Annotated in this window: 198 protein-coding genes, 1 pseudogene and 1 riboswitch (2 of these 200 running past the window's edge); of the genes and pseudogenes, 68 read left to right on the top strand and 131 right to left on the bottom strand. The window is 71.7% G+C overall.

The window, feature by feature from the left end; translation table 11 throughout:
• Window positions 1-1104 carry the 5' portion of a ribosomal protection-like ABC-F family protein gene (gene abc-f, locus ABT340_RS21080; RefSeq protein ID WP_352012483.1) on the bottom strand. It extends 540 nt beyond the left edge of the window, so the window shows 1104 of its 1644 coding nt (coding positions 1-1104); its start codon is at window positions 1102-1104; its stop codon lies beyond the left edge, outside the window.
• Between the two features lie 362 nt (window positions 1105-1466).
• Between abc-f and ABT340_RS21085 the strand changes: the two genes are divergently transcribed.
• On the top strand, window positions 1467-3425 hold the full coding sequence (locus tag ABT340_RS21085) for a GTP-binding protein (protein WP_352012484.1): 1959 nt from the start codon (window positions 1467-1469) through the stop codon (window positions 3423-3425).
• A gap of 11 nt (window positions 3426-3436) precedes the next feature.
• On the opposite strand, the gene ABT340_RS21090 is transcribed toward ABT340_RS21085, so the two are convergent.
• The gene (locus ABT340_RS21090; protein WP_352012485.1) at window positions 3437-4654 is read right to left on the bottom strand and encodes an MFS transporter; all 1218 of its coding nucleotides are present in this window, start codon (window positions 4652-4654) and stop codon (window positions 3437-3439) included.
• 65 nt (window positions 4655-4719) lie between these two features.
• Here ABT340_RS21090 and ABT340_RS21095 point away from each other — a divergent pair, with 65 nt between their 5' ends.
• Window positions 4720-5109 (top strand): MerR family transcriptional regulator, encoded by a 390-nt coding sequence (locus tag ABT340_RS21095; RefSeq protein WP_352012486.1) that lies wholly within the window; start codon window positions 4720-4722, stop codon window positions 5107-5109.
• 19 nt (window positions 5110-5128) lie between these two features.
• On the opposite strand, the gene ABT340_RS21100 is transcribed toward ABT340_RS21095, so the two are convergent.
• Window positions 5129-5812 (bottom strand): MerR family transcriptional regulator, encoded by a 684-nt coding sequence (locus tag ABT340_RS21100; RefSeq protein ID WP_352012487.1) that lies wholly within the window; start codon window positions 5810-5812, stop codon window positions 5129-5131.
• Between the two features lie 90 nt (window positions 5813-5902).
• Here ABT340_RS21100 and ABT340_RS21105 point away from each other — a divergent pair, with 90 nt between their 5' ends.
• Window positions 5903-7078 carry an erythromycin esterase family protein gene (locus tag ABT340_RS21105; RefSeq protein WP_352012488.1) on the top strand — a complete coding sequence of 392 codons (1176 nt, stop codon included), beginning with the start codon at window positions 5903-5905 and terminating at the stop codon, window positions 7076-7078.
• Between the two features lie 12 nt (window positions 7079-7090).
• On the opposite strand, the gene ABT340_RS21110 is transcribed toward ABT340_RS21105, so the two are convergent.
• The 3 genes from ABT340_RS21110 to ABT340_RS21120 all read right to left on the bottom strand — a co-directional run bounded on the left by ABT340_RS21110 (window position 7091) and on the right by ABT340_RS21120 (window position 9885).
• Window positions 7091-7852, bottom strand: a complete 762-nt coding sequence (locus tag ABT340_RS21110) for an SRPBCC family protein (RefSeq protein WP_352012489.1) — start codon at window positions 7850-7852, stop codon at window positions 7091-7093.
• Window positions 7852-8466, bottom strand: a complete 615-nt coding sequence (locus tag ABT340_RS21115; protein WP_352012490.1) for an ArsR/SmtB family transcription factor — start codon at window positions 8464-8466, stop codon at window positions 7852-7854. Before ABT340_RS21115 ends, ABT340_RS21110 begins: the two co-directional genes overlap by 1 nt.
• A 63-nt stretch (window positions 8467-8529) precedes the next feature.
• Window positions 8530-9885 carry a serine hydrolase domain-containing protein gene (locus ABT340_RS21120; RefSeq protein ID WP_352012491.1) on the bottom strand — a complete coding sequence of 452 codons (1356 nt, stop codon included), beginning with the start codon at window positions 9883-9885 and terminating at the stop codon, window positions 8530-8532.
• 255 nt (window positions 9886-10140) lie between these two features.
• Here ABT340_RS21120 and ABT340_RS21125 point away from each other — a divergent pair, with 255 nt between their 5' ends.
• From ABT340_RS21125 to ABT340_RS21145, 5 genes are all read left to right on the top strand, one after another.
• Entirely contained in the window at window positions 10141-11085 is a 945-nt protein-coding gene (locus ABT340_RS21125; RefSeq protein ID WP_352012492.1) for a DUF5996 family protein, read from the top strand.
• The gene (locus ABT340_RS21130; protein WP_352012493.1) at window positions 11082-11792 is read left to right on the top strand and encodes a hypothetical protein; all 711 of its coding nucleotides are present in this window, start codon (window positions 11082-11084) and stop codon (window positions 11790-11792) included. The genes ABT340_RS21125 and ABT340_RS21130 overlap by 4 nt, the downstream gene beginning before the upstream one ends.
• Window positions 11793-11871: 79 nt before the next feature.
• Window positions 11872-14091, top strand: coding sequence for an SF1B family DNA helicase RecD2 (gene recD2 / locus ABT340_RS21135; protein ID WP_352012494.1), 2220 nt, complete (start codon window positions 11872-11874; stop codon window positions 14089-14091).
• 154 nt (window positions 14092-14245) lie between these two features.
• Complete coding sequence (locus ABT340_RS21140) at window positions 14246-15223, top strand: alpha/beta hydrolase (protein ID WP_352012495.1); 978 nt, start codon at window positions 14246-14248, stop codon at window positions 15221-15223.
• A gap of 195 nt (window positions 15224-15418) precedes the next feature.
• Window positions 15419-16609, top strand: a complete 1191-nt coding sequence (locus ABT340_RS21145; protein ID WP_352012708.1) for a L,D-transpeptidase — start codon at window positions 15419-15421, stop codon at window positions 16607-16609.
• 45 nt (window positions 16610-16654) lie between these two features.
• Here the strand turns inward: ABT340_RS21145 and ABT340_RS21150 are convergent, their stop codons facing one another.
• Entirely contained in the window at window positions 16655-17638 is a 984-nt protein-coding gene (locus ABT340_RS21150; RefSeq protein WP_352012496.1) for a radical SAM protein, read from the bottom strand.
• 117 nt (window positions 17639-17755) lie between these two features.
• Between ABT340_RS21150 and ABT340_RS21155 the strand changes: the two genes are divergently transcribed.
• Both ABT340_RS21155 and ABT340_RS21160 read left to right on the top strand, forming a co-directional pair.
• A complete protein-coding gene (locus tag ABT340_RS21155; RefSeq protein WP_352012497.1) occupies window positions 17756-18082 on the top strand; it encodes a DMT family transporter in 327 nt (108 codons plus the stop codon).
• A gap of 31 nt (window positions 18083-18113) precedes the next feature.
• Window positions 18114-18431 carry a DUF952 domain-containing protein gene (locus ABT340_RS21160; protein ID WP_352012498.1) on the top strand — a complete coding sequence of 106 codons (318 nt, stop codon included), beginning with the start codon at window positions 18114-18116 and terminating at the stop codon, window positions 18429-18431.
• A 21-nt stretch (window positions 18432-18452) separates the two neighbouring features.
• Here the strand turns inward: ABT340_RS21160 and ABT340_RS21165 are convergent, their stop codons facing one another.
• The 3 genes from ABT340_RS21165 to ABT340_RS21175 are packed head-to-tail and all read right to left on the bottom strand — an operon-like array spanning window position 18453 to window position 20944.
• Complete coding sequence (locus ABT340_RS21165; protein WP_352012499.1) at window positions 18453-19256, bottom strand: ABC transporter permease; 804 nt, start codon at window positions 19254-19256, stop codon at window positions 18453-18455.
• Window positions 19257-19263: 7 nt separating this feature from the next.
• Window positions 19264-20007: an ABC transporter permease gene (locus ABT340_RS21170; protein ID WP_352012500.1), complete on the bottom strand. Its 744-nt coding sequence runs from the start codon at window positions 20005-20007 to the stop codon at window positions 19264-19266.
• Between the two features lie 16 nt (window positions 20008-20023).
• Window positions 20024-20944 (bottom strand): ABC transporter ATP-binding protein, encoded by a 921-nt coding sequence (locus tag ABT340_RS21175; protein ID WP_352012501.1) that lies wholly within the window; start codon window positions 20942-20944, stop codon window positions 20024-20026.
• A gap of 231 nt (window positions 20945-21175) precedes the next feature.
• On the opposite strand from ABT340_RS21175, the gene ABT340_RS21180 reads away from it, so the two are divergent.
• Window positions 21176-21436, top strand: a complete 261-nt coding sequence (locus ABT340_RS21180) for a hypothetical protein (protein ID WP_352012502.1) — start codon at window positions 21176-21178, stop codon at window positions 21434-21436.
• Here ABT340_RS21180 and ABT340_RS21185 read toward each other — a convergent pair.
• Together ABT340_RS21185 and ABT340_RS21190 are read right to left on the bottom strand one after the other, a co-directional pair.
• A complete protein-coding gene (locus tag ABT340_RS21185) occupies window positions 21404-22414 on the bottom strand; it encodes a tyrosine-type recombinase/integrase (RefSeq protein WP_352012709.1) in 1011 nt (336 codons plus the stop codon). The two genes, ABT340_RS21180 and ABT340_RS21185, sit on opposite strands and share 33 nt — an antisense overlap.
• An 11-nt stretch (window positions 22415-22425) precedes the next feature.
• A complete protein-coding gene (locus ABT340_RS21190; RefSeq protein WP_352012503.1) occupies window positions 22426-23346 on the bottom strand; it encodes an alpha/beta fold hydrolase in 921 nt (306 codons plus the stop codon).
• Window positions 23347-23428: 82 nt separating this feature from the next.
• Between ABT340_RS21190 and ABT340_RS21195 the strand changes: the two genes are divergently transcribed.
• From ABT340_RS21195 to ABT340_RS21205, 3 genes are all read left to right on the top strand, one after another.
• Window positions 23429-24076, top strand: coding sequence for a TetR/AcrR family transcriptional regulator (locus ABT340_RS21195; protein WP_352012504.1), 648 nt, complete (start codon window positions 23429-23431; stop codon window positions 24074-24076).
• 1143 nt (window positions 24077-25219) lie between these two features.
• Entirely contained in the window at window positions 25220-25687 is a 468-nt protein-coding gene (locus ABT340_RS21200; protein ID WP_352012505.1) for a hypothetical protein, read from the top strand.
• Between the two features lie 263 nt (window positions 25688-25950).
• Entirely contained in the window at window positions 25951-26952 is a 1002-nt protein-coding gene (locus ABT340_RS21205) for a tyrosine-type recombinase/integrase (protein ID WP_352012506.1), read from the top strand.
• Here the strand turns inward: ABT340_RS21205 and ABT340_RS21210 are convergent.
• Complete coding sequence (locus ABT340_RS21210) at window positions 26949-27203, bottom strand: helix-turn-helix domain-containing protein (protein ID WP_352012507.1); 255 nt, start codon at window positions 27201-27203, stop codon at window positions 26949-26951. The genes ABT340_RS21205 and ABT340_RS21210 overlap by 4 nt on opposite strands.
• A 62-nt stretch (window positions 27204-27265) precedes the next feature.
• Between ABT340_RS21210 and map the strand changes: the two genes are divergently transcribed.
• On the top strand, window positions 27266-28033 hold the full coding sequence (gene map, locus ABT340_RS21215; RefSeq protein WP_352012508.1) for a type I methionyl aminopeptidase: 768 nt from the start codon (window positions 27266-27268) through the stop codon (window positions 28031-28033).
• Here map and ABT340_RS21220 read toward each other — a convergent pair.
• The gene (locus tag ABT340_RS21220; protein WP_352012509.1) at window positions 28020-28847 is read right to left on the bottom strand and encodes a MerR family transcriptional regulator; all 828 of its coding nucleotides are present in this window, start codon (window positions 28845-28847) and stop codon (window positions 28020-28022) included. The two genes, map and ABT340_RS21220, sit on opposite strands and share 14 nt — an antisense overlap.
• 132 nt (window positions 28848-28979) lie before the next feature.
• Here ABT340_RS21220 and ABT340_RS21225 point away from each other — a divergent pair, with 132 nt between their 5' ends.
• Window positions 28980-29279, top strand: a complete 300-nt coding sequence (locus ABT340_RS21225; protein ID WP_352012510.1) for a DUF3817 domain-containing protein — start codon at window positions 28980-28982, stop codon at window positions 29277-29279.
• 6 nt (window positions 29280-29285) lie between these two features.
• On the opposite strand, the gene ABT340_RS21230 is transcribed toward ABT340_RS21225, so the two are convergent.
• Window positions 29286-30890, bottom strand: a complete 1605-nt coding sequence (locus ABT340_RS21230) for an ABC-F family ATP-binding cassette domain-containing protein (protein ID WP_352012511.1) — start codon at window positions 30888-30890, stop codon at window positions 29286-29288.
• Between the two features lie 110 nt (window positions 30891-31000).
• A complete protein-coding gene (locus ABT340_RS21235; RefSeq protein ID WP_352012512.1) occupies window positions 31001-31978 on the bottom strand; it encodes a DUF4037 domain-containing protein in 978 nt (325 codons plus the stop codon).
• Between the two features lie 164 nt (window positions 31979-32142).
• Here ABT340_RS21235 and ABT340_RS21240 point away from each other — a divergent pair, with 164 nt between their 5' ends.
• Window positions 32143-33117: a tyrosine-type recombinase/integrase gene (locus ABT340_RS21240; RefSeq protein ID WP_352012513.1), complete on the top strand. Its 975-nt coding sequence runs from the start codon at window positions 32143-32145 to the stop codon at window positions 33115-33117.
• Between the two features lie 30 nt (window positions 33118-33147).
• Here ABT340_RS21240 and ABT340_RS21245 read toward each other — a convergent pair whose 3' ends face one another.
• Genes ABT340_RS21245 through ABT340_RS21255 form a run of 3 tightly spaced genes read right to left on the bottom strand, consistent with a single transcriptional unit; the run spans window position 33148 to window position 35350 of the window.
• Complete coding sequence (locus tag ABT340_RS21245; protein ID WP_352012514.1) at window positions 33148-34110, bottom strand: ABC transporter permease; 963 nt, start codon at window positions 34108-34110, stop codon at window positions 33148-33150.
• Window positions 34107-34952 (bottom strand): ABC transporter ATP-binding protein, encoded by an 846-nt coding sequence (locus ABT340_RS21250; protein WP_352012515.1) that lies wholly within the window; start codon window positions 34950-34952, stop codon window positions 34107-34109. The genes ABT340_RS21245 and ABT340_RS21250 overlap by 4 nt, the downstream gene beginning before the upstream one ends.
• Complete coding sequence (locus tag ABT340_RS21255) at window positions 34949-35350, bottom strand: GntR family transcriptional regulator (protein ID WP_352012516.1); 402 nt, start codon at window positions 35348-35350, stop codon at window positions 34949-34951. Before ABT340_RS21255 ends, ABT340_RS21250 begins: the two co-directional genes overlap by 4 nt.
• 462 nt (window positions 35351-35812) lie before the next feature.
• Here ABT340_RS21255 and ABT340_RS21260 point away from each other — a divergent pair, with 462 nt between their 5' ends.
• Together ABT340_RS21260 and ABT340_RS21265 are read left to right on the top strand one after the other, a co-directional pair.
• On the top strand, window positions 35813-36463 hold the full coding sequence (locus ABT340_RS21260; protein WP_352012517.1) for a lysophospholipid acyltransferase family protein: 651 nt from the start codon (window positions 35813-35815) through the stop codon (window positions 36461-36463).
• Window positions 36464-36538: 75 nt separating this feature from the next.
• Window positions 36539-38167, top strand: coding sequence for a penicillin-binding transpeptidase domain-containing protein (locus tag ABT340_RS21265; protein WP_352012518.1), 1629 nt, complete (start codon window positions 36539-36541; stop codon window positions 38165-38167).
• Window positions 38168-38201: 34 nt separating this feature from the next.
• Here the strand turns inward: ABT340_RS21265 and ABT340_RS21270 are convergent, their stop codons facing one another.
• Window positions 38202-38492 (bottom strand): DUF3040 domain-containing protein, encoded by a 291-nt coding sequence (locus ABT340_RS21270; protein ID WP_352012519.1) that lies wholly within the window; start codon window positions 38490-38492, stop codon window positions 38202-38204.
• 386 nt (window positions 38493-38878) lie between these two features.
• On the opposite strand from ABT340_RS21270, the gene ABT340_RS21275 reads away from it, so the two are divergent.
• Genes ABT340_RS21275 through ABT340_RS21290 form a run of 4 tightly spaced genes read left to right on the top strand, consistent with a single transcriptional unit; the run spans window position 38879 to window position 42265 of the window.
• Window positions 38879-39058: a ribbon-helix-helix domain-containing protein gene (locus ABT340_RS21275; protein ID WP_352012520.1), complete on the top strand. Its 180-nt coding sequence runs from the start codon at window positions 38879-38881 to the stop codon at window positions 39056-39058.
• Window positions 39059-39060: 2 nt separating this feature from the next.
• Window positions 39061-39405 carry a VOC family protein gene (locus tag ABT340_RS21280; RefSeq protein WP_352012521.1) on the top strand — a complete coding sequence of 115 codons (345 nt, stop codon included), beginning with the start codon at window positions 39061-39063 and terminating at the stop codon, window positions 39403-39405.
• A gap of 17 nt (window positions 39406-39422) precedes the next feature.
• A complete protein-coding gene (locus ABT340_RS21285) occupies window positions 39423-41027 on the top strand; it encodes a DHA2 family efflux MFS transporter permease subunit (RefSeq protein ID WP_352012522.1) in 1605 nt (534 codons plus the stop codon).
• A 29-nt stretch (window positions 41028-41056) separates the two neighbouring features.
• Window positions 41057-42265 carry an MFS transporter gene (locus tag ABT340_RS21290; protein ID WP_352012523.1) on the top strand — a complete coding sequence of 403 codons (1209 nt, stop codon included), beginning with the start codon at window positions 41057-41059 and terminating at the stop codon, window positions 42263-42265.
• 106 nt (window positions 42266-42371) lie between these two features.
• Here the strand turns inward: ABT340_RS21290 and ABT340_RS21295 are convergent, their stop codons facing one another.
• Window positions 42372-43259 (bottom strand): SGNH/GDSL hydrolase family protein, encoded by an 888-nt coding sequence (locus ABT340_RS21295; RefSeq protein WP_352012524.1) that lies wholly within the window; start codon window positions 43257-43259, stop codon window positions 42372-42374.
• Between the two features lie 167 nt (window positions 43260-43426).
• Here ABT340_RS21295 and ABT340_RS21300 point away from each other — a divergent pair, with 167 nt between their 5' ends.
• Window positions 43427-44656, top strand: coding sequence for an isochorismate synthase (locus ABT340_RS21300; protein ID WP_352012525.1), 1230 nt, complete (start codon window positions 43427-43429; stop codon window positions 44654-44656).
• Between the two features lie 15 nt (window positions 44657-44671).
• Here ABT340_RS21300 and ABT340_RS21305 read toward each other — a convergent pair whose 3' ends face one another.
• On the bottom strand, window positions 44672-45298 hold the full coding sequence (locus tag ABT340_RS21305; RefSeq protein WP_352012526.1) for a YigZ family protein: 627 nt from the start codon (window positions 45296-45298) through the stop codon (window positions 44672-44674).
• Between the two features lie 418 nt (window positions 45299-45716).
• Between ABT340_RS21305 and ABT340_RS21310 the strand changes: the two genes are divergently transcribed.
• A complete protein-coding gene (locus ABT340_RS21310; protein WP_352012527.1) occupies window positions 45717-47405 on the top strand; it encodes a penicillin-binding transpeptidase domain-containing protein in 1689 nt (562 codons plus the stop codon).
• Between the two features lie 56 nt (window positions 47406-47461).
• Window positions 47462-49423 carry a DUF6596 domain-containing protein gene (locus tag ABT340_RS21315; RefSeq protein ID WP_352012528.1) on the top strand — a complete coding sequence of 654 codons (1962 nt, stop codon included), beginning with the start codon at window positions 47462-47464 and terminating at the stop codon, window positions 49421-49423.
• An 11-nt stretch (window positions 49424-49434) separates the two neighbouring features.
• Here ABT340_RS21315 and ABT340_RS21320 read toward each other — a convergent pair whose 3' ends face one another.
• From ABT340_RS21320 to ABT340_RS21330, 3 genes are all read right to left on the bottom strand, one after another.
• On the bottom strand, window positions 49435-49803 hold the full coding sequence (locus tag ABT340_RS21320; protein WP_352012529.1) for a DUF4440 domain-containing protein: 369 nt from the start codon (window positions 49801-49803) through the stop codon (window positions 49435-49437).
• Between the two features lie 48 nt (window positions 49804-49851).
• Window positions 49852-50304 carry a MarR family winged helix-turn-helix transcriptional regulator gene (locus ABT340_RS21325; RefSeq protein WP_352012530.1) on the bottom strand — a complete coding sequence of 151 codons (453 nt, stop codon included), beginning with the start codon at window positions 50302-50304 and terminating at the stop codon, window positions 49852-49854.
• Between the two features lie 62 nt (window positions 50305-50366).
• The gene (locus ABT340_RS21330) at window positions 50367-51050 is read right to left on the bottom strand and encodes a response regulator (RefSeq protein ID WP_352012531.1); all 684 of its coding nucleotides are present in this window, start codon (window positions 51048-51050) and stop codon (window positions 50367-50369) included.
• 108 nt (window positions 51051-51158) lie between these two features.
• Here ABT340_RS21330 and ABT340_RS21335 point away from each other — a divergent pair, with 108 nt between their 5' ends.
• The gene (locus tag ABT340_RS21335; RefSeq protein WP_352012532.1) at window positions 51159-52145 is read left to right on the top strand and encodes a sulfotransferase family protein; all 987 of its coding nucleotides are present in this window, start codon (window positions 51159-51161) and stop codon (window positions 52143-52145) included.
• Between the two features lie 37 nt (window positions 52146-52182).
• On the opposite strand, the gene ABT340_RS21340 is transcribed toward ABT340_RS21335, so the two are convergent.
• Together ABT340_RS21340 and ABT340_RS21345 are read right to left on the bottom strand one after the other, a co-directional pair.
• Complete coding sequence (locus ABT340_RS21340) at window positions 52183-53076, bottom strand: glycoside hydrolase family protein (protein ID WP_352012533.1); 894 nt, start codon at window positions 53074-53076, stop codon at window positions 52183-52185.
• Between the two features lie 108 nt (window positions 53077-53184).
• The gene (locus ABT340_RS21345) at window positions 53185-54507 is read right to left on the bottom strand and encodes a lanthionine synthetase LanC family protein (protein ID WP_352012534.1); all 1323 of its coding nucleotides are present in this window, start codon (window positions 54505-54507) and stop codon (window positions 53185-53187) included.
• Between the two features lie 281 nt (window positions 54508-54788).
• Here ABT340_RS21345 and ABT340_RS21350 point away from each other — a divergent pair, with 281 nt between their 5' ends.
• Window positions 54789-57044 carry a helix-turn-helix transcriptional regulator gene (locus ABT340_RS21350; RefSeq protein WP_352012535.1) on the top strand — a complete coding sequence of 752 codons (2256 nt, stop codon included), beginning with the start codon at window positions 54789-54791 and terminating at the stop codon, window positions 57042-57044.
• A 281-nt stretch (window positions 57045-57325) separates the two neighbouring features.
• On the opposite strand, the gene clpB is transcribed toward ABT340_RS21350, so the two are convergent.
• The 9 genes from clpB to menB all read right to left on the bottom strand — a co-directional run bounded on the left by clpB (window position 57326) and on the right by menB (window position 67693).
• Complete coding sequence (clpB, locus tag ABT340_RS21355; protein ID WP_352012536.1) at window positions 57326-59959, bottom strand: ATP-dependent chaperone ClpB; 2634 nt, start codon at window positions 59957-59959, stop codon at window positions 57326-57328.
• On the bottom strand, window positions 59941-60261 hold the full coding sequence (locus tag ABT340_RS21360; RefSeq protein ID WP_352012537.1) for a chaperone modulator CbpM: 321 nt from the start codon (window positions 60259-60261) through the stop codon (window positions 59941-59943). Before ABT340_RS21360 ends, clpB begins: the two co-directional genes overlap by 19 nt.
• The gene (locus ABT340_RS21365) at window positions 60261-61211 is read right to left on the bottom strand and encodes a DnaJ C-terminal domain-containing protein (protein WP_352012538.1); all 951 of its coding nucleotides are present in this window, start codon (window positions 61209-61211) and stop codon (window positions 60261-60263) included. The genes ABT340_RS21360 and ABT340_RS21365 overlap by 1 nt, the downstream gene beginning before the upstream one ends.
• A complete protein-coding gene (locus tag ABT340_RS21370; RefSeq protein WP_352012539.1) occupies window positions 61211-61714 on the bottom strand; it encodes a nucleotide exchange factor GrpE in 504 nt (167 codons plus the stop codon). Before ABT340_RS21370 ends, ABT340_RS21365 begins: the two co-directional genes overlap by 1 nt.
• Complete coding sequence (dnaK, locus tag ABT340_RS21375) at window positions 61707-63596, bottom strand: molecular chaperone DnaK (RefSeq protein WP_352012540.1); 1890 nt, start codon at window positions 63594-63596, stop codon at window positions 61707-61709. The genes ABT340_RS21370 and dnaK overlap by 8 nt, the downstream gene beginning before the upstream one ends.
• A gap of 118 nt (window positions 63597-63714) precedes the next feature.
• Entirely contained in the window at window positions 63715-64185 is a 471-nt protein-coding gene (locus tag ABT340_RS21380; protein ID WP_352012541.1) for a YflT domain-containing protein, read from the bottom strand.
• A gap of 84 nt (window positions 64186-64269) precedes the next feature.
• A complete protein-coding gene (locus ABT340_RS21385; RefSeq protein ID WP_352012542.1) occupies window positions 64270-64950 on the bottom strand; it encodes a DedA family protein in 681 nt (226 codons plus the stop codon).
• A gap of 85 nt (window positions 64951-65035) precedes the next feature.
• Window positions 65036-66691: a 2-succinyl-5-enolpyruvyl-6-hydroxy-3-cyclohexene-1-carboxylic-acid synthase gene (gene menD, locus ABT340_RS21390; protein ID WP_352012543.1), complete on the bottom strand. Its 1656-nt coding sequence runs from the start codon at window positions 66689-66691 to the stop codon at window positions 65036-65038.
• 156 nt (window positions 66692-66847) lie between these two features.
• Window positions 66848-67693 (bottom strand): 1,4-dihydroxy-2-naphthoyl-CoA synthase, encoded by an 846-nt coding sequence (menB, locus tag ABT340_RS21395; protein ID WP_352012710.1) that lies wholly within the window; start codon window positions 67691-67693, stop codon window positions 66848-66850.
• Window positions 67694-67827: 134 nt separating this feature from the next.
• Here menB and ABT340_RS21400 point away from each other — a divergent pair, with 134 nt between their 5' ends.
• The 3 genes from ABT340_RS21400 (at window position 67828) to ABT340_RS21410 (ending at window position 70976) form a co-directional block, all read left to right on the top strand.
• A complete protein-coding gene (locus ABT340_RS21400) occupies window positions 67828-69003 on the top strand; it encodes an AMP-binding protein (RefSeq protein WP_502992520.1) in 1176 nt (391 codons plus the stop codon).
• Window positions 69004-69051: 48 nt separating this feature from the next.
• Window positions 69052-69453 (top strand): hypothetical protein, encoded by a 402-nt coding sequence (locus tag ABT340_RS21405; protein ID WP_352012544.1) that lies wholly within the window; start codon window positions 69052-69054, stop codon window positions 69451-69453.
• Between the two features lie 185 nt (window positions 69454-69638).
• Window positions 69639-70976, top strand: coding sequence for an RNA polymerase sigma factor (locus ABT340_RS21410; protein WP_352012545.1), 1338 nt, complete (start codon window positions 69639-69641; stop codon window positions 70974-70976).
• A gap of 61 nt (window positions 70977-71037) precedes the next feature.
• Here the strand turns inward: ABT340_RS21410 and ABT340_RS21415 are convergent, their stop codons facing one another.
• The 3 genes from ABT340_RS21415 to ABT340_RS21425 all read right to left on the bottom strand — a co-directional run bounded on the left by ABT340_RS21415 (window position 71038) and on the right by ABT340_RS21425 (window position 72663).
• On the bottom strand, window positions 71038-71355 hold the full coding sequence (locus tag ABT340_RS21415) for a DMT family transporter (protein WP_352012546.1): 318 nt from the start codon (window positions 71353-71355) through the stop codon (window positions 71038-71040).
• Window positions 71352-71996 carry an FMN-dependent NADH-azoreductase gene (locus ABT340_RS21420; protein WP_352012547.1) on the bottom strand — a complete coding sequence of 215 codons (645 nt, stop codon included), beginning with the start codon at window positions 71994-71996 and terminating at the stop codon, window positions 71352-71354. The genes ABT340_RS21415 and ABT340_RS21420 overlap by 4 nt, the downstream gene beginning before the upstream one ends.
• Window positions 71997-72282: 286 nt before the next feature.
• Window positions 72283-72663, bottom strand: a complete 381-nt coding sequence (locus tag ABT340_RS21425) for a hypothetical protein (RefSeq protein WP_352012548.1) — start codon at window positions 72661-72663, stop codon at window positions 72283-72285.
• A 181-nt stretch (window positions 72664-72844) separates the two neighbouring features.
• Here ABT340_RS21425 and ABT340_RS21430 point away from each other — a divergent pair, with 181 nt between their 5' ends.
• Both ABT340_RS21430 and ABT340_RS21435 read left to right on the top strand, forming a co-directional pair.
• Window positions 72845-73450, top strand: coding sequence for a TetR/AcrR family transcriptional regulator C-terminal domain-containing protein (locus ABT340_RS21430; RefSeq protein ID WP_352012549.1), 606 nt, complete (start codon window positions 72845-72847; stop codon window positions 73448-73450).
• A 357-nt stretch (window positions 73451-73807) separates the two neighbouring features.
• Window positions 73808-73999 (top strand): DUF5999 family protein, encoded by a 192-nt coding sequence (locus ABT340_RS21435; protein ID WP_352012550.1) that lies wholly within the window; start codon window positions 73808-73810, stop codon window positions 73997-73999.
• A gap of 12 nt (window positions 74000-74011) precedes the next feature.
• On the opposite strand, the gene ABT340_RS21440 is transcribed toward ABT340_RS21435, so the two are convergent.
• Window positions 74012-74617 carry an alpha/beta hydrolase family protein gene (locus tag ABT340_RS21440; protein WP_352012551.1) on the bottom strand — a complete coding sequence of 202 codons (606 nt, stop codon included), beginning with the start codon at window positions 74615-74617 and terminating at the stop codon, window positions 74012-74014.
• Window positions 74618-74699: 82 nt separating this feature from the next.
• On the opposite strand from ABT340_RS21440, the gene ABT340_RS21445 reads away from it, so the two are divergent.
• On the top strand, window positions 74700-75080 hold the full coding sequence (locus ABT340_RS21445; RefSeq protein ID WP_352012552.1) for a hypothetical protein: 381 nt from the start codon (window positions 74700-74702) through the stop codon (window positions 75078-75080).
• A 17-nt stretch (window positions 75081-75097) separates the two neighbouring features.
• Here ABT340_RS21445 and ABT340_RS21450 read toward each other — a convergent pair whose 3' ends face one another.
• The 10 genes from ABT340_RS21450 to ABT340_RS21495 form a co-directional block, all read right to left on the bottom strand.
• The gene (locus tag ABT340_RS21450) at window positions 75098-75880 is read right to left on the bottom strand and encodes a YfgM family protein (protein WP_352012553.1); all 783 of its coding nucleotides are present in this window, start codon (window positions 75878-75880) and stop codon (window positions 75098-75100) included.
• Between the two features lie 81 nt (window positions 75881-75961).
• Window positions 75962-78817 (bottom strand): aminomethyl-transferring glycine dehydrogenase, encoded by a 2856-nt coding sequence (gcvP, locus tag ABT340_RS21455; RefSeq protein WP_352012554.1) that lies wholly within the window; start codon window positions 78815-78817, stop codon window positions 75962-75964.
• Between the two features lie 159 nt (window positions 78818-78976).
• Window positions 78977-79068, bottom strand: a riboswitch (glycine riboswitch).
• Window positions 79069-79082: 14 nt separating this feature from the next.
• Window positions 79083-79703 carry a MerR family transcriptional regulator gene (locus tag ABT340_RS21460; RefSeq protein ID WP_184713883.1) on the bottom strand — a complete coding sequence of 207 codons (621 nt, stop codon included), beginning with the start codon at window positions 79701-79703 and terminating at the stop codon, window positions 79083-79085.
• Between the two features lie 144 nt (window positions 79704-79847).
• A complete protein-coding gene (locus tag ABT340_RS21465; protein ID WP_184713884.1) occupies window positions 79848-80318 on the bottom strand; it encodes a bifunctional nuclease family protein in 471 nt (156 codons plus the stop codon).
• A 79-nt stretch (window positions 80319-80397) separates the two neighbouring features.
• Entirely contained in the window at window positions 80398-81048 is a 651-nt protein-coding gene (ftsR, locus tag ABT340_RS21470; RefSeq protein WP_352012555.1) for a transcriptional regulator FtsR, read from the bottom strand.
• Between the two features lie 26 nt (window positions 81049-81074).
• Complete coding sequence (locus ABT340_RS21475; RefSeq protein ID WP_352012556.1) at window positions 81075-81587, bottom strand: double zinc ribbon and FHA domain-containing protein; 513 nt, start codon at window positions 81585-81587, stop codon at window positions 81075-81077.
• A gap of 246 nt (window positions 81588-81833) precedes the next feature.
• Entirely contained in the window at window positions 81834-84335 is a 2502-nt protein-coding gene (locus tag ABT340_RS21480; RefSeq protein ID WP_352012557.1) for a sugar phosphate nucleotidyltransferase, read from the bottom strand.
• A 3-nt stretch (window positions 84336-84338) separates the two neighbouring features.
• Window positions 84339-84893: a cardiolipin synthase ClsA gene (gene clsA, locus ABT340_RS21485; protein WP_352012558.1), complete on the bottom strand. Its 555-nt coding sequence runs from the start codon at window positions 84891-84893 to the stop codon at window positions 84339-84341.
• Window positions 84894-85155: 262 nt separating this feature from the next.
• Window positions 85156-85590 carry a DoxX family protein gene (locus ABT340_RS21490; protein ID WP_352012559.1) on the bottom strand — a complete coding sequence of 145 codons (435 nt, stop codon included), beginning with the start codon at window positions 85588-85590 and terminating at the stop codon, window positions 85156-85158.
• Window positions 85591-85981: 391 nt separating this feature from the next.
• On the bottom strand, window positions 85982-86401 hold the full coding sequence (locus tag ABT340_RS21495) for a hypothetical protein (RefSeq protein WP_352012560.1): 420 nt from the start codon (window positions 86399-86401) through the stop codon (window positions 85982-85984).
• Between the two features lie 261 nt (window positions 86402-86662).
• Between ABT340_RS21495 and ABT340_RS21500 the strand changes: the two genes are divergently transcribed.
• Window positions 86663-87280: a class I SAM-dependent methyltransferase gene (locus tag ABT340_RS21500; RefSeq protein ID WP_352012561.1), complete on the top strand. Its 618-nt coding sequence runs from the start codon at window positions 86663-86665 to the stop codon at window positions 87278-87280.
• Between the two features lie 15 nt (window positions 87281-87295).
• On the opposite strand, the gene ABT340_RS21505 is transcribed toward ABT340_RS21500, so the two are convergent.
• The gene (locus tag ABT340_RS21505; RefSeq protein WP_352012562.1) at window positions 87296-87982 is read right to left on the bottom strand and encodes a gamma-glutamyl-gamma-aminobutyrate hydrolase family protein; all 687 of its coding nucleotides are present in this window, start codon (window positions 87980-87982) and stop codon (window positions 87296-87298) included.
• A 490-nt stretch (window positions 87983-88472) separates the two neighbouring features.
• On the opposite strand from ABT340_RS21505, the gene ABT340_RS21510 reads away from it, so the two are divergent.
• The 7 genes from ABT340_RS21510 to ABT340_RS21540 all read left to right on the top strand — a co-directional run bounded on the left by ABT340_RS21510 (window position 88473) and on the right by ABT340_RS21540 (window position 97366).
• Window positions 88473-89594 carry a globin domain-containing protein gene (locus ABT340_RS21510; RefSeq protein ID WP_352012563.1) on the top strand — a complete coding sequence of 374 codons (1122 nt, stop codon included), beginning with the start codon at window positions 88473-88475 and terminating at the stop codon, window positions 89592-89594.
• Window positions 89595-89661: 67 nt separating this feature from the next.
• Entirely contained in the window at window positions 89662-89979 is a 318-nt protein-coding gene (locus ABT340_RS21515) for a ubiquitin family protein (protein ID WP_352012564.1), read from the top strand.
• Window positions 89980-90296: 317 nt separating this feature from the next.
• Entirely contained in the window at window positions 90297-91313 is a 1017-nt protein-coding gene (locus ABT340_RS21520; RefSeq protein ID WP_352012565.1) for an alpha/beta fold hydrolase, read from the top strand.
• Between the two features lie 122 nt (window positions 91314-91435).
• Window positions 91436-94285, top strand: coding sequence for an AfsR/SARP family transcriptional regulator (locus ABT340_RS21525; RefSeq protein ID WP_352012566.1), 2850 nt, complete (start codon window positions 91436-91438; stop codon window positions 94283-94285).
• A 270-nt stretch (window positions 94286-94555) separates the two neighbouring features.
• Complete coding sequence (locus tag ABT340_RS21530; protein ID WP_352012567.1) at window positions 94556-94921, top strand: DUF488 domain-containing protein; 366 nt, start codon at window positions 94556-94558, stop codon at window positions 94919-94921.
• A gap of 131 nt (window positions 94922-95052) precedes the next feature.
• Window positions 95053-96483: a choice-of-anchor A family protein gene (locus ABT340_RS21535; RefSeq protein ID WP_352012568.1), complete on the top strand. Its 1431-nt coding sequence runs from the start codon at window positions 95053-95055 to the stop codon at window positions 96481-96483.
• 139 nt (window positions 96484-96622) lie between these two features.
• The gene (locus ABT340_RS21540; protein WP_352012569.1) at window positions 96623-97366 is read left to right on the top strand and encodes a L,D-transpeptidase family protein; all 744 of its coding nucleotides are present in this window, start codon (window positions 96623-96625) and stop codon (window positions 97364-97366) included.
• Here ABT340_RS21540 and ABT340_RS21545 read toward each other — a convergent pair.
• Window positions 97344-99620 (bottom strand): FdhF/YdeP family oxidoreductase, encoded by a 2277-nt coding sequence (locus tag ABT340_RS21545; protein ID WP_352012570.1) that lies wholly within the window; start codon window positions 99618-99620, stop codon window positions 97344-97346. The two genes, ABT340_RS21540 and ABT340_RS21545, sit on opposite strands and share 23 nt — an antisense overlap.
• A 255-nt stretch (window positions 99621-99875) precedes the next feature.
• Between ABT340_RS21545 and ABT340_RS21550 the strand changes: the two genes are divergently transcribed.
• Both ABT340_RS21550 and ABT340_RS21555 read left to right on the top strand, forming a co-directional pair.
• Window positions 99876-101186 carry a M16 family metallopeptidase gene (locus tag ABT340_RS21550; RefSeq protein WP_352012571.1) on the top strand — a complete coding sequence of 437 codons (1311 nt, stop codon included), beginning with the start codon at window positions 99876-99878 and terminating at the stop codon, window positions 101184-101186.
• Entirely contained in the window at window positions 101183-102505 is a 1323-nt protein-coding gene (locus ABT340_RS21555) for a M16 family metallopeptidase (protein ID WP_352012572.1), read from the top strand. The genes ABT340_RS21550 and ABT340_RS21555 overlap by 4 nt, the downstream gene beginning before the upstream one ends.
• A gap of 54 nt (window positions 102506-102559) precedes the next feature.
• Here the strand turns inward: ABT340_RS21555 and ABT340_RS21560 are convergent, their stop codons facing one another.
• From ABT340_RS21560 to ABT340_RS21590, 7 genes are all read right to left on the bottom strand, one after another.
• Window positions 102560-103840 (bottom strand): MFS transporter, encoded by a 1281-nt coding sequence (locus ABT340_RS21560; protein WP_352012573.1) that lies wholly within the window; start codon window positions 103838-103840, stop codon window positions 102560-102562.
• Between the two features lie 48 nt (window positions 103841-103888).
• Window positions 103889-104494, bottom strand: coding sequence for an energy-coupling factor transporter transmembrane component T family protein (locus ABT340_RS21565; protein ID WP_352012574.1), 606 nt, complete (start codon window positions 104492-104494; stop codon window positions 103889-103891).
• Window positions 104491-105165 (bottom strand): energy-coupling factor ABC transporter ATP-binding protein, encoded by a 675-nt coding sequence (locus tag ABT340_RS21570; protein ID WP_352012575.1) that lies wholly within the window; start codon window positions 105163-105165, stop codon window positions 104491-104493. The genes ABT340_RS21565 and ABT340_RS21570 overlap by 4 nt, the downstream gene beginning before the upstream one ends.
• Window positions 105166-106320: a thiolase family protein gene (locus ABT340_RS21575; protein ID WP_352012576.1), complete on the bottom strand. Its 1155-nt coding sequence runs from the start codon at window positions 106318-106320 to the stop codon at window positions 105166-105168.
• A gap of 1 nt (window position 106321) precedes the next feature.
• A complete protein-coding gene (locus ABT340_RS21580; RefSeq protein ID WP_352012577.1) occupies window positions 106322-107710 on the bottom strand; it encodes a class I adenylate-forming enzyme family protein in 1389 nt (462 codons plus the stop codon).
• Between the two features lie 7 nt (window positions 107711-107717).
• Window positions 107718-108356, bottom strand: coding sequence for a biotin transporter BioY (locus ABT340_RS21585; protein ID WP_352012578.1), 639 nt, complete (start codon window positions 108354-108356; stop codon window positions 107718-107720).
• A gap of 192 nt (window positions 108357-108548) precedes the next feature.
• Window positions 108549-109091 (bottom strand): TetR/AcrR family transcriptional regulator, encoded by a 543-nt coding sequence (locus ABT340_RS21590; protein WP_352012579.1) that lies wholly within the window; start codon window positions 109089-109091, stop codon window positions 108549-108551.
• Between the two features lie 112 nt (window positions 109092-109203).
• On the opposite strand from ABT340_RS21590, the gene ABT340_RS21595 reads away from it, so the two are divergent.
• Window positions 109204-110445: an FAD-dependent monooxygenase gene (locus ABT340_RS21595; RefSeq protein ID WP_352012580.1), complete on the top strand. Its 1242-nt coding sequence runs from the start codon at window positions 109204-109206 to the stop codon at window positions 110443-110445.
• A 147-nt stretch (window positions 110446-110592) separates the two neighbouring features.
• Here the strand turns inward: ABT340_RS21595 and ABT340_RS21600 are convergent, their stop codons facing one another.
• From ABT340_RS21600 to ABT340_RS21620, 5 genes are all read right to left on the bottom strand, one after another.
• Window positions 110593-111174 (bottom strand): TIGR03086 family metal-binding protein, encoded by a 582-nt coding sequence (locus ABT340_RS21600; protein WP_352012581.1) that lies wholly within the window; start codon window positions 111172-111174, stop codon window positions 110593-110595.
• A gap of 193 nt (window positions 111175-111367) precedes the next feature.
• On the bottom strand, window positions 111368-112552 hold the full coding sequence (locus ABT340_RS21605) for an ATP-binding protein (RefSeq protein WP_352012582.1): 1185 nt from the start codon (window positions 112550-112552) through the stop codon (window positions 111368-111370).
• Window positions 112553-112555: 3 nt separating this feature from the next.
• Window positions 112556-113218, bottom strand: a complete 663-nt coding sequence (gene cseB, locus ABT340_RS21610; RefSeq protein ID WP_352012583.1) for a two-component system response regulator CseB — start codon at window positions 113216-113218, stop codon at window positions 112556-112558.
• A 3-nt stretch (window positions 113219-113221) separates the two neighbouring features.
• Complete coding sequence (locus ABT340_RS21615) at window positions 113222-113674, bottom strand: hypothetical protein (protein ID WP_352012584.1); 453 nt, start codon at window positions 113672-113674, stop codon at window positions 113222-113224.
• 62 nt (window positions 113675-113736) lie between these two features.
• Window positions 113737-114231, bottom strand: a complete 495-nt coding sequence (locus ABT340_RS21620) for a hypothetical protein (RefSeq protein ID WP_352012585.1) — start codon at window positions 114229-114231, stop codon at window positions 113737-113739.
• A 320-nt stretch (window positions 114232-114551) separates the two neighbouring features.
• Here ABT340_RS21620 and ABT340_RS21625 point away from each other — a divergent pair, with 320 nt between their 5' ends.
• Window positions 114552-115124: a shikimate kinase gene (locus ABT340_RS21625; RefSeq protein ID WP_352012586.1), complete on the top strand. Its 573-nt coding sequence runs from the start codon at window positions 114552-114554 to the stop codon at window positions 115122-115124.
• Here the strand turns inward: ABT340_RS21625 and ABT340_RS21630 are convergent.
• Both ABT340_RS21630 and ABT340_RS21635 read right to left on the bottom strand, forming a co-directional pair.
• The gene (locus ABT340_RS21630; protein WP_352012587.1) at window positions 115094-115312 is read right to left on the bottom strand and encodes a hypothetical protein; all 219 of its coding nucleotides are present in this window, start codon (window positions 115310-115312) and stop codon (window positions 115094-115096) included. The genes ABT340_RS21625 and ABT340_RS21630 overlap by 31 nt on opposite strands.
• On the bottom strand, window positions 115309-115839 hold the full coding sequence (locus ABT340_RS21635; RefSeq protein WP_352012588.1) for a carboxymuconolactone decarboxylase family protein: 531 nt from the start codon (window positions 115837-115839) through the stop codon (window positions 115309-115311). Before ABT340_RS21635 ends, ABT340_RS21630 begins: the two co-directional genes overlap by 4 nt.
• Before the next feature lie 91 nt (window positions 115840-115930).
• Between ABT340_RS21635 and ABT340_RS21640 the strand changes: the two genes are divergently transcribed.
• The gene (locus ABT340_RS21640; protein WP_352012589.1) at window positions 115931-116494 is read left to right on the top strand and encodes a TetR/AcrR family transcriptional regulator; all 564 of its coding nucleotides are present in this window, start codon (window positions 115931-115933) and stop codon (window positions 116492-116494) included.
• A 2-nt stretch (window positions 116495-116496) separates the two neighbouring features.
• On the opposite strand, the gene ABT340_RS21645 is transcribed toward ABT340_RS21640, so the two are convergent.
• The 4 genes from ABT340_RS21645 to ABT340_RS21660 all read right to left on the bottom strand — a co-directional run bounded on the left by ABT340_RS21645 (window position 116497) and on the right by ABT340_RS21660 (window position 130157).
• Window positions 116497-118248 carry a phytoene desaturase family protein gene (locus tag ABT340_RS21645; protein WP_352012590.1) on the bottom strand — a complete coding sequence of 584 codons (1752 nt, stop codon included), beginning with the start codon at window positions 118246-118248 and terminating at the stop codon, window positions 116497-116499.
• A gap of 9 nt (window positions 118249-118257) precedes the next feature.
• Window positions 118258-119925, bottom strand: a complete 1668-nt coding sequence (locus ABT340_RS21650) for a phytoene desaturase family protein (RefSeq protein ID WP_352012591.1) — start codon at window positions 119923-119925, stop codon at window positions 118258-118260.
• Entirely contained in the window at window positions 119915-129259 is a 9345-nt protein-coding gene (locus ABT340_RS21655; protein ID WP_352012592.1) for a non-ribosomal peptide synthetase/type I polyketide synthase, read from the bottom strand. Before ABT340_RS21655 ends, ABT340_RS21650 begins: the two co-directional genes overlap by 11 nt.
• Before the next feature lie 91 nt (window positions 129260-129350).
• Window positions 129351-130157 (bottom strand): sterol desaturase family protein, encoded by an 807-nt coding sequence (locus tag ABT340_RS21660; RefSeq protein ID WP_352012593.1) that lies wholly within the window; start codon window positions 130155-130157, stop codon window positions 129351-129353.
• An 894-nt stretch (window positions 130158-131051) separates the two neighbouring features.
• On the opposite strand from ABT340_RS21660, the gene ABT340_RS21665 reads away from it, so the two are divergent.
• The 3 genes from ABT340_RS21665 to ABT340_RS21675 are packed head-to-tail and all read left to right on the top strand — an operon-like array spanning window position 131052 to window position 134499.
• Window positions 131052-131894 carry a carotenoid biosynthesis protein gene (locus tag ABT340_RS21665; protein ID WP_352012594.1) on the top strand — a complete coding sequence of 281 codons (843 nt, stop codon included), beginning with the start codon at window positions 131052-131054 and terminating at the stop codon, window positions 131892-131894.
• Complete coding sequence (locus ABT340_RS21670) at window positions 131882-133345, top strand: phytoene desaturase family protein (RefSeq protein ID WP_352012595.1); 1464 nt, start codon at window positions 131882-131884, stop codon at window positions 133343-133345. Before ABT340_RS21665 ends, ABT340_RS21670 begins: the two co-directional genes overlap by 13 nt.
• Before the next feature lie 8 nt (window positions 133346-133353).
• A complete protein-coding gene (locus tag ABT340_RS21675; protein ID WP_352012596.1) occupies window positions 133354-134499 on the top strand; it encodes a glycosyltransferase family 2 protein in 1146 nt (381 codons plus the stop codon).
• Here ABT340_RS21675 and ABT340_RS21680 read toward each other — a convergent pair.
• Window positions 134432-135058: a glycerol-3-phosphate acyltransferase gene (locus tag ABT340_RS21680; RefSeq protein WP_352012597.1), complete on the bottom strand. Its 627-nt coding sequence runs from the start codon at window positions 135056-135058 to the stop codon at window positions 134432-134434. The genes ABT340_RS21675 and ABT340_RS21680 overlap by 68 nt on opposite strands.
• 49 nt (window positions 135059-135107) lie before the next feature.
• Between ABT340_RS21680 and ABT340_RS21685 the strand changes: the two genes are divergently transcribed.
• Window positions 135108-135749 carry a spheroidene monooxygenase gene (locus tag ABT340_RS21685; RefSeq protein ID WP_352012598.1) on the top strand — a complete coding sequence of 214 codons (642 nt, stop codon included), beginning with the start codon at window positions 135108-135110 and terminating at the stop codon, window positions 135747-135749.
• A gap of 14 nt (window positions 135750-135763) precedes the next feature.
• Here ABT340_RS21685 and plsX read toward each other — a convergent pair whose 3' ends face one another.
• The 9 genes from plsX to ABT340_RS21730 all read right to left on the bottom strand — a co-directional run bounded on the left by plsX (window position 135764) and on the right by ABT340_RS21730 (window position 143207).
• A complete protein-coding gene (gene plsX / locus ABT340_RS21690) occupies window positions 135764-136732 on the bottom strand; it encodes a phosphate acyltransferase PlsX (RefSeq protein ID WP_352012599.1) in 969 nt (322 codons plus the stop codon).
• Window positions 136725-137660 carry a phytoene/squalene synthase family protein gene (locus ABT340_RS21695; protein WP_352012600.1) on the bottom strand — a complete coding sequence of 312 codons (936 nt, stop codon included), beginning with the start codon at window positions 137658-137660 and terminating at the stop codon, window positions 136725-136727. Before ABT340_RS21695 ends, plsX begins: the two co-directional genes overlap by 8 nt.
• Window positions 137657-139117, bottom strand: a complete 1461-nt coding sequence (locus tag ABT340_RS21700) for a phytoene desaturase family protein (protein ID WP_352012601.1) — start codon at window positions 139115-139117, stop codon at window positions 137657-137659. Before ABT340_RS21700 ends, ABT340_RS21695 begins: the two co-directional genes overlap by 4 nt.
• Entirely contained in the window at window positions 139114-140163 is a 1050-nt protein-coding gene (locus tag ABT340_RS21705; RefSeq protein ID WP_352012602.1) for a polyprenyl synthetase family protein, read from the bottom strand. Before ABT340_RS21705 ends, ABT340_RS21700 begins: the two co-directional genes overlap by 4 nt.
• Before the next feature lie 191 nt (window positions 140164-140354).
• A complete protein-coding gene (locus ABT340_RS21710) occupies window positions 140355-140732 on the bottom strand; it encodes a hydrogenase maturation nickel metallochaperone HypA/HybF (RefSeq protein ID WP_352012603.1) in 378 nt (125 codons plus the stop codon).
• Between the two features lie 60 nt (window positions 140733-140792).
• Entirely contained in the window at window positions 140793-140966 is a 174-nt protein-coding gene (locus ABT340_RS21715; protein WP_352012604.1) for a hypothetical protein, read from the bottom strand.
• Window positions 140963-141784, bottom strand: a complete 822-nt coding sequence (locus tag ABT340_RS21720) for a hypothetical protein (RefSeq protein ID WP_352012605.1) — start codon at window positions 141782-141784, stop codon at window positions 140963-140965. Before ABT340_RS21720 ends, ABT340_RS21715 begins: the two co-directional genes overlap by 4 nt.
• 104 nt (window positions 141785-141888) lie before the next feature.
• Window positions 141889-142593: a D-sedoheptulose-7-phosphate isomerase gene (locus ABT340_RS21725; RefSeq protein WP_352012606.1), complete on the bottom strand. Its 705-nt coding sequence runs from the start codon at window positions 142591-142593 to the stop codon at window positions 141889-141891.
• Window positions 142590-143207 carry a D-sedoheptulose-7-phosphate isomerase gene (locus ABT340_RS21730; protein ID WP_352012607.1) on the bottom strand — a complete coding sequence of 206 codons (618 nt, stop codon included), beginning with the start codon at window positions 143205-143207 and terminating at the stop codon, window positions 142590-142592. Before ABT340_RS21730 ends, ABT340_RS21725 begins: the two co-directional genes overlap by 4 nt.
• 180 nt (window positions 143208-143387) lie before the next feature.
• Here ABT340_RS21730 and ABT340_RS21735 point away from each other — a divergent pair, with 180 nt between their 5' ends.
• From ABT340_RS21735 to ABT340_RS21745, 3 genes are all read left to right on the top strand, one after another.
• The gene (locus ABT340_RS21735) at window positions 143388-143774 is read left to right on the top strand and encodes a hypothetical protein (RefSeq protein ID WP_352012608.1); all 387 of its coding nucleotides are present in this window, start codon (window positions 143388-143390) and stop codon (window positions 143772-143774) included.
• Window positions 143775-143974: 200 nt separating this feature from the next.
• Window positions 143975-144814 carry a metallophosphoesterase family protein gene (locus ABT340_RS21740; protein WP_352012609.1) on the top strand — a complete coding sequence of 280 codons (840 nt, stop codon included), beginning with the start codon at window positions 143975-143977 and terminating at the stop codon, window positions 144812-144814.
• Complete coding sequence (locus tag ABT340_RS21745; RefSeq protein WP_352012610.1) at window positions 144811-145455, top strand: 4'-phosphopantetheinyl transferase family protein; 645 nt, start codon at window positions 144811-144813, stop codon at window positions 145453-145455. Before ABT340_RS21740 ends, ABT340_RS21745 begins: the two co-directional genes overlap by 4 nt.
• 69 nt (window positions 145456-145524) lie before the next feature.
• Here the strand turns inward: ABT340_RS21745 and ABT340_RS21750 are convergent, their stop codons facing one another.
• The 9 genes from ABT340_RS21750 to ABT340_RS21790 form a co-directional block, all read right to left on the bottom strand.
• On the bottom strand, window positions 145525-146193 hold the full coding sequence (locus ABT340_RS21750) for a response regulator (protein WP_352012611.1): 669 nt from the start codon (window positions 146191-146193) through the stop codon (window positions 145525-145527).
• Window positions 146190-148730, bottom strand: a complete 2541-nt coding sequence (locus ABT340_RS21755; RefSeq protein ID WP_352012612.1) for a DUF4118 domain-containing protein — start codon at window positions 148728-148730, stop codon at window positions 146190-146192. The genes ABT340_RS21750 and ABT340_RS21755 overlap by 4 nt, the downstream gene beginning before the upstream one ends.
• 33 nt (window positions 148731-148763) lie before the next feature.
• Window positions 148764-149612, bottom strand: a complete 849-nt coding sequence (locus ABT340_RS21760) for a potassium-transporting ATPase subunit C (RefSeq protein WP_352012613.1) — start codon at window positions 149610-149612, stop codon at window positions 148764-148766.
• Window positions 149613-151766 (bottom strand): potassium-transporting ATPase subunit KdpB, encoded by a 2154-nt coding sequence (kdpB, locus tag ABT340_RS21765; RefSeq protein WP_352012614.1) that lies wholly within the window; start codon window positions 151764-151766, stop codon window positions 149613-149615.
• A gap of 2 nt (window positions 151767-151768) precedes the next feature.
• A complete protein-coding gene (kdpA, locus tag ABT340_RS21770; protein ID WP_352012615.1) occupies window positions 151769-153430 on the bottom strand; it encodes a potassium-transporting ATPase subunit KdpA in 1662 nt (553 codons plus the stop codon).
• Entirely contained in the window at window positions 153430-153519 is a 90-nt protein-coding gene (locus tag ABT340_RS21775) for a K(+)-transporting ATPase subunit F (protein ID WP_352012616.1), read from the bottom strand. Before ABT340_RS21775 ends, kdpA begins: the two co-directional genes overlap by 1 nt.
• A 213-nt stretch (window positions 153520-153732) precedes the next feature.
• Window positions 153733-154443: a response regulator transcription factor gene (locus tag ABT340_RS21780; protein WP_352012617.1), complete on the bottom strand. Its 711-nt coding sequence runs from the start codon at window positions 154441-154443 to the stop codon at window positions 153733-153735.
• Complete coding sequence (locus tag ABT340_RS21785) at window positions 154440-155552, bottom strand: sensor histidine kinase (RefSeq protein ID WP_352012618.1); 1113 nt, start codon at window positions 155550-155552, stop codon at window positions 154440-154442. The genes ABT340_RS21780 and ABT340_RS21785 overlap by 4 nt, the downstream gene beginning before the upstream one ends.
• 10 nt (window positions 155553-155562) lie before the next feature.
• The gene (locus tag ABT340_RS21790) at window positions 155563-156069 is read right to left on the bottom strand and encodes a hypothetical protein (protein ID WP_352012619.1); all 507 of its coding nucleotides are present in this window, start codon (window positions 156067-156069) and stop codon (window positions 155563-155565) included.
• Between the two features lie 308 nt (window positions 156070-156377).
• On the opposite strand from ABT340_RS21790, the gene ABT340_RS21795 reads away from it, so the two are divergent.
• Both ABT340_RS21795 and ABT340_RS21800 read left to right on the top strand, forming a co-directional pair.
• Window positions 156378-158198 (top strand): ABC transporter ATP-binding protein, encoded by a 1821-nt coding sequence (locus ABT340_RS21795; RefSeq protein WP_352012620.1) that lies wholly within the window; start codon window positions 156378-156380, stop codon window positions 158196-158198.
• Window positions 158195-160078 carry an ABC transporter ATP-binding protein gene (locus tag ABT340_RS21800; RefSeq protein ID WP_352012621.1) on the top strand — a complete coding sequence of 628 codons (1884 nt, stop codon included), beginning with the start codon at window positions 158195-158197 and terminating at the stop codon, window positions 160076-160078. Before ABT340_RS21795 ends, ABT340_RS21800 begins: the two co-directional genes overlap by 4 nt.
• Window positions 160079-160158: 80 nt before the next feature.
• Here ABT340_RS21800 and ABT340_RS21805 read toward each other — a convergent pair whose 3' ends face one another.
• The 3 genes from ABT340_RS21805 to ABT340_RS21815 form a co-directional block, all read right to left on the bottom strand.
• Window positions 160159-163632, bottom strand: coding sequence for a M28 family peptidase (locus ABT340_RS21805; protein WP_352012622.1), 3474 nt, complete (start codon window positions 163630-163632; stop codon window positions 160159-160161).
• A 710-nt stretch (window positions 163633-164342) separates the two neighbouring features.
• Window positions 164343-164690, bottom strand: a complete 348-nt coding sequence (locus ABT340_RS21810) for a hypothetical protein (protein WP_352012623.1) — start codon at window positions 164688-164690, stop codon at window positions 164343-164345.
• 244 nt (window positions 164691-164934) lie between these two features.
• The gene (locus ABT340_RS21815) at window positions 164935-165897 is read right to left on the bottom strand and encodes a LysR family transcriptional regulator (RefSeq protein ID WP_352012624.1); all 963 of its coding nucleotides are present in this window, start codon (window positions 165895-165897) and stop codon (window positions 164935-164937) included.
• Between the two features lie 451 nt (window positions 165898-166348).
• Here ABT340_RS21815 and ABT340_RS21820 point away from each other — a divergent pair, with 451 nt between their 5' ends.
• Together ABT340_RS21820 and ABT340_RS21825 are read left to right on the top strand one after the other, a co-directional pair.
• Entirely contained in the window at window positions 166349-167008 is a 660-nt protein-coding gene (locus ABT340_RS21820) for a restriction endonuclease (protein ID WP_352012625.1), read from the top strand.
• A 176-nt stretch (window positions 167009-167184) separates the two neighbouring features.
• Entirely contained in the window at window positions 167185-167811 is a 627-nt protein-coding gene (locus ABT340_RS21825) for a response regulator transcription factor (RefSeq protein WP_352012626.1), read from the top strand.
• A 321-nt stretch (window positions 167812-168132) separates the two neighbouring features.
• On the opposite strand, the gene ABT340_RS21830 is transcribed toward ABT340_RS21825, so the two are convergent.
• Window positions 168133-169479 carry a sensor histidine kinase gene (locus tag ABT340_RS21830; RefSeq protein WP_352012627.1) on the bottom strand — a complete coding sequence of 449 codons (1347 nt, stop codon included), beginning with the start codon at window positions 169477-169479 and terminating at the stop codon, window positions 168133-168135.
• A gap of 207 nt (window positions 169480-169686) precedes the next feature.
• Window positions 169687-171246, bottom strand: a complete 1560-nt coding sequence (locus ABT340_RS21835; RefSeq protein ID WP_352012628.1) for a 4-hydroxyphenylacetate 3-hydroxylase family protein — start codon at window positions 171244-171246, stop codon at window positions 169687-169689.
• 592 nt (window positions 171247-171838) lie between these two features.
• On the opposite strand from ABT340_RS21835, the gene ABT340_RS21840 reads away from it, so the two are divergent.
• A complete protein-coding gene (locus ABT340_RS21840; protein ID WP_352012629.1) occupies window positions 171839-172249 on the top strand; it encodes an SgcJ/EcaC family oxidoreductase in 411 nt (136 codons plus the stop codon).
• Between the two features lie 60 nt (window positions 172250-172309).
• On the opposite strand, the gene ABT340_RS21845 is transcribed toward ABT340_RS21840, so the two are convergent.
• The 6 genes from ABT340_RS21845 to ABT340_RS21870 form a co-directional block, all read right to left on the bottom strand.
• Window positions 172310-173563 carry a dihydrolipoamide acetyltransferase family protein gene (locus tag ABT340_RS21845; protein ID WP_502992521.1) on the bottom strand — a complete coding sequence of 418 codons (1254 nt, stop codon included), beginning with the start codon at window positions 173561-173563 and terminating at the stop codon, window positions 172310-172312.
• A 2-nt stretch (window positions 173564-173565) separates the two neighbouring features.
• A complete protein-coding gene (locus ABT340_RS21850) occupies window positions 173566-174543 on the bottom strand; it encodes an alpha-ketoacid dehydrogenase subunit beta (RefSeq protein WP_352012631.1) in 978 nt (325 codons plus the stop codon).
• Between the two features lie 27 nt (window positions 174544-174570).
• Window positions 174571-175716, bottom strand: a complete 1146-nt coding sequence (gene pdhA, locus ABT340_RS21855) for a pyruvate dehydrogenase (acetyl-transferring) E1 component subunit alpha (protein ID WP_502992522.1) — start codon at window positions 175714-175716, stop codon at window positions 174571-174573.
• Window positions 175717-175869: 153 nt separating this feature from the next.
• A complete protein-coding gene (locus ABT340_RS21860) occupies window positions 175870-176085 on the bottom strand; it encodes an MbtH family protein (protein WP_352012632.1) in 216 nt (71 codons plus the stop codon).
• A gap of 60 nt (window positions 176086-176145) precedes the next feature.
• The gene (locus ABT340_RS21865; RefSeq protein ID WP_352012633.1) at window positions 176146-177900 is read right to left on the bottom strand and encodes an amino acid adenylation domain-containing protein; all 1755 of its coding nucleotides are present in this window, start codon (window positions 177898-177900) and stop codon (window positions 176146-176148) included.
• Window positions 177901-178168: 268 nt separating this feature from the next.
• Entirely contained in the window at window positions 178169-179320 is a 1152-nt protein-coding gene (locus ABT340_RS21870) for a carotenoid oxygenase family protein (protein WP_352012634.1), read from the bottom strand.
• Window positions 179321-179404: 84 nt separating this feature from the next.
• Between ABT340_RS21870 and ABT340_RS21875 the strand changes: the two genes are divergently transcribed.
• The gene (locus ABT340_RS21875) at window positions 179405-180100 is read left to right on the top strand and encodes a TetR/AcrR family transcriptional regulator (protein ID WP_352012635.1); all 696 of its coding nucleotides are present in this window, start codon (window positions 179405-179407) and stop codon (window positions 180098-180100) included.
• 33 nt (window positions 180101-180133) lie between these two features.
• Here ABT340_RS21875 and ABT340_RS21880 read toward each other — a convergent pair whose 3' ends face one another.
• Window positions 180134-181675, bottom strand: coding sequence for an acyl-CoA carboxylase subunit beta (locus ABT340_RS21880; RefSeq protein WP_352012713.1), 1542 nt, complete (start codon window positions 181673-181675; stop codon window positions 180134-180136).
• A 101-nt stretch (window positions 181676-181776) separates the two neighbouring features.
• The gene (locus ABT340_RS21885; RefSeq protein WP_352012636.1) at window positions 181777-182886 is read right to left on the bottom strand and encodes an NAD-dependent epimerase/dehydratase family protein; all 1110 of its coding nucleotides are present in this window, start codon (window positions 182884-182886) and stop codon (window positions 181777-181779) included.
• A 254-nt stretch (window positions 182887-183140) separates the two neighbouring features.
• Between ABT340_RS21885 and ABT340_RS21890 the strand changes: the two genes are divergently transcribed.
• Window positions 183141-183662: a hypothetical protein gene (locus tag ABT340_RS21890; protein WP_352012637.1), complete on the top strand. Its 522-nt coding sequence runs from the start codon at window positions 183141-183143 to the stop codon at window positions 183660-183662.
• Window positions 183663-183756: 94 nt separating this feature from the next.
• On the opposite strand, the gene ABT340_RS21895 is transcribed toward ABT340_RS21890, so the two are convergent.
• From ABT340_RS21895 to ABT340_RS21905, 3 genes are read right to left on the bottom strand one after another with little or no spacing between them, the layout of a single operon-like run.
• Window positions 183757-184806 (bottom strand): carboxymuconolactone decarboxylase family protein, encoded by a 1050-nt coding sequence (locus ABT340_RS21895; protein WP_352012638.1) that lies wholly within the window; start codon window positions 184804-184806, stop codon window positions 183757-183759.
• A 54-nt stretch (window positions 184807-184860) separates the two neighbouring features.
• Window positions 184861-186516 carry an FAD-dependent oxidoreductase gene (locus tag ABT340_RS21900; protein WP_352012639.1) on the bottom strand — a complete coding sequence of 552 codons (1656 nt, stop codon included), beginning with the start codon at window positions 186514-186516 and terminating at the stop codon, window positions 184861-184863.
• Window positions 186513-187082: a DUF5987 family protein gene (locus ABT340_RS21905; RefSeq protein ID WP_352012640.1), complete on the bottom strand. Its 570-nt coding sequence runs from the start codon at window positions 187080-187082 to the stop codon at window positions 186513-186515. The genes ABT340_RS21900 and ABT340_RS21905 overlap by 4 nt, the downstream gene beginning before the upstream one ends.
• 550 nt (window positions 187083-187632) lie before the next feature.
• Between ABT340_RS21905 and ABT340_RS21910 the strand changes: the two genes are divergently transcribed.
• Window positions 187633-188379: a helix-turn-helix domain-containing protein gene (locus ABT340_RS21910; protein ID WP_352012641.1), complete on the top strand. Its 747-nt coding sequence runs from the start codon at window positions 187633-187635 to the stop codon at window positions 188377-188379.
• Window positions 188380-188467: 88 nt separating this feature from the next.
• Here ABT340_RS21910 and ABT340_RS21915 read toward each other — a convergent pair whose 3' ends face one another.
• The 10 genes from ABT340_RS21915 to ABT340_RS21960 all read right to left on the bottom strand — a co-directional run bounded on the left by ABT340_RS21915 (window position 188468) and on the right by ABT340_RS21960 (window position 206851).
• Window positions 188468-189874, bottom strand: a complete 1407-nt coding sequence (locus ABT340_RS21915; RefSeq protein WP_352012642.1) for a cytochrome P450 — start codon at window positions 189872-189874, stop codon at window positions 188468-188470.
• Window positions 189871-190449, bottom strand: coding sequence for a flavin reductase family protein (locus ABT340_RS21920; protein ID WP_352012643.1), 579 nt, complete (start codon window positions 190447-190449; stop codon window positions 189871-189873). Before ABT340_RS21920 ends, ABT340_RS21915 begins: the two co-directional genes overlap by 4 nt.
• A 24-nt stretch (window positions 190450-190473) precedes the next feature.
• Complete coding sequence (locus tag ABT340_RS21925; protein ID WP_352012644.1) at window positions 190474-190911, bottom strand: acyl-CoA thioesterase; 438 nt, start codon at window positions 190909-190911, stop codon at window positions 190474-190476.
• A complete protein-coding gene (locus tag ABT340_RS21930) occupies window positions 190911-196751 on the bottom strand; it encodes a type I polyketide synthase (RefSeq protein ID WP_352012645.1) in 5841 nt (1946 codons plus the stop codon). The genes ABT340_RS21925 and ABT340_RS21930 overlap by 1 nt, the downstream gene beginning before the upstream one ends.
• Window positions 196748-197731 (bottom strand): enediyne biosynthesis protein, encoded by a 984-nt coding sequence (locus tag ABT340_RS21935; protein ID WP_352012646.1) that lies wholly within the window; start codon window positions 197729-197731, stop codon window positions 196748-196750. The genes ABT340_RS21930 and ABT340_RS21935 overlap by 4 nt, the downstream gene beginning before the upstream one ends.
• Window positions 197728-199695 (bottom strand): CRTAC1 family protein, encoded by a 1968-nt coding sequence (locus tag ABT340_RS21940; RefSeq protein WP_352012647.1) that lies wholly within the window; start codon window positions 199693-199695, stop codon window positions 197728-197730. Before ABT340_RS21940 ends, ABT340_RS21935 begins: the two co-directional genes overlap by 4 nt.
• A 3-nt stretch (window positions 199696-199698) precedes the next feature.
• Window positions 199699-200721 carry a DUF1702 family protein gene (locus ABT340_RS21945; protein ID WP_352012648.1) on the bottom strand — a complete coding sequence of 341 codons (1023 nt, stop codon included), beginning with the start codon at window positions 200719-200721 and terminating at the stop codon, window positions 199699-199701.
• A gap of 178 nt (window positions 200722-200899) precedes the next feature.
• A complete protein-coding gene (locus ABT340_RS21950; RefSeq protein ID WP_352012649.1) occupies window positions 200900-201880 on the bottom strand; it encodes a DUF1702 family protein in 981 nt (326 codons plus the stop codon).
• 187 nt (window positions 201881-202067) lie between these two features.
• Window positions 202068-202865: a TIGR03084 family metal-binding protein gene (locus tag ABT340_RS21955; protein ID WP_352012650.1), complete on the bottom strand. Its 798-nt coding sequence runs from the start codon at window positions 202863-202865 to the stop codon at window positions 202068-202070.
• Window positions 202866-203014: 149 nt separating this feature from the next.
• The gene (locus ABT340_RS21960) at window positions 203015-206851 is read right to left on the bottom strand and encodes an nSTAND1 domain-containing NTPase (protein ID WP_352012651.1); all 3837 of its coding nucleotides are present in this window, start codon (window positions 206849-206851) and stop codon (window positions 203015-203017) included.
• A 595-nt stretch (window positions 206852-207446) separates the two neighbouring features.
• On the opposite strand from ABT340_RS21960, the pseudogene ABT340_RS21965 reads away from it, so the two are divergent.
• Window positions 207447-208427, top strand: a pseudogene (locus tag ABT340_RS21965) (RNA polymerase sigma factor); the annotation flags it as partial.
• A gap of 12 nt (window positions 208428-208439) precedes the next feature.
• On the opposite strand, the gene ABT340_RS21970 reads toward ABT340_RS21965, so the two are convergent.
• From ABT340_RS21970 to ABT340_RS22005, 8 genes are all read right to left on the bottom strand, one after another.
• Window positions 208440-209678 carry a cytochrome P450 gene (locus ABT340_RS21970; protein WP_352012652.1) on the bottom strand — a complete coding sequence of 413 codons (1239 nt, stop codon included), beginning with the start codon at window positions 209676-209678 and terminating at the stop codon, window positions 208440-208442.
• An 81-nt stretch (window positions 209679-209759) separates the two neighbouring features.
• Window positions 209760-211154 (bottom strand): NAD(P)/FAD-dependent oxidoreductase, encoded by a 1395-nt coding sequence (locus ABT340_RS21975; protein WP_352012653.1) that lies wholly within the window; start codon window positions 211152-211154, stop codon window positions 209760-209762.
• The gene (locus ABT340_RS21980; RefSeq protein WP_352012654.1) at window positions 211144-211374 is read right to left on the bottom strand and encodes a ferredoxin; all 231 of its coding nucleotides are present in this window, start codon (window positions 211372-211374) and stop codon (window positions 211144-211146) included. The genes ABT340_RS21975 and ABT340_RS21980 overlap by 11 nt, the downstream gene beginning before the upstream one ends.
• 166 nt (window positions 211375-211540) lie before the next feature.
• Window positions 211541-212662 (bottom strand): serine hydrolase domain-containing protein, encoded by a 1122-nt coding sequence (locus tag ABT340_RS21985; protein WP_352012655.1) that lies wholly within the window; start codon window positions 212660-212662, stop codon window positions 211541-211543.
• On the bottom strand, window positions 212662-214050 hold the full coding sequence (locus tag ABT340_RS21990; RefSeq protein WP_352012656.1) for an amino acid permease: 1389 nt from the start codon (window positions 214048-214050) through the stop codon (window positions 212662-212664). The genes ABT340_RS21985 and ABT340_RS21990 overlap by 1 nt, the downstream gene beginning before the upstream one ends.
• Window positions 214051-214351: 301 nt before the next feature.
• Entirely contained in the window at window positions 214352-215257 is a 906-nt protein-coding gene (locus ABT340_RS21995; protein WP_352012657.1) for an enoyl-CoA hydratase/isomerase family protein, read from the bottom strand.
• Window positions 215254-216768: an AMP-binding protein gene (locus ABT340_RS22000; RefSeq protein WP_352012658.1), complete on the bottom strand. Its 1515-nt coding sequence runs from the start codon at window positions 216766-216768 to the stop codon at window positions 215254-215256. The genes ABT340_RS21995 and ABT340_RS22000 overlap by 4 nt, the downstream gene beginning before the upstream one ends.
• Window positions 216765-217424 (bottom strand): TetR/AcrR family transcriptional regulator, encoded by a 660-nt coding sequence (locus tag ABT340_RS22005; RefSeq protein ID WP_352012659.1) that lies wholly within the window; start codon window positions 217422-217424, stop codon window positions 216765-216767. The genes ABT340_RS22000 and ABT340_RS22005 overlap by 4 nt, the downstream gene beginning before the upstream one ends.
• A gap of 88 nt (window positions 217425-217512) precedes the next feature.
• Here ABT340_RS22005 and ABT340_RS22010 point away from each other — a divergent pair, with 88 nt between their 5' ends.
• A complete protein-coding gene (locus tag ABT340_RS22010; RefSeq protein ID WP_449343612.1) occupies window positions 217513-217746 on the top strand; it encodes a response regulator transcription factor in 234 nt (77 codons plus the stop codon).
• A gap of 55 nt (window positions 217747-217801) precedes the next feature.
• Here ABT340_RS22010 and ABT340_RS22015 read toward each other — a convergent pair whose 3' ends face one another.
• Window positions 217802-218407 carry a DUF4142 domain-containing protein gene (locus tag ABT340_RS22015; protein WP_352012660.1) on the bottom strand — a complete coding sequence of 202 codons (606 nt, stop codon included), beginning with the start codon at window positions 218405-218407 and terminating at the stop codon, window positions 217802-217804.
• Window positions 218408-218960: 553 nt separating this feature from the next.
• Between ABT340_RS22015 and ABT340_RS22020 the strand changes: the two genes are divergently transcribed.
• The 3 genes from ABT340_RS22020 (at window position 218961) to ABT340_RS22030 (ending at window position 221873) form a co-directional block, all read left to right on the top strand.
• Window positions 218961-219809, top strand: coding sequence for a protein phosphatase 2C domain-containing protein (locus ABT340_RS22020; protein ID WP_352012661.1), 849 nt, complete (start codon window positions 218961-218963; stop codon window positions 219807-219809).
• Between the two features lie 105 nt (window positions 219810-219914).
• Window positions 219915-220976, top strand: coding sequence for an LLM class flavin-dependent oxidoreductase (locus ABT340_RS22025; protein WP_352012662.1), 1062 nt, complete (start codon window positions 219915-219917; stop codon window positions 220974-220976).
• Window positions 220977-221027: 51 nt separating this feature from the next.
• Window positions 221028-221873: an MBL fold metallo-hydrolase gene (locus tag ABT340_RS22030; protein ID WP_352012663.1), complete on the top strand. Its 846-nt coding sequence runs from the start codon at window positions 221028-221030 to the stop codon at window positions 221871-221873.
• Here the strand turns inward: ABT340_RS22030 and ABT340_RS22035 are convergent.
• A complete protein-coding gene (locus ABT340_RS22035) occupies window positions 221807-222214 on the bottom strand; it encodes a hypothetical protein (protein WP_352012664.1) in 408 nt (135 codons plus the stop codon). The two genes, ABT340_RS22030 and ABT340_RS22035, sit on opposite strands and share 67 nt — an antisense overlap.
• Before the next feature lie 197 nt (window positions 222215-222411).
• Here ABT340_RS22035 and ABT340_RS22040 point away from each other — a divergent pair, with 197 nt between their 5' ends.
• Window positions 222412-223842 (top strand): amino acid permease, encoded by a 1431-nt coding sequence (locus tag ABT340_RS22040; RefSeq protein WP_352012665.1) that lies wholly within the window; start codon window positions 222412-222414, stop codon window positions 223840-223842.
• Between the two features lie 5 nt (window positions 223843-223847).
• Here the strand turns inward: ABT340_RS22040 and ABT340_RS22045 are convergent, their stop codons facing one another.
• The 6 genes from ABT340_RS22045 to ABT340_RS22070 all read right to left on the bottom strand — a co-directional run.
• On the bottom strand, window positions 223848-225692 hold the full coding sequence (locus ABT340_RS22045) for an FUSC family protein (RefSeq protein WP_352012666.1): 1845 nt from the start codon (window positions 225690-225692) through the stop codon (window positions 223848-223850).
• A 59-nt stretch (window positions 225693-225751) separates the two neighbouring features.
• On the bottom strand, window positions 225752-227854 hold the full coding sequence (locus ABT340_RS22050) for a xanthine dehydrogenase family protein molybdopterin-binding subunit (protein ID WP_352012667.1): 2103 nt from the start codon (window positions 227852-227854) through the stop codon (window positions 225752-225754).
• Window positions 227851-228837: an FAD binding domain-containing protein gene (locus ABT340_RS22055; RefSeq protein ID WP_352012668.1), complete on the bottom strand. Its 987-nt coding sequence runs from the start codon at window positions 228835-228837 to the stop codon at window positions 227851-227853. Before ABT340_RS22055 ends, ABT340_RS22050 begins: the two co-directional genes overlap by 4 nt.
• Complete coding sequence (locus tag ABT340_RS22060; protein WP_352012714.1) at window positions 228834-229343, bottom strand: (2Fe-2S)-binding protein; 510 nt, start codon at window positions 229341-229343, stop codon at window positions 228834-228836. The genes ABT340_RS22055 and ABT340_RS22060 overlap by 4 nt, the downstream gene beginning before the upstream one ends.
• A 120-nt stretch (window positions 229344-229463) precedes the next feature.
• Window positions 229464-230597 carry a bifunctional 3-oxoadipate enol-lactonase/4-carboxymuconolactone decarboxylase PcaDC gene (gene pcaDC / locus ABT340_RS22065; RefSeq protein WP_352012669.1) on the bottom strand — a complete coding sequence of 378 codons (1134 nt, stop codon included), beginning with the start codon at window positions 230595-230597 and terminating at the stop codon, window positions 229464-229466.
• On the bottom strand, window positions 230594-230686 hold the 3' portion of the coding sequence (locus tag ABT340_RS22070) for a lyase family protein (protein ID WP_352012670.1). It continues 1230 nt past the right edge of the window; 93 of the gene's 1323 nt are visible here — the last part of the coding sequence; its start codon lies off the right edge, out of view; the stop codon is at window positions 230594-230596. Before ABT340_RS22070 ends, pcaDC begins: the two co-directional genes overlap by 4 nt.

Consider the following 230686-nt stretch of genomic DNA (forward strand, 5'->3'; position numbering starts at 1 on the left):
CCCGACCCGCACGCCGTCGAGCTCGGCGAGGGGGCCCTGCGCCGGGCCGCCGTCCACCGTCGGCGGCGCCGTCGTGAAACGAAGCGGTGCCGGCGGCCTGGCCACCGGGTCGCGCCGCAGCCGGTCCAGGCGCTCCCGCACCGAGCGCACCTGCCCGCCGAGCTTCGCCTCGCTGGAGCGGCGGTACTTGCCGAAGCCCTGCTTCGGGTCGCGGCCGGTGACGGCCAGCCTCCTGCCCGCGGCCCTGAGCAGTTCCTCCGCGCGGGCCACCTCCTGCGCCCAGTCGGTGTACCGCTGCTGCGCGCCACGCCGGGCGGCGGCCTTCGCGGCGCGGTAGCCGGCCCAGCCGTCGCCGTAGCGGTGCACGGTGCGCTCGTCCCGGTCGACCTCAAGGATCGTGGTGGCGATGCGCTCCAGGAAGCCACGGTCGTGGGTGACCGCGACGACGGTGCCGCGGTGGGCGCGCAGGTGCTCCTCCAGCCAGTGCACGGCCGCCGCGTCGAGGTGGTTCGTCGGTTCGTCCAGGAGCAGCAGTTCGGGGGCGGCGGCCAGGACGCAGGCGAGCGCGAGCCGGGACCGTTCGCCGCCGGACAGCGAGCCGAGCGGGCGCAGCCGGGTGATCCGGGCGAGGCCGAGCCCGTGCATCGCGGCGTCCACCCGGGCGTCCGCCGCGTATCCGCCGCGTCGCTCGTACGCGACGAGCAGCTCGCCGTACGCGGCGAGTTCCTCCTCCGAGGCGCCGGCGAGCGACTCCTCCGCGGCGCGGAGCCTTCGCTCCATGTCGCGCAGTTCGGCCAGGGCGAGGTCGACGGCGTCCTGCACGGTGCGGGCCGCGTCGAGGCCGAGGGTCTGGGCGAGGTGTCCGACGCCTCCGGGGAAGGCGACGGTGACCTGCCCGGCGTCCGGCGGCTCCGCCGCGGCGAGCAGCCGCAGCAGGGTGGACTTGCCGGAGCCGTTCTCACCGACGACGGCGGCCTTCTCACCCGGCCGGACGGTGAAGGAGACCTGGTCGAGGACGGTCCGGGTGCCGTAGCACTTGGTGACGTTCCTGACGGACAGCTGCGCCACGGCAGCGGGCAGGACGGTATGGGCGCGGTCGCGCATATGACTTTCCCTGATCGTACGAAGGGTCCACGGGCGGCAGAGACGGCGGCGTCGGCCGTGCCCGGACTCAGACGAAGAAGAGGAAAGCCATGTCCTCACCATAACAAGGCGAATCACCTCGCCTCAATTCATATGTGCCGTGACGTGCTCCGCGCCCGGCCGGTGACGCGCGCCAGAGCCCCTGCCCGCCGCGGACGCACGGCACCGGTCTGCTGGAGGCCGGAAATCCGGTTGCGCGTCCCGGACGCCCGGGTGGCATCATGAGGCGGTCCGGCACACCGATCGGGGAGAAGCAATGCGGCGAGTCTTCGGAACATCTCAGCCCCTTTTCCGGACGAGAGTTTTCGAGGACTTCTCCCAGCATGCCCACCGTGAACATCGGTCTTCTCGCCCATGTGGACGCCGGTAAGACCAGCCTGACCGAACGTCTCCTCTTCGACACCGGGGCCATCGGGCGCCTGGGCAGCGTCGATGAGGGAAGCACCCAGACCGACAGCGGCGACATCGAACGCAGCCGAGGCATCACCATCCGTTCCGCGGTCGCCCCCTTCCGGGTCGGCGACCTGCAGGTCAACCTGATCGACACGCCGGGACACGCGGACTTCGTCGCCGAGGTCGAGCGCGCGCTCGGCGTGCTCGACGGCGCGGTGCTGCTGCTGTCGGCCGTCGAGGGGGTGCAGGCGCACACCCGGGTCCTGATGCGCGTCCTGCGCGGGCTGAAGCTGCCCACCCTGATCTTCGTCAACAAGGTCGACCGCCCCGGCGCCCGCCCGCAGGAGCTGCTCGAGCGGATGCGCCGCACGCTGTGGCCGTACCTGCTGCCCATGGCGTCGGTCGAGGGCGCCGGTACGGCGGGTGTGCGGGTGAGGCCTGCGCCGCCGCACGACGCGCGGGCGGCGGAGATCCTCGCCGAGCACGACGAGGAACTGCTCGAAGACCTCGTCGCGGGCCGCACCCCCGGGGCGGCGCGGCTTGAGGCGGCGGTGGCCCGGCAGAGCGCGGCGTCCGTGCTGTACCCGGTGTTCTTCGGGTCGGCGCTGGGCGGCCAGGGCGTCGGCGGCCTCGTCGAGGGAATCCGCCGCTACCTGCCGGTGCCGCCCCCGGCGGGCGGCCAGGCGCGGGGGACGGTCTTCGCGATCGAGCCGGGGCCCTGCGGGGAGCGGGTCGCCTACCTGCGGCTGCGCTCGGGCGAGCTGCGCGTCCGCGAGCGCGTCACCTACCGGCGCCGCGAGCCGGGCGGCGGTACGGCCGAGCGCACCGAGCAGATCACCGCCCTGCGGGTCGTCGCGCCCGGCGCGGCCTCCTCCGGCGGCGACCCGGCCAGGGCGGGCGACATCGCCAGGGTGCGCGGACTGTCGGGGGTCCGTGTCGGCGACCTGATCGGCCCGCTGCCGCCCGGCTCCGCCGACGCCTGCTTCCCGCCGCCGAGCCTGGAGACGCTCGTACGGCCGCCGCGACGGAACCAGGCGGCCCGGCTGCGCGCCGCGCTGGTGCGCCTGGCGGATGAGGACCCGCTGATCCAGGCGCGCCTCACACCGGACGGGGCGACCTCGCTGCTGCTGTACGGGGAGGTGCAGAAGGAGGTCATCGCGGCCAGGCTGGAGCGCGAGTTCGGGGCCGGGGCCGTCTTCGAGCCCTCGACGCCGGTGTACACCGAGCGGCCCGCGGGGACCGGGGCGCTCTTGGAGGAGATGAACCACCGGCGCGGGGTGCCCGACTTCTGGGCGACGGTCGGGCTGCGGGTCGAGCCGGGCGCGCCGGGCTCCGGGGTGAGGTTCCGGCGCGAGGTCGAGCTGGGCGCGCTTCCGGCCGCCTTCGACCGGGCGATCGAGGAGAGCGTGCACGAGACCCTGGGGCAGGGCCTGTACGGCTGGCCGGTCACCGACTGCGCCGTCACGCTGACCCACAGCGGCTTCGGCGGGCCGGTCAGCACGGCGGCCGACTTCCGCGGCCTGACCCCGCTGGTCCTCATGGGCGCGCTGCGCCTGGCCGGGACCCGGGTCTACGAGCCGTGTCACTCCTTCGAGCTGGAGATCCCCGCCGAGGCGCTCGGCCCGGTCACCGCCCGGCTGGCCGCGCTGGGGGCGCGGCTGCACGGGTCGGCGGCCCGGGAGGCGGCCTGGTCGGTGGAGGGGGAGATCCCGGCCGGGGCCGTCCACGTGTTCCAGCGTGAACTGCCCGGGCTCTCGCACGGTGAGGGGGTGTGGTGGTCGGCCCCCGGCGGGGACCGGCCGGTGAGCGGGCGCCCGCCCGCGCGTCCGCGCGCCGGCGGCGACCCGCTCGACCGGGAGGCCTATCTGCGTCATCTGGCGGGCAGGTGAGCCGGGCGCCCTCAGCGGGGGGCGCCTCGCCTCGCGGCGGGGAAGCCGCCGGTGCGGGCGCCGATCACGACGGCCAGCACCGGGACCAGCAGGGCCAGGACGCTCCACGGGAAGGAGCCGGGGCCCAGCAGTCCGAGCAGGACCGCCCCGGCGACCCCGCCCGCCGCCATGGCCGCGTTCCACAGGGTGACGAGCATGGCCTGCGCGGTGTCGGCCGCCTGGCCCGCCGCCACGGCCACGGCGGTCTGCAGCAGAGTCGGGGCGCCGCCGAAGCCGAGCCCCCACAGCGTCACCGCCGGGTAGACCAGCGCGGGATCGGCGCCCCGCACGGCCAGGACGGCCGCCGCCACGGAGAACAGGACGCTGGCCGCGACGATGAGGAGCCGTGGCCTGCGGTCGATGTGGGCGCCGACGATCCAGATGCTCACCATGGAGGCGGCGCCGAAGACCAGCAGCACGAGGTCGACGGAGCCGCCCATGCCGGACCGCCGCAGGAAGGTGGCGATGTAGGTGTAGAGGATGGTGTGGGCCAGCACCATGACCAGCGTCACGAACAGGATCGGCACCACGCCGGCGATCCTGAGGGTCGGCAGGATCGGGTGCCGGTCCCGGTGCCGCCGTCCCGGCCGGTCGGGGACCGCCACGGCGATCCACGCCAGCAGGACGGCGGCGATCACGGTGATCGCGGAGAAGGCGGCCCGCCAGCCGAGGAAGCCGCCCAGGAAGGTTCCCGCGGGCACGCCCAGGGACAGGGCGAGCGGGATGCCGGTCATGACGACCGCGATGGCCTTGCCCCGCAGGTGGGCGGGTGCGAGGTGGCCGGCGTAGCCCGCCAGCAGCGCCCACACCAGGCCCGCGGCCACTCCGGCGACGAACCGGCCCGCCAGGCTCAGCGCGAAGTACGGCGAGGCGGCGGTGACCGTGTTGGCGACGGCGAAGCCCGCGACCCCGGTCAGCAGCAGGCGTTTGCGCCGCCATCCGGCCGTGGCCGCGGTGAGGGGGATCGCCGCGACCGCCGTACCGATCGCGTAGATCGTCACCGCCTGTCCCATCGCGGACTCGCCGACCCCGAGGTCGGCGCCCATCGCGGGCAGCACACCCGCGGGCAGGGCCTCGGTCAGGACGGTGACGAAGGCGGCCGTGGCCAACGCGGCCAGAGCGGGCAGGGGTAGTCTCTGATCGCCGGCTCCCGCGACGGGCCCGGCTGATCGTGTGGTGTGGTTTCGCACGTTGCGTATGTTCAAACCATCACATTGATGTGAAGGTCAACGTAACAGGGTGTGAGGTAGGGCACATGCGGATCGGAGAGCTGGCCGAGCGTACCGGCACGCCCCGCAGGCTGCTGCGTTACTACGAGGAGCAGGGGCTGATCCTGCCCGAGCGCTGCGCCAACGGCTACCGCGCCTACGACGAGCGCCTGGTGGACCGGGTCATGCAGATCAGGGGCCTGCTGGACGCAGGGCTGCCGACCCGGATCATCAAGCAGATCCTGCCCTGCCTGGACAGGCCCAGGATCATCCACTTCTCCGACGCGACCCCGGAGATGATCGCCACACTGGAGCACGAGCGCGACCGGATGACCGAGCGCATCCAGTCCCTGACCCGTAACCGGGACGCCATCGCCGACTACCTCGACACGGTGCGCCTCACCCAGGACGACCCGGGCGTCGCCACGCGGAGCTGAACCGGGGCGCGAAGACGCCTCAGAGTTCGAGGTCGCGGAGGTAGGCGTCCAGGGCCGCGGCGCCCGCGAGCATGGCGCGGCCCCGGGCCGCCAACCGCGCCCGCCACTCACCCAGGGCCGACTCCAGCGGGACGACACCCCCGGCGGCACGGACCTGGGCGATCAGCGGGGCGATCCGCTCCAGCGGGTAGCCGCCCCTCCTGAGCTGGTGGGCCAGCCGCACATCCCGCACCTCGGCCGCGCCGTACACCCGGTACCCCGTCTTCGGGTCGCGGCGCGGCCGCACCAGCCCGGCCTTCTCCCACTTGCGCAGCGTGGCCGGGCGCACGCCGAGCCTGCCGGCCAGAGGACCGATGAAGACGTCGCCGCGCTCCTGCGGCACGGGCACCAGGTCACCGAGCGCGACCTCGACCGCCTGGAGGGTGCGGCGGTCCTCAAGCGACTGGGCGTGACTGTCGTCGAGCAGCCGCAACGCCTCCTCGAGCGCGCCCCGGTTGACCGCCCGCATCACCGACGTCGCCGTCCGGTGGCCGTGCCCGGGCACCAGGGCCAGGAAGGCACGCAGCGCCCGCGCGTGCAACGGCGTGTAGACGCGGTAGCCGTGAACGGTGCGCCCGGCGGCCGGCAGCACCCCGTCCTGCTCGTAGTTCCTGACCGCCTGGGCGGACAGGCCGTGCTCACGCGCCAGGTCGACCGGCCTCATGAACGCACCACCGTTTGAAGGTCCACCAAGACGGACACTGGATTTTCCGCGGAAAGTTTACACCGGATGTTCAACGATACCGTTGAGGGAATGGACATCAAGGAAACCGCCTGGCCGCTCGACGGCGCGGGCGTGTCGGCCCTGCTGCGCTCGCTTCCCGCCCGCCCCCTGCTGCTCGGCCTGGGCGAGGCCAGGCATCTGGTGGAGGACCTGGGCAGCGCACGCAACGAGATCTTCCGGCACCTGGCCGAGCACGAGGGCTACCGCTGCTTCGCCATCGAGAGCGACTGCCTCATGGGCCTGCTGGTCGACGACTACGTCACGAGGGGAGAGGGCACCCTCGACGACGTCATGCGGCGCGGCTTCAGCCACGGCTTCGGCGCCCTGGAGGCCAACCGCGAACTCGTGCGCTGGATGCGCTCCCACAACGACAAGCACGACGACAAGCTTCGCTTCTTCGGCTTCGACGGCCCCCTGGAGTACTGGGCGGCGAGCCCGCGCCAGGCGCTCACCGCCCTGTACGACCTGCTGGAGGACCCGCCTGCCCGTACGGTCGTGACCCGCCAGACCCTTGAGGAACTGCTGGGCCCGGACGAGCGGTGGTCCGACGAGGCCACGGCCACGGACCCCTCCCGGTCGATCGGCCGCTCCGCCGAGGCCCTGCGGCTGCGCGTGATCGCCGACGACCTGGTGGCGCTGCTGGAGACGCAGGTCCCGCGGCTGAACCCCCGCGACAGGTGGCGGGCGGAGCTGTACGGGCGCACCGCCGTCGGCCTGCTGCGCTACCACCACGGGATGGCCGAGGACTCCCCGCACCGCTGGGGCCGCCTGTCGGCGCTGCGGGACGCGATGATGGCCGCCAACCTGAGCGCCGTCGCCGAACACGGCCCGGCCCTGGTCTACGCCAGCAACCTCCACCTGCAGCGCGGCGAAAGCCTGATGCCGTTCGGCGAGCGGACGCTGCGGTGGTGGGGCGCGGGGGCCATCACCGCGGCGCGCCTGGGCGACCGGTACGCCTTCCTGGCCTCGGCCTTCGGCACGGTCGGCGACGACGTCCCGCCCCCGGACACCGTCGAGGGCGCCCTGTCCGCGCTGCCGTGGGAACGCTGCCTCCTGGACGCCCGCCGCCTGGCCGAAACCGTCACCGCCGCCGGCTCCGGGCCGCGCCGTTCCCGCGACTTCGCCTACTTCCCGCTCGACCCGGCCCGCCTCGGCGGAATCGACGGCGTCGTCTTCCTCAGGCGGGTCACCCCCACTCCCTTCTGACCCTCCCGCGCCTCAGGATGCCGGAAACAGCCGCTCCAGCCAGGCCTGCCAGGCCCGCCCCAGCTCCTGCTCACCTGCGCCGCCGGAGTAGACGTGGTGGGCCAGGAACACCGCGTCGCCCCTGCGTTCCCCCGAGTGGAGGAACCGGTACAGCGCGTCGCCGGTGCGCACCCCCAGGCAGGAGAACGGGTCGGCGTAGTCGAGCACGCCCTCGATCGGCGCGAGCCCCTCGGGGGCGACGCTCACCGGCTCACCCACGGCGGCCGTCGCGGGCAGCCCGAGCGCTCCGGTCAGGGCGGCCCACGCCCGCTCGGGACCCGCGGCCCCCACCTTGAGCGCCGAGACCGGTGTGCCTCTGAGGCCGGGAAAGTGCCTCAGGTAGGCGGCCAGGGTGTGCAGGTACATGTCCCAGCCGGACTGCATGGCCTCGTACTCGCTCTCCCAGTCGCCCTCCAGGAAGCCCTCGTGCACCAGCCTGAGCACGGTGGAGCCCCTGTCGCGGCCCTCGACGAGCCACTCGAACGCCATGAACGTCCCGTCCTCGCCCCGGCCGGTGCGGTAGGCGAACCGGCCGGGCGGCTCCCAGGAGGTGATGGTCGCCTCCTCGACGGCGCCGCCGACGGTCAGCCGCGTCGAACCGCCCTGCCGGGGTTCGATCCGGCTGCGCCCCATGAACCAGGAGTCGACCCCGGGCCCGGTGGCGATGGCCTGCCAGACCTCCTCGGGGTCGGCCGCCAGCTCGACCTGCCTGCGCACCTCGAACTCGTGGCCCATCACGGCTCCTTACGGCCCGGCGCCCCCGGGGCCCGGGAGTCGGGACTGGGGTGGACGGCGACGATGAGCCGGTGCTCACGCCCGCCGGGGGCGTCCTCGTCGTGGTACTTGCCGACGAGGGCGCCGACGGCGGCGGCGAGCTCCTCGGCGAAGGCGGCGCGCTGGGCCGCCGAGGCGAAACGGACGTGGCCGTCGATGGTCAGGGTCGCCAGCCGTTTACGGGCCTGGGCCGCGCCGCCGATGAGCTCGCCGACCTCACGGACCAGCCGGGCGGCGACCGCCAGCAGCCAGCGGGCCGACAACGCGTCGGGGGAGCGGTCCGGGTCGGGCTGCACCGCGGCCAGCGCCAGCGGGGAGATGACGTAGGAGGCCGCCGTCGCCCGCATCACCCGCTCGGTCATGTTGCCCTTGCGGCGCTCCTCGACCAGCTCGATCAGCCCGTGCCGCTCCAGGGCCCGCAGGTGGTAGTTGACCTTCTGCCGGGGCAGGCCCAGCCGGGCGGCCAGCATCGTGGCCGAGGCCGGCTGCGACAACTCCGCCAGCAACCGCCCCCGCACCGGGTCAAGGGACGCCTCGGCCGCCGCCGGGTCCTCGATCACCGCCACTTCCAGCATGCCCCAACCCTCTCACCGACAATATTTGCCGTCAAAGCGCCGGCGGCCGTACGGCGGGGCCCGTCAGCCCCGCCAGCCTCCCTCGTCGACCCCGCCGGGCACCTCGGCCGCCGGGTCGTAGGGGGTGCGGGTGAACACGAAGGTGTTGAGGTCGAGGTGGCTGACCGACCCGTCGGCGCCGCGCACCACGCTGAGCCGCTCCCCGGCGTAGTAGCCGTCCAGGCCGAGCCAGGTCCCGTCGTCCTGGGCGACGAAGCGCGAGGCCCGCCCCGCGGCGCCGATCGGGGCCAGCGACAGGCCCCGATCGGGCAGCAGCCGCAGCGCGTAGGCGCTCGGCCCCCAGTACCACGGCCCGGTCAGCTCCAGCAGGCCCGCCTCGGCCGCCGAGGGCCGCCACTCGGCGGGCATGCGCGGCTCGTGCTCGTCCAGGACGGCCATCATCTCGCCCAGGAACGTACGGCTCATCCCCGAGGTGGAGTTGGTCAGGAACAGCACCCCGGTGCGGTCGCCCGGGTCGGCCCACACGGTGGCCAGGAAGCCCGGCATGGAGCCGGTGTGCCCGGCCAGGCGCCGCCCGCCCGCGCGGGCCAGCTGCAGGCCCAGCCCGAACCCGCCGGTCCAGGCGTCGCCGTCGTCGACGGTCGCGGGCTCGCGCATCTCGGCGACCGTCGCCGGGTCCAGCACACCGCCGGTGTCCCCGGCGACGAACGCCGCCCACCGGGCCAGGTCGGCGGCGGTGGACCAGAACTGCCCCGCCGGGGCCATGGCGAGCGCGTCGTGCTCGGGCTCGGGCAGCAGGACGTCGGCCCACGGGTGGACGGCGTAGCCGTGGGCGTGCGGGGCGCTCGGCCGGGTGGTGGTGCGGTCCATGCCCAGCGGCTGCAGCACCTCCGCGCGCACGGCCCGCGCCCAGTCCGTCCCGCGCTGCCTGGCGACGAGCTCGCCCAGCAGGGCGAAACCGAGGTTGGAGTAGTGGAAACGGCGGCCGGGCCGGTGGCGGGAGGTCTGCGGGCCGAGACGGGCGATGAGCTCCTCGACCGGCACGCCCGGGGTGCGCTCCCACCACTGCCCCGGCGGCTCGGCGGTCAGCCCGCCGGTGTGCGAGAGCAGCTGCGCGACGGTCACCTCCCCGACGGGCGTGCCCGGCACGTGCTTGCCGATCGGGTCGAGCAGGTCGACGCGGCCCTCGTCGCGCAGCCGCATGACCACGACGGCCACCATGCTCTTGGTGATCGAGCCGATCCGGTACTGGGTGTCGCGGGAGGGGGCCTCCTCGCCCACCAGGCCGCGCGAGCCGAACCAGGCCAGGCTCCCGTCGCGCACCACGGCCGCCGCCAGGGACGGCAGCCGCGACTCGGCCTGCTCGACCGCGACCCTGCGCAGCAGCGCCCGAGCCGTACTCTCCAGAAGCGGCGACATCAGACTGATACCTCCCCGACACGACGTGTGTGCTCAGGCTAGTGCCCGGGAGCCCCGGCGGCACCCGCGAGAACGAGCCCGCGGCGCTCGTCCGGGGCCGCCCGTGGGCCGTCCCCCGGATCATCCGCCGGCCGCCGCGGTGCGGCCGGGGACCCCTCCCCACCCTATGATCACTATAAGTCATGATATGACTACTTTTAGTGTGATGGCTGAGAGGGATGCGGGACCGGCTGGCCCCGCGCCGAGGGGGCAGCGATGGACACGACCGAGTGGTTTCCCGCCATGCCACTGCAGGAGTGGGAGAGCACCAAGGAGACCCTGCACCGGTTCACCCAGATCGTCGGCAAGGTACGGCTCGCCGAGAGCACCCGCCACAACCACTGGTGGAACGTGCCCTTCCACCTGACCGGGCGGGGCATCACCACCCGCCCCTCCGGAGGGTTCGGCGGCGCTCCGGTCTTCACGATCGACTTCGACTTCGTCGCCCACACCCTGGCCGTCAACCGCCTGGACGGACGCGGCGTGACGTTCAGCCTCGTCGGCCACTCGGTCGCCTCCTTCTACCGGACCCTGTTCGAGGTGCTGGAGGGCCTGGGCGTCACCACCCGCATCGAGGCCGAACCGTTCGGCCTCACCGACGCCACCCCCTTCGCCCAGGACGCCAAGCACGCCGACTACGACCCGGCGCTGGTCAACCGCTACTGGCGCGTCCTGACCCAGGTCGGCCTGGTGCTGGACCGCTTCGCGGCGGGCTTCTGCGGCAAGGTCAGCCCGGTCCACCACTTCTGGCACACCTTCGACATCGCCGTGACCCGCTTCTCCGGCCGCCCGGCGGGCCCCCAGCCCCAGGCCGACCCCGTCACCCGGGAGGCCTACTCCCGCGAGGTGATCAGCAGCGGCTTCTGGTTCGGCGACGAGGCGATGCCCTGGCCCGCCTTCTACTCCTACACCGCCCCCGAACCCGAGGGCCTGGCCGGGGAACCGCTGCGGCCCGAGCAGGCGGCCTGGCTGCCGCAGCGGGGCAGCCACCTGGCGGTGCTGCGCTACGACGACGCGCGCGCCCACGACGACCCGGTGGCCACCGTGCTCGACTTCCTCGACAGCGCCTACCAGGCGGGCGCCCGCCGCGCCGGCTGGAACGGGGCGCTGCTCATCAGCCCGCCCGGCGTCACCGACGCCCTCCTGGAGGAGGAGCCGTGACCCGGCCGTCCGTCCGGGTGGCCCTCTGGGCCTCCGCCGGGGCCGTGGCCTGCGGCGCGCTCGCCGCGACCCCGGCACCCCCCACCACCCCGGCCACGGCGACACCCACGGTGACGCCCACGGCGACATCCACGACGGCGCGGCCCGCCGTACCGCCCGGCACCGCGCCGCAGGGCTTCACACGCATCGGCGGCCCCGCCAACGGGCTCACCGTCGCCGTCCCGCAGGACTGGGTCGCCCTCGACCTGTCCAGGGACGACCTCGACAAGAGCCTCACCTCCATCGGCCTGTCCGGCGAGGCCCTGGAACAGGCCAGGCGAAGCCTGCGCCCGCTGGTGGCCAACAAGGCGGTCTGGGCCTCCGACCGCACCTCCGCCGCGACCTCCCCCAACCGCTTCGCCACCAACCTCAACGCCTTCTGCCAGGAGAGCCCGGACGTGCCCGCCGACCAGATCGTCGCCGACGTCAAACGGCAACTGGGCCAACTCGGCGCCACGATCTCCCAGGCGGGCGAGGTCCCGATCGACGACGGCACCGCCGTGCGGGTGGTCTACCGGCTGCCCTCCCGCGGCATCGACATCAGAGGCACCCAGTACTACACCCGCTCCTCCTCCTCGGGCAGGACCTGCATCCTGACCCTCAGCACCGACAAGGACGGCCTGCAACCCCTGTTCGACCGGATCGGCAGGACCCTCACCCCCCGGTGAGGCACCACCCGGAACCGAAATTGCCGATCAACCGCGTTCACTCCTACGCTGGGGGCGACATTCGGCAGGGAGGTCACCGGTGGCACGCGAGGACGGTTCCGCACCCCCCGGCACCAGCATCTCCGGAGTCCTCGAACGGATCACCTACGCCAACGAGGAGACCGGCTACACCATCGCCAGGGTCGCCACCGAACGGTCGGGAAACGACCTGCTGACCGTCGTCGGGCCGCTGCTGGGCGCCCAGCCGGGGGAGTCGCTGCGCCTGACCGGCCGCTGGAGCACCCACCCCCGCTACGGCAGGCAGTTCGAGGTGTGGTCCTACGCCACCGTGCTGCCCGCCACCGTGCAGGGCATCCAGCGCTACCTGGGCTCCGGCCTGATCAAGGGCATCGGGCCGAAGATGGCCGAGCGGATCGTCGCCCACTTCGGGACCGACACCCTCGACATCATCGAGACCGTCCCCGAACGACTGGTCGAGGTCCCCGGCCTCGGCCCCAAACGAACCAAGATGATCGCCGCCGCCTGGGAGGAACAGAAGATCATCAAAGAGGTGATGATCTTCCTGCAGGGCGTCGGGGTGACCACCTCCATCGCCGTGCGGATCTTCAAGCAGTACGGCGAGGCCTCCATCACCGTCGTCAGGAGCCAGCCGTACCGGCTGGCCGACGACGTGTGGGGGATCGGCTTCAAGACCGCCGACACCATCGCCCAGGCCGTCGGCATCCCGCACGACAGCCCCGAACGCGTCAAGGCCGGGCTGCGCTACACCCTGTCCCAGGCCGCCGACGACGGCCACTGCTACCTGCCCGCCCCCAACCTCGTCGCCGACGCCGTCAAGATCCTCCAGGTCCCCGCGGAGCTGACCGTCCAGTGCCTGGAGGAGCTCGTCGCCGAGGAGGGCGTGGTCCGCGAGGAGATCCCGGCCGGTGACACCGTCGTCCCCGCCGTCTACCTCGTCCCCTTCCACCGCGCCGAACTGTCCCTGGCCGGCGCGCTGCGCGCCCTGCTGAACTCCGGCCACGACCGGCTGGAGGCCTTCAAGACCGTCGAGTGGGACACCGCCCTGACCTGGCTGCGCAAACAGACCGGCGCCGACCTGGCCGAAGAGCAGGCCCAGGCCGTACGGCTGGCGCTGAGCGAGAAGGTCGCGGTGCTGACCGGCGGCCCCGGCTGCGGCAAGAGCTTCACCGTCCGCTCCATCGTCACCCTGGCCCGCGCCAAGAAGGCCAAGGTCATCCTGGCCGCCCCCACCGGCAGGGCCGCCAAACGCCTGTCGGAGCTGACCGGCCACGAGGCGACCACCGTGCACCGGCTGCTGCAGCTGCGCCCCGGCGGCGAGGCCACCTTCGACCGCGACAACCCCCTGGACGCCGACCTCGTCGTGGTCGACGAGTCCTCCATGCTGGACCTGCTGCTGGCCAACAAACTGGTCAAGGCCGTCGCCCCCGGCACCCACCTGCTGTTCGTCGGCGACGTCGACCAGCTTCCCTCCGTCGGCGCCGGCGAGGTCCTGCGCGACCTGCTGGCCGCCCAGGAGCAGATCCCCCGCGTACGGCTGACGCACATCTTCCGCCAGGCCCAGGAGTCGGGCGTGGTCACCAACGCCCACCGCGTCAACACCGGCCTGCCCCCGGCCCTGGAGGGCATGAAGGACTTCTTCCTGTTCCCCTGCGAGGAACCCGAGGAGATCGCGGCGCTGACGGTCGACGTGGTGGCCAGCCGCATCCCCCGCAGATTCGGCCTCAACCCGCGCCGCGACGTGCAGGTCCTGGCGCCGATGCACCGGGGCGCCGCCGGGGCGGGCAACCTCAACACCGTGCTGCAGGAGGCCCTGACCCCCTCCAGGGAGGGCATGCCGGAACGCCGCTACGGCGGGCGCGTCTTCCGGGTCGGCGACAAGGTCACCCAGCTGCGCAACAACTACGACAAGGGCGCCGCCGGGGTGTTCAACGGCACCGTCGGCACCGTGGTCGACATCAGGCCCGACGACCACAAGCTGACCGTGCTGACCGACGAGGAGGAGAACGTCGAGTACGCCTTCGACGAACTCGACGAACTCGCCCACGCCTACGCGGTCTCCATCCACCGCTCCCAGGGCAGCGAATACCCCGCGGTGGTCATCCCGCTGGCCACCAGCGCCTGGATGATGCTGCAGCGCAACCTGCTCTACACCGCGATCACCCGCGCCAAGAGACTCGTCGTCATCGTCGGCTCCCGCCGCGCCCTGGCCCAAGCGGTGCGCACCCGCGGCGCCGGGCGCCGCCACACCAGCCTCACCCACCGCCTGCGCTCACCCTGACCCCGGGCGGCCCTCCCGCGGGGCCCGGCGGGCGGTGACTTGGACGTCACGCATCCGTTCATGCGCGTGCGTGTCCAAGTCACCCCCCGCGCCCGGCCCGGCCGCGCCGGCGCCGGGCATCATGGGGCCGACCCGATCTGAGGAGAGCCCCCTGATGCCCTACGGATTCGACCCCGAGCTCGCTCCGTTCACCGCCGACCTGCTGCCCGAGCACGACCTTCGTGACACGGTGACCTCCCGGCAGGTCCTCAAGGAGTTCTTCAGCTCGATGCCCGGCGGCTTCCCCGACACCGTGACGGTCGAGGACCGCCACATCCCCGGCCCCGGCGGGCCGGTACGGGTGCGCCTGTACGCCCCGCGCGAGCGCTCGGCCGAACCGGCCCCGGCGATGGTCTTCATCCACGGCGGCGGCTTCATCGTGGGCCAGATCGAGATGGGCGACGCGCTGCTGGCCTCCCTGGCCGAGACCATGGGCGTGGTGTCGGTCTCCGTCGACTACCGCCTCGCCCCGCAGGACCCCTACCCCGCCGGCGTCGAGGACTGCTACGCCGCGCTGGTGTGGACCGCGCAGAACGCCGCGGAACTCGGCGTCGACCCGGCGCGGATCGCCGTGGGCGGGGAGAGCGCGGGCGGCGGCCTGTCGGCCGCGGTCGCGCTGCTGGCCAGGGACCGCGGCGGCCCCGCGCTGTGCCTGCAGTACCTCGGCATCCCCGAACTCGACGACCGCCTGGACACCCCCTCCATGCGCGCCTTCGTCGACACCCCCGGCTGGAGCCGCGACAAGGCCGAGATCAGCTGGGACTACTACCTCGGCCAGGCCCACCGGCCCGGCGGCGACGACGTCCCGATCTACGCCGCCCCGGCCAGGGCCGAGGACCTGTCGGGGCTTCCCCCGGCGTACGTGGTGGTGTGCGAGTTCGACCCGCTGCGCGACGAGGGCCTAGCCTACGCCGCCAGACTCGTGCAGGCCGGGGTCCCGGTCGGCCTGCACATGTACCCGGGGACCTTCCACGGCTGCTCCTGGGTCCCCGACGCCCAGGTCTCCCGCCGGATGCAGGACGACCTGATGTACGCCCTGCGCCGCGCCTTCCACCCGGTCAAGGCCCCCGCCGCGCCCGGAACGGCGCTGTGAGCCTTCTCACGAACATCCGGTGAACACCGTGCCTCACCCGCCCGGGTGAGGCACGAACCGGCCGGAACGGCCGCCCCCGTCACCGAAAGTAACCTAAATGTGATTCAACTCTCACGAACCGTGCATAGTGCTCCAGCGTCACCTATTAGAGTTTTTAGACGCACTTTGCGGTTGGGGGAGAGAGCTGTGCTGAACATGGAACGCCGTGACCTGAGGAAACCGCTGGCCGCACTGGGCCTGGCCGCCGCCCTGCTGGCCACCTCCTGCTCCGGCGGCACCCCGGCGGCACCCGGCGCCGCAGGCACCCCCGGCGGCGAGACGGCCACCCCCACACCCGCCGCCCCCACCATCAGGATCAGCCCCGCCCAGGGCGGCGCCGCCGTACGGCCCGACCGCAAGGTCGTCGTCACCGCCGACGGCGGTGCCCTGGAGGAGGTCACCGTGCAAAGCGGCAGCCACAAACTCGAAGGCGACTTCGACGCCCAGCGCACCAAGTGGACCTCCACCGTGCCCATGGAACCCTCCAGCACCTACGACGTCTCCGTCCGCACCGTGGACGGCACCACCGCCACCAGCACCTTCACCACACTCAAACCGAAGGTGGAACTGGCCGTCGCCGACGTCACCCCGGCCATCAAGGGCGAGAAGGTCGGCGTGGGGGCGCCGATCATCGTCACCTTCAACCAGCAGGTCGCCAACAAGGCCGCCGTGGAGAAGGCCCTGGAGGTCAAGGCGGAGAAACCCGTCCCCGGCGCCTGGCGGTGGATCAACGACACCACCGTGATCTACCGCACCGCCAAGTACTGGCCCGCCCACCAGAAGGTCACCTTCACCGCCCGCATCAAGGGCGTCCGCGGCGGCAAGGACATGTACGGCGTCAAGAACCTCACCAAGGTCATCCGCATCGGCGCCGCCCAGATCTCCGTCGTCGACACCCGCAAGCACAAGATGATCGTCAGACGCGACGGCAAGGTCGTGCAGACCATGCTGATCAGCGCGGGCAAGGGCGACACCCGCGAGTACACCACCACCAGCGGCGTCCACCTCACCATGGGCAAGGCCAACCCCGAACGGATGATCTCCCCGGGCCGCAAGAAGGGCGACCCCGGCTACTACGACCTGATGATCAACCACGCGGTGCGCTTCTCCAACAGCGGCGAATACGTCCACGCCCTCAACAACGTCTGGGCCCAGGGCCGCCAGAACGTCAGCCACGGCTGCGTCAACGCCCGCCCCGACCAGGCCAAATGGTTCTACGACCAGGTCCAGCGCGGCGACGTGATCACCATCACCGGCACCACCCGGCAACTGGAGTGGAACAACGGCTGGGGCTTTTGGCAGATGCCGTTCAAGGAGTGGCGCAAGGGCAGCGCCCTCAAGGCCTGACCACCCGCCCCTCCGGCGAGGCCGCGCCGCCACGGCGCGGCCACCTCACAACAGGCTGATCTGCGTCGGCGCCGGAAGCGCCAGCGGCAACGGCTGCTCCGGCCGCGTCGGGCTCAGACCGTAACGGGCGGCCACCTGCAGCACCTGCCCCACCACCGCCCGCACGTACACCGGATCGGCCTCCGCCCCCGCGGCGTACAACTCCCCGTACCGGGCCACCAGCCCCGGATGATGCTCACCCACCCACGCCATGTACCACTCCCGCGCCCCCGGCGGCAGCCGCAGCACCCGCGGCGTCAGGCTGACCGCCCCCGCCGCCGCCACCCGCCGCACCGTCGCGGAGATCTGGTCGGGGGAGTCGGTCAGCAACGGCAGGATCGGCGCCATCTCCACCCCGCTGGGCACCCCCCGCCCGTTCAGCTCCTCCACCAGCTCCAGCCGCCGCTGCGCGTCCGGCACCCCCGGCTCCACCCCACGCCGCACCCGGTCGTCGACGAACGCGATCGAGACCACCACCCCCGCCCCCGGCGCCCCCGCCAGCAGATCGGCGTCCCGCAGGATCAGCGTCCCCTTGGTGTGCACCGTGAACGGCGCCCCCGCCTCACGCAACGCCGCCACCACCCCCGGCATCAGCCGGTAGACCTCCTCGACCCCCTGATAACAGTCACCCGCCATCCCCACGGCGACATGCTCACCGTCCCACCGGGAGACCAGCTCCGCACGCAACCGCCGCACGATGTTGGTGCGCACCACGATCCGCGAGTCGAACCCGGCACCGCCGTCCAGCCCGAGCCGGCGATGACCGTGCCGCGCCGAACAGTAACGGCACCCCCCGGCACACCCCTGATAGGGACTCACCGTCCACCCCTGCCCCGTCCGCTCAAGCGCCGTACGGGCCTGCACCTCGTAACAGGTCACCGCGCCGTGCACCCGGGTCACCGCCGAACGCGCGATCCGCGGCCCACCCCTGGCGGGCTCGGGCAACAGGGCGGGAGCCTCCCAACGCATGCCGCTCAGTGGAACACGCATTCGACACCCCTCGCAAGTGAAACCGCCGCACCGGGTTTCCGGCCCCCAACCCCGCCAGAAATGGTACGGTCATGCCGGTTTCGGAGGGGATGTAAGCAGAATTCGGGAGAGTGACCCATGGCGTGGCTGCTCCTGGCGGGAGCCATCATCGCCGAGATCACGGCGACCACCGCCCTGAAGTTCAGCGACGGCTTCACCCACAAAGGATGGGCACTGCTCGTCGTCGCCGGATACGCCACCGCGTTCGCCCTGCTCGGCCAGGCCCTCAAACGCCAGCTGGAGATCGGCACCGCCTACGCCGTCTGGTCCGGCGCCGGCACCGCCGCCATCGCCGTCATCGGCATGCTCTTCCTCGGCGAAAGCCTCACCCTCGTCAAAGCCGGCGGCATCGCCCTCATCATCGGGGGAGTGGTCCTGATCAACCTCGCCGGCAGCGCCCCCTGACGACCCGCCCCCTCAAGGAAAGGCCCGCCCCATGACCATCCTGCACCTGGCCCTGGCCGCCGACTGGGACGCCGCCCAGCCCCAGGGGGAGTACCGCGTCTCCACCCTGGGCCGCACCCTCGAACAGGAGGGCTTCATCCACGCCTGCTGCGACCGCACCCAGCTCGACGGCGTCGCCGGCCGCTTCTACCGCGACGTCACCCAGCCCCTGCTCGTCCTGACCATCGACCCGGCCGGCCTCGACGTCCGCCTGGAGACCCCCGCAGGCTCAGCCGAGACCTTCCCCCACATCTACGGCCCGCTGCCCCTCACCGCCGTCGTCTCCGCCACCCCCTACACCCCCGCCTGACCACCCCCGATCACACCCCGGTCACCGGCACAGCACCCGCTCCAGCCGCCGCGCCGCCACCCACAACCCCACCGCCGCCATCACCAGCAGATACGCCGCGTGCCCCGCCAGCCCCCAGCCGGGCAACCCCGCCGCCAGCCCCCGCACCAACTCCACCGCGTGGAACAACGGCGCCGCCTCGACCACCGCCCGCAACACCGGGGGATAGTCCCCGACCGGTGAGAACGTCCCGGAGAACAGGAACAACGCGAACTGGCCCGTACTCACCAGATCGAAGTCCTGCCAGCCCCGCATCACCGTGCTGACGGCCATCCCCACCGCACCGAACGCCAGCCCCACCAGCAACGCCGCCGGAAAGGCCGCCAGCGCCCACCCGGCCCGCGTCAGCCCCATCGCCGTCATCACCACCAGGAACGCCCCCGTGTAGAGCGCACTGCGCGCCAGCGCCCACGCCAGCTCACCCAGCGCCACCTCCAACGGCCGCACCGGCGTCGCCAGAATCGCCTCGAACGTCTTGGCGTACCTCATCTTGAAGAAGAAGTTGAACGTCGTCTCCGACAACGCCCCCGACATCGCCGAGACCGCCAGCATCGCCGGCGCCACGAACACCGCGTAACCCACCGTCCGCCCGTCGCCCAGCCGCAGCTCACCGACCAGCGCCCCGACCCCCACACCGATCGACAGCAGATACAGCACCGGTTCGAAGAACCCCGAGGCCAGCACCAGCCAATACGCCGGACCCGACCGCAGCGCCCCCACGTTGCGCCCGGCCACCGCCCCCACCCGCGCCGGAGAGACCCGCACGGCCAGCACCGCAGAAACCATGACCGCCTCAGTCCCTCAACCGTCTGGCGAACGCCCGGACCGCCCACACCGCACCCGCACCCGCGAACACCAGCAGAACCCCCACATGCCACCCCACCGGCCACGGCGGAGCCGCCCCCAGCGTCGCCGCCCTGCACAACTCCACCCCGTGCCACAACGGCGACGCGTACGCCAGCGGACGCACCACCGGCGGCAACTGCTCCACCGGGAAGAACACCCCGCCGAACAACGCCGAAGGAATCATCACGAACCTGAACAACAACGCGAAATAACTGTCGTGATCGATGCTCGCCGAGAACCCCGTCACCGGCGCCGCCACCGCCACCGCCAGCAACGCCGCCACCGCCGGCGTCACCACCACCCACGGCGAACGCAACGCCCCGAACACCCCGGCCACCACCAGGAACACCACGACCGCGCTCTCCACCCGCAACACCACATACAGCAGGCCACCCGCCACCATGTCCCGCACCCCGACCGGAGTGGCCCGCATCGCGTGAAATCCCCGCACCCACTTGAAGTCACCCAGCACCGGGTACGTCGAATCACCCACCGCCATCTGGAACGCCGTCGAAGCCATCACCCCCGGCGCGATCCACGCCAGATACCCCACCCCGCCGACCTCACCCACATACCGGCCGACCCCCACCCCGAAACTCACCAGGAACAGCACCGGCACCACGAACGACGACAACACCGACGCCCGCCACACCCTCCGGTACAGGCACAGATGCCGCTCAAACACCGCCACCGCCGGACGAACCACCTCAATCCACCAACGTCCGGCCCGTCAACTGCAGAAACACATCCTCAAGCGAAGAACGCCGTACCAGCACACTCGACGGCACCAACCCCCGCCGCCGCACCTCCGCCACCGCCGCGTCCCCATCACCCGTGTACAGCAACACCCGATCCGGCAACGGATCCACCCGCCCGATCCCCGCGAGCCCACCCGCCACATCCACCCCCTCGGGAAAACGCAACTCCACCACCTCCGGCGCGCAGTACGTCCCGATCAGCGAACGCGGCGACCCCTCCGCGACGATCCGCCCCCCGTCCATCACCACCAGCCGATCACACAACTGCTCGGCCTCATCCATGTAATGCGTCGTCAGCACCAGCGTCGTACCCCGCTGCCTCAACCGGAACAACCGCTCCCACAACAGATGCCGCGCCTGCGGATCAAGCCCCGTCGTCGGCTCGTCCAGCAACACCAGATCAGGATCGTTCACCATCGCCCGCGCGATCGTCAGCCGCCGCTTCATCCCCCCCGACAACGGCTCGACCCTGCTGGAGGCCCGATCCCGCAACCGCACGAAATCCAGCAACTCCTCGGCCCGCTCCCGCGCCCTCGCCCGCGACATCCCGAAATACCGCGCGTACGTCGTCAGGTTCTCCCGCACACTCAGATCCGGATCAAGATTGTCCAGCTGCGGGCACACCCCCAGCCGCCCCCTGATCCGCGCCCCGTCCCGCACCGGATCCATCCCCAGAATCCGCAACTCACCCGCCGACGGCATCGACACACAGCCGATCATCCGCATCGTCGAGGACTTACCCGCCCCGTTCGGCCCCAGGAACCCGAACGCCTCACCCGGCTCCACCTCCAGATCGATCCCGTCGACCGCGACGAAGTCACCGAACCGTTTGACAAGCCCGCGCGCGCGGATCAGAGGCTCTGCAGACACGCCCGGAACGTAACAGAGACCGGCGACACTTCCGCAACCCACCAACCGGGTACGGCACCGCGGCACACGACACCGGGGGAGACCCGCCCCGGCCCCACCGGCGGCCCCGCACCGCGGCAGGGCTCCGCCGGGACGGGCACGAACACAGAACACCCCGCCCGGACGGCATACGAGACGACACACCGGGTACGGCCTTCACCACCCGGCCCCCACACCCGCAAGGATCACCCCATGGTCAACACGGCCGCCGTCATCCTCCTCGCGGCCCTCGCCGCCCTGGTGATCATCGGCCTCATCGCGCTCGCCGTACGACTCACCCAGCGCCCCCGCAACACCCTCATCGGCGGCGGACTCGGCCCCGCCCTCATCGAACAGGTCCTGCACCTCAAAGCCACCGGCCAGTTCGACCAGGCCGTCATCCTCGTCCGGGGAGAAACCGGCCTCAGCCACCGCGCCGCCTCACGCCTCGTCAGGAAGATCCACGCCCCCTGACGACCCCGCCAACCGGCCGATCACCCCATAAGCCGGATTCACCCCCGCCGCCCGGCGCACCTCACGCGCCGTCGAAGCCACATACGCCTGACCCGTCACGATCGACGAATGCCCCAGCAACTCCATCAGCTCATGCGCCGAGGCCCCCCGCTCCGCCAGCCGCGTCGCGAACTCATGCCGCAACGCGTGCACCAACGTCCCCCGCTGCACCCGATCGTGCACCCCCGCGTACCGATAACACTGCCGCACCAAATACTGCAGGCCACCCCGCCGCAACGGCTCATTACGTGTGTCCACCAGAAACACCGCCGAAGGCGGCAACCCCCCGAGCCCGAACCGCTCCAACCGGCTGCGCACATACCGATCGGCCAGCACCTCGACCGGCTCCTCGATCGGCAGCGACCGCGTCCTGCCGCCCTTGCCCACCACCTGAACCCGCCGCTCACCCGAAGGACCGCCGAACGACCCCATCGTCAGCCCCAGCAACTCCGCCGACCGCATCCCCGTGACCAGCGCCAGCGCCAGCACCACCAGATCACGCTCCACCCACGGATCACGCGCCTTACGCGCCCCCGCCGCCACCCGCTCAAGCAACGTCACCGACGCCGACCCGTCACCCAGCAACGGCTTGGGCGCCTTCGCCGGCTGCTTCGGCCGCGGCACCGCCGCCATCGGATTACCCTCCAGCACCCCCTCCGCCACGCAGAACGTCAGAAACCGGTTCCACGCACTCCACGCCCGGTTCACACTGGCCGCAGAACGCGACCCGGCGAAATCAGCGAACGCCCCCCTGACCAGCCGTGCCGTCAACACCTCCACCCGCAGATCCTCAACCGGAACCTCCGCACGCCGCGCCACCAGCTCCGCCACGATCCGCAGATCACTGTCGTAACCGGCGACCGTACTGGGGGAGAGCTTCTTGGCCCGCAACGACAGCAGGAACTCCCCGGCGACCTCCCGCAGACCACAACCGTCCATCACACAGGCGATTATGCATCCGGCCCGGGGGAGCGGCCCTCACCACCGCGACACCGATCCGCGAACGCCACAAGACGATCGTTGACCAGCTCCGGCGCCTCGAGCGCGACCGCGTGCCCCACACCCGGCACCACCTCCGCGTGCACCACCGGAAGCAACCGCCGCGCCCGCTCGACGACCTCGGCCGGACGCACCAGACTGCTGCGCCCCCCGACGATCAACTGCACCGGCACCGCCACCCGCGCCAGCTCCTCGTCACCGAACCGCCGCGCCGGGCTGCGATCCGGCCGAAACCCCCGCGCCCCGGCCACGACCGGCGCCATGATCTCCGGCCGCCCCACCAGCGCCCACTCCGCCACCACCCGGTACAGCGCCCGCCGCCACGACGGGGGAGCGGCCATCGCCAACAACGTCACCAGCAACGTCACCATGAACCGAAGCGGCACCCGCGCGAGCCCACCCGGATCGAGCAACGTCACCGACGCCAGCCGCCGGGCCCCGTACACGGCCTGGTTCAGCGCCAGCCAGCCACCGTAGGACAACCCCACCAGATGCACCCGCTCCAGCCCCAGCCCGGCCAGAACCTCCTCAAGCCAGGCCGCCGAGTCCCCGGACCCCGTCACCACCCGCCGCTGCACACCACCCCCCGGATCGTCGATCGTCTCCACCGCGTACACCGGACGGTGACACCCCACCCCGGCGGCCTGCAGATACCACATGGAGGCGTTCGCACCGTGCCCGTGCAACAACACCACCGGCTCCCCGTCCCGCGGCCCGCACCGGTAGACCCGCGTCGTCCCGAAGGAGGTCTCCACGTCGAACACCTCGTGCGGCGGCCACAACCCCATCGCCACCTCGTACGCGGCCCGGAACCTCCGCTCGGCCCGCCCATCACGAAACCGCCCGATCCCGGCACGGGTCCCACCGTCCACACGCCCTCCCGGCAAAATTGATACACACGTATACGGTACGGTTGTATCAACATTGTGAGGCCACGTCCACCAGGAAGCACCCGTGAACCGGACCGACAACCGCGAAACCCGCCGCCACGACATCACCGAAGCCGTCCTGCGCGTCATGACCCGATCAGGACTGCACGCCGTCACCATGCGCGCCGTCGCCGCGGAGGCCGGCGTCTCCCTCCGCCTGGTCCAGCACTACTTCGAGACCAAACAACACCTCATGCACACCACCCTGAACCGGCTCACCGAAGAGATGACCCAACGCCTGCGCACCCGCCTCACCGGCGCCCACCGGCCACGCGACGTCATGGAGGCCGTCCTCGCCGAAGCCGTCCCCACCGACGAACGCAGCCGCGCCTTCCACCTGGCCTACACCTCCTACGCCGTCCTGGCCGTCACCGACGAGACACTCGCCGCGCACCCCTTCCTGAACGCACCCGACGCCATGGAGACCTTCGTCACCCGCCAGCTGACCCAGGCCCGCGACGACGGAGACCTCGCACCCGGCCTCGACCCGCGCACCGAGGCCGTCACCCTGCTGGCGACCGCCGCCGGACTGGGCGTCGCCGTCCTCGCCGGGCAACGCACCCCGCAGGAGGCCACCGCGATCCTGCACAGCGGGCTCGCCCGCCTGTTCCCGAACCCCGCGAGCCCCGGAGAACAGGGAGAGGCCACGGCGGAGGAGGGCGGTCACAAGTGATGCATAAGTAAAATTATGCATCAAAACCGTCGGAAAGCCCTGGAGAGCCCGCGGTGACGCCCACACGGCGAACGCCGGCACGGGAGTTCCGTACGGCGAACACACCCGCACCGGAACACGGCGAACACACCGCGACGGCCGGGCACCGGGTAACGCGCACCGGCCGTTAAATCGATCATGAAAAACGGGGAAACGGAGCTCCCGGCACGCCCGCGGCCTCCAGGCGCGGCGAGGTTCCGGCGAGCGGCCGAACGCGGACGCCGGAGGCCCGGCAGGCCCGGACGGTCCTGGCCGGCGGCGGGACGCCGAACCTGGGCGCGCGGCTCCGGCGTCCCCTGGCTCCACCGCCTCACCCGCTTTGTCCGGAAAAATCGTGATACCAAACAGAATTGGGTTTCTGTTTGGTATAAGAAATCCCGGCCCAGGACGGGAGCACCGCCCCCACGGCCCCGGCGTCCCGCTCCCCACACAGACGACACGGAACGACGCGGGTCCGGCGCTCCCCCGCAGGGACCCTGCCCGGCGGGTCCGCCGGAACCGCGACCGGCCTCCCCCGCCGGGCCGCCGGGCCCGGGGCGAGGACGCGACGGACGGCCCATCCGGGACCGGTGACGGCGCGGTGGAGCCGGTCCCCGGTCGAGGTGGTGGCGAACGGGAGGCCGTCCCGTGCCGTGGGCGGGCGGGACGGGTCCGGTTCGCGCTCGGTTGTGGTGAAGGGGGGTGTGTCCTTTCGAAAGGTCCGCTGACGCGTCCGCCGTTGGTGTGGAATTCGTTGATGACGCGTTGGTCGAAGGGCGTGGAGTTTTTTTGTGGTTTTGTGTGTGGAGGGCGGGTGGTGTTTTCGTTCCTGTCGGGGAAAGGTTTGAGGAGTTTGTCGGCTGCCGGGTTTTTCGGCGGTCTGCGCCGGTTTTGCGGGGTGGGTCTCCGGGGGCCGGGGGTCGCCGCCCGGCGGGTCGTCTTACTCAGGTGCGGCTCGTGGCCGGTCCGGCGGGGCAGGGCCGGATCCTGGTGGTTTTCGTCCTGGAGGGTTTTTCCTGAAATGTTGTCCGGCGGCTGGGTTTTGCCCTCTTGGTTGCGGTGGGCTCCTGGAATTGTCGGTGCCGGGTTCTACGATGAGCCGACTCTCAGGAAGGGTGTTCGCCGATGCTTGACTCGCTGATTGTGCCGTTGCTGGTGACCACGGATTTGCCGCCGGACGCTGATCTGGCGGAGTTCGGGCGGCTGCTCGCCGACGCGGTGCGGGAGCCGGGCCGGGGTGCGGTGTCGTATGCGGGTTTTCTGCACGGCGCGGTGTTCTGGCTTGATCCGCCGAGGGTGTCGGCGGAGCGTGAGGCCGGGGCTGGGCCGGTGGCCGAGGAGTTGCGGTTCGCGGCGTTGCTGGGTCATCTGTCGGTGAGCGGCGGGTGCGGGCGGGTCAAGGACGTGGTGGCCGACGTGGGCAGGGCGGTGACGGAGGCGGTCACGGCTCGTTACGGTGATCTGGGGAGTCCTCCGGCGGTGATGGCGATCCGGGCTGAGGATGTGCGGGAGCGCACTCCCCCGTCGGCGGTCGCGGTCAGTACGGCCGGTGCGGTTGCCGGGTTGGTCGCGGCTGCCCGCCCTTACATGTGACTTGTCCGCCCGTGGGCGGGTGTGATCGTCTACGTTGGGCGGGTGGGCGTGGCCGGCGGTTCGCTGCGCGTCGTCGGCTGGTTTCCCCCTCTCCCCCGTGTGGGTGTGGGGTGCCCGCGGTGGTGTCCGGTGGCGGTCTGTGTGCCAGGCGGGGTGGTCTGGGGCGGGTACGGCCGGGCTGATCGTCGAGGAAGGGTGTCCGGGGAGTCATGCGGCCAGCGGGTCTGAATCGCCTCACGGTGCGGGAGTCGGCCGATCGGTATGTGGAGTTGGTGCGGGCCAAGACGTTGACGGGGGCGTTGTCTCCGGCGACGGCGGAGGTTTACGCGCGTGATGTGGCGACGTTCGTGGGGTTGGCGGGTGAGGAGACGGTTCTCGATGATCTGACCGGTGAGGACGTCGATGCGGTTCTGCTGGCGTTCGCGCGTAAGCCCGATGGGCGGCGGGCCGATCCCGGTCAGGGGGGCGGGGTGCAGTCGGCTTCGTCGCAGGCGAGGTTTCGGCGGTCGGTTTCCGCGTTGTTCAAGCACGCGTCGCTGGCGGGGTGGGTGCAGGTCAATCCGATGGCGTTGGTGACGGTTTCGGCCAAGGAGCGTGGCGGGTTGCGGCCGCAGCGGCGGGCGTTGACGCGGGAGCAGGCTCAGGGGTTGGTCGGGGCGGCGCGGGAGTTGGGTGACGGGCCGGTTGAGGAGGCGGGGCGGGCGCGGCGGCGTGATCAGCGGACGGAGTTGCGGGATGCGTTGATCGTGTTGTTGCTGTCGACGATGGGGCCGCGGGTTTCGGAGTTGGTGCGGGCGGATGTGGAGGATTTCTACACCAACGACGGGGTGCGTTACTGGCGGATCTTCGGTAAGGGCGGTAAGACGCGTGATGTGCCGTTGCCGGGTGATGTGGCGCGGGTGCTTGAGGCGTATCTGTCGTGGCGGGGTGAGGTTCTGCGGGGGGTGCAGGACAAGGCGTTGCTGTTGTCGTGGCGGGGCAGGCGGCTGGCGCGGGGGGATGTTCAGGCGGTGATCGACCGGGTGCAGCGGCGGGTTGATCCGGATCGGCGGCGTTCGGTGACGCCGCATGGGTTGCGGCATACGACGGCGACGCATCTGCTGGCCGAGGCGGTGGACATGGACGCGGTGCGGCGGGTGCTGGGGCACGGTGATCTGGCGACGCTGGGGCGTTACCGGGATGAGTTGCCGGGTGAGCTGGAGGTGGCGATGCGGGCTCATCCGTTGTTGCGGGAGCGGGGTGTTTCGGGCGGGGGCGGGGTTTAGGCGGCGCGTTCGGCGGTGCAGACCTCGGCGAGGACGTCCATGGAGATGTTCAGGGTCTGGGCGAGGGCGGCGATGGTGAAGAAGGCGGGGGTGGGGACTCTGCCGGTTTCGATCTTGCGGAGGGTCTCCGCGGACAGTCCGGCGGCGGCGGCGACCTCCGTCATGCTGCGGGTGCCGCGGGCCTGGCGTAGCAGGGCGCCCAGGCGGTGGCCGCGTTCGTGGTCGAGTTCGGTCAGTGGGGGTCGCACCATGTGCGGAAGCTTAGCAAACGTGATAACAATACCGGTATAAGTATTGGACCGGAAGGTGACACGTGGTCGAGATCAAAACAACGGCAGAACTGGAAGCCATGCGCGAGGCCGGACGCGTCGTCGCCAACGCACTACAGGCGGCACGCGACCAGGCAACCCCCGGCACCACCCTCCTCGAACTCAACGAAACCGCCGCCACCGTCATCTCGGCGGCCGGCGCCAAACCCGCCTTCCTCCACTACAAACCCCACTTCGCCCCCACCCCCTTCCCCGCCGTCATCTGCACCTCCGTCAACGACGTCCTCGTCCACGGCATCCCCGACCACTACCGGCTACGCCCCGGCGACCTGCTCAGCATCGACTGCGGCGCCTACCTCGACGGCTGGGCCGCCGACGCCGCGATCAGCCTCACCGTCGGCCCAGCCGACCCCCAGGACCTGAAACTCATCAACGACGCCGAAACCGCCCTCGCCAACGCCATCACCACCTGCACACCCGGCAGCCGACTGGGCGACATCGGCCACGCCGTCGCCACCGTCGGCCGCCACGCCGGATACGGCATCCCCACCGACTTCGGAGGCCACGGCATCGGCCGCGCCATGCACGAAGACCCACACGTCGCCAACCACGGCCGCCCAGGCCGCGGAATGACCCTCCGCCCCGGCCTCGTCCTCGCCATCGAACCCATGTTCATGGCCGGAGGCCACGACACCTACCTCACCGCCCCCGACGGCTGGGCCCTGACCAGCGTCGACGGCAGCCAAGCCGTCCACGTCGAACACACCGTCGCCATCACCGACGACGGCCCCCGCATCCTCACCCTGCCGTGAGACCCTCCGAAAGACCCTGCTCCCCCAACCTGACCATCACCCGGGTACGCAACCGATCCGGCGAAGTCCGCGCCGGATCCGACAGATAAACCTCCCGAATCGGCCCATCCGGCGTATGACCCCGCTCAGCACACCACGCCAACACAGCATGCGCGGTCAAATCAATCTGGTCATACGGCCCCACATGCACCGCCCCCGCGAACACCCCACCCGGCAGAATGTACGGCCGCGTCCCCCGCGGAGCAGGCCCCCCGAACTCCGCCGCGACCACCACCGGAATCGGCTCCCCCATCTCCACCGGAAACAAACCCGTCAACCGCAACCCCTCCTCCAACCCGCCCTCCCGGACAGCACGCACCAACGACGCCACACACGCCCCCGTCGCCCGAGCGATGTCCTGCGGCGAAACCGCCTCATCACGCACCAACACCACCTGACGGGGCCCCTGCCGCTCCACCGTCACCTCAACCGGCGGCACCCCCGACACCAACAACCGCTCCAACGTCGCCAACGTACGGCTCCGCCGCGCCAGCTCCGCCTCCAACTCATCACGCACCCGCCCCAGCACCTCAGCCACCGCCACCCCCGACAACACCTCACCGACAGCGCTCAACGGCACATCCAACGACCGCAGCAACCCGATCGACAACGCCTGCCTGGCCTGCGCCACCCGGTAATACCGGTAACCACTGTCAGGATCGATCCACGCCGGAACCAGCAACCCCAAATCCGCGTAATGCCGCAACTGCTTCACACTCAACCGGCACAACCTCGCGAACTGCCCGATCGGCAGCAGCCCATCATCCACATCCACCCCTCCAGCATGCCGCCCCCACCAGCCCGAAGACACCGCCGACAACCCGGAAACAGGACCGCCACCCACCACCCCTAAGGTGAGGACCAACCCACCCCCCGTTCCCGGTCCCCAAGGGAGAGGTCCCCCACCGTGCCCACCACGCTCCGCCTGTTCCGATACGTCGCCATCGCCGAAGCGTGCTCATGGGCCGGACTCCTCATCGGGATGTACTTCAAATACATCGCCGCCACCGGCGACCTCGGCGTCAGAGTGTTCGGCCCCATCCACGGCGCACTGTTCGTCCTCTACGTCGCCGGAGTCATCGCCGCCGCCCGCACCGCCCGCTGGAGCATCCCCACCACGGCACTCGGCCTGGCCTGCGCCATCCCCCCCTTCACCTCCCTGTGGTTCGAACGACGCATGCTCACCCGCCACACCGCCACCGTGTGACCCCCCTCACGACAAAGCGACCAACCCCCGATACTCCTCACCCCACAGATCCTCATCCGCCTCCGGCAACAACAGGACACGATCCGGCCGCAACGCCTCCACGGCCCCCTCATCATGGGTGACCATCACGATCGCCCCCGGATAGGAACCCACCGCCGCCAGCACCTCACCCCGCGACGCCGGATCGAGATTGTTCGTCGGCTCATCCAGCAACAACACATTCGCCCCCGAGTGAACCAACCCCGCCAACACCAGACGCGTCCGCTCCCCACCCGACAACACCCCGGCCGGCTTGTCGACATCGTCCCCCCGGAACAGAAAAGCCCCCAACACCCCCCGCACCTCACCATCCGTCAGATGCGGCGCCACCTCCACCAGGTTCTGCCGCACCGTACGATCCCCCCGGACGGTGTCGTGCTCCTGCGCGAAATACCCCAGCCGCAACCCCTGCCCCCGCACCACCCGGCCACCATCCGGCTCCTCCCGGCCCGCCAGCACACGCAACAACGTCGTCTTGCCCGCACCGTTGAGACCCAGCACCACCACCCGGGCACCCCGATCCACCGCCAGATCAACCCCGTCCAGCACCCGGCGGCCGCCATAGGACTTCGACAGGCCCACCGCACCCAACGGCACCCGCCCACACGGCTCAGGCTCCGGCAGCCGAATCCTCGCCACCTTCTCCGCACGCCGCACCGGCTCAAGACCGGCCAGCATCCGATCCGCCCGCCGCGCCATACTCCTGGCCACCACCGAAGTCGCCGAACGCGCCTTCATCCGATCCGCCTGCGCGTGCAACGACGCCGCCTTACGCTCAGCGTTCACCCTCTCCCGCACCCGCCGCCGCTCATCGGCCTCACGCTGCGCCAGATACGCCGCCCACCCCGTGTTGTGCACATCGACCGCACCCCGCACGGCGTCCACATGGAAGACCCGGTTGACCACCCCGGCCAGCAACGCCGTGTCATGACTGATCACCAACAGCCCACCCCGATACCCCAGCAGGAAAGACCGCAGCCACGCCAGCGCGTCGACATCCAGATGGTTCGTCGGCTCATCCAGCAACAACGTGCCCCCGCCGTACCCCGCGAACAGAATCCGCGCCAGCTCGACCCGGCGCCGCTGCCCACCCGACAACGCCCCCAACGGCTCCGCCAACACCCGCTCAGGCAACCCCAGACCGGCCGCCACCCGAGCCGCCTCCGCCTCCGCCGCATACCCGCCGCCCGCCTGGAACTCCGCCTCCGCCCGCGCGTAACGAGCCATCGCCCGCTCCAACGCGGGCCCCTCCGCCCCGGCCATCGCCCCCTCAGCCGCCCGGAGACGACGCGAAACCGCATCCAGGCCACGAGCCGACAGAATCCGATCGGTGACCGAGACCGACTGATCAGCGGCCCGCGAGTCCTGCGCGAGGAACCCCACCGGCCCCCTACGGGTGACCGTCCCCCCAGCCGGCTCCGACAGACCCGCCAGAACCGACAACAACGTCGTCTTGCCCGCACCGTTACGGCCCACCAGGCCCACCCGATCACCGGGAGACACCGAGAAGGAGACATCGGACAGCAACAGACGCGCGCCGGCCCGCACACCGACACCACAGACAGTAATCACGAAAAAACGCTCCGGATAGCGAAAAGGACACACTCCTGACGTGGAAGCGAGTCCTCAGCTAAGAAATCCGGGCGAACATCCCCCCACCATAGCCGCCACCCCCCACCCCCTCACAACCCCAATACGGCCCCCACCGCCGCCCGGCACCGCACCGGATCCTCAAGCAACTCCGCACACCCACCCAGCTGATCCACCGACCCCGTCAACGGAAACCCCCTGACCACCGGATCGACCACCCCACCGGCCAACGCCTCAGCCACCCCCCACGCGCCACCACCCCGCACCGCCGCCCCCAACCCCAGCCGCCCGTGCAACACCGACACCCGCTCGACCGCCTCCCCCAAACACCGCTCACGAACCCGCCAATCCCCCGCCCCCACCGCCGCCGACAACACCTCACCCAGCTCCGCCGTACCGGAAAGCCGCGCGAACGCACCCCCAACCCACTTCGCATACGGCGGATACCGGCGCCGCACCAGCAACACCAGCCGCATCAACTCCCCCACCAGCGACGCCGTGAACACCGCCGACCCCAGATCGTCGCCCGTCTCCCCGCACCTCCGGGGAAAGGACTCCAACCGCGCCACCCGCCGCCACTGACACGCCAGCACGTAACGCTCCAGATCAGCCGGATACCAGCGCAACACCGAACGAACCCGCTCCAGAACCCCCAGACCATCGTGGAAAACCTCACCACCGGTGACCTCCGCCAACCGCTGCCAGGGAACCGACAACCAATCCAGCACCCCGGCCCCGGCCAGCGGATCGAACCCCAGCCTGCCCGGCAACCACACCGAGGGCTCCACCACCCGGACCCCGCCCTCCCCCACCACGACCGGATAACCACCGAACACCCGGGGCAACGCCTCGGCCAGCGACGCGGTGACCTCACCCACCGACCCCTCGGGAACGAACACCACCACCCGCGGCCCCCAGCCACGGGCGGCCGAACGCTCGGTGTCGAACGCCAGCACCTCCGAGCCCGGCCCGATCAACGCCGCGCTGTGCGCGACGCCGGCGATGACGGGCCGTACCTCCTGCGTGTAGAAGTCACGTGAAAACTGCAGACCAGGGACAAAACTGGACATCACTCCATTCACTCTGCCTGCCGGAACCGCCTGGCGCACCGGGTTTTCTCCCCTCCGGAGGAGGCCTCTCCTTCCTCGATGAGGGGTTTTTGTGGTGTGTGAGGAAGGGCATCCAACCCGGTTGCTTTACAATGTAGATTTTCAGGGTTCGATAAGGTCGCCGGGTGAGCGTGCCCGTGCTGCCCGAGCCCTCCGGGCCCGTCGTCGAACCCGCCCGTGATCCCTACCGGGTGTACCTCGACTCCCTGACCAGCTCCGAGTCCCGCCGCGCCATGCGCGGCTGCCTGGACCGCCTGGCCGGTCTCGTCTCCGGCGGGCAGGCCGCCAGCGGTGAGGGCCAGCCCTGGCATCTGCTGCGTTACGAGCACACCGTGCGCCTGCGCACCCTGATGACCGAACGCGGCTGGTCGGCCGCCTATGTCAACAAACACCTCGTCGCGCTGCGCAGGGTGCTGCGCGAGGCGTGGCGCCTGGGCCAGATGACCGCCGAGGAGTACCAGCGCGCCGCCGACCTGCCCACCGTCGAACACACCCGTCTTCCCGCGGGCAGGCACGTTCCGCCCGAGGTCGTCGGCGCCGCCCTGGCCGCCTGCGACGACGACCCCTCCCCCGCCGGGACACGCGACGCCGCCCTGCTCGCCGTGCTGTACTCCACCGGCTGCAGGCGCGCCGAGATCGCCGCGATGGCCCTGGACGACTACGACCCCGGGGCCCGTTCCCTGCGGGTGCGCGGCAAGCGCGACAAGGAACGGCTGGTCTACCTGACGTCCGAGGCCGTCGGCAGGCTGGAGCGGTGGCTGGCCGTACGGGGGCGTCCCGCCGGGGCGCTGTTCTGCCCCATCGGCCGGTACGGCTCGCTCAGGACCACCGGGGCCGGGCCCGCCCCCATGACGGGGCAGGCGGTCGCCGACATCCTGGCCAGACGGCTGGCTCAGGCCGGGACCTCCGCCCGCACCCCGCACGACTTCCGGCGCACCTTCATCGGGGAGCTGCTCGACGCGGGCGTCGACCTGGCCACCGCCCAGGCCCTCGTGGGTCACTCCTCCCCCGCCACCACGGCCCGCTACGACCGGCGCCCCGAACGGCGCCGCCGTGAGGCGGTCGACAGGATCACCCTTCCCCCCGCCAGACCGCTGTGACCCGCAGGCGCCGGCCCGCCGGCCGGGCCGTCAGCCGGGCCTGCGCAGCGTGCGGCGTACGGCCAGCCCGGCGAGAGCCGCCGACGCGAGCGTCAGGATGCCCGCCTCGGTCCACTGGAAGCGCCAGAACCTGGACGGCGGGTGGTAGTACACCGCGTGCCGGTACCCCTTGCCGAACAGGCACGCCTCCCACGCTCTGGCGTTCCTGTCGCTCCGTCCCATGTCCGCCCGGTGCGGGCAGCCGCCGACCGACGGCTCGGTGACCTCCCTGCCCGACGGCTCCACCCAGGCGGCGCCCACCAGCCGGGCGTCCGGGTCGGCGAGCAGCACGTCGCCGGACAGCTCGGCGCGCACAGGTTCGGCGTAGTGGTCGCTCAGCTGGAACAGCGTGAACATCGTCACCGTCACCCCCGCCACGACCAGCGCCATCGCGGGCAGCGTCCGCCGGAACAGGGCGCCGGCCGCGACGCCGAGCATGAACGCGTACAGCCACCACACCCCGGGCTGGACCCCGACCATGTTGAACACGCCGATGTTGCCGAAGGTGGAGTCGGCCCCCTTCCTGAACACCGGCCGCCACAGGCTCACCATGAGCGACAGCAGCAGCCCCCCGGCCGTGACCGTCGCGCCCAGGACCGACAGCTTGACCAGCAGCCACCGCCGTACGGACACCGACTGGGTCCAGGCCAGCCGGTGGGTGCCGCGCTCGTACTCGCGGCCGAGCAGCGGCGCGCCCCAGAACGCCCCGATCAGTGCGGGGGCCACCAGCGGCATCCATCCGAAGATCGTGTAGACCGCGCCGTAGCGCCGCCCGAGCGCCACCTCCAGCTCTCCGCACGCCACGTCGGGCCCCGGGCAGCCCGGCGGGGCGTGCTCGGCCACGTACCGGCCCGCCTCGACGGCCGAACCCAGCAGCAGGAGCCCCAGCAGGGCCAGGAAGCCCGCCGTCACGAGGATCTGCGCCCGGTGCTGGCGCCAGGTCACCCAGATCACGCGTCCACCCCCGCCGGTCGCGGCAGGGCCGCCGACTCGGGGCTGCGCAGGTAGCCCATGACGAGTTCCTCCAGCCCGGGGTGTCGTGCCCGCCAGCGCGGGTCGGGCGGGCACGGTCCCCTGACCAGCATGCCGGTCTGCCTGCCGGTACGGCTCTCGCTCACCACCCGTACCCCCGCCGCCGTGGCCTCCCGCGGCCCGGTGAGCACGAGGTGCTCCCGGAGCAGTTCCTCGATGTCACCGCTGACCTGCAGCCGTCCCCCGTTCAGCACGATCAGCCAGTCGCACGTCTCCTCCAGGTCGGAGACGACGTGCGAGGACAGCAGCACGGTCAGCTCCCGATCGGCCACTTCCGCCATGATCGAACGCATCACGTCGTGACGGGCCAGCGGGTCGAGGTTGGCCAGCGGTTCGTCCAGGATGAGCAGGTCCGGCCGGCCGGCCAGGGCCATCGTGACCGCCACCTGCGCCCGCTGCCCGCCCGACAGCCCGCTCACCTTCCGTTCCAGCGGTATGCCCAGCCCGGCGAGCCGGTCGACGGCGGAGGCCTGGTCCCAGCGGGCGTTCGTCCGGCGGCCGAAGGTGAGCATGTCGGCGACGCTGAAGCCGTCGTACAGCGGTTTGTCCTGCGCCACGAACGCGGCCGTACCGGCCACGCGGACGCCCCCCGACCTGGGCCGCAGCAGCCCGACGGCCGCGTGCATGAGTGTGGTCTTGCCCGCCCCGTTGGGTCCGACGAGCGCCGCCACCCGGCCTGCGGGCAACGACAGCGAGCAGTCGCGTAACGCCCATGTACGGCGATAGCGAACACCCAGCCCGGTCGCCTCCAGGACGGGCCTCATGCCACGCCCTCCTTCGCGGCGTCGGTCAGGACCACGGCGAACAGCGCCCGGAGATCCTCCTGGTCGAGTCCCGCCGCGCGGGCCTCGGACACCCACGCCTCCAGGGCGCGCCGCAGCCGTGTGTGCTCGGCGAGCGTCGCGCCCGCGACACCCTGCCGGACGAACGTCCCCATCCCCGGCCGCCCCTCGACCAGGCCCTCGCGCTCCAGCTCCCGGTAGGCCTTGAGCACGGTGTTGGGATTGATGGCCAGGCTCTCGACCACCTCGCGGGCGGTCGGCAACTGGTCCCCGGGACGGAGCACGCCGAGCCGGAGCGCCTGTTTCACCTGGTGAACGAGCTGCAGGTACGTGGCGACGCCCGAGCCCCTGTCCAGGACGAACTCGATCAACGAAAACACCCTTTCACTATTCGATTAGTGAAAGGGTGTTGGAGCCGGTCGTCCGCTGTCAACCCGGCCCCGCGTGCGCGCTCCGTGCAGGGCCCCGCGCACGGGCCCGCGCCGCATCGGAGCTGACACACCGGGCCCGTTACGGAATAACCACCGCCCGGCGTCCGTTAGAGTGATCGTGCCGATGTGGTTTGTGTCCCCCGGGCCGCAAATTACCGCCTTCACGGAATACCGTTCGGCTGGAGCCGTGTTGTGCCTCTCGCCGAGGAGGCGACCGCCACATCGGCTCAAACGTTGCGCCCCGTGGGAGTCCGCTCCCACGGGGCGTTCGTTTTGCGGTTTCCTCTCGTGGGAGGCCTCCGGCTTTGGAGGGAGGCTACAAACATGAAGACGCCGCCTGTTCGGGTGCACACACCAGCGGGACGCCGGGACACCGCCTAGTGTGGTGATCCCATCTGATGAGGAGAGCCCGTGCTCTATCGCCTGACCAAGATCGTCAGCGCTCCTTTCCTGCACCTGATGTGGCCGACCACGGTCACCGGGGCCGAACACGTGCCGGACACGGGACCGGCGATTCTGGCCTCCAACCACCTGTCCGTGGTGGACTCCACCTTCCTGCCGCTGGTACTGCCCCGCCAGGTGCGTTTCGTCGCCAAGGCCGAGTACTTCACCGGCAACCCCGTCACCGCCGCCTGGATGCGGGCCACCGGGCAGCTCCCCATCGACCGGCAGAGCCCGACCGCCGCGCAGGACATGCTGGACGCCGCCGCCAAGGTGCTCAAGGACGGCGAGCTCTTCGGCATCTACCCCGAGGGCACCCGTTCCCCCGACGGCCGTCTCTACCGCGGCAAGATCGGAGTCGCCTGGCTCGCCCTGGCCACCGGCGCCCCGGTCATCCCGGTGGCGATGAAGGGCACGGACAAGGTCCTGCCGATCGGCACCGGCGTGCCCAGGTTCGGCAGGGTCGGCATCCGGATCGGAGCCCCCCTGACCTTCACCGGTTCGCACACCGACGCCCGTGACCGCCGCCGGGTGACCGATGAGATCATGGACGCGATCCACGTGCTGTCCGGCCAGGAGCGCGCCCCGGGATACGCCCCCAGCCGCAGTAAGGACAATTGACTATTTGTCGTCACAATTCGGGGCGTTCACGCTAGGCTGCGACCTTCGGGCACGGACAACTGGGGGGGTAGCCAAGTGCCGAAGGGCAGGACGATCGCGATCACGTCGGCAGCCGTCGTACTCACCGCGGGGGCGGCGGGTGCCGGGGCCTGGTGGTTCCTGCATACCAGAGGCACCCCCCAGGAGACCGCTCAGCGATTCGTGACCGCCTGGCAGACGGGCGACCTCGCCGCCATGCGCGCCGAGACGGGCACCCCCGCCCCGGCGCTCGCCAAGACCTATGAGGACATGCGCAGGAACCTCGCGGTCGAGTCGGTCTCCATCCGCCTCGGCTCCGTCCGCGAGACCGGCGACGGCACCGGGGAGGCCGCCTACACCGCGACCCTGCGCCTGCGCGACATCGGCCAGTGGGACTACACCGGCACCCTCCCCCTGGCGGTCGTCGACCGCAACTGGCGGGTCAAGTGGTCCCCCGCCGCCTTCCACCCCCGCCTGGCCGACGGCTCCGCCTTCGCCCTGAAGACCAAGTGGCCGCAGCGCGCCCAGATCACCGCCGCGGGCGGCGAACGCATCGACACCGGCGACGCCGGCGGCTCGGTCCAGCAACTCGTCGGCTACCTCGACAAGGCGACCGACAAGGACGTCAAAACCCTCGGCGCGCCGTACAAGGCGGGCGACCCGATCGGCAGGGGCGGGCTGCAGCAGACCTTCCAGCGGAGCCTGGCGGGCGCCCCCGCCACCGAGATCCAGATCGTCGGACCCGGCAAGACCGCCAAGACCCTCGACACGATCGAGGGACACGACGGCCAGGAGGTGAAGACCAGCCTCGACCTGCGGGTCCAGCGCGCCGCGGCCGACGCCGTACGCGACCTCAAGCAGACCGCGTCACTGGTGGCGGTCAAACCCTCCTCCGGCGAGATCCTCGCCGTGGTCAACAACCAGGGCGGCTTCAACCGCGCCCTCGACGGCAACTACCCGCCCGGCTCCACCTTCAAGGCCGTCACCGCCGTCGGACTGCTCGCCTCGGGAATGACCCCCGGCGAGGACGTCACCTGCCCCAAGGACGTCACCGTCGGCGGCCTGCCCATCCGCAACTCCCACCACGCGGGCTACGGGGCGGTCACCCTTTCCGACGCCTTCGCCTACTCCTGCAACACCACCTTCGCCCCCCTCACCAAGGAACGGCTCGGCGCCGACAAACTGCTGCGGGCCGCGGAGCTGTTCGGCTTCAACAAACCGCTCACCATCGGCGTCCCCGCGACCAAGGGAAGCTTCCCCAGGGCGCAGAGCGACGCCGAACTCGCCGCCGAGTCCTTCGGCCAGGGCCGCATCACCGCCAGCCCCCTGGTGATGGCCTCCGCCGCTGCGGCCCTGGCCGACGGCACCTGGCGGCCGCCCACCCTGGTCCCCGCGCTCAAGCAGAAGGCCGAACCCCGGGAACTGCCCTCCGGAGTCCTGCAGGACATGCACAAGATGATGTCCGCGGTCGTCACCAAGGGAACGGCCAAGGACGCCGGCCTGCCCGCGGGCACCCGCGGCAAGACCGGAACCGCCGAGTACGGCCCGCAGGACGACCTCAAGACCCACGCCTGGTTCATGGGCTTCCGCGGCGACCTGGCCTTCGCGGTGATCGTCGAGGAGGGCACCGGAGGCGGAGCGGTCGCGGCCCCGGTGGCGGCGGCCTTCCTGCGCGCGCTGGGCTGAGGCTCCCCACTCCCCGCCCGAGCCCGCCGGGTCCTCAGAGAGGGAGCGCCGCCGCGGCCTCGTGACGCAACACCAGGACGAGCAGCATGGCGATCAGGATCGCGATCAGCATCCAGCTGACCACGATGACGACCGTCGTCCCGCGCGGACCCCTGGCCGGGCCGCCCTCCCCGCCCTCCCCGCGCACACGGCGCCTGCGGCGGCCCTCCTGACGCTGGACACGCTCGTTGAACGACTCCAGCCGAGCTGCCAAGCGTGGGTCCTCGTCGGTGAGGTGACGCTCGATCTGCAGCAGCATTCGCTCCTCGTCTTGCGACCAGGCCATGCCGTACCTCCCCGGGACGCAAGGCGTGTGCCGGTTTCCTGCCCAATCATGAAGATCGTTATCCATTTACATGGCGGCGATTTACCGCTTCTTTCCGCCCCCGCCACCTGTGTTCCCCGCGGCCTGCGACGTGGGCGAACGCTCTCCCGCAGCGGTCCTTTCCGTGACCCGGCGGCCGCCTTCCGCCAGCCCCGGCAAACCACCGGGCGGAGCCGACGACCGCACGGACGTATGACGCTCCTGTTTTCCGTGAACAGATCCTCGCGGCCCGCCTCACCACCGCGATCACGACCGGCGCACCGGCCACAACCCCGCGTCACCCGCGCGCGGCGGGGTCACGGAAACGACCGTGCGATCTAGCTTGCTAGGATGCTAGCATCGGCGTCATGGGTGACGCGGAAGTCAAGCAGTTCAACGTGTACCTCCCGACAGGGCTGATCAGACAGGTTAAGCACCACGCGATCGAGCAGGGCATGTCCCTGTCCGCGCTGGTCGCCGACGCCCTGCGCGCCTACCTCGACGACACCCCCGGGCAACAACGGCAATCACCACACAAGGAGTCATGACAATGACGACCCAAGGACTCGAGGCGGTGTTCCTGGAGACCCACAACTGGGGAAGAACCGCGAGGTTCCTCCAGGCACTGGGTTTCGAACTGGAGATCTCCACCGGCGACGGCTCCGGCGTCTTCCGCAACGGCGAAGGCCCCTATCTCGTCACCGTCGAAATCCCCGAGAACCGCGAACCCCGAGTACAGCTCGCCCTGAAGGTGGCCGACGAGGACCTCTTCCACACCGACCCGGCCGTCGAAGTGGTCACCCCGTTCGAGGACACCCACTACGGGACCCGGGAGATGACCGTCCGCGACCCCGACGGGCGGCTGTGGAGCCTGCAGGCCCCCGCCAAGAGCTGACAGCCCAGGAGCCACGGATGAGCAGATGGCGCGGCGACCCATGGGCGGTACTGCTGACCCTCAGCCTCGGATTCTTCATGACGCTGCTGGACATCACCGTCGTCAACGTCGCCATCCCCAGCATGATCGGCGAACTGCACGCGTCACTCGACGAGATGCTGTGGGTGATCAACGTCTACGTCCTCGTCCTCGCCGCACTGCTGATCACCTCCGGGCGCCTGGGCGACGTGCGCGGGCCACGCACCATGTTCGTCGCAGGCGTCGCACTGTTCACCGTGGCGTCCGTACTCTGCGGACTCGCCCAGGACCCGGCCCAGCTCATCACCGCCCGCGCCGTACAGGGGCTGGGCGCCGCGGCGCTGGTGCCGCAGACGATGACCATCATCATCGGCACGTTCCCGGCCGAGCGCCGCGGCGCGGCACTCGGCGTCTGGGGCGCGGTCGCTGGCGTGGCCACCATCGCAGGCCCCACCCTCGGCGGACTCCTCGTCAGCACGACCGACTGGCGCTGGATCTTCTTCGTGAACGTCCCGATCGGCGCCGTCGTCCTCGCGATGGCCCTCACCCTCGTTCCCGACACCCGGCACGGCTCCCACCGCAGACTGGACATGCCGGGCGTCACACTCGCCACGGCCACACTGTTCTGCCTGACCTTCGCCCTCACCGAAGGCGAACGATACGACTGGGGCACCGCAATCCAGGCGTTGCTGGGCGGCGCCGCGCTGTCACTGGCGGCGTTCCTGATCCACCAGCGCAGCCGGCAGGGCGACGAACCACTGCTGCCCTTCGCGCTCTTCCGCGACCGCGGCTACGCCGTCATGAGCTTCGTGTCCGCGACCGTCCAGGTCGGCATGATCGGCCTGTTCCTGCCGGTGATGATCTACCTGCAGTCGGTGCTGCACCTCAGCGCCTTCACGGCCGGCCTGGTGATGGCGCCGGCGATGATGGTATCGGCACTCCTGTCACCGCTCGCCGGCCGGATGTCGGACCGGATCGGCGGCACATACATCCTGATGGGCGGCCTGACCCTGTTCGCGGCCGGCCTGACCTGGCTCGCCTGGGTCACCGACGTCGGCCGTACGGGATGGGAGTTCCAACCCGCCCTGATCATGACCGGGGCCGGCATCGGCTGCGTGTTCGGCCCGATGGTCACGGTCGCCCTGCGCAACGTGGAACCCGGACTGGCCGGAGCCGCCTCCGGGGTGCTGAACACCATCCGGCAGATCGGCACGATCTGCGGCAGCGCCGCGGTCGGCGCCGTACTGCAGAACCGCCTCGCCGCCTCACTCCACACCGAGGCCGCCAAACAGGCCGCCGACCTTCCCGCCGGCATCCGCGACCGGTTCCTGACCGGCTTCGACAACGCCGCAGAAAGCGGCCTGGAAGCCGGCGCCGCACTGAGGCCACCCCCGGGAACACCGGCGGACCTCGCCGAACACATTCACCGGACGGCGGAGTCGGTGTTCGAGCACGGATTCGTCCACGCGATGCGGCCGACCCTGGCACTGCCCATCGCCGTGATCACACTCGGCGCCCTCTCCTGCGTCCTGATGCGACGCCGCCGCCCAACCGGCCACCGGCCCGGTGTCCCCGAAACCACCGGCGGCCAGACGGCCAACTGAAGCCGATCGCCACGACATAATGCGGCAGAGTGACTTCCCCCCAGACAAGCCTCAGAGGCCACGCCGACTTCCAACGGCTCTGGACGGGCCTGGCCATCAGCCAACTCGGATCGGCCGTCGGCATGGTGGCACTGCCCGTCGTCGCCGTAACCGTCGTCGAAGCCTCGACCTTCCAGGTCGCGCTGCTGTCGGCACTGACCGCGATCACCACCGCACTGCTGGCGTTTCCCCTCGGCGACCACGTCGAGTTCAGGCACAAACGCCCAGTGATGATCACAGCCGACGTCATCAGATTCGCCTGCCTGGCGAGTGTCCCGATCGCGGCGGTCACGGGCCTTCTCACCTTCGTGCAACTGGGCGTGATCGCCGTGATCAACGCCGCGTGCCAGATCGCGTTCACCGCCGCCGCCCAGGCCCACCTCAAAGCGCTGGTCTCGGCACAACAGCTGATCGAGGCCAACAGCCGCCTTGAGTCGACACGCTGGCTCGGCGTCTCGGCCGGCCCCTCGCTGGGCGGCGCCCTCATCGGCTTCCTCACCGCGGCCGGCTCCCTGGCCGTCGACGCCCTGTCCTTCCTGGTCAGCGCGGCAGCGATCAAGACCCTGCGCGCCCCGGAGCCGGCCCCGCCCACGCGCGACGAACGCTCGTCACGACGCGCGGAACTGTTCGCCGGATGGCGCTTCGCCTGGGGACACCCGACGCTCCGGCCGATCCTGATCAGCTGGGTGACCTTCGCCGGCGCCAGCTCGATGGCGGCCTCGGTGAGCGCCGTGTTCTACCTGCGCGACCTGCGCTTCGACGCCTGGCAGTACGGACTGCTGATGGGAGTGCCGTCACTGGGCGGGTTCCTCGGCGCCAGACTCGCCCCGAAACTCGTGACCCGGCTGGGAGCCGTACGCGCCCTGTGGTGGACCGGCATGCTGCGCGGCCCCTGGTATCTCCTCATCCCGGCGGCGCTCCCCGGCACACCCGGACTGCTGATGTGCGGCTTCGGGTTCGGCATGGTCCTGCTGTTCGCCGGTACCGCGAACTCCACCATGGCCGGATACCGGCAGGCGCAGACCCCTGACCACCTGATGGCCCGCGTGGCCACCCTGTGGTCGTTCGCCACGACGGTCACCCAGCCCCTGTTCATCCTCCTCGGCGGCCTCACGGCGACCTGGACCGGCACCCGCACATCACTCTTCGTCGCCGCGGGCGTGATGTGCGCGTCCGCCGTACTGCTGCCTCGCAGATGAGGCCCCGGCAGGCCCTTCACGTCCTCGCTGAGGGGGTTGGCCTCGCCTCTGTTCGTGATTTTCCCCTGCCAGGCGCCTTTACAATGTAGATTTTTCCTTCGTCCGATCAAGGCTGAAGCTCCGGCCGCTCGAACCAGTCACGGACCACCGGGTAGGTCCGCTGCGCGATCAGCCGCTGCCCCGCCGCGTTCGGGTGGAAGAAGTCCCACCTGCTGACCTGGTCCAGGGTGAACGGGCAGTCGAACAGGGCGTTGCCGTCGAACCTGCAGGCCGGGCCGTACGCCGCGCAGACCCTGGCCAGGGCGGCGTTGTAGGCGGCCACCCGGGCACGCACCCGGTCACGGCGGGCCCGGTCGGCCGGGGCGTCGGAGGACGCCTTGGCCAGCATCGTGGGACAGATCCTGCCGACCGCCCAGAAACCACGCGCCACCAGGTTGTCCCTGCCGACCCGCCACAACCGCTTCAGATCGGGCACACTCGCCAGGAACACCCTGCCGCCGGGCCTGGACCGCTTGAAAGCGGCCAGCGCCCCGGCCACCCGCCGCTCGTAGACGGAGACCGGGGTCATCAGCCGCTCCTGCTCGGCGCAGGCGTCCTGCGCGCCGACCAGCACCGTCACATAGTCGGCCCGCCGCGCGACCGCCTGGCCGACCTGGGCGGCCAGGCCCGCGCTGGTCGTTCCCGGCACGGCGAGGTTCACCTCGCTCCCGAGCGCGGGCCCCGCGTTCAGGTCGAGCAGGCGCATGTAGTGACTCTGGACACCCACGTCGTCGCCGGTCGACCAGGACCGGGAACGGCAGGAGACGTACCAGCCGCAGGCGTTGAAGCCCGCACTGATCGAGTCACCGAGCGCCGCGATCACCGCGGGACGCCACGGCCCCCGCGCGTCAGGGGCCGAAGACGAGACCGCGGGTGAGGCCTCAGCCGGGCAGGCGGCCCACGGGGCCGTGAACGCCGCCGCCGCCGTGAGCACCATCACAGTCCTGCCGGGCATGACACCTCCGCCTGAGAGATCACCAGTGCTTCGGATGTATCACCGCAGGACACCGGGCCGCCCGCCGCCGACCGGCCGCTTTCGGATTTCTTGACGGAGCACGGCGCCCCGGCCGGGCGAGGGACCGGGCTCCGGACGCGGCCGGAGCGCGGAATAGAGTGTTCCGGGTGAGTGTCGCGCTCGGACTGACCCGCCCCCTCGTGGTGAGAACCACCCCCGTCGACGACCCCGTCGATCTGCTCTCCCGGCTCCCCGAGGCCGCGCCGTACGCCTGGATCAGGCGCGGCGAAGGCCTGGTCGCCTGGGGAGAGGCCGCGAGGGCCGAGATTCCCCCCGGTCCCGGACGGTTCGGCTGGGCCCGCGACTGGCTGGCGGCGACCCTCGGCGAGGCCCATGTGGACGACGGCGTCGGCGTCCCCGGCTCGGGACCGGTCGCCTTCGGCTCCTTCACCTTCGACGAGGACTCCCCCGGCTCCGTCCTCGTCGTCCCCAGGATCGTCCTGGCCCGCCGTGCGGGCCGCGCCTGGCTGACCACCGTCGGCGGGCAACCGCTCGACCTGGTCACGGCACCGCGCGACCCCGGCAGGATCCGCTACGGCGACGGCAGCCTGACCGCCCCCGAGTGGGAGCACGCCGTGGCCAGGGCCGTGGCGCGGATCAGGTCCGGCCGTCTGGAGAAAGCCGTGCTCGCCCGCGACCTGACCGCCGTCGCGGAACGGGCGATCGACGTGCGCGTGCTGCTGGCCCGCCTGACCGGCCGCTACCCGGACTGCTACGCCTTCTCCTGCGACGGGCTGGTCGGCGCGACCCCCGAACTGCTGGTCAGGCGCACCGGCGAGACCGTCGAGTCACTGGTGCTCGCGGGCACGACCCCGCGGGGTGCCGACGAGACCGACGACAGACGGCGCGGCGCCGCGCTGCGCGCCTCGGGCAAGGACCGTCACGAGCACGCCTGCGCCGTCGACTCCGTCCGGGCCGCCTTGGCCCCGCTCTGCTCGGAGCTGAACGTGCCCGCCGAACCCGAACTGCTGGTGCTGCCGAACGTCCAGCATCTGGCGAGCCCGGTGACCGGCCGCCTTTCGGCGGGCGCCTCGGTGCTGGACGTGGTCGCCGCCATGCATCCGACGGCCGCCGTCGGCGGCACGCCGACACGCACGGCCCTGGAGGTCATCCGCGAGCTTGAGGGCATGGACCGGGGCGGTTACGCGGGCCCGGTCGGCTGGATCGACGCCCGGGGCGACGGAGAGTGGGGCATCGCGCTGCGGTGCGCGCGCGTCGACGGCTCCCGCGCCCGCCTGTTCGCCGGCTGCGGCATCATGGGCGACTCCGTCCCGGCCGCCGAACTGGCCGAGGCCCAGGCCAAGTTCCGGGTGATGCAGTACGCCCTGGAGGGCTGACCACCCGGGCCGGGGTCAGGCCCGCAGGTGGATCGCCTCACCCCGCTCGACCTCGGCGCCGCCCGAGGTCAGGGTGGCGACCCAGTCGGGGAAGGCCGCCAGGTCGCGCTCGCGCACCGCGACCTGGAAGGAGACCTCCGCGCCGTAACCGACCTGCCTGACCTCGTACGGCGAGGCGCGCAGGTCGTTCTCCAGGCGCCCGGCGCGGACGTGGTCGACGGTCACCGTCATCACCCTCGCCGGGACCATCTCGGCCAGCGGCGCCAGGTCCAGGGTCTTGCCGACCGCGGAGCCGTACGCCCTGACCAGGCCGCCCGCCCCCAGTTTCACCCCGCCGAAGTAACGGGTGACCACCGCGACCACGTCGCCCATCCCCCTGCGCAGCAGCGTCTCCAGCATCGGGGTGCCCGCGGTGCCGCCGGGCTCGCCGTCGTCGTCGGCCCTGCGGGCGCCCAGCTCTCCCCCGACCGCGTAGGCCGAGCAGTTGTGGGTCGCGTCGGCGTACAGCCCCTTACGGGCCGCGACGAAGGCGCGCGCCTCCTCCTCCGAGCGGACGGGGGCCAGAGCGCAGATGAACCGTGACCGCTTGATCTCGATCTCGTGCTCGGTGACGCCCTCCGGGGTCAGGTACGGCTGGGCCATTCCTCCAGGCTACTCGCCTTTACAAAGTAGATTCACGGCGCCCCGGGCTTGACCGGCTCGCTACGGGCCCGACGGCCGGCTCGAAGCCCGAGAGCGTGCCGGCCCCGGCACGGACGGTCGCACCACCCGGGCCCGGTGCGGGAGCCCCGCTTGTCGGGTTCCCGATTTTCGCGCGTCTTTCCGCGAACCGGGAAAACCCATCTCTTACTAGCAGATGTCTGAATTTCTGGAGAAAGCTTGATGTAAGGGAATTCGGTCGCATATCCCATCTGTTTCATCCACGGCGATATTCAGCACGTCCCAGGATTATGGATTTCACACTATATGGTGCACAATCAGGGACGCGCAGCCGTACGGACGATGGACGAGACCGTTTCCGGACGTTCGCGTGCCCCCGTCGAGACCTCCGGAGGAGGACATGCGCGGCCGGTTGGTTCTCGCCCTGATCGCCCTGGCGCTCGCGATCGCCGGGTTCGGCGTGTACGGGGCTTTGATCGTCACGGACGGCGGTTCCACCTCGCCCACGCCGACTCCGAGGGCCGCCGGAACCTTCGTCTTCGAGCCGGCCGAGACCCCCGCGCCCGAAACGTCGCCCCCGGTGTCCCCCGCTCCGTCGTCGCCTCCGCCCGTCGCGCCCCCTGCCGCCGTCCAGGCCACCACCCAGGCCACCGTTCAGGCCACTGTTCAGGCCACTGTTCAGGCAGGGGATCCGCAGGAGGTCGCGGTGAGGTACCTCGCCGCCTGGCAGGCCGGGGACCTGGCCGCGATGGCCGGCCTCGTCTCGGCTCCCCCCGCCGACTTCGCCGAACGGCACCGCCGCTTCGACGCCGAACTGCGGATCACCGCGCCGCCGTCCCTGACCCCGCAGACACCGCGGCGGCGCAGCGCGCTCGAAGCCGAGGTGCCCTTCCAGGGGGTACGGCAGATCACCGGCCTCGGGCCGTGGCCGTTCTCCTCCGTGCTGCACCTGGTACGGCACGCCGGCCAGTGGCGCGTCCGCTGGACCCCGCAGACGATGCACCCCTCGCTCGGCGAGGGAAGGAGCCTGCGGCTCACCGAGACCAAGGTCAGGCGACCGGCCACGCTCACCCGCGAGGGCCTGCCGTTCCCCTCCGGCAGCAGGGCGGGTGACTACTTCACCGGGCTGGAGGGCACCACGACCGAGCTGAAGCTGCGGGAGCTCCCCTCGGGACGGGTCCTGCTGGCCTCCCCTTCCAAAGGGGGTGAGGCCGCCCGCACCACGATCTCCCAGGACGTGCAGAGCGCCGCGGCCCACGCCCTGGACGGCCTGCAGGCGCCCGCCGCCCTCGTGGCGATCGACCTGCGCACCCGCCAGGTGCGGGCGGTGGCCGACACCCTGGGCGGCAAGGGCGCCTTCAACGGCCTCTACCCGCCCGGCTCGACGTTCAAGGTGGTGACCGCCGCCGCGCTGCTGCGCACCGGGCTGACCTCCCGGTCCCCGGTCCCCTGCCCCGCCGCCTACACCATCCCCAACGCCAGGCGCTTCACGAACGCCGAACCGGCCGACCGCGGCGTCCTCCCCCTCACCACGGCCTTCGCGCTGTCCTGCAACACCACCTTCGTCCAGCAGTCCTACGAACGGCTGCGGGACGGCGGCCTGCGGGCCGAGGCCGCCGACCGGTTCGGCTTCAGGGAGAAGCCCGGCCTCAGCTCCTGCCGGATCAGGCCGCACACCGACCTGAACGAGCTCGGCTCCGACGCCATCGGGCAGAACTCGGTGCAGGCCAGCCCGCTGTGCATGGCCGAGGTCGCCGCGGCCGCCGCGACCGGCGTGTGGAAACCGGCGGTCATGACCGAACGACCCCCGGCCGACTCACCGCCCGAGGTGCCGATCGGAGACGAGGTGGCCGCGCAACTGCGGGACATGATGGGCGCCGTCGTCACCCAGGGCACCGCCGCGGCGGCGGGCCTGCCCCCCGGCACCGCGGGCAAGACCGGCACCGCCGAGGTCGCCGGAGGCCACTCCCACGCCTGGTTCATCGGCTACCGCGGCTCCCTGGCCTTCGCGGCCTTCGTCCAGAACGGCGGCAGCGGCGGAGCGACGGCCGCCCCGGTCGCGGCCCGCTTCCTGAACGCCCTGCGGTAGCCCTCCAGCGCTTCGCCGGTTTGCGAGCCGAGGTGACGGATGCTGTCATCGATGCCGTGACGGACGTCCATCGCACGGTCGGCGCGGTCTGGAAACTCGAATCGGCGAAGATCGTCGCCGGTCTCACCAGGCTGGTGCACGACGTCGGCCTGGCCGAGGAACTGGCCCAGGACGCGCTCGTCTCCGCGCTCGAACAGTGGCCGGACTCCGGTGTCCCCGACAACCCGGGCGCCTGGCTGACGGCCGTCGCCAAACGCCGGGCCGTCGACCACATCCGGCGCGCGCGGCGCCTCGAACTCGGTGACGAACGCCTCACCCGGGAGGCGGACCAGCCGCCGGACCCCGAGCGGGACCCCGGACAGGACGACGTGCTGCGGCTGATGTTCGTCTCCTGCCACCCGATCCTGGCGACCGAGGCGCGGGTGGCGCTGACCCTGCGGCTCGTCGGCGGCCTGACGACCGCGGAGATCGCCCGGGCCTTCCTGACCGACGAGCGGTCGATCGCCCGCCGTGTCGCCGAGGCCAAAGGTGTCCTCGCCGAGGCGCGGGTGCCGTTCGAGCTGCCGCGGGGCCCCGAGCTGGCCGGGCGGCTGGCCTCGGTGCTGGAGGTCATCTACCTGATCTTCAACGAGGGATACTCGGCGACCTCGGGGGACGACCTGACGCGTCCCGCGCTCTGCCTTGAGGCGCTGCGCCTGGGCAGGCTGCTGGCCGGGCTGGCGCCGTACGAGGCGGAGGTGCACGGGCTGGTCGCGCTGATGGAGATCCAGGCCTCCCGCGAGGCGGCGCGTACCGGTCCCTCCGGTGAGCCCGTCCAGCTGCACGAGCAGAACCGGGGGCGCTGGGACCGGTTGCTCATCCACCGTGGCTTCGCCGCGATGCTACGGGCCAGGCAGGCGGGCGGCACGCCGGGGCCGTACGTGCTGCAGGCCGCGATCGCCGTGTGCCACGCGCAGGCGGCGAGCGCCGAGGAGACCGACTGGGCGCGGATCGCGAGCCTGTACGAGGCACTGGCCCTGCTGCTGCCCACCCCGGTCGTGCGGCTCAACCAGGCCGTGGCGGTGGGGATGGCCCACGGCCCGCAGGCCGGGCTCGACCTGGTCGAGTCGCTCACCGGGGATCCCGCGCTGCGCGACTACCACCTCCTGCCCGGGGTGAGGGGCGATCTGCTGGCCAGGCTGGAACGGTACGAGGAGGCGCGGCTGGAGTTCGAGCGGGCCGCCCTTCTCACCGGCAACGCCGCCGAACGGGACTTCCTGCTCCGCCGGGCGGAGGGGTTCGCGCTCCCCCACGTGGCCGGGCCCACGCTCGGCCAGGCCGTACGGGGCTTCCTGGCGCGTGAGGACCTGGACGCGGGAACCTCGCGCTCCTACGGGCAGACACTGCGGCGGCTGTGCCTGGCCCTGGGCGAGCGCGCCCCGCTCACCTCGATGACTCCGGAACACGTGGCGCGGGTGTTCGAGACGGCCTGGGGCGGTTCCGCCGCCAGGACGTGGAACCGGCACCGCTCCGCCGTCCGCTCCTTCTGCGCCTGGGCCTCGCTGGAGGACCTGTCCGCCCGCCTCGACCGGCGCGCCGAGACCGGCCCGCCCGCCGAGATGATCGACCCGGCGCTGCTGGCGGCGCTCTGGGAGCGCGACGACCTGCCCGTGCGGGAGCTGGCCCTGTGGCGGCTGCTGCACGAGTCGGCCGCCGGAGTGCGGGCCGTGCTGTCGCTGAACGTCGAGGACCTGGACCTGGAGGATCGCCGGGCGCTCTCGGGCGGCGTCTGGATCGGCTGGCGCTCGGGGACGGCTCGGCTGCTGCCCCGCCTGGTGGCCGGCCGGGCCCGCGGCCCGCTGTTCCTCGCCGACCGCAGACCCGGGCCGTCCCGGCGGCCCGTCCCGGCGGATCTGTGCCCGGAGACGGGGCGCGGGCGGCTTTCCTACGAACGGGCCGAGTATCTCTTCAAGCGGGCGACCCGGTCACTCGACCCCTCGGGCGAGGGCTACACGCTGCGCCGGCTCAGGCCCCGGTGACCTGGGCGGAGTCAGAGCGTGTTCTCGTGCAGGTGCACGATGCGCCACTCGTCTCCGGAGCGCCGCAGCACGGCGGTGGTCCGCACGATCTCCGGGGCCCCCTGAGCGAAGTCCACGCGCAGCAGGTATCTGGCCAGCGCCGTGTCGCCCCACACGTCGACGACCTCGTCGTGGGCCCGTAGTCCCGTCTCGGCGGGACCGTCCTGCGGGCGGGCGTCACGGACCTTGTCCAGTTGCTCCCTGCTGGTGATCAGCACCTGCTCCGCCGAGTCCCAGATGGTCGCCTCGGGATGCAGCAGCCGGTCGATCCCCGGCCGGTCACCGCGCAGGTAGGCCTCGTACATCGCGGTGATGACCGCCCAGACGGCCTCGTGTGCCACTGCTTCCCCTCTTTCGTTGCACAGGCCTTGGCCCTTTACAAAGTAGATTCACTGACTGGCCGTGGCCGGGCCGCCGAGGTTGCCGAGCATCCGCTGCAGCAGCGCCAGCAGTTGCTCGACCTCATCGTCGGAGAAGCCCTCCAGGAGCCTGTGGGCGATGTGCCGGAAGACCGGCATCAGGCGGGGAACCAGCTCCCGCCCCTCCCCGGTGAGCTCGATGACGACGGACCTGCGGTCGCCCAGACGGGGGCTCCGCAGGATGAGGCCCTTGGCCTCCAGACGGTCGAGCAGCCTGGTCATGCCCGCGGTGTCGGTGCCGAGCTGCGCGGCGAGCTGGTTCGGGCTGCTCTCGTGCCGCGCGGCGTGCAGCAGGACGGCGGCCTGCTGGGTGGTGACGTCGAAGGGCGTCAGCTGGGCCTCGGTCGCCGCGCGCAGATCACGGCCGACCTGGCTGACCAGGGAGCCCCCGCCGAGCACGAGCCGCATGTGCCGGGGTTCCATGCGGTCATGCTAGCCGCCCGGCCGTTTCACCGTCATGACGGCCGGGCGTACGGCGGCGCCTCTCACTCCCGGTCGTCGAGCAGTCCCGCGTCGTGCACGAGCAACGCGATCTGGACCCGGTTGTTGAGGCCGAGCTTGGCCAGGACGCCGGAGACGTGGGTCTTGACCGTGGGGACGCTGAGGTGCAGCAGCGCCCCGATCTCGGCGTTCGACCTGCCTCCGGCGAGGGCGAGGGCGACCTCGCGCTCGCGGTCGTTCAGCGCCGCGAGGCGTTCCAGGGCTCGGGCGCGGTGCCGGTCGCGGCCGGTGTCGGCGACCCGGGCGATGAGGCGCCTGGTCACCGCCGGGGACAGTACGGGCAGGCCCCTGGCCACCTGACGCACCGCGGCCACGATCTCCTCCGGCGGGGTGTCCTTCAGCAGGAAGCCCGCGGCTCCGGCACGCAGCGCGCGCAGCACGTGCTCGTCGGCGTCGAAGGTGGTCAGGACGACGACCTCGGGCGCTCCCGCCCTGGCCCGCAGGGCCTCGGTCGCGCTCAGGCCGTCCATGACGGGCATCCGGATGTCCATCAGGACGACGTCGGGGGCGTGCCGGGAGACCAGAGGCAGCACCTCGGCGCCGTCACCGGCCTCGGCGACCACCCGGATGTCGGGGGCGCCGCGCAGCATCATCGACAGGCCCGCGCGCACCAGCGGGTCGTCGTCGGCGATGAGCACGCCGACCGTCCAGGGCTGCGAGGCGGTCATGGCGGTCAGGCTAGCCAACCGGGCCTCCCCCGGGCCACCCGGGCGCTTGTCTTCGCCCCAGGAAGAGCTATATTTGCGATAAAATAAGTAGGAATTAGGGGTAATACGATGCCGCTGCCAGACTTCCTCACGATCGGCGCCCCCAAGTCCGGGACGACGGCCCTGCACGCCGCGCTGTCCCGTCATCCCGGGCTCTTCCTGTCCCCCGTGAAGGAACCGAAGTTCTTCCTCAGCGACGGCCCGCCGCCCACCAGGGGCGGGCCGGGCGACGCCCAGACCTACCGTGAGCACCTCTGGCGGCGTGAGGACTACGAGGCACTGTTCGCGCGGGCGCCGGCCGGGGTGCCCAGAGGGGAGTCGACCCCGTTCTACCTCTACGACCGGGCCGCCCAGCGGCGCATCAGGAAGACCATCCCCGGCGTCCGGCTGATCGCGGCGCTGCGCGACCCGGTCGAGCGGGCACACTCCAACTGGACGCACCTGTGGTCGGCCGGGCTTGAGCCGGTCGGCGACGTGGTCGAGGCCTGCGCCGAGGAGGAGCACAGGATCGCGGCGGGCTGGGCGCCGTTCTGGCACTATCTCGCGCTCGGCCGGTACGGCGAGCAGCTCGAGCACCTGTTCACGCTGTTCCCCCGCGAGCAGGTGCTGATCTTCCGGTACCGGGACCTGGTCGACAGGCCCGTCGCCACCCTCGACCGGATCTGCCGTTTCCTGGGGGCCGAACCCGGGCTGATCACCGAGGTGCCCAGGGAGAACGTGACCGCCCACCCCGAGCCGACCCGCACCCACCGGGCGCTGTCGAGGGTGCTCCGCACCGGGGCCGCGGTCGGCCGATTCCTGCCGCCCCGGATCAGCGGCGCCCTCACCGACCCCCTCGAACGGCGCCTGCAGCAGCGCGCCCGCGCCCGGCGTCCGCTGACCTGGGAGCAGCGCGAGCAGCTGATCGGCCACTTCGCCGAGGACGTGGCGCTGCTGCAGCGGGTGACCGGGGAGGACTTCAGCGACTGGCTGCTGCCCCGGGAGCGTTCCGGCGGCCTGGTCGGCACCCGTCCCGACGGTCAGCGCCAGGCCAGGAACGGGCGCCCGCAGGTGTGAGCGCCGGGTTCCCGGGAGAGCCCCGGGAACCCGGCGCTCAGCGCAGTTCGGTGCGCAGTTCGTGGGCACCGTCCGCACGGGTGTACTCGTAGTAGAGCCGCCGCCCGCCGTCCGGCAGGTCCACGACGTTCACATAGCGCAGGCCGCCGCCGGCGTGCGGGGAGAATGCGGCCGGGCCGGTCCCCCGGGGGGTCAGCTCCGCCGGGTCGGTGCCGGTCGCCACCCCCGTGCGCTCCTCGTAGTTCTCCAGTGCCGAGGACCGGCCGTCGTACAGGGCCACGACCTGTTCGCCCACGAAGCGGACGGCCGAGATCCGGGCTCCGCGGGCGTCCCACATCCCCGGCCTTCCGCTGAGCGCCGTGCCCTGCCAGGTCCACTCGATCCCGTCCGCGCTGGTCGCGTAGTCGCTCACCATGCGGTCGGCCTCGTCGGGGTCGGCCAGGGGGTGGCAGGAGGCCCACAGGTGCCACAGGCCGCCGCGCCGTACGATGACGGGGTCCTTGACGCCGGTCTTGGGGTCGCCGGGCAGCACGACCTGGCGCACCGCGGGGTCGAACCCGGCGGGGTCGTCCGCTTCGAGCACCTCGACCCGCCAGTGCTTGGTGCCGTGGGTGGCGCAGCTGAGGTAGAGCCGCCAGCGGCCCTGCGGGGTGCGCACCAGTGTGGGGCGCTCCAGCGACTCGGTGTCCATCTCCTGCTGGGTGACCGTGACCAGGGTCTCGAAACGTTCGCCGTCGCGGGACCTGGCGACGACGACCGCGTAACCGCGTCCCTCGCCGACCGGTCTGCGCAACCGGTAGGCCAGATAGATCAGCCCGTCGGCCGCGACCGCGCTGGGCGCGCCCGCCCAGTGGCCCGGTGCCGCCCGTGGTGGTTCGACGGCCACGGCGGAGCGGGCGGGGTCGGGCAGGAGATCGTCGAATGTCAGCACGTCATCGACGCTAGGCAGGGCTTCGGCAGCGCTCACGGGGAATCACCAATCATGGTCACGAGTTTTGGCCGTCCCTTGACGGCCACGAGGCACAGGTCGGTGAGACGGTCAGGGCCTGCGGAGCGTCGCCGCCGGGAACGGGATGGCGGGGAAGGGATTGTCCGGCGGCAGCAGGAGCCTGCGCGCCTCCTCGGGACGCGCGGTCGCGTCCAGGTGGAGCAGCGCCGCCCCGATCCCCGCCGCCCCGACCATGTAGCCGGTGTCCGCGGTGACCTCCCAGGGGCGTAACCTGCGGTAGGCCTGGTACCAGCGCGATCCGCGCTCGTCGTGCCCGGCGGCCCTGCCGATGAGGTTGTCGCCGAGCTCGCAGGCGAACTCCAGGTGGGCGGGGCGGCCCGTCGCCGCCCAGAGGCCGACGAACAGCTCGACCAGGCCCGCGGTGCCGCAGCACTGGCAGGCCACGTTCCAGTAGCCCTCGGTCTGGCGGCCGGGCACGCCGCTGCGGACGATGCCTCTGGCCAGCCGCTCGACCCAGTCGAGGTCTCCGGCGTCGCCCGCGACCCGGTACAGCTCGTAGAACATCCGCGCCACGCCCGCCGAACCCGAACAGAAGCCGAGATAGTGCAGGTCGCGGCCCTGCGGGATGTGGTGCGGGACCAGAGCGCACCGCTCGCTCACGGCGCTCACCGCGCGGACGAAGTCGGCCCCCCTGCGCGCCGCGCCGAGGAAGCGGGTCTGCCCGGTCAGGCCGTAGAGGCGGGCCAGCAGGAAGGCGGTGCCCGCGGTGCCGGACAGGAAGCCGGGCGTGACGGCGTCCAGCGGCAGGTCGCCGCACGCGCCGTGACCGAAGCGATGGCCGGGTACGGCGAGCTCGGCGATGCGGGTGCCCGCCTCGACGGCGACCTCCTGGTAGGCGGGGACGCCCAGGATGCCGGAGGCGTGCAGCAGGGCCAGGATGACGCCGCCGTCGCCACGCTGGGCCGGGTCGCCCGTCCAGCCGAGGCCCCCGTCGATCGAGCGGGCGCTGCGCACGACGTGGTCGGCGACCGCGACCGCCTCGGCCTCGAAGGCCTCCTCCCCGACGGCCCATCCCGCCTCCGCCAGGGTGAACATCACCCCCGCCAGGCCGTGGTGCAGGGACAGGTCGGCCTGTTCGCGCCAGGTGGCCGCGAGGTAGCGGGCTCCGGCCCTGGCGTCGTCGAGGTAGCTCTCGTCGCCGGTCGCCGCGGCCAGTTCGAGGAAGAACAGGACGATGCCCGCCGCGCCCGAGTAGAGCGAGAGCGGATGGCCGGTCAGGGCGGCCTTGCCCCGTGGGTCGGGGTTGGCCTTCCAGTGCCGTCCCCGCTCGTCGTCGACCGCCGCGGAGCGGATCCATCTCGCGGCCTCGGTCGCCGCGCGCAAGGGGCTCTCTGTCCCAGGTTCCGGGCTCATGGCGGCTCCTTCGTGCGGGGGACCACCAGTTTACCCCCTTTTCCTACAGGATCAATAGGTAATACTGGAACATGCGAGGTGGATGACGTTTACCCGGGTCTCGAAGGCAGGCTACTACGCGCCTTCACGCACCGGAGGCGATATGCGGTAACCGGGCGATCACACCCGTCCACTCCCAACCCTGAACCTCTCTTGACGAGCCGTTTCGCCACCCAAGGGCATGATGGAAGTGGACATCGGGGAGAAAATCGCCTATATGATCTCGGATCTCGGACAGGACGATGCGCGGCCGGGCCCCTGAGTGGGCGACGGTCCTGCGGCTGCTGGAGACCGCGGGAGCCCCGGGCAACGTGATCCTCGTCGAAGGCGAACCGGGAACGGGCAAGAGCCTCCTGCTCGCCGAGGCGTGCGCCGCCGCCCCCGGCACGGGGGCGGCCGTCGTCTCAGGAAGAGCCGACATGCTCGGCAGGCTGACCCCACTGGGGCCGCTGCTGTCCGCCCTCGACGAGTCCCCCTCCGCCGCCGCCGTCACCAGGAACGCCGTGCCCGACGCGCCGAGCCTGCTGATGTGGCTGGCCGATCAGGTGCGCGACGCGCTCGAACGGCGCGCGAAGCGGGGACCGCTGCTGGTGACCCTCGACGACCTGCACTGGGCCGACCCCGCCACACTCATGGCACTGCGCGCGCTGCCCGCCCAGCTGACCGGCCTCCCCCTGGCCTGGCTGCTGGCCCGCCGCCCCGTGGAGGGCACCGACGACGCCCGCCTGTTCGGCCTGCTGCGGCGCGAGGGGGCCGCGACGGTCACACTGCGCCCCCTGTGCGGGCAGGCGGTGGCCCAGGTGGCCGCCGACACGCTCGGGGCGCCACCGGACGAGGAACTGACGGCCCTGGCCGCGCAGGCGGGGGGAAACCCGTTCCTGCTCGTCGAACTGCTCACCGGGCTGCGCGAGGAGAACGCGGTCAAGGTCGAGGACGGCCTCGCCAGGCTGACCGGCCCCACGCTGCCCCGCCGCGTGCACACCGCGGTACGGCGGCGCCTTGAGGAGGTCAGCACCAGGACCAGGCACCTGCTTGAGGCGGCGGCCGTACTCGGCCGGTCCTTCTCCCCCGCCTACGCCGCCGAGATGCTCGGCGAGACCCCCGCCGCCCTGTTGCCCGCCCTTGAGGAGGCTTTGGCCGCGGGCGTGCTGGACGCCACCCCCGAGGAACTGACCTTCCGGCACGAACTGCTGTGGCGCTCGGTCGTCGAGACGGTCCCCGCCCCCGTACGGCGGGCGCTGCACGGCCAGATCGAACGGGCCGTACCGGTCGCCGGGCGGCACCGGGTGAACGGCGGCGCCAACACCGAGACGCTGATGCTGCCCGCCCTGCTGGCCTGGGACGAGGGCAGGCTCTCCCACGGCCTGGACCTGGCCCGCGAGGCCGTGGAGCGGCCGGGCGCCGGGCACCACCCCGGGCCCAGGGCCGTACTGGCCACGATGCTCATCGACCTGTGGCTGCTCGATGAGGCCGAGGCCGTCACGGCCGACGCGGAGACGCAGGCGGCCCGCCACCCCGAGTGGGCCGTGGAGATCCCGCTGCTGCGCGCCCGCCTCGACCTGGCCGCCGGGCGGTTCGGCAGCGCGATCGCGCGGGCGGAGACCGGCCTGACCGCCGCCGAGGCCCTGCGCGTGCCGTCCCTGACCTCCTCCGCCCTGTCCGTGCTCGGCACCGCGTCACTGCGGGCGGGAGACCTGCCCAGGGCGATCAGATGCCTGGAGAGCGAACTGGCGCGGGGAGCACGGGACGCGCCGCCGTACACACGGCTGCGCTCGGAACTGGCGGCGGGCCGCATCAGCGAGGCCCTGGACGGGGCCGCGGGCGGGATGAGCTCCCTCGGCCGGGTCTACGACGCGCTGCCCCGGCACACCGGGGCGCTGACCAGCGAACCGGCCGCCGCCGCCTGGCTGGTGCGGGTGGCCATGGCCGTCGACGACACACGCAGGGCCGACGCCGTGGTCGGCGCCGCCGAGGACATCGCCCGCCGCAACCCCGGCCTGCCCAACCCCGCGATCTCCGCGGTCCACGCCCGGGGCCTGCGCGAACGCGACCGGCAGGCGCTCGGCCGCGCCGTGGACGGGCACACCGACCCGTGGGCCCGCGCCTCGGCCGCCGAGGACCTCGGGGTACTGCTCGGCTCCGACGGCGGCTGCCGCGACCTGGCGGTACGGGCCCTGGACGACGCGCTGTCCCGCTACGACGAGGTGGGGGCGCTGCGCGACGCGGCCCGGGTTCGCGGCAGGCTGCGCGCCCTCGGGGAACGCCGCCGCCACTGGGTCACCACCGACCACCCCGTCTCCGGCTGGGACAGCCTGACCGGCACCGAACTGGCTGTCTGCGGCCTCGTCGCCGAGGGGCTGACCAACCGCCAGGCCGCCGAGCAGATGTTCATCAGCGAGCACACCGTCGCCTTCCACCTGCGTCAGATCTTCCGCAAACTGGACATCCACTCGCGGGTCGAGCTGACCAGGCTCACCCTTGGCCGGGGCGGTCCCTAGGTTGTGTCTGGCTGTGTCTCCTTGCTCCGCCTGGCGGCGTCGCGGGCTTGGGCGCCCCGAGTCGGCACTTTCCCTCGTCACTGTGTCTCCTTGCTCCGCCTGGCGGCGTCGCGGGGCTTGGGCGCCTCCGAGTCGGTGCTTTCCCTCGTCACTCCGTCGCTGCGCTCCTGCGTTCCTCAGTCCAAGCACCGACGGCGCCCAAGCCGGAAACCCCCTCGCGCACGGCGCCGGTAGGGTCTCCGGCCAAAAGCCTTCTCCACCGGCGGGTCAGCCGGTGAGCTTCAGGCCACCTTGGCCGTCTCGGTCTCCTGGGCGACGGTGACCACGAGCTCCCCCCCGGCCATGCCGACCCGGATCACCGCGCCCTCGTGCGCGTCGCCGAGCAGCAGGGCGCGCCCGATGCGGGTCTCGACCTCCTTGGCGATGAAGCGCCTCAGCGGGCGGGCGCCGTACACGGGGTCGTAGCCCCGTTCGGCGATGTGTCTGGTGGCGTCCTCGGAGACCTCCAGCAGGATGCCCCGCTCGCCGAGCCGCGCGCGCAGGTCGCCGAACATCAGGCCCACGATGCGCTCGATCTCCTCCTCGGTGAGCGGCTTGAAGATCACGATGTCGTCGACGCGGTTGAGGAACTCGGGGCGGAAGTGCGAACGCAGGTCCGCCATCACCAGCTCCTGGGCGTCCTGTTTGATCTCCCCGCTTGAGGTGACGCCCTCAAGCAGGTAGACCGAGCCGATGTTGGAGGTCATGATCAGCACCGTGTTGCGGAAGTCGACGGTCCTGCCCTGCGCGTCGGTGAGCCGCCCGTCGTCGAGGACCTGCAGCAGCGTGTTGAACACGTCGGGGTGCGCCTTCTCGATCTCGTCGAAGAGCACCACCGAGTACGGCTTGCGCCGTACGGCCTCGGTGAGCTGGCCGCCCTCCTCGTAGCCCACGTAACCGGGCGGGGCGCCGACGAGGCGGCTGACGGTGTGCCGCTCCTGGTACTCGCTCATGTCGATGCGGATCATGTTGTCCTCGGTGTCGAACAACGCCGCGGCCAGCGCCTTGGCCAGCTCGGTCTTGCCCACCCCGGTCGGTCCGAGGAAGATGAACGACCCGATCGGGCGGCGCGGGTCCTTGATCCCCGAGCGGGCCCTGATGATGGCGTCGGAGACCGTCTGCACGGCCTCGTCCTGGCCGATCACCCGCTCGTGCAGGACCTCGTCCAGGTGCAGGAGCTTCTCGCGCTCGCCCTCCTGCAGGCGGCTCACCGGGATGCCCGTCCACCTGGAGACGATCAGTGCGATCTCCTCCTCGGTGACCACCTCGCGCAGCAGCCTGGCGACCCCCTGCTTGCTGCGCAGGCGTTCCTCCTCGGCCTTCAGCCGCCGTTCCAGCTCGGGCAGTCTGCCGTGCCGCAGCTCGGCGGCACGGTTGAGGTCGTAGTCACGCTCGGCCCGCTCCGCCTCGGCGCGCACGTTCTCCAGTTCCTCGCGCAACCCCTGGACGCCGCGCAGCGCGTGCCGTTCGGCCTCCCACTGGGCGCGCATGGCGTCGGCCTCCGCGCGCAGGTCGGACAACTCCCTGCGCAGCTCGTCGAGGCGGGCCAGGCTCTGCTGGTCCTCCTCCTTGCCCAGCGCGGCCTCCTCGATCTCCAGGCGCATCACCCTGCGGGTGAGCTCGTCGAGCTCGGCGGGCATCGAGTCGATCTCGGTCCTGAGCATCGCGCAGGCCTCGTCGACCAGGTCGATGGCCTTGTCCGGCAGGAAGCGGTCGGAGATGTAGCGGTGGCTCAGCACCACGGCGGCCACCAGGGCGGCGTCCTGGATCGTCACCCCGTGGAAGACCTCCAGCCGTTCGCGCAGGCCACGCAGGATCGAGACGGCGTCCTCGACGGAGGGCTCGTCGACCGTGACGGGCTGGAAGCGGCGTTCCAGGGCGGCGTCCTTCTCGATGTGCTTGCGGTACTCCTCAAGCGTCGTCGCGCCGATCATGTGCAGCTCGCCGCGGGCCAGCATGGGCTTGAGCATGTTGCCCGCGTCCATGGCGCCCTCGGCCGCGCCCGCCCCGACGACCGTGTGCAGTTCGTCGACGAACAGCAGGATGCGGCCCTCCGCGGCCACCACCTCGGTGAGCACGGCCTTGAGCCGTTCCTCGAACTCCCCCCGGTACTTCGCCCCGGCGACCAGGGATCCCATGTCGAGGCTGAAGACCACCTTGTCCCGCAGGCCCTCGGGCACGTCGCCGTTGCTGATCCGCTGGGCGAGTCCCTCGACGATGGCGGTCTTGCCGACTCCGGGGTCGCCGACCAGCACCGGGTTGTTCTTGCTCTTGCGGGACAGGATCTGGATGACGCGGCGGATCTCGGCGTCGCGCCCGATGACCGGGTCGAGCCTGCCCGCGGCGGCGTCGGCCACCAGGTCCCGCCCGTACTTGGTCAGCGCCTCGTAGGCGACCTCGGGCATCGCCGAGGTGACGCGCTGGTTTCCGCGGATGGCGGTGAGCGCCTGCAGGAAGGAGTCCCTGGTCAGCCCCTGCTGGCGCAGCAGCCGACCGGCGGGCGTCGTCTCGCCCTCCTCGATCAGGGAGACGAGCAGATGCTCGACGGAGACGTACTCGTCCTTGAGCCGGTCGGCCTCCCGCTTGGCCGTCTCCAGCAGCCGGGAAAGGCGCTGGGTCACCCGGACCTGACCGGGTTCGACGCCCGGCCCGCTGACCCTCGGCATCCGGTTCAGCGCCGCCTCCAGGTCGGCGCCGAGCCGGTCGGTGTCGACGGAGGCGTTCAGGAGCAGCCGTGGGATCAGCCCGTCCGGCTGGTCGAGCAGCGCCTGCAGCAGGTGCTCGCCGTCGACGTCGGTGTGCCCGTGGCGCAGGGCCTTGGTCTGCGCGTCGTGCAGCGCCTCCTGCGACTTCTGCGTCAGCTGGTTGACGTCCACTTCGGTCCTCCCGGGGTGCGGGAGCGCCCACGCGCGGCGCTCTCCAGCTCGGCGATGCGGTCCAGAAGGTCGACCACCAGGCCGAGGGCCGCGTAGTTGAGGGCGAACCCGGCGCGCAGCCGCTGGACCCTGGCCATGGCCGGCAGCTGGGAGAGCGGGAACCACAGCTCTCCCGCCGCGTCCCGCTGCGCGTCGAGCACGCCGAGGACGACCAGGCGGCGCACCAGGTCGGGGTGCGTGCCGGTCAGGCGGGCGAACGACTCGATGTCCAGGCGCCGCGGCCTGGTCAGGGCGTAGGGCATCACCGCCTCCTCGGGTCGAACTCCGACACCGCCGCGAGCTGCTCGAACAGCTGCCTCTCCTCGTCGGTCGGCCGTGGCGGCACCATGATCTGTATCTCGGCGAACAGGTCGCCGGGGCCTTCCCTCGGACTGGGCATGCCCCGGCCGCGCAGCCGTAGCCGCCGCCCGCTCGACGTGCCCGGCGGCACCTTGACCTTGGTCTCGCCGCCCGGTGTCTCGACGGCGACGGCCGCGCCGAGCGCCCCCTCCCAGGGCGTGATCGGGAGCCGGATGTGGATGTCGCGGCCCTCGACCCGGTAACGGGGATGCGGCGCGATCCTGACGATCAGGTAGAGGTCTCCGGGGGGTGCCCCGTCACCGCCCCTGCCGCCCTGGCCCGCCAGGCGGATCCGCCGGCCGTCGGTCACCCCTGCGGGGATGCGGACCTCGATCCTGCGGCCCCCGACGGTGAGGGACTTACGGCCGCCCCGGTAGGCGTCCTCGACGCTCAGCTCCAGCTCGGCCTCCTGGTCGGCGCCGGGGATGGGCCCCCATCCGGGGCCCGCCCTGCCCGCGCCGCCCGCCCTGCCGGAGAAGAGTCCCTCCAGCAGGTCGTCGATGTCGACGCCCTCCCCGAAGCCGGAGGGGCCCTGACCGGGCCAGCCGCTCCCCCGGCCGCCCCGCCCTGCCCCCGCGCGTCCCGCCCCGGCACGGGCCCAGGTCTCGGGGTCCACGTCCTCGGGGACCTGGCGGAAGTCGGGGCCGAACGCGTCGTAGCGGCGGCGGGTCTTGGGATCGGACAGGACGCTGTAGGCCTCGGAGATGTCCTTGAAGCGGTCCTCGGCCTCGGGGTCCTTGTTGACGTCGGGGTGGTTGGCCCGCGCAAGTTTGCGGTAGGCGCGCTGGATGTCCTCCTGGCTCGCGTTGCGCTGCAGGCCGAGGATCTCGTAGAAGTCCCGGGCTGCCGGCATCATTCCGCCTTGGAGACGACGACCGTCGCGGGCCGCAGTTGCCGTTCACCGTCCCCGTAGGCGGGCTGCACCACGTGCAGGACGGTCCCGTCCGGTGTGCCCTCCTGGCTGAGCACGCCGACCGCCTCGTGCCTGGCGGGGTCGAACCTCGCGCCGGTGTCGTCGCGGCGCGGGAAGCCCAGGCGGGCCAGCACGTCGAGAGCCTGCTCGTGGATGGCCCGCAGCCCCTCGGCGACGGAGGAGGGGTCGTTTCCGGCGTGTTCGAGGGCGCGCTCCAGGTTGTCCAGCACCGGAAGCCATTCGGCCGCCGCCCTGGCCCTTTCCTCCTCCCGCACCCGAGACGCGTCACGGCTGACCCGTTTGCGCAGGTTGTCGAGGTCGGCCAGGGCTCGCCGCCACCGGTCCTGGAGCTCGGCCACCTCGTCCTGAAGCTCGGTGACGCGCTCCTGGAGGCCGTCGGGTTCCTGCCTCACGGCCTCGTCGTCGCGGGGTTCCTCACTCATCGGTCGTGAACTCCGCGTCGATGACGTCGTCGTCCCTGCCGCCGCCCTGAGCCCCCTGCGGGCCCTGGCCGCTCTGGCCGCCGGAGGCCGAGACCGTGCCCAGGCCCTGGTAGACCTGTTGCAGCTCGCCGGTCAGCGAGCGCAGCCGGTCGATCGGTGTCTCCTGCTGCCTGACCGTCTCCCTGGCGTCGGAGACGAGCATCTCGGCCCGAGCCTTCTCATGGACCGGCACGGCCTCCCCCAGCTCGGAAAGCCGCCGCTCCACCTGGTAGGCGACACTGTCGAGCTCGTTGCGCGCGTCCACGACCTGCCGCAGCCGCAGGTCCTCCTCCCGGTGCCGTTCGGCGTCGGCGACCATCCGCTCGACCTCGCCCGTGTCGAGGGTCGAGCTCTCACTGATGGTGATGCGCTGCTCGGCGCCGGTGTCCTTGTCCTTGGCCGAGACGTTCAGGATCCCGTTGGCGTCGACGTCGAAGGTGACCTCGACCTGGGGAACACCGCGCGGCGCGGGCCTGATGTTCTCCAGCCTGAAGCGGCCGAGCACCCGGTTGTCCCCGGCGCGTTCGCGCTCGCCCTGCAGCACCACGACGTCCACCGCGTTCTGGTTGTCCTCGGCGGTGCTGAACACCTCGGAACGGCGGGCGGGGATCGTCGTGTTGCGGTCGATGACCTTCGTCATGATGCCGCCGAGGGTCTCGATGCCGAGCGAGAGGGGCGTCACGTCCAGCAGGACGACGTCCTTCAGCTCGCCCTTGATGACGGCCGCCTGCACCGCCGCGCCGAGCGCGACGACCTCGTCGGGGTTGACCGTCATGTTCGGTTCCTTGCCCCCGGTCATCCTGCGCACCAGGGCCTGTACGGCGGGCATCCTGGTCGATCCGCCGACCAGGATCACCTCGTCGATGTCCCCGGTGCTCAGCCGCGCGTCGGCCATGGCCTGCTCGACCGGCCCCTTGCAGCGTTCCAGCAGGTCGGAGGTGATGTCCTCGAACGTCGCCCGGCGCAGCGTGGTGTTCAGGTGCTTGGGGCCCGAGGCGTCGGCCGTGATGAAGGGCAGGTTGATCTGCGTCTGGGAGACCGAGGACAGCTCGACCTTCGCCTTCTCCGCCGCCTCGAAGAGCCGTTGCAGAGCCTGGGGGTCGGCGCGCAGGTCGACGCCGGTGTCCCGCTGGAACTCGTCGGCGAGGTAGTCGACGATGCGCCGGTCGAAGTCGTCACCGCCGAGGTGGGTGTCGCCCGCGGTCGAACGTACCTCGACGACGCCGTCCCCGATGGTCAGGATGCTGACGTCGAACGTTCCGCCGCCCAGGTCGAAGACGAGCACCGTCTCGTTCTCCTTTCGGTCGAGCCCGTAGGCCAGGGCCGCGGCGGTCGGCTCGTTGACGATCCTCAGCACCTCAAGACCGGCGATCTTCCCCGCGTCCTTGGTGGCCTGGCGCTGGGAGTCGTTGAAGTAGGCGGGCACGGTGATGACCGCCTCGGTGACCTTCTCCCCGAGGAACTTGGAGGCGTCGTCGACGAGTTTGCGCAGGATCAGGGCGGAGATCTCCTCCGGGGCGTACATCTTGCCGCGCACGTCGAAACGGACCGCGTCGTCCGGCCCCGGCACCACGTCGAACGACACGGCGTGCATCTCGGTGGTGACCTCGTCGTAGCGGCGGCCGATGAAACGCTTGGCCGAGTAGATCGTCCCCTTCGGGTTGAGGATCGCCTGCCGACGGGCCAGCTGCCCGACCAGGCGTTCGCCGTCCTCGGTGAAGGCGACGACCGACGGGGTCGTCCGCGACCCCTCGGCGTTGGCGATCACCGTGGGCTTGTCGCCCTCCATCGTGGCGATCACCGAGTTGGTCGTCCCCAGGTCGATCCCGACTGCCTTAGCCATGCTGGTCTCCTTCTGGGCCTCCCGCGACGGCCGTACGGCGCGCGGGGCCGCGTCCTCGGATCCGACGGGCGGGCCCCTGAGGCGCGACCCGGTGTGAACCCCGCGGGCGGTCGCCGCCCTAGGTGTGCTGGGGTATGCCGGTCTCTAGCAGCCTGCGGGCCTCGGCGGCCTGGGGCGTCGTCACCCGCAGCTCGTAGCGGTTGGCGACGATGGCGCTCGACGAGAGGAAGTCCCTCCTGCCGCCGGTGAAGGCGTGGGCGATGAGCCCGAAGATGGCTCCGGCGACCACACCCCAGATCACGCTCCACAGGACCAGGATCCAGGGGAACCTGCCGGGGGTGAAGATCGCGAAGAACAGGCCGATCAGCAGTCCGATCCAGGCACCGGTCGCCGCCCCCATCCCCGCGGCGCGCAGGTAGGTCAGCCGCCCGAGCACCTTCTCGACCATCCGCAGGTCCATCCCGACGATCATCGCGTGCTGGACGGGAAAACGCTGGTCCGACAGGTAGTCGACGGCCCGCTGGGCCTCCTCGTAACGGCCGTAGGTGGCTACCGGTTCATAGCCGGTCAAGGTCTGATCGGATAGCATGCCGCCTCCCCTCCACGGTGAGTCCGTACCGACTCAGCGTGACCGGCCCGCGGCCCGGCGCACATCCCCAGGTCTGGTAGCAGATCAGCCCGCGCCGACCGGACTGCCCGCCTGTCCGGCCTCCGGGTCCCCCTCGGCCACCCCGGGCTCCCCGGACGTCTCGGCCACCGCCCGCGCGGCCCTGCGCTTGACGAACAGCGTGGTCGCGACGCCGAACAGCAACGCGACGACCAGCGCGACCCAGGAGAAGCCCCGCAGCCACCGCTCGGCGGCCATGCCCAGGTAGTAGATCACCGCGGTGGTCCCGCCCGCCCAGACGATCCCGCCGAGCACGTTGGCGACCAGGAACCTCCAGTACGGCATGCGCAGCGCCCCGGCCAGCGGCCCCGCCAGGATGCGCAGCAGCGCGACGAACCTGCCGAGGAAGACCGTCCACATGCCGTAGCGGTGGAAGTAGCGTTCGGCCCTGCCGATGTGCTCCGGCCCGAAGTGCTTGGGGAACCTGCGTCCGAGCCGGTCGAACATCGGCTTGCCGCCCCTGCGCCCGACGGCGTAGCCGATCGAGTCGCCGACGATCGCGCCGACGCCGGCGCAGGCGCCGACCCACAGCGGGTCGACCACGCCCTTGGCCGCCAGCAGCGCGGAGCTGACCAGGACGATCTCGCCGGGCAGCGGGATGCCCAGGCTCTCGATCCCGATCACCAGACCGACCAGGACGTAGATCCACACCGCGGGAATCGCCTGGAGCAACTCGTCGACATGCATGCCCGTCACCTTATTGCGTCGTCTCCCCGATCTCATCCGGCCTCGCCCGGCCGCACCCGGCCTCACAGGGGCCGGTGTCAGGCCCTCACAGGACGCCGTGGATCGCGGTGTGGGCCGCCTCGCGCAGCGCGGCGTGCAGCACCGCGTTCGGCTCCCGGTCCGTGTGGACCTCGACGATGCGCACCCCCTCCCCGCGCAACGCCTTGGGCAGCTGTTCCGCCTCCCCGACGAAGGTGTACGGCGTGCCGGTCGCCGCCGCGACGTGGGACAGGTCCACTCCGTGCGAGGTGCCGAAGACCCGTTCGAAGGGGTCGCGCAGCGCGGCCTGGGGCAGCAGCGAGAAGATCCCGCCCCCGTCGTTGTTCACCACGACCAGGCACAGGTCGGGGCGGGGCTCGCGGGGGCCGAGGATCAGCCCGTTCTGGTCGTGCAGGAACGTCAGGTCGCCCATCAGCGCGTAGGAGGGGCCGTTGTGCGCCAGCGCCGCGCCCATCGCGGAGGACACCACGCCGTCGATCCCCGCCGCGCCCCGGTTGGACAGGATCCGCAGCCCCCTCCTCGGGCGCATCGCCTGGTCGAGGTCACGGATCGGCATGGACGAGCCGGAGAACAGCAGCGCCCCGTTGGGCAGCTGCTCGGCCAGGTCCCTGGCCAGGCGCGGCTCGCTGAGCCCGCCCGCGTCGAGCACCTCGTCGATCGCCGCCCTGGCCGCCGTGTCCGCGCGCCGCCACGAGCGCAGCCAGTCGTCGTCCCCGGCCGCGACCGGGATCTCGACCGCCTGCGCCACCTGGGTCGCGGAACGGGTCGGGTCGGGCCAGCGGGACAGGTCGGGGGCGACGACGATGTGCTCCTCGGCGTGCCTGAGCCAGTTCAGCAGCGGCCTGGACAGGCCGGGACGGCCCAGGGTGACCACCACGTCCGGACGGTGCCGGTCGGCGAACTCGGGGGTGCCGAGCAGGAAGTGGTAGGTCGAGACCGCGTGGTCGCCGTAGCGGGCGCCGCCGTTCGGCTCCGACAGGACCGGCCATCCGGCCATGCCGGCCGCCGCCACGTATCTGCGCATGTTGGCGGCGCCGTCCCCGACGACGAGCACGCCCCTTCGGGTCGGCGGCAGGTGCAGCGCGGCCGCGGGAGGCGCGACCCTGGCGCGGACCCACGGCCCGTTGGCGTCGCCCTCGAGGGACTCGCTCCAGGAGACGTCGCCGTCCGGGACGAGCGGCTCACGGAAGGCGAGGTTGAGGTGGACCGGGCCGGGGTCGGCCGGGCCGAGTGAACGCTGGTAGGCGCGGCAGGCCAGGGAACGCCAGTAGGCGACCTGCCCAGGCCGGTCCTCGGGCACGCCGACCTCGCTGAACCAGCGGACCGCGGTGCCGTACATCTTGATCTGGTCGATGGTCTGGCTGGCGCCGGTGTCGCGCAGCTCGGGCGGCCGGTCGGCGGTGAGCAGCAGCAGCGGCACCCCCGACTCGTGCGCCTCGACGACCGCGGGGTGGAAGTTCGCCGCGGCGGTGCCCGAGGTGCACATCAGCGCGACCGGCCGGCCGCCGCGCTTGGCCAGTCCGAGGGCGAGGAAGGCCGCCGAGCGCTCGTCGATGCGCACGTGCAGCCGTACGCGGCTGTCGGCGTGCGCGGCGAGTGCGAGCGGAGCCGAGCGTGAGCCCGGCGCGAGCACCACCTCGGTGAGACCGCAGCGTACGAGTTCGTCGACCAGCACGGTCGCGAGCGCGGTGGCGGGATTCACCGCACTGCCTCCTCTGGTCGTCGTCGTGCTGAGAGAAGCCGTGTCCGAAAGGACGGACACGACGGCTGACGGCGGACCGGCGCCGTCCTCACCGCGCCGGGGCGGCGCACTGCGGGGACGGGCCGGTTTCGCCTCATCGCTGGAATCGCCTGCGGCTCACGGCCTGCGCGGGAACTTGCCGAAGTCGGGGGTGCGCTTCTCCTTGAAGGCGTCGCGGCCCTCCTGCGCCTCCTCGCTCATGTAGAAGAGCAGGGTGGCGTCGCCGGCGAACTGCTGCATGCCCGCCGCGCCGTCGGTGACCGCGTTCAGCGCGCCCTTGAGCATGCGCAGGGCCAGCGGGGACTTCTCCAGCATCTCCCTGGCCCAGGCGACCGTCTCCTCCTCCAGGCGCTCCAGCGGGACGACCGTGTTGACCAGGCCCCAGCCGAGGGCGGTCTCGGCGTCGTACTGACGGCACAGGTACCAGATCTCACGGGCCCGCTTCAGGCCGACGGTCTCGGCGAGCAGCCAGGACCCGTAGCCGCCGTCGAAGGAGCCGACCTTGGGCCCGGTCTGGCCGAAGACCGCGTTGTCCGCGGCGATGGACAGGTCGCAGCAGACGTGCAGCACGTGACCGCCGCCGATCGCGTAGCCGGCGATCATCGCGATGACCGGCTTGGGGCAGCGGCGGATCTGCACCTGCAGGTCCAGCACGTTCAGCCTGCCCACGTGCGGGGTCGACTTGTCGACGTAGCCGTCGTCACCGCGGATCTTCTGGTCGCCGCCCGAGCAGAAGGCCCGGTCGCCCGCGCCGGTGAGAATGATCACACCGATCTCCGAGTCCTCCTGGGCGACGTTGAAGGCGTCCCTGAGCTCGAAGAGCGTCGTCGGGCGGAAGGCGTTGTGCCGCTCCGGCCGGTTGATCGTGATCTTCGCGATGCCCTCGGCGGTCTCGTAGACGATGTCCTCGTAGTCCCCGGAGCGCCTCCAGTCGGCGGCGCGCACCTGGACGCTCTCCGGCATGGGCCTGGCCTCGCCCTTCGCCCGCCCGTCCGTGCCCGGCACCGCCTGCTCCGTGCTCACGATGACTGCGTCCCTTCCGCCTCGCCGGGACCCGCCCGGCTGCCGTCCGTTTTCCCGGCACTAACCTTACGACTGTGACGAACGGTCCTGTGCACGCGGAGTCGTCCTGCGGGTGGCGGGAGCTGCACGCGCTCGTGCTGCCGCCGGGACCGGAGCTGTTCAGGGCGGTCGGCGCCGCGCTCGACGGCGGCCCCGCGGTGCTTCCCCTGTCTCCCGCCCTGCCCGCCTCCGCGCTGCGGGCCACGCTCGACGCCCTGCGCCCCACCCATGTCAACGGTGTACGGCGCGAGCACGGTGTGGGGGTGCCCGGCGAGGTGGCCGTCGTCATCGCCACCAGCGGCACGACCGGGGCGCCGAAGGGGGTCCAGCTGTCGGCCGCGGCCCTGCGCGCCTCCGCCTCGGCCTCGCTGCGCCGTCTGGGCGCCCGGCCCGGCGAGCGCTGGCTCTGCTGCCTGCCCCCCTCCCACGTCTCGGGGCTTCAGGTCCTGGTCAGGTCACTGGTCGGCGGGACGGAACCGATCGTGCACGAGGGCTTCTCCCCCGAGGCGGTGCTCTCCAGCGGCGCCCGGCACGTCTCGCTGGTTCCGACGCAACTGCGTCGGCTGCTGGACGCCGACCTGTCGGTGTTCGACACGATCCTGCTGGGGGGCGCGGCGCCGCCGCCGGGGCTGGTCGAGGAGGCCAGGGCCGCGGGCGCGCGGGTGGTGCTCAGCTATGGGATGAGCGAGACCTGTGGCGGGTGCGTCTACGACGGCGCCCCCCTTTACAATGTAGATCTCAAGATTGGCGACGACGGGCGGATTCGCGTCGCGGGCCCGGTGCTGTTCTCCGGCTACCGGCTGCGGCCCGAGCTGACCGCCTCGGCCCTCGACGGCGACTGGTTCGTCACCTCCGACCTCGGCGTCATGGACGGCGGGGGCCTGCGCGTGCTCGGCCGCTGCGACGACGTCATCAACACCGGCGGCGAGAAGGTCGTCGCCGCCGTGGCCGCCGCCGCCGTGGCCGAGCACCCCGCGATCGCCGACGCCGTCGTGGTCGGCCGCCCCGATCCGGAGTGGGGCGAGCGCGTCGTGGCCGTCGTCGTCTCCCCCGACCCGCCGTCGCTGGCCGAGCTGCGGGCCTTCGTCAAGGAACGGCTCCCCGCCTGCGCGGCCCCCGCCGAGCTGGTCGTGATGTCCGAAATACCACTTCTGCCCAATGGCAAGCCGAATCTCGCCGCCCTCCGTTATGGTCGTGATCGGGAACCGTGAGGAGACCCGGCACGTCAAACAGACAGCCGCGACAGAAGGGACGACCCCATGCATATCACCCGCAAGGCGTTGGTCTCCGCTGGAGTCGTCGGCGTGATCCTCGTGGGCGGCGTCTCCGTGACGGCCGCCGCCTCCGCCGGCCGGGTGGAGAAGATCTGGAGGGTCGTGGAGTCCGGCTCCGGGCCCGCGGTGTCACCGGCGACGCGGCAGACGGCGCAGCCGCAGGCCGACGACGACGCATCGCGCTCCGAGCCGACGTCCGCACCCTCCTCCGCGCCCACGTCGGCGCCCGACGACGGGTCCGTGGTCTCCAGGGACGTCAACCCCGACCCGGGGTCGGTCACGACCTACTGGACCGAGCAGCGCCTGCAGGAGGCGAGCCCCTTCCCCATGCCCGAGGCCGACGACCCGGCGGGGCCCTCCGGAAGCCGGGTGGAGGGGATCGAATAGCCCCTGACCACGGCTGATGACGGAACGGACCGCCTCGGGACGATCCGCCCATCTTATTTTCCCCGTCAAGTCGGGAACATAAAGTTCTTGACTGGGGTTATTGGTACTGGTGCGCTGAGCGGCCCGCAGGCCGCCCCACCCGACAATCTGTAAGCAGACGACTCCGTGATGGAGGAGGTGTCCTCATGCCCCAAACCGCCGTGGCGACCTCATCGGAGGCCCCGACGCCCCTTGAGAAGCTCCTTGACCGAGGGCGAGTCCAGGGTCACCTTTCGCTCGCGGAGCTGCGCCACGCCTTCGCGGAGTCCGGGACCAGCCCCACGGAGGGCCGCTCGATCCTGCGGGAGCTCACCGAGGCCGGCGTCATCCTGGCCGCCGAGGACGAGCCCGCGCTCAGCGGCGCGTCCAAGAAGACCGCCGGGCGCCGGACCACCCGCAAGGCGAAGGCCGCGCCCGCCAAGGCCACCACCAGGGCCGCCAGGACCACCGCCAAGAAGGCCGAGACCGCCGGGGCCCCCGCCGAGGCCGAGCCGGAGATCGGCGAGGAGGAGTGGGCCCCCGAGGAGGCCGAGCTCGAGGCCGAGCAGACCATGGACCTGGACGACCAGTCCTCGGTCATGGGCGACTCGGTGCACACCTACCTCAAGTCGATCGGCAGGCGCACCCTGCTCACCGCCGCCCAGGAGGTCGAGCTGGCCAAGCGGATCGAGGCGGGGCTGTACGCCGAGTCCAAGCTTGAGGCCGAGCCCGGCCTGCCCGCCGCCATGCGCGACGACCTCGAATGGATCGCCGAGGACGGCCGCCGCGCCAAGGACCACATGCTTGAGGCCAACCTCCGCCTGGTCGTCTCGGTCGCCAAGAAGTACACCGACCGTGGCATGGCGTTGCTCGACGTGGTCCAGGAGGGCAATCTGGGCCTGATCCGCGCAGTCGAGAAGTTCGACTACACCAAGGGCTACAAGTTCTCCACCTACGCCATGTGGTGGATCCGCCAGGCCATCCAGCGTGGGTTCGCCGACTCCGCGCGCACCATCCGCCTTCCCGTGCACGTGCTGGAGATGCTCTCCAAGCTGTCGCGCGTCGAGCGTGACATGCACCAGCGTCTCGGCCGTGAGCCCACCCCGGAGGAACTGGCGGTCGAGCTGGACAAGACCCCCGACCAGATCGAGGAACTGCTGCGCACCAGCCGCCAGCCGATCAGCCTCAACGCGACCATCGGCGACGACGGCGAGACCACCATCGGCGACCTCATCGAGGACGTCGACTCGCCCGAGGCGTCCGAGGTGGTCGACCGTCAGCTGCTGGGTGAGCAGCTGCGCGGCGTGCTGGGCAACCTCTCCCCCAGGGAGGCCAAGATCATGGCTCTGCGCTTCGGCCTCGTCGACGGCAAGCCTCACACCCTCGACGAGATCGGCAAGCACCTGGGCCTGACGCGCGAGCGCATCCGCCAGCTGGAGAAGGAGTCGCTGTCGAAGCTGCGCCACCCGAGCAACACCCGCCCGCTGCTCGACTGGGCCAGCTAGACCCGCTCGTGAGGGGCGTCGTGGACCACCGGTCCGCGACGCCCCTCACGCGTGCCCGGGGTCAGGCGAGCGCCCTGGCCAGCACGACCCCGCCGACGATCAACGCCAGGGCCGCGACGCGCCCCGCCCCGACGGGATCGCCGTGCAGCACGATCCCCAGGGTGATCGCGCCGACGGCGCCGATACCCGTGAAGACGGCGTAGGCGGTGCCGACGGGGAGTCCCTGCTGCATGGCCTTCGACAGCAGCCACACCGCCAGCGCCCCCAGCGCGAAACAGACCAGCGTGGGCAGCGGCCGGGTGAACCCCTCGGTCGGCTTGATGCTCTGCGACCAGGCGATCTCCACCAGCCCGGCCGCCATGAGCAGCAGCCAGCTCATCGGACGGCCAGCTTCCCGGCCAGCTCCCGCGCGGCGGCGTAGGACCCCTCGTGCACGGCCCGCCGGTCGGCGAGGGCCGGGTCCACCAGGGAGTTGACCAGTTCGGCGTGGACGAACGTGACGTCCTCGACGGCGAAGTGCCCGAGGAAGAAGTCACGCAGATAGCGTTCCTCGTGGTCGAAGGGCTCCCTGGGGGTGCCGGGGCCGTAGGCGCCGCCCCGCGCGCCCGCGACGACGAACGTCCGGCCGGTGAGCTTCATCTTGGGGAAGGTCACCTGGTCGATCCAGGCCTTCAGCGCCGAGGGGATGGAGAAGTTGTACATCGGCGTGCCGATCAGCACGACGTCCGCGGCCACCAGCTCGTCGAGCAGCGGTTCGACCACCGCCCAGGCCTCGGCCTGTTCCGGGGTGCTCACCACCTCGTGGTAGCGGCCGATGTCGGTGATCTGACCGGCCAGGACACGGTCGCACAGCTCCGTCCAGGCCTGCCCGATGTGCGGGACGGGGTCGGCGGCCAGATCCCGGTAGGTGTATCCGCCCTCCGGGTTGGCCGCGCGCCACGCAGCGGCGTAGATCCCCGACAGGGTGCGGGAGAAGGACGCACGGCGGGCGCTGGCGTCCAGATGCAGCAGGCGGCTCACGGCTCTCCGATCCTCGATGCCAAAGCGGACGTTGTGTCCGCTTAATCACCATAGCGACAAGCGGACACGATGTCCATTTGATCCGGGCCCAGTCGGCCTGAGGGCGGCGCCCGTCATCGCACGCGGCGACGGGCACGGCGCGGCGAGAGGGGTGCCTCGGAGGCGACGCCGGGAGCGACCACCGGCCGCCCGGGCACGTCGAGGCATCCGGGCACGAGAAAGGCGGCCCCGGTATCCCGGAGCCGCCTGGTGTGCGAACGACCCGGCAGGCCGTTCACACGAGGAGTCAGCGGACGACGGTGGTCACCGGCCGCGGGACGCGGGCGATGCCGGTCAGCCGGTTCTCCTCGCGCAGGGTGCGCAGCCGGTTGACCTCGGCGGTCCATTCCGCACCCTTGGGGGTCGCCCTGCCCTTGCGGCGGCGGATCCTGTCGTCGTAGGCCTTGGGCCCGAAGGTCGCCCGCTGGCCCGCCTCGGCCGCGCGCAGCGCCTCGGTCAGCGCCGCGTCGAAGACCAGCCCGGCGGCCCTGAGCTCCTCCGGGGACGCCCCGGCCGCCTGCACCCGGCGCAGTTCGGCCTCGGCCGTGCGCGCCCTCTCAAGGAACTCGGGGAAGCTCTTCCCGACCTCCTGGTCGGCGTGGTGACGGACCTCCGCCTCCCGGCTCACGCCCGGTCGGAAAAACGCCATCGTCTGCCCTCTCTCGCCCGTCGCCGGGAACCTCCCGGCGGATCACGGCTGTAGCCTACGCCGTCGGCCCCCGGACCACCCACTCAGGGACCGGCCCACCCCGGACGGCACGGCGCGGCGCCCTTTACACAGTAAGGTCACCGATGGCAGGATGCGGCCCATGCCCGCCAAACGACCACCCGTCCCGCTCTCCAGGGAACGCATCATCGAGGCCGCCCTGCACATCGCCGACAGCCAGGGGCTCCGGCGGCTGACGATGCGGCGCCTGGGCGACGCGCTCCAGGTCGAGGCCATGGCCATCTACCACCATCTGCCGCGCGGCAAGGACGCCCTCATGGACGCCCTGGCCGAGCACGTCACGGCCGTCCACGCCGAGCCTGCGAGCACCTGGCAGGACAGCGCGAGGGCGTGGTGCAGGGCGAGCAGGGACGCGCTCAGGGAGCATCCCGGGGTGCTGGCGCTGGCGCTGACCAAGCCCCCGAAGGGCCGCGCGGCGATCGCCCTCATGGAGCAGACCGAGCAGCTCGCCGACGCCGGGCTGCCCGACGCGGCGCAGGCGGTACGGACGCTGCGGGCCTACGTCTTCGGCGCGGTCGCGGTCGAGGTACAGCGCTCCGGATGGGCCGACTCCCCGGCGGACGGCGCCGAACCGTGGCGTCCCCCGTCGGCCGGCGGAGGCTCCGCGGCGGCCGACACCGACTTCGAGCACGGGCTGAACGCCCTGCTGGCGGGACTCAACGGAAAGCGAACGGAGACTGAACGGTAAAGAAACGCGAGGCCGATCCTTTTTTACCTGCCAGATGGCGCGTTTCGCTTGGCCAGATGTCCGCTATGAGGCATCCTGTGCTATAGGTCACACCTCCGGAAGAGCCCTGAAGGACCACTCTCCAGAGTTCGCAAACAGTCCTAACGGGCTATGTCCCGGGGCGAGATCCAGATCGCACACTTGAGTTTGACCAACGTGCGGACCTCACCCCGTTCGAGGCACGCACGACCCACATGTCCACACCAGATGCTCGTCACCCGTCACGCGATGGGAACGGATTCCCATCGGGGACACGGTGTCCACCCGCTGTCCGATGTCGATCCAGCGAGCCGACGATAGAGATCCGGAGGCACGCCGATGTGCCCGCACCAGCCGTCCTGTCCGCCCGCCGAGGCGCTGGACCGCGAAGCCGCCCGTACGATGGTCGCCCACCCCGAGCAGGGCTGGAGCCTGCTCTGCAACGGTGTGGTGCTGTTCGACGACACCGGTGAGATCCTGCCCGACGGCGGGGTCATCGAGCCGCACCGGCCCCTGGCCGGCGTCGCCTGATCGCCTGACCGATCACTCCGCGGCGGCGCGCATCCTCGCGCCGAGCCAGTGCGCGACCACCTCGCCCACCCTGCCGGGATGCCTTTTGAGATCGTGCCCCTCACCGGGCAGCACCACCAGGCGCGAGGTGTCCGCCGCCTCGGGGACCCCAAACGGGTCACGGTCACCGCTGACCGCCAGCACGTCGACCCCCGCCGCGCGCAGTTCCTGCGCGCGCGACCTCTCCGGCTTACCGGGAGGATGCAGGGGGAAGGCCAGCGCGACCACCGCCGTCGCCCCCGCCTGCGAGGCCGTACGGCAGGCGACCCTGGCCCCGTTGCTCCGCCCGCCCTGCACCAGCGGCAGACCGGGCCGGAGCCCGCGAAGCCCGGCGACCAGTTCCAGCCAGGCCTCGTCCTGCCTGGCCGCCGATCCGGGAGCCCTGGCCCCTCGCATCCTGAACGGCTGGAGCACCCGGGCGACCACTCCGCCGATCGGCGTCACCGCGTCCCGTACGGCCAGCAGGTCGGGTGCGTCCACTCCCCCGGCCGAGCCGTGGGTGAGCACCAGCAGGAAACGTGGATCGGCCACCTCGTCGATCTCGGCCACGGCCGGGCCGTGAACGGTGCCGATCTCCACGGACGAGGCAGTACTCCGGATGGACACCGATCTAGTCCTAACGGCTGATGTCCGGGCCTGCGGCAGGGCGGACAATCTCAGGGTGCAGGATCATCACGATATCCGACAGGACGTACGGGCGACCATCGGGGCCCGCCGTGACCTCGGCCCCGAGTACGAGGCCGCGCTCGTCGAGTCCTTCGTCGAACGCCTCGACTCGACGATCGCCGCCAGGGTGCGGGCGGAGCTGCAGGCCACGGGTTATCACCCCCAGCAGCATTATCCGCACCCCCAGGGTCCTCCCCCCGCGCCGCGGCGCAAGGGGAACGGCACCGTCCCGATCGCGCTCGGCTCGCTGGGGCTGGCCATCCCGCTGACCGCCGTCGCCGCCGAGGGCGGGACCGTGGGGATCCTGGTCGCCTGGGGCGGCATCGTGGTGATCAACATCGCCCACGCCCTCGGCGGGCTGCGCCACCGCGACTGAAGAGCGGGGCCGGAGACTCAGGCGTCCCGGTTGCGTCGCAGCCTGACCTCCTCGGCCAGTTCCTCGTCCGCGCTGTCCAGGCCGTAACGCCACACCCGCTCGGCGTCCTCGTCACGCCCTCTGAGCGGCAGCGTACGGGCCAGCAGCTCGATGGCCAGCGCCCCGGTCTCGGTGTCGCCGCCCTCCTCCACCGCCCCGGTGAGCTCGGCGCAGGCCAGTTCGAGATGGGCGATGCCGAGCAGCACCCGCAGCCTCGCCGTCTCCACGACGTCCGGCACGGACAGCGCCTCGACGAGCACTCCCGCCGCCTCGGCCGCCTCCCCCTCCTCAAGGAGGATCTCGGCCAGCCGCTGGGCGGCGAGGGAGGAGATCTCCGGCTCTCCGGTCGCCAGCGCGGCCCTCAGGGCCTCCTCCGCCTCCACGGGGCCCACGGCGAGCCTGGCCAGGCCCATGTGCGCCAGCGGAGCGCAGGCGGCGTTCCCGGTGCCCAGCGCGGCCTGCCAGGCCGCCCGCGCCTGGTCGGGCAGGTCGTCGCGCTCGAAGCTCCTGGCGAGCAGGCAGGCGGCCTGCCCGGCGAACTCGGGATGGCCGGTGGCCAGCGCGGCACGGGCCGCCGCCCTGGCGTCGGCCGCGTCCCCCCGCTCCTCGAGCACCACCGCCAGCCCGACCGCCGCCTGCGCGCGGTCGGGCCCCTCGGGGTCCGCGGCCAGCTCCGCGAGAATCACCGCGGCGCCGTCCAGGTCACCGTCCTCGGCCAGCTGCCGCGCGGTCTCCAGCGGTCGGGTGTCCACCTCTGGCATGCAGGGTCCCTCCGGGTAAGGAATCGCCCCGGGCCCGGTGGCCCGGAGCCCTGTCCACGAGGTGGATCTTAACGGTGCGAATCAGTCCTCGTAGGCCTCAAGCGGAGGGCAGGCGCACACCAGATTGCGGTCGCCGTACGCCTGGTCGATCCGGCGGACCGGCGACCAGTACTTGGCCTCGCGCACCGACGGCAGCGGGTAGGCCGCCTCGGCCCGCGAGTAGGCGTGCTCCCAGTCGTCGGCCAGCAGGCAGGCGGCCGTGTGCGGGGCGTTGCGCAGCGGGTTGTCGGTCTTGTCGTAGGCGCCGGAGGCGACCTTCTCGATCTCCCCCCTGATCGCGATCATCGCCTCGCAGAACCGGTCGAGCTCGGCCAGGTCCTCGCTCTCGGTCGGCTCGATCATCAGCGTACCGGCCACCGGGAAGGACATGGTGGGAGCGTGGAAGCCGTAGTCGACCAGGCGCTTGGCCACGTCGTCCACGGTCACACCGGTCTCCTTGGTGATCTGGCGCAGGTCCACGATGCACTCGTGGGCGACCAGGCCGCCCCGGCCGGTGTAGAGGACGGGGTAGTACGGGGCGAGCCTGCGGGCCAGGTAGTTGGCCGACAGGATGGCCTGCTCGGTGGCCGCCTTGAGCCCGTCTGCGCCCATCATCCTGACGTAGGCCCAGGAGATGGGCAGGATGCCCGCCGAACCGTACGGCGCGGCGGAGACGGGACCGACCGGCGAGTCGTCGCGCAGCGGGTGACCGGGCAGGTAGCCGGCGAGGTGGGCGCGGACCGCGACGGGGCCGACGCCGGGGCCGCCGCCGCCGTGCGGGATGCAGAAGGTCTTGTGCAGGTTCAGGTGGGAGACGTCCGCCCCGAACTCGCCCGGCTTGGCCAGGCCGACCAGGGCGTTGAGGTTGGCGCCGTCGACGTAGACCTGGCCGCCCGCCTCGTGCACCCGCTCGCAGATCTGGGTGATGGTCTCCTCGTAGACGCCGTGCGTCGAGGGGTAGGTCACCATGATCGCGGCGAGCCGGTCGCGGTGCTTGCCGAGCTTGGCGTCGAGGTCGGCGAGGTCCACGTTGCCGTTGTCGTCGCAGGCGACCACGACGACCCGCATACCGGCCATGACCGCGCTGGCGGCGTTGGTGCCGTGCGCGGAGGAGGGGATCAGGCAGACGTCGCGATGGGCCTCGCCGCGGGCGTGGTGGTAGGCGCGGATCGCCAGCAGCCCGGCGAACTCACCCTGGGAGCCCGCGTTCGGCTGGATGGAGACCGCGTCGTAGCCGGTGACCTCGGCCAGCCAGCCCTCAAGCTCCCGCACCAGCTCCGTGTAGCCCTCGGCCTGCTCCGCGGGGGCGTAGGGGTGCAGCCCGGCGAACTCGGGCCAGGTGATCGGCTCCATCTCGGTGGTCGCGTTGAGCTTCATGGTGCACGAGCCGAGGGGGATCATCGACCGGTCGAGCGCGACGTCCTTGTCCTGGAGCCTGCGCAGGTAGCGCAGCATGGCCGTCTCCGACCTGTGGCTGTGGAAGACCGGGTGGGTCAGGTAGTCGCCGGTGCGCGCCAGCCCCTCGGGCAGCGCGTCGTGCGCCGCGGCGTCCAGGTCGGTCAGTACGGCGCCGCTGACCTCGAAGGCGGCCAGGACCTGCTCCAGGTGGAGCTGCTCGGTCCGCTCGTCGCAGGTGACACCGACGTGGTCGGCGTCGACCAGGCGCAGGTTGACGCCGTTGTCGCGGGCCGCGGCCACGATCCGGGCGGCGCGGCCGGGCACCCGGGCGAGCACGGTGTCGAAGAAGGCGTCGTGGACGACCTCGACGCCTCCGTGGCGCAGGCCCGCGGCCAGCACGACGGCGTGCCGGTGGACGCGCCTGGCGATCCTGCGAAGGCCCTCGGGGCCGTGGTAGACGGCGTACATGCCCGCGATGACCGCGAGCAGCACCTGCGCGGTGCAGATGTTGCTGGTCGCCTTCTCCCTGCGGATGTGCTGCTCACGGGTCTGCAGCGCCAGGCGGTAGGCGGGGCGGCCGTCGGCGGCCTGGGAGACGCCGACCAGGCGGCCGGGCATCTGCCGCTGCAGGCCGTCGCGGACGGCCATGTAGGCGGCGTGCGGGCCGCCGAAGCCCAGCGGGACGCCGAAGCGCTGCGAGGAGCCGATCGCGATGTCGGCGCCGAGCTCGCCGGGGGCGGCCAGCAGGGTCAGGGCCAGCAGGTCGGCGGCGGCCACCACCTGGGCGCCGCGCGCGTGGGCGGCCTCGGCGACGGCGCGGAAGTCCCTGATCTCGCCGTCGGCCCCGGGGTACTGCACGAGCACGCCGAAACAGTCGGGAAGGGCCTCGGTGAAGTCGCTCTCGACCAGCTCGATGCCGAGCGGCTCGGCCCTGGTGCGCAGCACGGCCTTGGTCTGCGGCAGCGAGCCGGCGTCGACGACGAACACGTTCGAGGAGCCGCGCACCGCCCTGCGGGCCAGCGTCATCGCCTCGGCGGCGGCGGTGGCCTCGTCCAGCAGGGAGGCGCCCGCCACGTCGAGACCGGTCAGGTCGGAGACGACCGTCTGGAAGTTGAGCAGGGCCTCAAGGCGCCCCTGGGAGATCTCGGGCTGGTAGGGCGTGTAGGCGGTGTACCAGCCGGGGTTCTCCAGGAGGTTGCGGCGGATGACCGCCGGGGTGATCGTGTCGTGGTAGCCCAGGCCGATCATCGAGGTGAGCACGGTGTTACGCCCGGCGAGGGCGCGCAGCTCGGCGATGGCCTCCGTCTCGCTCGCGGCGGGCGGGAGGTTGAGCCTGTCCTTCGCCCTGATGGCCTCGGGGACGGCCACCGCGACCAGGTCGGCGGTCGAGGCGAATCCGACCGCCTCGAGCATGCGGGTCTGGTCGGCGTCCGCGGGCCCGATGTGACGGGTGGCGAACGGCGGGGGGGTCAGCTCGCTGAGCGGTGACAGGTCGGTCATGGGAAGCCTCCCGAGACGTTGGAGACCGGCGCTGGGCGCGGGCGTATGCCGGATCTCCCCCTCTGTCATCGCGACCTGAGAGTTTCACCTTCCGGTGCGTGGAAGGCTTTCCCCGTCGGTGAGACGCGCCTGGCGGGCGTGCCTGCTTTCCAGAGTCGCCTCGCCCACGCGGTACCGGGTGCCTGAGAGATTCCGGGGAGGTTGCTCCTTCGGCGCCCCGATCATGCCGGGGTCTCTCCCGCGCAGAGTCAGCAGCGAGACAACCTTACCCGGTGCGGCGAGCCCGGCGACGACGGGCCAGCTCATCCGCGTGGTGATCGCCTAAAGGGCTCTGGCCGGACTCCGCGCGCTCTCCGGGCAGGTCGGCCAGGGAGCCCTCCACCTCCTGCCAGACGCGGCCGAGGGCTATGCCGAAGACACCCTGCCCTCCCTGGAGCAGGTCGATGACCTCGTCGGGTGAGGTGCACTCGTACACGCTCACCCCGTCGCTCATGAGGGTGATCTGGGCCAGGTCGTTGACGCCGCGGTCGCGCAGGTGCTGGACGGCGATGCGGATCTGCTGGAGGGACACACCCGTGTCGAGCAGCCGTTTGACGACCTTGAGCACCAGGATGTCGCGGAAGCCGTACAGGCGCTGGGAACCCGAACCGTGAGCGGCCCTGACCGTGGGCTCGACCAGACCGGTGCGCGCCCAGTAGTCCAGCTGCCGATAGGTGATGTCGGCCGCGGCACAGGCGGTGGGACCGCGGTATCCGATGTCGGCGGGCAGTTTCACCGGCTGCCCGTCGAACAGCAGGCCCTCTTCGCCCGCACGCTGACGTGCCTCCCCGCGCCGTTCCGGGTCATCCTGGTCGGCGTTTCTACCCTCGCCGCTGCTGACCGCCACGCGGACCTCCGGCTTTCTCTCATCCCGCGGCCTGATCTGGGGGTTTGCGCACAGCCGCGGGTTTCACTTGCACCGTAGGACTGGGGCCAAGATCAGTCAACGACCCTCCCCGGCGCGTCGTGAAGCGTAAATGCACCGAAATACCTACCCCGCGCGACCGAAGTCCTCGGGCGTGATCGTGTCAAGGAACTCCCTGAACTTCTCCACCTCGTCCTCCTGGTCGTCGGGAATGATCACCCCCGCCTCCCTGACGATGTCCTCACTGGCGAAGATACGGGCTCCCGTACGCAACGCCAGGGCTATGGAGTCCGAAGGACGGGCGCTCACCTCGACCCCGTTGGAGAACACGAGATCGGCGAAGAAGATCCCATCACGGAGTGCGACGATGTTCACGGTGCTCAGCCGGACGCCGAGCGCGTCGAGCACGTCGCGGAAGAGGTCATGGGTGAGTGGCCGGGGTGGCGGCTCTTCGGCCTGGGCCATCGCGATCGCCGTCGCCTCGGTCATGCCGATCCAGATCGGCAGGTACCGCTCCCCATGTGCCTCCTTCAGCAGGACAATAGGCTGGTTTGAGGGCATCTCAACCCGAACGCCCACGACCTCCATCTGCAACACGGGCTGCTCCGTCTTCGCTGGATTATGACCGGTTTGTTCAACGTAACACTCGTGAGGGGACGAGTGCCTGGTCAGGTTCTCACCGGCCCAAGCCCCCACGCACGGCGGAACGCAGGAGCGAGGCGTGCAATTCCAGCAGAAGACCAGAAATCTCCTTGGCGGTCTCGTCGGCCCGGTCGATGGCCCCCGGGCCTCGGCGGCGAAGCAACGGCGCGATGGCCTGTTCGACGAGGGTGGCCTCCCGCTCGGCCGCGGCCTTGACGACCCGCAGGTGGCGTGCCCTGAGCCCGAAGGCGGCCAGTGCCCCCACGCTGCGGGCCACGGCCAGCGCCTCGGCGTCGTAGTGGCGGGCGACCGCGGCGAGCAGGCCGAAGTCCTCAAGCTCGGTGAGGGTCTCCTCGTCGAGCTCGGCGGCGGCGAGCAGTTCCTTGCGGGTGAGACGAACCTCCGGCGGCGCCTCGCCGGGAAGGGCCCGCGGAGGGGTGACCGGCCGGTCCTCGCGGTCCGCGGCCTCGAGCCGGTCCTTGATCACACGCAGCGGCAGGTAACGGTCGCGCTGCTCGCCGAGGATGTAACGCAGCCGCTCGACGTCGGCGTAACTGAACTTCCGGTAGCCGGAGGGACTGCGCTCCGGCTCGATCAACCCCTCGCCCTCCAGGAAACGGATCTTGGAGATGCTGACGTCGGGGAACTCGCCCTGCAACAGGGCGAGCACCTCCCCGATGCTCATGTGCGAACGAGCCGCCTGGGAGCTCATCATCCTCCAGCGGCGCCACGGGTGAGGAAGACCAGGCGGAACTTGCCGATCTGCACCTCGTCGCCGCCGTAGAGCGGGACCTCCTCGATCCGCTCGCGGTTGACGTAGGTGCCGTTGAGGCTGCCGACGTCACGGACGGTGAACACCCCTCCGCCGCGCCGGTAGAACTCGACGTGACGCCGCGAGACGGTGATGTCGTCCAGGAAGATGTCACTCTCGGGGTGACGGCCGACCGTGGTCAGGTCGCTGTCCAGCAGGAAGCGGCTGCCCGCGTTGGGACCACGCATGGCGACGAGCAGCGCGGCGCCCGGAGGCAGTTGCTCGACGGCCTGCCGCTCGGCGAGAAGCGTCTCTCCCGTCTCCGCCTCGTAGGCCTCGATCCCGGACAGGGAGATCGTCGACGTACTGTCCCCCGGGGAGTCGAACCTGGTCAGCGGCGACCCGCATCGTGAACAGAAACGGGCGTCCTCAGGGTTGGCATGACCGCACTGCGTGCAGTAGACGCTCGGCATCGATCGGCTCGGCCTCCTACCGCGAGGACGCGGCAACGGTTCTCGGTACGCGCGCCTCGCTTCATCGCTTCTCAAGTATTTGCTCAGACTGCGAATGCCGCAACATACACCGAATAGCGAGAAAGATCAAGTCCGACGCTCGAGGACGGGTTCGGTCGAGGACAAAGTTACCGCCGGGCGGCGCCCCGGTCCATGCCGCCGCGCTGGGTTTTCGCGCTCTCCGGACCGGGGATCCCAGGGGAGGCCTCAGGTCGCCGCCGCCCCCTCCACGACCCTGGCCCAGTGCTCGATCAGGCTCTGCGCCGAGTCGACGTCCCCCGCCTCCGCCCACAGGTGGGTCACCGCCTCGGCCGGGTCCGGCAGCACCAGCGCCCAGCTGCCGTCCTGCGCCACGACGCGCACCCCGTCGGTCGTGTCTATCCGGTACAGCTCGGCGGCCTCGATGACCGAGCGCATCACCACGCCCTTGGCGGCCCACGGCGTGGGGACCGTACGGCGCAGCAACCGGGCCTGCGGGATCCTGGCGTCGATCTGGCTGAGCGAAAGGCGGGTCCTGGCGACCAGGCCGAGCAGCCGCAGGAACACCGCCAGGCCGTCGACCGTCGGGCCGAACTCGGGTACCACGAAGCCGCCCCGCCCGTCCGCGGCGAAGACCATGCCCTCCGCCCTGGCCGCGGTGGTCAGCGCGTCCAGCGCGGTCGAGGTCCACTCGACCTGCACGCCGTGGAAGCGGCAGACCTGCTCGGCCACCCGGGTCGTGGTGACCGGCAGGGCCACCCTGCCGCCACGCCGCTCTGCGGCGACCAGGTCGAGTACGACCAGCAGGGCGCGCTCCTCGCTGATCAGCTGGCCCGTCTCGTCGACGAGCGCGATCCGCTCCCCCACCGGGTCGAAGCGCACGCCGAAGGCCGCCCTGGCCGAGCCGACCAGCTCGGACAGGCGTTGCAGGGCCCGGCGGCGCTCGGCGAGGGTCTCGGTCGGCGAGGCGTCGTCCAGGCGGTTGTTGACGGTGAGCACCTCGACGCCGACCCTGCCCAGGAGGCTGGGCAGCACCAGTGAGGACGTGCCGCCCGCGCAGTCGACGACGACCTTCAGGTCGGCGTCGCGCACCCCGGTGACGTCCACGCAGCGCAGCAGCTCGTAGGTGTAGTCCTCGATCGCCCTGGCCGGGAAGCTCAGCTCGGCGATCTCCCCGGGGAAGGCTCGGCGGAACTCCTGGCGGGAGAAGACCCGCTCCAGTTTGCGCTGGGCGCCCTGGGAGAGGTCGGCGCCGTGCTCGTCCATGAAGACGATGTCCACGCTCTGCGGGTCGCCCGGGGTGGTGCGCAACGCGATCCCGCCGACCGCGTTCTCCCTGGCGGTGTGGAAGCGCGAGACGGGCAGCGGGGCCGCCTCCAGGTCGAGCACGTTGATCGCGCTGGCGGTCAGCGCGCTGATCACGGCCCGCTTCAGCGCCCTGGCCGCCCGGGAGGAGTCCCGGGAGGTGATGACCGAGGCGCCCTTCCTCAGCGTGGTCGCGTAGGCGCTGGCGAGCCGTACGCACAGTTCGGGGGTGATCTCCACGTTGACCAGGCCGGAGACGCCGCGCGGGCCGAACAGGCTGCGCTGGCCCCTGGGCTCCCAGATGACGCTGGTGTTGACGACCGCCCCGGCCTCCACGGTCTTGAAGGGGTAGACCTTGACGCCCGAGGAGACGTACGCCTCGGCCTCGATGATGCACTCGTCGCCGACGACGGCGCCCTCCTCGATCCTGACCCCGGTCATCAGGTCGGTGTTCTTGCCGACGACACAGCCGCGCAGGTGGGCGCTCGGGCCGACGTAGACGTTGTCGTGGACGACGGCGCGGTGCAGGAAGGCGCCCTCCCTGACCACCACGTTGCTGCCGAGCACGGTGAACTCGCGCAGTTCGGCCCCCGCCTCGACCTTGGCGTAGTCGCCGACGTACAGGGGACCCTTGAGCACGGCGTCGGCGTCGACCGAGGCCCCCTCGGCCACCCAGACGCCCGGGGAGACCTCGAAGGCGTCGATGTCCACCCTCACCCGCCCGGAGAGCACGTCCGCCTGTGCCCTGAGGTAGCTCTCGTGCGTGCCGACGTCCTCCCAGTAACCGTCGGCGACGTAGCCGTACAGCGGGGCGCCGCGCGCCAGCAGACGGGGGAAGACGTCGGCGGACCAGTCGACGACCCCGCCCGCGGCGATCTCGTCGAGGACCTCGGGCTCCATCACGTAGACGCCGGTGTTGACGGTGTCGGAGAAGACCTGGCCCCAGGTCGGCTTCTCCAGGAAGCGCTCGACCCTGCCCCGGTCGTCGACGATGACGATGCCGAACTCCAGGGGGTTGGGGACGCGTTTGAGCCCGATCGTCACCAACGCGCCGTTCTCCCGGTGGAAGCGGATCATGTCGGTGAGGTCCATGTCGGTCAGCGCGTCGCCGGAGATGACCAGGAAGGGCTCGTCCCTGAGCTTGTCCGCGGCGTTCTTGACGCTGCCCGCCGTGCCGAGAGGGGTGTCCTCGGTGGCGTAGTACAGGCTCATGCCGAGCTCGTCGCCGTCACCGAAGTAGTTGCGGACCAGCGCCGCCAGGAACTGCACGGTCACCACGGTCTCGGTGAACCCGTGCCGCCTCAGCAGGCGCAGCACGTGTTCCATGATCGGCCGGTTGATCACGGGTAGCAGTGGCTTGGGCTGGTTGGCGGTCATCGGCCGCAGCCGAGTCCCCTCCCCGCCCGCCATCACGACGGCCTTCACACATCACCTCTTAATGCGTCCGGCTCCGCGTATGAGCTGACGCACCTGTACCCAGTAGAGCGCCCCGGACCACCAGTACAGTCCGGTGCCCCAGATCGCGAGCGACCAGCCGACGATGCGGGCGGGCCCGGCGTACCAGGCGTCGTGGTGGGCGAGGAAGAGCAGGGGGAAGGCGTAGAGCAGGTTGGCCGTCGCGGCCTTGCCGAGGAAGTGCACGGGCAGCGCGGGGCCGTACCCCAGGCGGCGCAGGATGGGCGGGATGCCCAGCAGCATGACGTCGCGCAGCGGGATCGCCAGGGCCAGCCACCAGGGGATGATCTCGCGCATGGCCAGGCCGAAGAGGGTGGCCAGGATGTAGAGGCGGTCGGCCAGCGGGTCGAGGAGGCGGCCGAGCCTGCTGGTCTGGTTCCACGCGCGGGCGATCTTGCCGTCGAGCCAGTCGGACAGGCCGGCCAGCATCAGCAGCGCCACGGCCCAGCTGTCGGCCTTCGGCCCGAGGACCAGCCACAGGAAGACCGGGACTCCGACAAGCCGGGCCAGGCTCAGCGCGTTGGGCACCGTCAAAATGCGGTCTTCGGCACCCGATGCTTCCGGATTCACCCGAATGTCTCCCTCCCCGTACCTGAAGCCGACCCTACTGCGTTCGCCGCGGCATCCCGCAGGTGACGGGCACCACAGGTCTCTTCACAGCTTCGGCAGGAACCCTGTGAAGGTTCTTCGAGGTCGTGGGGGGAGTGTGCCGCGGGCGCGGGCCGGGCGTGTCGCCCGTCCCGCACCCGGGGAGGATGCGGCGGACCCGGTCACGGTCCGCCGCAACGGCTCAGTTCGCGGCTCCCACGGCGACCGGGGAGCGGTCACGCCGCCACAGCCTGTCCAGGGCCAGCGCCCCGCCGCCGCTGAACCCGATCGCCAGGCAGATGGCGAACAGGACCAGGACGTACTCGAACCCACCCTGCTGCGAGAAGAAGCCCTTGCCCGCGTGGACGAAGACGTAGGCGCCGACCATGTTGAGGGCGAGGATGACGCCCGCGACAGGCAGGGCGGCGCCGAGGATGAAGGCGAGGCCGCAGAGGACCTCGCTGCCCGCCACGGCCGGGGCCGCCACGGCGGCGAGGGGGATGCCGAGGTGGGTGAACCCGGCCGTGACCTCGTCGATCCCGCTGCTGAGGAGCTTCTGAAGGCCGTGCGCGATGAACACGATGCCGATGACGACCCGGGCGAGCAAAAGGGTGTAAGGCCCGATTCTCTCCAGCATGACTTTTCTCCTGTTGCGATGTAGTTCACTGATGAACCGGCACCCACAGGTCGACGTTTGGTTGAACGTTGAACTATTTGGGCATGGTACGGCGCTGCACAAACGCCAAAAATGGGGCCGGAACTGTGCTTTCACAGCACGAGCACTTCGATCGTCACCGAACGGGCGACAAGGACGGCGGGTGACGGACCCGGCCACGGATGTTCCTTGACCCACATAACATCCAACTATTCGCAACTGTCGTTGTCAACGACCTTCGTCTCCGGGCGGCCCTGGCGGCACGGCGAAGGCCCGGGACGCACGAGACGGATCCGTCTCGTGCGTCCCGGGCCTTCCGAGGTTCCGGGGGTCGGGCGAGGCGCGCGGGCCGGGAGACCGCCCGCGCCGCGCCTCAGCGGCCGCGGACCGCGGCGCGGGGCGACCAGACCCAGACGAGCAGGGCCACGGTCAGCCCGAACAGGGTGAGCCCGCTGGGCACGTGTGTGCCGAGCAGGTTCCAGGTGAAGTGCTGCCCCATGCCGATCAGGAGCAGGCCCGCGCTGGCCGCCGCGGGCCATCCCGCGCCTCGGCCCGGCCGCCAGAACAGCACGGCCGCGACGGTCTGCAGCAGTGCGATCAGGTGCACCACCATCCCGACCATGACGTGGGTCTCGGCCAGATCGGCTCCGCCCTGTACGGCCTGGCCCGCGAAGGAGGCCGCGACGATCAGACCGACGGCCTGCGCGGTCACCAGAACGCGCAGGCCGTACAGCAGGCCCGCGGAGACGGAGCGCTCCGGTGCCGCGAGCGGCCGGGTGATGCCCTCCTGCATGAGATGTGTCCTTCCTGCAATGACTGTTCAGGGACACATCGTGGCCGCGCGGATCCGCCGGGTCGTCAGCCTCCAGGGGTACCCGCCGATCCGCCGCGTGGCGGATTCGCCGTGCTCCGGGGACGGCGCCGGGACGGAACCCGTTCACGGCGCCCGCGCCTCTCCTCCTGAGGTAGGTCGGCCCTCTCCTCCTCATGGCGGAAGGAAAATCAATCGGATTACGGGGCCATTCCGCCCGCTTCAGCCTCTACCCTTCACAGCATGACCAAAGACACCACGCTCTTTCTGGGGCAGTGGCTACGCTCCCCGGGAACCGTTGGGGCGGTGGCGCCGAGCTCACGGCGGCTGGCCGAGACGGTGACCACCCCGGTCCCCCAGCGGGGCGATCCCGTGATCGTCGAGCTGGGCCCGGGGACGGGGGCGTTCACCGCGGAGATCCAGCGGCGGCTGAACGGCAGGGGGCACCACCTGGCCGTGGAGATCAATCCCGCGCTGGCCTCGTTCCTGTCGGAGCGGCACCCGAAGGTGGACGTGGTGGTCGGCGACGCGGCGCGGCTGCCCGAGATGCTGCGTGAGCGCGGTCTTGAGAAGGCCGACGCCGTCATCAGCGGCCTGCCCTGGGCGGCCTTCTCCGCCGACACCCAGACGCGCCTGCTGGACGCCGTCGTGGCCACCATGAGCCCGCACACGGCCTTCACGACCTTCGCCTACAGCTTCGCCAAGCGCATGCGGCCCGCGCAGCGCTTCCGGCGCCGTCTGCACGAGACCTTCGAGGAGGTCGTCGTCGGCAGGACCGTCTGGGGCAACCTTCCCCCCGCCTTCGTCTACCACGTGCGCAGGCCCCGGACCCTCGACACCGCAGGCGCCTGCGACCTGTGACACCTCGGGGGCACCTCAGCGCGCCGCCTGGACCAGCGCCTCGAACAGCCGGTTGTCGCCGGCGCGCTCCGGATGCCACTGGACGCCGACGCAGAAGGGGTGCCCCTGAAGCTCGACCCCCTCGACGATCTGGTCGTCGGCCCACGCGACGGCGAGCAGCCCCTCGCCCAGCCTCTTGACGGCCTGGTGGTGCGGCGCGGTCACCTCCGCGTGGTCGCCGACCGCCTTGCCCAGGCCGCTTGAGACGCTGATCTGGATCAGGTGCTCCCGGCCCGCGGCGGAGTGACGGTCGTGACCGACCTCGTCGGAGAGCCACGGGATCAGCGAGCCGCCCTGGGCGACGTTGAGGACGTGCATGCCCCTGGCCACGGCCAGCAACGGCAGACCCTCCCGTACGGCGGCGCGGGCGAGAGCGAGCTCGAACCGGTCACGGTGGGGCTGGGGCGCGCCCGCGCGGCCCTCGGGGGACGCGCCGTACAGGGAGGGGTCGAGCGCGCCACCGCCCGCGAGGACCAGCCCGGACAGACGCCGCACGTGGTCGCCGGCCGCGGCCGGGTTCGTCGGCGGGACCAGTACGGCGATCCCGCCCGCCTTCTCGATCGCGCGCACGTAGGAGGGGGGTGACAGGACGGCCTCGCGGACCCAGTCGCCCCAGCGGGCGGCCTCAAGGTAAGCGGTGACACCGATCAGGGGTCGGGGCATGTGGAACTCCAAGGGGGCCATGCGACGGCGGCGTCCCCGTTCCGGGCGGCACCCGTCCCGTCTTCAGCAACTTCCCTATCATGGCGCACCCTATTTCGGTTATGTCACGCTTTTGAAGGTCTCAGTGTCGTCTCACCGCGCCGTCGCCACGCAGGGACGGGACGGGCCGCACCAGGCGACACGGCAAACACCCACACAAGGGATAAATAACAAAGTTCGGATAAATACGATTTGTGACCACCCAGGTCACTCCTATAGCACGATCGCCAAAAATAGTCTCGCAATTACAGATAGTTTGAATTCCCGCCATATTGCTGAGAACACGTTGTGAGCCTCACATGGTGATGGAAGACTCAAATGCGAGCGCTCTGGTGCGCCGGGGCCGCAGGACGCTCATCACCCGGATTCGTCAGGAGGTAGGTCTGCGTGATCGGACATTCGATCCGGTCAATTAGGGTGGGTTCCGTCCATGTCCTTGAATCCGCGTCTCGTGAAGGAAAGCTTCGCCGTCATCGAACCCGTCGCGGACAAGGCCGCCGCGTATTTCTACGGCCGTCTGTTCGCGGAGAACCCGCACATGCGGGCCATGTTCCCCCCGGCGATGGACACCCAGCGCGACCGCCTGTTCGGCGCGCTGACCAGGATCGTGTGGAGCCTCGACAGCCTCGACGGCCTGTCGTCGTTCCTCGGCGAGCTCGGCCGGGGCCACCGCAGGTACGGCGTGCTCCCCGAGCACTACACCACGCTCGGCAACGCCCTGCTGGCCACGGTGCGACGCTTCGCCGCCGAGGTGTGGAGCCCCGAGATGGAGGCCGCGTGGCTGGCCGCCTACACCGCCGCCGCCGACATCATGATCACCTCCGCCGAGGAGGACGCCCGGACCTCGCCCGCCTGGTGGACCGCCGAGGTGATCGGTCATGAACTGCGCGCCCCGGACATCGCGGTGATAACCCTGCGGCCCGGCGAGCCGCTGCCGTACCTGCCGGGCCAGCACGTCGACGTGCAGACCGCGCGCTGGCCGCGGGTGTGGCGCCCGTTCTCCATCGCCAACGCGCCCAGGCGGGACAACACCGTCCGCCTGCACGTCAGGGCCGTCCCCGGCGGCTGGGTCTCCTCCGCCCTTGTCGGGCACACCCGGATCGGGGACACGGTGACGCTCGGCGCGCCGGGCGGCACGATGACGCCGCCCGAGCGCGGACGTGACATCCTGTGCGTCGCCGGGGGCACCGGCCTGGCCCCGCTGAAGGCCATCGTGGAACACGTGATCACCTCGGACGCCACCCCGCCCCGCGTCCGCCTGCTGTACGGCGCCCGCACCTCGCGCGAGCTCTACGACCTGCCCGACCTGATGAGGATGCGCTCACGCGTGCCCAGGCTCGAAGTGGTGCCCGTGGTCTCCGACGAGCCCCGCTACGGCGGTGAACGGGGGCGGCTGCCCGAGGTCGTCGACCGCCTGCGGCCGTGGGCCGGGCACGAGGTCTACGTCTGCGGACCCGACGACATGGTCGAGGAGACGATCCTCAGGCTCCAGCGCGGTGGGGTCCCGCCCGCGGACATCCACCGGGACCGTCCCCAGGAGGGACGGCGCCGGGGCGCCCACTGCCATACCTGACCGGCTGAGCGCGGGACGCGGCGTCCCGCGCCGTGACAGCATGAGGCCGCATCGGAAAGGAAGAACGTTGACCAGGTCCGCCACACTCGTCACCTTCGTGTTCCCCTCAGCCCTGGGGCGCTGGGCGGGCGACATGGTCGAGCTTCGCGTCTTCGCGGTCGCCGACCGCGACGGCGGCCGCCCCACCCTGGGGGCCGCCCTCGACACGCTCTGCCGTGCCCATCCGTCGCTTGAGCGCAGGCTCCGCGACGACCACGGGCGGATGCGCCGTCACATCAGCGTGTTCGTCTGCGGCGAGAACGCCAGGGGGCTCGGCGGGCTCGCCTGCGCCCTCCCTCCGGCCGCCGAGGTCCACCTGCTCCCCGTCCTGTCCCGGGTGGGCTGAGCGCGCCCTTCCCCACGCGGGGTCAGCCCGCTCCGAGGGCCCGCGCGATGCCCGCGGTGTCCTGATACTCCCGCCAGAGCGCCACCCGGCCGTCGCGCGCCCCGAGAACCCCCACGAAGGGAAGACTCGCGCGGCGCCCGGTACGGGTGGCGACCCCGGTGGTCTCGGACCGCGCCGCGGGCTTGTGGCGCGGGGACGGGTACGGCGGGAGGAAAGGGCAGGTCAGATCCCTGCCTACCTCCTGATTGTCCGAAGTGTCCCGGTTACCATGAGGGGGTTGGGACGGCCGGGACCGGTGGTCGGCGAGGGAGGCCACGATGGACTACGACGTGTTCGAGCTCGGGGACGTGCGGCTGCAGAACGGCGCGACGCTACCCGGCGCGAAGCTCGCCTACAAGACCTACGGCGAGCTCGACGCCGACAAGGGCAACGCGATCGTCTACCCCACGTGGTACTCGGGCCAGCACTACGACAACGAGTGGCTGATCGGCGAGGGCATGGCCCTGGACCCGTCGAGATACTTCATCATCATCCCGAACATGTTCGGCAACGGCCTGTCGTCGTCGCCGAGCAACACCCCGCCGCCGCACGACAGGGCGCGCTTCCCCGACGTGACGATGTACGACAACGTCGAGGCGCAGTACCGCCTGGTCACCGAGGTGTTCGGCGTCGAGCGTCTCGCGCTGGTCACCGGCTGGTCGATGGGAGCGGGCCAGACCTACCAGTGGGCGGTCAGCCATCCCGAGATGGTGCGGCGCATCCTGCCCTTCTGCGGCTCGGCCAGGACCAGCCTGCACAACATCGTCTTCCTTGAGGGGGTCAAGGCCGCGCTCACCGCCGACTCCGCCTGGAAGCACGGCTGGTACACCGAGGAGCCCTGGACCGGTCTGCGGGCGCTGGCGCGGGTCTACGCGGGCTGGGGCTTCTCCCAGCAGTTCTACCGGGAGAGGACCTACGAGCGGGACCCGTTCGACTACGGCTCGCTTGAGGACTTCCTCGTCGGCTTCTGGGAGGGGCTGTTCGTCAAACGCGACGCGAACAACCTGCTCACGATGCTGTGGACCTGGCAGAACGCCGACATCGGCAAGACCCCCGGGGCCGGCGGCACCGAGCAGGCGCTGTCCTCGATCAGGATGCCCGCGATCATCATGCCCGGCCGGCAGGACCTCTACTTCCCGCCGGAGGACAACGAGTGGGAGGTCTCCCACATGCCCTCGGCCGAACTGCGGGTGATCCCGGGGTCGTGGGGGCACTTCGCGGGTGGCGGCCTCAACCCGGTGGACACCGCCTTCATCGACGACGCGCTCAAGGAACTGCTCGCCCGGGACGCCTGAGCCGCCCGCCTCCGCCGTACGAGGAGGCATGTGGGGCCGAGCGGCGGTAGCGTGTGGCGCGCCGCCTCCGCCGTCCCAGGACCGGACGGCGGGCTCGTCGGTTCCGCGTCACAGGTGATGGTGTGAGATTTCGTGTACTCGGCCCGCTGACCGTAATCTCCCAGGGCCGGGAGGTGCCGGTCGGCGGCAACAAGCTGCGTGTCGTGCTGGCCGGTCTGCTGCTGCGCCCCGGTGAGACCGTCCCGGTCTCCCGGCTTGTCTCCTGGCTGTGGGAGGAGGAGACGGACGACCCCGCCAGGGCCAGGGCGACCGTGCACAGCTACGTCAACCGGCTGCGGCGGCAACTGGAACCCGGTGAGGTCATCCGCACCCTTCCCGACGGTTACCGGGCCGAGGTCGACGCCGGGTCGCTGGACCTGCTGCGGCTGCGCTCCCTGGCGGAGAGCGGGCGGCGGTCCGCCGCCGCGGGCGACCTGGCCGCGGCCTCGCGGGCGTTGTCCGAGGCGGCGGGGCTGTGGCGGGGCCCGGCGCTGTCCAACGTGGACTCGGCCGTGCTCCACGACCAGGAGGTCGGGCCGCTCACCGAGGAGTGGCTGCGCCTGCAGGAGGAACGCCTGGAGATCGGGCTGCGCACCGGCGGGCACGCCGAGCTGGTCACCCCGCTGCGCGAGCTGACCCGTGCCCACCCGCTGCGGGAGCCGTTCTGGGAGCTGCTGATGCTCGCGCTGCACCGCTGCGGGCGTCACGCGGAGGCGATCCAGGCCTACCACTCACTGCGTGAGCTGCTGGCCGAGGAGCTCGGTGTCGATCCCGCCCCCTCGCTGCGCGCCGCCTACCAGGCGATCCTGGCCGGTGAGTCGCCCGGCCGGTCTCCGCGGGCACCCGCAGCCGCGCCGCGTGAGGAGGCTCCCGTTCCCGTCCCCCGGCAGCTGCGGCCCGACACGCCGGGTTTCGCCGGCCGCAGGACCGAGCTGGCCGCGCTCGACCTGCTGCTCGGGAAGGACGTTCCCACGACGGGGCCGAGAATCGTCTCCCTCCAGGGGACCGCGGGGTCCGGCAAGACGGCGCTGGCCGTCCACTGGGCGCACCGGATCTCCGACCGTTTCCCCGACGGGCAGCTCTACCTCGACCTGCACGGTTACGGACCCGAACCGCCCGTCGACCCTGCCAAGGCCCTGGAGACGCTGCTCCGGGCCCTCGGCACCCCGGCGGGCCGGATTCCCGCCGGTCTCGACGAGCGCTCCGCCCTGTTCAGGACGCTGCTGAGCGGCAGGCGGACGCTCCTGATGCTCGACAACGCGGGCAGCAGCGAGCAGGTCCGCCCGCTGATCCCCGGTTCCGGCGGGGTGGTCGTCGTCACCAGCCGCAACCAGCTGCGCGGCCTCGTCGTCGAGTACGGCGCGCGGCGCGTCGTACTCGACCAGATGTCCGAGCGGGAGGCGACGGAACTGCTGGCCGGGGTCCTCGGCCGGGACCGGGTCGCCGCCGCGCCGGAGGCGGTCGCGGAGGCCGTCGAACGGTGCGCCCGTCTCCCGCTGGCGCTGCGCATCTTCGCCGAGCGCGCGGCGCGTTTCCCCGCCGTGCCGCTCGGCAGGCTCGTCGCCGACCTGCGGGACGAGGCGACCCGGCTGTCGGCGCTCGACGCCGGGGACGGCGGGCACACCGACCTGCGCACGGTCTTCTCGTGGACCTACGGCGCCCTTGAGGAGGACGCGGCACGGCTGTTCCGGCTCCTCGGCCTGCACCCCGGACCCGAGGTGAGCGCCGGGGCCGCGGCCGCGCTGATGGGCGCGGGCCTCGCGGAGGTCACCCCGCTGCTCGACCGGCTCACCGCCGACCATCTGCTCAGGTCCCGTTTCCCCGGCCGGTACGACTTCCACGACCTGCTGCGCGACTACGCCGCCGAACGGGCCGGGGAGGGAGAGGACCGGCGGGAGCGGGAGGCCGCGCTCGGCCGGGTGCTCGACTGGTACCTGCACGCGGCCCGCGCCGCCGCCGAACACCTGCCGCCGGCCGTGTGGGACTCGGGACACGGGCCGGTTCCGCCCGGGCTCAGCCTGCCGAGCTTCGGCGGTCCCGAGGAGGCGGTCGACTGGTACGAGGAGGAACTGCCCAACCTGATGGCCGCCGCCCGGCGCGCGGCGTCGCTCGACCGGCACGAGGCCGCCTGGCGGATTCCCCGGCTGCTGGCCTCCTTCCTCGACCTGCACGTGCCCGGAGAGGCCTGGGCCACCGTCTTCCGCGTCGCGGCCGAGGCGAGCGGGCGGGCGGATGAACCGTACGAGGAGGGGTTCGCCCTCAACCACCTGGCCTGGGTCAGCGCGCTGCTCGGCAGGCCGGAGGAGGCCGTCGCGCACTACGAGGAGGCGCTGGTGGTGGCCCGGCGGATCGGGGAGCCGGGGCTTGAGGGGGACGTCCTGGTCAACATGGGCGCCACCTACTTCAGGCTCGGCAGGTTCGCCGACTCGGCGTCGTGCTACGGCCGGGCGCTGGAGATCGCCAGACTGAGCGGTGACCGGCGTCTTGAGGCCGAGGCGCTCAACGACCTGGCCAGGAACGACAACGAACTCGGCCGCCATCACGAGGCGCTGGCAGGCGCGCGGGCGGCGCTCGACGGCTACACCGAGCTCGGTGACCGTTATCGCGTGGGTGAGGCGTTGCGCGTGCTGGGCACGGCCAACGCCGGGCTCGGCCGGCACGAGGAGGCCTGCGTCCTGCTGTCGCAGGCGCTGCGGGTGATGCGGGAGTTCGACGACCGTCTGGACGAGGCCGAGATCCTGGACCTGCTCGGCGAGGTCCTGCGCGACTGCGGCGACCACGAGGCGGCGCGGGCGCACTGGCGGGAGGCCGCGGAGATCTTCGCCGAGCTCGACGACGACCGGGCGGCGGCCGTACGGCTGCGCCTGGCCGAGGCTGAGAACCGGGGAGGGGCGCACACCCCCGTCCGCCCCTCCCCGGCCCGGATCAGGTGATGCGAACGCCACGGGTGATGCGGACGCCGTCGTCCCGCACCGCGTCCCCGTGGCCGGCGCCCCCGCGCCCGGCGAACGTCCGCGCCGGGTCCGACGGTCCCCGCGTGACGGCACACATGGTCATGTCCATTCGTCCTCGTCTTTCTTGTCTCGGTGAGGCGTTTCGGTGAGGCGAGGACGAATCTAGGAACCTCCTCTGGCAGATCCCTCACAAAATCCTCATAACCTCTCGTACGGCTTCACGGCACCGGCGACGGGTAGGTCCGGAGGATGGGGAGTATCACGATCAGCAGGGCGTACGATCCCGAACCCGCCACGGGGGCGGTCTTCCTCGTGGACGGGATGTGGCCGAGGGGCGTGCGCAAGGAGGACCTCAGGCTCGACGGCTGGACACGCGACGTCGCGCCCTCGCCGGAGCTGAGGACATGGTTCGGGCATCGCCCCGAGCGGTTCGCCGAGTTCCGTGACCGCTACCTGCGGGAGCTCGAGGCCAACCCGGAGGCCGTACGGCCGTTGCTCGACGCCGCCAGGAAGGGGCCGGTCACCCTGCTGTACTCGGCACGGGACACCGAGCACAACAACGCCGTGGTCCTGCGGGACCACCTGCGGCACCTGCTCGCCACGGTCCCGCACTGATCTTCGCCTTGCTTTTCCCCGTAGATCGCAAACAGTGACCAACCAGGGGGCTTCCATCACGGAAATGATCATGTTCCCGCTCAGGATGAGGAGGACTCGTTCGGAAAAAGGAATCGATCATGCTCCAAAAGATGCGACGACCCGGGAAATACCGGGTTTTCAGCCGCCCTTCGCTGCTGACGGGAGGTGCCGGGGTCCTCGCCGTCGTGGTGGGAGGCGTCATCGCCCTTCCCGCCGTCATGGCCGCGACACTGCCCTTCGGCCTGGGCCCCTGCGTACCGGGCAACTGCCCCTCCCCCTTCCCTCCGGTGAACAACGGTCCTTTCGCGGGCCGTGACAACGCCATCAACACCTTCGTCGGCGGTGACTTCCTGGTCCGGGGCTTCGCGGCCGAGGCCGAGGGCCGGGCGGTCGTGCTGGGCGACTTCGACCAGAACAAGGACGCCGCCGCCTCCCCCGCCTACAACGTGGGCATCGCGGGGGTCGGCTCACGGGTGCCGCCTCCCGAGGGGGCCGACTTCCTGACCACCGGCGGATCGGTCACCGTCGCTCCGGGCCAGCGACTCCTGGCCGAAGGCGGGGTGGTACGGCACGCGGGTCCCCTGACGGGCACGGTCACCGGAACCCTCGTCGAGGACCCGGACGCGGCGACCCCCTATCTGGACCTGGTGCCCGCGCTGCAGCAGGCCAGCCGGTGCTACGCCGACTCGACCGGAAACCCTCCGAGCACGCCGACGGGGACCGCGGTGAACCAGGGCGCCCAGACCCTGTTCACCGGTGACGGCACCTCCGCGCTCCAGGTCTTCAACGTCGACTTCGACCTGACCGGCCCCGGGGGCTCCACGCAGGGCATCGTGTTCGAGGGCATCCCCGCGAACGCGACCGTCCTGATCAACATGCTGGGCACCAGCCGTACGATCAACACCTTCAGCGGCGACATCGCCGACGCCGACCCGTGGAACGCGCTGCGTGAGCGGTCGCTGTGGAACTTCCCCGACGCGACCACGGTGAACCTGCAGGGCGGCGGCAACTTCCAGGGCAGTGTCCTGGTGGCCGACCCGGCCAGCACCACGACGCTGAGCATGCCGGGCTTCAACGGGCGGCTGTTCGTCAACGGCTCTCTCACGCACACGGGGAACGGCGGATACGAGATCCACGCCTACCCCTTCAACGGGGACCTTCCCGACTGCGGGGCACCGACACCGACACCGACGCCCACACCAACACCGACACCGACACCCACTCCGACACCCACCCCGACCTCAACGCCGACACCCACCCCAACGCCCACCCCGACTCCGACTCCCACACCCACCCCGACTCCGACACCTACTCCCACACCGACGCCCAGTCCCACCCGGACCCCGCGTCCACCCAAGCCTCCGGTGGAGGGCGGAACGGGAGGGCAGGCCGGGAAGGTGTGGACCCACAGCCGGCACCACCTCGACGGCGGCCGTCACTGGTTCGGCTGCCACCGGCCGGTGTGCCATGGCCGGGGTCCCGGGGCGATCCATGAGAAGCGCCCGCTCCTTCGCCTGATGACCTCCCGCTTCCTGTCGTAGAGGTCCACGGGCCCGGCGGGCGTTCCCCGCCGGGCCACGTCCCTCCCAGCACGAACACCACTGGAAAGCCCGTCAACTCCATGCCGTTGCGGGAAGATCACCGGGAACATCCGCTCCCGGCAACGGACAGGCGTGAACCATGCGTACCGTCGGCCGCTGTCTTCTGGTCGTGCTCACCGCTCTCACCCCGGCCGCGCTCGTGTCCACGGGGCCCGCCCACGCGGACGACACGCCTCCTTCGGCGGCCGGGCAGCCACCGCAGACCCTGCGCTTCGGCGTCCGGCTGCAGGAGGTCCGCCAGGTGAAGAGGCGCCTGCGCGAGCTGGGGTTCGCCCCCGGCGCTCCCGGCCCCGAGTACGACTCCGCCCTGCGCATGGCCGTGTGGGCCTTCCAGAAGGCCAACGGGCTGCCCGCCCTCGACCGGGTGGACGCGGCCACCCGGCGGGCGATGGCCAGGCCCGCGCGGATCAGACCGCTGGTGCCCGGGGGAAGCCCCTCACGGGTCGAGATCGACCTGACCCGCCAGCTGCTCACGATGTGGCGGGACGGCAGGGCCGTACTCGTCAGCCATGTCTCGACCGGCGCGCGCAAGTCCTACTGCGACCGGGGACACTGCGGGTTCGCCGACACGCCGCCCGGCGACTTCACGGTCGGCGAGCGGGTGCGCGGCTGGTCGACCGGCCCCCTGGGGGCGATGTACTACCCGGTCTACTTCAACGGCGGCATCGCCGTGCACGGCTCCACGCTCGTACCGCGCCGTCCCGCCTCCCACGGGTGCGTGCGGGTGCCGCTGCACAACGCCATACCGCTGTTTCGCATGCTCCGCCCCGGGGAGCCGGTCCACGTCCGCCGCCCGGTGCTCAGTTGGGCCGGACGAGCCTGACGACCACACTCTTCGAGGTCGGGGTGTTGGAGGTCTCCGCGACGGAGTCCAGCGGCACGAGCACGTTGGTCTCGGGGAAGTAGGCCGCGCAGCACCCCCGAGCGGTCGGATAGGCGATGACGCGGAACCGTTCCGCCCTGCGTTCGCCGTCCGGCCACTCGCTCACCAGGTCCACCGTCTCACCGTCCGCCAGGCCGCGTTCGGCCAGGTCGTCCGGGTTGACGAAGACGACCCTGCGCCCGCCGCTCACGCCCCGGTAGCGGTCGTCCATGCCGTAGATCGTGGTGTTGTACTGGTCGTGGCTGCGGACCGTCTGCAGCAGCAGCCGTCCCTCGGGGACCCGCAGCACCTCAAGCGGGTTGACGGTGAAGGTCGCCCGGCCCGTCGCCGTGGGGAAACGCCGCTCGTCGCGGGGCGCGTTGGGCAGCGCGAATCCGCCGGGGGCGCGGACCCGGGTGTTGAAGTCGCCGAAGCCGGGCACGACCCGCGCGATGCGCTCCCTGATCGCGTCGTAGTCGGCCTCGAACTCCTTCCAGGGCACATGCGGGTCGTCCTCGAAGAGCTCGCGGGCCAGGCCGCAGACGATCGCCACCTCGGGCAGCAGGTCCGGCGAGGCGGGCCTGAGCCTGCCCCGGGAGGCGTGGACCATGCCCATGGAGTCCTCGACCGTGACGAACCGGTCGTTGTCGCGTTCGGTACGGCCCAGCGTCGGCAGGATCAGCGCCCGCTCGCCGCAGACGGCGTGGGAGCGGTTCAGCTTGGTGGAGACCTGCACGGTCAGCCTGGCGCGGCGCAGCGCCGCCTCGGTCACCTCGGTGTCCGGCGTCGCGGCCACGAAGTTGCCGCCCATCGCGAAGAACACCTTCGCCGCGCCCGAGCGCAGCGCCCTGATCGCCTCGACGGTGTCCAGGCCGTGCTCGCGGGGCGGCTCGAAGCCGAACTCGTCACGGAGCGCGTCGAGGAAGGCCGCGGAGGGCTTCTCGTAGATGCCCATCGTCCGGTCGCCCTGGACGTTGGAGTGGCCCCTGACCGGGCAGACCCCCGCCCCGGGGCGGCCGACGTTGCCGCGCAGCAGCAGGAAGTTGACCACCTCCCTGATGGTGGCGACGGAGTTCCTGTGCTGGGTGAGACCCATCGCCCAGCAGACGATCACCGACTTCGCGCCGAGCACGTCGCGGGCGGTCTCCTCGACCGCCCCGCGGTCGAGACCGGTCGCCTCCTCGACCTCCGCCCAGTCCAGGGCACGGGTGTCGGCCGCCCACTCCTCGAAGCCGTGGGTGTGCTCCTGGACGAAGGCGTGGTCGACCACGGTGCCGGGGGCGGCGTCCTCGGCCTCCAGCAGCAGCCGGGACAGCGCATTGAACAGCGCCAGGTCGCCGTTGAGGCGGATCTGCAGGAACCGGTCGGCCAGTGTCGTGCCGCGCCCGGCCAGCCCCGAGGGGCGCTGCGGGTTCTTGAAGCGCAGCAGTCCCGCCTCGGGCAGCGGGTTGACCGCGACGATCCGCGCCCCGTTGCGCTTGGCCCGTTCCAGGGCCGACAGCATGCGCGGATGGTTGGTGCCGGGGTTCTGGCCGACCACGAAGACGAGGTCGGCGCGGTGCAGGTCCTCCAGTGAGACCGTGCCCTTGCCGATGCCCAGGGTCTGGGTGAGGGCCGAACCGCTCGACTCGTGGCACATGTTGGAGCAGTCGGGCAGGTTGTTGGTGCCGAAGCGCCGAACGAGGAGCTGGTAGACGAACGCCGCCTCGTTCGAGGTGCGGCCCGAGGTGTAGAAGACCGCCTCGTCGGGGCCGCCGAGCGCGCGCAGTTCCTCGGCGACGACGCCGAAGGCCCGCTCCCAGGTGATCGGTTCGTAGTGGTCGGCGCCCTCCGGCTTGTACATCGGCTCGGTGAGCCGCCCCTGCTGGCCCAGCCAGTAGTCGGTGTGGCGGGCCAGGTCGCCGATCGTGTGTGCGGCGAAGAAGTCACGGGTGACCCTGCGGGTCGTGGCCTCCTCGGCGACCGCCTTGGCGCCGTTCTCGCAGAACTCCGCCGGGCTGCGGTGCCCGCCCTCCGGCCAGGCGCAGCCGGGGCAGTCGAAGCCGTCCTTCTGGTTGACCCGGGCCAGGGTGAGGAACGTACGGCCCGCGCCCATCTGGGCGTAGGACGTCAGCAGCGACCGGGTCACCCCGGGGATGCCCGCCGCCCACTCCTTGGGCGGGCCGACCTCCAGCCCGTCCTCGTTGACGTCCTCTCGCGGAGCCTTCCTGACCATCCCGGACCTTCTTTCCTCACGTGCCGCCCAGCAGCGGGCGGACCTCGCTCTCGAAAGTCTCGCACGACTGCCCAGGAAACGGACAATCCAGACGTGATCAGGGACCCACTTCCGCCCCGGGCTCCGACTGGGAAGACTGGGGAGGCATCTGCCCGGCGATCACGAAAGGACACCATGGCAGTGGGAGAACCGATCGGCCAGGACGGCTTGATCCCCCTCTTCGGGCACGCGCCCCAGGTCGGGGGGTAGCCGCGAATGCCGACGTCAAACCTCATCCGGCCGCGCACCGGTTACCGGGTCGAGCGCCTCACCCTGGACAACGGGCTGCGGGTCGTGCTCGCCCCCGAGCCGGACTGCCCCGTGACCGGGGTCGCCGTCGTGTACGGCGCCGGCATCCGGTCCGAGCCGCAGGGCCGTACCGGATTCGCCCACCTGTTCGAGCACCTCATGTTCCAGGGGTCGGAGAACCTGGAGAAACTCGCACACTTCCGGCACATCCAGGGAGCCGGAGGCACCTTCAACGGCTCGACCCACCTGGACTACACCAGATACATCCAGACGGTTCCCGCCAACGCCCTCGAACGGGTGCTTTTCCTTGAGGCCGACCGCATGCGCGCGCCGCGGATCACCCCGGAGACCCTGCGCAACCAGGTGGACGTGGTCAAGGAGGAGATCCGGGTCAACGTCCTCAACCGTCCCTTCGGCGGTTTCCCGTGGCTGCGGCTCCCCCCGGTGATGTTCGACACCTTCCCCAACGCGCACGACGGCTACGGCTCCTTCACCGACCTCGACGCGGCCGGGGTCGACGAGGCCGAGGAGTTCTTCGACCGGTACTACGCCTGCGGGAACGCCGTGTTGTGCGTCACCGGTGGTTTCTCCGTGGAACAGGCCGAGGTGCTCGTCAGGCGGCACTTCGGCGACGTGCCCGCGCGCCCGGCGCCGCCCGCGCCCGTCCTGGCGGAGCCCGATCTCACCGCGGCCCGGCACCACTCCTACGTGGACGCGGCGGCGCCGACCCCCGCGGTCGCGGCGGCGTGGCGGGTACCCGACCCGGTTTCCGACCTGGCGGGCTATCTGCCGTACGTGGTGCTGGCGGAGGTGCTCACCGACGGCGCCTCCTCGCGTCTGGTCTCCCGGCTCGTGCTCGGGGACCGTCTGGCCACCGGCGTCAGCGGCTACGTGGGTTTCATGGGCGACCCCTTCGACGTCCTCGACCCCACGGCGCTGCTGCTGCAGGCCAACCTGCCCGCGGGCGGGTCCGCCGGGCACGTGCTCGACGTCATCGGCGAGGAGACCGAGCGGCTGGCCACCGAGGGCCCGGCTCCCGAGGAACTGTCGCGCGTCCAGGCGCGGATGACCGCTCTGCTGCTGCGCGAGGGGGACACGATGATCGACCGGGCGACACGGCTGGCCGTGCTGGAGCTGCAACGAGGAAATCCGGCGCTGCTCAACGAGCTGCCCGCGCTGCTGTCCTCGGTGACGGCCGAGCAGGTCGGAGCGGCCGCGGCCAGACTGGTCCCGGACCGGCGGGCCTCGGTCGAGGTCGTGGCGGGGAGGGGCCGATGAGCGCCCAGACCGTACGGCCCCTGCCCGATCTGGAGCCCGCCGTTCCTCTGGTCCTGCCACCGCAGGCGGAGGCGGTGCTGCCCTCGGGGCTGACGGTGGTGGCGATCGCCCGCCGTACCACGCCGCTGGTCGAGGCGCGGCTGTGGGTGCCGATGGCGGAGGTGGACATCGCCGAGGGCGCCCTGCTGGCGCAGACGCTGTTCTCCGGTACGGGGACCCGCTCGGCCGCCGTGATCGCCGAGGAGACGCAGGCCATCGGCGGCAGTCTCGACTGCGGGGCGAGCCCCGACCGGTGGCTGGTCAGCGGAGACTGCCTGGCCTCCGGTCTCGACCGGCTGCTGGAGGTGCTCGCGGACGCGCTCTGCGACGCCCGGTACCCCGACCATGAGTTCTCCGTCGAACGGGACAGGCTCGCCGACCGGTTCCGGGTGACGCTGAGCCAGCCGCCCGCGCTGGCCAGGGCCGAACTGCTGAAGCGGGTCTACGGCACACACCCGTACGCGGTGGAGACGCCCGATCCCGAGCGGGTCGGCGCGGTCGAGGCCGGGCGGGTACGCGCCCTGCACGAGCGGCGGATGCGTCCCGACGGCGCCGTCCTGGTGCTGGTCGGCGACCTGGACCCCGGCGAGGCGATCGAACTGGCCGGGCGCAGGCTCGGGGGGTGGGCCGGAAGCGGGCACAAGGTGACGATGCCGCCCGCACCGTCACCGGTGCCGGGGCCGCTGCTGCTGGTCGACCGGCCGGGCACGCTCCAGTCGTCGATACGGTTCGCGTTGCCCGCCCCCGGCCGTGACCACCCGGACAGCGCCGCCATGCAGCTGGCCAACCTGATCTTCGGTGGCTACTTCTCCTCCCGCTGGACGGAGAACATCCGCGAGGACAAGGGGTACTCCTACGGTCCCGCTTCGATCGTCGACCACTCGCTCGGCGGTTCCGCCGTCATACTCTCCGTCGACGTCTCCACCGAGGTGACGGCTCCCGCGCTGGTCGAGACCCTCTACGAGCTGGGCAGGATCGCCACGCTGCCGCCGGAGCCGGAGGAGGTCGAGCAGGCCCGGCGGTACGCCATCGGCACGTTGCAGGTCGCCACGGCCACCCAGGCGGGGCTGGCCAGGTTCGCCGGGACGCTGGCGGGGTTCGGCCTGCGGCTGGACCACCTGGCGCGGCGTGTCGAACGGCTCACCGCGGCCACGGTCGAGGACGTGCACCGCGTGGCCTCGACCTACATGGGACCGGGCCGGGCCACGGCGGTGCTGCTCGGCGACGCCGAGCGCGTCGAGCGGAGCCTCTCCTCGGTCATGCCCGTCGAGACCAGGTGACACATCCACGGTCCCGCAGCGCCCCGGGGCGGGACCGTGGATTCGACCGTGGATTCACCCGATGGTGGCCGTGTCGATCCGCCACCGGGCCGTGTACCAGCGGACGAGCTGGGGCAGCAGGAGCAGCGGCATCAGGGCGGCGGCCGTTCCTGCGGCGGCGCGCAGCCCGAACGCCGTGGCCAGCGCTCCCCCGGCGAAGGAGCCCACCAGGCCGCCGACCTGCAGGAAGGTGCCCGCCAGCGCCATCACCTTGGCCACCTCACCGTCCTTGGCCGCGCTCTGGAGGGTTCCGTAGACCGTGGCGGCCATGACGGTGCCGCCGAGGCTGCCCGCGAGTTCGAACAGGACGACCGCGGCGGCTCCGGAGACGCCGGGGGCGGAGAAGGGCAGTGCGAGCAGGGAGCACATGGAGACGGCGGTGCCGAGCGCCAGCGTCCGTCCCGGGCCGTGCCGGCCGATGACCCTGCCCAGCAGGAGTCCCCCGCCGACGCCGCCGACCGCGCCCAGGCCGAGCAGCAGCCCGATCGGTGCCGGCCCCAGGCCGAGTTCCCGCACCAGGAACAGGACGAGGATCGGCTGCATGATCCCCTGGGCGACGCACAGGGTGGCCAGTGCCTGCACTCCGGAGCGGCGGCCCAGAGCGCGGGCCAGCCGTACGACCTCGCCGAGGGTGCCGCGTGATCTCTCCCTCGGGGCCCGCTCGGAGGGTGGCGGCGTCCTGACCCGGGTGAGCAGCGCCGCGGAGAGCAGGAACGACAACGCGTCGGCCAGGACGACCAGGGGGGCGGCGAGGACAGCCATCAGCATCCCGCCGGCCGCGGGGCCGCCGATGTCGGCGACGCCGCGGGTCGCGTTCGTCTTCCCGTTGGCGTCGACGAGGTGTTCCCTGGGGACGATCTGCACCAGGATCGGGCTGGACAGCGCCGACTGCAGGCCGCGGACCAGTGAGGAGACCCCGACCAGGGCCAGCAGCGCCGGATAGTTCAGCGAGCCCAGCCACCACAGCAGCGGAATCGCCCCCACGACCAGTGCCTGGACGACGTTGCAGCCGATGAGCGGCGGCAACCGCCGGTGCAGCGTGTCGGCCCAGGCCGCGGCGGGAACCCCGGCGAGCATCGCGGGCGCGAGCTCCATCACCACCAGCCAGGTCATCTGCCCCGGCGTGGCCCCGATGGTCAGCACGGCGACCATCGGGATGGTGACCATGCTGACGGCGGTGCCGAACTGCGAGACCCCGATCGCCGACCAGTAGGCCTTGAATCCACGGTCAGGAAAGCCCTCGGCCACATTTTCCTCCGGACGCGTGGTGACGGTCGCCGCCAAGATCGTCCACACGATAACCGAGGAGGATCTGGATTTTTCCGCTTTTATGGAGATCTGTGGTCAGTCGTCCAGGCCGCGGGCGCTGAGGGCCTCGCCCAGGGTGTCGGCGTGCCGCAGGGCGCTCACCACCAGCGGTACGGCGAAGGCCCGCACGCTCCACTCGGTGCCCCTGGCGCGCTGCGCCTCCCTGACCCGGGTGGCCAGCCCGGCGACGACGGGCACGCTGCGCAGGGTGAGGGAGAGCAGCAGCGACAGGTGGAAGGGGTCGGCGCCGACGAACCTGACGGGGGCCAGCAGCCGTTCCAGGGTGGCCATCATGACCGCGGTACGCGTGGTGAGCGTGACCAGCCCGGCCAGCGCGACGGCGAGCAGGACACGAAGCACGGACGACAGCGCCCCCGCCCAGCCGTCCAGCAGGTACTGCATGGCGAACAGGACCACGGCGAACCAGCGGACCGGTCTGATCTGCGCCCAGGCCGCCGCGGCGCCGACCCCGGAGAGCGCGTACAGCAGCGCCACGGCGAACGCCGCCCCCGCCAGCGCCCCGGGCGGGCGCAGCAGCAGGAGCGCGGTGCACGACAGGGCCAGGCCGAGGAGTTTGACCCCGGCGGGCAGGCGGTGCAGGAACGAGTCCCCGGGGACGTAGGCGCCGGTGAGCGCGTTCACACCATGAGCTTCCGGTAGTGGCCGATGGCCGCCTCCGGCTCGTCGTCGGCGACGATCCGTCCCTCGTCCAGCACCAGCACGCGGTCGAAACCCGCCAGCAGCGGCAGGTCGTGGGTGACCACCACGACCTGCTGCGGCAGCTCGCGCAGCAGGCCGGCGACCTGGCGGGAGTGGCGCAGGTCGAGCAGCGTCGTCGGCTCGTCCATGACCAGGACCTCCGGGTCGAGCACCATGACCGAGCACAGGGCGAGCAGTTGCTTCTGGCCTCCGGACAGGTGGTGCGCGGGATGGTCGGCGTGATCGGCCAGGCCGTACCTGTCCAGGACCTCCCGCACCCGCAGGTCGATCTCCTGCCGTGTCAGCCCTCCACGCCTGAGGGAGAAGGCGACGTCCTCGGCGACCGTCGGCATGACGATCTGCGCGTCGGGGTCGCTGAACAGGAACCCGACCCGGCGCCTGATCCTGGCCGCGTCACGGCGGGTGTCGAGCCCGAAGACGGTGACGCCGCCCGAGGTCGGCAGGGCCAGGCCGTTGACCAGGCGGGCGAGGGTGCTCTTGCCCGAGCCGTTGGCCCCGACCACGCCGATCCTGCGTTCGGTCAGCGAGGCCGTGATGCCGCGCAGCACCTCACGCCGCCCGAACCGCACCCCGACGTCGTTCATCTCGATCATCTACACCACCTCGAACAACGCGGCGACGCCCAGGCCGCCGCCGACCGCGGCCGTGGCCAGTCCCAGTGTCCCGGCTGGGGCGCCCTGCCGTACGAGCCTGCTGAACAGTCTGGTGACCACCACGGCGCCGGTCGCGCCCCACGGGTGGCCGAGGGCGAGCGCGCCGCCGTCCGCGCAGACCCGCTCCGCGTCCGCGCCGAGGGGGTCGAGGCCGAGCTCGTCGGTCACCGCGAGCACCTGCGCCGCGAACGCCTCCACGATCTCCACCGCGGCGACCTCCCCGAGGCCGGCCCCCGCGCGTTCGAGCACCCGCCGTACGGCGGGCACCGGTCCGAGTCCGGGAAGCGCGGGGTCGCAGCCGACGACGGCTCCGGCCCGCAGCCGCAGTCCCGCAAGCCCGAGCTCGGCCCGCAGCGACTCCGGCACGAGGGCGACGGCCGCCGCCCCGTCGCTGACCGGGGAGGAGTTGCCCGCGGTCACCGTGCCACCGGGCACGAACGCGGCGGGCAGCCGGGCCAGCGACCGGGCGCGCAGCGGGCGCGGCCACTGGTCGTCGTCCCGGCCGCCGACCGTGACGATCTCCTGGGCGAACCGGCCCGCCTCCCGCGCGGCCAGCGCCTTGGCGTGGCTCAGCAGGGCGTAGGCGTCCTGACGTTCGCGGGTCACACCGCGCGCGGCGGCCAGCGCCTCGGCGGCGGGCCCCATCTCGGGGTCGTGCCACCCCGCGGGGACGAACGGCGCCCGCTCGTACGGAACGGCCGTGCCGCGGCGGGTCCGCAGCGGAGCGGTCGAGGCGCTCTCCACCCCTCCGGCGACGACGAGGTCCGTCTCTCCCGCGGCGACCGCGTTCCCCGCGAGCAGGATCGCGGCCAGGCCGCTGCCGCACTGCCTGTCCACGGTGACGCCGGGGACGCCGTGGCCCAGCCCGGCGGCCAGCGCGCAGATCCGTGCGACGTTGCCTCCGGGGCCGGTGCAGTTGCCGAGCACGACGTCCTCGACGGGCGGGCCCAGGTGGGCGACGTCCCGGGCGACGGCGTCGATGACAGGGGCGGCGAGCGCCTCGACCGTCAGTTCCTTGAAGGCGTGGAAGGCGGTGCCGATGGGGCCGCGGCGGGCCGCGACGACGACCGGCCGTGAGGATGGGTCCCGTCTCATGTCAGGTGAGCCGCCTGATGTCCGGGTCGCCGTCGGCCAGGCGGGCGGCGAGCAGGCCGCGCGCCGGTTTGCCCGCCGGGGTTCGCGGCAGGCTGCGGACGGCGTACCAGCGCCTTGGCCGTTGCGCGGCGTCCAGGCCGCCGCGCGCCACCTCCTCAAGCGTGGCGCGTGAGGGTCGCCGGGGACCGTCCGTCTCCAGGATCGCGGTGACCACGGAGCCGAGCTCCGGGTGCGGTGAGCCGACGACCACGACGTCGTCGACCCCCGGTGCCCGTCTGAGGACCTCCTCGACGTCCTCCGGCACCACGGTCGCGCCGCCGGTCTGTATCGCGCCGCCGCCCCGGCCGCGCAGCCGCAGAACCTCCCCCGCCCGGTACGGCTCCGCCACGTCGCCGACCGTCGCCCAGCCGTCGCCGTCGATCCGCAGCGGGCCCGCCCCTGCCGTCAGGTATCCCTCGGCCAGCCAGGGCGAACGCGCCCACACCTCACCGAGTTCCCGGCCCGGATCGGTCCTGACCTGGATCTCCACCTCGGGGAAGGGCCGCAGGCCGTGGCCGTCGGTGTCGGCGGCGACGAACGAGAGCTCGGTCGCGCCGTAGTAGGCGACCACGTCCACCCCTGCTCGCGCCGCCAGGTCACGGACGCCCGCGCCCAGCGCCGCCCCGCCGACGACCGCGGTGCGCAGCCGCCCCCGTGCACCGCCGCTCTCCCGCAGCGCGTCGAGTACGGCGGGCAGCCGGTGCGGCACCACGTGGACCGCGGTCACGTCGCCCAGATGGGCGGCCGGCCTCGCCGGCCAGCGGCCGGGGACGACGGCCGTGGCGCCGGTCGCCAGGGCGTGCACGGCCGCGAAGCCGTACAGGGAGGAGGTCAGGGGGCCGGGGACCAGCACGATGTCGCCTGGGCCGATCCCGGTGAGCGCGCTCAGGTGCGGGAACGAACCCGTCCACGACGCGCGGGTTCGTACCACGGCGCGTGGCCTGCCGGTGCTGCCCGAACTGAAGCAGGCCCACGCCCGGTCCTGCGGCGAGGCCCCGGAGTCCACCGGGGCGGGGCCGGGGTCCGAGGGCAGCGGGGTCTCGACGCGGACGTGGGCCGGGACCGTCGCCATGATCCGCTCGCGCCGTTCCCGCTCCCAGGTGTGGTCGCAGACCAGCGGCGTGGCGCCGGCCAGGTCCGCGGCGAGCACGGCGACGAGCAACTCGGCCGGGTCGGCCAGGCTGAGCGCCGTCAGCGTGCCCCGGCCGATCCCCCGGCTCCGCAGTGCCGCCGCGGCGGCCTCCGTCCGCCTCGCGAGCCCGGCGTAGCTCAGGTCGCCTCCTGGAGCGCGCAGCGCGATCCGGCGCGGGTGCTCCGAGGCGTGTCGCACCACCTGAAGGGCCACCGGCATGGGCGGGTCAACGCCTCCCCGCGGCCTTGAGCCGCTCGTGCCGCACGGCGGGGACGGCGTCGGGGTAGGCCCGCTGCGTCCCCCTGACCACCAGGGAGGCGAGCACCACCTTGATCAGGTCGCCGGGCAGGAAGGTGAGGCTGAGCAGCGCGGCCTGTCCCAGGGAGACGCCGGTCACGGCCGCCTGCACGGGAATGCCGAGGAGGTAGACCATCCCGACGCCGCCGAGGAGGCAGGCGATCAGCAGGCGGACGATGCCCGGGGTGCGCCCGCCGCGCTCGACGATCCAGCCGGTCAGCATCGCGCCGGGCAGCCAGCCGAGCAGGAACCCGGCGGAGGGCGCGACGAAGACGCCGAGTCCGCCACGGCCGCCGGCCAGCAACGGCAGTCCCGTCGCGACGAGCGCCATGAGGACCGCTACGGCGAGCCCGGCCCGCCAGGTGCCCAGGATCGCTCCGGCGAGCATGACGCCGAACGTCTGCAGGGTGATGGGCACCGCGTTGCCGAAGACGTTCAGCGCCCCGGGCAGTCCGAGCACGGCGATCAGCGCGGCGAACACGCTGACCCTGGCCAGATCTCCGGTGGAGAAGCCTCGGCCCGACGAGGAGCCCGACGAGGAGCCCGCCGTCCCTTCCTGCTGTGACACCGTCTTCCCTTCATCTGTCATGAGGTCGATCCCACACCAGGAGGTGCCGGGTCACGCATGGAGGAACCCCACAACATTCCACACGGCCGTCTGGGAGAACGGATACCGGTCCCCACCCGTACACCACCCATACTCGTACGAAGGAGGGTATACGGTCACTTTAGGTGCCCGAAAAGCGCCTTTCGGTGATCCTCAGGGGGTCGCCTGGCCGAGCGGTCCAAGGGCGGCGAGCGCGGCCTCGACGGCGGCGGCCTTGACCTCCTGCGCGGGGAGATCCGCGTGCTCGACCACACAGTCGGCCATGCCGCCCAGCGCCACGGTCGAGCGGATCCGGGCGGCGTCCGAGGGAGCGGGGCCGAGCAGGAGCACGGTCAGCTCCTTGCGCCAGCGCCACATCCGATCGACCATTTCCAGCTCGGCGAGCACGGTCGGCGCGTGCAGCACCATCGAGATCTCCTCGCGGTAGCGCCAGATGAGATCGAAGTAGTCTTCGAGCAGTAGCCGCCCCTCCCCCGGCTCACGCCCGATGACGAACGCCTCCAGGGTGTCCATGACGGGCTGCAGGATGCTCCTGACCAGCTCCTCCCGCGAGGAGAAGTGGTAGTAGAGAGCCGGTTTGGTGATGCCGAGCCGGTCGGAGATCTGCTTGAGGCTGGTGTTCTGCACACCCTGCTCACGAAAGAGCTCACGCGCCGTCGCCTGGATGCGGATCTTGGTGTCCGAGGGCCTCGCCATGAGCCAAGAGTATCGCTTACCTATCGTTCAGTAAGACTTGCGCCCCGCCGTCAACCGTGCTTACCTATCGTTAAGTAATTAACTTACCTCCCGTTAAGTAAGGAGACGGCGCATGCGGATCCTCATCTCCGGCGCCAGCGTCGCCGGGCCCGTCCTCGCCTACTGGCTCACCAGATACGGCTTCGCCGTCACCGTCGTCGAGCGGGCCCCCTCCCCCCGCAAGGCCGGCGGCCACGCGGTCGACCTGTTCCGCCCGGCCATGGACATCGTCGACAGGATGGGACTGGCCGGGGCCGTCCAGGCGAGGAAGACCGGCACCGAGTGGCTCTCCTTCCTGGCGGAGAACGGCGACCGCCCGCACACACTCGACGTCGGCAGGCTGATGCGCGTCGTGTCCGACCGGCACGCCGAGATCATGCGCGACGACCTGGGCGAGATCCTGTACGAGGCCACCCGGCACGACGCCGAGTACGTCTTCGGCGACTCCATCGCCTCCCTGACCGAGGACGCCGACGGCGTCGAGGTCACCTTCGAACGGGGACCGGCCCGCAGGTTCGACCTGGTCATCGGTGCCGACGGGCTGCACTCCAACGTCCGGCGCCTGGTCTTCGGCCCCGAGTCGCGCTACACGGCCTGGATCGGGGCCTACCTGGCGGTCATGTCGATCCCCAACTATCTGGGGCTGCGCGACCGCATATCGGGCATCACCGGCGTCAACAGGATGGTCGGCGTGTACGGCGGCGCCCACCTGGACGACGCCCGCGCCGTCTTCCTGTTCCGCCCTCCGGCCGAACTCGACTATCACCACCGGGACGTCGCCCGGCAGAAGGAACTGCTGCGGGAGCAGTTCGCCGGGATGGGCTGGGAGGTCCCCCGCCTGCTGGGCGAGGAGCTCGACCGCGCCACGGCGTTCTACTTCGACTCGATCACCCAGCTGCGCATGGACACCTGGTCACGGGGGCGGGTGAGCCTGGCCGGGGACGCGGGCTACTGCCCGGGCCCCGCGGTCGGCGGCAGCACCAGTCTGGCCGTCGTCGGCGCCTACGTCCTGGCGGGCGAGCTGGCCGAGGCAGGCGGCGACCACACCCGCGCCTTCCCCGCCTACGAGCGGGAGATCGGCGACTACGTACGGCGCAGCCGCTCCTTCGCCGTCGGCGCGGCCAAGCGGCTCATCCCCACCAGCCCCGGGGCACTGCGGACCCTGACGTGGGGGATGTGGCTGATCAACCACATCCCCACCTCCGCCGCCCGCACCCTGACCGACATGGGCGCCAGGGGGCTGCGCCTGCACGACGAGGTCAGGACGAAGGACTATTCACGCGGCCTCACCCCCAGGACCGGCGTCACCGGCTGATCCGCTCCGCCGGAGCACCCCCTCTCCCACCCGTGTACGTGCTTCTTTCTCCTGCCTGGGCTCATGAAACGGACCGTGACCAAGGACGCCTCCGCGAGCCCTCCTCCCGGCCCGGACGCGTGGGCCGGGGCTTCCGCCCTCCCCGGTTCAGGCGGACCAGTTCGGGTCGCGGCCGAACAGGCCGAGAAGGCGGTGCTGGAGCGGGGCGTCGTCGGGGACCTCTACCTCCGGCCCCAGGACGACGACCCCGGGGCCGAAGGCACCGGGGATGCGCATCTCATCGGGAATGTACTGAACATGGGGCCACATCGCCTCGACCTCGGCCGGGTCGATCGTGTCGTCCTGCCCGGTGGCCCGGGACAGATCCCAGCCGTGCAGCACCATGTCGGCGCTGACGACCTGGTCGATGTGCTGCTCGACGGACACGTTGCCGGTCGGGGTGTCCACCTTCCTCTCGGCGGTGGCCGGGTCGTCGAGCAGGGCCTCCACGTCGGCGCGGGCCGCGGTGAAGGCGGCGAGCGGGTCCTGCGCGACGGACGGCGCGGGGCTCAGCGACCGGCCCAGGGGCCTGAGCATCACGGCGTGCATGTCGATGATGTGACCGACGACGTCTCTCGCGGTCCACTCCTCACAGGGGGACGGGTCGGACCAGCGGCCGGGCTCCACAGCGGCGATCTTGGCCGCGAAGATGTCGGCACGGGTTCGATAGCGGGTGGCGATGTCACTCATGGGGTTCCCCGTTCTCGTCGGCGTCGCCAGGGACGCTACCGCGGGGCTCAGACAATATCCGGGGCCGATCTCCAGCCCCGGTGTGCGAGCCTGCGCCCGGTTCCGTCGTCTCGCAGATGGTGCCCGGCGGTCCGGACGGTACCGGCCACTCCGCACCGCCGGGCCCCGGCAGGCACCGGCAGGCACCACCGGGTCAGGCGAGGTCCAGCCGGACGATCGCACCGCCGTCCGGGGCGTTGGCGAAGCTGAGGTGCGCCCCGAGGACACGGGCCTGTCCCGCGGCGATGGTCAGCCCGAGGCCGACGCCGTCCTCACGGGCGGCCGACCCGGTGCCGAAGCGCTGTGGGCCGTGCTCGCGGAGCATGACGAGCATCGGTTCGGGGAAACCGGGACCGTGATCCCTGACCGTCACGCTGAACCCGGTGACGTTGACCCGAACGGGCGGGGCTCCGTGTCTTGCCGCGTTGGTGACGAGGTTGGCGAGGATCCGCTCGACCCGTCGCGGGTCGGTCTCCACCTCGGCCTCCCCTGCGACGACCACCTCGACGCCCGGCACCCCCGAGGCCACGACCGCCCGCCTGGCCAGCGCCCCCGAGGAGCGGACCTCCCTGACCGGCGTCTCGGCGGAGGCGTCGAGCCGGGCCACCTCCAGGATGTCCTCGACCAGGCGGCGCAGCGTCGCGGCGCTGTCCCTGACCAGTTCGGCGGGGCGCCCCGACGGTAACAGCCCTGCCGCCGTGACCAGTCCCGCGACGGGGGTGCGCAGCTCGTGGGCGATGTCGGCGGTGACCCGTCGCTCCGCTTCGAGCCTGGCCCGCAACGCGTCGGCCATCTGGTCGAGCGCCGCCCCGACGGCTGCGATCTCGTCCCGGCCCCGCGCCTCGACCCGGGCGGACAGGTCCCCCTCGGCGATGTGGGCGGCCGTTCTCGCCACCGCGCGGATCCTGCTGCTGAGCCCGCCCGCGACCACCAGCCCCACACCGGAGGCGAACAGCGCCGCCGCCAGGCCGGAACCGAGGAGGATGCGGTCGAGCCGGGCAAGCTCCGCGTTCTCCGCCTCGTAGGAGCGGCGCAGCGAGAGCGTCTGCCCGTCGGCCCTGGTCGCCGCCCAGAGAGTGGTGCCGTCCTGCAGGTAGGTGGCGCGTGTCCCCTCGCCGAGGGCCGCGGCCAGCGGCGCGGGAACGTCTCCGGCCGCCAGCGGGGTGTCCTGCCCCTCCTGGTGACGGATCAGGGTGCTCGTCAGCTCGGCGTCCAGACCGCGCCGCGCGGAGTCGAGTGTGACGACGGCCGTACGTGTGTGGACCAGAAGACTCAGGACCGTGGCGACGAGCACCGACATTCCCACGATGACCAGGCTGAGCTTCGCGCGCAGACCCATGCGTCATCTCCGCAGTTTGTAGCCGAAACCGCGCACGGTCTCGATGCGGTCGTTACCGATCTTGGCTCTGAGCCGTTGCACGTGGACGTCGACGACCCTGGTGTCCCCGTCCCAGGCGTAGTCCCAGACCCGGTTGAGCAGAGTGTCCCTCGACAGCACGACCCCCGGTTCCGCGGCGAACTCCAGCAGGAGCTTCAGCTCGGTCGGCGTCAGCGCCACCCGCTCGCCGCGCAGCCGTACCTCCATGGACTCGACGTCGATCGCGAGGTCGCCGAAGGCGAGTGGCGCGTTCGCCTGCCCGGGCATGGCGACACGGCGGAGCACGGCGCGGATTCTGGCGTGAAGCACGGCGGCGTCGAACGGCTTGGTGACGTAGTCGTCGGCCCCTGCCTCCAGGGCGTTGATCACGTCGATCGCGTCGGACCTGGCGGAGATCATGATGATCGGGGTCTCGCCGCCCTCCCTGATCCGCCTGGCCAGGCTGACCCCGTCCAGGTGCGGAAGCATGACGTCCAGCAGCGCGACATCCGGTGGGCGGGCGCGGAACTCGGCCAGGCCGCCCAGTCCGTCGGACGCGGTCCGCACCCGCATGCCGTACAGCTCCAGGGCCATGCCAGTGGCCTCGCGGATCACCGGGTCATCCTCGACCAGGAGCACGTCGATCATGTCTCAGGACTCCGGCACCGTGAGTTTCCCGCCGGTCAGCTCCTTGGCCTTGTCAGGAGGGAGGCCGTCGGCCCTCACCGTGAACCGGCCGTAGTATCCGGCCCGCTCGTGCCAGATCAGCTCACTGAGCGTGATCGTCCCCCGGTAGGGCCTCTCCTGACAGCCGGGCAGACACCACGTGCCGCTCAGCTCACCCGTTCCCACGGCGCTCTCTCCTCCCCAGGACTCCCAGCGAATCCCCGTGACGCTGTTGAACTCGTCCAACGCGAGCCTGCTCGGCCGTCGCAGCGGATCTCCCAGGTAGGCGATCACGTAGACGGGCCCTCTGGGGGGCTTGGAGGGCGGCGCCGACCCCTCCACCCGCACCCCGCCGTCCGCTCCGCACCCCGCCACCACCGGAATCATCGTCAGAACAGCGGTCAGAACGGCGGCGCTCAGGGGGGCTGCTCGCTTCACACCGGTCATCATCGTGTGGAGGGTATGCGACCCGCTGACCCCTCCGCTCAGAAACCCGCAGTTCAGGGGGTGGAGAACGGCAGCGGGAGCGTCCCGCTCAGAGTGTCCTTGGGGCTGTCAGGGCGGGGGAAGTCACCGGTGATGTCGAACTTCGTGAAGTAGCGCCTCTCCCCGACCTTCCTGGCCTTGCTGAGAGTGATCGTCGCATCGTACGGCCTGGTCTGACAGCCGGGCAGGCACCACGTCCCGCTCAGCCTGCCGCCGCCGACGGCCCTCTCCGGACCCCAGCTCCGCCAGGTGATCCCCTTGAGGGTGCTGAACTCGGAGGCGACCAGGTTCGCCGGGCGCCGGGCGGGCTGCCCCTCCTCGGCACCGTACAGATTGATCACATAGACCCCGCTCTCCTGCGGAACCTCGTGGGAGACCGGCTCCGCGTCCTCCGGGGACAACGTCTGGGCCAGCGGCCGCCTGACCTCGTCGGCCCCGCAGGCCGCCGCGCAGGTCACCACCACGAACCCGAGCAGCGTGACGGCCACGGCCGTTGTGATCCTTCTCATCGTCTCCCCCTTGGGCCTCGTACGCGCCGGGACCCGACGAGAGGCGTCTCAGCACGCCCCGCCCGGCACAACGATGACGGTAGGAGGGAAACTTCTCGGTCTTCCTGCGGCTTTGTAACAGCCCTCCATCGAGAGGTTCGCCGTGGAGGACCGTCGCGTGTGCCCGTTTTCCGGTCCTCCGGCAGGAGGCAGCAAACCGGTCTGTTCCCCCGCAAGGCCGGGAAGCCGATGGGAGAGGGGAAACCAGGGTGGATGGGACGGTGTTTTCCGGGCAGAGGCGACGGTGGGGATCACCTGGGCGCCGGCAGGAGGAGGGCAGCATGACGAACGACATCCCGATCGTCGTGGTCGGCCTGATGGGGGCGGGAAAGACCAGCGTTTCGCGCCTGCTCGGCGAGAGCCTCGGCAGGCCCGTGCGCGACAGCGACGAGTATCTCCGGGAACGCTACGGCGCCACGGCCGCGGAGATCGCCGAGCGTGAGGGGATGGAGGTCCTGCACGCCAGGGAGGTCGAGCACCTGCGGGCCTGCCTCGCGGAGCGGCCCGCTCCGGTCATCGCCGCCGCCTCCAGTGTGCTCGACGACCCCGGCGCCCGGACCGAGATGAAGCCCGCCCTGGTCGTCTGGCTGGACGCCGCCCCCGAGTTCGTCGCCGAGAAGATCGCCGCCAAGCCGTACCGGCCGCGGTTCGGCATGGAGCCGCTGGCCCTGGCGACCGAGCTGCACGAGCGCAGGGCCGCCTTCTTCGAGGAGGTCGCCGACCTGCGCTTCCAGCGTCCCTCGGCCTCCAAGCGCGAGGTGACGCGAGCCGTACTGGACCACCTGGAGGGACTGCGGCCCCGCCGGAAGGTTCACGGCGGGCGTCACACGGCGCAGGAGTCCTCGGAACGGTAGGTGACCAGGCGGATCGCCGGGGCGGAGAGCACCTCGACGCGACCGCTGCCCGGCACCTCGACGTGCGCGAACCCCCCTTCGAAGGCGACGCGGGCCTGTCCCACGCGGGTGGTGGGCGCGCCGTCCTCGCCGGTCAGCAGGTATCCCTCGACGAGTTCGACGGAGGCGGTGCGCCAGGTGAGGGTCATACGGTCACCTCGGGGAAGTCCAGGTCAGGGCGGGCCAGGTGGTTGAAGTGGTTGGACAGGGTGTTGAGCGCCACGTGCGCGACGATCTCGGCGAGTTCGGCGTCGGTCACCCCGGCCTTCCTGGCCAGGGCGAGCTCCTCGTCGTCCACCCTGCCGCCCGTCCTGACGACCTGCCTGGTGAGGCGCAGCACCGCCTCGGTGTGCGGGTCGTCGTCGCGGGCGTCGCGGGTGCGCTCAAGCTGCCGCCCGTCCATGCCCATCAGGCCGCCGCGCAGCGTGTGCGCGCTGACGCAGTAGACGCAGCGGTTCTCCTGGGCGACCAGCAGGGCGATCTGCTCGCGCAGCCTGGCCCTGAGCACGCCGCGGGACAGCGCGTCGCGCATGGCCAGATAGCCGCGGAGCGCGGCGGGGCCGTTGGCCAGGGCGGCGTACAGGTTGGGCACTCTGCCCAGTTGCCGTCGTGTCTCCTCAAGCAGGCCGTCGGGATCCTCGGTCAGCTGCGGCAGCCTCGGCATGGTGTCCTCCATGATCAGAGTCCAAAACGGTACCGGTCGGTTCCGTTTGAGAAGACGGTACCGATCAGTTCCATTTGCGTCAACGGCGGATAGAATCGACGACGTGCCGACCCGAGCCCGTGAACGCCTGCTGGACACCGCCGAGGAGCTCTTCTACGCCCAGGGGGTGCGCGCGGTCGGCGTCGAGCAGATCCTGACCGTCTCCAAGGTGGGGCGCGCCTCCTTCTACCGCCACTTCCCCGGCAAGGACGACCTGGTCGTGGCCGTGCTCGAACGCCGTGACCGGCGGTGGCGCGAGTGGCTGGCCGAACGGGTCGCCGCGCACGGCGGCGGGCCGCTGGCGGTCTTCGACGCGCTCGCCGAACGGTTCGCCCGCGCCGACTTCCGCGGCTGCGCGTTCATCAACACGATGGTGGAGGCCGCCGACCCCGCGGGCGCCGCGCACCGGGTCGCGGCCGGCCACAAGGACCGGGTGACCGGCTACGTCGAGTCGTTGCTCACCGCCGCCGGGCACCCCCGCGCCGCCGCGCTCGCGCCGCAACTCGTCATGCTCATGGACGGCGCCATCGTCACCGCCCTGCGTGAACGCTCCACCGTCCCCGCCCTGCGGGCCCGGGCCGTCGCGGAGACGCTCATGGGGGCGGCCGGAGAAGCGGCCGCCCCCTGAAACTACCGGCCGGTGGGCACAGCCTGCCTGCGGGGTTCCGCCGGGGCGTCCGCCCGGCCGGGACGCGGCCCGACCGGTATCACGAGGTGGGTCGGCGGCGGAGCCGTGTCGTCGATGGAGGCGGTGAACTCCTTGCCGTCGTCACGGCAGACGAACTGCATGACGTGCCTGCCCGCCGCGGCGGCGCGGATCAGGCCGCCGGTGGTGGCCCACACGCCCGACTGGTAGAAGTTCTCCAGCCCGGGCAGGCCGGGGCCGTGCTTCTTGACCAGTTCCTCCAGGGTCTCTCCGCTCTCCACGAACGGCTGCCAGCCCAGGACGGTCCCGTCGTAGTTGCCGGTGTAGCGGACCTGGGTGAGCGGCGTCGACACGTCGCGTACGGCCACCGCGTCCGTGATGCCGGGAAAGCGCCGTTCGAGGAACTCCATGAGCGCCAGCCGCGCCCGGCGCTTGGCCGCGGAGTACTCGCGGCCGCGCCGTACCGGCATGGTGTGGATCTCCTCTCCCTTGTGCTTGCGGCTGGACTGCTCCGGCCCCTCGGCCAGGGCGCGCCAGGGGGCGATGTCACAGAAGTAGGTCGCGTAGACCACGGTGCTGTCCTCCGGCGACAGCTCGGGGTAGTGCATGCTGCGGAACTGCACGTTGATGCTCGGGTGGCGGATGCCGGTCAGGTCGGCGGCCTCCTCCTCCGTGAGCAGATAGGTGGTGCAGGGGTCCCCCTCGGGGAAGGGGCGCCGCAGGCCGAGGAACAGGCAGAAGTAGCCGGGGAAGACCATGCCCGGCTCCTTGATGGTCGTGGTGTACAGCTTCCGGTAGGCCTCGTTGAGGTAGCGCCCCTTGAGGAACTTCGTCATCGTGGTGTGGCCGTCACAGGCGGAGACCACGATGTCGGCGCGGTGTTCGCTGCCGTCGCTGAGCCGTACGCCGACCGCGCGGTCGTCCTCGACCAGCACCTCCTCGACCTTGGCGTTGTAGGTCACCTTGCCGCCGAGCCGCAGGTAGCGCTGCTCGATCGAGGTGGACAGGCCGAGCGAGCCGCCCTCGGGAACGCCCGCCGACAGGTTGGCGTGCGAGGCCAGCTGGAAGTAGAACGGCAGCACCGGGAAGGCGGCGTGCTTCTCGTAGAGGATGAAGTTGAACGCCTCCCGCAGCAGCGGGTCCTTGAACCTCGCCGAGTACTCCGTCATCAGCACCGCCATCGACTTGCGGATGACGTTGAAGTAGGGGACGAAGGAGGCCAGCATCCGCAGCCGTTCGATCCGGCCCATCAGGCCGACCGGCTTCAGGAAGGGGTAGACGGCCAGGCACTTCCTGAACGCCCGCAGCCCCGCGCAGAAGTCCTTGATCAGCTTGGCGTCGGCGGGCGAGAGGTCGAGCAGGTGCGCCTGGAGCCGGTCGGGGTCGGAGTAGAAGTACACCGCCCTGCCGTCGCGTCCCCGCACGATGTTGAACACGTCGAAGTGACGCATCTGCTTGCCCTGGAGCGCGCCGAGTTCGAGCCAGATCTGGTGCATCTGGTTGCCCGGCCCGTTGCCGAGCAGCCAGCTGATGCAGCAGTCGAGGGTGAAGTCACCCCGCTCCCACGCCGTACAGCAGCCGCCGGGGATCTCGTGCATCTCGAAGATCTGGGTCCTGTACCCGTTCATCTGCGCGTAGCAGCCGGTGGACAGACCACCGAGACCGGCGCCGATGATGATCATCGTCTCTCTGTTCTGACCGGGCCGTGACACGTCCCTGTTCTCCTTGGTGATCACTGTCGCCACCTATCGCACGAGCCGCTTGTCGAGCTGTGGCATGTGGCCGAACTTCCCCGGGTGCCAGGCCTCGTCGTTGTCGCTCTCCCAGGCCTTGAACTCCATCCCCAGCTCCTCGCACAGGTACTGCACGACGAAACGCCCGGTCGAGGCGGCGCGGATCAGGCCGCCCATGCCGACCCACTGACCGGCCATGGAGAAGCCGCGCAGCCCCGGCAGCCGCATACGGTCCTCGTTGACCAGCTTGGTCGCGAGGTCGTCGGCGTCGGAGAAGGCCTTCCAGGCGAGGATGCTTCCGTTGAAGTTGCCGGTGTAGCGCCTGGTCGTCGCGGGCGAGGCCACGTCGACCAGGTCGATGCGCTCACCGAGCCCCGGATAGCGCCGCTCCAGGAAGTCCCGGACGAAGTCGGCGACCTGCCGCTTACGCGCCCAGTACTCCTTGCGGTTCTCCGTGCGCAGCGTCCTCCAGTAGCCGAAGTCACTGAAGTAGGTGCAGTGGATCACCGACTTGCCCTGCGGCGCGAACCCCTCGGAGTAGCGCGAGCGCAGCTGCACGACCAGGCTGCTCTGCAGCGCGCCGGGCAGCCTGGCCCCTTCCTCCTCGGGCAGCAGGTAGGTGGTGCTGTGCGCGTCGCCGGGCTCGAAGTCGCCGTCGATGCCGACGAAGGCCGAGACCACCGCGGGGAACAGGATGCCGGGGCGGTTCAGCATCTCGTCGTAGAGCTTCTCGATCCTCGGGCTGGTGTACTTGCCCTCCAGCAGGCCGTACACGGTGGTGTGGCCGTCGCAGGCCGAGACGACGTGGTCGGCGTAGTACCGCTTGCCGCCCCGCATCTCGACCCCGACCGCGCGCCCGTCCTCGACCAGGATCCTGTCCACCCTCGCCCGGTAGCTGATCGTGCCGCCCAGCGAGGTGTAGCGCTCCTCGATGGAGCGGGCCAGCCCCAGCGACCCTCCCTGCGGGAATCCGGCGTTGCCGTTGTGGGCGCTGGCCATGTTGAACAGGTACGGCAGCACCGGGAAGCTCTCCGGGTCCTGGAAGAAGATGTTGCGGAAGGCCCGGCGCAGCAGCGGGTCCTGGAACCTGTCGGCGAAGGTGTGCATCTGCGTCGCCGCGGTGCGCCAGAACAGCCGGAAGGCGGGCAGGACCGTCCGCAGCGTGCCGAGCTTCTCCCGCGCCGTCTGCAGCGGCGGCGGCTTCAGGAACGGGTACAGGTCGATGTTCACGAAGCGCCGCAGGTCACGGCAGAACGACCGGATCAGGGCGGCGTCTGCGGGAGAGACCTCCAGCAGGTGCCGCTCCAGGCGGTCCGGGTCGTTGTAGAACGTCACCGACCTTCCGGTCTCGTCGGTGACCTTGTTGAACATCTCGAAGTTGGTGATCGTCTTGCCGTCGAGCGCGCCGAGCTCCCGCCACACCTGGTTGGCGTTGTTGCCCGGGGCGGTGCCGATCAGCCATTCGATGCAGTAGTCGAAGACGTAACCGTCACGCGCCCAGGCGGTGCAGCAGCCCCCCGGCAGGACGTGCCTTTCGAGGACGCGGGTCTCCATCCCGCTCATCTGCGCGTAGCAGCCGGTGGCCATGCCCGCGACGCCCCCGCCGATGACGAGGACCCGGGGCCTGCCTCCTGGAGGTCGTTCGCGGACGCTCCAGTCCTGTTCGGTCTCAGCCGGCATGGGTGGCGCCTCCCGCGAGGATCTCGCGGACCAGGTCCGCGTTGCGTGCGATGTGGTCCTGGCCGAGCATCTCGGCGTGCGTGCCCGAACCGCGGAAGACCTCGGTGCGGACCTCGGAGCTGCCGTGCCAGGTGCCGCTCTCGGCGGCGGCGTAGAAGGAGACCTTCTCCTCGTCGGAGATCACGCTGACCGCGGCGGAGACCACTCCGAGGTTCGGCGTGCGGCTGGAGAAATCGATGTACTCCCTGGCCTGGCCGAGCGTCTCCTCGGCCACGATCTCCGAGCCGGTGTGCCTGAGCAGGTGCTCGCTCAGCTCACGCTCGAAGATCGCGAGGTGCTCCTCCCCGAGCTCGAAGGACTCGGAGATGCGGTAGGAGTCCATGATGACCACGTTCGGCACCTCGCGCCCCCGGCTCTGGAGCACCTTGGCCACCTCGAAGGCGAGGTTGCCGCCGAGCGAGTAGCCGAACAGGTCGCAGGGGCCCTCGGGCCTCAGGGACTCGATCAGGTCGGCGTAGTGGGTGACCTTGTCGTCCCCCGCCACGTAGTTGAACGCGACGAACCGGTACTCGGGCAGGTGCGCCGCCAGCTGCCGGTAGACCAGGCCGTGGCCGCCGGCGGGCGGGAAGCAGAAGATCGTCCGGTCCTGGTCGGGGTTGAACCACAGGTACGGCTGCGCGCCGCCCAGCCTGCCGGTGACGATGTGCTCGACCGTCTTGGCCATGCCGTGCAGGGTCGTGACCTTGAACAGGTGGCTGACCGGGATCGTGATGTTGAACTCGCCCTGGAGCCGGTAGATGAGCTCGATCAGCTTGATCGAGCTGCCGCCGACCTCGAAGAAGTCGTGCTGTAGGCCGACCTGCTCAAGGCCGAGGAGCGCCTTCCAGTGCTCGGCCATGCGCATCTCGTACAGCGTCACCGGCGCCTCGTAGGCCCGCTCCCCGGTGTCCGCCTCGGGCGCGGGCAGCGCCGCGACGTCGACCTTGCCGTTGGGCGTCAGCGGCAGCTCGGGCAGCTCGACGAAGTACGACGGGACCATGAAGGTCGGGAGGTACCCGGCCAGGTGCCTGCGCAGCTCGCGCCAGTCCAGGGACTCGCCCTGGGCGGGCACGCAGTAGGCGCACAGCGCGTTCTCGCCGCGCGCGTCCGCGACGACCGTGACCACCGCCTGCGCCAGCGTCGGCCAGGCGGCGAGCCGCGTCTCGATCTCGCCGATCTCGATGCGGTGGCCGCGCACCTTGATCTGCGCGTCGACGCGCCCGAGGAGCCGCACGTCGCCGTGGGCGTCCCAGCTCGCCAGGTCACCGGTGCGGTAGAGCCGTAACGGTTCGGCCCCGTCCCCGCGGCCGAGGGTCACGGTGACGAAGCGCTGCGCGGTCTGCTCGGGGTCGCCGAGGTAACCGGTCGCGACGCCCTCGCCGCCGACCCACAGCTCACCGGGGACGCCGGGCGGCACCGGCTCGCCGTGCTCGTCGAGGATGTACAGCGCGCTGTTGGGGAAGGGTCGCCCGATCGGCACCATCTGGCTGGGGTCGAGCTCGTCGGCCGGGCCCTCGAAGTAGGCGCTGTCGATGGTGGCCTCGCTGAGGCCGTAGGAGTTGACCAGGCGGGTCCGCGAGCCGCACAGGGCGTGCAGGCGCCGGTACTCCTCGACCTTCCAGGCGTCGGAGCCGACGATCAGCAGGCGCATGAAGTCCAGGCGCTCGCCCTCCCGCTCGCAGTAGGCCGTCAGGCCACGGACGATCGCGGGCACGAACTCGCCGCAGTCGACCTTCTCCTCCAGCATCGTCCGGTACAGCCGCGCGGTGTCGAACAGCAGCTCACGGCGGACCAGGACCAGGTTGCCGCCGGAGCACAGCGCGCGGACCAGGTCACCGGTGAAGACGTCGAAGGAGAAGCTCGCCATCTGCAGGTGCACCCGGACGTCCTCGTCCAGGCGGTAGGCCTCCCGCCAGGCGGCGTTGACGGAGGCCAGGTTACGGTGGGTGACCTGCACGGCCTTCGGCCTGCCGGTCGATCCCGAGGTGTAGATGACGTAGGCGGGGTCGTCGAGCCCGACCTCGGGCTCCGGCTCGTCGTCCCGCGCCTCCGCGGTGTCCCGGTGCAGTTCCTCCAGGGTCAGCGTCATCCCCGCCGCCCCGGCCAGGCTCTCCCGGCCCGACTCGTCGACGACGGCGAGCGCGGCGCCCACGTTGCGCACCATGTAGGCCAGGCGCTCGGCGGGGTAGTCGGGGTCGAGCGGCAGGTAGGCTCCACCGGCCCGCAGCACCGCCAGCAGGGTGACGATCAGGTCGGGGGACTTGTCCAGGCACAGCGCGACCACCGCGCCCTCACGCACGCCCAGGCCGCGCAGCCTGCCCGCCAGCGCCCTGGACCGCTCCTCAAGCTCGGCGTAGGTCAGCCGGACGGTCTCGCCCGTCTCCGAGGGGGCGGTGACCGCGACCGCGCCGGGGTTCCTGGCGGCGGCCCTGCTGATCAGCTCGTGCACGGGGGTCTCGTGCAGCGTCCTGCGCCTGGCACCGCTCCAGGTCTCCAGGACCCGCTCGCGCTCGTCGGCGGCGAGCAGTTCGAGGCGGGTCGCGGGCTGCGCCGAGGAGGCGCGGGTCAGCGCGTCGAGCAGGTTGACGTAGTGCGAGGCCAGGCGCCGTGCCGTCTCGGGCAGGAACAGGTCGGTGTTGTACTTGAACACGCAGTGGAAGCGCTGCTCGGCCTCGTCCTCGTAGGCCGAGAGCGTCAGGTCGAACTGCCCCTCCTCCTCGGGCAGCTCGATGTACTCCAGGCGGTAGCCGTACTTCTCGGTGGCGACCTTGTGGGCGAGCAGGATGAACATCGCCTGGAACACCGCCGAGCGGCTGGGGTCGTGCTGCAGGCCGAGCTTGTCCACCAGCAGCACGAACGGGTACTCCTGGTTGTCCAGGCCGTTGAGCACCGTGGTGTGGACCTGCGCCAGCAGCTCGGAGACCGACGGCTCACCGGCGAGGCTGACGTGCAGCGGCAGCGGGTTGACGAAGTAGCCGTACAGGGAGGCGAACTCCTCCTGGGTGCGGCCCGTCACCGGGCTGCCGACGATGATGTCGTCCTGTCCCGAGTAGCGGTGCAGCAGCAGGTAGTAGGCGCTCAGCAGCACCATGAACACGGTCATCTTGTTCTCACGGGCCAGCGCGTGGACGCGGGCGCTGAGGTCGGCGTCGAGCACGAAGAACTCGGAGGCGCCGTTGTTGGTCTGCACGGCCGGGCGGGGCTTGTCGACGGGCAGGCTGAGCAGCGGCACCTCGGCCGGCAGGTGACCGCGCCAGTAGTCGAGCATCCGCCGCGCGTCAGGACTGGCAAGGAAGCGGTTCTGCCAGTTGAGGAAGTCGAGGTAGGTGGCCGTCAGCGGCGGCAGCTCGACCTGCTCGCCCCGGCGCAGGCCCTCGTAGATGGCCAGCAGTTCCTCGATGAAGGTGAAGGTCGAGATGGCGTCGGAGATGATGTGGTGGACCGCCTTCATGATCACCCAGCGGTCCTCACCCCGCTTGAACAGGCGGAAGCGGACGAGCGGGTCCCGTTCCAGGTCGTACGGCCTGCGGTACTCACGGATGATCATCTGGTAGATGTCGTCCCACTCCTCGTCCTGCACGTCGAACAGGGCGAGGTCCTCCCTGGCCTCGGCGGAGATCCGCTGCAGCGCCTGCCCGTCCTGCAGGACGAAGTTGCCGCGCAGGATGGGGTGGCGCCGGATCAGCGCGCGGACGGCGTCGAACATCAGCTCCGGGTCGAGCTCGACCCGCACCTCGACCGCGCCGCCGATGTTGTAGGCGAAGCCGTCGGGGTTGAGCTGCTTGAGGAACCACAGCGCCTTCTGGTTCTGGGTCAGGGGGTACTGGTTCTCGTCCAGGTACACCTCGACCGCGGCGTCGGCGCCGTCGTCGTCCGCGTCCGCGGCGACCAGGGCGGCCAAGCCGTCGTGCAGCTGGGTGACCAGGTCTGCGACGGAGGTGCCGCTGAGCAGGGCGACCACCGGCAGCGCGACCTTGAGGTCGGCCTGGACCCGGGCCCGCACCTCCATCGCGAGCAGGGAGTCCAGTCCCAGGGTGTTGAGGCTGACCTCGGGCTCGACCTGCTCCGCCCGCACCCGCAGCACGCCCGCGACCAGCGCGGTGAACCGCTCGGTCACCAGGAGCCTGCGCTTGTCCTCGTCGGCCTCGCGGAAGGTGTCGAGGAAGCCCCCGCTCTCCGCGGGCGAGGAGGTGTCCGCGGCCGCGGCCAGCTCGGTCACCAGCAGCGGCGGCGAGTCGTACCAGGCCATGAAGACCGGCCAGTCGACGACGGTCGCGACCAGCAGCTGGGCCTTGTCCTGGCCGATGACGCGTTCGAGCACCGCCATGCCCGCGTCGGGTGGCAGCGAGCTCATCCCCCGGCTGTTGCGGTAGTGGTCGATCAGGCCGAGTTCCTCGATCATGCCGGTGGCCCAGGGGCCCCAGTCGAGGCTCAGCGCGGGCAGCCCCTTGGCGCGCCTGTGGTGCGCCAGCGCGTCCAGGAAGGCGTTGCCCGCCGCGTAGTTCGTCTGGCCCGCGGTCGTCAGCAGCGAGGCGATCGAGGCGAACAGCACGAAGTGCTCAAGCGGTTCGTCCCGCAGGTGGCGGTGGAGCAGGAAGGCGCCCGCGACCTTGGGGCCGTGGACGGCGTCGAAGGCCTGCCGGTCCATCTCGGGGACGAGCGTGTCGCGGACGTGGCCCGCGAGGTGGAACACGCCGCGGATGGGCGGGGAGTCGTTGCGCCGGTAGTCGTCGAGCCAGGCGGTCAGGGCCGCCTCGTCGGTGATGTCGAGCGGCGCCAGGATCACCTGGGCGCCGAGCGCCTCAAGCTCCTTGACGAAGCGCACGTTGCGGCCCGCGGTGGTGTCCGGGTCCGTCTCGCGCCATCGGTCTCGTTCCGGCAGCCGGGTGCGGCCGACGAGGATCAGCCTGCGGGCGCCCCGCGCGACGAGCGTGCGGCACATCAGCCTGCCGAGCGCGCCGAACGCGCCGGTCACCAGGTAGCCGCCGTCGGCGCGCAGCCGCAGCGGGAGCGGGCTGGTCAGGTCCGCGGCCTGCGCGAGCCTGCTGGTGTGGCGTTCGCCGCCGCGCAGGGCGATCTCTTCCTCGTCGTCGGTCAGCAGCTCACGCAGCAACGCCTCGGCCTCGGCCTTGACGTCCCCGCCCGCGGGGTCGAGGTCGACGAGCTTGCCGCGCCAGGCGGTCAGCTCCTGGTGGCGCAGCACCCGGGTGACGCCCCACGCGGGAGCGCCGAGCGGCTCGGCCGCCTCGTCCGCGGTGACGGCCTGCGCGCCCCGGGTGACGACGTGCAGCCTGCTGTCGTCCTGCCCCGCGGGAAGCGTCTGGGCCAGCGCGACCAGCGAGTAGGCGCCGAGGCCGTTGTGCCCGGCGAGTGAGTCGCGGTCGGTCTCCTCGATCGACGGCAGGTCGAGGTTCCACAGGTGCGCGACGGTGCCGAACGACGTGCCGCTCGCCTCCAGGCCGTCGAACAGAAGGGCGAGGTCGTCGGCGGAGCCGGGGACGACCGCGGACTCGCCGTCGGCGTCCTCAAGACGGTAGACGTCCGAGGGGCGGACCAGGTGGCAGCGGGTGCCCCGGGCGCGCAGCAGGCCCGCGAGCTCGTCGGCGACCCCTCGCGAGTCGGCGAGGATCAGCCAGTCCCGCGTGGTCTCACCGGCGTTCTCCGCCGCGCCCTCGCCGCTCTCGGCCGCAGGTTCGCCGTACGGCCTGCGGACCCAGGTCACCTCGGCCAGCCAGCCGTCGATGGTGCTCCTGCCGACCGCCGTCGAGGCCTTCTCGACGTCGGCGGCGCGGAAGCCGCTGATCCGGCCGAGCGAGGCGCCGTCGGCGTCGTGGACGGCGATGTCGCCGACCAGTTCGTCGCCGCCGCGCCGTACGACGGTCGCGTGCACCCACAGCGGCCGGTCGCCGACGGGGCGGACGCGCACCTCCTCGATCGACAGCGGCAGGCGGATGCCGGTCCCCTCGGTGTGGCTGAGGACCAGCGGCGTCAGCAGGGTCTGGAAGCAGGCGTCGAGCAGCGCCGGGTGGAAGTGCGCGTTGGCCGCGTCGCCGCCGAGCGCCTCGGGCGGGCGGATGCGGGCGAGCGCCTCGTCTCCGCCGATCCAGACCTCCTCGATCCCCTGGAAGGCGGGGCCGTAGTGGTAGCCCATGTCCGCCAGCGCCGCGTAGCAGCCCTCTCCCCGGAGGTGGCGTTCGCTGCGCGCCTTGATCCCCTCGATGTCGAGTGCCGGGTTGAGCCTGCGGTGCTGGCCCGCGCGCACGACGCCGCCCGCGTGCACGACCCGGTCGCCCGAGCCGTCGGGCACCGTGGCCACGGTGAAGGACGCCCCCTCCGAGGAGAAGGACAGCTGGACCGTCCTGACCTCGCCCTCGGGCAGGAACAGCGCCTTGCGCAGCTCGACGTCGGCCAGGGTCGCCTCCGTGCCGCCGGTCATCGCCAGCACCGCCTGGGTCGCCATCTCCAGGTAGCCCGCCGCGGGGAACAGCGCGTTGCCCTGGATGCGGTGGTCGTCGAGGTAGGGCAGCGCCTCGGTGTCGAGCTTGACCTCCCAGGTGGGCTCGGTCATGGCCAGGCGGCGGCCGAGCAGCGGGTGGTCGAGCCTGCCGAGCCGTACCTGCCTGACCTGCTCGGGCTCGGTCCAGTAGCGGTCGCGCCGCCACGGGTAGCGCGGCAGCGTCACCGTCTCGCCCGAGGGGTAGAGCCTGTCCCAGGCGATGTCGACGCCCAGGTTGTGCAGGGCGGCCAGCGACATGGTGAAGCGCGCGTTCTCATCCTCCTGGCGGCGGATGGAGGGCAGCGTCCTGCCCTCGACGTCCTTGGCCTCCAGGCACTCCTTGATCGAGTGGCCCAGCACCGGGTGCGGCCCGATCTCAAGGAACAGGCCGTAGCCGTCGTCGGCGAGGCGGTCGACGGCGGCGCGGAAGCGGACGCTGTCGCGGACGTTGTGCCACCAGTACTCCGCGTCCAGCTCGGGGCCGCGCGCGAGGCCCTCCTTGCCCGTCAGGTAGAGCGGGACCCGCGCGGGGTGTCCTTCGAGCCCGGCCAGCGAGGACAGCAGCTCGTCCTTGATCAGGTCCATCTGCGCGCTGTGGTAGGGCACCCGCACGGTGAGGAACTTGGCGAAGATCTGCTCGGCCTGCAGCTCGGCCTGCAACCTGCCGAGCGCCTCCTCCTCGCCCGCCAGCGTGATCGCGGTCGGGCTGTTGACCGCGGCGACCGAGATCAGGTCGCCGTAGGGGGCGACGCGGCTCCGCGCCTCGTCCTCCGGCAGGCTCACGGCGAGCATGGTGCCGGTGCCGACCAGCTTCTGCTGCAGGCGGCTGCGGTGCAGCACGACCCTGACCGCCTCGCGCAGGTCGTAGACGCCCGCCTCGTGGAAGGCGGCGACCTCGCCGGTGCTGTGCCCGACGATGGCGTCGGGGTGCACGCCGTAGGAGCGCCACAGCGCCGCCAGGCCGATCTGCACGGCGAAGTTGGCCGGCTGCGCCAGCCAGGTCTCCGCCATGTTGGAGTCGGCCTCGGCCGCGCCCATCTCCTCGATCAGCGACCAGCCCGCCTGCTGGCGGATCTCACGGTCGCAGTCTTCGATCACCTCGCGGTAGACCGGCTCGCTCTCAAGGAGCTGGCGGCCCATGGCCCACCACTGGGGGCCCATGCCGGTGAAGACCCACACCAGCTCGGGCCGCGGTCCCTCACGCCGCTGGTCCTGCAGCACGTACGGCCCCTGCTCGCCGCGCAGGTAGTCGGCCAGGCGCTCGTCGAGCGACTCGGGTGAGGAGTAGACCACGGAGAGCCGTGATTCGAGGTGCTGACGGCGGCGGGCCAGCGTGTAGCCGAGGTCGCCGGGCGAGACACCGGCCGCGAGCTCCTGCCTGACGCCCCTGACCAGTTCGGGCAGGGCCTGCGGGTCGCGCGCGGTCAGCGGCAGGATGGCGTGTCCCGTGTCGCGCGCGGGGGCGGGCTCTGCCGGGCGTGACGGAGCCTCCTCAAGCAGGACGTGCGCGTTCGTGCCGCCGAAGCCGAAGGAGTTCACGCCGGCGCGCGCCGGTCCCTCGTGCTCGGGCCAGTCGGTCGGCTCCGCCGGGATCTCGTACGGCATCGACTCCAGGTCGATGGCCGGGTTGACCTGTTCGAGGTTGATGTGCGGGGGGATCTTCCGGTGTTTCAGGGCCAGGGTGGTCTTGATCAGACCGGCGATCCCCGCGGCCGACTCGGTGTGCCCGATGTTCGTCTTGACCGAGCCGACGTAGCACTTGGCGCCGGGTCTGCGGCCGATGGACAGCGCGCGGCCGAGCGCGCCCGCCTCGATCGGGTCGCCGACCGGTGTCGATGTGCCGTGCGCCTCCATGTACTGCAGGCTGCCGGGTTCGACGCCCGCCTCGGCGCAGACACGCTCGATCAGCCTGACCTGGGCGTCGGGGTTCGGCACCGTGATGCCGTTGGTACGGCCGTCCTGGTTGACCCCGCTGCCCACGATCACCGCGTGGATCGGGTCGCCGTCGCGCAGGCTGTCCTCAAGGCGCTTGAGGGCGACCACGGCGACGCCCTCGGCGCGCACGTAGCCGTTGGCCGAGGCGTCGAAGGTGCGCGAGCGCCCCTCGGCGGACAGGAAGCCCCCCTTGGTCTCCGCGACGGTGTACTGCGGCGTCATGTGCAGCAGGGTGCCTCCGGCGAGCGCGAGGCTGGTCTCGCCCCTGCTCAGGCTCTGGCACGCCAGGTGCACGGCCACCAGCGACGAGCTGCAGGCCGTGTCGAGGGAGACACTGGGGCCGCGGAAGTCGAAGCAGTAGGAGATGCGGTTGGAGACCATCGTCATCATGGTCCCGGTGGCGGTGTGCGCCGCCAGGGTCTCGAAGCTCAGGTCGGCGAACTGCAGGATCTTGTAGTCCAGGGTGAAGGCCCCGACGAACACTCCGACGTCGGTCCCGGCCAGTTCACCGGGTTTCTGGCCGCCGTCCTCCAGCGCCTCCCAGGCCACCTCGAGCAGCTTGCGCTGCTGCGGGTCCATGTGGTCGGCCTCGCGGGGACTGATGCCGAAGAAGGCGGGGTCGAACTCGTCGAAGCCGTCGATGTAACCGCCCCTGCCGCCGACGAGCCTTCCCGGCTTCGTCTTGTCCCGGCTGCCGAGCGTCGCGACGTCGTAGCGGTCGGCGGGTGTCGGCGTGATGCAGTCCTTGCCCTCGATCAGGTTCTGCCAGAACGTACGGTGATCGGAGGCTCCTCCGGGGAATCTACACCCGATACCGATAATGGCGATCTTGTCACGGAGAGTAGCATTACTGAGGTCCGTCACGATTGATCCTTGTGTGATGGCGCTGTGCGCGAGCATGAGGGGAAAGCGGACAACAGTGGACGCGCCCGTACGGCGCGCGTTCCCGGCCTGGTCAGGCGGCCGGGCCACCGGCCTCCGGCGACGACACTGCGGGGCGTCGGCGCCAGGGGTGGGAGAAGGTGGCAAGGACTGCGTCCGTCCTGGGGAAGGACGCGGGGTCCGTCAGCCCTACGGCGACCGGTGTGCGGCCGGAACGCCATGTGAAGCTGCCGAACATGAGATCCCAGATCGACAGGTCGGAGCCGTAGTGACCGGCTTCCGACAGGTCGGTGCTGTGATGGAGACGGTGCTGCTCTGGACTCGCGAAGACGTAGTTGAGCCGGCCGATGCGGATGTCGGCGTTGACGTGTACGAAGTAGCCCTGCGCGACGACGAACAGGCCGACCGCGAAGACCGCCTCCTGGGAGAAGCCGGCCAGCGCCAGCGACAGCTGCACGATCCCTTGCTCGAACAGGACGTCGAAGGCGTGGTTGACGCCGTTGTTGGCGACGTTGACCTTCTCGGGGACGTGGTGGACACCGTGCAGGCGCCACAACAGGGGGCGGGTGTGCGCGAGCCGGTGGACCACGTAACTGGCCAGCGAGCCGACGAGAAGGGCCGTGGGGATCTCCGCCCACAGGGGGATCATCGGGACCCGGACCGCCAGGACGCCGACGAGGGTCGTCACCAGGAACTGCGCCACGCTGCTGGTGGCGAGCGTCAGCACGAGGTAGAGACCGTACCAGCCCCATTCGCGGCGGTCGGGATGCCAGCCACGCTCGTAGGGGACCACCCGTTCGAGCAGTGCGAGGTATGCGATCGTGCCGGCCAGGAAAAGAGCGCTGACCTGACCGAAATCCAGGTGGCGGCCTATGGCCACCACGGCTGTCGAAACGACGGCGACGAGAAGGACGGGGTAGGCGCAACGGCGCACGAGACGGCGCGCCGGAAACGTGAAACTGTTTAACCTTCGCCGCCGTTGCGACACTTGTTCGAACATAATACCCATGCCACGCATCCACCTAAAAAGACTCGAACGACCGCAAATCGGTCAAAGGAACGGCGGATACGGAAATCACGGCGGCGACCTCCGGCGGAACGGGAGAGCTCCCCCGAAGCCCGTCATCTTCACCCCCCCTCCCCCGAAGACGCTCTCGCTCATGACATCCCTCTATCAAGAGTCCGGACAACGTCACAGTACTCCAAAATGGCTTTGACCTGGGCAGATTTGGGCTGTCGACAATTTTCCCATGTTCGGACAATGCGGTAATTCATCCCCCATCGTTCGACATTCAGACGTAACCACAGGCACCAACCGGAATCAATATGACGCGGACCAGATTTTTTGCAGGCCACCCTCAACCCATAGAAGCAATGACAGAAACCCGGGTTTGCGGGCGCAGTTAATAATCTATTCTTTCAGTCCCAAATCGGATTTACGGACAACCCTTTCTGATTTTACATGAGCAAGTAATGGACATAAGGTGCATGCAGTGCAAACCATGTAAACCATTGGTTAACTTAATATTTCGCGCCAACCTTTGATGTGTATTCGTGGCGGCGGATAACCTCGTCCCGGATTTCCGAAAAAGTTTCGGCCGCGACACCCGCCGTTCCCCCTCCCGCACCCGGTGCGCCGCTCCGCGCGGAACGGCACGGAGCGGTACTGAGCGGCACTGAGCGGCACGGGTGGAGGGAACACCGTGGGGAACAGGGACGGACTCCGGAAGGCCAAAGTGAATCTGACCATGGGGCAACGCTCGAATGACCGTTCGTGGGGCACAGCGAGAAGATGAGCAGCGGACGGCCGGGTCCTGGCGCGACGACGGACGCCCGGGGCGCCCCGCGCGCCAGACCCTCCCTTCCGGATGCGACGGGCGGGATCCTGCTGACCGTCATGGTCGCGGCGCAGGTCGTGTCCGGTCTCGACTCCCGGCCCGCCCGGCTGACCGGTCTGATCGTGCTGTTGCTCACGGTCTGTGCCCTGGCCTTCGCCGCCGGGACGTACGGTCCGTTCAGGGCCTCTGCGGCCCTCTGCGCCGCGGCCGCGGCGGGATACGCCGCCGAGTGGGTCGGCGTCAGAACAGGGCTGCCGTTCGGCGGCTACGCCTACACCGACGTCCTTTGGCCGCAGCCGGGCGGGGTGCCCGTGATCGTGGCGCTCGCCTGGGGCGGCATGGGACTGGCCGCGCACGCGACGGCACTGGCCGCCACCACGGTTTCAAGGGGCGGCCGGGTCACACGGATCGTGCTCGGCGCCTGCGCGCTCACCGCCTGGGACCTGTTCCTCGACCCGCAGATGACGCGGCTCGGCCTGTGGACCTGGCATGTCCCCGGGCCCTACCGCGGTGTCCCGCTGAGCAACTTCGCCGGCTGGCTGCTGGTCTCGCTGCTGGTCATGGTCCTGATCGACGGAATCACCGCGGCAGGCGCCACGACGAGCGCGGGACTCGTGGGTCTCTACACCGTGATGGCCCTGATGGAGACGGTCGGCTTCGCGGTGGTCTTCACCCCGCCCGACCCCCTGGTGGCCGTCCTGGGAGGGGCCTGCATGGGGTGCTTCGCCGTGGCCGCCTGGTCGGGCGTCAGAAGAAGGAGCCGCGCGTGGCAGACGTGATCGTGGTGGGAGGCGGCGTCGGCGGGATGGTCTCCGCCCTTCTGCTGGCAGGGCGGGGCCACCGGGTGCGCCTGTACGAGCGGCTTGACCGCCTCGGCGGCAAGCTGGCCGAGCACCGGCGTGACGGCTTCGCCTTCTCCCTCGGCCCGTCGCTGCTGACCATGCCGCATCTGTTCGCCGGGCTCGGCCTCGACCTCGTCGAACCCCGGGAACTGTGCCGCTACCGCTTCGCCGACGGCTCGGTGCTGACGGCCCGCCGTGATCCCGGCGCCATGGCCGCGGAGGTCGACCGGCTCGCGCCCGGGGAGGGCCGAAACTGGCTGGCCTTCCACCGCTGGGGACGGACCTGTCTTGAGGCGTCGCACCGCACGTTCTTCGCGGGCCCGATCGACCGGCCGCCCGCGCAAGCACGACTGTCCGACCTGTTCGCGGTCGCGCCAGGCCGTACGCTCGACGGTCTGGCCAGGCGTTTCTTCACCGATCCCCGCCTGCGGCAGTACACGGGACGGTACGCGACCTACGCGGGGGCGAACCCCTACCGGGCTCCGGCGGCGCTGGGATGCGTCCCCGCCCTCGAACACGGGCAGGGAGGCTGGTACGTGCGTGGCGGCCTGCCCCGTCTGGCGGACGCCCTGCGGGCACGGCTTGAGGAGGCCGGGGTCGAGGTGACACTGCGCACCGGGGTCACCGACGTGCTCGCCGACTCGGAGCGGGTCCTGGGAGTGCGGCTCGCCTCGGGAGAACGCGAGCGGGCCGACGTGGTGATCGCCAACGTCGACGCGGCGGCGCTGTACGGGCGGCTCCTGCCTGACCGGCGGCGGCTGCGGCGGATCGCCAGGCTCGGCAGGTCGTCCTCGGCGTTCCTGCTGCTGGCCGGCGTCGAGGGCAGGACCGAAGGCCTGGCGCACCACTCGGTGGTCTTCTCAGCCGACTACCGGCGGGAGTTCGCCGACATCTTCGAGCGGCACAGGCCCGCGGAGGATCCGACCGTCTACGTCGGCTGCTCGGCCGTCGACGACTCGTCGCAGGCACCGGACGGCGCGGAGAACTGGGTGATGCTGGTCAACGTCCCCGCCCGTGATCCGCTGCGTTGGCCGATGTCGCCGCCCGCCTACCGGGACCTGGTTCTGGAACGCCTGGCCGCGCGTGGTCACGACCTGTCGGGAAGGCTGCGTTTCGTCGACCTGTTCACCCCCGCCGATCTGCGGGACCGTTACGGCGCATGGGGCGGGGCTATCTACGGCGGCGCCTACGACGGCCCGCTGGCGCCCTTCAGGCGTCCGGGCAACAGAGGGCCCAGACGTGGCCTCTACCTGGTCGGCGGTTCCGCGCATCCCGGCGGCGGGCTGCCGCTGGTGACGCTGGGCGGTCGCATCGTGGCCTCGCTCGTGGAGGAGGACTTCTCCCTGAAGCAGGACGCCCGCCGTCCGCGTATCCGGACGCGCCGATGAGGACTCCGATGAGGGCACTGACCGTGCTCCAGGCGGCGGCCGCGGTCACCGCCGCGGTGCGGCTCGCCCGCGGCCGTGACCGCCTGCCTCGGCTGAGTCCCACGACGACGGATACGCCGGTCTCCGTGGTCGTACCGGCCCGCGACGAGGAGGAGCGCATCGGTCCCTGCCTGAAGGCGCTCCTGGCCGATCCCGCGGTGGCCGAGGTCGTCGTCGTGGACGACGAGTCACGGGACGGCACCGCCGCCCTGGCGGCCGGGCTTGGCGCCAGGGTCGTCGCGGGCACGCCGCCGCCCCGTGGCTGGGTCGGCAAGCAGTGGGCGCTGCGGCAGGGGGTCACGGCCGCGGTCAACGACGTCGTGGTGACCCTCGACGCGGACACCAGGCCCGCCCCCGGCCTGGTCGGGGCGCTCACCGCCGCCCTGGCGCACCACGACCTGGTCAGCGCGGGTCCGCGCTTCGTCTGCGACGGGGTCGCCGAGCAGGCACTGCACGCCTCCTTCCTGGCGACGCTGGTCTACCGGTTCGGCCCGATCGGGCCGTCAACGCCACCGCCTCCCCACCGGGTCGTGGCCAACGGCCAGTGCATGGCCTTCCGCCGTACGGCGATGCTGGAGGCGGACGGGTTCGGCAGGGTGCGCGGGCACATGACCGACGACGTGGCGCTGGCCAGGCTCCTCGCGGCGGACGGCTGGGCGGTCGCCTTCCTGGACGCGGGCGGGCTGCTGGAGGTGGACATGCACGAGTCCGCCGCCGGGGTGTGGCGTGAGTGGGGCAGGTCGCTGCCGTTGCGCGACGTCACCGGGCCCGGCTGGCAGGTCGCCGACCTGGCGGTCGTCTGGCTGACGACCGCCCTGCCCGTCCTGCGGCTGCTCTCCGGCAGGCCGACCCGTCTCGATCTGGGACTGCTGGCCGCGCGGACACTGCTGGCCCGCGCGTTGCGCGGCAACTACGCCGTACCGGGGCCCGGCGTGCTGCTTTCTCCGCTGCTGGATCCGCTGACGGCCGTACGGCTGACGCAGGCGACGCTGCGCCCCGTGCGCTCGTGGCGGGGCCGCCGCTACCCCGCCGCCGAGATGGGCGCTCTCACGTACCGTCCGCCGCCCGGCCCGTGTGGGAGGACCGGGCGGCCTGTCCGAAACGAAGGCCGATGAGACACATCAGCGCCCCCGTCGCGGCCACCTGCCCGATCGGGGTGAAGAACAGCTGGAGGAGCGGCAGGCCGAAAACCGCGACCCTGGCCCCGACCGCGAAGGAACGCGCCGTCAGGGCGGCCAGGACCAGGACCACGACGCCCAGCAGGAAGGCCGGGGGGCAGATCACGGCGAAGCCGCCGACGAAGGTGAGGACGGACCGGCCGCCCCTGAATCCGGCGAACACCGGCCATGCGTGCCCGGCCATCGCGGCGGCCACCGCCAGGTACACCGGCACGACGCCGCCGCCGGCGACCACGCCGGTCCCCGTGGTGTGCGCGCCGCTCACCGCCAGGGCCAGCCCTGCGGCGAGCGTGCCCTTGAGGGTGTCGCCCGCGAAGACGGGTACGGCGGCCCGCCGGCCGAGACTTCGCATGACGTTCCAGAAGCCGGGGTTGCGGTCCCCCGCCTCGCGGGGATCGAAGCCGTGGGTCCGCCCGACCAGTACGGCGACCGGCACGGATCCCAGGAGGTAGCCGCCGATGAGAGCCACCAGCGCGCAGAGCGGTCCGGGAGTCATCGCCTCATTCCATCTCATCAGATATGCGGATCTGGGGGCTGTCGGTCACATGGCCTTCGACCGGCCTTCACTCACGGGCACCGACGGGCTGGTGTTCTGGCGGCTGCTCGGCACCGGCCGTGGCGCGTCGATGAGCCTGGGCGCGGACCTGCGCCGCTGGGCTCTGTTCGCGGTCTGGCGGCACGAGGCCGCCCTCGACGGCTTCCTCGCGACCTCCCCGATCGTGGCGCGCTGGCGCGGGCGGGCCGTGGAGGCATGGCAGGTACGGCTGAGGCCGCTGGCCTCGCGTGGGAGGTGGGGTGGCGTCGAACCGTTCGGCTCCGGCATACCGGAGGCGGGCGGAGACGACGCGGCGGGCGGCGGGCCGGTGGCCGTACTCACCCGGGCGTCGATCCGGCCGTCCCGGCTGGTGGCGTTCTACCGGTCCGTTCCCCGGGTCGACCGTCTCCTGCTGGGCCAGGACGGCTGTCTGGCCTGCGTCGGCGTCGGCGAGTGGCCGCTGGCCAGACAGGCGACGTTCTCGCTGTGGCGCGACACGGGCGCGGTACGGGACTTCGCCTACCGGGGACGGGCGCATCGGGAGGTGATCGAGCGAACCAGGGCACAGCGGTGGTACTCCGAGGAGTTGTTCGCCCGGTTCGCGCCGTACGCCAGTGAGGGGACCTGGAACGGCGCCGACCCCATCGCCTGAGGGGAGCGCCCGGCTCATCGAACGGACTCGGCGGCGGGCCAGTCCCCGGGGCGGCCGGTGACGCCGCCGTCCGCCAGGGCACGGGCGAGCACGCAGGCCCGTGCGATCGTCGCAGCCCCGGACGCGCCGTGCGCGACGACGACGGTGCCGCGCAGACCGAGCAGCGCCGCCCCGCCGTGGGTTTCGGGGTCATAGCGGCGGGTGACCTCACGCAACGCCTCGGAGGTGGCGATTCCCCCCTCCGCGACCAGGGTGAGCGCCGCGCGCACCGTCCCTTCGACGTTCTTGAGCACGATGTTGCCGGTGAACCCGTCGGTGACGATCACGTCCACGGTCCCGGCCAGCACATCGTGTCCCTCGACGTTGCCGTGGAAGCGCAGGGGCAGGCTGGACAGCAGCTCCCCCGCCCCACGGGTCACCCGGTTCCCCTTCCCGGGTTCCGAGCCGATCGACAGCAGGCCGACGGACGGGTCCGGCACGCCGAGGACCAGCCGGGCGTAGGAGGTGCCGAGCACCGCGAACTGGGCGACCATCTCCGGCACCGGATCGGCGGTCGCCCCGGCGTCGATCAACACGGTCGCGCCACCGGTCATCGAGGGCAGGGCGACGGCCAGGGCGGGCCTGAGCACGCCCGGCGCCCTGCCGATGCCCCGGACGGCGCACGCCACGACGGCCCCGGTCGGGCCCGAGGACACGAACGCCGAGGCGTCGCCCCGCCCGACCAGTTCACAGCCGATCCTCAGGCTTGAGGCGGCCTCGGTGGCCGCCGCGCCCGGCTCGTCCATCGGGATCACCTCCTCCGCGTGCACCACGCCGATCTCCCCGAGGGCGCCGTGGCGCGCCAGGTGCCGGCGGATCTCCCCGGATCTGCCGACGAGCACGACGGGGACGCCGTACTCGCGGCTGGCCACGACCGCGCCACCGACCGTCTCGGCTGGGCCGTGGTCTCCGCCCATGGCGTCGACGGCCACCGGATCAGGCATCGCGCCCTCCTTGGGGACTCCGGGTGACCACCCGGCGTTCGGCCCTGTCCGCCACACAGGCCGCGTACAGGTGCCGGGTGAAGACGGCCAGTCTGCGGCCCAGCGGCACGACCGCCCTGGCTCCGAGGACGTCGTGGCGGGCCGCCTCGATACGGCTGAGGATCTCGCCGTACAGCTCGTGGGCGGCGCGGACGCACGGCTGGGAGGAGGGGATCAGCAGGTCGATCCCCTCGGCCGCGCGTCTGTAGTGCTCACGAGCCCGCTCGGTCTCGAAGGCCAGCAGCTCGCGCAGGGCGCGGGTGGGGGTGGGCCACCCCAGGTCTGCGACCCGTACCCCGAACCTCTCCAGGTCCTCCAGCGGCAGGTAGACCCGGCCACGTCGCAGGTCCTCGGACACGTCACGCAGGAAGTTCGTCAGCTGGAAGGCGAACCCGAGCTGCCTGGCGGGTTCGCGGGCCCGTTCCACCATGCCGGGCAGCGCCTCCAGAACCGGCAGCATCATGGTGCCGACGACCGCCGCCGACCCCTCCATGTAGCCGAGCAGGTCGTCGTAGGTGGTGTAGCGGCTGACGGTCAGGTCGGCCCGCATCGAGGCGAGGAAGGACTCGATGTCGCCGTGGTCGATGCCGAACGAGCGCACGGTCTGCGCGAACGCCGGAAGCACCGGATCGTCCTGGGGGACACCCGCGAGGGCGCGGGCCGTACGTACGGCGAACCCGTCCAGCGCGGCCGCCCGGTCCCCGGTCATCGCGAAAGAGTCCACGATCTCGTCGGCACGGCGCGCGAAACCGTACAGGGCGTGTACGTGGGGACGTTTCCAGGCCGGCAGCAGCCGGGTCGCCAGGTAGTAGGAGCGGCCGTGGCGGGCGTTGAGTCTGCGGCAGAGTTCGTAGCTGGTGGTCAGCGTCACCGGAGGAGCCAGGGTCATCGGGGTGTCCTCAGGATGCGTTCCGCGGCCAGCCTGCCGGAGATCAGCACCGGCGGCACGCCGACGCCGGGGGCGGTGTGCATTCCAGCGAAGTGCAGGCCGGGGACACGGCCGGCCGCGCCCGCCGGTCTGAACCAGGCCGTCTGTGTGAGGCGGTGGTCCAGGGCGAAAGGGGTGCCCGCCGAGTGGCCGAGCCCGGCCCAGGCGGGCGGGTCGAAGGTCAGCCGGGAGTCCTGCGAAAGGTCGCCGTAGCCGAGGCCGGCCAGTCTGCCGAGCAGACGTTCGCGCAGGTACGGGGTCAGACGGGTCCAGTCTCCTTCGCCACGCAGGTTCGCGGTCGGCTCCAGCACGGTGAGTGTCGCGTGGCCCTCGGGGGCGGCGGAGGAGTCGGACTCGGGGTAGGTGACCAGCAGGCTGGGGTCGGGCTGTGGCCTGCCCGCGCGCAGGGCGGAGAAGCCGGAGTCCCAGTCGCTGCCGAAGTGCAGCGTGTGGTGAGCCTGGTCGGCCAGCCTCCGGTCGAGGCCGAAGTGCATGACCAGGCACGAGGGGGAGAAACGGGGGCGGCGCAGACGCCAGTCCTTCGCTTCGGGCGGCAGCAGCCCCTGATGGGCGCCGGGCAGGTCGCAGGCGACCACGACGTGCCGGGCGGGCAGGCGTTCGCCGGTGTCGAGCCGTACCGCGCGGACCCCGTCGTGGCCGGTCTCTACCCTGACGGCCCGCGTGCCGTACCTGATGTGTGCCCCGGCCTTCCGCGCCACGTCGGCCAGTGCCCGCGGGATGGCGTGCATGCCGCCGTCGGCGGGGAAGAAGACACCGCCGACGGTGTCCATGTGCGCGATCACGGCGTAGATGCCGAGGGCCTGACGAGGGGACAACCCCACGTACAGAGCCTGGAAGGTGTGCGCCCTGATCAGCCTGGGGTCGGTGAGGTGGGCCTTGACGAGCCGGTCGAGGCGTCGCAGACCCCCCAGAGAGGCCAGCCTCGCCAGGGCGAGAGGGCGCAGCAGGCTCCGCAACCGTGTCACGTCACGGTCGATGAAGTCGTGCCACTCCGCGGTGAAGAGCTCGCCGAGCCTCGCCCTGAAACGGAGATACCTGTCGGCCTCGGCCGCTCCGCACAGCTCGCGTACCCGTTCGGCCATGGCGTCCCGGCCGGCGACCACGTCCAGGTGGGAACCGTCGTGGAAACGCAGCCGGTAGTAGGGGTCCAGACGCCGCAGCGGCAGCAGGCTCTCCATGTCGTGCCCTGCCGCGGCGAAGACGTCGGCCAGCACCTGCGGCATGGTCAGCACGGAGGGACCTGTGTCGAAGCGGTAGCCGTCCAGGCTCACGGAGCCGCAGCAGCCTCCAGGCACGTCCCTGGCCTCGACGAGCGTGACGTCCCTGCCCGCCGCGGCCAGCCTGACCGTCGCCGCCAGGCCGCCGAGCCCGGCGCCGACGACCACGACCGGGCTCACGCCCGCCTCCGCGTCGCCAGGTCGGCCAGCTCGCCGAGCCCGCGCACGACCTCCGCCGGCAGGTCCGCCTCGTCCAGGGCCGCCCTGGCCAGGGATACCAGGTCCGTGATGCGTTCCTCGGCCGTCTCCAGGGCTCCCGTGGTGACGATCAGCCGTCGGGCCGCCGCGACGTCCGCCTCGTCGTGGACGTCGTCGAGCAGCGCGGCGTCGTACCGGCCCGCCCGCTCCCTGGCCGTCGCGGTGAGCCAGGTGTGTTTGCCCTGGCGCAGGTCCGCGCCGACGGGTTTGCCGGTGACCTCCGGGTCGCCGAAGACACCGAGCACGTCGTCGCGCAGCTGGAACGCCTCCCCGAGGGGCAGGGCGTAGGCGCTGAGCGGGGCGCGCCGCCTCGGGTCGCCGCCCGCGACGGCGTGGCCGAGGTGCAGGGGGCGCTCGATGGTGTACTTGGCCGACTTGTACGTCGCGACCCGAGCGGCCTCGACCGGGCTGCTCGCTCCCCCGGCGGCGTAGGCGAGGTCGAGATACTGGCCGCCGACGACCTCGGTCCTCATCCGGGTGAAGACCTCGAACGTGTCGGTGAGGTGGGGCCCGGCGCGCAGCAGCGCCGCGTCGGCCCAGGTGTAGGCGAGCATGCCGAACAGGGTCGCGGCCGACTCCCCGAAACGCCGCCCGTCCCCCCGCCAGCCCCGTCCGCCGTGGTGCTCGGCGAGCGCGAGGTGTACGGCGGGCCTCCCCCGCCGGGTCTCCGCCTCGTCCATCACGTCGTCGAGGATCAGCGCGCACGCGTGCACGAGCTCGACCGCGCAGCCCGCGGCGAGCACGGCCTCGTCCCCTGGTTCGCCGCCCGCCGCCCGGTGCCCCCAGTGGACGAAGGCGGGCCTGAGACGTTTGCCGCCCTGGCGGACGAAACCGAGCAGGGTGTGCCGTATTAAGTCGAGGTCCTCACCCAGGAAGGCCATCTCCGCTGTCTCCCGCTCCAGGAACTCGTCCAGGTAGCGGCTCATCCGCTCGCGAAGATGATCGGTTTCGCGGGTGACGGTGGCCATGGGCGTCGCTCCTCTGTCTTGTTGGGGGTAACTTCGCAGCCGCAACCGCATTCGGATGCGCCTACCGGAGAGCGAGCCGGAATGGGCCATGATCATCGCATTCCCTGACGATCCATCCCCGGGCTCCGTGCTAATAAATCACCCCATCACGCAAGAAGTCGCAAAAAAGGCCATAAAACGCCCTGGTGTGGTCAAGCGTGCTCCGGCACGTCCACGGGCCCGGCGGCCTGGGCGGACTCCAGGAACTGGACGGAGTCGAGGAAGAGGTCGTCGCCGCCCACGGTCTCGACGTCGGTGCCGTCGCACTCGACGCAGACGGAGCGCGGGACGAACGCCGCCGCGGTCTGGCCGCACCTGCGGCAGATGAGCTGGGCGGGGACGATGAGCAGCTCCACCTTCGCCCCCTCGGCCAGCGAGCCCTCCGCGACCTTGGCGAAGGCGTGGTTGATCTCCGGCTCCGTCACCCGGAGCAGGGCGCCCGCGTGCACCCTGGCCCGGCCCACCCTCCGGCCCTCCGCGCGTTCCTCGACCGCGATGAGGATCGCCTCCGCGACCCCGAACTCGTGCATGCCCGATTCCCTCGTTCCCGGTTTGTCCTGTTCCTCAGCGGCTTCCCGCCGCGCGGAGTGTCACGTCCCACCGTTCTCCGGGCGGCCGCCCCGGCGCCCGAGACGGGGCAGGACCCGGTAGACCACCCAGCCGGCTCCCGTCACCAGCGCCCTCGTCACCACCGTCGTCGCCGCTGTCGTCACCGCGGTCAGCGGCCGTCGCGGCAGTCCTCCTCCCATGGCGAAGCTCCTCACGCGATGGCCTCCTCATCCCCCGCCTGCGCGGGGTCGTCCGGGTGGTCGGGCAGGACCACGGGCGAAGAAAGCACCGCGTCACGGTGCCCCGGCTCACCGACCAGCGCGGGCCAGGTGTGCTCGTTGCGGCAGGCACGGGCGAACGGCCCGGCCCATTCGGGGGGATCGGCGAGCGAGACGAAGCCCCCGCCGTCCGTCTCGACGATCAGGTGCGCCGAAAGCAGCGACCGCCGCAGCGCGTACTCGCCCGAGACCCCCCGCCCGATCAGGAGCGCGGTGTTGCGCGCCACGACACGCAACCGGATGAGCCCGCACGGCCCGGCCAGGCGTTCGGCGCTCATCGTGAGGGCAGCGTCCAACGGCAGGTGCTCGCAGACCACCCGCCCCTCCGGTCCGCCGCGGGGGCCGCGGATCTGCTCGGTGAAGCGGTCCCCGGGGACGTTCACCTCCGTCGTCCGCTCCCCGCCGAGCAGTACGGCCAGCGGGAAGGACACTCCGATCTCGCGCTCGGTCGCCTCGTCGTAGGACAGGAAGGTCCCCTCCCCGGACTCCGGCCGGGTGCGCTCGACACCGCACCTCCTGAGGTGCAGGAAGCGCAGGCACAGGTGGACCGAGGCGTCCTGCGCCCGTTCGAGCAGGCACTCGGTCATGCTCCACGAGGTGCCCTCCTCCTCGGGACGTCCCGGCGGCACCAGCGTTCCCGGCCGCTCCCCCGGGGCCGCGGGCGATCGGTCCCGGTACAGCACGGCGTCGGCGACCCTGCGGGCGATCCGCGCGGGCACGCCGGAGGGGATCCCGTCTCCGGTCCACGCCGTCATGCCGCCTCCCGCCACCTCGCGCCCGTCGCCCGCCGATACCCCGTCGCCGCTGTGCCACCGTCCTGTGTCTCTGTCCTGTGTCTCTGTCCTGTCGCCGCCTGCCCTCAGCCCGTGCCCGGCGGGTTCACCCCGAGCGCTCGCTGGGTGAGTTCCCACAGCACGTGGTAGACCGTCGCCTGGGCCTCCTGGACTCGGTGCGCCGACGACGACGGGATGACGAAGAGATAGTCGAGCAGGCCGAGCCCGGCCATCCTGCCGCCCTGGTCCCCGGCCAGCCCGATGGTGAGCATGCCCTGGTGCGCGGCCTCCTCCAGGGCCCGCAGGACGTTGAAGGAGCCGCCGCTCGTGGACAGGCCGAGGGCGATGTCGCCGCGCCTTCCGAGCGTGGCCAGCTGACGCGCGAAGACGGCCTCGAAGCCCACGTCGTTCGAGAGCGCGGTGACCACGGCGACGTCGCCGGTCAGGCTGAGGGCGGGCAGCGACAGGCCGTAGGCCGGGTGCAGGAAGGCGGTCGCGACCTGCTGGGCGTCGGTGCTGCCGCCACCGTTGCCGAAGGCGAACAGCCTGCCTCCCGCGGCGAACCTGATGGCCATCTCCTGGGCGCACTCGGCCAGTTCGTCGCCCGCGACCTCGGCGACCTGCCAGCGCAGCCGTACGATCTCGGCCGCCTTCTCCTCGGCCGACCTGCGGGCCTCGGCCAGCGCCGCGGCGGAGTCGGATCGTGCGGGGGCGGCGATCCGCCGTCCCGGGGCGGGAAAGGGGTAGAGGGCGGGCACCGCCCCGGCGGCGGGATCCTCAAGCGTGCTCATCGCGCTCCCTCGCCCACGGGTCCCGCCTTCTCGAAGAACACGTGGACCAGTTCCCACAGCAGGTGGCAGAGGGTCACGTGGACCTCCTTGACCACGGCGGGGTCGTCGGAGTCGACCGTCAGCAGATGGTCGGCAACGCCCCGCCCGGCCGTGATCCCGCCGTCGCCCCCGGTGAGCGCGACGGTCAGCAGGCCCAGTTCCCCCGCCGTCTCCAGACCGCGCAGCACGTTCTCGCAGCGGCCGTCGCGGGAGATCCCCAGCGCCATGTCGGCCGGGTCCGCCCAGCGGCGCACCTGGTGGGCGAAGGCCTCGGCGAGGCCCTCCCTTCCGCTCACCCCGGTGACGGTCGCGCAGTCGTTGCTCAGCGCCAGCGCGGGAAGCGTCCGTCTGCCGACGATGACCGGGTGCATGAACTCGGCGGTGATGTGGGCCGCGTCCGTGCCGCAGCCGCCGTTGCCGAAGACGATCAGTTTTCCGCCCCTGCGGAACCGCGACGCCATCTCACGGCAGGCCAGGGCGACGCGTTCGGCGTCCGCCGCGAGTGCCCGGCCCGCGCGGTCGCGTCTGAGGAAGGCCGCGCCGACAGCCGGATGCATGGTCGATGTCACTGGCATGGGTGAACGCTCCGTTGTCCGCGGTAGTCGTCAGGCTACGACGCGTGTCCGAGACGCCGACACCTCCGGCGCTGCAAACCGGGGTAAAGGTCTGATCATGGGCATGCCGCCACCGGCCTCCCGCTCCCGAAGTCACACGTCGCAGATATACCCTATAAATCGGTAGGTAATATTGACATTATGGAGTCGGTCTGGTCGGGTGATGGCGTGGCGGGCGACAAGTCGGCGGTCCGGTGGAAGCGGGTCGGCACCGCGCGTGAGAGAACCACATGTGAGAGAACCGCGCACGGAGGACGGGCGCGGCCGCGGTCGGGCTCGCCCCACGAGGGGACGGGCCGGGGCACCGCCGCGAGACCCACGCCCGCGTGTACGGAGCACGAGCACCTGACGGCCCTGGGCGAGGCCGCCGCGGCGGTCATGGAGTCGGCTCCGGGGGTCGCCGCCTGCTGGCTGCGGGCCGCGCTGAACACCTTTCCCCCGGAACAGCGCGGCGGCCGGGAGCACACCCGGCTGCTCGGCCTGCTGGAACGCGCCCTCACCCTCTCCGGGGACCGGCGCCCGCCCTGACCCGCCCATGCCGTACGGCCGTGGCTCCCCGAACCCACCCTCTTGGTGATCGCGGGGGTTCCGGATATCTTCCTGGCATCGGGGCGGACGGGGACGGAGGCGGCGACGCCGTACGGCGCGGCCGCGTGGGCCCGCCCCGGCGGACGACCCCGGGCCGCCGTGGCCCGGGAGACCTCTGAACCACCGAGGACGGTGCAAGCATGACCTCGCTGCTGGCCATCAGCGACCTGCACATCGGATACCAGGAGAACCGGAGGATCGTCGAGGGGCTGCGGCCGGACTCCCCCTCCGACTGGCTGCTGGTCGCCGGGGACGTCTCCGAGGCGGTCGCCGACGTCGAGTGGGCACTGCGCCTGCTCTCCGAGCGCTTCGCGAAGGTCGTGTGGGCGCCGGGCAACCACGAGCTGTGGACCCATCCCAGCGACCCCGTCCAGCTGCGCGGCGAGGAACGCTACCGGCACCTGGTGAAGGTCTGCCAGAACCTGGGGGTGGTGACCCCCGAGGACCCCTACCCGGTGTGGGAGGGGCCCGGCGGGCCGGTGGCCGTCGCCCCGCTGTTCGTGCTCTACGACTACACCTTCCGGGTGCCCGGCGCGGCGACCGAGGAGGAGGCGCTGGCCCTGGCGTACGAGAAGGGGGTGGTGTGCACCGACGAGATGTTCCTGCACCCCGACCCGTACCCCTCCCGTGCCGCCTGGTGCCGGGCCAGGATCGCCGAGACCGAACGCAGGCTCGCCGGACGCCCCGAGGGCGTGCCCACCGTGCTCGTCAACCACTATCCGCTGGTCCGTGAGCCGACCAGGATCCTGCGGCACCAGGAGTTCGCGATCTGGTGCGGCACCGAGCTGACCGCCGACTGGCACCTGCGTTTCGACGCCGCCGCGGTCGTCTACGGCCATCTGCACATCCCCAGGACGACCTGGCACGACGGCGTGCGCTTCGAGGAGGTCTCCCTCGGCTATCCCCGTGAGTGGCGGCCCCGGCCGACCCCGCCCGGCAGGCCGCGCCTGATCCTGTCCTCCCCCGGGGCGGCCTCGTGATCGACAGGATTCTGCCGTCCTGGGTGGCGAGCGCCGAGGCCTTCGACGACCCGCCCGAGGCCACGCTGTTCCCCGAGGAGGAGGCCGTCATCGCCCGCGCGGTCGGCAAACGGCGGATCGAGTTCACCACCGCGCGCCACTGCGCCAGGCGGGCGCTGGCCGATCTCGGACTGCCGTCCGTGCCGATCCTGCCCGGCGAGCGCGGGGCACCCACGTGGCCCGGCGGGGTGACGGGCGCCATCACCCACTGCGCGGGCTACCGCGCCGCCGCCGTCTCTCTTGAGGCCCTGACCGTCGGCATCGACGCCGAGCCCCACGAGCCGCTCCCCGAGGACGTGCTCGGGGCCGTCTCCTCGGAGGGCGAACGCAAGGAGCTCGAACTGCTCGGCGGGGACGTGCACTGGGACCGGCTGCTGTTCAGCGCCAAGGAGAGCGTCTACAAGGCCTGGTACCCCCTGGCCCGGCGCTGGCTCGGCTTCGAGGAGGCCCACGTCACCTTCGACCCTTCGGGCGTCTTCAGCGCCCGCATCCTCGTCGAGGGCCCGCTGGTCGAGGGGCGCCCGCTGACGGGGTTCGACGGCCGGTGGCTGGTGTCCGGCGGCCTGCTGATGACGGCCATCGCACGCCCCCGCACGGCATGAGCCGCCTTTTCCTGATTTTTCAGGATTACGGTGCTGTCCCGTCGCCCGCCCTTCCAGGACGGGGTTCGTTCAGGGCTGGAAGCGGTAGCCCATGCCGGGTTCGGTGAGCAGGTGGACCGGGCGGGCCGGGTCGGGCTCCAGTTTCCTGCGGATCTGGGCCATGTACTGGCGCAGGTAGTGGGTCTCCCTGACGTAGGCGGCGCCCCAGACCTCGGTCAGCAGCTGGCGCTGGCTGATGAGCTTGCCCGGGTTGCGCAGCAGGATCTCCAGCAGCTGCCACTCGGTCGGCGTCAGCCGTACCCCTCCGGAGATCGTCTTGCCCGCCAGGTCGACCACGTGCGCGCCGACCTCGACGCGGGCGAGTTCAGCCTCGTGGACGGTGGTCCTGCGCGTGACGGCCCTGATGCGGGCCAGCAGTTCGTCGATGTTGAACGGCTTGGTGACGTAGTCGTCGGCCCCGGCGTCCAGGGCCTCGACCTTGTCCTGGTTGCCCGCCCGTCCGGACAGCACGATGATCGGCACCTTGGTCCAGCCGCGCAGCCCGTGGATGACGTCGATCCCGTCGATGTCCGGCAGCCCGAGGTCCAGGACGACGAGGTCGGGGTGCCAGTCGGCGGCCTCGCGCAGGGCGGCGCCGCCGCCGTCGGCGACCGCGACCTCGAAGTGCCTGGCCAGGAGGTTGATGCGCAGCGCGCGCAGGATCTGCGGTTCGTCGTCGACGACGAGGACGCGGGTCATGTCCGCTCCTCGGGGGCGATGGGCAGCTTCAGGATCATGGTGAGGCCTCCCCCTGGTGTCTCCTCCGGCGTGAGCGTCCCGCCCATCGCCTCGGCCAGCCCTCTGGAGAGGGCGAGGCCGAGGCCGACACCGGTGTGGTTGTCGCGGTCGCCCAGGCGCTGGAAGGGCATGAAGATCCGGTCGTGCGCCTCCCTCGGCACGCCGGGGCCCCGGTCGATGACGCGGACCTCGACGCTGTCGCCGTAGGAGCTGGCGGTGACCAGGACCTTGTGGTCTCCCGGGGTGTAACGCACCGCGTTGGACATCACGTTGACCAGGATCCGCTCGACCAGGGCCGGGTCGGCGACGACCTCGGGCAGGCCGGGCGGGATGTCGCCCTCGACACGCTCGCCGAGCGGCCCGAGGTCGTCGACGGAGCGCGGGACGACCTCCCCCACCGCGACGGGTTCGAGGGCCAGTCCGAGCACCCCCGCCTGCAGGCGGCTCATGTCGAGCAGGTTGGCGACCAGCCGGTCGAGCTTGACCAGCGACTCGTCCGCAGTGGCCAGCAGTTCCCGCCGGTCCGTCTCGCTCCAGTCGATCTCGGTGCTGCGCAGGCTGTCGACCGCGATCCTGGCCGAGGCCAGGGGGGTGCGCAGGTCGTGGCTGACGGCGGCGAGCAGCGCGGTGCGCATCCTGTCGGCCTCGGCCAGCGGCCCGGCCAGGTCCGCCTCACGCCGCAGCCGCTCCTGGCGCAGGGCGACGGCCGCCTCCGCGGCGAAGGCCTCCAGGACCCTGCGGTCGGCCGCGTCGAGCAGCCTGCCGCGCGCGGCGAGCACCAGGTCGCGGTCGATCACCACGTCGGTGTCGGCGGCGCCGGGGGTGGCGCAGGGCGGCCCTCCCGAGGTGGCCGCGATCCGCCACGCCGCGGGCTCGGAGCGGTCGTCGGGGGCGGGCTCGCCGGTGCGTTCGAGCAGCGTGACGGAGGTCAGCCCGAAGGTCTCACGCAGCCGCGCCAGCAGGGAAGCCAGCGCCGCCTCCCCTCTGAGCACGTGTCCCGCCAGGGTGGACAGCACCTCGGCGTCCGCGCTCGCCCTGGCCGCCTCCCTGGTCCGTCTGGCGGCCAGGTCGACCACCGCGCTGACCATGACGGCGACCAGCACGTAGACGCTGAGCGCGAAGATGTTCTCCGGGTCGGCGATGGTGAACCGGTCGACCGGCGGGGTGAAGTAGTAGTTGAGCAGCATGAACCCGGCGACGGCCGCGGTGACCGCGGGCCACATCCCTCCGGCGAGGGCGACGCAGACCACCATGAGCAGGAACATCAGGATCGCGCTCGACAGCTTCAGGCCGTCCCTGAGCGGGGCGAGCAGCGCGGTGATCGCCGGGATGCCCAGCAGCGCCATGACCCAGCCCGCGATCCTGCGTCCTCGGGTGAGCGCCGCCCTCGGCCGGTCGCGCCCGGCTCCTCTGCCCACCTCGCCGTGCGTGATCATGTGGACGTCGATGGAGCCGGACATGGCGGTGGTCGTGACCCCGACCCCCCGGGAGAAAAGCTGCGCGAAACGTCCCCTGCGGGAGGCGCCGAGCACGAGCTGGGTGGCGTTGACCCCACCGGCGAAGTCGAGCAGCGCGCGCGGGACGCTGTCGCCGACCACCTGGTGGTAGGTGCCGCCCAGGCTCTCCACCAGGGCGCGCTGGCGGGCCAGGTGCGCCGGGTCGGTGCCGTTCAGCCCGTCGGAACGGGTGACGTGGACGGCCAGCAGATCGGCGCCCTTGGTCCTGGCGGCGATCCTGGCGGCCCGCCGTACCAGGGTGTCGCCCTCGGGGCCGCCGGTCAGCGCGACCACGACGCGTTCGCGCGCCTCCCAGGTCCCGGCGATGCCGTGTTCGGCGCGGTAGCGGTCGAGCTGGTCGTCGACCTTGCCCGCGACCCACAGCAGCGCCAGCTCCCGCAGCGCGGTGAGGTTGCCGACCCTGAAGTAGTTCGACAGGGCCGCGTCCACCTTCTCCGGAAGGTAGATGTTGCCGTGGGCCATCCTGCGGCGCAGCGCGTCCGGCGCCATGTCCACCAGCTGTACGGCGTCGGCCTGCCGTACCACCTCGTCGGGGACGGTCTCGCGCTGCGGAACGCCGGTGATCTCCTGGACGACGTCGTTGAGCGACTCCAGGTGCTGGATGTTGACGGTGGAGATGACGTCGATCCCCGCGTCCAGGATCTCCTCGACGTCCTGCCAGCGCTTGGCGTTGCGCGAGCCGGGCACGTTGGTGTGCGCCAGCTCGTCGATCAGCGCCAGTTTCGGTTTGCGGGCGATGACGGCGTCCACGTCCAGCTCGGTGAAGCTCACCCCCCGGTGGACCAGAGTCGCGCGGGGGACGGTCTCAAGGCCGTCGAGCAGCGCCGCGGTGCGGGGCCGGTCGTGGGTCTCGACGAGCCCCACGACCACGTCCGTGCCGCGTCCCAGGCGCCGGTGCCCCTCGTCGAGCATCGCGTAGGTCTTGCCGACGCCGGGGGCCGCGCCCAGGTAGATCCGCAGTTTCCCGCGCGCCCCGTTCATCGCCCGCTCATCTCCTCTCGCCTCTTCCTACGATCATCCCCTGTCGAGGGCGAGGTTGAGTTCCAGGACGTCGACCGCCGCCTCGCCCATGAAGCCCAGGGGCCTGCCGGTCGTGTGCTCCCTGATCAGTTCCCTGACCCGCGCCACGCCCAGGCCGCGTTCCCTGGCCACCCGGGGGGCCTGGAGTTCGGCGTAGGCCACGGAGATGTGCGGGTCGAGCCCTGAGCCGCTCGCGGTGACGGCGTCGGCGGGCACGACCGCGATCCCCGTGCCGCGGACCGGGACCGTACGGCCCGCCGACAGGTCCTCCCCCGGCTTGGCGCAGGTGACCCTGACGCCCTGGTAGGCGGTGAGGAACGGCGTGACGGGGCAGGCCTGGTTGGCGCTGACCACCCGCTGGGGGGTGCCGGTCGCGGGGAAGACCTTCAGCACCGCGCCGACCCCGTCCGGCGTGCAGTACGGCCTGCCGCCGCTGACGCCCTCCAGCTCCCCGACCGCCCTGGAGCGGGCGCAGACCCGCGTCAGCAGGGACGGCCTACCGGCGTCACCCGGTACGGGGAGGACGTCCAGGACGTCCTCGGGGCCCAGGTTGCTCGCGCCGCTGGCCAGCGGGTCGTAGCCGTCGCCCGCGGCGGAGGGGCGGCTCTGGAAGTACCTCCTGACGGGAGTCCCGTCCGCGTCGGTGAAGCTCTGGCCGATCAGCTCGCTGCCGACGTCGTGGCCGTCCTTCTGGACGGGGGATCCGTCGGCCTGGTGGCCGAACACGGCCTGGGCGACTCCGGTGACGAGAAGGGGGTAGGCCAGCCCGAGGAGCAGGGTGAGGACGAGCAGCGCGCGCAGCGCGGCGAGGTGACGGCTGAGCCAGCCGGGCAGGCGTTCCATTTAAGACATCCCTGGAAGGAACTGGATGAGCAGGTCGATGACTTTGATTCCGGCGAACGGCGCGACGACGCCGCCGAGGCCGTAGACGCACAGGTTGCGGCTGAGCAGCCTGGAGGCGCTGGCCGGGCGGTAGCGCACCCCGCGCAGGGCCAGCGGGATGAGCGCGACGATGACGATCGCGTTGAACACCACCGCCGACAGGATCGCCGACTGCGGGCCGGCCAGCCGCATGACGTTGAGCGCGTCCAGGCCCGGGTAGACGGCGGCGAACATCGCCGGGATGATCGCGAAGTACTTGGCGACGTCGTTGGCGATGGAGAAGGTGGTCAGCGCGCCCCGGGTGATGAGCAGCTGCTTGCCGATCTCCACGATCTCGATGAGCTTGGTGGGGTTGGAGTCCAGGTCGACCATGTTCCCGGCCTCCTTGGCGGCGGAGGTGCCGGTGTTCATGGCCACCCCGACGTCGGCCTGGGCGAGGGCGGGGGCGTCGTTGGTGCCGTCGCCGGTCATCGCGACCAGCCGCCCGCCCTGCTGTTCCTTGCGGATCAGCGCGAGTTTGTCCTCCGGGGTGGCCTCGGCCAGGAAGTCGTCGACCCCGGCCTCGTCGGCGATGGCCCTGGCGGTCAGCGGGTTGTCGCCGGTGATCATGACGGTGCGGATGCCCATCCTGCGCATCTCGTCGAACCGTTCGCGCATGCCCTGTTTGACGACGTCCTTGAGGTGGATCACGCCGAGCACCCTGGCGGTGCCACCGGGGCCGCCCGTGATCTCGCCGACGACCAGCGGGGTGCCTCCGGAGGCGGAGACGGCGTCCACGATCGCGCCGACCTCGCCGGTCGGGTGGCCACCGTGGTCGCGCACCCACTTCATCACCGCGGTCGCCGCGCCCTTGCGGACCTGGCGGCCGTCCACCCCGACCCCGGACATGCGGGTCTGGGCGGTGAAGGGCACCCACTCGGCGTGGGCCAGCTCACCGGGGGCGCGTTCACGCAGGCCGTAGGCCTGTTTGGCGAACACGACGATGGAGCGGCCCTCCGGGGTCTCGTCGGCGAGGCTGGACAGCTGGGCCGCCTCGGCCAGTTCCTCGGCGGAGACGCCGGGCGCCGGGACGAACTCGGCGGCCTGCCGGTTGCCGAGCGTGATGGTGCCGGTCTTGTCCAGCAGCAGCGTGGAGACGTCCCCCGCGGCCTCGACCGCGCGGCCGCTCATGGCCAGCACGTTGCGCTGCACGAGCCGGTCCATGCCCGCGATGCCGATCGCCGACAGCAGGGCGCCGATCGTGGTGGGGATGAGGCAGACCAGCAGGGCCGCGAGCACGATCCCGCTGACGCCGTCGGCGGTCAGGGCGAGCGAGTCGGGGACCCCGGGGTTGACGGCCTTGGAGTAGATGGCCAGGGGCTGCATGGTGACGGTCGCGGTCAGGAAGATGACGGTCAGCGCGGCCAGCAGGATGTTGAGGGCGATCTCGTTGGGGGTCTTCTGCCGGTCGGCGCCCTCGACCAGGGCGATCATCCGGTCGATGAAGCTCTCCCCGGGCTTCTGGGTGATCCGTACGACGATCCGGTCGGAGAGGACCTTGGTGCCGCCGGTGACGGCGGAGCGGTCGCCGCCGGACTCGCGGATGACGGGCGCTGACTCGCCGGTGATGGCCGACTCGTCCACGCTGGCGATGCCCTCGACCACGTCACCGTCGCCGGGGATGATCTCCCCCGCCTCGACGACCACATGGTCGCCCTGCCGCAGTTCGGGCGCGCCGACCTGGTCGTAGGAGGGCTCCTCGGAGCCGGGCCGCCAGTCCCTGAGCCTGCGGGCGACGGTGTCGCGCTTGGCGGCGCGCAGTGTGGCGGCCTGCGCCTTGCCCCGGCCCTCGGCCACGGCCTCGGCGAGGTTGGCGAAGAGCACGGTCAGCCAGAGCCAGACCACGACGGCCCAGGCGAAGAACGAGGGGTCGAGGATCGCGAGGGCGGTGGTGAAGACCGCGCCGACCTCGACGACGAACATGACGGGGTTGCGCCACAGCGTGGCCGGGTTGAGCTTCGTGAACGCGGCGGGAAGGGAGGTGATCAGCTGGGCGGGGTCGAGCAGGCCGCCGCCGACCCGGCTCTCCTTGCGCGGGCTCCCCGGGGCCGGGGCCTGGAGCGTTGGGGTGGACACGTCTACCGGATTCCTTCTGCGAGCGGGCCGAGCGCCAGGGCGGGGAGGAAGGTCAGCGCGACCAGGACGACCGTCACTCCGACGACCATGCCGACGAACTGCGGCCGGTGGGTCGGCAGCGTGCCCGCCGAGACCGGAACCGGGTCCTGGCGGGCCAGGGAGCCGGCCAGGGCCAGCACGAACACGATCGGCAGGAACCGGCCGAACGCCATGCACAGCCCGAGCGCGGTGTCGTACCACGGCGTGCTGACGGTCAGGCCGCCGAAGGCCGAGCCGTTGTTGTTCGAGGCGCTGGTGAAGGCGTAGAGCACCTCCGACAGGCCGTGCGGCCCGCCGTTGAGCATGCTCGCGCGCTGTTCGGACGAGCCCATCGCCAGCGCGGTGCCGACGAGCACCAGGACGGGGGTGACCAGGAAGTACATCGAGGCGAGTTTGATCTCGCGGGCGCCGATCCGCTTGCCCAGGTACTCGGGGGTGCGGCCGACCATCAGCCCGGCGACGAACACCGTGATCACGGCCAGTACCAGCATGCCGTACAGACCGGAGCCGACGCCGCCGGGCGCGACCTCGCCCAGCATCATGTTGACCATCGTGACCATGCCGCCGAGCGCGGTGTAGGAGTCGTGGAAGGAGTTGACGGCGCCGGTCGAGGTGAGCGTGGTGGCCGCGGCGAAGGTCGCGGAGTTCGCGACGCCGAAGCGCACCTCCTTGCCCTCGGTCGCGGCACCGACAGCCTGCGGGACGGTGCCGTTGTGGGCCAGTTCCAGGCCGGTCAGCACCGCGACGCTGACGACGGCGAGGGTGGCCATGATCGCGACGATCGCGTATCCCTGCCGCCGGTCGCCGACCAGGCGGCCGAAGGTGCGCGGCAGCGCGAACGGGATCAGCAGGATCGCGAAGATCTCCACCCAGTTCGTCCAGCCGGTGGCGTTCTCGAAGGGGTGGGAGGAGTTGGCGTTGTAGAAACCGCCGCCGTTGGTGCCGAGTTCCTTGATGATCTCCTGGCTGGCGACCGGGCCACCGGTGATCGCCTGGGTGCCGCCGGTCAGGGTGGTCACCTCGTACGGCGCGGCGAGGTTCTGCACCAGGCCGCCCGCGACCAGCACGAGCGCCCCGACGAAGGCGATCGGCAGCAGGATGCGGACCGAGCCGCGTACGAGATCGACCCAGAAGTTGCCCAGTTCCTCGCTCCGGCCGCGGGCGAAGCCGCGGACCAGGGCGATCGCCACGGCCATGCCGACCGCGGCCGAGACGAAGTTCTGCACCGCGAGCCCGGCCATCTGCACCAGGTGTCCCATGGTGGACTCGCCGGAGTAGGCCTGCCAGTTGGTGTTGGTGACGAAGCTGACCGCGGTGTTCCAGGCGACGTGGCCGGTGACCGGGGGCATGCCCAGGCTCAGCGGCAGCCGTTCCTGCAGGCGCTGCAGGCCGTACAGCAGCAGGACCGAGACCGCGGAGAAGGCGAGCACGGCGCGGGCGTAGGCGCTCCAGCGCTGCCCGGCCTCGGGACGGACCCCGGCCAGCCGGTAGATCACCCGCTCGGCGGCCAGGTGCCCGGGGGCGGTGTAGACGCGGTACATGTAGTCGCCGAGCGGGCGGTGGACCACCGCGAGGGCGACGATCAGGGAGGCGATGAACACGATCCCCGACAGGGCCGGTGACATCAGAAGCGCTCCGGGAACAACAGGGCGGCGACCATGAGGGCCGCCAGCACGACGGCCACGACCAGGCCGATGGCGTTGACGGCGCTCACAGCCGTTCCACCGCCTTGACGACGAGCCCGAGGACCGCGAAGATCGCGATCGTCAGGGCGACGAAGATGACGTCGGCCATCCTCACTCCTTGTTGGCGCATACGTTCCCGGCCGCCGTTTGGCGGCCATGCGACAAGGAAATCGCGGGATTTATGGGTTTTTGCGCGCCTTGATGGGTTCCATACGCCTTCGCACCGTTTATTGACGCGTTCCCTACGCCCCGCCGGTCTCCGGCTCCGCCAGGCCGACGCGGTAGGCGTAGGTGACGGCGTGGACCCGGTCGCGCAGCCGGGCCTTGGCGAACAGGTTGTTGATGTGCGTCTTGACGGTGGCCTCGCCGATGAACAGGACGGCGGCGATCTCGGCGTTCGACAGTCCCCTGGCGATGAGGCGCAGCACCTCCGCCTCACGCGGGGTCAGCCCGTCGGGCAGCGGCCCCCGCCCCCGCCGCTCCTGCCGCTCCCGCTCCGCAGGCCGGGTACGGCCCGGCGGCGGGGACGGCTCCCCCATCACGGCGTTGAGCAGGCGGCGCTGCACGCCGGGGTCGAGCTGGGCGTCGCCGTTGACGACCGCCGCGACGGCCCTGCCGATCTCCTCCGCGCCCGCGCTCTTGGTGAGGAAGCCGCGCGCCCCGGCGCGCAGCGCGGCGAAGACCGACTCGTCGTCCGCGTAGGTGGTCAGCACCACGACCTGGGTCGCGGGGAAGGCGGCACGGATCTCCCGGGTCGCCTCGACCCCGTCCATCCTCGGCATCCGCAGGTCCATCAGCACCACGTCGGGACGCAGTTCCGCGACCAGCCGCAGTGCCTCCAGCCCGTCCCCGGCCGAGCCGACCACCTCGACGTCCGGCAGCAGGCCGAGCAGCAGGACCAGCCCCTCGCGGACCACGGCCTGGTCGTCGGCCACCAGCACCCGGGCGCTCACGCGGGCACCCGCAGCCGGACCAGGAAGATCCCCTCCCGCTCCCCCGACTCCAGCGTCCCGCCGAGAAGCTCGGCCCGTTCCCGCATGCCCACGATCCCGTATCCTCCCCCGGGCGTCCCCGGGGAGTCCGCCAGGGGGTTGGTGACCTCCAGTTCGCACGAGCCGCCGTGGAAGCCGAGCCGTACGGTCGCCGGGGAGCCGGGCGCGTGCCGGCGCACGTTGGTGACCGCCTCCTGGGCGGTGCGGATCACCGCCAGCTCGGTCTCCGGTGGCAGCCGCCGCTGCCTGCCCGACGTCAGCAGGGCGCACTCCTGCCCGGTCGCGGCGTGGAACTCCTCGGCCAGCCTCCGCAGCGCCTCGGGCAGCGGCGGCTGGTTCTCCCGCAGCGCGGACACGGCCCTTCGTGCCTCCTCAAGCCCGTTCCTGGCCAGGTCACCGGCGCGCTCGACCCGCTCCAGGGCCTCTCCCGGCCGGTCGGCGCGCAGCAGCATCCTGGCCCCCTCCAGGTGCACGATCTGCGCCGACAGGCTGTGGGCGAGGATGTCGTGTATCTCCCTGGCGATACGGGCGCGCTCGGCGAGCACCGCCTCCCGCTCCTGCGCGCTCCTGGCGGCCCTGCGCTCCCTGATCGAGTAGGCGATCATGAAGACCATGCAGAGGCTGAAGGCCAGGCTGAGGTCCCGCTCCAGGGCGCCGGTCACCGCCCCGGCCACCAGCAGCCCGCCCAGCGCGAGCCCTCCGATCGGCAGCGAGCGGGCGAGGGGATACCTGACCGCGGCGGTCCCCACGCCGAAGAGCAGGACCGCGACGGCCGGTCCGTCGACGGCCACCATCTCCAGCCAGAGCGCGAGCAGCACCGCCAGGCCGAGGGCCACGACCTTGACCGGCACCCCGAGGAGCGGCATGCGCGGCGAGGGCCCGGTCGCCGACGGCAGGATCGCCACGGCGAGGAACCCGGCGACGGCGAAGGCCAGGAGCGTGACCGCGAGCCTCTCCCCCGACAGGCCGAACCCGGCCCCGGCACCCGCCTGCGCGATCAGGAACAACACGATCACCCCGGCCCGCAGGACAACGGGGGCGATCGTGGTGTCCCTGAGTCGCGTCGTCACGCCACGGACGTTACCGATCCCGCCCGGCCGGCTGCGAGGCGGGCACCCACGCCGGTACGGCCTCGCCGAGCATCCGCCCCCTCCTGGCGACCAGGACGGCCTGGGCCGCGACGGTCAGGCCCGCGAAGACGAGGGCGGCGGCCGGCCGGTAGGTGAGGCCGAGCGCGCCGCCCGCGGCGAACAGGGCCAGGCGGGCGGCGAAGGAGACCACCCAGGCCGCCAGGGTCCATGCGGTGCCCCTGGCCCAGGCGACCCCGTCGGCCTCCCGCCACACCCGCACGGTCCAGGCGCGCAGGGCGCCGAAGGCGACGGCCATGACCGCCTCGACGGCGATCACGGCGACGCCGAGGACGGACGGGCTCTCCTCCAGGAGGCCGCCGCCGTACACCCCGGCCCCCGTCAGGATGAGGCCGAAGACCAGCAGGCCGCGTCCCGCGGCGGGCCGGGTCCGCATCTGGCGGTAGACGACGAGGGCGAGGACGACGAGGGAGAAGACGGCGATCTGCAGCGAATCCATGTCACCGACGGTAGGGACGGTGGTCCCGGCGCGGATCGGAGCACGGGTGGAGACAGGAGAACTCCACCCGTGAGTGGAGACGCGGGTCGTGTGGCCCCGATGTCAGGGGAGGCCCACTTTCAGGACAGTTGTCGGCGTCTGAACCGTTGCGGACACTCTGATGGTCGCCGCACGCCGGACGGGGGGACCGATCCGGCGGGCGTTCACCGGGGCCCGTGACGCGGAAAACCGTTTGACGGGGGTTTTAGCCTTTACGGGCCCTTCTGCGAGGACAGTGCTGAACCCAGTAAGGAGTGTGCTGCCTGCTGATGCCCCCCGATACCGTCGCCTCAGCGCGAGAATCCGGTACCACCCGTTCCCCTCTCCCCCACCCCCGCCGCGCCAGGATCTCGTCACTGTGGCGGTTGCGGCCCTACCTCCGTCCCTACACGACCCGGCTGATCGTCATCTGGCTGGCCGCCCTGGCCGGGGTCGGGATCGGCATCGTCATCCCGCTGATCGGCAGGGAGGTCATCGACGGCCCCGTCGCCAGCGGTGAGACCGGCGCGCTGCTCCCGCTGTTCCTGCTCGCGCTGGCCCTCGGCGCGGGTGAGGCGCTGCTGGTCCTGCTGCGCAGGTGGATGCTCGGCGAGGCCGTCCTCGGCGTGGAGACCAGCATCCGCGACGACCTCTACGCCCACCTCCAGCGGCTGCCGATGGGCTTCCACGGCTCCTGGCAGTCCGGGCAGCTGTTGTCCCGCGCGACGACCGACCTGTCGGCGATCCGGCGCTTCCTCGGCTTCGGCATGCTCTTCCTCGTCCTGATCAGCGTCCAGATCGTGACGGTCACGGGCCTGCTGCTGAACATGTACTGGCCGCTCGGCCTGCTGGTCGCCGCCTCGGCGTTGCCGATCGCCCTCATCTCGCTGCGTTTCGAGCGGGGGTACGTCGACGCCTCACGCCGAGTCCAGGACCAGCAGGGCGACCTGGCCACCCTGGTCGAGGAGTCCGCGGCGGGCATCCGCACGATCAAGGCCTTCGGGCGGGGGCCGTACGTCGGCGGCGTCTTCGGCGACGCGGCGCTGAAGATCTACCGCACCGCGATGGAGAAGGTGGGCCTGTCCTCCCGCTTCTTCACCTTCCTTGAGGTCGTCCCCAACGTCACCCTCGCCGTGGTGCTGCTGACCGGTGCGCTCGCGGTCGGCACGGGAGCGCTGACCCTGGGCACGATGGTGGCCTTCACCACGCTGATGCTGCAGCTGGTGTGGCCCATCTCCGCGCTCGGCTTCATCCTGGTGATGGGCCAGGAGGCGATGACCGCGGCCGACCGGGTGATGGAGGTCCTGGACACCGAGCCCGCCATCGTCGGCGGCACGGACGCGGTCGAACGGCCCCGCGGGCACCTGCGCTTCGAGGGGGTCGGCTTCACCTTCCCCGGCGCGGACAGGCCGGTGCTGCGCGACGTCTGGCTGGACGTCCGTCCCGGGGAGACGGTGGCGGTCGTCGGCGCGACGGGGTCGGGCAAGACCACGCTGACCTCGCTGGTGCCCCGTCTGCACGACGTCACCGAGGGCCGGGTCACCCTCGACGGCCACGACGTGCGGGACCTGTCCCTGACCGCGCTCCGCACCATGGTCGCCACCGCCTTCGAGGAGCCGACGCTGTTCTCGATGAGCGTCAGGGAGAACCTCACACTGGGACGGCACGACGCCACCGAGGAGGAGATGGCGGCGGCCGTCGAGATCGCCCAGGCCGGGTTCGTCCACGACCTGCCGTGGGGGCTGGAGACCAGGATCGGTGAGCAGGGCATGTCGCTGTCCGGTGGCCAGCGTCAGCGCCTGGCCCTGGCCCGCGCCGTGCTGGCCAGGCCGAAGGTCCTCGTCCTCGACGACACCCTCTCCGCCCTGGACGTCGAGACCGAGGCCCTGGTCGAGGAGGCGCTCAGGCGGGTGCTGCGGGACGCGACCGGGATCGTCGTCGCGCACCGCGCCTCGACGGTGCTGCTCGCCGACCGGGTCGCCCTGCTGCTCGACGGCACGATCACCCACGTCGGCCCGCACCACGAGCTGATGGCGACCGTTCCCGAGTACCGCGAGCTGCTGTCGGCGGCCCTCGACGAGCCGCTGGACGAACAGGAGGCGCTGCTGTGAGCGGGACCACGAAGGAGAACCAGAAGACGGAGACGACCGGCGAGAGCCCGGGCTGGCGGGGCGTCGCCGCGGAGAACCAGGACGAGCTGTCCGAGCGGGCCTCCTTCCTGCTGCGCGCCCGGTCGCGACGGCTGCTGGCCGAGCTGCTGCGGCCGTACCGGCGGGAGATCGCGGTGCTCGTCGCGGTCATCGTGGTCTGCAACGGGGCCTCGCTGGCCATCCCGTTCCTGGTCAAGGTTGGCATCGACTCGGGCATCCCGCCGATGACCTCGGGACAGGGACCGGGCACGCTCGTCGCGGTGGTCATGGCGGTGCTGGTGGCCGCGGCGCTCCAGGCGGCGACCCGGCAGGTGTTCCTCAGGCGCTCCGGCCGTATCGGCCAGGACGTCCTGCTCGAACTGCGGCGGCGGGTCTTCGCCCACTTCCAGCGGCTGTCGCTGTCCTTCCACGAGGACTACACCTCCGGCCGGGTCGTCTCCCGGCTCACCTCCGACATCGACGCCATCTACGAGATGCTCGAATCCGGCTTCGACGGGCTCGTCACCGCGGTGCTGACCCTGACCGGGACCGCCGTCCTGCTGCTCGTCCTCGACGTACGGCTCGGCCTGGTCGCCCTGCTCCCGCTGCCGGTGCTGCTGCTGTTCACCCGCTGGTTCCGGCGGCAGTCGAGCATCGCCTACCGCAGGACACGGGAGACGGTCGCGCTGCTGATCGTCCACTTCGTGGAGTCGATGGCCGGTGTCAGGGCGGTCCAGGCCTTCCGCAGGGAGCCGCGCAACCAGGAGATCTTCGGCCGGCTCAACGTCGACTACCGCGACGCCAACATCCAGGGCATGCGCCTGATCTCGATCTTCGCACCGGTCGTCAAACTGATCGGGAACGTCACGATCGCCGCGATCCTGCTCTACGGCGGGTGGCTGGCGCTCGGCGGCCACGTCACGGTCGGCGTGCTGGCCGCGTTCCTGCTCTACCTGCGTCAGTTCTACGAGCCGATGCAGGAGATCAGCCAGTTCTACAACGCCTTCCAGTCGGCGGGCGCGGCGCTGGAGAAGCTCTCCGGCGTGCTGGAGGAGAGACCCGACGTCGCCGAGCCGCGTGACCCCGTGCCGCTGGTACGGCCACGCGGTGGTGTCCGGTTCGAGGCGGTCGAGTTCTCCTACCTCGACGGGACCCCCGTACTGCCCAGGATGGACCTGACGATTCCCGCCGGGCAGAGTGTGGCGCTGGTCGGCACGACGGGGGCGGGCAAGACCACCCTGGCCAAGCTCGTGGCCAGGTTCTACGACCCGGTCGCCGGGCGTGTGCTGCTGGACGGGGTCGATCTGCGCGACCTGGACGACGAGACGCTGCGCGCGGCGGTGGTCCTGGTGACGCAGGAGAACTTCCTGTTCACCGGGTCGGTCGCGGACAACATCAGGTTCGGCAGGCCGGAGGCGTCCGCGGCCGAGGTCGTCGAGGCCGCCAAGGCGGTCGGCGCCCACGGCTTCGTCTCCGCGCTCGCCGACGGCTACGACACCCAGGTCGGCAAGCACGGCGGACGGCTCTCCGCGGGACAGCGGCAACTCGTCGCCTTCGCCAGGGCCTTCCTCGCCGACCCGGCGGTGCTGATCCTCGACGAGGCGACCTCAAGTCTCGACGTACCGGGGGAACGGCTGGTGCAGCGGGCGATGCGCACGATCCTCGCCGACCGGACCGCCCTGATCATCGCGCACCGCCTCTCGACCGTCGAGATCGCCGACCGGGTCCTGGTCATGGAGGGCGGCGAGATCGTCGAGGACGGGCCGCCCGATCGGCTCGTCCGGGACGCGGGCCGGTTCGCGGACCTGCACCGGGCCTGGCGCGAGAGCGTCTCCGACCTGCCGGGCAGGCTTCCCGGATAACGGCGGGGGCGGTGGCCCGGACCCTCACAGGTCCGGGCCACCGCCGGGTGCTCGCTCTCCGGTTTCTTGGGGTGTTCCCGCTAGAAGGAGATGCTCCAGGAGTTGACCACTCCGGTGTCTCCCTGGAAGTAGTCGCCGACCATGAGCGACCAGGTGCCGTTGCCGAGCCTGGAGGGGTTGCTCACGGTGAAGGTGACCGGCCCGTCGTAGGGGGTGCAGGCCTCGTAGCCCTCGTACTTCAGCACCCGGGCGGACCCGTTCGGCTGGTACAGGGTGATGCGCACGTCCTGCGAGCAGGTGTGCTGGATGTCGGCCGTGACGGTGAACGTGCTTTCGGGTTCCCCGTCGAGGGCGACGTCGATGTCGGTGTAGTCCTGGTAGCCGTCGTTGATCTCGAAGGGCGTGTCGTTGGTGAAGGTGCGCCCGCCGCCGGTCCCGCCGACGGTGAGGGTGAAGACGGCCGAGCGGTTGGCGCTCGTCCCGTTGCCGTTGAGGCTGATGGAGTAGGTGCCCGCCGGGGTCGCGGACGAGGTGGTGATGCTGACCGAGGAGCTCTGCCCGCTGGTGATGGTCGCCGGGCTGAAGCTCACGTTCGCGCCGGAGGGCACGCCGCCGGCGTTGAGCGAGACCGACTGGGCGTTGCCCGAGGTGACCTGGGTGCTCAGCGTCGCCGAGGCCGATTCACCGGCCTGGACCGTGGCCGAGGACGGGCTGACCGAGACCGAGAAGTCGTCGGTCGGGGGTGGGGTGTCGCCGCCGACGGCGCCCTTCCAGACCGCGTACGCTGCGGCGTCGGCCGCCCGGTCGAGGATGGTGTCGTTGATGTTGCTGGTGGTGTCACAGGAGGAGTGGTAGCAGGAGTCGTACGCCCTGCCCGACGTACCTCCCCACTTGGTGGCCTGGGCCGAGGTCTTGATGTCGCTGGCACCCGCGGCCACACCGGAGGTGGCGATGCCCGCGTTGCGGAAGGAGGCGTCGTCGGAGCGGTTGGCGCCCTCGACGTTCTCCTCGGTCTGGACGCCGATCTTGGTGTAGAAGGCCTTGAGATCGGCCGCCGCGGCGGTGGCGATGTTGTTGATGAAGTAGCCGCCGTTGGGCGAGCCGACCATGTCGTAGTTGTAGTAGACCTTGATCTTGGAGCGCTCGGCCGAGCTGAGCGAGCCGACGTAGTACTTCGAGCCGAGCAGGCCCTGCTCCTCGTCGGTCCACCAGCCGAACCGCACGTGCTTGGTCATGGTGGGGTTCTTCGCGGCGAGGGTCAGCGCGACCTCAAGCAGGGTGGCGGAGCCCGAGCCGTTGTCGTTGATGCCGGGACCGGCGGAGACGCTGTCGAGGTGGGCGCCGGACATGACGACCTGGTTGGCGTCGCCGCCCGGCCAGTCCGCGATCAGGTTGGGACCCGCGCCGCCGCTGCAGCCGGAGGTGCAGCTCTGCCGGGTCACGGTGTAGCCCGCGGCGCGGAGCTTGTTCTCCACGTAGCTGACCGACTGGGTGTAGCCGGCGCCGGTCGAACGGCGGTTGCCTCCGTTGCTGCTGGCGATGCTCTGGAACTGCTGCAGGTGCGCCTTGACGTTGGCGAGGCTGATGTCCGGTGCCTCACCGCCGCCGGGCGGGCCGCCGCTGACCGTGAGCGAGTACGTCGCGGTCCTGTCGACGTCGGTGCCGTCCGCGGTGACCGTGATCGACGAGGTGCCGTTCGGCGTGTTCGACGAGGTCGTGACGCTCAGCGTCGAGCTCTGGCCCGCGGTGATGGTCGGCGGGCTGAAGGAGGCACTCGCCCCCGAGGGCAGACCGGAGGCCCGCAGCGTGATGGACTGGGCGCTGCCCGCCGTCACCGTGGTGCCGACGGTCGAGGTCGCCTGCTGGCCCGCCTGGACGCTGCCCGAGGTGGGGTTGAGGGAGACCGAGAAGTCGTTCGGGTTCTGGATGGTGCAGGTGCCCTCACCGGAACCGGCGGAGACGTTGACCGCGCTCCAGGCCGCCCTGACCGCGTTCCACTCGACGCAGCTGTTGGGGAAGAGCTGCTTGGCCGCGGCGACCGTGGCGGCGCGCGCCTTGGCGTGGGTCCACGGCGAGGTCTTGTTGTTGAGCCCGGCCATGAAGATCTGGCCGGCCTTCTGGATGCCGATGCCGGTCAGGTTCGACGATCCGGAGCAGACCGGGCTGGTGGGCTTGCCGCCGCCGGGGTTGGTGCCCTCGGCCAGCAGGTAGAACCAGTGGTTCTGCGGACCGGCCGCCGCGTGCACCTCGGTGTTCGGGATCGAGGAGCTGTAGCAGTCCGGGTCACCGTTGGTGCTCGGCTTGTACATGTAGCGGATCGGCCCCTGGCCGACCAGGTTGACCTCTTCGCCGACCTGGTAGTCCGCCGGGTCGTTGGGGTTGTTGGCGTAGCTTTCGAGCAGCGCGCCGAAGATGTCACCGGTCGACTCGTTCAGACCGCCGGCCTCGTTGCCGCTGCCGCCGTCCCCGGAGCCGGAGAACTGGAAGATGGCATGGCCGAACTCGTGGCCGACGACGTCCATCGGGGTCGCCTGCTGGTTGTTCGACTGGTTGTGGCCGAAGTTGGTGTAGGACCCGTTCCAGTACGCGTTGACGTCGTTGAGGCCGACGCGGATGGGGAAGGCGCCGCCCCGGCCGTTGAAGCCGTTGCGGCCCAGCCAGTCCCTGAGCATGTTCCACTCGGTCTGCGCCGCGTAGAGGGCGTCGACGCAGGCGGTCTCAAGGTTGGTGCCGGAGCCGTTGCCCCAGGAGTCGGTGCTCTTGGTGTAGGCCGAGCCGTTCTGGCCGCCACAGGCCAGGCCGCTGCGGGTGGTGTCACGCATGGTGTAGGAACCGGACGACCCCGAGGTCTGGATGGTGACCGGGTTGCCGTTGTAGAAGCTGTTGCCGGTGCCCGCGCGGACCTCGTCGTAGGAGTCCAGCACCGAGCCGGTCAGCGCGTCGACGAAGACGTGCAGCACGCTGGGCGCCTTCTCGGTGGCGCCCCTGACCACGACCTCCCAGGCCAGCTTCGGCTGGGTGCCCGCCGCGTGGACCAGCAGGGTCGGGGAGTCGGCGCTCTCCACCTTGGCGAGCTTGGCGCGGGCGGTGGCCGCCGCCGCCGAGGACCTGACCCTGGGGGTGACCCCGACCTTGATCTCCGCCCGCTGGCCGGAGGCGACCTGGCCGAGCTGGTCACCCGCCCGGTCGGTGGTCACGATCACGTCGCCGCCGTAGACCGGCAGCCCTCGGTGGGTGCGGGCGTAGGTCAGGTACTGCAGGCCGTACGCGCCGTCGATGGTCTTGGCCAGGGTGAACTTGTCCTGTGCGCTCTTGCGCAGTGTCCCGGACTCCGCGGCCAGCGCCTTGCCCGCGTTCGCGATCGCACGCTCGCGGCCTCTGGCGTTGGGCGGGGTGAACGCCCTGTCGAGTTTCTGCGCCGCTCCCACGGGGGTGGGCTTCGCGTCCACCGCGGGCTTGGCCGCGTAGGCGCCGGGCGCGTTCGCGAACGTGGAAGCCGCCAGCGCCGCTGTCGCCAGTACGGCGACGGCACCTGTTCTGAGCTTGGATCTCACTCTGGATGACTCCTCTCACAAGTCCCCTGGGGGGAAAGGGACCAAGGAGCCGTGGCCGGCCAGGGCTGGACCAAAGGTGCCATTACTACGACATGTCAGGAACCCTCCAGCTGCCCATAGTCCGCCACTATGGGGTGATCAGGCGTTCATCTCTTGACAGGGGGCAGGCGCGTATTCACTGGTCAGCGGACACCCGTTACCCATCGGATGAGCGGCTGAAATCGTCGGTGTCATATGCCGGCCGACGGTCGCACGACCAGGCCGTTCTTGAGTGTCCGCAGGTCATTCCCCATCCCGCGAACATCAGGGGTGGCGCCAAAGACCTCCGGCACAACCGGAGTCAATGTCGTTGTCAGGCCCGGTCATCGCCCACGGGAGAACGACCGGGCCGGTCAGCGCCCCGAGGCCAATGGCCACACGAACCTCCGGGGGGTACGGCGGAGCGGCCGGGATGCGGAGAGACTGCGCCCCGCACCGTGGACACGCTGCGCTGACAACATTATTAAATAGGAAACCTTCCTGTGCAATGAATAACGGCGGTCCGTTTCGGACACACCTTTTCCGCCCGGGCCGACCACCGCAAAGACGGGCGCCGTTTCCCGGACCGGGTTTTCCCCGGGCCGTCCGGGCGGCCTCCACGGAAAGGTTCGCCCGGAGGAAAAGAGAAGAGGGCGGCGCCGCACGGTCGCGGGCCGCCCTCTCGAATCCGGCTAACGACAGGTTTCGTATTCCAGCGCCGGAGCGTACATCCAGGCCAGGCGGCCACCGGCCAGGTAGACGGCACGTCTGCCATTGACCTGGTTGGGCTTCATCACATAGGAACTTGGCCCGGTAACGGGGGAATCATCCGCCTTCGGATCCTGATAGACCAGCTCGGCGCCCATGTAACTGACGTACACACTCGACCCGCCATGACCTGTGTTGACCTTGTAGATGTTGACGGTGCAGGGGGCCGCCTGGGCGGGAATGGCCGATACGGTGGTCAATCCGCTCCCGAGAAGCGCCGCGACGGCGGCGGCCGTCGCGGCGCTTCGGAGCGATGAGCGATAGAGCTTCATTGATCCTCCGGAATCGTGTTCTGAGCCGCTGATCATTGCGGCGTTTCCACGATGTCAGAACATGAGCAGCAGCGGTCTAATCCCATGGTTTGTGGCCTCAAAAGCATCGGCCACATCCTTCTCGGCACGCTCATCCGGAAGATGAAAATCTTTCCCCTTGATATGATACGTCTTCACTTTTCCAATTTTTTCACTCGAACCAGATTTGCCGCATGAACCCCATCAAGACGACCGGCATGGGACACTACGGAAAACGCAGGGGCTGTCCATGGCGTTCGAGCCAGGCCGCGTAGACGGGGACCTTCAGCGCCTCGCTCCAGTACCTGCGGATCGCACTGCTGATCAGGGAGACCACGTGCTCGGCCAGCGGACCGTGCCGGGTCCAGGCGATGATGTAGCGGAACAACATGGGGGTGCCCACCAGCGGGCGGACCACGATCCCCGGGTGCGGCTGGTAGATCGCCTGGAACATCCCCACACACCTGCCCGCTCTGATCAGGTCGTAGGCCAGGGCGGGACTGACCGAGAAGTTCAGCCTGGGGGCGAAGCCGTGCTTCCTGCAGGCGTCCCAGAAGTGCTCCCTGTGGCCCACCTCCGCCTGCGGGGGCATCGCCCAGTCGTCGCCGGCCAGGTCGGCCAGATCGATCTCCTCCTGCCGGGCCAGCGGATGGGACTCCGCGAGCCCGATGAAGATCGGTTCGATCACCGGGATCTCGTACACCACCCCGGGCGGCGGCGTCAGCTCGTAGCCCGGATAGTCACCCAGGACGGCCAGTTCCAGCCTGCCCGTCTCCATGAAGGAGTGCAGGGTGTCCATGCACTCCTCGGTACGGATGGTGAAGTCCACCCCGGGCACCAGGTCGTACATGCAGTTGCTGACGTATCCCGCCAGCGACATCGGCGCACAGCCGACCCGCACGAGAGGTTTCCCCGTACCCCGCTCGACGTAGTGGCGCGCATCCCGTTGCAGGGTGCCGAAGGCGTGCAACAGCGAACTCGACCGCTCCAGCATCCATCCGCCGAGCGCGGTCGGGCGGCTGCCCTCGTGGGCCCGTTCGAACAGCTGGCCGCCGAGCATGCGCTCTATGCGCTGCAGCTGACCGGCCAGCGCGGGCTGGGACAGTCCGAGGGAGGAGGCCGCCTTGGAGATACTGCCGTGCTCGGCGATCGCATGGATGACCCGAAGATGGCGCATTTCCATGTCCATGCGGCGATGATAGGGAGAAACCCTACCATTTTAAATCAAAATCCAATAGCGATTTCACAGGGTTCCAAGACTGTGCACATCTTTCCGGGTCAAACGAGAGAGCGCTCCCCGGTCCGCCGCCGCCCCGCGCGCCCCGGCGCCCCCCACCGCGCGGTACGGCGGCACCGCCACCTCGCCCCCGCCGGGCCGTACCGGGACCCGATCCGGGCGGCGCCCCTCGGGGCCACGGGGCGGCACCCAAATGAAGTTCGCGTTCTCTCCATAAGCCTTATATGGCGAACTATCCGCTCTTTTATGGTTTTTCCCTTTCGTACGGCCTCGCCAACGCGATCGGTCCCCGGGGGGACTTTCTTCCGCGAAAGGGGGAACTCTCCCTCCTCTCATGACCGTTTCTGTCGGAGACGTCGTTCACACTCACTGCTTCGACCCCCTGACGACGGGAGCTGACACGATGGCGGACCGGCGACCGGCCGGAAGAAGACGACCCTCGGGCGCGGGAAAGCGCGGGAAGGGAGGCGAGACCGGTCTCCTGCTCTGGCTCTTCGGCGCCGCGCTGGTGTTCCTGCTGCTCAGGGCGGCCCTGCCCTTCCTGCAGCGGAACTGGCCGTGGTTCGTGGCCGCCGCCGTCGCCGCGCTCGTCCTGGCCACGGCCTTCGCCGTGGCGCGCGCCAGGGCGACGGCCGAGCGGGAGCGCAGGTGGTTCCGGGAGAACTCCGAGCTGGAGCGGGTCGACCGGCTGACGGGGGCGGAGTTCGAGAGGCTCACCGCGGAACTGCTGCGCCGGGACGGCTTCCGTCATGTCAGGCTGCTCGGCGGCGCGGGCGACCGGGGCGTCGACCTGACCGCGATCGGCCCCGGGGGCCGCCCCTTCGCCTTCCAGTGCAAGCGCTACACCGGCAGCGTCGGCGCCCCCCAGGTCCGCGACTTCCTCGGCGCGCTGGCCCACGCCTTCGCCGGGCACACCGGCGTCCTGGTCACCTCCGGCCGCCTCACCCGCCCCGCCCTGACCGAGGCGAACCAGGGCGGGCTGATCCTCGTCGAGCGTGAGCGGCTGGCCGCCTGGCTCGGCGGCGAGGCCCTCCTGCCCGGCCGTACGGCTCGCGGGGGCTGAGCCCTCCCACCGGGCGTGACTCAGGCGCTGTATGCCTTGGTATATGTCATATTTCGCACTTCGACTGGCGTAATGATCTATGTTAGTCAGGTCGAAAAGTAAGGACATAATGGGATTTTGACGCGTTCATATCACGGCGAGACCACCCCGTTTCCTCGGTGCCGGGAAGGGCAACCATGATCGCGGTTTCAGTGGTCGACGACGACCGGATGCTGCTCGACGGACTGACCGCCTGGTTCTCCGGAGTCCCCGACATACGCCTGGCGGGCACCGCCCGCACGGTCACAGAACTGCTCTCCAGAGGACACGCCCCCGCCGACGTGGTGATCCTCGACCTGCTCCTGGCCGACCGCTCCGACCCGATCGGCAACGTACGCAGGATCGTGGCCACGGGCAGCCGGGTGCTCGTGGTGAGCGTGATCACCTCACCGAGCATGGGCTCCCAGGTCGTCAGGGCCGGGGCCGGTGGATACCTCACCAAGGACCACGACCTGAGCGTGCTGACCTCCGCCGTCCGCGAGGTCGCCACCCGGGGAAGCACGCACTCCCCCGAACTGGCGCTCTGCTGGCTGTCCGACCGCGCTGCCGACCGCCCCGTGCTCTCCCCCCAGGAACGGGCCGTACTGCTGGCCTACGCGTCGGGGATGACGCTGTCCGCGGCGGCCCGCAGCGCGGGAGTCCAGCCGGGAACCGCCAAGAACTACCTCGACCGGGTCAAGGAGAAGTACCGCAGAGCGGGCAGACCCGCCTACACCAAACTCGACCTCGCCACCCGGGTGAGGGAGGACGGCTGGTTGAGATAGCTGTGTCTCTTTGCTCCGCCTTCGGCGTCGCGGGTTGTGTCTCTTTGCTCCGCCTTCGGCGGCGCGGGCTTGGGCGCTTTCGAGTCGGTGCTTTCCCTCGTCACTCCGTCGCTTCGCTCCTGCGTTCCTCAGTCCAAGCACCGACGCGCCCAAGCCGGACACTCCTCACACTTGGCGCCGGTAAAGCACAAGGTCAAACCCCTCGCGCACGGCACCGGTACGGCACAAGCCGACGCTCCTCACGGGCGGGGGGAGCTCTTGAGGGTCCGTCTGGAACGTGGGCCACTTGGTGGGGGGCGCGACGGGGTCGTGCACCGCGGGTCAGCCGTGTGCGCCGCGGTCGCTCTGACGCCCGGCCCCTCCGGGCCCGGTGGGGGGCCGGGCTCCGTCTCGGTTGACGTGACCGTCGAGGACCGGCCCCGCCCCGCTCCCTGCCGGGTCACCGGGCCAGACCAGTTCGACGCAGGTGCCCTCGCCTTCGGCGGACAGGACGGTGACCTGACCGCCGACCTCCCGCATGCGGCCGGCGACGGAGGAGGCGAGCCCGAATCCCGGGGCTGTGGAGGCCGGGTCGAAGCCTCTCCCCCGGTCCACGACGCGCACGGTCACCCGACGGCCCCGGCCGTCCTCAGGAACGTTCCCGTGCGCGTCCTCGCCGATGACCGTCAGCCAGGCCTCCTTCGTCGCCGAGTGCAGGGCCACGTTGTTGAGCGCCTCCTGGGAGGCGTCCGCGAGAGCGGAGACGACGGCCGCGGGCACCCGCTCGGGCAGGCAGGCCGCGGCGTAGCGGACCCGCAGCCCGAGCCCGGAGGCCCTGGTGATCACCTTGGCCAGGCTGTCCTCCAGGCGGGCGGCCGTTCCGGTGCCCTCGCGCCCGATGAGCAGCCTGACGTACTCCGCGTCGGCGGCGCAGCGCAGCCGTACCTGCTCCTCCCTGTGGTCGAGACCGCCGCGGGCGATGGCCGTCAGGGTGGTGAGCACCGTGTCGTGCAGCCGCCGGTAGTGCGCCAGACGCTCGGCGGAACGCGCCTGGTCGGCGACGTGGCCCGTCTCTGTGGCCAGCCGCCGGTCGGCCAGGTCGTCCAGGCGGTTCGCCTGCGCCCGCAGGTAACGGTGGATGAAGCAGACGATGACCGCGAACCACAGGTAGGAGTTCAGGCGCACCGCGATGTCGATCGGCAACGGGTACCTGCTGCCGAGGTCGCCCGCGTGCGCCACCAGGTAGGCCAGTGCGGGCGGCAGCAGCGCCCACGCCCACGCGAGGGACTCCGCGACCGCCCCGGTCAACGCCCCCGTGGCCATGAGGGCCGACGACGACCAGTTCGCCGGGGCTCGGGAGTCACCGAGGCAGTTGGCGCCGACCGCCGGCAGGAGCCCGCAGGTCACCGCGACGTCCGCGGCCACCGCCCAGCGGGCGAACCAGCCCCGGCGCCGGGTGGTCACGACCAGCGCGGCGTTCCAGGCGACCGCGACGGCCAGCAGGACCACGTTCAGCGCGGCGCTCCGGTAGAGGCGGTCGGCGCTGAAGACTCCCGCGACGGCGGGCACCAGGTAGCTCGCGCGCTGCAGGACCAGCAGCATCACGACGAACCGGTTGACCCGATCCCGTCCCGGCCGGGCCGCGAGGTACTCGGAGTCACGCCAGCCAAGGGAGCATGAGCGCCGCACCCGTTCTCTCCACTCTCCCCGGCGCCGTTCCGGGGTCCGCCGACCGTCACACCCCCCGTCACACCCCCGTGTACTTCCCCGTCAGTCTTCACCGAAGACGCGGCCCGCGCCATGCGGAGGGCGTGGCCACCTCAGGCCGCGCCGCCCGCGGAACGGTGCGAACCCACGGTTGTCCCGGTCCGGGCGTGTCCGGACGGCGCGGCGGGGTCAGCCGTTGAGCAGGTCGTTCCTGGCGTGGCGCAGGTCGTCGAAGGAGGACAGGTCGGGGACGGTCCAGCCGTTCAGGTCGTACTCCCCGAGGCACCGCTCGACGAACGCCTTGTAGTCGTCGATCTGCCCCGACGCGCCCTGCCCGAGCAGCAGCTCGACGCGGGTGCTCTCGTGGTTGCCCGCGTAGTTGAGCTCGTACAGCTCGTGCCGGCCGCCGAACTCGGTGCCGACCGCGTCCCACAGCAGCTTCATGACCTTGACCCGCTCGACGGCGTCCACCCCGTTCGAGCCCCGGACGAATCTGTCCAGGTAGGGACGGATGTCCGGGTTCTTGAAGTCGTCGGCGCTGGAGTTGACGTAGATCAGCCCGCTGGCGACGTCCTTCAGCACGATCTCCCTGATCCTGGGGTAGCCGACCTGCATGAACCACCGGTAGGCCATGCCGTACTGGGGGTTGGGCAGCACCGCGCCGTTGCGCCACGGGACGGGGTTGCGCGCGGCGGCGTCCGACAGCGCCCAGAAGAGGTTCCGCCAGGCCAGGACCTCGCCCATCCTGCTCTGCACGCCCCGGAAGTCCCTGGTGCCGGTGATCTCAAGCGCCTTGGCCAGCAGGCCCGCGATGAACTCCAGTTTCACCGCCAGGCGGGTACAGCCGTGGAAGGTGAAGCGCTCGATGAAGCCGGAGTGCCCGGTGAACAGCTGGACCTTTCCCACGTCGCCGTAGACGAAGACGTTCTCCCAGGGGATGAGGACCTTGTCCAGCACCAGGATGGTGTCGTTCTCGTCGAGGCGCGAGGAGAGCGGGTAGTCGAAGGGACTGCCCATCACCGCCGCGGCGGCGGTGTAGGAGGGGCGGCAGATCAGCTTCATCCCCCGCGCGCCCATCGGCACCGTGGCCACCAGCGCGAACTCCCGTCTCTTGATCGGCAGTCCGTAGTGGGCGATGAAGTTGTAGTGGGTGAGCGCCGAGCCGGTGGCGACCACCTTGGCCCCGCTGACGACCAGGCCCGCGTCGGTCTCCCGCTCCACGTGGACGAAGACGTCGGCGACCTCGTCCGGCGGGCGGCCGCGGTCGACCGGGGGATGGACGATGGCGTGGTTCCAGTAGAGGACCTTCTCCTGCGACTCGGCGTACCACCGGCGCGCGTTGTCGGCGAAGGGCTCGTAGAAGTCGGCGTTCGCGCCGAGCGTGCCGAGGAAGGAGGCCTTGTAGTCGGGGCTGCGGCCCATCCAGCCGTAACTCATGCGCGCCCACTCGGCGATGGCCCGCTGGTCGGCGACGAGGTCCTCGGCGCTGTGCGGCGTGGTGAAGAACCTGTGGGTGTATCCGCCGCTTCCCGTGTCGGTCGGCGCGGTGAGGACCTCGCGCCTGGCCGGGTCGTGCAGCGCGTCGTAGAGCCGCGCCGTCATCCGGATGGGGTTGCGGAAGGCCGGGTGGGTCGTGGGGTCCTTGACGCGTTCGCCGTACACGTAGATCTCACGGTCGTCGCGCAGGCTCTCGATGTACTCCTCACCGGTCAGCGGGCGGGTCACGGGGCCTGTCTGCTCGTCTCGCACCTCGACTCCTCGGGGAAGTTGTGGGCGGCGCCGCGGAACTCAATGGTGACACCCGGTGGTGGCGATGCCTTTCTCCCAGATTGCGCTGATCACCGCGGTTCTCCCGGACAGCGCAATCCGAGAGATGCGGGGCCCCGGGGCCGGGTGGGACGGTCGGAGGGTGAGCACACCGGAGGCGGTCGCCGCCATCGCCGGTGGATGACAGTGGATGACAGGGGCGTCCGGCTCCGGGCGGTTCCCGACCGTCTCATGGGGACCACCGTTCTCCCGCCTTCCGTGACCGTACGAGCGGCACGCCTCCCGGTTCTCATCCGCTAGTTCCCAGCTGGTTCCCAGGAGGAAATGGTGCTGACCGCCGACGTTCCCGCATCAGGACGGCCGACCGGCCGCGTGTCCGAGTTGCCCCCGGCCCGGCGGGAGGACCCGTCCTGTCCGCCGGGGGACGACAAGGAGACGGAGGGTGTGACCTGGACCCTGGCACGGAGGAGGGCGGCGCGTGCCCGCGCGTGCCCGTCCCCCGCCTGGGAGATTCCGGACGAGGCCGCCTGAGACTTCCCGACGACCATCGGACAGCCAGGAGAAAGGGAGAAACATGACAACGACCAGCCCCTCGGACGCTGACAGGGCCGCCGTGGCGGCCGTCCCCCAGCGCGTCGTCGACGCGTGGGCCGAACACGACGCGGAGGCCTTCGCCGGCGTCTTCACCGAGGACGGGAGCATGATCCTGCCCGGCCTCTACCGCAAGGGCCGTCAGGAGATCCACTCGTTCATGGCGGAGGCGTTCGAGGGCCCGTTCAAGGGCACCCAGGTGACCGGGCGCCCGATCGACATCAGGTTCCTCGGCGAGACGACCGGGGTGCTGATCACGCAGGGCGGCGTGCTGGCTCCGGGTGAGACCGAGGTCTCCCCGGAACGCGCCATCCGGGCCTCCTGGCTGGTCGTCAAGGAGGACGGCCAATGGCGGCTCGCCGCCTACCAGAACAGCCCCGTCAACCCGGCCTGACCCGCTCGCGCGGACGCCGCCCGGCCCCACGGCCGGGCGGCGTCCTCGTGCCGGGGCCGGTCAGGACCAGGCGAGCATCAGGAGCGGATCCTCCAGCATGGCGCCGATCTCGCGGAGCACCGTGGCGCCCAGTTCGCCGTCCACGATCCGGTGGTCGAACGACAGCGCCAGCGTGGCGACCCTGCGGACCGTGACCCGTCCCTCGTGTACCCAGGGCATGTCCCTGATCTGGCCGAGCGCGAGGATCGCCGCCTCACCCGGCGGCAGGATCGGGGTTCCGGCGTCCACCCCGAAGACGCCCGTGTTGGTGATCGTGACGGTTCCCCCCGACAGGTCCCCGGGGGTGGTCCCGCCCGCCCGCGCGGTCTCGGTCAGCTCCGTCAGGGCGCGGGCCAGGGCGGGCAGCGACAGGTCGTCGGCTCCCTTGACGTTGGGGACGATCAGCCCGCGTTCCGTGGCGACGGCGACGCCGAGGTTCACCCGCCGCCAGAGCGCGATCTCCTGGGCGGCCTCGTCCCACGAGGAGTTGATCATCGGGTTGCGCCTGACCGCGATCACCAGCGCCCTGGCGACGGGCAGCAGCGGCGAGACCCTGGTCCCGGCGAAGTCGGCCAGCCCGCGCAGCCTCGTGACCAGCTCCGTCATCGCGGTGACGTCGACCTGCAGCCAGGTGGTCACGTGCGGGGCGGTGAACGCCGAGCGCACCATCGCCTCCGCCGTGCGCCTGCGCACCCCCCTGACCGGGATCCGCTCCTGCCCGCCGCCGGGCTCCGGGTCCGGTACGGCCGCCGCCCGCCGGACGTCCTCGTGGGTGACCGATCCTCCCGGGCCGGTCCTGGCGAGGGCGGCCAGGTCGACGCCGAGGTCCTTGGCCAGTCTGCGGACGGTCGGCTCGCCCGCGCCACCGTCTCCGCTCCCTCCGGGCCTTTCGGATCTTCCGGGCCTTTCAGGGGCGGTCCGCCTGCGCGGCCTGCGGCTCGTCGCGCCCGGCATGGCCCCGTACCCGACGAGCACGGGAACCCGCTCCTGCTCCCGAGAGGCGACGGGCGGGGCCACCCGGGGGGCGTCCCCGCCGACGGCCACGGTGATGAGCGCTGTGCCGACCTCGACCGTCGTGCCCTCCTCGACGAGGAGTTCCCCCACGACGCCCGCGAAGGGGCAGGGCAGCTCGACGACGGCCTTGGCCGTCTCGATCTCAAGGATGACCTGGTTGACCCGCACGGGCTCGCCGGGGCGCACGTGCCACCTGACGATCTCCGCCTCGACGAGCCCCTCACCGACGTCGGGGAGCGCGAACCGTCTCAGCTCACTCATGCTCACCAGGCCATGGTCCGGTCGACGGCGTCGAGGACGCGGTCGAGGTCGGGAAGGTAGTGCCGTTCGAGGCGCGAGGGCGGGTAGGGCGTGGAGAAGCCGCCGACCCGCAGCACCGGGGCCCGCAGGTCGTAGAAGCACCGTTCGGTGATCCTCGCCGCCAGCTCCGCGCCGTACCCGCTGAACACCGGGGCCTCGTGCACGACGACGCACCGGCCGGTCCTGCGCACCGAGGACAACACCGTCGCCTCGTCCAGGGGACTGAGCGAGCGGACGTCGACGACCTCGACGGAGCGGCTCCCGTCGGCCTGGGCGGCTTCGAGACAGGTCCGTACGGCCGGGCCGTAGGCCAGCAGCGTCACGTCCCGCCCCGGGCGGGCGACCACGGCCCGGCCGAGGGGCACCGCCCCCGACAGGTCGAGCTCGACCGGCGCCTTGTCCCAGTAGCGCCGTTTCGGCTCGAACAGGATCACCGGGTCGGGGCAGGAGATGGCCTGCTGGATCATCGTGTAGGCGTCGGAGGGGTTGGAGCAGGCGACCACGCGCAGGCCGCCGGTGTGGGTGAAGTACGCCTCGGGGGACTCGCTGTGGTGTTCGGCGGCGCCGATGCCGCCGCCGAACGGGATCCGGACGACGACGGGAAGTTCGAGTGTGCCGAGGGAACGCAACCGCATCTTGGCGAGCTGGGTGGTGATCTGGTTGAAGGCGGGGAACACGAAGCCGTCGAACTGGATCTCGCACACCGGGCGGTAGCCGCGCAGCGCGAGCCCGATGGCCGTGCCGACGATGCCCGACTCGGCCAGGGGCGTGTCGATGACCCTGCTCTCGCCGAAGTCCTTCTGCAGGCCGTCGGTCACCCGGAAGACACCGCCGAGCCTGCCGACGTCCTCCCCCATGACGAGGACCCTGGGGTCGCGTTCCATGGCCTTGCGCAGGCCCTCGTTCATCGCCCGGGACAAAGACAGGGTCTCAACGCCCACCGTCGTGCCTCCCTTCGCGTGTCTCCCTCATCGCGGCGTGTCCTCGAAGGAGGCGAGGTAGGCGGCGAAGGCGGCGCGCTCGTCCTCGACCAGCGGGTGCTCGGCCGCGTAGACGTTGTCCCACAGCTCGTCGAGGTCCGGATCGGGCAGTTCCCGGCATCGGGTGCGCAGGTCCGCCCCGATCCGTTCCGCCTCCGTCTCGACCTCGGCGAGGAAGGCCTCGTCCGCGGCGCCGCAGGCCAGCAGGTAGGTCCTGACCCGTTCGACGGGGTCCTTGAGCAGCCAGGCCTCGGTCTCGGCGCGCGGGCGGTAGCGGCCGGGGTCGTCCGTCGTCGTGTGGGCCCCCATCCGGTAGGTGAACGCCTCGACCAGCGTCGGCCCCTGCCCGCTGCGCGCGTTGTCCAGCGCCCTTGCGGTCACCGCCAGGCAGGCCAGCACGTCGTTGCCGTCCACCCTGACGCCGGGGAAGCCGAAGCCGTCCGCGCGCCGGTGCAGCGGGACGCGTGACTGCCGCTCGGTGGGTTCGGAGATCGCCCACTGGTTGTTCTGGCAGAAGAACACGATCGGCGCGTTCTGCACGGCCGCCCAGGCGAACGCCTCGTTGACGTCGCCCTCGCTGGTCGCGCCGTCGCCGAAGTAGGCGATCACCGCGTCCTCCGCGCCGTCGCGCTGGACGCCCATGGCGTAGCCGGTCGCGTGCAGGACCTGGCTGCCGATGACGATCGTCGGCAGGTGCAGGTTGTGCTCCCTGGGGTCCCACCCGGCGTGGTTGATCCCCCGGAAGGAGCCGAGTTCCCGCACCGGGTCGACGCCCCTGCACCAGGCGACGCCGTGCTCGCGGTAGCTGGGGAAGGCCATGTCCCCGGGATGCAGGGCGCGGGCCGAGCCGACCTGCGCCGCCTCCTGGCCGCGCAGCGAGGGCCAGACGGCCAGCTCTCCCTGCCTGGCCAGGGCCAGGGCCTCCTCGTCGAGTCTCCTGACGATCACCAGGTCCCGGTAGAGGCTCCTGACCTCCCGCGCGGTGAAGACGGCGTCGTAGTCCGGGTGCTCGACCCGCCTGCCGTCCGGGGTGAGCAGCCGGACGGGTTCCTGCGGGGGCGGCGGGGGCGGCGGGGGCGGCGGGGGCGCTGTGACGGTCCCCGGGGGCGTACCGCGCGCGGCGTCGATGGTCACGTGCCACTCCTCGTGCGTTGCGGTGGTCGGGAACCGGCGCGCGGCCGGTTGCCGGTGGTGTCCGTGGGTGCGGGCCCCCGCGTGTCCGCGGAACCCGCGAACGGCCGGTGAGGGACCCGTGCGGATCGCGGCGTACGGCCCCGGCCTGGGCGTTCAGCGCGGGGTGTCCAGGTGGGCGGCGAGGTCACGGGGCCGGGTGTCGGTCCAGTGCCGCCTGACGTGGCCGAGGCAGTCCTCACGTCCCGCGGGGCCGTGGGTGACGGCCCATCCCGCGGGCACGGCGGCGAAGACGGGCCACAGGGAGTGCTGACCCTGTTCGTTGACCAGCACGAGGAAGGTTCCGTCCGGGTTCTCGAAGGGGTTGGCCATCTCGTTCTCCTTCTCCGTTACCGGGCTTCAGACGCGAGGGCTCGAAGAGCTGACAAGCCGTCAGGCGCCACCGAACCGCGCCGCCAGGCCCGCGACCGTCGGGGTGTCGAACAGGGCGCTGATCGGCAGGTCCTCGCCCAGTTCCGCGTGGATGCGGCTGATGAGCCGCATCGCCAGCAGCGACTGGCCGTCGAGGTCGAAGAAGCTGTCGTCGACGCCGACCCGCGTCACGCCGAGCACCTCGGCGAACAGGGCGCACAGGGTCTCCTCAAGCCGGCCGCTCGGGGCGCGGTAGGCGGGCAGGCCCGTGAAGTCGGGCCCGGGCAGCGCCGCGCGGTCCAGTTTCCCGTTGGGGGTCAGCGGCAGGGTGTCGAGCACGACGAACGCGGCGGGCACCATGTAGTCCGGCAGCGCCCGCGCCGCGTGGGCGCGCAACGCCTCCACGTCGGCGCCACCGGGTCCGGGCACGACGTAGGCGGCCAGTCTTCTCTCTCCGTCCTCGGCCCGTCTGGCGACGACCGCGACGTGGGCGAGCCCGGGGTGTCTCGCCAGGACCGCCTCGATCTCGGCGGGTTCGACCCGGAAGCCCCGGATCTTCACCTGGTCGCCCGCGCGGCCGACGAAGTCGAGCTGTCCCCTGGGGGTCAGCCGTACCAGGTCGCCGGTGCGGTACATCCGCTCGCCGGGTCCCGCGAACGGGTCGGCGACGAAGCTCTGCGCGGTCAGGTCGGCCCGGCCCGCGTAACCGCGCGCCAGGCGGGTGCCGCCCACGTACAGCTCGCCGACCGTGCCGGGCGGGACGGGGGTGAGGGCCTCGTCGAGGACGCGCAGCCGTACGTCGTCGAGCGGGCCGCCGACCGGTACGGCGCCCTCCTCGGTGTAGGGGGCGGTCATCGGGCCGTGGGTGACGAACAGCGCCGTCTCCGTGGCGCCGTACATGGCCCTGACCACCGTGTCCGGGCAGGCGTCGAGCACCCGCCGTACGGCCTCGGGCGCGATCACGTCCCCGCCGGTCAGCACCTCGCGCACCCCGGCCAGGCACTTGGGCGCCTCCTCGGCGAGCACCCGGAACAGCCCGGCCGTCAGGTGCAGACCGGTGATCGCCTCCTCGGTCACGAGCCTGCCCAGGGTGGCCACGCCGAGGACGCCGGGGGGCGCGACGACGATCCGGCCGCCGTTCAGCAGCGGCACCCACAGCTCGTAGGTGGAGACGCTGAAGGCGTGCGGCGCGACCATCAGCACCCGTTCGTGCCGCCCGCCCTCCCAGCAGGAGTCGAAGGCCAGCCCGAGGACGCCCCGGTGGGTGACGCCGACGCCCTTCGGCTCTCCCGTCGAGCCCGAGGTGTACATCTGGTAGGCGAGCTGGTCCGGGTGGGAGTCCACGCCCGGGTCGGCCGGGGACTCCCCCGCCGACTCACGGCCTCCGTCGACGACGACGAGCGGGCCGCCCTCCGGCAGGCCGCGCCCGAGGGTCGTCGCGTCGGCGAGCAGGATCGGCGCGCCCGCGTGGTCCATGATCCACTGGATGCGCTCCAGCGGGTGGGAGGTGTGCAGCGGCAGGTAGAACGCCCCGGTCTTGAGCACCGCCAGGATGGCGGCGACCATGTCGGCCGAACGCTCCATCAGCACCGCGACCGGCCTCTCCGGACGGGCTCCCCGTCCGAGCAGCAGGTGCGCGAGCCGGTTGGCCCGTTCGTCCAGCTCCCGGTAGGTCAGGCGGAGGTCGCCGAAGGAGACGGCCGTCGCGTCCGGGGTCAGCGCCGCCTGGGCGGCGAAGCGTCCCTGGACGGAACCCTGGGTGGAAGGGGAAGCCATCGCGTACTCCAATCCGTTCGTTCCGCCTGAGCCCGCCGTGCGGGCCGCCCGCGCGGGCGGGAACCGGGGGCCGGGGGCGGGGCGGATTCGCGGGCACGACGGGCACGGGCGGGCGCCGGCGGCCGGGGCCGTCACCCCCGCCGTGGACGGCCGCCGTCGCGTCCGGTCACGCAGTCAGCGTCACATCCGCCCGCTGTACAGCGCATCTCCCGGATTGCGATGCTCTCCGGCGCTCTCCGGCGCTCTCCGGTGCGGCTCTCCGCCGGGGTCAGGCGGGCAGCCAGGCGGCGCGGCCGTAGGCGGGCGGCGGGCAGGGGACGTGGACGACGGCGTACGGCCCGGCCGCCAGGTCGAGCGCGTCGAGCACCAGCAACCCGCCCTCTCGCCTGGCGTCGTCCCGGACGAAGACGAGGAGCCAGCCGTCGCCCTCAGCCGGCCCCCGGGGCACGAACACGGGGTCCCCGGCGCGCTTCCCCGCGCCGAGCCGGTGTTCCCGGAGGCCGCCGGTCCTCAGGTCGTACCGGACGAGCGCGGCGCCCTCCCGCGGGTCACGGGAGCCGAACACGTGGCGGTGCGCGCGCCCCGTCGCCCGCTCGTCGGCCAGGGCCGTCTCCGCCCCCGGTGCCAGCTCCCGTTCCCCGACGGCGCCGGTGACCGGGTCGAGTGTCCAGCGCCACAGCCGCGGCGACCCCTGCGGGCCGGGGGCCCCGTCATAGGCCCGGGGGTGGCGCACGGCGTCGACCACGACCTTCCCGTCCTCCTCGTAGGCGTTCACCGCCCGGGAGACGTGGCAGGGGCCGATCTCGAACCAGCGCGGCTCCGGCGCCCCCTCGCGGGGCAGCAGGCCGACGCGCGCCCTCGCGCCCGGCCGCCAGGAGTACGGCGGGCGGGTCCCGGCCAGGGCGGCGGCGCGGTCGTGGAGGACCGGCGGGTCGAACACGACGACGTGGTGCCCGGTGAGGGCGGCGGCGCTCATGAGGGGCGCGCCGTCGAGGGCGAAGGGCCGGGCGTGGCGGACGGCGCCGCCGGAGTCGGCGACCAGGTGCTCGGCGTGTCCCAGCCCGGGGTAGGAGGCGACGGCGTGCCACCGGCCGGTGGCGGGGTCGCGGACGGGCCTGGCGAGCGAGAGGGGCCCGGGGACCCGGCCGCCGGGGTTCGCGGGCCGTACGGCGGGGGCCAGGGCGGGCACCGGCCCGAAGGGGCTCGCCGGAGGGACGGTCGTGCGGGCGCGGTGCCGGAAGGCCTCTCCCCCGCGCAGGCCGACGCCGGACAGGAGGGTCCTTCCGTCGCCGAGAGGATGCGGGAAGGCCTGCAGGAAGCACCCGTCGAGCCCCTCGGGAAGGGCTCCCTCGACGGGGAGCCGCAACGGTGACGGCACCCAGGTGGGGGCCGGGCCGGACGCGCGAGCTGGGGCGGCCATGAGGCGCCTCCTCCGGGCGGGGTCAGCAATACCATAACGGTGTTGTGCTTAGAAACATATCGGCGTTATGTAATACTTGTCAACATGAGTCCCCGCCGAGCAGACCCCAGGACACGTCCCGCACTGGTCGACATCGCCGCCCGGCTGCTCGCCGAGGAGGGACCGCAGGCCCTGTCGACCCGGCGGCTCGCCACCGAGGCCGACAGCTCGACGATGGCGGTCTACACCCACTTCGGGGGCATGAGCGGGCTGGTGCGGGAGATCGTGCACGAGGGGTTCGCCCGGCTGCAGCGCCATCTCACCCACGTGCGCCAGACCGGTGACCCGGTGGCCGACATGGCGCTGCTCGGCAGGGCCTACCGCCACAACGCGCTGGCCAACCCGCATCTGTACGCGGTGATGTTCGGCGGGGCGTCGCTGGCCGGCTTCTCCCTGACGGAGGAGGACCGCCAGCACGGGCGCTACACGCTGGGCAACGTCGTCAAGTGCGCCACCCGCTGCTTCGAGGCGGGCCGGTTCAGGGCGGAGGACGCCGAACTCGTCGCCCACCAGATGTGGAGCGCGATCCACGGGCTGGTCACCCTGGAGCTCGGCGGCTACCTCATCGCCCCCTACGACGCCGAGCGCTGCTTCGAGGCCCAGCTCACCGCCCTGATGGTCAGCTCGGGGGACGACCTGGACAGCGCGAGGAGATCGGTCGCCCTGTCCGGGGACCGGATGCGGGCCGAGGTCGAGGAGACCGGAGGTCAGGGCCTGTTCCGCGAGGCACCGCCTGCGTGACCGCGGCGGGCGTGAGGCTCCGCGGAACGGAACCTAGAGGGGGATGTTGCCGTGTTTGCGCTGCGGCGGCGTCTGGCGCTTGTTGCGCAGCATGGCCAGGGCGCGCGCGACCGCGGCGCGTGTCTCCGCCGGGTCGATCACGTCGTCGACCAGCCCCCGTTCCGCGGCGTAGTGCGGGTGCATGAGCCGCTCGGAGTACTCGGCGACGAGTTCGGCGGCCAGTTCGGCCGGGTCGGCCGCGGCGGCCAGTTCCTTGCGGAAGATGACGTTGACCGCTCCCTGCGCGCCCATCACGGCGATCTCGTTCGTCGGCCAGGCCAGGGAGAGGTCGCAGCCGATGGAGCGGGAGTCCATCACGATGTAGGCGCCGCCGTACGCCTTGCGCAGGATGACCTGGACGCGGGGCACGGTGGCCTCGCAGTAGGCGTACAGCAGTTTGGCGCCGTGCCTGATGATGCCCGCGTGCTCCTGGTCGGGGCCGGGCAGGAAGCCGGGGACGTCGACCAGTGTCACCAGCGGGATGCCGAAGGCATCGCAGAAGCGGACGAACCTCGCCGCCTTCTGTGACGCCGCGACGTCCAGGACCCCCGCGAGCACCATGGGCTGGTTGCCGACCAGGCCGACCACCTCGCCGTCGACGCGGGCCAGCGCGCACACCACGTTCGGCGCCCAGCCCTCCTGCAGTTCGAGGAACTCGCCGTCGTCGACCAGTTCGGCGACGACCGAGCGGATGTCGTACGGCCTGTTCGGCTCGACGGGCACGATCTCGGCGAACCCGGGCCGGTGGTCGGTCGTGGCCTGGCGCGGCGGCCCGGCGGGCGGCGGCTCCAGGTTGTTGCTCGGCAGCAGGGACAGCAGGTAGCGCACGTCCTCAAGCGCGCTCTCCTCGTCGTCGTGCACGAAGGTGGCCACCCCGGAGCGACCGCCGTGCACCTCGGCGCCGCCCAGTTCGTCGTGGGTGACCCGCCTGCCGCTGACCGCCTCGACGACGTCGGGGCCGGTCAGGTACATCCGCGCGGTCTCGCGGACCATGAAGGTGAAGTCGGCCAGGGCCGGGGAGTAGGCCGCTCCCCCGGCGCAGGGGCCGAGGATCACGCTGATCTGCGGGATCACGCCGGAGGCCTGGACGTTGCGGCGGAAGATGCCGCCGTAGCCGTCCAGGGACATCACCCCCTCCTGGATACGGGCGCCGCCGCTGTCGTTGAGCCCGATGAGGGGCGCTCCGGTGGCGATCGCCAGGTCCATCACCTTGTGGATCTTCGCCGCGTGCGCGTGGCCCAGCGAGCCGCCGAAGATCGTGAAGTCCTGGGCGTAGACGAAGACCCGGCGCCCGTCCACCGTGCCCGAGCCGGCGACCACCCCGTCGGTGTGCGGGCGCCGCTCACCCATCCCCAGGTCGTTCGCCTGGTGGCGGCGGTACATGTCGATCTCGGTGAAGGAGCCCTCGTCGAGCAGCAGGTCGAGCCGCTCCCGCGCCGTCCGTTTGCCCAGCGACCGCTGCCGCTCGACCGCGGCCCGGGAGCCCGCGGCGATCCGGCCGCGCAACCTGCCGTGCCGCTCACGCAGCAGGTCCATCGAGCGCGGCGGCTCGCCGGGCCCGTCCTCCCCTCGCGCGTCGGAGGGGGCGGGCACGTCTTTGACGTCGTCCCGCAGGCCGGTCCGCCTGCCTGCCGGGGTCACGACGCCCTCACCGGCGTCAGGTCCCCGCGCGCCGTGCCCGCCTGCCGGTCCGACAGCGACCCGTTGGCGTGCAGCCAGCGCACGGTCTCGCCGACCGTCTCGGCGACGGGCCGCGGGACGACGCCGCCGGTGCTCGCCCCCTCCGCCACCCGTGTCGCGCAGGCGCACACGTAGACGGCGCCGTACTGCGCCGGGATGTGCCAGGGGCACACCCGCTGCGCGAGGTCGGCCAGCAGCCCGGCCGGGAGCATGGCGCGGGCGGGCAGGAAGAGCGTCGGCAGGCGGCGTCCGGTCACCTCGCGCAGCACCTCCACATAGCGCCGGGTCGTCAGGTAGTGGCCGGGCCCGAAGTGCCTGGCCGGGCCGCCGCCGTACGGCGTGAGCAGTCCGGCGTGCAGCGCGGCGGTGTCCCGCACGTCGCCGAGTGGCAGCCCGCCGAGCGGCCAGACCGGCATCAGGCCCCGCAGGACGTCACGGAGCCTGGCGGTCTGGTCGCCGAGCCTGGGGTCGTGCGGGCCGAGCAGGGCCGGCGGGTAGGTGATCACCACCGGGGCGCCCTCCCGCTGGTGGCCCCGGGCCACGGCCTCGGCCGCCGCCTTGCTCGCCATGTACGGCTCGCGGGGCCTGCCGACGGGGGTGTCCTCGCGGACGACCCCGCCGGGGGCGGGGAACAACGCCGCGACGCTGGAGACGTGGATGATCGGGTCGGCTCCCGCCGCGCGCGCGGCCCCGAGCACGACCTCGGCGCCCCGCTCGTTGGTCCGCCGCACACTCGCGCGCCGTCTGCTGTCGAAGGTGTAGACCGCCGCCGCGTGCAGCACGGCGTCCGCCCCCCGCACCGCCCGGCCGACCGCCTCACCGTCGGTGACGTCTCCGGTCACCACCTCGACGGCGTCCCCGAAGGTGCCCGCGAAGGTGTCCTCGTCGGCGTTCCCGCCCGGCGCGGGGCCGGGCAGGAGAGGGGCCAGGGCGCGGGCGACCCCGGACGGTTCGCGGACGAGCAGGCGGACCCGGTGCCCCGCCCGCAGGAACGCCGCGACCGAATGGGCCCCGACGAATCCGGTGCCGCCTGTCACGCTCACCAGCATCAGAAATACCTCGCTCATGGCGGAATCACTGGGCGTTTCGCAGCAAGCGTGCACGAGTGAAGATCCCATTGTCTTCTCCCATTGTGCTTTCAGCGGACCGGCGTTATCGTCCGCGTAAGGCGAATTCGGCAATCCAGGAGAAGAAGCGGCCGATTCGGCACCGCTACGGTTGACGACGTTGTCGTCGCAACGTCAGAGAAATTGTTCGGCGCGAGAGCGGAGGTTTCCGCATGGCTTCTGAGGCGGCTTCGGCGGGTCGCTTTCCTGGAAGAATGGCAATTGTCAACGGACCCCGGCACAGGACCTGGCTGAACGTCTTCCTCGTGCTCGTCGTCGCCCACTGGGCAGAGCACGTGGCGCAGGCCGTGCAGATCTACGTCCTCGGCTGGCCGGTCCCGCAGGCGCGCGGCGTGCTCGGGCTGCCGTTCCCGTGGCTGGTGACCTCCGAGTGGATGCACTACGGCTACGCGTTGTTCATGCTCATCGGTCTCGTCATGCTCAGGAAGGGGTTCACCGGCCGTTCCCGCACCTGGTGGAACATCTCACTCGGCATCCAGGTCTGGCACCACTTCGAGCACCTGCTGCTGCTCCTGCAGGCGATGACCGGCAACCACCTGATGGGCAGGCCGGTCCCCACGAGTGTCCTGCAGGTCTTCTTTCCCCGGGTCGAGCTGCACCTGTTCTACAACGCCGTCGTCTTCGCCCCGATGGTGGTCGCGATGGTCCTGCACCGCCGTCCGAACGAATCCGAGCGGTCGGCCATGGCGTGTGGCTGCGCGACGGCGCGCACCTGAGGGCCCCCGGAAAAGGAAAGCTTTCTCGAATGTCCGGCCGCGGCGCGTTTCCCGTGCCGCGGCCGGGCGTTTTCCACCGGCCGGGGAAAGGGGTTCACGGACTTTCCCCGCGCGTCCAGCCGCCCACCGTCCTGGCCGCGGCCATGCTCGCCCACGCGGTCAGTTCGACCAGCTCCCGGTCTCCCGTCCCGCGGCTCTCCCTGAAGGCGTCCACGTCGGCCTCGCCGACCCGGTAGGAGGCGAAGGCCGTCAGCAGGGCCAGCCGCCCGGCGGGGCGGTCCTCGGCGGCCAGGTCCGCGACCGCCTCCTCCGCCCACGCCCCGCCGAGCCCGGGGTGGCCGCCGTCCCAGGCCGCCAGCCTGGCCGTCAGCAGGTCACGGACGGGGCCCGGCACCGAACGGCGGCCCGCCGCCTCGATCGCCGAGGCCGCGCGGGCGAAGGCGCCCGCGACGCCCGGCGCGCCCGCCGCCCAGGACAGGTCGCCGGGCAGCGGGGCCATGGGCAGCAGGTCGAGCGAGCCGCCCGGCTCGACGCCCCCACCGGTCGGCCGCATGAGCCGGCCCAGCGTCCGCATGAGGGTGCCGCGTGCCATCCCCGGTGTCCGCGGCGGCAGCGGCGTCTCGTCGAGGAACACGTTGACCATGCGGTTGAGGTAGTGGAAGGTGACCGCGACCCCGACGAGGACCCCGACGGGCTCGGCGGCCTGTTCCCCGGGGAACGGCGTCGCCCGCCCGCGCGTCCCGCTCGCCCTGGCCCACTCCTCGACCGGCGCGAGATCACGCCGCGCGCCACCCTCCGGGGGGACCAGGCCGCCCAGGGCGGCGCCGTGCACGCCCGCGCAGTAGGGGCAGGCGTTGCCGAGCGAGACGCCGGTCGCGACCGCCTCCCTGACCGCCCGGCCCGGTCCGCCGCCGGTCAGCAGCGTCTCCCGCAGCATCATCCAGCAGGCGGCCAGGATCTCCGGGGCGGGCGAGTGCAGGGCGACCGGCGGCGCCAGCATGCCGAACTCCCGTTCCGAGCGCGTGTACACCTCGGCGACCAGGCCCCGCGCCCGCGCGGGCGGCACCGGGCGGACGTGCCTGACCTGGCGGAGCGAGCCGCGCAGCGGTTTCCTGAGGACCCGCCGCAGGAGTGTCGTTTCCATCGCGCGCTCCCTGAGGTCGGCCGGGCGCGGGCTCACCCGCCCGCGCCCGGGGGGCTACTTGTGCGTCAGGCTGGGCACGAACGGCAGCGCGGCGCGCCTGCCGCTCGTGGCGCCGTCCGGGGAGGGGGCGCCGTAGGTGACCTCGACGCCGCGCTGCCTGGCGGCCCGCACGATGCCCGGGACGGCGCGTTCGGCCAGCGCCGCGATGGTCATCGCCGGGTTGACCGTCAGCGCCCCCGGCACGGCCGAGCCGTCGGTGACGAAGATGCCCGGGTGCCCGCGCAGTTCGTGGCGGTCGTCGAGCGCCGAGGTGCTGGGGTCGTCGCCGATGCGGCAGGAGGCCAGCGGGTGCACGGTGTAGGCGCCGACCACGTCGTTGGTCCACGGCATCACCCTGGACAGCCCGTCGCGCTCCAGGATGTCGCGGACCTCGGCGTCGGCCAGTTCCCAGCCGCGCAGCGTGTTGGCGGTCGGGCGGTACTGGATGGGGCCGCGCCCGAGCATCTGCTGTGAGATCCGTACGGCGTTGCCCGTCGGCGGAGGCGGTCCGAAGACTCCCTCGTTGTCGTCCTCGCTCATCGTGAAGACGGTCAGCCACGACTGCCAGCGCCGTACGATCTCCTTCTTCTCCGCGCCGAACCAGGTCGGGCCGGTGGCGTCGGGCACCTGGGCGAGGATGGTGCCGAAGCCGGGCGGGAAGTAGAGCTGCTCCAGCGAGTAGCGGGAGTACTCGGGCAGCGTGCCGTCCAGGCGGTCCCAGCTCGCCACGCACGGCCCCTTGCCGATCTGGGAGGCCGCGTAGGCCGGGCCGTCTCCGCGGGACAGCCCGAGCAGGTCACGGACCCTGTCCTCGTTGAGGATCGCGGTGTTGAGCCGCTCGCCGTTGCCGGAGAAGTACCTGCCGACCGCGTACGGCATGGCCCCCAGGTCCGGCGCGGAGCGCTGCAGGATCACCGGGGTCGCCCCGGCGCCCGCGGCCAGGATCACGATCTTGGCGTCGATCGTCCCGCTCCCGGTGTGCACCCGGTAGTCCTCGTCGTCGACGATGTCGTAGTGCACCCGGTAGCCGCCGTCGTCGTTCCTGGTCAGGCGCTGCACCTCGTGCATGGGCCGTACCTGGGCGCCGTGCGCCACCGCGGCGGGCAGGTAGTTGAACAGCAGCGACCGTTTGGCGTCGAAGCGGCACCCGGCCATCATCCAGTTGCAGTTGGTGCACCTCTCGCCGTCGATGGCGACCGGCACCGGGTTGGCCGTGCGCCCCGCGTGCGCGCACGCCGCCGCGAACAGGCCGCCCGAGTAGGTGACCGCGTCCCAGTCCTGCCTGGTCACGGGCAGTGCCTCGGCCACCCGGTCGTACCAGGGCTCCAGGGTGTCGCGGGTGACGGCCTTGGGCCACATCCTGCGGCCGATGGCCCCCCTGCGGTCGAAGACGAAGCGGGGGGCGCGGGGCATGGCGGCGAAGTACACGACGCTGCCGCCGCCGACGCAGTTGCCGCCGAGCAGGCTCATGCCGTCGCCGACCACGAAGTCGAAGATCCGCGTGTAGCTCGACCCGAGTTTGAAGTCGTGGTCGAAGTCCTCGCCCTGCAGCCAGGGACCGCGTTCGAGCACCACGACCCGCGCGCCGCCCGCCGCGAGGTGGTAGGCCGTGATCGCGCCGCCGAAGCCGCTGCCGACCACGAGGACGTCCGTCGTCTCGGTCACGGTCATGCGGGGCTCCCCGTTGAGGTCGTCGCCGGGTGGAGGCGGGCCAGTTCGCGGCCGTAGGAGTAGACGGGGAAGCGCCACAGGCCGTCCTCCTGCGGCCCGGAGAAGCCCATCGCCGTCAGCCCCGGGTGACCGGCGGCCAGGGCGTCGAGGGTGTGCATGTGGGCCGCGGTGTCGAAGGCCATGTTGCTGAACAGCGCGACGCTGACCCACACCTCCCGCTCCGGGTGACCGGGGGAGGTCAGTATCCCGACCAGGGCGGTCCGATGCGGGAACGGCAGGGCCACGAACGGCGGCAGCGCCGCGGTCAGGTCGATCCCGTTCTGGTCCGCGTAGGCCCGCGCGTGCTCGTTGAGCAGCCGGGCGAGGTCACCGAGCGCGGGCGCCAGCCCGGCCGCGGGGGTTTCGAGCAGTTCGACGGCGCCCGCGGCGACCGCGCCCCCGCCCGCCGCCGCCCCCGCGACCGCCTCGTCGCCGGGTGAGCGCTTCTCACCGGGGACGATCGTGTCCGCGAAGGCCTCCAGCGTCATGGTCCTGGCCTGTTCTTCGTCTGGGATACCCGGTTGCACCGGCGTTTCCTCCTGTCGGCGAGGGGGTGCGGCGTGGGGGCCGGAAGCCGGCGCGTCGGCCGAACCCTCGTTTCACGGACCGGCCCGGCAGCGGGCGCGGGACGTCGAGGCCCTGGCCCGGCACGGCGGGATCTGCGACCAATTGGAACTCACATATCGAATTCAGTTCCGGTCTGATCCATCGTCCGAGCGGCACCCCGTCCGACGCATCTTCTGAATTGCCGTCCTGTCAAGCCTCATTCTTCAGGGTTTTCTGTGGCGCACTAACACCCAATTAACGCCGCTCACAACCTAGAGTAGCAGCTCAGACACGGTGAGCACGCTTCACTAGCACAGTTGACAGCAGTCAGATGTTGATTTAGAAATATTGATGCCGATCTTTTTTATTAGTCGTTCGACTGGCACATACAAGCCCCGGAAGGGGCGAATGAATATGGGAGTCGAACTCTCCGAGACGACCAGCCGACTACAGGCCGACCTTTCCCGTCATTCATATTGATGAATATTCAACACACGGAGAGGAATGATGGAGGAAGTTCTTGAGAAAGCTGTGAGACGAGTTATCGAGACCATGCGTGAGCATCTCGGCGACGAGCTCACCATCGATGACATGGCCCGCACCGCCATGTTCAGCAAATTTCACTTCTCCCGGGTCTTCAGACAGGTAACCGGTATCTCACCTGGGCGTTTCCTGTCGGCGTTGCGGCTGCAGGAGGCCAAACGGCTGCTCCTGTCGACCTCGCTGAGCGTCGCCGACATCAGCATCCAGGTCGGCTACTCAAGCGTCGGCACCTTCAGTTCCCGTTTCAAGAGCTGCGTCGGTCTCGCGCCGACCACCTACCGGCAGCACGGCGGTTTCGCCCCGCTGATCCTCACCAGCGGCAGGAACGACGGTGAGGAGACCCGGCTGACGACCGTCCAGGGCAAGATCTGGGCTCCGACCACGGGTCAGTGCGGCCTCATCTTCGTCGGGCTTTTCCCCACCTGCATCCCACAGGGGCCGCCGGTCCGCTGCACGGTGCTGCGCAGGCCCGGCCCCTACGTGCTTGAGAGGGTGCCCCAGGGCACCTGGCATCTGCTGGCCCACTCCGTCGCCCCGGGAAATGAGAAGATCATCAGCAGTCTGGGCAGGGACCCGTCACTCTACGTCGGGAGCTACGGACCGATCACGGTGCGGCGCGACGTCGTGGTCAAGCCCGCCGACGTACAGCTGCGGCCGATGGGAACCCTCGACCCCCCGGTGCTGCTCGCCCTGCTCGACGTGCGCCTGGTGGCGCTCAACTCGGTGGCGAGCTGACCTCCCGCGCCCATCGGAAACGGCCGCAGCCATGAAGGCCTGCGGCCGTCGCCGTCCCGTCCCGGAACCTCCCGCCCCGAAAACCCCCTCACCCGGCCGGGCGCACCGTCATCGGGAGCCCTCCGCGCATCCTGAGCGAGAGCATGGGCTCGGCGACCACCCGGTGGCCGGGAACCCCGGTCAGGCGCAGCTCCCTGGCGACCATCGCGACCACGAAGACCGCCTCCATCATGCCCAGGCTGTTGCCGACGCAGAAGCGGGGACCGGCGCCGAAGGGAATGTAGGCGTACCTCGGCCGGGAGGCGGCTCCCTCGGGGGCGAACCGTTCCGGGTCGAAGCGCTCAGGGTCCCTCCAGAACCCCGGATGCCGGTGCAGCGTGTAGGGGCAGATCAGCACGTCCGCCCCGGCCGGCACGTGGTAGGCGCCGACCAGGTCGTCCCGCTGCGCGCTGCGCGTCAGGATCCACACCGGCGGGTAGAGCCGCATGGCCTCCTCGACCACCATCGTGGTGTACCTCAGCCGGTGCAGGTCCTCGTAGCCGGGCAGCCGGTCACCGAGCACCTCGACCGCCTCGGCGTGCAGCCCGTCCCACACCCCGGGGTTGCGGTCCACCAGGTGGAAGGTCCACCCCAGGGTGCTGGCCGTCGTCTCGTGCCCGGCGAGCATCAGGGTGATCAGCTCGTCCCTCATCCGCCTGCCGCCGACCCGGGGATCGGTCTCCTGCCCAGTCGAGACGATCAGCCGGGACAGCACGTCGTCCCCCTCGGCCGCGCCGCGCGCCGAACGTTCGGCCACCAGGCGGTCGACGACCCGCTGCAACTGCTCACGGGCCCGGCGGAAGCGCAGCTGCCTGGGCAGCGGAAGCCATGTCGGCACCGCGCCGAGCGTGACCATCTCGAACATCGCCTGGTCCTGCACGGCCTCGAAGGAGTGCGCGACCGAGCCGAAGGCGCCCAGGTCGGCGTCCAGCAGGGTACGGCCGAGCACCCCGAGCGTCAGGGCGGTCACCTCCCCCAGCACGTCGACCGGCTCGCCCTCCCGGTGCGCCCGCAGCCTGCCGACCAGTCCCGCCGCCTCCTCCGCGACGGCACCCGCCTGCTGGGCGATCCGCCGGTGCTGGAAGGCGGGCTGGATCATCCTGCGCTGTTTGCGCCACAGCTCGCCCTCGCTGGTCAGCAGCCCGTCCCCGAGGGCACGGCGCGCCTGGACCAGTCCGATCCCCTTGTGGTAGCCGGCGCTGTTGTCGGCCAGCACGTGCTTGGCGTGGTCGGGGTGGTTGAAGAAGTAGAGCGTCTTCGGCCCGAGGGAGATCCGGACCGCGTCGCCGTACCGCTCGGCGGCCGACGTCATCAGCGAGAGCCGGTCACGGGCCAGTTTCAGGAACAGGCCCATCGCGGCTCTGCGCGGCGGTCCGGGCGGTCTCAGCCGGCCGGGCGCCGGGGACGACGCCCCGCCGCCCGGCACGGCCGCGGCGCCTCCTCCGGTGGGGTTCAAGCTGTCACCTCGCTTCGATCTGGGATGATCCGGCGGAACCTGCCGTGGAAGAACAGCAGGCCGTCCCGGTCGTCCTGCTGTTCCATGGAGAGCACCCGCCCGACGAAGATCGAGTGGTCGCCTCCGTCGTAGGCGCGCCACAGCTCGCACTCGAAGCGCGCGAGTGTGCCCGCGAGCAGCGGGGCGCCGGTGAGCGGCCCGGGAAGCCAGTCGACGGTGTCGAACTGGGCGGCTCCCAGGGGCCGCCACCGGTTGGAGAAGTGCCTGGCCAGGGGCTCCTGGCCGGCGGCCAGGACGGAGACCCCGAAGGTCCCCTCCGCGGCGAGGCAGCCGTGCATGATCGCGCCGCGGTCGACGCAGACCAGCACGAGCGGCGGGTCGAGCGAGACCGAGGTGAAGGAGTTGGCCGTCATGGCGTGCGGACCGCCGCCGCCGACGGTCACCACGGTGACGCCGGTGGCGAACATCCCGAACGCCCTGCGCATCGCCTTGGGGTCCGCCACGGCGCTCGTCCCGGTTTCCGGCTCCGGTCCGGCGGAACCCGTCTCGTGGGACGGCTCAGGATTGACGCTCATACTGATCTCCCCGGTTGGCCGTTCCTAGGACAGGTATGGTTCGAGCGCGCGGGTCAGCGGCTCGGGGACCCTGGCCGGGACGGTCCGGCTGTTCGGGCCGCGCATGCACGCGACCCGCTGCCTGCCCCTGGCGACCAGCGTCTCCCCGCATGGGGCCTCTCCCGGGTCGAGCCGGACGTAGTCGAAGCCGAACTCGATCTGGGTCTGGGCGAGGTCCACCAGGCGCATCCTGATGGACAGCTCGTCGAAGGCCGTGATCTCGGCGAAGAACTCGCAGTCCACCCGCAGCGTGAACAGCTTCAGGTCCTCCTGCAGCTCGCCGAGCACGCCGGGGGCGTGGAGCTTGAGGAACATCTCCCGGCAGCGCCCCTGCCAGCGCAGGTAGTTGACGTAGTAGACGTTGCCGACGAGGTTGGTCTCCTCGAAGCCGACCGTGTGCAGATACTCGAAGTAGTTGCCCATCACCGCCGCCCCTCGGTGAGGATCGCGAAGACCACCGGCTCCACGGCGTCCCGCAGCGTCGTCACCAGTGTCGCGACCCGCAGGCCGCCGGAGGCGAGGACCGTCCACGCGTCCCGCCGCTCCGAGGTCCAGGTGAGCGGCGCCCCAGGGGGCAGGCCCGCCTTGCGCAGGCACTCGGCGGCGGCCCACACGCGTGTCGCCGCGGCGTCCAGGCTGCCGCCCAGCTCCATCGCGACCAGCTCGGCGAGCCCGAAGTGCGGGCCGAGCAGTCCCCGCCAGTCCTCGACCGTCCGTTCCCGCACGGTCTCGACGTCGCAGCCGGTCGTGCCGACGGCCACGACGCACAGGGTCAGCCCGGCGCCGTGGGAGGCCGAGACCGTCCTGCCGCCGTCCACCTCGGGCCGCCCGTCGGGGCGGTGGCGGACCTCGACGGGACGCCCGAGGGCGCGCCCGGCCGCCACGGTGGTCATGGCCCTGCGCTCCGCCGTGCTCCCGGTCCGTTCCGGCAGGTGGGGCAGGTCGGGCAGGCTCCGCAGGTCGGGGCCGGGCCCAGGGTCAGGCTCGGCGGGGCCGGGTTCGACGACGACGGCGACGGCGGCCCCGGTCAGGTCCTCGACCGTACGCTCCAGGTAGGGGCCGAGCAGCGGCGCGACCCACGGCCCCCGCCCGTCCCCCTTACGTACGGCCCGCAGCCGCAGCCCGTCCCAGCGCTCGACGACCCGGCCCGCGCCGTCCCGCACGGCGATGTCGTAGACGTAGGTGTCGCCGTCGCGCAGCCGTTCGGTCGCGCAGTAGCGCAGCCCGTCCGCCTCGGTCAGCGCGGCGCCGCCCGGCTGGAGGCGTTCGATCCCCGAGGGCAGCAGCGTCGCGTCCGGCACGCAGACCTGGTTGCCGTGCATCAGCGCGTCGCGTACGCCGGGGTCGCCGAGCAGCAGCTCACCGGAGAGGAACCCGGCGAACCAGCCGGTGTCCCCGTCCGCCGCCACGTCGGCGTCGACGTGCCTGGCCGCGGCCCTGTGGTAGCGGCGCAGCCGCTGGAAACGCCCGCCCTGGAACAGGATCTCGCCGTACAGGTCGGCCGCCGGGTCGAGCGGTACCGGGGGCAGCCCCTCGGCGACCTGCTCCGGCGGCCCGTCCTGGGCCGCCTCCCCGTCGAAGCGCAGCCGCGCCCTGAAGTGGTCGGCGTCGAAGCCGGTCTCCGCGCTGCGCACGGCGACCTCGACGGTCTCGTCCCCGGTGACGGCGGCGGCGATCCTGATCGTCGTCGTGCCGTCCGGCGGCACCACGATGGGCCGCAGGAACTCGGCCTGCTCGATCGTCGGCGGCCTCTCCCGGGCCGTGCCGAGGGTCGCCACGGCCACCTGGGTCATCGCCTCCATGCCGAAGACCGCGGGGAAGAGCAGGTTGCCGTCGAGGTGGTGGTCGGCGAGGTAGAGGTCGGTGCCCGCGTTCAGCTCGGTCTCGACGACCAGTTCGACGCCGTGGTAGCGGACCAGCGGCCTGCCGACGAAGCGCAGCAGCGGCAGCGGGGGCAGGTCGTGGCGGACGGTGCCGACGCCCTCGGTGCGCCCGCTGACCACCACGACGGTGGGCGTCTCGGGGTCGGCCAGCAGCCTGCGCATGATCCTTACCCCCTGGTCGGGGGTGATCGGGGTGACGCCGTCCCGGGACAGCGTCTCGACGACGTCGAGCCGCTCCCCCATGCCGACACCCGACCAGACCGACCACTCGACGCACAGGGCACGGCAGCCGGGGTGGTCGCGGGCGACCTCCTCGGTGAGGCAGGCCAGCCACTCGTTCGCGGTGGCGTAGTGCCCCTCCCCGCGCAGTCCCGCCCGGCCGATGATGCTGCCGAACGTCACCAGCAGGCGCAGCGAGCCGGGATCGACCGCGTCGAGCACCGCCCGCAGCCCGTCGACCTTGGGGGCGAGGGTGCGGTGGAAGGCCGCCATGTCCAGGCCGGTGATCGCGCCCGGCTCGTTGCGTCCCGCGCCGTGCAGCACCGCGGTGACCGGCCCGGTCTCCGCCGTCGCCTCCGCCACGGCCGCGCGCAGCCCGTCCGCGTCGGTGACGTCGGCCCTGGCGTACCTGACGGTCACCCCGGTGTCGGACATCCGCCGCAGGTTGGCCGCGAGCTCCTCGTCCTGCTCCGGGTCTGAGCGTCCGACGACGACGAGGGCGGCGCCGCTGTCGGAGGCCAGGGCGAGCGCGCACTCGGCGGTGATGCCCTTGCCTCCTCCGGTCACCAGCAGCACGTCCGTGCCGTCCAGCGACTGGACGACCCGGGTGGGCCGTACGGGCATGGCGCGCAGGGTCGGCACCCGGCGTGTGCCCTCCTCGTCGTAGTGGGCCTCCGCGTAACGTGTGGTCGCCGCGACCTCGCCGACGACCCAGCCGACGGCCTGTCCGGTCACCGGCACGTGCGCGACGGTCGTGCGCAGGTGGGGCGCCTCAAGGAAGAGCGTCCTGGCCAGTCCGGCGGCGCCTCTGCCGTGCTGTACCAGGACGAACCGGGTCCCCGGCTCGGCCGCCAGGGCCGCCTGGGCACCGAGCAGGGCCTGCTCCAGGTCCTGCCGCGCGCACTCGGGCGGCAGGCAGACCAGGACTCCCCGGCCGACGCCCGCCCCTTCGAGCTCCCGGCGCAGCGTCTCGGCGAAGGGGTGCTCCCCCGCCGTGTACAGCGTCCAGCGGCCGTTGTCCTCCCGTACGCGTGCGGCGGGCGGCGGCACCTCGTCGAGGTCCACGGCGAACGGCCTGGCCCAGGCGGCGGCGCCGGCGACCGTCGCCGCCGTCTCCTGGCCCTGTCCTGTCTCGGCGAGCGTGCCCAGGGCGTCGGCCAGCTCCATCACGGTCGCCGTGGCGAAGTTGGTCGGCGCCTGCGCCGAGGACAGGCCCATCCGCCGGGCCGCCTGGTTGACGATCTGCCCGACCGTGATGGAGCTCAGGTGCAGGTCGTCGAGCAGGTGGCTGTCGGCACGCACCATGTCCATGGGCAGCTCGGCGCGCTCCGCGGCCAGCCTCCGCAGCATGTCCAGGGCGCTCTCCTCCTCGCCGCCCTCCTGCGGCGGCAGCGGGGCCCGCGGGGTCTCCCGCCGCTCCGCGGGCCGTACGGCGGGGCTCAGCCGTACCTCGGGGGCCCGCTCGCAGGGGCTCTCGAAGAACGACAGCGGCTCGCCGAGCCGCAGCGGCCTGACCAGCCTGCCGTGGAAGAGCGCCTCGTGCGCGACCGGGGCTCCGGCGACGTAGGCGGCGGCGACCACCCGCAGCAGCCCGGCCGACGACTCCTCGTCGGTGTCCAGCGCGACCGCGGGCACGTCGGTCACCGCGGCGGCCAGCCCGCTGAGCACCCGTCCGGGGCCGACCTCGACGAACAGGTCGATGTCCTTGGCCGCCAGTTCCACCGCCTGGGCGAACAGCACGGGGTCGGTGACCTGCCTGCGCAGCAGCGCCGGGATGTCGGTCTCCGGCGTCAGCGCCTCCCCGGTGACCGTGGAGACGACGCGCGCCCCGACCCGGTCGAACTCCTCTCCGGCCAGCCGTTCGCCCAGTTCCCGCGCGGCGGGCGCGACGAGCGGCGAGTGGAAGGCGTGCGACACCCGCAGAGGGGTCCACTGCAGCCCCTCCGCGAGGGCCCTGCGCCCGGCCTCCCGTACGGCGTCGGCCGGCCCGGCCACGACGGTCTGCCGGGGGCCGTTGTATCCGGCGATCACGACGGGCAGGTCCCCGGTCAGGGCGGTGACCGCGTCCGGGGAGGCGGCGATGCCCGCCATGGTCCCCGAGGCGGCGTGCTCGGACATGGCCCTGCCCCTGGCCGCGGCGACCCGCAGCAGGGTCTCCTCGTCCATCGCCCCCGCCCAGTGCAGCGCGGACAGCTCGCCCAGGCTGTGGCCGACGGCGACGTCCGCCTCGACGCCGAGGACGGCCAGGGCGCGCAGGCCCGCGACGGAGCCGGTGACGATGCGCGGCTGGGCCACCTCGGTCGCGACCATGTCGCCGCCCGAGGGCAGGTCCGCCCTGAGGTAGACCTCCTCGACCTCGGCGAAGCGCCTGCGCAGGGCACCGCCGCTGGTGCCCCTGCCCGAACCCTGCCCGGGGAAGAGGTAGCCGATCCTGCCCGGCCCGCTCACGTGGCCGAGGAAGCCCCTGCCGTCGGCGGAGAACAGCGGGATCTCCCCCGCGTCGAGGGCCGCGAGCACCCGGCGCAGCCCGCGTTCGGCGTCCTCGGGCGAGGAGACGACGACGGCCGCCCGGTACGGCAGGCCGCGCAGCTCACGCTGGAGCGTGGCGGCCAGGTCGCCCAGCTCCGCGTACGACAGGGCGGGCACGAAGTCCGCCAGCTCGGCCAGGCGTTCGCGCAACTCTGGCGGTGAGGCGCCGTCGAGCATCAGCAGTTCGGCGTCCTGGGCCGAGGAGGCGAGCGCCCTGGTCCTGCCGTCGAACCTGGCCTGCCTGCGCGGGCCGGGCTTCTCAAGGACCACGTGGGTGTTGATGCCGCCGAAGCCCATGGCGGTCACGCCCGCGCGCACCGGCGTCCCGCCGGGCCACGGCTCCGCCTTGCGCAGCACCCGCAGCCGCGCCGTCTCCTGCGTCAGCACCGGGTGCGGGTCGACGCAGCCCGTGGTCGGCGGCAGCACCTGGTGGTGCACCGCCAGGGTGGCCTTGATGAGCCCGGCGACCCCGGCCGCGGCCTTGGTGTGCCCGATCATCCCCTTGATCGAGCTGATCGCCGCACGCGGGCCGCCGGCGTGGGAGAGGGCCTGGGTCAGGGCCGTGAGCTCGGTCCTGTCGCCGACCTCGGTGCCGGTGCCGTGCCCCTCGAACATGGCGACGGTCTCGATGCCGAAGCCCGCCCGTTCGTAGGCGCGGCGCAGCGCCAGCCGGTACCCGCTGACCTCGGGCCTGGTGATGCCGCCCCTTCCGTCCGAGGAGACGCCCCACCCGGCGACGGTCGCGTAGATCCGTCTTCCGGCCTCGACGGCGTCCCGCTCGCGCATCAGCACGACCATCCCGCAGCCCTCGCCGGGCCAGAAGCCGTTCGACCCGCGGTCGTAGAGCCGCATCTCCCCCCTGGCCAGGGCGCCGGTCTTGGCGAAGCCCACGATCTCGAACGGGTCGATGGACAGGTCGACCCCGCCCGCGACGGCCACGTCGAGGTCGCCGTCGGCCAGGGCCCTGGCCGCGGTGACCACCGACAGCAGTGAGGAGGAGCAGGCGCCGTCCACGGTGTAGCCGCCGCCCTTGAGGTCGAAGTGGTTGCAGATGCGCCCGGCGATCGTGTTGGAGAGCCCGCCCGCCAGGGTGTCCTCGTCGGGGACGGGGAAGGGGCTCTTGTAGGCGGCCTCCAGGTCGTCGAGGAAACCGGCGAGCCGTTCGTCGTCCCAGTCCCGCTCCTTGAGCGCCGCCGCGACGGTGCGCCGCACGTACGGCCAGCGCAGCCGCATCAGGTTGGCCCTGGCGAACTCCCCGGTGAGGGTGTTGCCGACGATGACGCCGGTGCGTTCCCTGGCCAGTCCCTCCGCGCCGGGGAAGCCCGCGTCGGCCAGGGCGAGCGCGGCCGTGTCGAGCGCCAGCCAGTGGGTGAGGTCGGTCGAGCGGTAGGTGCTTCCGGCGATCTTGTAACCGATCCGGTCGAAGGCGTAGCCCTCGATGACGGCCGCGTTGCGCGCGTAGAAGCGGTCGGGGGCGGCCGGGTCGGCGTCCCAGTAGTCCTCAAGCCGCATGCGCGTGTCGGGCAGCCTGCGGAACGCCCGCCGTCCGGCCAGGACGTTCTCCCACAGTTCCCTCGGCGAGGCGGCGTCGGGATAGCGGCACGCCATGCCGACGATCGCGATCCTGCTCATACCGAGGCGACCTCCTTGCCGGTGCTCGCCAGGCCGTCCTGGGCGCGCGCGGTCAGGCGCGCCAGGGTCTCGCGCTGCTCGCGGCCCTTGTCCACGAAGTGGAGCGACCACAGGAAGACCCCGCGGACGAGGCAGACGGCCGCGGTGGCGAAGAAGATGCCGTAGGGGATGTGCACGGCCGTGAGGAGGCCGTACGTCAGGGCGACGCCGCCGCCGAAGAGCATCTGCGCCGCGGGTCTCGACGGGCTCGTCCCCGGGTCGGTGACCATGTAGTTGGTGAAGAGGATGAAGGCGACGCCGGTCATCATGCCCAGCGCCCCGGAGATCGAGGTGCCGAAGAACAGGCCGCGCAGGACCGCCTGCACGGCGAAGCCGCCGACCCAGGCGGCGATCAGCCACATCCGCCCGGTGAGCTTGCCGTTGATCATGCTGCCGCCGAGGATGATGATCGCGGGAATGAGCCAGTCGATCCAGGTGTCGACGTTCTCCGTGAAGTGGTACGGCGGCGCGATGCTGGCCCAGGGCAGGATCAGCAGGATGACGGCGATGCCGAAGTTCGACGGGTTCATGAAGTGCCGCATCTTCCCGCGGACCGGTGCCCGCAGCACCCACTTGGCGCCGACCGCGACGACCACCCCGAAGATCATCACCAGGATCTGGTCGTTGACGTAGATGAGCATGTTCATGGCCAGGCTGGTGATGTGCGCCGGGTAGAGGAACTCCACCAGGCCGCGCGGGCCGTTGCCCGTGTAGCGCGGCGCCCGTCCCTCGGCCCTGGCCGAGACGAACTCAAGCGCGATCTCCACCACGTAGCCGGTCGCCACGGCGACGAAGGGCCACAGCCACGGCTGCTCGAACCCGAGGAGGATGTAGCCGACGGTGTTGAAGACCGTGATGGATATCGCGAAGTTGCGCAGTGCGATGGTGACCTTGGGGTCGTGGCGCGGGGGGTTGTGCGTCCTGTCAGACATCTCGGTCATCTCTCCTTGGCCTGGCCGCCGAGTTCGAGGCGGTGCCTGCCCGGCGTCAGCTGAAGATCCTGGTCGTGTACCTGTCCGGCCCGGTCGCGCCAGCGCAGGTTGACCCGCACGGGACCGGTGACGTTCCTGCCGAGCCCGATGTGCACCTCGCTGCTGCGCTTGCCCGAGTGCCCGCTGCCGCCGTCCACCCTGCCGAGGAGCCTGCGCCCGTCCGGCGTCGTCACCGTGACCTGCGCGCCGGTCACCGGCGAGCCGGGGGCGGGCAGCGCGCCGGGAACCGGGGTGGCCTCGCGGGTCAGCCGCAGTTCGAGGAAGGCCCCGGGTGAGGGGCTCTGGTTGCGGTAGAAGACGGGCTCGCCCCACTGCCTGGCGACCGCGAAGTCGAGCCTGCCGTCGCCGTCGGCGTCACCGGTCGCGACCCCCCGCGTCGGCACCGGTACGGCCAGCCCGAGTTCCCTGGCCACGTCGACGTAGGTGCCGTCGGGACACCTGACGAAGAAGTGCAGCGTCTGGGTTCCCGCGACGTCGTCGCCCGCGCGCACGTTCGGCCACCAGTAGGGGTTCTGCAGCAGCTGGTCGTTGGCCGTGGCCAGTTCCTGCAGCTGCGGCCAGCGGTCGACCTCGCCCTTCACGAACCCGGTGGCCTGGACGATGCTGAGGTCCCCGCCGTTGTCGAAGTCGTCGATCTTGACGTCCCAGCCCCAGCCCGACCAGGCGGTGCGCGCCTGGGCGCTGCGGTCGGTCCACGGCGCCTCGCCCCGGCTGAGCCTCTCGCGCAGGGCGGCCTTGTCGCCGGAGGCGGACATGAACTGGAAGTTGCTCTCCTCGATGCCGAAGGAGGTGGTGATGTTGCTGACGAACATGTCGTAGACGCCGTCACCGTTGAGGTCGCCGAAGTCGAGGCCCATGCCCTTGAAGGAGTCGTGGCCGATCGTCTTGGACTTGGGGATCAGCGGCGAGCGCACCCCCTCGACGAGCGAGAGCCTGATGTGGCCGGGCGTCGAGCGGTTGTAGAACATCCGGTCGGGGCCGAAGTCGTTGGCGAGGTACAGCTCGGGCAGCTGGTCGCCGTCGAGGTCGGTGGCGGCGGCGGCGAGCTCCCACCCCTTGGAGGCCGTCTCGGGCAGGACGTCGTCGAGCCGCTGGTAGGTGACCGAGGGGTCGGCTCCGGTGACCGAGCCGGTCCAGCGGAAGAAGAAGTCGTCCCCGCCGTTGTGCGCGTCGGACATGGAGTGGTTCATGCGCACCAGGCCGGTGCCGCGGGAGTCGAGCACCGCGCTCTGCGGGAAGTAGTTGCCGATGAAGACGTCGTCGTGTCCGTCGCCGTCGAAGTCCGCCACGGTCGCGGCGTTGGTGTTCCACTGCGGGCCGCTGTAGAGGCCACCGGTGGCGTTGGGGCCGGGCACCAGCTCGACCGGCCGGTAGGCGCCGGGGCCGAGCCTGGTGGCACCCGGCCTGGCGAGGTAGAGGATCGGCGTACGGCCCCACATGTAGACGAGCAGGTCGAGGCGGCCGTCCTCGTTGAAGTCGCCGGGGACGCACCCCATGGGGGCGATGTGGTCGTTCATGGGCAGCGCGCCGGGGTCGAGCGCGAAGGGCGCGTACCTGTCGGTCTTCCCGCCGGGGACGGGGGTGACCACGGTCTGGTCGATGCGCGGGTCGACCAGGCACAGGTCGTTGGACAGGCCGTCACCGTCGAGGTCGTTCATCGCGATCGCCGCCCCGACCGAGGAGATCCACGCGTCGATGTGCGTGTAGTCGGGGTGCACCCCGCGGATCTCCTGCTGCCGGAAGCCTCCGGGCAGGGCGATGGACATCGGGGCGAAGGAGTACCTGCTCGCCATGCGGGCCGTGTCCGCGGCCGAGGGCGTGGGAATGCGGGCCACCACGAACGCGCTCACGATCAGCACGAGCGCGAGGACTCCGGGGAGCTGCCTGCGCAGCCAGCCCGCTGTCGCTGTCACGTCCTAACACCTCCCAAGGGATGCGAACTCGTCGGCGATGCGCCGCCGCCACACCTCGTAGGCGGGCACCTCGCCCTGGACGGGCCCGTCGGGACGGGCCTTCTCACTGATCCGCGCCGCCTGTTCCGGGGTCATGTCGCAGAAGACCCGGGTGGCCAGGAGCGTGTGCGGCACCACGAGGCCGGCCCGTTGCCTGGCCTCGGCCGCGAACGCGCAGCCCTGGGCGATCTGCGGGCGGTATCGGCCCGCGCGCTCCCAGAAGGCCAGCAGTTCCCCCTCCTCCGCGCCGCCCGCGTAGCTGGCGGCCAGCCCGGCGCCCGCGTACAGGTCGGCCCTGCGTTCCTCGGGGAATCCGTCGATCATCGTGGCGACGAGTTCCACGTCCGTCCCGCCGACGAACCACATGGCCCGTCCCACGCCCTGGTCGATGGCGTGCCCGGCGTACCAGCGGAAGCGGTCGGCCGTCCAGGGGAAGTCGGGATCGCGGAAACGGGCGTGGACGTAGCGGCCGGTGTGGAAGTAGGCCTGGTGGAAGCCGTACCCGTCGAGGACGAGCCAGCGCAGCAGCGGATCGTAGGCCGAGACGTCGGGCCACAGGAAACGCGGCAGTCTGGCCATCGCCCAGCCGACCCCGACGTAGACCATGTAGAGGTGGTCGTCACCGCGCCCGGCGAGGAGGTCTCCCGTTCTGCGGCCCCCGGTGAACGGCAGGGCGTCCAGTACGGCGGAGCCCATGCCCGCGCCCTCGTAGGCGAAGCCGCGGAAACGGGTGGGAATCGTCTCAAGCCGCTGTTCCGCCTCACGGGCCGAGCGTGAACCGGCCACGTGCGCGTAACCGGCCAGAAACGATTCACCAATCGTTTCCAGCAATTCCCTCGCCTGTGGGCTTTTCTCATTGAAACCGCGCGTCCCGAGTTTCGTGGCCGAGACGCCCGGGGTCAGAATTCGGCGCCTCAGCGCCCTCAACGCATTGGCCACTTGCCGCCTCACGCCCCTTATTCCGGATAGATTCGTCTCCTCGCCCATCTGACGACAAATCTACACAGGCACCTTGACCGACTGTCTACTTCAAACGTGCTCACGGAAAGACAAAGGAAGCCTTCCTGCAATCGGGCGCATGATTAACGGCGACGACAGCGGATGGTCCCGCGCCATCAATTCACAAAAAGGCCGCAACAATTACGCGGAAATGCGGCGTCCGCCGTCAGCCCGTCCGCAGGGACAGGTGGGCGCGCACCTTCCCGCGCCACAGCTCGTAGGCGGGCAGCCCGCCGGAGCCCCGCTCGACGGCCGAGTCGTCCGCGAGCGCGACCGCGGCCTCCGCGGTCAGGTCCGCCAGGGCCCGGACCGCCGTCTCGGTGTGCGGCGGCACGAACCCCGCGTAGTGGCGGGCCTTGGCCGCGAAGACCGCGCCCTGGGCCAGCTCCGCCCCGTGCCCGGCGGCCTCCTCGCGCAGCGCGGCCAGATCCTCCGCCTCCGCCCCGCCCGCGAACGCCGCCGCCAGCCCGACGCCGCTCCACAGGTCGGCCCTCCGGTGTTCCGCGAAGCGCCCGACCGTGGCCGCGACGTCGCCGGGACGGCCTCCGTGGACGAACCACAGCGCCCGGCCGACCCCCTGGTCCGCCGCCCTCGGGAAGTAGTCCGGCATGCCCTCCCACGGGTAGGGCGCGGCCACGCGCTGCCGGCCGACCCAGCGCGCGGTGTCGAAGTAGGCGCGGTCGAAGCCGTACCCGTCGACGGCCAGCCAGCTCATCGTCGGGTGGTACGGCAGGCCCGTCAGGTCGGGAACCGCCCTGCTCCACAGCACCCTCGGCAGCCGGGCGAGCGCGAACCCGATGCCGATGTAGGTCAGGAAGAGGTGCGGCCTGCCGGGGCCGAGCAGGAGGTCGCGGGTGCGGGTGCCACGGCCGCCGCCCATCGCGTCGAGGACGGCGCAGGCCATCGTCGCGCCCTCGTAGGCGAAGCCGCGCAGTTCCCGGTCGACCATCGCGAGCCTGCGCTCGACCTCCCACTGGTCCCGCGCGTTGACGCCCCACTCGAACCCGCACACCACCGCCTGGGGGATCGCCTCCAGGCGCCGGGTCGCCTCGGAGGGGACGACCTGGAAGCCGCGCCCCGCGAAGGTCACCTCGGCCAGGGAGGGCGCGAGCAGCAGGCTGCGCAGCGATCCGAAGACGGTGGGCATGGGACCTCCCTGCTCGGGTGACCCTTTCATGCTCCCTTCCCGCGGGTCGTGACGCATCTCTTGGATTGCGCCACCCCGGCGGACGGATCACGTCATCCGCCTCACGCGTGCGCGGCCCGGGGCGCGCCCGTCGTGGGCGCGCCCCGGGCCGCGCGGGGTCGTCGTGGAGGTCGTCGCGGGTTTTCCGTCAGCGGGTGGCGAACTGTCCCGGGGTACGGCCCTGGCCTGCGGGCCCCCGGTAGGCCTGGGCGATGTCCAGCCACCGGTCGGCCTCCGCCCCCGAGGCGGTGAGCGCGAGGTCGGCACGGTGCCTGCGCCTGACCACGAGCAGGCAGAAGTCGTGGGCCGGGCCGACGACCCGCTGCCCGGCGTCCTGGGGCCCGAAGGCCCACGACTCGCCGGAGGGCGCGGTCAGCTCGAAGCGGAACTCCTCACCCGGCGGCGTCAGGCCCCGCGCCTGGTAGCCGAAGTCCCTGGTCAGGGTGGCGAACCAGACCAGGTGCCTGATCCGGTCCGTCGGCTCCCGCCGTACCCCGAGCGCGTCGGCGATGTCCTGGCCGTGCCCGAAGAGTTCCATGTATCCGGCGCAGCCGAGCACGGCGGGCGGAAGCGGCCTGACCAGCCACGGCACGACCTGGTTCTCCGGCACCGCGGCGAGCGCCGCGAGCGAGGCCGCGCGTCCCGCCCGCCAGCGGGCCAGCAGTTTCTCCGGCGGGTCGTCCAGATAGTCCGCGAGGGCGGCGTTCACCGCCCCGTCGAAGTCCTTGCCCGCCCGCGCGGCCAGCGCCCCGAACGTCTCGGGGTCGGAGGCCGCCAGTTCGGCCAGGCGGAAGATGAAGGTGAGGTGCGCGATCTGGTGTCTGATCGTCCATCCGGGCGCGGGGGTGGGAAGCGCCCACCCGTCGGCGTCGAGGCCTTCGACCATGCGGTCGACTTCCTCGCCCTCCGCGGCCAGGTCGGAGATCACGTCCTGCAACTGGGTCACGAGCCTGTCCTCTCGCAGGGAAACTCGCAGGGAACCTCCAGGGAAGGAGGTCTGCCGAACACCTCACCGCGGCGGCGCGTTCTGCCCCAGCATGCATCGGTGCGAACCGGCTGTCTTCTCCCTGTGTGCTGTCCGTGGTCACCGGGTGGTCACCGGCAGGGTGGCTCGTACGGCATGTCGGGGAAGTGGTGGCCCCACTCGGCGCGGGTGATCCTGGGGTGCGCGACGGCGCACACCAGGGCGGCGGCACGCTCGGAGTCGATCTCCCACAGCCGCACCGTGCGGTCCCGGCCCGCGGTGGCCAGGGTGTGCCCGTCCGGGCTGAACGCCAGCGCGTGGATCCCCTCGGTGTGGCCGCCGAGGGTGGCCAGTTCCACGGGCAGGCGCGGGTCGGTCGTGTCCCACAACCGCACCGTGCGGTCGGCTCCGGCCGTGGCCAGGATGTGGCCCCGGGGGGCGAACGCCACGGCGTAGACGGTGTCGGTGTGCGGGGTCAGCGTGGACAGGGGCCGCGCGCTCCCCGGGCGGGAGACGTCCCACAGCCTGGCGGTGCGGTCGAAGCCGGAGCCGGCCAGCACCTTCCCGTCCGGGGAGAACGCCACCGCGCTCACCCCGTCGGTGTGACCCGTCAGCGTCGCCACCGGCTCCGGCCGGACCGGACGGGAGACGTCCCACAACCGCACCGTACGGTCCCAGCCGCCGGCGGCCAGCACCTTCCCGTCCGGGGAGAAGACCACCGCGCTCACCCCGTCGGTGTGACCCGTCAGCGTCGCCACCGGCTCCGGCCGGACCGGACGGGAGACGTCCCACAACCGCACCTCGCGGTCGGGTCCCGCCGTGGCCAGGAGACGGCCGTCGGGCGAGAAGGCCACCGCGTTGACGTCGCCGGCGAAGTCCGTGAGCGTCGCCAGGGCCTTCGGACGGAGCAGGTCGGTGACCTCCCACAGGCGCACCGTGCGGTCGCGGCCCGCCGTGGCCAGGACACGGCCACCGGGGGCGAAGGCGAGCCCGCACACCGGGCCGCGGTGCGCGGTCAGCTCGCTCAGCGCCCTGGGCCTGAAGGGGTCGGCGACGTCCCACAGCCACGCCGTACGATCCGATCCCCCGCTGGCCAGGGCGCGCCGGTCGGGGCTGAAGGCGACGGAGCAGACCGTGTCGCGGTGCGCGGCGAGTACGGGACCCGGCAGGTCCCACACCCAGACGGTGTGGTCGTCGCTGGCACTGGCCAGGCTCCTGCCGCCGGGGGCGAAGGCCACCGAGACGACCGCCCCGGCCTGGCCCGACAGCACGGCGGGCTCCTCGGCGCCGGAGTCGGACACGTCCCACATCCGCACCGTGCGGTCCGTGCTCGCACCGGCCAGGTCGCGTCCTCCCGGGCTGAAGGCCACCGAGCGCACGCCGTCGGTGTGGCCGCGCAGGACACGCCTCTCCCGGACCTTCCCGGGGTCGCCGGTGTCCCACAGCCGGACGGTGCGGTCCTGGCTCGCGCTGGCCAGCGAGCGGCCGTCCGGGCTGAACGCCACCGCGTTCACGGTGCCGGTGTGCCCGGTCAGGACCGCCGTCCGGGCAGGGGCCCGCGGCCGGGTGAGATCCCACAGCCGCACCGTACGGTCCTGCCCGGCGCTGGCGAGGGTACGGCCTCGCGGGTCGAAGGCGACCGAGACGACGGCGTCGTCGTGCCCGGTCACGCGGGCCAGCGGTCTGGGGCGTGCGGGGTCGGCGACGTCCCACAGGCGCACCGTGCGGTCGGTTCCCGCGCTGGCGAGCACCCGTCCGTCGGGGCTGAACGCCACCGCGTTCACATCGCCGGTGTGCCCGGTGAGGACGACCGGCGCCGCGGCGCGGCGAGGGCCGCCGAGGTCCCACAACCGCACCGTACGGTCCTGCCCGGCGCTGGCCAGCGTGCGCCCGTCCGGGCTGAAGGCGAGCGCGCCGACGCCGCCGGTGTGCCCCGTCAGGACCGCGAGCGCCGCCGGGCGGTGGGGGTCGGCCAGGTCCCACAACCGCACGGTGCGGTCGCGGCTCGCACTGGCCAGCGTGTGCCCGCCGGGGCTGAAGGCGACCGCGCCGACGTTGTCGGTGTGCCCGGTCAGGCGGGTGGCGTAGGGGGTGGCGAAGGCGCTCAGCAGGGTCCCCCTGGCCTGCTCCGTCGGCACCAGCCGGTAGGCGGCGAGCCCGATCTGGGCGGCCAGGGCGGGGTTGGTCGCGCGCAGCGCGGCGGCCTCGCCCGCGGCCTTCTGGGAGACGGCGATGTTGCGCTGGCGGGTGGCCGTGCCGTTGGCGTCGGCGGCGTAGACGACGGCGGTGACGGCCAGCAGGAGCAGCGCGGTGAGCGCGGCGACGAGCTGGCGCAGGCGGCGGGTGTGCCGCCTGCCCGCGTCGAGCTCGGCGGCCCGCGCGGCCAGGCTGGCGTCGAGGAAGGCGCGCTCCCTGCCGGTGAGCACGGCGTCTCCCGTCTCGGCCCAGCTCTGCGCCTGGGCGAGCCCGACCCCTCGGTAGAGGGCTCCCGGGTCGTGGCCGAGCGACTCCCAGGTGCCGGTCGCCTCGGTGAGCCTGCGGTGGACGCGCAGCCCCTCACGGTCCTCGGCCAGCCAGCCGCGCAGCCGGGGCCATGCGCCCAGCAGTGCCTCGTGGGAGATCTCCACGGTTTCGCGGTCGAGGGTGATGAGGCGCGCGGCCGCCAGGCGTTCCAGGACGACCGGGGTGTCGGGGTCGTCCTGGTCGAGCTCACGGCGGAAGACGGGCCGCTTGGTGTCCTCGGTGCCCTCGCCGAGGGCGGTCAGCCGCAGGAACAGGCTCTTGACCAGCCGCTGCCTCCGGGGGCCGAAGGCGGCGTAGAGCGACTCGGCCGTCTGCGCGAGCGCGCCGTGCAGGCCGCCCGCCGCCTGGAAGCCCGCCAGGGTCAGCGTGTTCCCCCTGCGTCTGCGCCAGGTCTCCAGCAGGGCGTGCGAGAGCGAGGGCAGCGTTCCCGCCTGCCCGTTCGCCTGGGCCACGACGGCGGTCAGCAGCGCGGTCTCGACCGTGCAGCCCGCGCGGACCGCGGGCTGCACGACGGCGCGGCGCAACTCGTCGGTGGTCATGGGTCCAACGGCGAGCTGCGCGTCGGCGAAGGCCTCGACCAGGTCCGGGTGGCGGGTGCAGTGGGCGTAGAAGTCGGCGCGCACCCCGAGCACGACCCGGCAGCGGCTGTCGCCCGCGCCGGCCGCGGTGACCAGCGCCGCGAGGAAACGGCCGCGCTCCGTCTCGTCGTCGCAGAGGGTGAAGACCTCCTCGAACTGGTCGACGACCAGCAGCAGCTCGGCCTGTTCCGGCCGGCCGGCCAGGGCCCGGCGGACGATCCGGTGCAGGCCGCGCGGGCCGGCCGCCAGTTCTTCGCACAGCCCGCCCGGGGTGTCCCCGGTGAGCCGGGCGAGCTGGAGCGCGCACTCCTCCAGGGGGCGCGGACCCGGGGTGAACAGCACCACAGGGCCCTGTCCGCCCTCGGCCCTCCTGCGCGGCACCAGCCCGGCCCGCAGCAGCGAGGACTTCCCCGCGCCCGAGGTGCCGAAGAGCGCGACCAGTCTCCGCCGCGCCAGACGGGTCCGTAACTCCTCGACGAGCCGCTCGCGGCCGAAGAACCGGTCGGCGTCCTCACTGCGGAAGGCCGCCAGGCCGACGTACGGCGGTTCCTGCCCGGCCGCCCGTTCCCCTGTCCCCCGCGGGCCGCTCCCCGAGAGTTCCGCGGCCACCTCGTGCCAGCGCCGCTCCCACTCGGTGCCGTCGCCCCCGCAGGCGCCGACGTAGGCCAGGGTCACCGCCAGGCTCGGCAGTCTCCTGCCCGCCGCCGCGCCGGACAGCGTCGCCACCGAGTAGTGCGCCCTGCGTGCCAGCAGCCGGTACGGCGGGCCACCCGCCTTCTCCCTCAGCTCGCGCAGTTCGGCCGCGAACCGCAGCAGCGCGCTGTCTCCCTCGTCCAGTGGTCGCTCGCCACGCGGCAGCGCCCCCACCTCCTCGGTCCGGTCCCCCGGTGCCCGCGCGAGGTGACGCCGGGAGACAGCCGGAGGCGGCCGTCCGAGCCTCCGGCGGGCCCTTCGGCACCGGGAACTCGCCCGGCGATTGTTGCACACGCCCCAACAGGCCGGAAGCCGGTTCTCCTCGCGTCTCCGGCGAGATCATCATCCATCACGACAAGCGCTTTCACGGCATGGCGGCCCGCCGTACCCCTCGTTGCGGGTCATCTTCCGGTCGCCGGCGGAGAACGTTGACGACCTGGACCCGCCGCGCCGCGTCGCGGGTGTTTCCGGGTCGTTCCCCACCGCGTTCCAGGAACGCCGACGAGGAAAGGAGCGAAAATCACGCGTCCGATGAGGGATCTCCTGTCCCGAGGGGCCGGAACCGTCACAGTGACCACCGTTGTGCCCGCCGCCGTGTCCTTCCCGGTGGCGTGCGGCCGCCGTACCGCGCGCCCCACCGGCCCCGGATGTCCCGCGCCACGCCGCCCCTGAGTGGCCGCAGCACACCCGTGCAGGACGTACGTTGAAATGCACAGGTGTTTGCCCTGCCGGCTCCATGAAGGATGTGATCGCCGTGACGGCCTCCGCTGAGGAAAACGTGCTGATCTTGGCCGACGACGATGACGAGACGCCCGACGCCCTGGTGACGGTCGCGGGTGCGAGTGTGGACCCGGTCAAGGACTACCTCCGGCAGATCGGCAAGGTTCCCCTGCTCAACGCCGAGCAGGAGGTCGAGCTGGCCAAGCGCATCGAGGCCGGCCTGTTCGCCGAGGAGCAGCTGGAGGTCGAGGGCGACCGGCTGCCGGTCGACGTGCGCGCCGAGCTGGAGTGGATCGCCGAGGACGGCCGTCACGCCAAGGACCACCTTCTTGAGGCCAACCTGCGTCTGGTGGTCTCGCTGGCCAAGCGCTACACCGGCCGGGGCATGCTCTTCCTGGACCTGATCCAGGAGGGCAACCTGGGCCTGATCCGCGCGGTGGAGAAGTTCGACTACACCAAGGGGTTCAAGTTCTCCACCTACGCCACGTGGTGGATCAAGCAGGCGATCACCCGGGCGATGGCCGACCAGGCGCGGACGATCCGCATCCCGGTCCACATGGTCGAGGTGATCAACAAGCTGGCCCGGGTGCACCGGCAGATGATGTCCGACCTGGGCCGTGAGCCGACCTCGGAGGAGCTGGCCCGCGAGCTGGAGATGACCCCGGAGAAGGTCGTCGAGGTCCAGCGGTACGGGCGTGAGCCGATCTCCCTGCACAGCCCGCTCGGCACGGAGGGCGACAGCGAGTTCGGCGACCTCATCGAGGACTCCGAGGCGATCACCCCCGACGAGGCGGTGGCGTTCGGGCTGCTGCAGGAGCAGCTGCACGCCGTCCTCGACACCCTGTCCGAGCGTGAGGCCGGGGTGATGGCCCTGCGGTTCGGGCTGACCGACGGCCAGCCGAAGACGCTGGACGAGATCGGCAAGGTCTACGGGGTCACCCGGGAGCGCATCCGCCAGATCGAGTCCAAGACCATGTCCAAGCTGCGTCACCCGTCCAGGTCCCAGGCGCTGCGCGACTACCTGAGCTGACGGCCGTCCGGCCTACCCCGTCAGGCCGTCGAAGGCGACCCTGAGGTGGCGGGGGCCGCGCAGGACCGGATTCCGCCGGTAGGGCGGCGGGTCTTCGGCGAGCCCGGGGTCGCTGAGCCTGCGGGCCAGCTGGGTCAGCGCGATCTGCGCCTCAAGGCGGGCCAGCGGCGCGCCGAAGCAGTAGTGGACTCCACTGCCGAAGCCGAAGTGCTGGTTGTCCGCCCGTTCCGGGTCGAACCTGTCGGGCTCGTCGAAACGCCTGGGGTCGCGGCTTCCCGAGGCCAGTACGAGCCAGATCGGCGCCCCCTTCGGGATGACGGTCCCGGCGACCTCGATGTCGGCCAGGGCGGTGCGCTGCGGCAGGAACTGCACCGGCGGCTCGAAGCGCAGCAGCTCCTCGACCAGCGGTACGGCCAGCTCCGGCTCCTTGCTGAGCCTGGCCAGGGCCTCGGGGTGACGCAGCAGGGTGAGCATCCCGTTGGTGATGAGGTTGACGGTGGTCTCGTGGCCCGCGATGAACAGCAGGACGGCCGTTGTGATCATCTCGATCGGTGTCAGGCGTCCCTGCGGGTCCTGCGCGGTGACCATGGCCGACAGCAGGTCGTCGCCGGGTGTACGGCGGTGCTCCTCGGCGAGCCCGGCGAGATAGCGGCCCAGCTCGGCCCGGGCCTGCTGGGCGGTGAGCTGCCGCTGCGCGGGGTCCTCGGACGAACTCGGGTCGATGCCCGCGACGATCCTCTCCGCCCAGACGTGGAAACGCGCCTCGTCCTCGTGGGGCACACCGAGGAGCCTGCAGATCACCATCACGGGGAAGGGGTAGGCGAAGTCGTCGACCAGGTCCGCCTCCCGCCTGTCCCCCAGGTCGTCGATCAGGCCGGTGACCATCCGGCTGAGATCCCCGCGCATGTCGTGGATGCGCCGGGGGGTGTGCGGAGGCCCGAACGGCCGCATCGCCAGCCGCCGCAGCCGGTCGTGCTCGGGCGGGTCGAGCCTGATGAAGCTGGGCGGCAGGCCCGTGTCCTCCTCGGCGTCGGGCGGCAGGCCGCCCGCCGCGCCCGGCAGCCGGTTACGGATGTCGGAGCTGATCCTCGGGTCGTGCAGCAGGCTGAGGATCTCCCAGTAGGTGCTGACCGCGTACACCCCGTCGTCCTGCCGTGAGACCGGTGTCCTGCGGAGTTCGGCGTACAGCGGGTAGGGGTCGGCGCGGTTGGCGTAGTCGGTGATCTGCCGCAGCAGGGTGCCCTGCGTCATGGCTGCTTCCTCACGGTCCTCACGGTCCTCACGGTCCTCACGGTCCTCACGGTCCTCGGGCGTCGGCTGGCGCGTCGCCGGTCAGGCGCGGGCCGGGGTGAACTGGAGTCTGCGCTCGCTGGGCGCGTATCCGCTCAGCGTCACGGTCGGGCCGTGGCTCGGCAGGGAGGGGTCGGGGAAGTCGGCGGGGATCGGCCGGATGCCCCCGGCGCGCCTGTCCACGTTGGGGAAGTCGGGCGGGAAGGGCGCCGCCGACTCGATCAGCCTGCGGTAGAAGTCGATCCATCTGGCCTGGTCGAAGGCGACCGCGGCGATGACGCGCCCCTGGAAGCCGTACGTCACGACGAAGCGGTCCTCCTCCAGGGCGCCCTGCGTGACGACGATCTCCTCCCCCATGGGCGGGACGCCGATGGACTTGATGTTGACCCCGAACTGGGCGGACCAGAAGGCCGGGACCCACAGGTAGGGGCGGCGGTCGAGCCCTGAGTTGATCATGTTGTGGGCGGCGATCTCGGCCTGCTCGACCGCGTTGCCCCAGTGTTCGAGCGAGAGGAACTGGTAGCCGAAGAGCGGGTGGGGGGACCTGGCGACGTCCCCGGCGACGAAGACGTCGTCGGTGACGATGCCGTGGACGTCGAAGGCGCGGCATCCCGCGTCGCAGGCGACGCCCCTCGGCCCGGCGGCCAGCCCCGATCCGGCGAGCCACTCGGTGTTGCGTATCGCGCCGAGCCCGACCACCGCGACGTCGGCGTCGATCGCGCTCCCGTCGGAAAGGTGGGCGCGCCTGAGCCGTCCCGCGGCGTCGCCCTCCAGGGCGGTCACCGTGACGCCGCAGCGCAGGTCCACGCCGTGCTCACGCTGCAGCCGCGCCGCGACCGCGCCCACGACGCCGCCGAGCGCCCCGACGAGGGGGGCGGGGCCGCGCTCGGCGACCGTGACCTCAAGGCCCCTCTCCCGGCAGGCGGAGGCGATCTCCGAGCCGGTGAACCCGGCTCCGACGACCAGCACCCGGCGGGGGCCCGCCGCCAGATGCCGGTTGAGCCCGGCGGCGTCGTCGGCGGTGCGCAGGACGAACACCCCGTCGAGGGCGGCCTCCGTCTCCTTGAACCACGGCCTGGCGCGGGTGCCGGTCGCGATGAGCAGGCGGTCGTACTCGATCTCGTCGCCGTCGGCGAGGCTGACCCGCCGTTCGGCCAGGTTGAGCCCGGTCGCGGCCACGCCGAGCCGCCAGCGGACGTCGAGGTCGCGGGCGCGCGGCAGTGTGGTCGCCTCCGCCGCCGTCCTGCCCAGCAGGACCTGCTTGGACAGGGGCGGCCTGTCGTACGGCTCGCGCGGCTCGTCGCCGATCACGGTCAGCGATCCGGTGAAGCCTCCGGCGCGCAGCGCCTCGGCTCCGTGCAGCCCCGCGAGGGAGGCTCCGACGACGACCACCCGGCCCCGCCGTCTGAGCTCCCGTGCGGCCGTCTCAGCCGACATCGGTCAGCGCTCCCCCTGGCCGTCGCGCGGTGTCCCACTCGACGGTGATGGCCTGCACCGGGCAGGCCGCCGCGGCCCGCAGGACCTGTTCGCGCCGCTCCTCGCCGGGGCCCGGGTCGTACATCAGGGCCTCCTCGCCGTGCATGGAGAAGACGTCCGGCGCCAGGAAGGCGCACTGGGCGTAGCCCTCACAACGGTTGAGATCGACGACAATCCTCACGGAACCCCCCGGCCCCTTCGGCCGTCCCCGTGGCGGGAACGGCCCTTGGGTGATGTCCAGACTAGGGCGGTGACCTGGGAGGACAAGGTCGGCGATTACCGTGTTACGACCCTTTTGAGGGACCTTTGCCGCTTCCCAGGGGGATAGTGGGACTTCATCCTGGTCGTCATCCGCAGCCGGGAACGGACCTGCCGAGGGCCGTGGCGTAGGCGTCGCGCAACAGCGCCGCCAGCGCCCCCTCGTCCTGCGCCTGGTTGACGGTCGCCACGACCGAGATCCGCCGCGCGGGCGCGTAGGCCGCGACGGCGCCCCAGGCTCCGGGGTGGAACCACAGGACCTCGTCGCCGGATGTCAGGCGCTGGATGCCGAGGCCGTAGGTGCCCTTGCTCTGCGGGGTCGCGGTCAGCATGGCCCGCAGCGTCGCCGGGTCGCGGAAGACCCCGCCCTCGAACAGGGCGCGGAAGAAGGTGGTCAGGTCGGCCGCGGTGGAGACCAGGCCGCCTCCGGCGAAGGTGTCGAAGGTCGGGTTCCAGTTCCTGGTGTCCACGGAGCCGAGGTAGGGGTGCGAGAGCGGCGCCCCGCGATGCCGTTCCCAGTGTTCGAGGTAGGTCCCGCGCAGCCCGAGCGGGTCGAGGAGCAGCGTGCGGTAGGCGCGGTGCAGGGGCAGGCCGCTGACCTTCTCGATGACGTACCCGGCCAGGATGTAGCCGGTGTCGGAGTAGTGGTAGCCCCTGCCCGGCCTGAAGTACGGCCTGCCGTGGGCGAGAGCCCAGTCGACCAGCCGTTCCGGTGTCCACGTCCTGCGGGGATGGGCGGCGACCTCGGCGATCCACCTCTCGTCGGCGGCGTAGTCGTACAGGCCCGCGGTGTGGTCGAGCAGCTCGCGCACGGTGATCCGCGCGCCGTAGGAACGGCCGCCGAGCACGTGCACCCGCCCGACCAGGGAAGGGTCGAGATATTTGCTGATCGGGTCGTCGAGGCGTAGCTTGCCCTGTTCTGCGAGCTTGAGCACGGTCGCGGCGGTGAAGGTCTTGGTGACGCTGGCCGCGCGGAAGGCGTCCGTCGGCCGCAGGTCCCTGCCGCCGAGCCGGAAGGCGCCGGCGGCGCCGGTGTAGGCGACCCCGGGGCCCCGGACGTCAAGGATGACCCCGGGGACCGGTGGCCTGGCCGCCCTGCCGACGAGGCAGGCGAACCCGGCCTCGGCGGCGGCCGCGGGACCCGCGGTGAGGAGCAGGAACAGCGCGGTGAGAACGGCGACCACGGCCGAGGTTCTGCCGGGCGGACGCATCAGGGGACCTCCAGTGGATCGGTGACCGGCGGGACCGTACGGCCCAGCCGGGTCCTGACCGTGTACGCCAGCAGCGTCACGGCCAGGATGACGCCGACGCCGAGCACGACGGGCCCGACGCCGGGAGAGACGGAGACGGCCAGCAGGGCCGCGCCGAGCAGGACGAGCACCGTCCAGCTCAGCCAGGGGTGGCCCCACATGCGCACCTGCAGCGTCCCCGGGTCGGTGCGGGCGCGCAGCCGTAGCTGGCTCACCGCGATGAACAGGTAGAGGACCAGCGTGAGCAGGCCGGAGGCGTTCAGCAGGAAGGCGAAGATCTCATCAGGGCTGACCAGGCCCGCGACGGCCACGACCACCAGCGCGAGACCGCTTCCCGCCAGGATCGCCGGGGCGGGCACCCCCGAGGGCCGCACCCTGGCCAGTACGGCGGGCGCGTCCCCGCGCTCGGCCAGGGACATCAGCATTCGCGAGGAGCCGTAGATCCCCGCGTTCAGGATCGACAGCACGGCGACCAGGACGACCGCGGTCATCAGGCCGCTCGCCCCGGGGACGCCGAAGGCCTCGATGGCGGTGGCGAAGGGGCTGTCCTCCCCGTTGGCCGGGACCCGGTTCCACGGCACGACCGCGACGATCAGCAGGATCGAGCCGACGTAGAAGACCAGCACCCGCCACACCACCCTGACGGTCGCCCGCGCGACCTCCCTGGCGGGTTCTGCGGACTCCGCGGCGGCGATCGTGACGATCTCCGCGCCGAAGTAGGAGAAGACCACCGTCACCAGCGCGGCCAGCACCGCCGCCCAGCCGTTCGGGGCGAACCCGCCGTGCTCGGTCAGCGCGGACAGGCCCGGCCCGCCGTGCGGCCACAGCCCGGTGAGGTACAGCGCGCCGACGGCCAGGAAGGCGACGACCACGACGACCTTGACCGAGGCCAGCCAGAACTCGGTCTCGCCGAACACCCGCACCGAGACCAGGTTCGCCACGGTGAGGACGGCCAGCAGCGCCGGGGCGCCCAGCCACACCGGCAGGCCGGGGACGATGCCGGAGGCCAGCCTGGCGCCCGCGACGGACTCGAAGGCGATCACCGCGACCGCGAAGTACCAGTAGCCCCAGCCGACGAGGAATCCCGCCCAGCGGCCCAGGGCCAGCTCCGCGTAGCGGGAGAAGGACCCGGTGGTCGGGTGCGCCGCGGCCATCTCGCCGAGCATCCGCATCACCAGGACGACGATCACGCCGCCCACGGCGTAGGCGACGACCGAGGCGGGACCCGCCATGGCGATCACCGAGCCGCTGCTGACGAACAGGCCGGCGCCGATGACGCCGCCTATGCCGATCATTGTCATGTGCCGCCGCCGCAGTCCGCGGCGGAGCGCTGTCTCACCTTGCGCCATCGAGGCTCCTTGGTTTCGTGGCCCCCGAGCGGGTTTTTCCGGCGTCACGGGTCCGGGCGCGCGGTCACGCCAGGGCCGCCTGCGGCCACGGTCGGCGGACAGGCGGGGTGCGAAGGGACGGGGGATCTCCCGGAACGGTCTGCGGGCTTCACGGCCGTTCCGGGAACGGCGCGGCCGTTCCGGGGTTCCTCCGCGCCGGCGCGGCCGTTCCGGGTGAGCATGGCCGGTCCGGGCCGGCGCGGTCGTGCCGGAGTGACACGGCCGTTCCAGAGCGGGTGTGGTGGAAGGGGCGGCGGCCGGTTCAGTCGCCGTGGAACTCGGGGCCGCGCCCGTCACCGAAGGCGTGCAGCCCCTCGGCGAGGTCGGCGCTGCGCAGGCAGGCCAGGCAGCCCTCGACCTCCAGGGCGAGCACGCCCTCCAGGTCGAGTTCCCAGGTCCTGCGCAGGTGCCGCCTGATCAGGCCGACCGGCACGGGGGCGGCCGACCCGATGGTCTCGGCCAGCGCGACGGCGGTGGCGAGCAGGTCCTCCCCGGGCACGACCCGGCTGACCAGGCCCGCGCCGAGCGCCTCGGCGGCGCCGATCCGCTCTCCCGACAGCAGCAGGTCGGCCGCCCTGCCGTGCCCGACCAGGCGGGGCAGGAAGTACAGCACGCCGTTGGTCGGGTAGAGGCCGCGGCGCACCTCCATGAAGGCGAACTCGGCCTCCTCCGCCGCGATCCGCAGGTCGCTCGCTATCGCCAGCTCCGCGCCCACGCCGACCGCGATGCCGTTCACCGCGGAGATGACGGTCTTCGGGAAGGCGACCAGGCGCCTGGTGACGTCCTGGAAGTCCTCGACGGTCGCGGCCAGGTCCCGCGACGCCGTACGGCTCAGGCGTTCGCGTGTCTCGGTGAGGTCGACGCCCGAGGAGAAGGCGCGTCCGCGCCCGGTCAGGACGACCGCGCGCACCGTCTCGTCCCGCTCCGCCTCGTCCAGGGCCGCGCCGAGCTCGGCGAACGTGCGGTCCCTGAAGGCGTTCAGCACCTCGGGGCGGTCGAAGGTGACCACCAGGGCCGCGCCGTGGCGGGCCGTGACGATGTCTTTGACGGCGTCTCCGACGGTGTCCTCGGCCGTGTCCTCGACGGTGTCCTCGGCCGTGTCCTCGGCGGTGTTTTCGGCGGTGTTTTCGGCGGTGTTTTCGGCGGTGTTTTCGACGGTGTCGCTCACACGGCCTCCCCGAGCGCGTCGTACTCGTTCTCCCTGCCTGAGGGCAGCAGGTGTTTGGCGATCCGTTCTGACGGGGTCATGGGGAACTCCTCGACGTACTCCACGAAACGCGGCACCTTGAAACCGGCCAGGCGCCCTCGGACGAACTCCACCAGTTCCCCTGGTGGCACGGGGGTCGCGACCTGGACGAACGCCTTGACCTCCTCGCCCCGCAGGTCGTCCGGGACCGCGACGACCGCCGCGGCCCGGACGGCGGGGTGCCGGGCGAGGACCGCCTCGACCTCGGCGGCGGCGACGTTCTCACCGCCGCGGCGGATCATGTCCTTGCGCCTGCCCACGAGGTGGATGTAACCGCGTTCGTCCCTGCGGCCGAGATCGCCGGTGTACAGCCTGCCGTCGCGGATGCGTTCCGCGGTGGCCTCGGGGTCGTTCCAGTAGCCGAGCATCATCGGGCTGCCGGTGACGACGATCTCACCGTCGATGATCTCGACCTGTTTGCCGGGTACGGGAACCCCCGCGGCCCCGCTGCCGACACAGGCGTCGTCACCCGCCGGGACCGCCAGGTCGACGCCGGTCTCGGTCATGCCGTACGCCTCCCGCCAGGGCGCCCCCCAGCGCCGTTCGAACGCGGCGTGCAGGTCGGCGACGATGCCCGAGCACAGGACGAGCCTGACCCGGTGCGCGTGGTCCAGCGGGTCCTCCGGCTGCCGGTACAGGTAGACCGGCATGGTGCCGAGCAGGTAGAAGAACGTGGCGCCCTCCTCACGCGCGGAGCGCCAGAACGTCGAGGCGGAGAACCTCGGCAGGATCACCAGCGGGATGCCCTTCATCAGGCACAGCACGGTGTTCCACTGCGGGTCCATGTAGGAGAAGGGCTGGGCGGTCAGGTCGACGTCGTCCTCACCGGCCCCGACGATGCCCGCCGCCAGCTCCGCCAGGCGCAGCCAGTAGCCGTGGGTGAGCATGCACCCCTTGGGGAACCCCGTCGTGCCCGAGGTGTACTGGAGGTTCGCCAGGTCCTCGGGGCCGACCTGCGGAGGTTCGAGGTACGGCGAGGCGGCGTCGGCCTCCGCTCCCGCGTCGAAGGCGCCGGGGACCGGTCGCCCGAAGGGCCCCGCGCCGGCCGGGTCGAGCAGCCCGACCTGCCCGACCCGGGTGCCGAGCAGCGCCCGCGCGGCCTGTGCCGTACCGGCGAGGGCGAGCACGGCGCCCGAGTCGGCGATCACGTGGGCGAGGTCGTCGCTCCGGTAGCCGGCGTTGACCGGGACGGTGACCGCGCCGAGCTTGCCCACGGCCAGCCAGGCGACGGGGAAGCCGACGCCGTTGGGCAGCATGACGGCCACCCGGTCGCCGCGGCGCACCCCGTGGGCCCGCAGCACGGCCGCCAGCCGGTTGGTCCGCTCCTCGACCTGCGCGACGGTGGTGGTGACGCCGCCGAAGCGGAACAGCGGCCGTCGCCCGTCGGTCGCGGCCCGCCTCCTGAGCAGGTCGCCGAGGCTGGTGGCGCTCACCGGGCCTCCCCGGGGGCGCTCGCGCGGGTGGCCAGGTCGAACATGTCGGCCAGCTCGGCGGCGCACCCGGCGAGGTCCACGGCCGCCTCGTCGAAGACCCACTGCAGCATGACACCGTCGATGGCGCCCTGAACGGTCGAGGCGAGCGTGCGGGGGGTGAAGTCCCGGAAGTCGCCGTCCTGCTGTCCTCTGCGCAGGATCCCCTCGATGTGCCTGCGGCAGGGGTCGTAGGCGGTGGCGTTGAAGGCGCGTTTCGCCTCCGCCGTCCCGAAACTTCCCCAGATGTCGACCATGGCGACGAAGTTCTCGCGATGGTCGGCCATGAAGGCGAAGCTCGCCTCGATGTAGGCGCGGAGCCTGGCCGGGCCGCCGGTCTCCCGCTCGACCCTGGACCTGATGAACCGGTTCGACTCCGCCAGCAGGGAGGTGACGATCTCCTCGATCAGCTCGTCCCTGCCGTCGAAGTGGTAGGAGATCACGCTCTTGCTGATCCCCACCTCGTCGGCGATCCGGGCCAGCGACGCCTGGGCGAGCCCCGCGCTGGCGATCGTCGTGATCGCGCCGCCCACGATCTGACGCCTGCGCGTCTCCTCGATGAACGTGGACTTCTTCCTGCCCGGTGCTTTCCGGCCATCCGGCGTAATTTTCGACCGCATGGCCTACATTTAGGCCGTACGGCCGCAAACCCGCAAGGGGCCTGCGCCAACTCTCCGGTTTTCCCTACCTCCAGGAAGACGGTGTGCCATGGATGACCTTCCCCCGCTCCGCCCCCGCGAGAGGGAGGTGCTCGCGCTGATGGCGCAGGGCTGCTCGAACGCCGAGGTCGCGGCGCGGCTGCACCTGTCGGCCGCGGCCGTGGAGAAACACGTCTCCGGTGTGTTCACCAAGCTGGGCCTGCCGCCGACCGCGAGCGGGAACCGCCGCGTCCTGGCGGTCCTGCGTTATCTGGGTCATCAGGGCCTTTCCGGAAACCCCTGACCCGGCCGGAGCCGGGTCAGGGGTGTCTCCGTACCGCGCCTTCTCCCAGGCGGGCCTATTCGTGCGGGAGGATGCTGCCGGTCGGGGTGCTCCGCGGCGCGGGGGACCCGCCCCCACCGCCACCGCCGCCGTTGCCGCCCCCGCCGCCGCCGTTGCCCCTGGCCTGCTGCAACATCTCCAGGTGGGCCTGCACGACGGGCTTGGCCTCCGAGGCGACCTTCTTGACCGCGGCGGAGGAGCCGTCCCTCAGCTCGGTGTTGATGACCGTGAGGGTCTGGCGGTGCCCGGCGATCTGCGCCCTGATCCAGGCGTTGTTGAAGGCCGCGCCGTTCAGGTTCGACAGCTTGTCGAGTGTGGCGCGCTGCTTGGGCGCGGGCTGTTCGGGAAGCGTGACGCCCGCCCGTTGCGCCTCCCGTTTGACGGCCGCGTCCAGTTTGAGGTGGTCGGCCACGATCTTCTTGGCGATGTTCTGCACGGCCTGGTTGCTCGACTTCTTCTCGGCGAGCCTGCCCGCCTCGATCTCGGTCAGGTTCGACCGGTGGGCCTGAGCCAGGAAGGTCTTGTCCTGTTCGTTGAGGCTGGGCTGGGCGAGGACTCTGGTGGCACCGCCACCGAGTACGACGGCCACGGTGGCCAGCAGCACGATGATCCTTCTCATCATTGAAACCCCCGCGGATCACTCCTTAGGAATATTTAGGACCTCCTCCCCATATGCACCGATATTCACCGAGATATCAGCATTAATCAGCAAATGAAGTCCAAAGTTCCGCGGAGGACCCCGGCGAGCCGAGCCGTACGGATCGCACGGGCGAGTGCCCCGCTGAGCGGGCCGTCCGGTCTCGGCCCGGTCGTTCCCACCGCCGGGCACGAGCCGTACGGCGGGCGCCCCCGGCCATGTCACAGTGGTGATTGTTTTTGGGCCTGCGGTAAACCCCCGCACGCCCTGCCACGTCGGTTTGACATGCGCACCAAAAGCCGGATTAGCAAGTCCAATTCCCGATATCAAATGATTTGCCAGGGTTTAGGGTAATTTCGGGATTCCCGGCCGGGAGCTCCAACGACCGAGAGGACGCCGGCCCTTCGTGACGGAGCCCGCACGGGCCGTCCGCCCCGACCGGCGTGCGATCGATCGTCCCGACCAGACCAGATCAGGAGGGTTCCCCTCCCATGCCCGCGGACGCGGTCTGACATCGGATCGAACAGAAAGCACGGATGTGAAGCGACTCCAGGCGAAGCCACGATTCGTCCCCGCAGGAAGGGTCCTCGACCCGCTCGTCATCGGCGGGCGGCCGATGGCGCGTCCCGTCACCGGGGCGGTCCCCGACGCGATCGGGAAACGACCGGACAGTGAGCTCGACGGCGCCGACCTGCCGGAGCTGTCCGTCAGGGCGGCCTCCGTCAGAGGGGAGGCCAACCGCCGCGACGGGGCTCCCCGCAGGGACGCGATGGGGCTGTGGCAGATCGACGGCTCCCGGCTGCTCGCGTGCGCCGCGGGAGGACTCGCGGACGCGGAACTGTCCCACGTCGGCGCGGCCGAGGCCTGCGCCTCCGCCCGCCGCAACCTGCTCGGCCTGCTGCGGCACGCCGAGGACGGCGCCCCGGTGGAGGACTTCTTCGCCGCCGTCACCCGTGACCTCGCCGAGCGGGCCGAGCGGACCGGCGTTCCCGCCGCCGCCCTGCGCACCACCCTGCTGGCCGCGATCATCGACACCGCCGAGCACCGCGTCCACGTGGCGCGGACCGGCGACGGCACGGCGTCGCTCCTGCGCGAGGGGCACTGGTCCCCGGTCCTGCCCGCCGGGGACGGCGCGCGGACGCCGGACGCGCTCCCCGGGGACGGCCCTTCCGGGACCGCGATGGCCGATCTCCTGCGGGACGACATGCTGCTGCTGTGCACCGGCGGCCTGGCCAGGCCGATGGGCGAGGAGGAGGTCAGCGAGCAGGTCTCCGCCTGGTGGTCGCAGCCCTCGGTGCCGTCCCTGCCCGAGTTCTTCTGGCAGCTCAGCTTCCGGGACGAGTCCCACGAGGACGACCGCACCGCCGTCTGCGCCTGGAGACGCTGAGTCCCGTCCCCGGTGCCCCCGGTCCGGCGGGGGCACCGGCCTCGGGCGGAAGGACGATCCCGGGCAACCGGAAATACCCTCCGGTTCGTTGGGGTTGCCACTGTCATGGCTGAAGACATCATCCGAGGTGTGGCCCGGGGGGCCGCCGAGGTCCCGCTCTCGATCCTGGAGCTGGCGGTCGTCGGGTCGGGAGTGAGCCCGACCAGGGCGTTGCGGGCGAGCACCGAGCTGGCCAGGAGAGCCGAGGAGTGGGGATACCACCGCATCTGGGTGGCCGAGCACCACGGCATGCCCTCGGTCGCCAGTTCCTCCCCCGCCGTGCTGATCGCCCATCTCGCCGCGGCGACACGGACCATCCGGCTGGGTTCCGGCGGCGTGATGCTGCCCAACCACGCCCCGCTGGTCGTCGCCGAGCAGTTCGGCACCCTGCACGCGCTGCATCCCGGCCGCATCGACCTCGGGCTCGGCAGGGCGCCGGGCACCGACCAGGCGACCGCTCGGGCGCTGCGCAGGAACGGCCCGGACGCCGACGACTTCCCCGAGCAGTTGGCCGAGCTGACCGCCTTCCTCGACGGCTCCTTCCCCGAGGGGCACCCGCTGCGCAAGGTCGTCGCCACCCCCAGGACTCCGGAGTCGGGGCGCCCGCCGATCTGGCTGCTCGGATCGAGCGGCTTCAGCGCCCAGCTCGCGGGCATCCTCGGCCTGCCGTTCGCCTTCGCCCACCACTTCAGCGCGGCCAACACCCTGCCCGCCCTTGAGCTCTACCGTTCCGCCTTCCAGCCCTCCGCGGTGCTGGAGCGGCCGTACGCGATGATCGGGGTCTCCGCCGTCGCCGCGGAGACCTCGGAGCGGGCGCTGAGCCTGGCGCTGCCCGGCGCGCTGTCCATGCTCAGGCTGCGCAGGGGGGCTCCCCAGCCGGTGCCGACGCCCGAGGAGGCGCGGGATCACCCCTACACCCCGGCCGAGCGGGTCTTCGTCGAGGACTACCTGTCCAACGTGGTCCTGGGCGACCCCGGGGAGGTCAGGGAGGGCCTGAACGCGCTGCGCAAGCGCACCGAGGCCGACGAGTTGATGATCACCACGATGGTGCACGACCCCGAGGACAGGATCCGCTCCTACGAACTTCTCGCCCAGGCCTACGACCTGCCCCGCGGACCCGTCGGCTAGCGTCGGCTCAGGAAGTCTTCGGGGAACCGTACGGCTCACGAGGGAGTCACCGTGAACGACCTGCCGATCTGTGTGACCTGTGGTGTTCAGTACGCCGCTCTCAGGGAGAACTGCCCGATCTGTGAGGACGAGCGGCAGTACGTCGGCTGGCAGGGGCAGCGCTGGACGTCGCTGGCCGAGCTGAGCGCGGCCGGCCACAGGGCCGTGGTCGCCGAGGAGGGGCCCGGCGTCGTCGGCCTGGGCACCGACCCGGCGACCGCGATCGGCCAGCGCGCGCTGCTGGTGCGCTCCGCCGGGGGCAACGTGCTGTGGGACATGGTCACCCACTTCGACGAGGAGGTCGTCCGGCAGGTCCGCGAACTGGGCGGGATCAAGGCCATCGCGATCAGCCATCCGCACTTCTACGGCTCGATGGTCGAGTGGGCGCACGCCTTCGACGCGCCGGTCTACATCCACGCCAAGGACCGCGCGTGGGTGGCCCGCCCGGACGAGTCGGTCGTGTTCTGGGAGGGCGAGACCCTGGAGATCGGCGACGACCTGACCCTGGTCAACGCGGGCGTGCACTTCGAGGGCGGCCAGGTGCTGCACCGGCGCGAGGGGGCGCACGGCCCGGCGGCGCTGTTCTCCGGCGACATCCTCCAGGTGGTCTCCGACCGGCGCTGGGTCTCGTTCATGTACAGCTACCCGAATCTCATCCCCGAGCGCCCGAGGACGGTCCGCCGCGCCCTGTCGCTGCTTGAGCCCTACGACTTCGAGCGGGTCTACGGCGGCTGGTGGAAGCGGGTCGTGCGCACCGACGGGGCGCGGGCCGTGCGGCGCTCGGCCGAGCGCTACCTGCGGTTCGCCCTCGACGACGCCCCCGGCGACGCCTCAGCCGACGCCCCCGAGGGCGGCTGAGGCTCCTCAGGGTCGTCGACGTCGAGCTCGGGGTGCTCCTCGGGCCAGTCGGCGGGCTCGATCAGACGGCGTACGGCGTCGCCGTCGAAGATCGAGGACAGGACTCCGGCCACCCCCTCCCCCAGCGGCCGCAACGCCTCGACCACGGCCTGGGCGCGGGCGCCCGCCTCCTGCAGCAGCCCCTCGACCAGGGGCGGCAGGGGTGGCGTGGGCAGCGTGAGCCGCGGTCTCGGCGCGGGTTTCTCCGGTGGCGCCCAGCGCATGGAGTCCTCGCTCATGGCGAGCCACTCGTCGACGACTCCGTCGATGGCGTCGAGCACATGATCGGGATCGCTCGGCATGGCGTCTCCCCCCGTGTCCGGGATTCGATACCTCGACGCTACCCTGCAGAAACCCCTCCTACCAGCCAATACTCCCCAATCTGACAGAACACCTCTCATGGAGTAAGCATCACGAAAAAGGGGTAAGACCCGGACGTGGCGGGCCAGATCGGGTCGTCCGCCGCAGTCGTCGTGAGTCGTCGTGCGAGGGGAGCGCCATGGCCAGACTGCGGACGGGAACCGGCCTTCTGCGCCGCAAGCCCATCGAGCACATCGAGGAACCCGAGGGTGGAAGAACCGAACAGCTCACCCGCGTGCTGGGACTCTGGCAGCTCACCGCCATCGGAGTCGGCGGCATCATCGGCGCGGGCATCTTCACCCTGGCGGGCGCCGTCGCCAACGGCATCGCCGGACCGGCCGTCGTCGTCTCCTTCCTGATCGCCGGAATCGCCAGCGCGGCGGCGGCCTTCTCCTACGCCGAGTTCGCCGGGCTGATCCCCAAGGCCGGATCGGCCTACACCTACGGCTACGCGGTGCTCGGCGAGATCGCGGGCTGGTTCATCGGCTGGGACCTGCTGCTTGAGTACACCGCGATCGTCGCGGTCGTCGCCATCGGCATCTCGGGCTACTTCTCCTTCCTGCTCGGCGACCTGGGCGTGAACCTGCCCTCGTGGATGCTCGGCGCGCCGGGGACGGGCGCGGGGCACCGGGTCGACCTGTTCGCCGCCCTGCTGTGCCTGCTGATCGCCTACCTGCTGAACCTCGGCATGCGCAACGCGGCCAGGTTCGAGATGGCGGTCGTCGGCCTGAAGGTCGCCGTGGTGCTGCTGGTCATCGTGGTCGGCCTCTTCCACATCAACACCTCGAACTACACCCCTTTCTTCCCCTACGGCATCGGCGGCGCGTTCACCGGCGCGGCCACGGTGTTCTTCGCCGTCTTCGGCTACGACGCCATGAGCACGGCCGCCGAGGAGTCCAAGGACGCCCAGCGCCACATGCCCAAGGCGATCATCTACTCGCTGGGCGTCTCGATGGTGCTGTACGTGCTGGCCTGCCTGGTGCTGACGGGCATGCAGCACTACACCGAGATCGACAAGGAGAGCGGGTTCTCCACGGCGTTCAAGGCGGTCGGCCTGCGGGGCCTGGCCGACGTGATCGCGGTCGGCGCGATCGTCGGCATCCTGACCGTCATGTTCACCTTCATGCTCGGCGTCAGCCGCGTGTGGTTCTCGATGAGCCGTGACGGACTGCTGCCCAGGTGGTTCGCCAAGACGCACCCCACCCGGCACGTGCCGACCCGGGTGACGTGGATCGTCGGCGTCATCTCCGCGCTCATCGCCGGGTTCCTGCCCATCGTCGAGGCGGCCGAGCTGACCAACATCGGCATCCTGCTGGCCTTCGTCGTGGTGTGCGCCTCGGTGATCGTCCTGCGCTACCGGCGGCCCGACCTGCCCAGGACCTTCCGCTGCCCGGGGATGCCCGTCGTCCCGGCGATCGGCATCCTCTTCTCACTCTGGCTGATCACCTTCCTGCAGTGGCAGACGTGGGTCCGCTTCGCGGTGTGGTTCGCGATCGGCCTGGTCGTGTACTTCGCCTACTCCTACCGGCACTCCGCCCTGGCCTCAGAGGAGCGCGCCGGGGAGGGCTAGCCGGGTCAGCAGGTGTGGTGCCCGGAGACGGTGTCGCCCAGGCCGCGCACCGCGGCGTTCACCCGTTCCAGCGCGTCCTCCCGCGCGAGTTCCGGCCGTCCCGGCGGGGTGCCCGCGCGCACGTCCCGCGCGATCCCCTCAAGTGAGGCGACCGCCGCCCCGACCGCCCCGGCCGACGGCCGCGGGGCGCCGTGCTCGGTCCTGGCGACGGTCGCGGCGGTCGCGTCGGCCACCCGTTCGAGGGCGGTCATCGCGGGCATCCACGTGGTGACGCGCCTGCTGACCACGGCCGGTTCCGTCATCGCCCGCTGGAAGACGGTGCGCAGGTCGGCCAGGGCGTCGTAGACGCGGTGGCGCAGCGCCGCCCTGCCGGTGTGCCCGGGGTCGAAGGCGTGCCGGAGATAGTCGGCGGTCGCCGAGACCGCGTCGGCGAACCTCGGCCCGACCGGCGCCTCCCAGCTCGCGGGCCACGGCAGGTATCCCAGCAGCAGGACGATCAGGCACCCGGCCAGCGTGTCGACCAGCCGGATCTCGGCCAGCCTCGGCCCGCCACGGGTCAGCAGGTCGACCAGCAACAGCACCAGCGGCGCCTGGAAGGCCGACATCAGCCCCCAGTTGCGCTGCATGCCGTACGGCAGGAGCGCGGCGAAGACCGCGACCGGGACCAGGAGCGCGGGGCCGTACGGCACGGCGACGAGCACGACGGTGCCGATCACCGTGCCGGCGAGAGTGCCGAGGGCTCGCTGCACGGCGCGGGCGAAGACCGAGCCGAAGTCGGGTTTGAGCACCAGCGCGACGGTCAGCGTCGTCCAGTAGGACCGTTCGACCAGGTGCAGTTCGCTCAACGCGCTCGCGACCCCCACGCACAGCGCGAGCCTGACGGTGTAGACACGGGTCAGCCGGCCCGACCACATCCGTTCCCAGGCCTGTCTGAGGCGCTCACCCCGGTCCCGCCACTCGTACGGCGGGCCGTCGGCGGGCGGGTCCCCGCCGTACAGCAGTTCGACGGCCCCTTCGAGGGCCGAGCCGAGGGCGCGGGTCGCGGGCGAGTCCGGCCCCTCCCCCGGCGTCCTCGCCGGGAGCGGCCCTCCGGCGAGCGCGTCCGCGACGCCCTCGACGGCCGCCTTCGTGCCCTCCGGCGGGTCGCGCCCCTCCAGGTCGAGGGAGATCAGGGCGTTGCGGACCAGCGAGGCCTGGTTCAGCAGGGCGACCGCGCGGGTGCGCCACGGGTCGGTCCCCGCCGACGCGGAACGGGCGCCGAACACGGTGTCGTAGGCGTTCCTGAGGGCGGTGTCGAAGGCGACGACGGTACCGGCGTCACGCCCGGCGGCCAGGGCGCCGAGCGCCCGGTAGGCCGCGATCACCGCCGCCTCCTCCGGCGCCCTCGGGTGCAGCGGCCAGTCGGCCAGCGCGAGCGCCAGCGCCCACGCCGAGCCGAGCAGGAACAGCAGTGTGCCGGCCCCCGGCGGTCCCAGCGGGACGCCGGTGCCGAGTACGGTCATCACGAGGAGCTGGAGCCCGGCGCTCGACCCGGCGGCGCCGGTGGTGCTGACCAGCGCGGACAGCACCGCGACCGCGACGGTGACCAGCACCGCCCACCAGCCGGTCTCCCTGGCCGCGGCCCCGACCAGGAAGCCCGCCGCGCCGCCGAGCGCGGTGGCGCCCATCCTGACGACCCTGGCCCGGTAGGAGCCGCCCTGGTCGGCCAGGGCGGTGCCCATGGCCCCCATGGCGGGCAGCAGCCCCAGGGCGATGCGCCCCATGGCGAGTCCCGCCAGCAGCGGGGCGACCACGGCCAGCGCCGTGCGCAGCATCGGCCACGGGCGGGGCGCCGCGGGCCTGATCCGCACCGTCTCGACGAGCCAGCCGGGCGCCGCGTCCGCGAGCCTGCCCGCGGTGTGCCTGAAGATCAGCGCACGAGCCTGTCGATGCGGATCGGCAGGTCGCGGACGCGGACCCCGGTCGCGTGGTGGACGGCGTTGGCCACGGCGGCGGCGGTGCCGACGATGCCGATCTCGCCGATGCCCTTGGTCCCCATCGGGTTGAGGTGCGGGTCGTCCTCCTCGATCCAGACGGCCTCGACGTCGCGGACGTCGGCGCAGGCGGCCACGTGGTACTGGGCGAGGTCGTGGTTGAGGTAGTCGCCGAACTCACGGTCCATGACGCTCTCCTCCAACAGCGCCATCGACATGCCCATGGTCATGCCGCCGACGAACTGCGAACGGGCGGTCTTGGGGTTGACGATCCGGCCCGCGGCGAACACCCCGAGCAGCCGCAGCACCCGTGTCTCCCCCGTCGCGGGGTCCACCCCGACCTCGGCGAACTGGGCGCCGAAGGCGTGCTGGGCGAAACGCCGTTCCCCTCCGATCTCCCGCGCGGTGTCGGCGGAGACCTCGACGCCGTCCGGGGGCACCTGGCCGTCCCGCTCCCGCAGCGCCGCGGTGAGCGCCTCGCAGGCCCTGACCACGGCCGTGCCCCAGGAGGCGGTGCCCATCGAGCCGCCCGCGAGTGAGGCGTCGGGCAGCGCGCTGTCGCCGATCTCCACGCGGACCAGGCCGGGCGGGACGCCCAGCGTGTCGGCGGCGATCTGGGTCAGCGCGGTCCTGGCGCCGGTGCCGATGTCCATCGCGGCGATCCGTACGGTGAACGTGCCGTCGGCCAGGGCCGTCGCGCTCGCCTTCGAGGGGCGGCGGTAGACCGGGTAGGTGGAGGCCGCGACGCCGGTGCCGACCAGCAGGCCGTCCCTGAGCCTGACGCCGGGGGCCGGGTCGCGGTCCGCCCAGCCGAACCTGCGCGCCCCCTCGCGCATGCAGGCGACCAGGTTGCGGGAGCTGAAGGGCAGACCGCTCTCCGGGTCGGTCTCCGGCTCGTTGCGGACGCGCAGTTCGATCGGGTCGATCCCGCAGGCGAAGGCCAGTTCGTCCAGCGCCGACTCCAGGGCGAACATGCCGGGCGCCTCGCCCGGGGCACGCATCCAGGAGGGCGTGGGCACATCCAGCCTGACCAGCCGGTGGGTGGTGCGCCGGTTGGGGGCGGCGTACATCATCCGGGTGGGTGTGGCCGTCTGCTCGGCGAACTCCCTGATCCGTGAGCTCTGCTCGAACACGTCGTGGACGATCACCCCGAGGTGTCCACGGGCGTCGGCGCCGAGCCGTATCCGCTGGATGGTCGGGGTGCGGTAGCCGATCACCGAGAACATCTGGCTGCGGGTCACCGCGAGTTTGACGGGCCGCCCGGCGTGTTTGGCGGCCAGCGCGGCGAGCACGACCGGCGACAGCGGCGTGCCCTTCGACCCGAAACCGCCTCCCACGTGCGGGGAGACGACCCGGACGTTGCCCGGCGGCAGCCCGAACAGCGGCGCGACGATGTCACGGACCGAGGTCGCCCCCTGGGTCGAGTCGTAGAGGGTCAGCCCGTCGCCGTCCCACACGGCGACGGTGGCGTGCGGCTCCATCGGGTTGTTGTGCTCGGCGGGGGTCGAGTAGACCTCGTCCACCACCACCTCGGCCGCGGCGAGGGCGGCGTCCGGGTCTCCCTGCTCGGTGTCGGCGGGGTAGACCGGGTTGACCCGTTCCGGACGGTACATACCGGGGTGGTCGGCGCGCAGTTCGACGTCGTGCTCCTCGACGTCGTAGTCCACCCGCAGCAGCCTGGCCGCCTCGACGGCGTTCTCCAGCGTCTCGGCGACCACGACCGCGACGTACTGGCCCCGGTAGGCGACCCGGCGCGACTGGAGCACCGAGAGCTCGGCGTTCTCCGCGGGGGCCAGCCTGGGGGCGTTGCCGTACCAGATGGCGGCGATCACGCCGGGAAGCTTGAGGGCGGCGTCGGCGTCGACCGCGCGGACCTCTCCCCTGGCGATGCCCGCCTGCACGGGCGCGGCGTAGACCAGGTCGTCCGGAGCGTACTCGTAGGCGTACTTCGCCCGGCCCGTCACCTTCTCCAGACCCTCGACCCGGTCGAGGGCCGAACCGACGGAGGAGGCGGCACCGGGGCCCGCGAGGGTGGTCATGACGCCTCCGCGAGGTCGACGAGGGTGCGGACGAGCACGTTGCGGGCCAGGGGGACCTTGAACGCGTTGCCGGGCAGCGGCCGTGCGGCGGCCAATTCGGCCTCCGCGGCCCTGGTGAACTCGGCCTCCGTCGCAGCCGCGCCGCGCAGCGCGGCCTCGGCCGTCTCGGCCCGCCAGGGCGCGTGGGCGACCCCGCCGAACGCGATCCGGCAGTCGCGCACCGTCCCGTCGGCCACGTCGAGGACGGCGGCGACGGAGACGACCGCGAAGGCGAACGACGCCCTGTCCCTGACCTTGCGGTAACGCGAGCGGCCGGGGAACGGCAGCGGCGGCACCTCGACGGCGGTTATCAGCTCGCCCTGGCCGAGCACGGTGTCGCGTTCCGGCTCCTCCCCCGGCAGCCGGTGCAGTCCGGGCATCGGCACGGTCCGCGGCCCCTCGGCGCCCTCGACGTGCACGATCGCGCCGAGCGCGGCCAGCGCGACGGCCATGTCCGAGGGGTGGGTGGCCACGCAGTCGTCCGAGTGGCCGAGGATCGCCAGGTTGCGGTGCTCTCCCGCCCTGGCCGGGCAGCCGGTGCCGGGCAGGCGTTTGTTGCAGGGTTTGGTGACGTCCTGGAAGTAGGGGCAGCGGGTGCGCTGCATCAGGTTGCCGCCGACGGTCGCCATGTTGCGGATCTGGCCGGAGGCCCCGGCGAGCACCGCCTGGGACAGCAGGGGGTGGCGGCGCCGTACCAGGGGGTCGGCGGCCAGGTCGCTGTTGCGCACGCCCGCGCCGATCAGCAGGGCGCCGTCCCCGGTCTCCTCGATCGTGCCGGAGGCGATCCCGCTGACGTCGACCAGGACGTCGGGGACGGCGACACCGAGCCGCATCAGGTCGACCAGGTTCGTGCCGCCCGCGAGGTACATGGTGTCCGGCCTGCCGACGGCCGTGGCGACCGCGCTCGGGGCGTCCGGGGCCCTCAGGTAGGAGAAGGGCCTCATCCCGCCACCTCCCCGATGGCCGCGACGATGTTGACGTAGGCGCCGCAGCGGCACAGGTTGCCGCTCATGCGCTCGCGGATCTCCTCCTCGTCGAGGTTCACGCCGGAGCCGGTGCCGTCGTCGCGGGTGACCGCGCTCGGCCATCCGGCCGCCGCCTCGGCCAGCACGCCGACCGCGGAGCAGAGCTGGCCCGGGGTGCAGTAGCCGCACTGGAAGGCGTCGTGTTCGACGAACGCCGTCTGCAGCGGGTGGAGCCCGTCGCCGTCCGCCAGCCCCTCCACGGTCACGACCCGCCTGCCGTCCAGGGTCACGGTCAGTGTCAGGCAGGACTTCACCCTCCTGCCGTCGAGCAGCACGGTGCACGCCCCGCACTGCCCGTGGTCGCAGCCCTTCTTCGCGCCGGTCAGCCCGAGCCGCTCGCGGAGCGTGTCCAGGAGTGTCTCCCTGGTGTCCACGGTGATCGGGTGCCGCTCCCGGTTGACCGAGAGCACGAGGTCCGCCGTGATCGGGGAGGGCGCCGGTGCCGGTCCTTCTGATCCCGTGATGTGCGTTTCGCCGTTCACGGGCGCTCTCCTACCCACTCATCCGGTTCCTTACCTCCCGGACGCGTCACGCGCAGGGCCAGGTCAGAGCACCCCGACCTCGTCCAGGGTCCGCTGCGCCACGGCGAAGGCGGCGTTGGCCGCGGGCACCCCGCAGTAGACGGCGCTCTGCAGCAGCACCTCCTTGATCTCGTCGGGGGTCAGCCCGTTGCGCAGGGCCGCGCGGACGTGCATGGCCAGTTCCTCCAGGTGGCCCCCGGCGACGAGGGCGGTCAGGGTGACACAGCTGCGGGTACGGCGGTCCAGCCCGGGACGGTTCCAGATCCCGTCCCAGGCGTAGCGGGTGATGAACTCCTGGAAGTCACGGGTGAAGCCGGTGGTCGCGGCCTCGGCGCGGTCGACGTGCGCGTCCCCGAGCACCCGCCGCCTGGTCCTGGCCCCCTCGGCGGCGCGTTCGCCGCCGAGGTGGCGGACGATCGCCGCGGTGACCTCCTCCGGCCGTTCGACGCCCGCCAGGTGGGAGGCGCCTGGCACGACCGTGAGCAGCGCGCCGGGGATGCCGGCGGCGAGGGTGAGGGCGTGCGCCAGGGGCGTCGCCGGGTCGTCCGCGCCCGCGACGACCAGGGTCGGCGCGGCGACCGCGCCCAGCTCACCGGTGAGGTCGTAGTCCGCCAGCGCCTCGCAGCAGGCGGCGTAGGAGCCCACGTCCACCCCGTACGGCATCCGCCGCACCTCGGTGACGGCCTCAATGACAGCCTCGGTGCCGGTTTCGGGGGCGCTGAACCAGCGGGCGGGCAGCACGTCGGCCAGCGGTTTCATGCCGTCCCGCCGTACGGCGTGCGCCCGCTCGTGCCACGGTCCGGGCTCGCCGAAGCGGGCGGAGCTGCAGCACAGCACCAGGTGGCTGACCCGCTCGGGGGCCGTGACGGCGACGGTCGCGGCGACGGCGCCGCCGAGGGAGATGCCGCCGACCGCGAACCTGTCGGCCTTCTCCTGGGTGGCCAGGGCGAGCACGGCGTCGGCGAGCAGGCCGACGGTGACCTCGCTCACGGGCGCCGAGCCGCCGTGACCCGGCAGGTCGTAGCGGAGCACCCGCCAGGAGGCGGTCAGCGCCTCCATCTGCGGGTCCCACACGTGCAGGGTGGTGCCCAGCGAGGGGCCGAGCACCAGCAGCGGCGCCCAGGCGGGCCCGTCGACGCGGTGGCTGAGGATCGTCAAGACTGCTCCCGGTAGGCGGTCAGAACTCGGTCGATGAGGGGTTGCGCCGCCCCGAGGTAGCCCGCGGGGTCGAACGCCTCCTCGGGGAC

It is taken from the genome of Streptosporangium sp. NPDC000239, assembly GCF_040300765.1.
GTDB lineage: Bacteria > Actinomycetota > Actinomycetes > Streptosporangiales > Streptosporangiaceae > Streptosporangium.

What these genes read in the sequence shown, in the direction of transcription:
- ABT340_RS21985 (WP_352012655.1), bottom strand. Translation starts at nt 212,662, where the DNA reads ATGCGTCCGCCCGGCAGAACCTCGGCCGTGGTCGCCGTTCTCACCGCG.
- ABT340_RS21490 (WP_352012559.1), bottom strand. Translation starts at nt 85,590, where the DNA reads ATGCTGGAGAGAATCGGGCCTTACACCCTTTTGCTCGCCCGGGTCGTC.
- ABT340_RS21180 (WP_352012502.1), top strand. Translation starts at nt 21,176, where the DNA reads ATGGTCAACACGGCCGCCGTCATCCTCCTCGCGGCCCTCGCCGCCCTG.
- dnaK (WP_352012540.1), bottom strand. Translation starts at nt 63,596, where the DNA reads ATGGCTAAGGCAGTCGGGATCGACCTGGGGACGACCAACTCGGTGATC.
- ABT340_RS21760 (WP_352012613.1), bottom strand. Translation starts at nt 149,612, where the DNA reads ATGGAACGCCTGCCCGGCTGGCTCAGCCGTCACCTCGCCGCGCTGCGC.
- ABT340_RS21820 (WP_352012625.1), top strand. Translation starts at nt 166,349, where the DNA reads ATGGCGGACCGGCGACCGGCCGGAAGAAGACGACCCTCGGGCGCGGGA.
- ABT340_RS21930 (WP_352012645.1), bottom strand. Translation starts at nt 196,751, where the DNA reads ATGAGCAGGATCGCGATCGTCGGCATGGCGTGCCGCTATCCCGACGCC.
- ABT340_RS21685 (WP_352012598.1), top strand. Translation starts at nt 135,108, where the DNA reads ATGGCCTTCGACCGGCCTTCACTCACGGGCACCGACGGGCTGGTGTTC.
- ABT340_RS21160 (WP_352012498.1), top strand. Translation starts at nt 18,114, where the DNA reads ATGACCATCCTGCACCTGGCCCTGGCCGCCGACTGGGACGCCGCCCAG.
- ABT340_RS21795 (WP_352012620.1), top strand. Translation starts at nt 156,378, where the DNA reads ATGCCCCCCGATACCGTCGCCTCAGCGCGAGAATCCGGTACCACCCGT.
- ABT340_RS21235 (WP_352012512.1), bottom strand. Translation starts at nt 31,978, where the DNA reads ATGTCCAGTTTTGTCCCTGGTCTGCAGTTTTCACGTGACTTCTACACG.
- gcvP (WP_352012554.1), bottom strand. Translation starts at nt 78,817, where the DNA reads ATGACCGACCTGTCACCGCTCAGCGAGCTGACCCCCCCGCCGTTCGCC.
- ABT340_RS21635 (WP_352012588.1), bottom strand. Translation starts at nt 115,839, where the DNA reads ATGGAGGACACCATGCCGAGGCTGCCGCAGCTGACCGAGGATCCCGAC.
- ABT340_RS22040 (WP_352012665.1), top strand. Translation starts at nt 222,412, where the DNA reads ATGGCCAGACTGCGGACGGGAACCGGCCTTCTGCGCCGCAAGCCCATC.
- ABT340_RS21535 (WP_352012568.1), top strand. Translation starts at nt 95,053, where the DNA reads ATGCGACGACCCGGGAAATACCGGGTTTTCAGCCGCCCTTCGCTGCTG.
- ABT340_RS21270 (WP_352012519.1), bottom strand. Translation starts at nt 38,492, where the DNA reads ATGGCCTGGTCGCAAGACGAGGAGCGAATGCTGCTGCAGATCGAGCGT.
- ABT340_RS22025 (WP_352012662.1), top strand. Translation starts at nt 219,915, where the DNA reads ATGGCTGAAGACATCATCCGAGGTGTGGCCCGGGGGGCCGCCGAGGTC.
- ABT340_RS21545 (WP_352012570.1), bottom strand. Translation starts at nt 99,620, where the DNA reads ATGGTCAGGAAGGCTCCGCGAGAGGACGTCAACGAGGACGGGCTGGAG.
- ABT340_RS21990 (WP_352012656.1), bottom strand. Translation starts at nt 214,050, where the DNA reads ATGGCGCAAGGTGAGACAGCGCTCCGCCGCGGACTGCGGCGGCGGCAC.
- ABT340_RS21695 (WP_352012600.1), bottom strand. Translation starts at nt 137,660, where the DNA reads ATGACCCTGGCTCCTCCGGTGACGCTGACCACCAGCTACGAACTCTGC.
- ABT340_RS21840 (WP_352012629.1), top strand. Translation starts at nt 171,839, where the DNA reads ATGACAACGACCAGCCCCTCGGACGCTGACAGGGCCGCCGTGGCGGCC.
- ABT340_RS21725 (WP_352012606.1), bottom strand. Translation starts at nt 142,593, where the DNA reads ATGAGCACGCTTGAGGATCCCGCCGCCGGGGCGGTGCCCGCCCTCTAC.
- ABT340_RS21925 (WP_352012644.1), bottom strand. Translation starts at nt 190,911, where the DNA reads ATGGGCAACTACTTCGAGTATCTGCACACGGTCGGCTTCGAGGAGACC.
- ABT340_RS21625 (WP_352012586.1), top strand. Translation starts at nt 114,552, where the DNA reads ATGACGAACGACATCCCGATCGTCGTGGTCGGCCTGATGGGGGCGGGA.
- ABT340_RS21860 (WP_352012632.1), bottom strand. Translation starts at nt 176,085, where the DNA reads ATGGCCAACCCCTTCGAGAACCCGGACGGAACCTTCCTCGTGCTGGTC.
- ABT340_RS21865 (WP_352012633.1), bottom strand. Translation starts at nt 177,900, where the DNA reads ATGGCTTCCCCTTCCACCCAGGGTTCCGTCCAGGGACGCTTCGCCGCC.
- ABT340_RS21275 (WP_352012520.1), top strand. Translation starts at nt 38,879, where the DNA reads ATGGGTGACGCGGAAGTCAAGCAGTTCAACGTGTACCTCCCGACAGGG.
- ABT340_RS21150 (WP_352012496.1), bottom strand. Translation starts at nt 17,638, where the DNA reads ATGCGTGTTCCACTGAGCGGCATGCGTTGGGAGGCTCCCGCCCTGTTG.
- ABT340_RS22050 (WP_352012667.1), bottom strand. Translation starts at nt 227,854, where the DNA reads ATGACCACCCTCGCGGGCCCCGGTGCCGCCTCCTCCGTCGGTTCGGCC.
- ABT340_RS21410 (WP_352012545.1), top strand. Translation starts at nt 69,639, where the DNA reads ATGCCCCAAACCGCCGTGGCGACCTCATCGGAGGCCCCGACGCCCCTT.
- ABT340_RS21600 (WP_352012581.1), bottom strand. Translation starts at nt 111,174, where the DNA reads ATGAGTGACATCGCCACCCGCTATCGAACCCGTGCCGACATCTTCGCG.
- ABT340_RS21500 (WP_352012561.1), top strand. Translation starts at nt 86,663, where the DNA reads ATGACCAAAGACACCACGCTCTTTCTGGGGCAGTGGCTACGCTCCCCG.
- ABT340_RS21550 (WP_352012571.1), top strand. Translation starts at nt 99,876, where the DNA reads ATGCCGACGTCAAACCTCATCCGGCCGCGCACCGGTTACCGGGTCGAG.
- ABT340_RS21895 (WP_352012638.1), bottom strand. Translation starts at nt 184,806, where the DNA reads ATGGAAACGACACTCCTGCGGCGGGTCCTCAGGAAACCGCTGCGCGGC.
- ABT340_RS21720 (WP_352012605.1), bottom strand. Translation starts at nt 141,784, where the DNA reads ATGACGGCGTGGACCGGAGACGGGATCCCCTCCGGCGTGCCCGCGCGG.
- ABT340_RS21705 (WP_352012602.1), bottom strand. Translation starts at nt 140,163, where the DNA reads ATGGCCACCGTCACCCGCGAAACCGATCATCTTCGCGAGCGGATGAGC.
- ABT340_RS21200 (WP_352012505.1), top strand. Translation starts at nt 25,220, where the DNA reads ATGCTTGACTCGCTGATTGTGCCGTTGCTGGTGACCACGGATTTGCCG.
- ABT340_RS21095 (WP_352012486.1), top strand. Translation starts at nt 4,720, where the DNA reads ATGCGGATCGGAGAGCTGGCCGAGCGTACCGGCACGCCCCGCAGGCTG.
- ABT340_RS21345 (WP_352012534.1), bottom strand. Translation starts at nt 54,507, where the DNA reads ATGAGCCCGGAACCTGGGACAGAGAGCCCCTTGCGCGCGGCGACCGAG.
- ABT340_RS21110 (WP_352012489.1), bottom strand. Translation starts at nt 7,852, where the DNA reads ATGGGCCACGAGTTCGAGGTGCGCAGGCAGGTCGAGCTGGCGGCCGAC.
- ABT340_RS22015 (WP_352012660.1), bottom strand. Translation starts at nt 218,407, where the DNA reads ATGATGAGAAGGATCATCGTGCTGCTGGCCACCGTGGCCGTCGTACTC.
- ABT340_RS21590 (WP_352012579.1), bottom strand. Translation starts at nt 109,091, where the DNA reads ATGGCGAGGCCCTCGGACACCAAGATCCGCATCCAGGCGACGGCGCGT.
- ABT340_RS22005 (WP_352012659.1), bottom strand. Translation starts at nt 217,424, where the DNA reads ATGCGGTCGAAAATTACGCCGGATGGCCGGAAAGCACCGGGCAGGAAG.
- ABT340_RS21755 (WP_352012612.1), bottom strand. Translation starts at nt 148,730, where the DNA reads ATGAACGGGGCGCGCGGGAAACTGCGGATCTACCTGGGCGCGGCCCCC.
- ABT340_RS21970 (WP_352012652.1), bottom strand. Translation starts at nt 209,678, where the DNA reads ATGACGCAGGGCACCCTGCTGCGGCAGATCACCGACTACGCCAACCGC.
- ABT340_RS21360 (WP_352012537.1), bottom strand. Translation starts at nt 60,261, where the DNA reads ATGCCCTACGCCCTGACCAGGCCGCGGCGCCTGGACATCGAGTCGTTC.
- ABT340_RS21650 (WP_352012591.1), bottom strand. Translation starts at nt 119,925, where the DNA reads ATGCCGGCTGAGACCGAACAGGACTGGAGCGTCCGCGAACGACCTCCA.
- kdpA (WP_352012615.1), bottom strand. Translation starts at nt 153,430, where the DNA reads ATGTCACCGGCCCTGTCGGGGATCGTGTTCATCGCCTCCCTGATCGTC.
- ABT340_RS21185 (WP_352012709.1), bottom strand. Translation starts at nt 22,414, where the DNA reads ATGGACGGTTGTGGTCTGCGGGAGGTCGCCGGGGAGTTCCTGCTGTCG.
- ABT340_RS21945 (WP_352012648.1), bottom strand. Translation starts at nt 200,721, where the DNA reads ATGGGCGAGGAGACGAATCTATCCGGAATAAGGGGCGTGAGGCGGCAA.
- ABT340_RS21125 (WP_352012492.1), top strand. Translation starts at nt 10,141, where the DNA reads ATGGACACGACCGAGTGGTTTCCCGCCATGCCACTGCAGGAGTGGGAG.
- ABT340_RS21100 (WP_352012487.1), bottom strand. Translation starts at nt 5,812, where the DNA reads ATGAGGCCGGTCGACCTGGCGCGTGAGCACGGCCTGTCCGCCCAGGCG.
- ABT340_RS21595 (WP_352012580.1), top strand. Translation starts at nt 109,204, where the DNA reads ATGCGGATCCTCATCTCCGGCGCCAGCGTCGCCGGGCCCGTCCTCGCC.
- ABT340_RS22010 (WP_449343612.1), top strand. Translation starts at nt 217,513, where the DNA reads ATGGATGACCTTCCCCCGCTCCGCCCCCGCGAGAGGGAGGTGCTCGCG.
- ABT340_RS21935 (WP_352012646.1), bottom strand. Translation starts at nt 197,731, where the DNA reads ATGACCGAGATGTCTGACAGGACGCACAACCCCCCGCGCCACGACCCC.
- ABT340_RS21975 (WP_352012653.1), bottom strand. Translation starts at nt 211,154, where the DNA reads ATGTCGGCTGAGACGGCCGCACGGGAGCTCAGACGGCGGGGCCGGGTG.
- ABT340_RS21605 (WP_352012582.1), bottom strand. Translation starts at nt 112,552, where the DNA reads ATGGGTCTGCGCGCGAAGCTCAGCCTGGTCATCGTGGGAATGTCGGTG.
- ABT340_RS21085 (WP_352012484.1), top strand. Translation starts at nt 1,467, where the DNA reads ATGCCCACCGTGAACATCGGTCTTCTCGCCCATGTGGACGCCGGTAAG.
- ABT340_RS21430 (WP_352012549.1), top strand. Translation starts at nt 72,845, where the DNA reads ATGCCCGCCAAACGACCACCCGTCCCGCTCTCCAGGGAACGCATCATC.
- ABT340_RS21950 (WP_352012649.1), bottom strand. Translation starts at nt 201,880, where the DNA reads ATGCCCACCGTCTTCGGATCGCTGCGCAGCCTGCTGCTCGCGCCCTCC.
- ABT340_RS21450 (WP_352012553.1), bottom strand. Translation starts at nt 75,880, where the DNA reads ATGCCAGAGGTGGACACCCGACCGCTGGAGACCGCGCGGCAGCTGGCC.
- ABT340_RS21880 (WP_352012713.1), bottom strand. Translation starts at nt 181,675, where the DNA reads ATGGACCTGCTGCGTGAGCGGCACGGCAGGTTGCGCGGCCGGATCGCC.
- ABT340_RS21280 (WP_352012521.1), top strand. Translation starts at nt 39,061, where the DNA reads ATGACGACCCAAGGACTCGAGGCGGTGTTCCTGGAGACCCACAACTGG.
- ABT340_RS21920 (WP_352012643.1), bottom strand. Translation starts at nt 190,449, where the DNA reads ATGAGCGTCAATCCTGAGCCGTCCCACGAGACGGGTTCCGCCGGACCG.
- ABT340_RS21505 (WP_352012562.1), bottom strand. Translation starts at nt 87,982, where the DNA reads ATGCCCCGACCCCTGATCGGTGTCACCGCTTACCTTGAGGCCGCCCGC.
- ABT340_RS21330 (WP_352012531.1), bottom strand. Translation starts at nt 51,050, where the DNA reads ATGACCGCCTCGCAGCCCTGGACGGTCGGCGTGCTCATCGCCGACGAC.
- plsX (WP_352012599.1), bottom strand. Translation starts at nt 136,732, where the DNA reads ATGCCTGATCCGGTGGCCGTCGACGCCATGGGCGGAGACCACGGCCCA.
- ABT340_RS21370 (WP_352012539.1), bottom strand. Translation starts at nt 61,714, where the DNA reads ATGAGTGAGGAACCCCGCGACGACGAGGCCGTGAGGCAGGAACCCGAC.
- ABT340_RS21415 (WP_352012546.1), bottom strand. Translation starts at nt 71,355, where the DNA reads ATGAGCTGGCTGCTGCTCATGGCGGCCGGGCTGGTGGAGATCGCCTGG.
- ABT340_RS21875 (WP_352012635.1), top strand. Translation starts at nt 179,405, where the DNA reads ATGAGTCCCCGCCGAGCAGACCCCAGGACACGTCCCGCACTGGTCGAC.
- ABT340_RS21885 (WP_352012636.1), bottom strand. Translation starts at nt 182,886, where the DNA reads ATGAGCGAGGTATTTCTGATGCTGGTGAGCGTGACAGGCGGCACCGGA.
- ABT340_RS21575 (WP_352012576.1), bottom strand. Translation starts at nt 106,320, where the DNA reads ATGAGACGGGACCCATCCTCACGGCCGGTCGTCGTCGCGGCCCGCCGC.
- ABT340_RS21385 (WP_352012542.1), bottom strand. Translation starts at nt 64,950, where the DNA reads ATGCATGTCGACGAGTTGCTCCAGGCGATTCCCGCGGTGTGGATCTAC.
- ABT340_RS21870 (WP_352012634.1), bottom strand. Translation starts at nt 179,320, where the DNA reads ATGGCCGCCCCAGCTCGCGCGTCCGGCCCGGCCCCCACCTGGGTGCCG.
- ABT340_RS21210 (WP_352012507.1), bottom strand. Translation starts at nt 27,203, where the DNA reads ATGGTGCGACCCCCACTGACCGAACTCGACCACGAACGCGGCCACCGC.
- menB (WP_352012710.1), bottom strand. Translation starts at nt 67,693, where the DNA reads ATGCCGGAGAGCGTCCAGGTGCGCGCCGCCGACTGGAGGCGCTCCGGG.
- ABT340_RS21740 (WP_352012609.1), top strand. Translation starts at nt 143,975, where the DNA reads ATGACCTCGCTGCTGGCCATCAGCGACCTGCACATCGGATACCAGGAG.
- ABT340_RS21675 (WP_352012596.1), top strand. Translation starts at nt 133,354, where the DNA reads ATGAGGGCACTGACCGTGCTCCAGGCGGCGGCCGCGGTCACCGCCGCG.
- cseB (WP_352012583.1), bottom strand. Translation starts at nt 113,218, where the DNA reads ATGATCGACGTGCTCCTGGTCGAGGATGACCCGGTGATCCGCGAGGCC.
- ABT340_RS21285 (WP_352012522.1), top strand. Translation starts at nt 39,423, where the DNA reads ATGAGCAGATGGCGCGGCGACCCATGGGCGGTACTGCTGACCCTCAGC.
- ABT340_RS21405 (WP_352012544.1), top strand. Translation starts at nt 69,052, where the DNA reads ATGCATATCACCCGCAAGGCGTTGGTCTCCGCTGGAGTCGTCGGCGTG.
- ABT340_RS21295 (WP_352012524.1), bottom strand. Translation starts at nt 43,259, where the DNA reads ATGCCCGGCAGGACTGTGATGGTGCTCACGGCGGCGGCGGCGTTCACG.
- ABT340_RS21570 (WP_352012575.1), bottom strand. Translation starts at nt 105,165, where the DNA reads ATGATCGAGATGAACGACGTCGGGGTGCGGTTCGGGCGGCGTGAGGTG.
- ABT340_RS21365 (WP_352012538.1), bottom strand. Translation starts at nt 61,211, where the DNA reads ATGCCGGCAGCCCGGGACTTCTACGAGATCCTCGGCCTGCAGCGCAAC.
- ABT340_RS21530 (WP_352012567.1), top strand. Translation starts at nt 94,556, where the DNA reads ATGGGGAGTATCACGATCAGCAGGGCGTACGATCCCGAACCCGCCACG.
- ABT340_RS21630 (WP_352012587.1), bottom strand. Translation starts at nt 115,312, where the DNA reads ATGACCCTCACCTGGCGCACCGCCTCCGTCGAACTCGTCGAGGGATAC.
- ABT340_RS21350 (WP_352012535.1), top strand. Translation starts at nt 54,789, where the DNA reads ATGCGCGGCCGGGCCCCTGAGTGGGCGACGGTCCTGCGGCTGCTGGAG.
- ABT340_RS21475 (WP_352012556.1), bottom strand. Translation starts at nt 81,587, where the DNA reads ATGCCGAGCGTCTACTGCACGCAGTGCGGTCATGCCAACCCTGAGGAC.
- ABT340_RS21620 (WP_352012585.1), bottom strand. Translation starts at nt 114,231, where the DNA reads ATGAGAAGGATCACAACGGCCGTGGCCGTCACGCTGCTCGGGTTCGTG.
- ABT340_RS21750 (WP_352012611.1), bottom strand. Translation starts at nt 146,193, where the DNA reads ATGACCCGCGTCCTCGTCGTCGACGACGAACCGCAGATCCTGCGCGCG.
- ABT340_RS21250 (WP_352012515.1), bottom strand. Translation starts at nt 34,952, where the DNA reads ATGAGGCCCGTCCTGGAGGCGACCGGGCTGGGTGTTCGCTATCGCCGT.
- ABT340_RS21105 (WP_352012488.1), top strand. Translation starts at nt 5,903, where the DNA reads ATGGACATCAAGGAAACCGCCTGGCCGCTCGACGGCGCGGGCGTGTCG.
- ABT340_RS21730 (WP_352012607.1), bottom strand. Translation starts at nt 143,207, where the DNA reads ATGCCAGTGACATCGACCATGCATCCGGCTGTCGGCGCGGCCTTCCTC.
- ABT340_RS21155 (WP_352012497.1), top strand. Translation starts at nt 17,756, where the DNA reads ATGGCGTGGCTGCTCCTGGCGGGAGCCATCATCGCCGAGATCACGGCG.
- ABT340_RS21890 (WP_352012637.1), top strand. Translation starts at nt 183,141, where the DNA reads ATGGCAATTGTCAACGGACCCCGGCACAGGACCTGGCTGAACGTCTTC.
- ABT340_RS21310 (WP_352012527.1), top strand. Translation starts at nt 45,717, where the DNA reads ATGCGCGGCCGGTTGGTTCTCGCCCTGATCGCCCTGGCGCTCGCGATC.
- ABT340_RS22055 (WP_352012668.1), bottom strand. Translation starts at nt 228,837, where the DNA reads ATGAGGCCCTTCTCCTACCTGAGGGCCCCGGACGCCCCGAGCGCGGTC.
- ftsR (WP_352012555.1), bottom strand. Translation starts at nt 81,048, where the DNA reads ATGAGCATCGGGGAGGTGCTCGCCCTGTTGCAGGGCGAGTTCCCCGAC.
- ABT340_RS21115 (WP_352012490.1), bottom strand. Translation starts at nt 8,466, where the DNA reads ATGCTGGAAGTGGCGGTGATCGAGGACCCGGCGGCGGCCGAGGCGTCC.
- ABT340_RS21735 (WP_352012608.1), top strand. Translation starts at nt 143,388, where the DNA reads ATGGAGTCGGTCTGGTCGGGTGATGGCGTGGCGGGCGACAAGTCGGCG.
- ABT340_RS21845 (WP_502992521.1), bottom strand. Translation starts at nt 173,563, where the DNA reads ATGAGTGAGCTGAGACGGTTCGCGCTCCCCGACGTCGGTGAGGGGCTC.
- ABT340_RS21495 (WP_352012560.1), bottom strand. Translation starts at nt 86,401, where the DNA reads ATGCAGGAGGGCATCACCCGGCCGCTCGCGGCACCGGAGCGCTCCGTC.
- ABT340_RS21335 (WP_352012532.1), top strand. Translation starts at nt 51,159, where the DNA reads ATGCCGCTGCCAGACTTCCTCACGATCGGCGCCCCCAAGTCCGGGACG.
- ABT340_RS21680 (WP_352012597.1), bottom strand. Translation starts at nt 135,058, where the DNA reads ATGACTCCCGGACCGCTCTGCGCGCTGGTGGCTCTCATCGGCGGCTAC.
- ABT340_RS21815 (WP_352012624.1), bottom strand. Translation starts at nt 165,897, where the DNA reads ATGGACATGGAAATGCGCCATCTTCGGGTCATCCATGCGATCGCCGAG.
- ABT340_RS21900 (WP_352012639.1), bottom strand. Translation starts at nt 186,516, where the DNA reads ATGACCGTGACCGAGACGACGGACGTCCTCGTGGTCGGCAGCGGCTTC.
- ABT340_RS21825 (WP_352012626.1), top strand. Translation starts at nt 167,185, where the DNA reads ATGATCGCGGTTTCAGTGGTCGACGACGACCGGATGCTGCTCGACGGA.
- ABT340_RS21325 (WP_352012530.1), bottom strand. Translation starts at nt 50,304, where the DNA reads ATGGAACCCCGGCACATGCGGCTCGTGCTCGGCGGGGGCTCCCTGGTC.
- ABT340_RS21435 (WP_352012550.1), top strand. Translation starts at nt 73,808, where the DNA reads ATGTGCCCGCACCAGCCGTCCTGTCCGCCCGCCGAGGCGCTGGACCGC.
- ABT340_RS21580 (WP_352012577.1), bottom strand. Translation starts at nt 107,710, where the DNA reads ATGCCGGTGGCCCTTCAGGTGGTGCGACACGCCTCGGAGCACCCGCGC.
- ABT340_RS21810 (WP_352012623.1), bottom strand. Translation starts at nt 164,690, where the DNA reads ATGAAGCTCTATCGCTCATCGCTCCGAAGCGCCGCGACGGCCGCCGCC.
- ABT340_RS22035 (WP_352012664.1), bottom strand. Translation starts at nt 222,214, where the DNA reads ATGCCGAGCGATCCCGATCATGTGCTCGACGCCATCGACGGAGTCGTC.
- ABT340_RS21145 (WP_352012708.1), top strand. Translation starts at nt 15,419, where the DNA reads ATGGAACGCCGTGACCTGAGGAAACCGCTGGCCGCACTGGGCCTGGCC.
- ABT340_RS21380 (WP_352012541.1), bottom strand. Translation starts at nt 64,185, where the DNA reads ATGCTATCCGATCAGACCTTGACCGGCTATGAACCGGTAGCCACCTAC.
- ABT340_RS21305 (WP_352012526.1), bottom strand. Translation starts at nt 45,298, where the DNA reads ATGGCCCAGCCGTACCTGACCCCGGAGGGCGTCACCGAGCACGAGATC.
- ABT340_RS21710 (WP_352012603.1), bottom strand. Translation starts at nt 140,732, where the DNA reads ATGCACGAGTTCGGGGTCGCGGAGGCGATCCTCATCGCGGTCGAGGAA.
- ABT340_RS21120 (WP_352012491.1), bottom strand. Translation starts at nt 9,885, where the DNA reads ATGTCGCCGCTTCTGGAGAGTACGGCTCGGGCGCTGCTGCGCAGGGTC.
- ABT340_RS21790 (WP_352012619.1), bottom strand. Translation starts at nt 156,069, where the DNA reads ATGGATTCGCTGCAGATCGCCGTCTTCTCCCTCGTCGTCCTCGCCCTC.
- ABT340_RS21540 (WP_352012569.1), top strand. Translation starts at nt 96,623, where the DNA reads ATGCGTACCGTCGGCCGCTGTCTTCTGGTCGTGCTCACCGCTCTCACC.
- ABT340_RS21165 (WP_352012499.1), bottom strand. Translation starts at nt 19,256, where the DNA reads ATGGTTTCTGCGGTGCTGGCCGTGCGGGTCTCTCCGGCGCGGGTGGGG.
- ABT340_RS21140 (WP_352012495.1), top strand. Translation starts at nt 14,246, where the DNA reads ATGCCCTACGGATTCGACCCCGAGCTCGCTCCGTTCACCGCCGACCTG.
- ABT340_RS21555 (WP_352012572.1), top strand. Translation starts at nt 101,183, where the DNA reads ATGAGCGCCCAGACCGTACGGCCCCTGCCCGATCTGGAGCCCGCCGTT.
- ABT340_RS21520 (WP_352012565.1), top strand. Translation starts at nt 90,297, where the DNA reads ATGGACTACGACGTGTTCGAGCTCGGGGACGTGCGGCTGCAGAACGGC.